Origin of the sequence: Shewanella sp. ANA-3 (assembly GCF_000203935.1) — a bacterium.
Classification (GTDB): Bacteria; Pseudomonadota; Gammaproteobacteria; order Enterobacterales; family Shewanellaceae; genus Shewanella.
This window is the reverse complement of record NC_008577.1, coordinates 805,083-1,035,768: the sequence shown is the minus strand read 5'-3', so window position 1 is coordinate 1,035,768 and position 230,686 is coordinate 805,083. Positions and strand designations below refer to the sequence as shown.

Genomic DNA, 230,686 nt, shown 5'->3' with positions numbered 1-230,686 from the left:
TCAGTGGTGCAACGCCTAAACGTTCGATGGCCTTACGCGGGTAAATCGCCGCATCGACCTTCATTTTTAAACGCTCACCCGGTTCGATATCAAAACGGTAAGCCCCTGTTACACTTGGTGAATCTAACAGAGCGTACACAGTCGCAATATTAGAACCCGGTTGTGGTTTCTCTAACCAGAAACGGGTAAACATAGGGAATTCTTCAGGCTTAGGCAGCGCAGTGTCGACCGCTAAACCACGGGCAGATAGACCATATTGCATTTCTTGACCTACGGCGCGGAAATAGCTGGCCCCTAAGAAGGCGACCACGTCACGCTGCCAGTCGGTATTAAACTGCATTCTAAACCCAGCAAAGCCTAGGTCTTTCGGTAATTGGCTACCCTTTACCTTGGATTTACCGTAATCGAACATGGAAGACGAATATTCGATCAGCTTTGCCTTGCCATTTTCCAATTGGTAAATATGCACAGGCGTATCGAAGTACAGACCTAAGTGGAATAACTCGGCGCGAAACTCCGAATCATCCTCACGCCACAGGGCGGCTTTTTTCTTGAAATGAAACTGCTGGTAATCATCCCAGCTCATGCCCTGTAAGCTTTTTGGCAACTCGCCCTTATGGCTCACATAGGACTCAGCCGCCAACGTATGGGCATAGCCTTTCAACCAGGCGTAGCTAAACTCTTCTTCCTGCGGCGCACTCGCCTTACCCGCTGCACAAGCAGATAAGCTTAACAACACGCTGCAAGTGAGTAGCACACTGCCCACCATGCGTTGTAAACGGCTACGGGTAGACTGAGCTTCCACCGACGGCATCACCATCGGCTCACGATTTAAATGTCTTTGTTCGGGAAATAAATTGGGTTGCATAAGCAGACTCTGATTTGGTGTAACTTCCTGACACTTCTCTGCAAAAGTAAGCAATATTGCAGTGACTGCCCTGTGGAGAACTGTTGATGACAGTGATAACCATACCTCTATCTCCATCAGTTCGCCAGAATCTAACATAATTTCGACGCAATGGAATATGTCACAGTGACAATATTCAATACTGACGCCAGTTTATGAAAATAGTATTAAAAAGGGCTGCAAAATGCAGCCCTTAGCAGTCATAAAACCAATGAGGTTAAGAGTTTGTATCCAGCACGGTTTTACGTTTGTTATGGGCAATAATCAAGGCCACTAAACACACCACGCCGACCGCAATCCCCACGGGTTGGCTCAGAGATTGAGGCAAACCTAAACCAATGCCCGCCGTCATGATGTAAGAGATGGTCACACAAGTTCCGGCAATCGCAGGCAAACTCACAATCCAATGGAAGCTGCCTCTATCGAACAGGTACTTAGTCGCCAACCACAGCACGCTTGTCGATAACAGCATGTTTGAGAAGGCGAAATAACGCCAGATCAAGGAGAAGTCGATCTTAGTCATAAAGTAAGCGATAGTCAGGATAGGCGCAGCCACCAGCAAACGGTTACGCATACTCTGTGGGATGTTAAAGGCGTCGATAATGGTGAGGCGCAGCGATCTAAATGCAGTATCACCCGAGGTAATAGGGAATACAGCCACCGCAATAATCGCCATTACACCGCCTAATACACCAAGATAGCTAGTGGCCACTTGGTTAACGACCAGGCCTGGACCACCTTGGTCGAGTAAGCTCTTAAGCTCAACATAACCACCTGGGAAGGCTGCAATACCCGCAGTCGCCCACACACAAGCCACAACACCTTCAGCCACCATAGCGCCATAGTAAACGGGGCGAACGTATTTCTCGTTGGTCAGGCAGCGCGCCATAATAGGTGCTTGAGTCGAGTGGAAACCACTGATTGCACCACAGGTAATAGTCACAAACAGCAATGGCCAAATCGGCAAACCGTCAGGGTTTGGCTCGAGTAACTCATTGTTGTAATGGCTGTGATTGAAGTAAGCAAACACATCGCCCATTTCGGGTAACTGTGGCGCGCTGATCAGCAGAGCAACCGCAATCGAAGTGGTCATAACGATCATCAACAGACCAAAAGCAGGGTAAAGCTTAGTGATGATCTTATCGATTGGCAGCATAGTGGCTAAGAAGTAATAAGCCAAAATCACTAACACCCAGAAGGTGTTATTGCCAAAAATGGTGTCTTTAAAATAGTCTAGGTTACTTAACAGGCCCGCAGGGCTCATGATGAACACCACGCCCACGAAGAACAGTAACATCGCAGTAAACAGCAGCATCACGCCTTTAAAGTAGACATTAAAGTAGTGACCAGCGATTTCTGGCAGGCTCTTACCGTCTTCTTTAATGCTTAACACACCCGAGAAATAGTCGTGTACCGCGCCGCCAATAATGTTACCTAACACAATCCAGAGTAACGCCACTGGACCATATAAAGCACCTAGGATCGGACCAAAAATCGGGCCTACACCGGCAACGTTTAAGAATTGGATCAAAAACGCTTTGGCGGGGTGAACGGGCACATAGTCCACACCGTCTTCGAATCTTGCTTGGGGTGTTTGCGCTTTAGGATCAATCCCTGCTTGGCGCTCAACAAATGGGCTATAAAACTTGTATGCCAGCACTAAGAGCGCAAGGCATAAGAAGAAAATAAACATTATTTAATTATCCATACTTTAGTAGGAGGTGATTAAATGGAGAGTTTCATTGAGTTAGCCAATGAGGTCAAGCCATCAGGTACTAGACTAAAGTCGGGTTGATAAATCTAAATTTACGATAAAACACGTATATCTAAATAGATTTATTAAATAATGTATCGGCTCTCAATATGCCAAAATCTCAGGTTAAGGGCTTTAAGCCTTTGGTTAGTGTGATGGTTTAAGCATCAGCGCAGCACAAACTCCAACAAAGGCGCCACATCGTCCGCCTCTTGAATGAGTCTGTCCATCTTTACAAACCCATGGCGCAGCAACACCCGCTGGGACGCAAGATTATGCTGTGCTACATGGGCAAAAAGCGGCCTTGAGGTCACTAAAGGTAAAAACGCGCTTAAGGTTAAGGTTGCTACCCCACGCCCCCAAAATGCGCGGTCAATCCAGTAACCAATCATCGCCTGACCGTCCATATGCCAATGGCCAATATTGCCAACCAGCAAGCCATCGACTTCTATCCCCCGTGCCAGTACCGACGCCTGTCCGAGAATATTTTGCTGCCAATGAAGGTAAAATGCCTCACGATCCCGCGAGGGAAATTGCGCCAATTGGGACGCAATCGGATCCTGTTGATGGGTGAAGATCAACTCCAGATCGTCTTGTCCTATGGGTCTCAATGTCACATTCGATACCCGTGTTTGCTTGTCCATCCTATGTCCCTATTCGATTTAATTTAGTGTAATTCTATTTCGACATTCGCCGCCAGTTAAAAAAATGGGCGCATAACCCAAGCAGAGGTTAGCGCCCTAAGAGGCAAAACAACATCATTTAAACTAACAAAATCACATTAAGGTGGAGAGGGTTAACGCAAATTCAGCACATCACTCTCGAACACTAACTGAAGATCACAGCAAATACGGGCGCGCCCAGCACCATAGCAATCCCGATAAAAATCATGGTCAAACTGGCAATAACGCCCTCTTGCTGGCCTAACTCACTGGCTTTTGCGGCGCCCGCACCGTGGGCCGAAGCGCCCAATGCCACGCCCTTACCTAAAGACGTACGAATGTGCATCAGCTTGAACAGCGGCTCACATACCAACATGCCGATAATGCCGGTGATGAGCACCATCATGGCGGTCAGTTCTGGCACTCCGCCAAAGGCGCTTGTCGCTTCCATCGCAAAGGGCGTAGATACCGAACGCACCAACAAGCTCTTAGACAGCTCGACCGGCAGTGGCACAAATTTCACTAACAGCCAGCTAGAAATCATGCCCAGCAACAATCCCGCTATCACCCCAAGGGCAATGGTCAGCGGATATTGGCGAATGAGTTTACGCTCCCGATAAATCGGCAAGGCAAATGCAATCGTCGCTGGTGCTAACATCGCCATTAACCAATGGGTGTATTCAAAATAAGTCGGCAGTGGAATATCGAGATTAAACACCAAGAGCGTAATCACCACGGGCGCAAGTACAATCGGCGCCAACCACCACACACGGTGGAGCCTATATAAACGCTTGGCCGCAAAGTAACAGAATAGCGTTAATAACAAGCTGATAAGTGCCAATCCCGTCTGCGAAAACAGTAATTCAGAAATCGCTGCAGGGCTTAAGTTAAGGCTCGACATTAGGCGGCCTTAGCATGGCGACGCGCATGCTTTTTGATATTGAGTTGACGCTCGAATCGAAATACTCGGTCAACCACAAATCCCGTGCCCACCATCACGCACACACTGCCCATGACTAAGGTGAAGAGAATATTCACCCCATATTGCTCAAACAGGCCTTCGTACTTGATAACTGAGATCACTGGCGGAATAAAAAACAGCAGTAACTCACCAATCAACCAAGCGGCACCAAGCTGCACCGCATTTTCAGGGATTAGCTTAGTCGCCAGTAAAATCAGTAAGATACCTAAACCTAAAACACTACCTGGCACAGGTAAATGCGCCCAAGTGGCTAACCAATGGCAGGCGAAAGACAATAAACAAAAGAGGCCAATTTGAGTTAACAATAAAGCCCCATGACGGCATCGACGTATTGCGGCTTGTAGGAAAGACATGCGGTTTCTCGATTTACACTAAAGTTGCTATGGGAATATTTTAGGCTTGCCTATTCAATAAAAAAAATGAATATTAAGCATGTAATCCATGAATTTTAAGAATGTATTATCGAGGCGAGAATGGATCTTAAAGTGCTGCGTTATTTTATCGAGATCATCGATGCTGGCGGTTTCGGTAAGGCCAGCGAAAAGGTTCACCTCACCCAACCCGCCCTCTCCAAGGCGCTGCGCCAATTAGAGGAAGAACTCGATCTGGTACTACTCGAGCGCGGCAAACGTGGCACTCAGGTTAAGCTCACCCAAGCGGGAGAAGTGGTCTATCGCCATGGTAAGGAGTTACTCGCAGGGCGACAACGCATGCTGGCCGAACTCAGCGCCCAGCGCAGTTTAACCGCAGGCGAATTAAAACTCGGTCTCGCGCCACTCGGCAGTGCTGAAATTTTTGCCCCTATCATTGCCAAATATCGCCAGCAATATCCGCAAATTGATATGCACCTGCTGGTGCGCGGCGGCGTGGAGCAAACCTTAGCGATTCAAAAGGGGGAAATTGAACTGGCCACCGGGATTATCAACTTCGACGATGGTTACCACGGCATTCGGGTGTTTAACGATCCCATGGTGGTGGTGCTGCCCAAGGAGAATCCCCTCACCTCACAAGCTATGCTGTCGATCCACGACTTAGTCGACGAGCCGCAAGTGATGTTTGAAACCGAATACACCTTGTATCAACTGGTGTTAACCGCTTGCCAACACGCCGGATTTACTCCTAAAAACATCACTCGAGTCAGCCAAGCCGACTTCGGGATCGCCCTTGTGGCGGCGGGCACGGGCGTGATGATACTGCCGCGCTCTATCGCGCGGCGTTACAGCGTATCTGGGGTGGTGAATATTCCATTGGCGAGCGATGAACTGCGCTGGGAGTTATCACTGTTTTGGCGCAAAGAACAGGTATTGTCCTTTGCGGCACAGGCGATGATTGCGTTAGTGGAGAAACACTTAACGCAAAAGTAGCTCACTACCAAGGCACGACTAAGCTAAAGCGCACTAAGGTATCGTTATCCCAAGGCAGAATGGGCAAGTAGTCGGGTGAGTGCACACTCTCCTTGGCATAGTGGTCCAGATTGTATTCGGTATGCTCCACATACAGTAACCACTGGCTACCCTTCTCCCAATAATCCGTGTCGTAACTCATGCTGAAGCGATATTGATTTTCAAGCCATTTATCACCGTCGTTCCAGTTTTGCGCGGCAAAACTCATGTTTAATTTAGGCGTGATATCAAAACCAAAACTGCCCATTAAGGTGTAAGCGAACTCGCCATTACCAAAATCGCCCCGATCGTAACCACGGGTACGGGGCACGTCGTCATCGATTTCTAAATAGTAATAACCCGCGCCCGCCTTTAACTGGGCCTGCGATTCCTGCCCCTTATAATTGGCGGTTAATTCAGGGAATAGCTTGGCTTGCTTTTCGATAGAACTCACAGTGTTACGTTTACCCTGTAGGTCCACTTGCCATCCGAAGAAGAAGCGAGGATCGATATGGTAGAACTCACCCGAGGCCACATAGTCCGATTTAAACCACACGGGAATATGGTCGGGGTCGAGATCGTCGGTATCAATGTCGATAAACATATCCAGCATGGCAGACAGGTAAATATCCGATGCCGTGGTATGTTCAATCATAATGTTGCCGTTAAATCCAAAGGTATGTGAACTCTCCTGTTCCACAATAAAATCGTGTATCCCCATGGTGTAATGCCACTGGGTCGATTCTTCTGCACTGACCGAAGTTGCTAGACCCAAAAGGAGTGCCGCTGGTGCCAGAGTTAGGTATCTCACATTTCGCTCCATAAATTGCTATTTGATCCTGCATTAAGATTAGATTAACTGGGCATAATTTAATGAAGTTTTTACAATTTTTGTTAGAAATCGTTCATCACCAACTATTTTAGCCGTAAAAATGAATAAAAAATGATATATCCCGCACAAGTGAAAGCCGAAAATTGCTATTCACGGTCATCCTAAACAATTCACTAACGCTTTAAAAACGTATCTATATCAAACACAGCCAGCGTTGTAATCACAAGTGTTTAGGCATACAACAACTGCGACCTGATATGCATTTTTAATCATTTTTAAAGCATAATTATTGAAATAAGAGCGTCGCATCCCTATAGTCGCCACATTGCGAGTCATTCAAAAGAGAGTCTTAAATGAAAAAATCCATGTTATTAGGCGGCCTAGCCCTCACTGCCACCTTGTTGTTAGCTGGATGTGGGAAAAGCAACGATATTTTAGTGGTTGGCACCAATGCGGCCTTCCCGCCCTTTGAATACGTTGGCGGACAAAGTGGCGACGAGATCAAAGGCTTCGACATTGAGCTTGCCAAACGAATCGCTAAAGATGCCGGCAAGACGCTCAAAGTCGAGAATATGAAATTCGATTCACTGATCGTGGCGCTAAACTCAGGCAAGATTGATTTTATCGCCTCGGGCATGACCATCACCCCGGAGCGTCAGGCCAGCGTTAACTTTTCGGAGCCCTACTATGAGGCGACTCAAGTGCTGCTCGTGAATAAAGATAACGACACCATTCATACCCTTGATGACATTAAAGACAAACACTTTGCAGTGCAGCTCGGCTCAACCGCCGATATGATGTCTAAAAAATACACCCAAAATGTCACCGCCTTTAACACCGGCTTCGAAGCCATCATGGAACTGAAGAATGGCAAAGTCGACTTAGTGCTATTCGATAGCGAGCCTGCGGCGAACTATCTGGCGAAAAACCCCGATCTCAAACTGATCAAGCTGGACTTCCCCCCAGAGTTTTATGGCTTTGCAGTGTCAAAGCAGCAGCCTGAACTTCTCAATAGCATTAATAACACGCTGAAAAACTTGAAAGAAAGCGGCCAATATCAGACGCTCGTTTCAGCCCATATCAAGTGATCCCTATGTTAGAAGCAATCAATACTTCGCTGTTTAGCCCGATTGGCGACGACGGCATGATAGGCATACTGCTGATCCTAAACGGCTTAAAAGTCACCTTGATTGTGACCTTCTTCGCCATGTTATTAGGCGCAGTATTAGGCGTGGGTACCACACTGATGAAGATGTCATCAAAGTGGTATATCCGCTTCCCCGCCGAGCTTTATGTTGGCGTGATCCGCGGTACGCCAGTGGTGGTGCAGTTAGTGATCCTTTACTTCATCGTGCTGGCCGCATTCGATGTCGATAAGGTCACCGCTGCCATCATCGCCTTTGGTTTAAACAGCGGCGCTTATATCTCTGAGATTATTCGCGCAGGAATTCAAGCCGTTGATAAAGGTCAAACCGAAGCGGCACGCTCACTCGGCCTGTCGCAGGCGATGACCATGAAGCTAATTATTCTGCCGCAGGCGATTAAGAATATTCTGCCCGCGTTAGGTAATGAGTTTATCGTGCTACTCAAAGAAACCGCCGTAATTGGCTTTATTGGCGGCGTGGATTTAATGCGGGCGGGTGAGATTATTCGCAGCCGTACTTTTGAAGACAGTATCCCACTCTTTACCTGTGCACTGATTTACCTGTTCCTGACCTACAGCTTCACATTTATGCTGTCGAAATTCGAAAAGAGGTTGAAGCAAAGTGATTAACATAACCAACCTACACAAAAGTTACGGCGATAATGCTGTTCTTAAGGGCATCAACGAACATATTCGCCAAGGCGAAGTGGTGAGTGTTATCGGCCCTAGCGGCAGCGGTAAAAGCACCTTTTTACGTTGCATCAACCTGTTAGAAAAACCCACCCAAGGGGATATTGAAATCGAAGGGCAATCCATTACCGCCAAGGATGCCTGTGTCGACAAATTACGGCAAAAAGTGGGCATGGTGTTCCAAAACTTCAACCTGTTCCCCCATAAAACCGTATTGCAAAACATTACCTTAGCGCCAGTGAGCCTAAAGTTAATGACCCAAGCCGAAGCCGATAACAAGGCGTTGGCGCTGCTTACTCAAGTGGGGTTGCAGGATAAAGCCAATGCCTATCCTTCGAGTCTCTCGGGTGGACAAAAACAAAGGGTTGCCATTGCCCGCGCGCTGGCGATGGAGCCGGATCTGATGCTATTCGATGAGCCCACCTCGGCACTCGACCCCGAAATGGTCGGCGATGTACTGGATGTGATGAAGGACTTAGCGCAAAAAGGCATGACCATGGTGATTGTCACTCATGAAATGGGCTTTGCACGCGATGTTTCCGACAGAGTCATCTTTATGGATGGCGGCTATGTGGTGGAGTCCAATATCCCCGAGGAATTATTCACCCGCCCCAAAGAAGCCAGAACCCAAAGCTTTTTAAGTAAGGTGCTGAGGTAATAAAGACTTATACAACATTGAAAGTTGAACAATGGTATTTGCTCGATGACACGCCGAAAGCTTTGAGACACTTAAAAGCTGGCTCTGATTGATGGATGAGTCATGGCATTCACTCGACGACTCGCAGCAAGTCCATCCGTGGATGCTCGACCGCCCCGTCCATGGGGCGGACGGTCGTCTCGCAAATCACCATGACTCTCCTGTTTAACATCGGTGTAGTCTGGTTGTTTTAAAGAAGATATTGACTCGTTTTGGGACAAAAGCGCGTTACATATTTTGCTAATTTAGCTTGTAGAGAATTATCAGAAGTATGGCAAAACCTCCAGTCCAGTGACCATTGTTTGTTAACCACTACACCTCCTTACATTAACGCTCCATACTTGCATACGAACGGAAAGCTCCAGCTCTTGCGTTAGAACCCGCGTTATGTAGACCTAAAGCTTGGCAAACCTGCTTGTAGTACTGAGGGTCAATAGCTGCCCCAAAGTTCCATGACATCTCGCCATCGTGCATAGTCAAGTCGCCTGTTAGTGTCGGATATTTAGTCCACAGCTTATTAGCCCGAATCCATGCTGACAATTGTCCACTAGTTGAGAACCCTTGGCTACGTGCAGCTACAATCAGGGCATTGAGTTCAGAATCACGAACTTCACGTGCTTTACGAAGAGCCTCTTGCTGAATGCGCTCCTCAGCTTCACGAGCACGTTTCTCTGCTTTAGCTGCTTCATAGATCTTAATATTCTCCGCTACTTGTTTAATGAACTCGGCGTTACCTTCACGAATATCTTGAGGGATGTCGGATAGCTTGATCCACATCTGCTTAACGGCCTCGCCTTTACGAGTAGTTTCTGTAGTGAGCCAGAAGCATAGGTCTTCTTGAGGTGTAGCTGATTTCAGTGTGGATTCAAACTTCTTAGCCTGTTTGATGTGAAAGAACACTTCTTTAGAACCTATGATTGCATGGTGAATGAATTTACATTCCGAGAAGATGAAACCGAAGCCACGATCGTCTTTGTAATTTTTGATCTTACCGAATTTAAGTTGTTGCATAATAACTACCCTTTCAATTCACAGGCCCCGCGAGTAAGGTTCGGGACAGAACCTTGCCCGTGAATTTGCTAAATTAGAAGCCAATACATAACTTTTTGTAACGCAAAGTCTGCTCGATTTGTTTGTAACCACTAATTTGATAAAGTTACGAGTTGAGCTTTTTATACTTTCGTACTTGCATATACATAAAGAACTGTGTGCAAGCATGAAATCAAAACGGTTCTGCTTTGACTGCTACTTTGGTCATTCATATCACCATCTTTATAGGAATGATGTGCGAAGTAGTTTCTAGATGCGATGAACTTTAGTGTTTGAGTGAGAAAGTAACGTTGTTCCTTAGACCATCTTTGGCCTACTGAGACTGAATCTATTTTATGGAAAATATCTTCAGGTGTATGTCTCAAGCTAGTAAGATCCCAACAATCTTTCCCTGTAATAGCTTCATATACTACCTTCGATTTTGTATCTGCTACATGCGCGGCTAGTAACTTAATGGCTTTCTTTAAATCATCTTCAGATTCTGCGTACTTGTTGAGCAATATGCTTTTTATTAAGATCTCTGTTCTTATTGTCAAGACTAGCAAGTTGTCTAGAATTCGTGGCTGAACGAGGTGTACATTGCTTTTCGAGTTAAGTGTGTAATGCAGATCATGAAAACTTCGAATCCACGGATAGAAACTAGGGAGTAACTCTAATTCGTTATACCAAGAGCCTAAATCTTGCTTATCCAGCAATTTATCTATTGATGATAAGTAAACTGGGGTATATCGAGAAAAAGTCTCTTTAAACTTCAACTCTTCAAAATCTAAAACATCTGCTAATTGAGAATGGCGTTCTCTCATACGACTACGATATGACCATTTTTCTATAAGCTCACGTTCGTTTTCACCCAAATAAGTTAGCCACTCAAATAAGAAATATATGTCTTTTCGCAGTAATTCTAATGCTAACTCATAGCAATTTATTCCTTGAACTTTACTTTTATCTTCCCATAAAGAAAAAAGCTCTAGCAATAAAGTCATGTCAGATATAAGTTGATCTTTAGATGAATGTGTTAGATCCAAGACAAACAGGGACATTTCAGAGAATGTATTTCCAATTTTACCATCATCAAAAACAAACCTTGTATTAATAGTTCTATAGTTAGCAATACGCTTGAACGTTTGAGCGTATTTGGAAACCCAATGAGCGTTGACTTTATTATATTCTTTTTTAAAGTATTCAGTACCTGAGCGCTTATCGAGGTATTTCTCTATAAACATACAGTTAGCAATAGTTTCAAATATGATGTAAGAGCGCCAATACGCAAGGTAGTATTCGCATGAACGATAAGAGCGACCGTTAGGATGGTCTTTTAAATTAGGCTTTAAAGTGGTATCAGTTTTAAACACATTCACGAATATCTCTTTCAAAGAAGTATCGTAAGGGTGTATAAAATCAGTTAGTGATTCGTCTTGAAAATTTCTTATCAATACATCGTAATATGCAGCATTCTTTACTTGAGGATCTACACATTGTTTCCCTCCTATCCTTGGATAGTTCTCCCAGTCTAAAAAATACTTATCAGGCAAATTGACACAAAGTTCATAAGCACTAACATCGTTCGAAATTAAGTCTATCAACTTCAAGTTATAGGGAAGTTGCTTGATACCAAAATTATTGTTGATGTACGAGAAAAACTTGCTACCGCTACATAGTTGACGATTGTCATTGGTGTTATGGGCAGAAATGTTAAGGTAGTTTAAATAATAGTCACTATCACTATGCCTAATGCTTCGATGCATTTCCCTCTCCTTCATACGCCCGTTCACTACAAAATAGTAGCTTAAAATCAGATGGATAGCATTTCATCTTTACACTAATTGATATACAGGGCTAGAGTTGTACGCGCACTAGTCAACTTGGTCAACTCTACCTCGTGATACAGGCTAGATAACAAACAAAAGCTAGGGATAACTTTTCGTAGGGCAAACTCGCATTAACAAGACTAGGCAAGTTTGATCCACTTTCACGTTTGAATATTGATAGGGTAATTCCAAATTAATACAGCAACTGATTACCAATGATCTTTTATCACCAACTTATGGATATAAAAGACTGTGCAAACATCTGTTTGTGACTTTTTGGCGTCAGCACTCTCCAAAACGGTCTCTAGAACATAACCTCTATGACATTACATTCCCGTAGGTTTCTCGCAGGTCTCATAGTTCTGCTGAGTACAAAAGGTCACAGGTGTGTAGATAATTTCATCGTATTTTTGTTTCGTGACAATTTTATATAAGGTCAAAATGGCCTGCCTGCCCATTTCATAGGGACTTTGACCAATGTTGATATGGGCAAGGCGGTCTTTTAACATAGTTAATTGCTCTGGAGAGGTGTCGGTAATAATAATGACGATGTCCTTGTTATCGATTTTATCTTGATAGGGAGCCATCATTTCACGGTAGAGAGCTACATCATTTTGCGCCCAACCGCCTACGGCAACGAAGGAGTCGGCTTTAACAGGCTTACCTTTCATCACGGACTCCATTTGCTTAACCGCTTGACTAAGTTGGTCAAAATTAAACAAAGGCTCCCGCACTTCAGTCCAGCCCAAATCGTTATTGAGCAATTCACCAGGAGGGGTATTGTAAGTTTTGCCTGATAACGCAGTGCGAACGCCCATTAGTCTTAGATTCAGATTCGGAGAATCGGGTCGCCCCGATTGCATGATGAGGGTTCCGCCATTGGGTCGTAACTTTTTAAGCTCCTCCCCTAACGACTGACCTAGTGCAAAATTGTCGGTGCCGATATAAGCCAAACGTAAACTCTTAGGGTCTTCATCGATAGAAGCATCAAAGTCTGAGTCATAGGTAACAACAGGAATACCGACTTCCTTTGCTCTCTTTAGGCTATTTTCGGCAAGATATTTAGATTGCGTAACCGCGACGGCAATTCCATCCACACCTTCATCAATCAGCTGATTTATCACTTGATCTTGCAATCTCACACTACTTAATTCGGGTCCTCGATAGATGCATTCAACCCCTTTAATTTGTGCGGCGGCGTCAACACAACCCGTTTTGCTTTGATCAAAAAAAACACTATAGAATTTAGGCACGACTGCAAACTTAAGCTCCTTTCCGTAGCCACATGACAGCGGTAATAGGCTAAAAGCAATCAGCAGCATCAATAATCTCGCCATACATTCCCCTAAACAGTAAGCTCGACTTAATAAAATGTAGTAAAGGAATAGATTAAACCACACAAGTGTCAACTGTATTATGGAAGACTTTTGATCTCACTAAGTATTTTTAAGTTAGCTCATCTCTCTACCCACATCAAAACCGCACTCAGCAATTTGTTTAACCAGCCATAACGCCATGAGATGACTCTGGTTATTCACTGCTATTCACAAAGGCCCCTAAGGCTTCGTTGCGCAAAACGACTATTAATTTCAAAAATATTTTGAAACTGATAGCTGTTTTGATCACATTGTTTTTTACCCAAACCTGCTTAAAATGCTGAGGTTGAATTTGTATTCCTAGATGATTTGGAGCCGTTACATGAGTGATTTAAGTTTTCTCGCTAAAAAGCGTTACACCACTAAGGCCTTTGATCCAACCAAGACGATTCCTGCCGACAAGATTGCCGAAATCAAGACCTTACTGCAATTCAGCCCATCATCGACCAACTCGCAGCCTTGGCACTTTGTTTTAGCTGGCACGGCGGAAGGCAAAGCCTTGATCGCACAAGCGACCGAAAACTACGCCTTCAATACTCAAAAAATTCTCAACGCTTCCCATGTAGTCGTGCTGTGTACACGCACACAACTCGATGAAGCCCATTTGCTGCAAGTGCTAGAGCAAGAAGCCAAAGATGGCCGCTTTGCCAGTGAAGAAGCCAAGCAAGGTCAACATAATGGCCGCTCTTTCTTCGCCAATATGCACAAATATGAGCTAAAAGACGCCCAGCACTGGATGGAGAAGCAAGTGTATTTAGCACTGGGTACCATGATGTTGGGCGCAAGTGTGCTCGATATCGATGCCTGTCCTATCGAAGGTTTCGATGCGGCTAAACTCAATCAAGTCTTAGGCTTACGCGAAAAAGGCCTGTGCGCCTCTGTAGTGGTCGCTCTAGGTTATCGCTCCGAAGAAGATTTTAACGCTAAGTTACCTAAGTCACGTTTAGCGCAAGAGGTTATCTTTACCGAGATCTAAACCTCGCCCCTTCAGCGAATTTGTATATGCCCTTGTTTGTATTGCAAACAAGGGCATTTTTATCGCATGCACTCCAGCATCAGCCAACTCCCATTGCCGCAGTAAAAATCAACCAAAGTCGGAGTGACCTTGGGGTAAATTGCTCTAGAATCCTTCTTTGCCTACACTTTTCCTCTATGGCATAGTGTATTCCAAGCTCAGTAACGACTCGCATCACAATAAGATAAAAGCATTTAAAATCTTATAGATAGTGAATTTTACTTTTAATCACACTCGCTTGATAACAACTTAGGATGGGACAGTCAGTATGCTACTCGCTAAACCTTCACTCAGTGCAGAAGCTCAATCGGCAACGCTCTCGACCACTAAGGGCGATAACCCGTTAATCTGGCCCGTGTTATCCGTGTTACAAGCCTCTAATCAAAGCTGGAAAATCCATCATCTCGCCACCGAACTGCAAAATCGCGGGCTAATCCATCCGTTAGATGAAAACCCAGGTAATGATTTGTTTAAACGCAATTTTTTACTGATGAATGCCCTGTTCGAACTGCAAGAGATCCTGATGCCAAAGCAATGGCTGCAAGTCAAAGCCATGGAGATCCAGATTTTCCGCCTCGTGCCTTCCAACGTTAACCTATTGATAATGGAAGATACTTCCCTGCGGGAATACTATCTTGACTGGAATAACTACGACACCAGTGAAAACGTAGTGCGTGAATTATTAGAAGCCTTCTGGAGCAGTTATAAGAGCTATATTGGCCTGAACGTGAATTTGATGCACAAGGGCCATGCGTTGAGGGTATTCGAGTTAGATGAGAGCGCAACCCCAAGGGATATTCGCAAACAGTGGCGCCGTTTAGCGCTAAAATGGCATCCCGATAGACCCGAAGGCGACGCCGCGCGTTTTCGCGAAGTCTGTGAGGCTTGGCAATCTCTGCGGGATATTGCTTAAGTTTTCCCTTTTATAACTGTGATCCCCTTTGCAGTCCTGCAATTCTCACGGTGAAACTCCCGCGGGATCACAGATTTAGTCCGATATCCGCCGCCTAATTCAGCGATAATTAAGCCTTGCCATCTAACCTAAAACCATATTCACGCGGGTATAATTCCAGCGTATTTTTCAGTTTGAAGTCATCTCGCGAATTGAGTTAATTGCGCATCTCAAGCGATACGATGAATTCACGCTAACCGACTTTGAGGGAACTATGATCAAACCATTAGCCTTGGCTGTCGCCTTAATCATTGCACCATTTAGCGCCTTTGCCGCGAATTATGTTGAAGGTACTCATTACACTCAAATCTCTGACAAAGCGCCGAGCAGCGAACCCAAACTGACTGAGTTTTTCTCCTTCTATTGCCATAACTGCTTCAATATGGAAACCAACTATCTGCCCGATATCAAAGCGAACCTAAACAAAGGCATTGCATTTGATACTAAGCATGTCGACTTTATGAATAGCGACATTGGCACCGAAGTGATGCGCTCGCTGGCAGTGATCCAAGAGTTAGACAATAAAGATGCATTAACCCATGCGATGTTCGCCGCCATCCAAGGCGAAGCAGGCGCAAATGGCCACGACCACAGTGCGCCAGGCCATAAACACGAACCACAAATTAATAGCCGTGACGACATTAAACAAGTCTTCGCTAAGTTTGGTATCGATGCGGCCAAGTACGACAAACTGGCTGACAGCAAGAGTACAGATGAGAAGCTCGCCCTATGGCGTGCCCAGCAGAACCAATTCCGCGTTGAAAGCGTACCTGCTTTTATCGTGAATGATAAATATGCCGTTAACTTAAGCAGTATCAGAACCTTAGATGAATTAATTGGCCTGATTAACTACCTAGCTGTCGAGAAAGATGCTCAGGCACCTAAGAGTTCTGGTGGTAGCCTAAACTGGTTATTCTTAGCCTTTGCCGCGGCGATTGCTCTCGGCCGTCAAAAGCGTTTGAGCTAACACTCGACTGGCGAATTACCAATAAAAAACCAGCATTTCTGCTGGTTTTTTTATTGTGTTTTATTCGCGAACTAACTCTACGGGACGTGACTCCTACGGGAAGTTACGTATGGGACATTAGGCCTACGGAAAGTTACGCTCAGCAACGCCATTAGCGGTAACTGTCACCCCAGTTTCTGCGGCATGGATAAAGAAAGGCGCTTCCACATCATCGGGATTGTTACTCACATCCGGATCATCATTTTGCGCTAAGCAGGTATAGCCTAAGCTGTAATCACCCGCGACCACAAAACCAAATTCATAATCGTGGCCGACGACTTGGCCGTTTGTGTCTGTGACATCATTCACCCGAGCGGCGGCGATAGGTGCGATTTCAGTCGCCGTGTCAGCTTCGGTTCTGAAATCTTTCATCTGCTCAAGCGTGGTATTGGCGGGATACAAATAAACCGCTGGCGAGAACTCAGAGCCACCTGCGGCGACTTCACAGCCTTCCATCACTGTCGCGCCCACTGTGCCTTTAATCGCACCCACTTCGGACTGATTAAATAATTGCACTGAAGTCGGTTTCAGCGTCCAGTAGTCCTTGTTGCCATGGGGATCTTGCAGACCTTTGCTTAAATCAAACTCGGCGACAAAGCTGTTTACACCCGCCGCAATGGTGAATTTTTTATTAAAAAACAATCGGCCAGTGTCACTTTCATCGGCGCCCATACCACCGCATGAGCCATTGCTGTTGGTCGTTAGCCCATAAAGAGTGTCATCGAAGGTTTGTACGTGTGAGCTTTCGCTATTGGCTACTGTGCTGTTTTTCATATACAGGCACATTTGGTATTCACCGACAGGAATGGATTGACCACTCACCAGCGTTTCTACCGCGCTGCCTTGAAACTCTAATAGATCGACAAATTTGAGCTCGCCATTTGGAGTGACATTAAATGAGTAGCTACCCGTGTCGTTCTTCAGCACGACCTGCCTAAATGCGATAGTGACCGATTTTGCATCGGCGGGGTTATCTGAAACCCCTAGGCTAAAGGTCGCCATTTGAGTGGCGGGCTCGCCCGAATCAGAGCCGCCGCAACCAAACAGTAAACCCGTCAACGCTATCGCTAGAGCACTTTTTTGAATATTCATAGGATACCTTCATTTGTTCCAAAAAATTCTCAGCATCGCCTACCTCAATCTTTGAGCACAATTCAGTAAAGCCAAAGCATGAAAACATCGGCTCAAACGGCTGGGTAGGCATGTAGAAATAAGTCTAGGGCTGAGTGTGCAGCTTGTCGATGAACGTACGCTGAACGGTGAAAACCCGCTCAACCGAGAAAGAGGTGAACCCTATAGTGGGAGGAGGCGCACAAATAGGCCAAATCCTTGAACGAACCTGACCGAGATAAAATGTTATTGGCGAATAAATTCAATAATATGTGTTGCTGCAAGCACCAAGTGAACGACTAAAAAACCAATAAAAAAATCGGCACAGATTTGATGATAACCACGCCAAGTCATCGCGAACGGAGTGCCTTGATAAATAAACCATATCGCGCCCGTCACGCCAGTGGCCACCAGCAGCAACATGCCTATGCCTTCCACAGTACTGAACAAGCCCTTACCACCCGCGACTGGCAGTTTGCCCTTAAACAGCCCTTTAATGTCCTGCGCTAATTGCCCCCAATCTCCCACTAACCAGGCAAAATACTGATGCCATTTCCCTTGGAGGGTATTGCGCAGTAAAAATAAGATCCCGAGTACGGCACAGATTAATCCAAGATAAACATGCAGATAATCCCAAACGCTAGCATTAGCGCGCAGGCTTCTACCGATAAAGATCCACGGGCTAGTACAGACGAGTAAAGTAGAAGACAGCACAATCCAAACGTGCAAACGTGCCAACAAAAAACCGAGTGCCTGTGTTAATTTTTCTGACATAGTTGGGTTACCTTTGCGGCAGACTTATCCCATTCGCCCATTTAGGCTTGATGGATCTGTTGGCCAAAATCATTCACTTTTTGCCAGTCAGTGTATTCCACATTAGTGACAGGATCCGTAGGCCCCTTAGTTAACCACATGATAAAGCGGATGATATTTCTATCTAACGCGTTATAGCCTTGGTAATTTAAGTTACCGCCAAATACCTGTAACAGCTTAGGGCGCCACGTCGTTTTACTTAAAAACGCCTGCATATAGGGATTGGTTTCAGGGGTATTTTTCTCTGGCTTACGGGCGACTAAACTGACGGAGAAAAAGCCACTCACCTTTTGTGTGAGGATCTGTTGATGCTTCTGAATAAACTCGTACAGCGCGGGGTTATGTTTCCCATGGCGAATGCTGGCGCCAATAATGATCTTATCGAAGGATTCCATCGCAGGGACGGCCTTAATATCCGCAATCACCACTGAGTTGCCTAACTCTTTGAGTTGCTGCGCCAATTGATTGGTGATTTTACGAGTTTGACCATGAACACTAGAGAAGATGATCAGAATTTTTTTCACTTAAGCCTCGATTATCTCAACAAAAATAAGAAAAAGCGGCCAGAAAAAGACAAAGACGGCGGCTTTATGTTGACCTAAACAAACGAATAGATTCAGCCTCGATGACCCAATCAACCACTGCGCTTATTAAGCACCAGAGGGGTGCTTTATGGCTCACCAGTCAAATAAGAAGCCGTTTAGGTTTATCACGCAAAAAGCAAACTGCCTATTACGATATTGCATACTAGGTGATTTAGTCATCAATTTACATGAAATAGATCACGGGCTTAGCGCCAAATGTGCCCTAGATATACGGTAATTCTAGCTTGCTCACAAAAACAAATATCCACTACCTTGGGATCAAAATGTTACAAAATCAGGAATGAGTACTATAGCTCTCGGGTGGCTAATAACAGGTAAAAGCATTAGCATTTGTTCACTTATCGCCTGAGTACCCCATCCATGAACGCAACTCAAACCCAAAATCCAAAGGCATTACTGCTGTGGATGACCTTTGTTATGTCGCTGGTCTTCGCCGTCTGGCAAGCCCTGCTGAATAACTTTGTGATTGAAAAAGCGCAATTTACCGGCGCCGAAATCGGTATGCTGCAAAGCCTAAGGGAAATCCCCGGCTTCTTAGCCTTTACCGCTATTTTTGTATTGCTGTTAGTGCGCGAACAAGCCTTTGCTCTGCTCTCATTAGCCCTGCTCTGTATTGGTGTGGCGATTACTGGCTTTTTTTCGCAGGTGTTGGGGTTATATCTGACCACAATTCTGATGTCAGTTGGGTTTCATTATTTTGAAACTATTAACCAATCCCTCACTCTGCAATGGGTCGATAAACAAGACACTGCGGCGTTTATGGGTAAAGCCCTCGCATGGCGCTCGGCGGCGGCCTTAGTCGGTTATGGCAGTATTTGGCTAGTCATGACCTGGCTGAAGCTAGATTACTGGCATATGTATTTGATTATTGGTGTATTAGGTTTACTGATGGTGATCAGCATGAGCCTGTATTACCCCCAGTTCGATACCCATGAAGTACAACATAAAAAAGTCATCCTACGTAAACGCTACTGGCTGTATTACTTACTGACCTTCTTCTCCGGCGCCCGTCGGCAGATTTTTATGGTGTTTGCAGGCTTTATGATGGTCGAGAAATTCGGCTACAGCGTTAGTGAAATCACCGCCCTGTTCCTTATCAATTATGTGGTTAACCTGCTTTTCGCCCCAGCAATTGGCCGCTTTATCGGCCGTATTGGTGAACGTAATGCCCTCACAGTGGAATACATTGGGCTGTTTTTTGTGTTTGTCAGCTATGCCCTTGTCGAACAACCCCATATGGCCGCCGCGCTCTATGTGATTGACCATTTACTGTTTGCGATGGCGATAGCCATGAAAACCTATTTCCAAAAGATTGCCGACAGCAAAGATATTGCCGCCACTATGTCAGTCAGCTTTACCATTAACCATATCGCCGCGGTCGTTATCCCCGTACTCTTAGGTCTGTTGTGGCTAAGCGATCCGGCCCTCGTCTTCTATATAGGTGCAGGCTTTGCGGTGTGCTCACTCGTGTTAGCTCTCAATGTGCCGCGCCATCCATCCCCAGGTAATGAAACCTACTGGGCATGGCCAGCTAAAAGCATTGATAAACCGAGTCTCGACAGTTAAAACGGTAGGCTGCGCAATAAAAGCAATCCAGCGCAGAGACTTAAGGATTGCAATCGACTAAGCTGGTCACGCGGGATAAGCTAGTACTCCGCGTATCAACAGCGATTAAGCCACAGGATAAAGGCATGAAGGATTCAGACATTTTAATGCTTGCGGATGAAGCGGCTCCCGCAGCCGAGGTCTCGGCCCGTAAAAAAGCCCTGCTCCTTGGGCGCCAACTCGGGCTCGCCAGTGAGCAGGAATATCGCCCCGCCAATGCCTCTGTTGCCGAACGTGCACAGCATAGGGAGCGCAAACTCGCCAGCCAATATCAGGCCAATGTCGAAACCATTTTCGCCCTCGCCTTGAGCTACACGCCATCGGATGTTACGGGTGTCGATCTCGACCCCGACTGGAGTCATCAATTTTTCCTGATGGCGGAGCAAATCCACAACCGCAAAATGCAGGATTTGTGGGCCCGTATTCTCTCGAGTGAAATCGTCAACCCGGGTAACTTTAGCCTGCGCACCTTAGCGCTACTCAAACAACTTACCCACAGAGAAGCGCAAATCCTCGAAAAGGCCCTCGGTATGGCGGCCAAGGTCAATAATGAGCAGCGCTTAAAACTGATCAGCGGCTATCGACTCACCGGCGGACTCGGGCAGTATTTTCGCAAAAATAGCACTGTGACTCTTGGCTTATCCCAATTCGGTCTACCCTACTCCAGCATTCTCACCTTAGTCGATGCAGGGATCCTCCACAGCAGTGAGTTTGAAACCGGGTTACTCAACAGTAAAACCCCCATCCAACTGAGCATGCCCGGCATCCAAATGAAGCTCACCCCCAAGAGCGGAAACTTGCTGTTTAGCTACTATCGATTGACGCCGATTGGCGATGAACTGGCGCAGCTCGTGTTGCCCAAACAGGATCAAGAATACCTTAAGGCGTTACAGGCGCTGTTTTCTAAGGATTTCAAAATCGAGTAATTGCTTAAAAAGACTTATATATCTGACCACAAAATATTTTCTTGAATAAAGCCTAGCTGTCGCAAATACTTTGAGTATAAAAATTGCTCACTTCTAGGCTGAGTTAATAAGGATGCTTAGGCATCTCAAGGAAAGAGAATATGGTTAGTCAATCGCAAGAAATTGTTTTTTTAGATGAGCCCATAGCAAGCACAGCGGTAAAGGCTGCTAAAGCAGTCAAAATACTCACAGTTGATGATGATATTAACTTCCAACGCTCTACCGCATTTGCACTGTCTACCCTGACCATTCTTGGCTCAAAAATAGAATTAACCCAAGCATTTAGCTACGCAGAAGCCTGCCAAATCGTCGCCAATGAAGACGATTTTGCCATTGCCTTAGTCGATGTGGTGATGGAGACCGAAGACGCAGGGCTGAGATTAGTTCGCGGCATTCGAGAAGTCCTCGGCAACGAGAAAATTCGCATTATTCTGCTCACCGGACAACCCGGCATGGCACCAGTTTTTAACGTGATGCGCGACTATGATATCAACGATTATTGGACTAAGTCGGAACTCTCCGCCGACCGCCTACAAACCATACTGACCACCAACCTGCGCTCATATCAACAGATCAGCAATATCGCCAACGCAAAACGCGGGCTGCAATTAATCGCCGAGTCCAGCGGCGCCCTCTATACCTCGCGCAATATCAAAGAACTCTCGAGCAAGATGCTACAGCAACTGGCCATACTGCTGAATTTGCCTTCAGGCGGGATTGTCTGTGTCAAAGCCATTAATGATCTCAGCGAGTTTGGTCATATACATCAGATCATTGGTGCCTCAGGGGAATTTGAGTCTTACTATGGCAAAGCCTTGCAAGAGCTCGAGCAGCAACATATTCGCATCCAGCTCGAATTATCGCTCAGCAGTAAACAATCACGCATCGAGCCACAATACACTTGTCTGTTTTTCCCCGGCGAGCTGGCTGGCAATGACTATGCGGTTTACCTCGCCACGGGGCGACTCTTAGATGCGACCGAAACCGAGCTAATTCGCGTCTTTAGCATGAATATTTGCGGCGGCTTACACAGTGTCTCCTTGATGAGTCAATTGGATAAGATCGCCTTCGAAGATCCTTTACTTAAGATCCCGAATCGCAATGTACTCATTCGCACACTCGATGGCATTTTAAAGGAAGATGTTCGCGATAAATTTAATCTATTACTCATTGATATTGATAAGTTTTCAGACTTTAACCATGTGTTTGGCTCTGAGCATGGCAACGATATGCTCAAGCATGTGGCCAATAGTCTGAGGGAGCAGTTCGATGCGAGCGTGCTCGTCAGCCGCTTAAAGGATGATAAGTTCGCCATTTTAGGCCCGAAGCACTTAGTCACCGCCGCACTGATTGAGCAGCTGTTTGTCGCCCCCTATCAACAGGGTACCTCCTGCATTACCGTCAATATCAGCACTGTGACTCTCCCCCTTGAGCTCGCCGAAGGGGATGCGGTCGCCGCCATCACTCAGCTGAATATGGCGCTCAAAAAGGCCAAGAGTCTGGGCATTCGTCAGCATGTGACCTATCAGCCCAACAACGATGATGTGACGTCACATTTTGAATTACTACAGGCACTGCAGTTAGGCATTACCCAAGGGGATATTCATATTGCTCTGCAGCCACAGGTGTCGTTACAAACGGGAGAAGTCGTTGGGGTCGAAGCGCTGGCGCGCTGGACTTTACCCAATGGTGATAAGGTGCCGCCCCTACGTTTTATCCCCATCGCCGAAGCGACGGGGCTGATCACTCAGTTGGGGGAACAACTGTTTGTGCAATCATGCCAAGCCATGCATGCTCTCGCCGAGGCGGGTTATCAAAACTTACGTATTGGCGTTAACCTCTCCGCAATGCAATTTGAGCAGGAAAAAATCGTTAATCAACTGCATAGCCATATTGAGGCCGCGCAGATTGCCAGCAAACATATCGAAATCGAAGTCACAGAATCCATTGCCATGCAGAATTTTGAGGTGATCAACAAACAGCTTAAGGCACTGCGCAATATGAATATCAAGGTCGCGATCGATGACTTTGGTACTGGGTTTTCTTCCCTTGCCTACCTTAGCAAGCTGACCTTTGACAGGATTAAGATTGATAAATCCTTTATCGATAATATCACCACCGACGATGGCGCCGCGGCGATTGTCGACAGCATTATTCTCCTCGGTGAACGCTTCAAGATGAATGTGATTGCCGAAGGCGTTGAAACCCGCGAGCAAGCCCGCTGGCTTAAAGACCGCGGCTGCCATGATGCCCAAGGCTATTTTTACGCTAAACCAATGCCGCTCCAAGAGTTATTAGTGTGGCTCGCCAATTATCAAAAAAGCATTCTGTGATGATATTGAAACGCGCGATAACCTCCCAGCAGTTATTTTGGCGATATTGGCTTAAGCTGATGTTACCTTGGCTGTTATTGGTGCCGCTGCTCAGCTTGGTGCTCTACCAAAAGCGCCACGAAGATGCGATGACTCCCTTATATCGACAGGCCGATGCCGTGCTTGCCGATGCCAATCAAACCATAGCTTACTATCTCGGTAGTCTGAAACGAGACGCGCTGTTTCTCGCTAAATATCAACTTCTTCTCGATACCGCGTCGGGCAAAAATGCCGATCTGACAGCTGTTGAGAACTTCTTTAAAGCCTTTAGCGACGCCTCGTTACAGTACGATCAAGTGCGCTGGCTCGATAACGACGCCATGGAAAAGGTGCGCATTAATCTTATCAACCATGAAGCACAAATTGTCCCGCAAGCAGAGTTGCAATCTAAACAAGGACGCTACTACATAGCGCCGAGTTTAGCGCTCGAACCCGATACGTTTTACTTTTCCCCCTTAGATTTAAATGTTGAAAATAAAGTCATTGAGACCCCTATCAAACCTATGCTGCGCATTACCACACCTGTGTTTTTAGCCTCTGGGGAGAGAAAAGGGTTTATTGCGCTGAATTTTCTCGCACAAACCATGCTGGATGCCATCGCCAATACGGCTAAAGAGGGCGTCGAGCTGTCGATGTTAAACTCAGACGGCTACTGGCTTTTAGCCCCACAGCCACAAATGGCATGGGGATTTATGTATGGGCGGGAAGAGGTAAACTTTAGCAAATTCAATCCCTCCGCTTGGCAAGAAATCCGCAAAAATACCGAGGTAGCCTTTACCACCCCAGATGGACTCTGGGACTACGAAAATGTGCATGACATAGGTAATGCGGCCCTTCCTGAATGGCGGCTCGTGACTCATATTTCCCACAGCGTATTGGCAAGCATCACCAAACAATGCATTGTCGAAGCATTGAGTATTGGTCTGTTGCTGTTGTTATTGGGCAGCGCCGTTTGCTGGCGTACGGCAAAATCAATGTTCGAGCGGGATAAGCTCCATGATGACTTAACCGAGCAGCAGCGACGGCTAGCAAATAGTAATAAAGCGCTGGCGCAGTCACTGCAACACCTGCACGATACTCAGCAGCAACTGATTGAAACCGGTAAATTATCTTCTCTTGGGATGATGGTGGCGGGTGTCGCCCATGAGCTCAATACTCCTGTGGGGGCCTCTTTAATGACCCTATCGAGCATGAAGAATGAGTGCAGCAAATTGCAATCTGCCTTCGAAACGGGCCTTAAACGCTCCGATGTCGATACGTATTTTGAGCACTTTTATGAAGGCGCCGAGATAGTCCAAGCAAACCTAGAACGCGCAGCCGCCTTAGTGAAAAGCTTCAAACGGTTAGCGGTCGACCGCACAGGTGAAGAACGTCGTGTCTTTAAACTCACTAGTTTAGTGCAAGATATGCTTCACACCTCATGGCTAAGAATGAAGAAGCAATTTCATGAACTGAACATCGACATATCACCTGAGATAGAGCTCAATAGTTACCCCGGCGCCCTTGGGCAAGTACTCGAGAATTTAGTCTCAAATGCGCTCACCCATGCGTTCGAAGATGTCGGTAATGGGCAAATCAATATTACGGCCTACAGCCTCGAAGATGCCTTTGTCGCCATTACCGTCACAGACAATGGCGGCGGCATGGACGATGCTACCTTAAAGCAGATCTTCGATCCCTTCTTTACCACTCGAAGAGGCAAAGGCGGCACAGGTTTAGGATTACATTTAGCACATCAACTGGTGACCCAGTTATTAGGCGGGTATATCAAAGTGACGAGTGAACTGGGCAAAGGCACTTGTTTTACATTAACCATTCCAACAAATGCCCCTGAGTCCCATAAAATCAACTTAGGCTAATGCTTTAGCCTTATCGGGATTGATGACCCCAATCGCGGTTAAATAATCGATTAAAGCACGCACTTGCGAGGCTAAATCCCCTTTACTGGTATCAATCGTTAACTCCGCCGAGAGCGGCGCCTCGTAGGGTGATGAAATACCGGTAAAGTTGCTGATCTCACCGCGGCGAGCCTTAACATACAAGCCCTTAGGATCGCGCTGCTCACATATGCTAAGCGGCGTCGACACATGCACTTCGATAAATTGACCTTCTGGAAAACGTGCCCGTATGCTATCGCGCTCCTCGCGGGTCGGCGAGATAAAGGCCGATAATACGACTAAGCCCGCATCCACCATGAGTTTTGCCACTTCGCCAACGCGGCGTAAGTTTTCATCCCTATCGGCGACGCTAAAACCCAGATCCTTACATAAACCATGGCGAACATTGTCACCATCGAGCAAATAAGTGTGAAAGCCCGCCTCAAACAGTGCGCGCTCAAGCGCCCCTGCTAAAGTCGACTTACCCGCACCAGACAGCCCAGTAAACCAGAGTAACACTGGATTTTGGCCCTTCAGTTTCGCTCTGGCCGCTTGGTCGACACTATGTTGGTGCCACACAATATTGCTCATAAACACTCCTCAAACCTTAGACCGCAAAAGCCCAAAGCAAAAAATCATTAAAACGGAAAGATGACTGGCACCATAAAAATCACTATCAGGGAATAAAGCACAGATAGCGGTAGCCCTAAGCGCAAAAAGTCACTGAAACGATAGTTGCCCGCGTTAAACACCATCAAGTTGGTTTGATAACCGTAGGGCGAAATAAAACTGGCACTGGCCCCAAACACTACCGCCATAATAAATGGCCTAGGATCGACGCCATAATTCAGCGCCACCGCATAGGCAATAGGAAAGGCCAAGGCCGCCGCGGCATTATTGGTAACGAGTTCAGTCAACAATAAGGTGACTAAATAGACACCCACAAAGGCGCCAAACACTCCATAACCATTGATGGTACCGAGCAAGCCTTGCGCTAACCCATCGGCAAGGCCAGTGCTCATCATCAGATTCGCCAGCCCTAAGGCACTGCCAACTATCACCACTAATTCCAGTGGGAAGCGACGCTTAAGCTCCGACAAGGTCACGGCGCCAATGGCAAAGTAGCTCAGCAGCAATAGCACCAAGCCCTTGGCCAGCGGTAATACGCCGGTCAGACTAAGCACAATGGTGATCACAAAACTGCTTAATACAAAACGGCTGCGGCGGCTGTCTAAGCGCACATTTAAATCGAGTCCGCTGACGGCGGCAAATTCAGTACTCAGCTTAGCATTGGTGCTAAAACCATCCCCCGGCGTCAGCAGTAACACATCGCCCGGTTGTAATACGATATCGCCCAAACCACCTTTTAGCGGATGATGACCACGACGAATCGCCATTACAGCCGCATCAAACTGTTCGCGAAAGCGAGACTCCTTTAAGGTACTACCCACTAGGCTCGATGAAGGGGCCAACACGGCTTCGACTAGGTTTTGCCCTTTTGCTTGATGTTTGCCAAACCAATCTAGGCCATCGAATTGATGCAACAGCTCCACCGACTCCACCGCGCCACTGAAACGCAGCACATCGTCCGCCTGTAACACTAACTGTGGTGGAACCGGACAAATACAAATACCGCTGCGCTCAAGCTCAACTAAATAGAGCTTTTTCAGGGCTCTTAATTTGTTATCCACCACGCTACGCCCAACTAAAGACGAGCCTTTGGCCACGTGGGCTTCCAGCAGATAGGGCAGTGTCTCTTCGGTCGAATCCTCTCGCCTGTCGGGTAAGGTATTAGCCAGCACAATCAGCAGCACTATGCCTAACAGCACAATCAGCATGGCCACTGGGGTGAACTCAAAGAACCCCAGCGCAGGCAAGCCCGCATTCTCGACAAACGAGTTGACGATAAGGTTAGTGGAAGTACCAATTAAGGTCAGCGTACCGCCCAGAATCGCCGCATAGTTAAGTGGCAACAACAACTTAGCTGGAGCATGGGCCTGATTGCGGCGCACCACCCCAATCAAAGATGCGACGACGGCGGTGTTATTGGTAAAAGAGGACAGCAGCGCCGTCGAAAATCCCAATTTTGCCATAGTCACCGCAAGCGAATTATTGCCAATCACTTGGCTTAACTTGCCCAGCAGTGAGGTTTTTTCCAGCGCCGTCGCCGCCAGTACCAATAACACCAGAGTGACTAAACCTGTGTTGGTAAAGCTAGTGAGCGCCGTGTCGAGTGATACCATTCCTAGGAGGTAACAGAGTAAAAAAGCAAATAAAAACAACACAGCGGGATTAATGCGGCCGGCGATTAAGCCAGCCACTAATCCAAACAGCACTATAGCTAATAGCCACAAGTCACTCACGTATTAGGCTCCAAGCTTTGAAATATCAATCGCTTGCCAATGCGGGAAGTGCTTACGCACCAGCGCATTAAACTCGATTTCAAAGGCGCTAAATTGTGAGGACGCTTGCTTGTTCACATGCTGTCCCGATACCACCATCACAGCCGCAACAGTAGCATTGGATAAACGGTCAATCAGGATCATGCCGCCAGTATCACGCACCAGAGAATAGGCATCGAAGACGATATCTTCGGTCAGCTCTAAGGTCACGCGGGCGATGGCATTGAGCCCTAAAGTGTCGGCGCTGCTGCGCGCAAGTGTGTTCACATCAACCACATACTCGATGGCCGTAACAGAGGCTTGGGTCTTCTTACCCGCGACTTTAATGTCGTATAACTGGCCGAGTTGTAATGGTTTTTCATCCATCCACACTAGGTCAGCCACGATTTGATTGGCAACCTGTGGCGCACTCTCTGGCAGTGCAAGTAAGTCACCGCGGGAAATATCGATTTCATCTTCTAAGGTGATAGTGACGGCTTGCCCAGCCGTTGCTTCGGCGAGATCGCCATCGAAGGTCACAATGCGTTCAACCTTGCTACGCTTACCCGAAGGCAGCGCAACCACCTCGTCACCCACCTTGATGACGCCAGAGGCTAAAGTACCGGCAAAACCACGAAAATCGAGATTGGGACGCGACACATATTGCACCGGGAAGCGTACAGGCAAGGCGCTGAGTTCACGTTGGGTATCAATGGTTTCGAGTAACTCCAGCAGTGTGCCGCCCTGATACCAAGGCGTATGCAGACTCGGCTCAACCACGTTATCGCCATTGAGGGCTGATAAAGGCACAAAGTGGATATCTAAGTCGCCAAAATCTTTTACGAACTCACTGAAATCATTACGGATACGATTGAAGACTTGCTCATCGAACCCGAGTAAATCCATCTTATTAACCGCAACCACAAAGTGGCGAATACCCAGCAAAGAGGCAATAAAGGCATGACGCTTGGTTTGAGTCTGCACGCCGTAACGCGCATCCACTAAGATCACTGCTAAATCACAGGTTGAGGCGCCAGTCGCCATATTACGGGTGTACTGCTCATGGCCTGGGGTGTCGGCGATAATAAACTTACGCTTGTCGCTTGAAAAATAACGATAAGCCACATCGATAGTAATGCCCTGCTCACGCTCGGCTTGCAGACCATCGACCAACAAAGCCAAGTCGATGGCTTCGCCCGTTGTGCCCATCTTAGCGCTATCATTTTTTAAGCTAGCGAGTTGGTCTTCATAAATCTGCGCGCTGTCATGCAGTAAACGGCCAATCAGGGTGCTCTTGCCATCGTCTACGCTGCCGCAGGTTAAAAAGCGCAACAAACCTTTATGTTGTTGCTGGGCTAGATATTCTTTTACCCCGTGCTGGCTAATTTCTGCCGCCATACGATTGGTTTTATTGACCGCTTTATCCATCTTTATCTCACTCTTATCTTGCTCAACTGTTCGTGAAGTCACTGGTACTCGATTGCTCTAAGAGCCTTCATCGGGACATTCACGAAATCGGTTTAATCTGTCTCTAACCTGCGCTCGAAATGCCTTGGTTTAGAAATAACCTTGGCGTTTCTTCTGCTCCATCGATGCACTCTGATCCGAGTCAATCAATCGCCCTTGGCGTTCGCTCGAGCGAGTTAGCAGCATTTCTTCGATGATTTTTTCGAGATTATCCGCCTGCGAATGCATCGCCGCCGTCAATGGATAACAACCTAAGGTTCTAAAACGTACCACCTCATGCTTGATGGTTTCGCCTTCCTCGAGCTTCATACGCTCATCGTCGGCCATAATTAACTGACCGCCACGCTCAACCACAGGGCGCTCGGCGGCAAAATACAGTGGTACTAACTCAATGTTTTCTTGATAGATATATTGCCAAATATCGAGTTCGGTCCAGTTAGATAACGGGAAGACACGAATACTTTCGCCCTTATTTACCGCACCGTTATAGGTGCGCCACAGTTCGGGACGCTGATTCTTGGGATCCCATCTATGGTGACGATCGCGGAACGAATACACCCGCTCCTTCGCGCGGGACTTTTCCTCATCGCGGCGCGCACCACCGAATGCGGCATCGAAACCATATTGGTTTAAGGCTTGTTTTAAACCTTGAGTTTTCATGATGTCAGTGTGCTTGGCACTGCCATGATCGAAGGGGTTAATCCCTTGGGCAACGCCTTCGGGGTTGGTGTGGGTTAATAATTCAAAGCCAAACTTTTTCGCCTGCGCATCACGAAAAGCGATCATCTCTTTGAATTTCCAGCCCGTATCCACGTGCAGCAAGGGGAATGGGATCTTGCCGGGATAAAAAGCTTTACGCGCAAGGTGTAACATCACCGAAGAATCTTTTCCGATGGAATACAACATTACTGGATTGTCGAATTCGGCAGCGACTTCACGAATGATCTGAATGCTTTCGGCTTCCAGTTGTTGTAAGTGGCTTAATTCACGCCCGGCCATACTCTTCTCCGTTTACCTAAAATGGGCTGCGACAGGCAGCTGGATTTAACTTAACTATTTCTAAAAAATCTGATTTAACTAAATTTTTGCCACAATCTTGGCGGCATCAGTGGTATCGAGTGATGACTCGCCTTCACCTTTAGGTTGGAACCAATTTAAGCTGTCAGCTAACGCAACCACTTCGCCAATAATCATCAGGGCGGGCATTTGCAATTGCGGATCGGCCGCGAGCTGCTCGAGTGAATCTAATTGACCAATAAAACGTTGCTGCGACTGAGTGGTCGCCTTAGAGACAATCGCCACAGGTGTGTTTGGGCTACGGCCAGCATCGATTAGTCCTTGACGAATAATGCCCGCATTTAAAATCCCCATATACACAACTAAGGTATTGTTTGAATTAGCATACCCCTGCCAGTCCATCGGACGGCTTTCAAGCTGACAATGGCCAGTAATAAAAGTCACCCCTTGGGCATAATCCCTGTGGGTTAAGGGAATGCCCGCATAGGCCGAAGTGCCACTGGCGGCGGTAATGCCAGGAACCACTTCAAATTCGACGCCTGCTTCAACTAAGGTTTGTAACTCTTCACCACCGCGGCCAAAAATAAAGGGATCGCCGCCCTTGAGGCGTACCACGTTTTTACGGGTATAGGCTTTAGTCACCAGTAACTGATTAATTTCATCTTGCGCAGCACTATGCTTACCGGCACGTTTGCCGACGGCAATCTTCTCTGCATCCTTAGGGATTAAATCGAGGATATCTTGGCTGACGAGCGCATCGTATAGCACAGCGTCGGCTGACTTAAGAATGCGCCAAGCCTTGAGGGTTAAGAGTTCAACGTCTCCGGGGCCTGCGCCAACCAGCCAGACTTTGCCCTTCGCCCTTTGGCCCGGTAAAGATAAAATTTCCATCACATTCCCCGATATGAGATCAATGTGTAGCAATATAGCCCTAGTTATATTCCTTAATAAATATAAAATCATTAATTGTTATATCAAAAAGAAATAACAACAGGACTTCGAATCCAGCCAATTAACTATAAGTGAGGGCGGCAAAAGTGCCATAGGCAGGAAAATCATTTAAATAAATGAAATGATTAGATAAAGTATGCTTTCAAGGCGAATATATCGGCAATCAAAACTTGCATCAGCTCACATAACCGCACTATGTTATTGCAAAAAATTCTACTTAGTTGCTTCTTTAGACCACGAAAATAGGCTCCATCTCGCCAGAACGGAATAAGACACATGGCAGGATTTCTCATAATAAATCCACAAACTAATGTTAAGCTGGGTAAACAACGAGAAAGCGTAAGGCAAACAGACACATCAAGGAGGGCCGATGTCCCTATTTTATAAAGGTATCGCATTAATTGGACTGTTAACTTGTACAGGACTTCAAGCGGAAGAATCCCTCGTTAAAGGACGGGTACAGGACGAGCTAGCCACCTCAGAACGTCCATTCGTGATCACGCCGCATAAAGTGAATTACATTTTACCCGCCACTTACAACCCCGATCCCAATATGGCGCCCTTCGCCCAAGATGCGGCCGAAAACGACTATACCCTGGATGAAATGGAAGCTAAGTTCCAGATAAGTTTTAAATTTCCTCTTTGGTATAATGTCTTTGGCGATAATGGCCACCTGTTTTTTGCCTACACCAACCAGTCCTATTGGCAGCTTTACAACAAGGATATTTCTTCCCCCTTCCGTGAGACTAACCACGAACCCGAAATCTTTATGCTGTTCAACAACGATTGGAAAATCGGCAGCGTGACTAACTCCTTCTGGGGCTTTGGCGCCGTGCATCAATCTAATGGTAAGTCAGGGTTATTATCCCGTAGCTGGAACCGTATCTATGGCACCATGATCTTCGATGCCGGCCCGCTGGCCTTTGCCACTAAGGTGTGGTGGCGTATTCCAGAGGACGAAAAAACCGATATCCATCAACCCCGCGGTGACGATAACCCCGATATTGATGAATACATAGGTAAAGCCGAGTTTGTAGGGGTTTATGGCATTGATGACCATAGATTCACCCTCACCCTAAAAACTAACTTTAAAGATATTGATCGAGGATCGGCAGAATTTACATGGAGCTATCCGATAATCGGTAATTTACGCCTTTATACTCAATACTTTAACGGCTATGGCGAGAGTCTTATCGACTACAACTACCATAACCAACGCATAGGTATCGGCCTATCACTCAACGATATTCTCTAACGCTACAACCGTGACAGAGCACAAAAAACAGCCATAATTCTATGCTGACTTGCAAAAACTGCTGCTAAATTGCTCAAATGGATACGAGCAAAAGGTGAGCAAAGACGATTTTTATTGCCAAAATAGGCATTTACATCGATAGTCGCACACCTTTTTAGCCGTAAAAGTAAGTGGTCATGGAGGAATATGAATTTTAGCTATCGCACTGTCGTGACGTTACTGGGCGTGATCATTTGCGCGAGCCTTATCAGGCTCGCGCTTTTCGCTATTCCTGAAAAAGCGCAGCCCACACTAACGACCAAAGATATTCGCCAAGATCTCTATATTCTGTTCGACCAAATTGAGCAACACTCGGCATTTTACGCACTGGATCCACAAGCTAATGAGCAGCGGCTCAAACGACTGGCGGGATTAATCACAGAACAATATCAAGATGTTGTGCCAAAAGAGCGCTTCGCCGCCGAGCTCACTAAGCTACTTAATACTTTAAAAGACCCAGGGACACAGGTTGCGAAAGTCGAAAATAGCAGCGGTGAACTGCCCTTAACGCTCAGGCCTGTCAACGAGCAATGGCTCGCCTTGGACAGCAAAAATAACCCCATCAGCGCCGATTTTCCCTTTATCACTCATATAGATGGCATCCCATTAAGCAAATGGATTTCGGCCAGCCAAGCCTACTTATCAGAGCCAGCGAAAAACAGCCAAGAGATGCAGCTGATTTGGCTCAAGCGACTCAATTTATTGCGGGAGGACTTAGGCTTAAGTATCAAACCCCATGTGCTTATCAGCTTGATTAATGACGATTTGCAGACCACGCAAGTGACTATCGCCCTGCCGCAACCATCGAAAACTATAGTTAAACCGATTGAGGATGAGACTGAACTGAGTTTTGAAAGCCTGATCACCCAACTCGATAATTTGGCCCCGACGGCGCCAATCAGGCCTGATTATTCATTGGAGCAGATTAATCAGGCGACTGCACGACTCAAGATTGATGATCTCTATGGCTTTGAACTCGATAAGAGACAACAGGACGCCCTACGCCAAGGCATGGAGCAACCATTATTGATAGTCGATTTAAGGCAAGCGAGGGGCTTTAGCCCTAAATTACTGACCATGTTGTCGCGTTATCAAGATGTCCCTCAAAATGCGACGCCCTATACCTCAGCCATGACACAAATTATGGGTTTTGCCCATTATCGCCGCTCGCCAGAACTGAGGAATGATTATTTAAGGCCCCTAAATTTTAGGCCGCTCGAGGCACTTGAACTCAGCTCGCCTCGGCTTAAGGTGCTAACGAGGCGTCTGCCAAGCATAGATGAAAGCCGATTCAGCCCTTGGTTTGTCCGCACAAAACCCGAAGTTTTAGCCGAAGGCAATAATCGCCTTGCGCTACTTGTCAGCCCTTTGTGTAAACAGGAATGCGAGTGGATAGCTTACCGCACTAAAGCTTGGTCGAGAGTGAATCTGATTGGGGAGAAAACCTCAGGAGATTTTGCCAGACAATATCAACTCACCTTACCTAACAGTGATTTAGATGTTCGTTTTAGCAGCTCACTCACCTATGACGCCTCGGGCGAGCTGCTTTCAGGAAAAGGCACTGAGCCGGATATTTGGCTGCCACAGAACAACGATATTGAATGGCAGGGACTGGTCAGTTTAGTGCGCGCTGCGAAACCGAAATCCATAGACACGCCCCTCGGTTCTCAACCTAAGTTAGCGCAAGCCAATTAACAAAAAAGCCAGCAATCAGCTGGCTTTTCGATTAACACTCTAAGGTATCAAGCTTACTTCTTCTCGCTCGCTTTTGAGTTCATCACAGAACCAAACACTATGCCTTGTTTGTTCACATCGAAGCTCATTTGCACGCGCATATTGTAATCTTTCAGCATTTGCAGCTCTTCAGGAATCGGCTCGCCAGTCAGTTCTAACAGGGTCAGCACCGGGGTAAACATCTTACCGTAATCAGCCGACATGCTGTAAAGCCCATTGGCCAATGGCTTCTCGCCAGCCAGTTTGTTGGCTAATGCTAAGCCTTTATCGCCAGAGTAAACCACTAAGTGTTGTCCCTTAATTGCCAGCATCGGCTTGATGTTCATCTCAGGTGGCAACATTAACAGTGGTGATAAGTCGGTAGGCTCGCCATTATCCGCAACTTGCAGTTCAGCTAACATTGGAGCAAAAGGTTTCACCATATTGAACAGCATTGAAGGATTATCAGCCGTTAAGCTCACTAAGGCATCTAAGCTTTCAAGCTTTGGCTCTTGGTCTTGTGTGCTCATCTTATAATCGAGCAATGACAGGCTCACACCTTTAACCCCATTAGCCATGCCAGTAAACATACCTAACATCGCAGGGCTCTGTTGGCTTAACTCTGCTTGCAACTCGGCAAGCGGCGCGCAGGTTAACTGCGGCTTTTGCAGGTCATCCCAGATCGCCGTCAGTGAAGGCGCAACTTCGTTAACGTCAATCCCCAGCCCCATAGAGAAGATAGTGCTGTTAATATCGGCTAAGTGGGTTGGAATGTAGCCGCGCATTTTTTGCAATGCGGTTAAGATTGCCTGGTTTTTGCTTTCAACCACAAAAGAGGCAGCCATATGGCTTTCTTTTTCGGTCGAGCTAAATGCGGTTAACCCAGCCACAGTACGAGGCCAGTTAGCGGCAATGGCGGTTAGCTCAGTTTTACATTCAGGAGTGCGAATCTCAGCAAAAGGATCTTCACCTTGGCTTTCTTCTGCCATGAACTGAGTGAGCTGTTTGCCTAGCATATTGCCATCGGGAGAGGTAATCGCTTTAACAATCTCAACGTGGTTGATAAAGCTGATGCTATCTTCCATAAAACCATGGGTTTTGATGATGTCTTTCAGCATGCCTGAAGCGGCTAAGGATTGAGTCGGTTTCTTTAATCCAAAGGCCATTTCTAAGATTTCTGGCTCAATCGTTGTGCCAGACAAGGTCACAGTTAAGATGCCATCTTTATGGGCAAATAACAGGTCAACCTTCTCAGTAGAACCTTCTTCGGCGAGTGAATAAGCGCGATAATCAACGCCCGCTAAGGTGCGCTTTTCATGGGTGAAGCCGCTGTCTTTCTCGGCTTTATCCAAGACGGCCCAAAATGCATCGATTTGATCCACATTGGTTTTAAGAACAGGGATCACGCCTAAGGTGTAGAAAAAAGGCTCGACTTCATTTGGTAAACCAAAGGTCTTAAGCAATTGGGTTGGATTTTTTATCCCATCCATATACTGCGTATAGATGCTGACAAAAAACTTGGCCATAGGGCTATCTAATTCGCCTAATTCGGCCAACGAATCTGTTGAATATTGCTGGTAATTGCCAGAAATAGATTGCAGGTAGTTTTTCAGTGGGAAAGGTTTTAACTGACCTGAAAATACTGGGGTGTCGGCAGGGATATAATCAAGCAAAGGATTGGCCGAAGCACTCGAGCTAGTTCCATGCTGAGTGTACCAATAAGCACCTGCTCCCGCTGCAATAATTGCCGCAGCAATAACAATCTTCTTCATCTAAAACTCCATTTAATAACCGTCAAAGTGACAAAAATAATACCGAAAGCACTCACCTTCGGTATTTAAATACTGACCTGTTGTCATTCCTTTTTACACGCATCATGGCAAACCAACATCCGACACAAGCTAAAAATTAGCGAGGGGAATAGCCAAAGGACTGAGTGTATTTGAAGGGGAAATTCGTGCGTTAATTTACCATTAATTAACCTAGGATGCGAATCAAGCTGCGCAATTAAGGCAAATTCGCTTGGCAAACTAAATGAAATTTACATTCAGAGCCTAATTCATCTTGAGGATAAAGTTCATATTAACGATAAAGCGCATGGCATATTAATAAGACGAAAGTTATCGCCTTATTTATCCGTTAATCGGCCTGATGAACACGGTTAAGAGTCACTTCCCCTAACTGGCGCATTTGCTTACGGATCCAAGCGGAGCGCTGCTCAACATAGGGTGAAGGCGGCGAGACTTTATAACGCCAAGGATTAGGCAATACCGCCGCTAATAATGACGCCTCATAACGGGTTAATTTGGCGGCACTCTTACCAAAATAATGTTTCGATGCGGCTTCGGCGCCATATATTCCGGGGCCGAATTCGACGATATTCAGATACACTTCGAGTATGCGCGACTTATCCCAAATCAATTCCATTAATAGGGTAAACCAGGCCTCAATTCCCTTGCGGATAAAACTGCGGCTCGACCACATAAACAGGTTTTTCGCCGCTTGCTGACTTAAGGTACTCGCACCACGAACCTTGTTGCCCTTTTGATTGTATTCAATGGCCGAACTTATCGCGGCTAAATCAAACCCCGTGTGGCTGGCAAACTTTTGATCCTCTGCGGCAATCACGGCTAATTGTAATTCAGGGGAGATTTGCTCGAGTGAGCGCCATTGATGTCGCACTTCTGTCACTGGTGCGGGCGGGAATAATGCCCGTTCAATCCGCCAAGTCCACATCGGCGGGTCAATAAAACGCAGTAGCACCACGCTTAAAATGGAGGCGAGTAATAAGCCTAAGATGAGTTTAACGAGCCAAGCGACTATTCGCTTAAGGCCACGCGCTTTGGGCTTTTGTGCTGGACGATTAGATTTATTCCCTTGAGGACGATTGACATGATCGCGCATGGCATACATAGGGGCGGTCATCCAGTAATCCTCATCAATAATTCCATCAAAGGGGCCATATGCGGCGGCATTAGCCACTCAGCATAAAATAGCACAGTGTAAGTTGATGATAATATTGTCATAAACAGCGCCAAAAACCGAGCTGAATTGATGAATTAACGAAATAAACGATGTTAACTATGTTGACTCAACCTCGGCAGCTTTGACCACAGCTGACCGAGGTGAAATGGGCAGATTAACGAGGGCTAGCAAGTCAATCAAACTGCTTGATACTCGCGGCGGCGAGCAAGGTCTTTTGGAAGTGCGACTGTTTTCCGTCTCGTTATATCGTTACACAGCAAACTAAGCCCATAAATAACGATATTCAACAACTTAACTTGGCAAAATACCGACTAGGGCATATCTGCGCAGTAAACTCCCTCAAAACCATCTACGGGAACTTTGTAATATAGCTCAGAACATTTTAATGTGCATAACTCTGTGAGTAAAAATGTACAAAAATTTTGTCGTTGGTGAAAAAGACTTAACTAACTCTATGAAAATAAACTTTATCTGACTTTAATGACGCCAGAATGACACTCAAAATACTTTAACGGCCAAACCGCTGCAAAATTAAGCAAAGTATTCTTTTGGCGGCATAAAATAAAAAATGCCACAGGGAATACTGTGGCATTTATCTATTAAATCAGATAGATGGTTATATTTCGTAATGCAAACCGCATTCGCGTTTTAAGCCATTAAAGCGGGTTTCTTCTTCAGTCATCCCTAATTCTAAGGGTTTACTCGAGTGGGTATCCCCAACAGAAACATAACCTTGATCCCATAGAGGATGGTAAGGCAAGTCAAATTGCGTCAGATACAGATGCACATCTTTGTTCGACCACTCGATAATCGGCAACAACTTAAAGCGAGTGCCATGGATAGCCAATATCGGTAACTCTTCGCGTGTGCTCGACTGGCTGCGGCGTAGTCCCGCGAACCAAGTACCTACTTCAAGTTCCGCCAAAGCACGTTGCATCGGCTCCACTTTATTCAGTCGATTGTAACGCTCGAGCCCATCTAAGCCCTGCTCCCACAACTTGCCAAAACGCGCCTCCTGCCATGCCGAGGTCATTGGCGCTTGGTAAACCTTGAGGTTTAAGGATAAACGCTCGGTAAGCTGGTCAATAAACTGATATGTCTCAGGAAAGAGATAGCCAGTATCCGTTAAGATAACCGGAATATCCGATTGCACCTGACTCACCATATGCAGCATCACCGCCGCCTGGATCCCAAAACTGGATGACAGCGCGTGATTACCCGGCAGATAGGCTAAGCCCCAGAGCACTCGCTCTTGAGCCGTCAATCCGGCCAAGAAGCGATTAATGCGCTCCAGTTCCGCTTGCTGCACATCCTTAGGCGCCGTCAGCAGCGCTTTAAGTTCGCTGTGACTTACCACGCTCTGCAACGCGTTCGGCAAGCCAGAACCCGTTACCCCAGAATCAAGATCAGCCATGGAAATCCTTAGCGGCATCGATAACCGCCTTCACCACGCCCGTGCGGACGGTGAAGTTACCAAAGGTTTCGCCTGCATTACGCTCAACCGCGTAGCGGGCAAATAATGCATCCAATTCAGCAAGGATCTCAGCCTCTTGGATATTCTCTCTGTACATCTTATTCAGACGAGTACCTTCGAAGTTCGCCCCGAGATACAGGTTATAGCGACCCGGCGCCTTACCCACTAAGCCGATTTCGGCGGCAAATGGACGGGCGCAACCATTTGGACAGCCGGTCATACGCACCACAATGGCTTGATCGCTAATGCCATTTTTAGCCTGCAGCGCATCGATATGGTCAATAAACTCAGGGAAATAACGCTCAGCTTCCGCCATCGCCAATGGACAGGTTGGCAAGGCCACACAGGCAATCGAATGACCGCGGGTTTGGGTCAGCACTTGGCCGAGTAAACCGTGTTTACGGGCAAGGCCTTCGATGGTCGCTTTATCTTCAGGCGCCACACCAGCAATAATCATATTCTGGTTTGAGGTCATGCGGAAATCGCCCTTGTGGATCTTCGCGATTTCACGCATACCTGTTTGCAAACTCTTACCGGGCACATCTTTAATGCGGCCGCTTTCGATAAACAGGGTTAAATGCCACTTACCATCGACACCTTCGACCCAGCCGTAACGATCGCCGCGATCGCCAATCACCACATCACGCTTAGGCTCAAATTTGACGCCAGCACGGGCTTCCACTTCGGCCTTAAACTTCTCATAACCATGGTCAACGATAGTGTATTTAAGGCGTGAACGTTTACGGTTGGTACGATTACCCCAGTCACGCTGCACTGTCATCACGGCTTCGGCAAACTTCATCACATCTTCAGTTTTGATAAAACCAAAGTCATCGGCCAAGCGCGGGAAGGTTTCGACTTCACCGTGGGTCGAGCCCATGCCGCCGCCAGCGGTCAGGTTAAAACCGACTAATTCGCCATTTTCGGCCACCGCAATAAAGCCTAAGTCGTTGGTGTAGACATCAACATCGTTATCCGGCGGTACGGCAACGGCCATCTTAAACTTACGTGGCAAGTAGGTTTTGCCGTATACAGGTTCAACGGTTTCGTCTTCTGTGGTCAGTAACTTCTCTTCATCTAACCAAATCTCGGCGTAGGCACGAGTGTGGGGCAGCAGGTGATCAGACAGCTTTTTCGCGACTTCATAGGCCTGCGCATGCAGCTTAGATTCGACCGGATTCGGGTTACACATCACGTTACGGTTAACGTCACCACAGGCGGCGATAGAATCGAGTGCCTCACGGTCCAAGCCTTGAATAATGGTCTTGAGGTTACGCTTTGGAATGCCGTGGTATTGGAACGTCTGACGCGTCGTTAAACGAATGCTGTTAGAGCTGGTGAGCGTCGAGGCAATTTCATCCACGCCTAACCATTGCTTAGGCGTACACACACCGCCAGGCACGCGGGCACGTAACATAAAGCTATATAAGGGTTCGAGTTTTTGCTCTTTACGCTCGTTACGTAAATCACGGTCATCCTGCTGATAGAAGCCGTGGAATTTGATCAATTGCTGATCGCCATCGCTAAAACTGCCCGTCACCGAGGAATCTAATCCCTCTTTAATGGTGCCACGCAGATAATCACTGTCGGTCTTTAGGTATTCGTTTAATGCTAACTTTTGCTCACTCATGGCAACTGCCTCTTAAAATTCGTTCGGCGGCAGTATCTCAGTGGATACTACTCTCTATCTTTGGGATCGATTAATTAGTACACGTCTTTTTGGTAACGTTTATGACTGCGCAGAGTCTCGAAATATTCTTCCGCCGCCTCGCTCGACAGTCCGCCAAACTCCACCGCAACCGCTAATAGGGCTTGATGTACGTCTTTAGCCATACGCTCGGCATCACCACAAATATAAAGATGCGCGCCATTTTGCAGCCATTGCCACAGGGTTTGTCCCTGCTCTTTAATGCGGTGCTGCACGTAAATCTTATGAGCCTGATCGCGCGAAAATGCCACATCGATACGGGTTAAATCGCCGTTTTTCAGATACTGTTGCCACTCGGTTTGATACAGGAAGTCCTGCTCAAAGTGAGGATTACCGAAGAATAACCAGCTATCGCCCTCAGCGCCTTGCGCCACGCGTTCCTGCATAAAGGCGCGAAACGGCGCAACACCAGTGCCTGGGCCAATCATGATGACAGGCGTTTGTGGATCTTCAGGTAAACGGAAATGCTTGTTCGGTTCAACATACACTTTTACTTCGGCGCCTTCCTCTGCCGAGGCTAAGAAATGCGATGCGCCGCCAAAACGGGCTTGCCCTTGGTGCTCATCCTCCACCAAGGCCACTGTCAGATGCACTTCGGTATCGACTTCACTCTGGCTCGAAGCGATGGAGTAGAGTCTTGGCGTTAATGGGCGTAATAGCTCCACTAACTTGTTTGCATCCAGATTAGCATCGGCCTTGAGCTGATAGTTCGCCACTAAGTCTGCAAATTGATGATGTAAGATAAACTGGCGAACCTGTTCTTTATCTTCGCTAATAGCAAGCAGCTCAGGGCTTGCGGACAACTCGGCCCAGGCTTTGACTAAACCAGGATATAACTGTGTCAGCTCTTTCTTCTCGATTAAGGCTTGTTTGAGGTTGATTGACTCATTACCGACGGTCACAGTGGCATCGGCCGCTAACCCTAAGCCCGCTAAAATCTCATCGACCAAAGTTTCATTGTTGCTAAACCACACCCCAAGGGCATCACCCACTTCGTAGCGTAAGCCTGACTCGCCTAAATCGATTTCAACGTGGCGTACGTCTCGGTCTGAACCGCGTCCAGTGATCTTCTGGCTCACCAACACCTCAGCACTGTAAGGGTTTTGCTTAGTAAATTCGCTTTCGCTGGCAACTTGTGCCGAGCCGGTATCATTGAGCGCCACCACGTTAGCCGTGGTTTGAATCAGTGGCTTCACGGCGGTGAGTACATCGGCGTGCCACTGTCCGGCCGCAGCCTCATAGTCCACATCACACTCAACCAGAGGCAGCAGCGCTTTGGCGCCTAATGCCGACAGACGAGCATCGAAGTCTTTACCTGTCTGGCAGAAAAACTCATAGCTTGAATCGCCCAGCGCCAACACAGAGTAATGTAAGTTGTTTAATTGAGGTGCGCGTTTCGATGCTAAAAACTTATGTAATTCAATCGCATCATCCGGCGCTTCCCCCTCACCATGGGTACTGACCACCAGCAATAACAAGGTTTCTTGTTTAAGCTGGCGCACATTGTATTCACCCATAGAGGCTAGATTCACGCTATAGCCCTGCGCTTTTGCCTTCTCGGCCAAGGCTTTGGCAATACCACGACCATTGCCGGTTTGGCTGCCATAGAGAATGGTCACTGTCTGCGCCGCCGGTGCATCGGACACGGGCGCGAGCTGGGCTAGATTACCCGACGCATTGGCCGTTGCGGCTAAATAACCGCTCACCCAAGCAAGTTGCACCGCGTTTAATTCAGCGGTGAGTTGTTTCAGCTTTTCGACCTGCGGTTGCGACAGGGGTGAAGCCAGTGATGAAAGTTCTTTTAACAACATGAGACGGCCCTATGACAGTGTAATGTCCAGCAGATTAGCGTGGTTTTAGAAAAGCAAAAAAGAATAATATTTGATTTTTAATTCCATTTTGGAATATACAAAGTGCAAAATTTAAGCTACAAAAGTGTGCACTGGTTAAAAGTTTTTGATACGACCAGTTCAGAAACGACCAGCTTGAGCAATATGCGCTTGTGTCAAACCAAAGTATTGCCACAATGGTGACGAGCCTGCTGTACAGTACCTTCTGTTGCTCGCAAAGAAGTTTGTTTTCAAGCACAAATTTCATACCAAGATTGAATGCGCTAACTGCCACAACTGAATAAACGAGTTCATTCTTATCGCGGCCTAGCCCTACCTAGGTTTAGCTCAGGGGAAGCACTCAGGCGGAACGATTATATAAACCACCAGGGAGTAATCATGCAGATTGGAATACCGAGAGAGAGTCTCGCCGGTGAGACTCGGGTCGCCGCGACCCCTGCCACCGTCGAACAACTTAAAAAGCTCGGCTTTGAAGTTGTTGTTGAGGCCAATGCTGGCTTACTGTCTAGCTTTGACGATGCCGCTTTTGAAGCCGCTGGGGCGAAGATCACGGCAGAGGTTTGGCAAGCGGATCTGATTTTTAAGGTCAATGCACCGACCGATGCTGAAATTGCGCAAATTAAAGAAGGCGCGACCTTAATCAGCTTTATCTGGCCGGCTCAAAATGCTGAGTTGGTCGAGAAACTGTCTAAACGCAACATCAATGTGATGGCGATGGACATGGTGCCACGTATTTCCCGCGCCCAATCCCTCGATGCTCTCTCTTCTATGGCCAATATCGGCGGTTATCGCGCCGTTGTTGAAGCCGCGCACCACTTTGGCCGTTTCTTTACCGGACAAATTACTGCCGCGGGTAAGGTTCCGCCAGCCAAAGTGCTGGTGATTGGTGCCGGTGTAGCGGGTCTTGCCGCCATTGGTACCGCAGGTTCGCTAGGGGCTATCGTTCGTGCCTTCGACACACGCTTAGAAGTGGCCGAACAAATCGAATCTATGGGTGGCCAGTTCCTCAAACTGGACTTTACCAATGAAGATGGCAGCTCATCGGACGGTTACGCTAAAACCATGTCGGACGAGTTTATCGCCGCCGAAATGGCACTGTTTGCCGAGCAAGCCAAAGAAGTCGATATCATCATTACCACAGCGCTGATCCCTGGCCGCCCTGCACCTAAGCTCATTACTAAGGCGATGGTCGACAGCATGAAACCCGGCTCTGTGATTGTCGATATGGCCGCGCAAGCGGGCGGTAACTGTGAATACACTCAGCCTAGCGAGCTATTCGTGACCGAGAATGGCGTTAAAGTCATCGGCTTTACCGATCTTCCCGGCCGCCTGCCCGCGCAGTCTTCACAGCTTTACGGCACTAACTTAGTCAACCTGATGAAGTTAATGTGTAAAGAGAAAAACGGCGTCGCCAGCATCAACTTCGATGATGTGGTGATGCGCAATATGACAGTGGTCAAAGCAGGCGAAGTGACCTTCCCGCCACCGGCGATTTCGGTGTCGGCAGCGCCCGCCAAACCTGCGGCTAAGGTTGAAGCCAAAGCGGCTGAAGCCAAAAAGCCATCCAAACTTAAGTATATTCTCGCTGCCCTTGGTGCTGCGGGTTTTGCCGCGGTTGCCTCAGTTGCGCCAGCCGAGTTCTTATCCCACTTTACGGTTTTTGTCCTGTCCTGCGTGGTGGGCTATTACGTGGTGTGGAACGTATCCCACTCACTACATACGCCTTTAATGTCAGTGACTAACGCGATTTCGGGCATTATCGTGGTCGGCGCCTTGCTGCAAATTGGTCAAGGTTCAACCTTGGTCACTGTGCTGGCGTTTATTGCCGTGCTGATCGCCAGTATTAACATCTTCGGCGGTTTCACCGTCACTCAGCGCATGCTGAAGATGTTCCGTAAAGATTAAGGGGGTATAACGTGTCTCAAGGACTGGTAACTGCAGCTTACATTATTGCCGCCGTGCTCTTTATCTTCAGTCTCGCAGGATTGTCGAAGCAAGAAACGGCCAAACACGGCAATTTATTTGGTATCACAGGTATGGCCATTGCCCTACTGGCGACCATTTTTAATCCTGACACCAGCGGTGTCGCTTGGATTATTGTCGCCATGGTGATTGGTGGTGCCATCGGCGTGCGTTTAGCACTTAAAGTCGAAATGACGGAAATGCCCGAACTGGTCGCAGTACTCCACAGCTTTGTGGGTATGGCGGCGGTATTAGTGGGCTTTAACAGCTTTATCGACCTACACCCAGAGCAAGTATCGCAAGTGGTAGTGGCCGTTGGCGGAGATATCAACTCCACCTTAGCCGCAGTGCAGGATGCGCTAAGCGAAGCGGCCAAAGCCGCCGAGAAAGCCCATTTAACTGGCGCTATGCTCAACATTCACTTAGTGGAAGTGTTCCTCGGGATCTTTATCGGTGCGGTGACCTTCACGGGTTCTATCGTGGCCTTCGGTAAGTTACGCGGATTAATTTCCTCAAAACCTTTGATGTTGCCACATCGCCATAAACTGAACCTCGCAGCGGTATTGGTATCATTGGCGCTATTGGTTTACTTCGTACAAACGGGTGGCACTATGCCCGCCCTACTGTTGATGACACTTATCGCCTTCGCCTTTGGCTGGCATTTAGTGGCCTCAATCGGCGGTGCGGACATGCCAGTTGTGGTCTCTATGCTGAACTCCTACTCAGGTTGGGCGGCAGCGGCGGCGGGCTTTATGCTGTCAAACGATCTGCTGATCGTAACAGGTGCGCTCGTGGGTTCATCGGGTGCAATTCTGTCTTACATCATGTGTAAGGCGATGAACCGCTCGTTTATCTCGGTTATCGCAGGTGGATTTGGCACCGATGGTGTGGCCTCATCTGGCGATGAAGAAATGGGCGAATACCGCGAAACCAACGCCGAAGATGTGGCTGACATGCTGAAAAACGCAACTTCTGTCATCATCACCCCAGGCTATGGTATGGCAGTGGCGCAGGCGCAATATCCTGTGGCTGAAATCACTCAAAAACTGCGTGATCGCGGCGTGAAGGTACGCTTTGGTATTCACCCAGTGGCGGGTCGCTTACCAGGCCATATGAACGTACTCTTGGCTGAAGCCAAAGTGCCCTACGATATCGTGCTCGAAATGGACGAAATCAACGAGGACTTTAGCGATACCGACGTAGTACTCGTCATTGGTGCCAACGATACGGTGAACCCTGCGGCGATGGAAGATCCGGGCAGCCCAATTGCGGGCATGCCTGTGCTCGAAGTGTGGAAAGCGCAAAACGTGATTGGCTTTAAACGCTCAATGAATACAGGTTATGCGGGTGTACAAAACCCACTGTTCTTTAAAGACAATACTCAAATGCTGTTCGGCGATGCTAAGGCCAGCGTTGAGGCGATTTTAAAAGCGCTGTAATGCTTAAGTTTGCGTATTAACCATAAAGGGAGCCACTTGGCTCCCTTTATCTTTTCCCCTGCTTAGGGATGTGTTTTCACACGTTTTTAAGCCAGCTCAGCTAGTCTCTGCGCAACTTGTTTATGGTCGCCCCATTCATTGAAAGGATAGCTTGATGCTGCTTGGATTATTTATGCTGTCGGCAATTTTGATTAAAACCTCATTGCTGGGGCTCGGCTGGATATCGATTGGCATTGGCACCGGCGGTTATCTGTTTTGCCGCTATTACCGCTTTAATCTCGCCGCTTGTTTGATGCAAAAGTTTAAGCGCCTCTTTATCACAGGAGCGATATTGCACTTACTCTTGTACCTTGGGCTTATCGTTAAACTCTTCCTTATCGATAGTATTGAGGATATTCCAGCCTTCTTTATCAGCCATTTGGTGTTCCATCATGCGCTTTGTGCCCTGATCGCCGCGGCGCTGACCTTTATGGCTGTCGGCGTTTATCTTACCCAACAAAAGTTAAAACAAGCGCAGCTGTCTCCCCCATTGCAGCTTAACTAACTTAACAGTGCGAAAACGTAATCGGCGCGCCAAACCATAGAAACAAAAAAGGAGCCTGAGGCTCCTTTTTGTGGTGATGCTTATGATTATGCCGCTTTGGCAACATCAAAATTAGACAGCAGCATAACCGCAGTACGGCCTAATAGATGATTGATGGTGCGATCACCGACCAATCCTAATTCAGCAATGGCTTGCTGACGTGCTGTGCTGACCGCTCTGAAGAGGGTGATTTCATTATTCGCGCCACCACAGAGGCTGAAGAATAATCTTAACACTGCGCGGTAATGCTCTTCTTGCATCGCTTTCATCCAAGAGGCTTCTAAGGCTTCTTGGCTAGAAAAGTCGAGCGCGGCAACAAATAAATTGCCAATACGACTATCTAAACGGATTAAGAAGTCGTTTTTACGCGGAAAGTGATGACTAATACCGGTGCGGCTAATCCCCGTTGCTTCAGATAACGTGGTATAAGACATAGTCTCAAAGCCAATAGTCAAAATTTGTCTTAACGCTTCATCCATAATCTGATTTATGGTCTGCTCAGTCTGTACTCGCGAGCGCTTAGCCATAGTAAAGTCTCCCGTTGTTCTTTTTCTGGGGTAGAGCTTACCAAAGCCTTTCAGGGATTACTGCTGTTTGGAAACGCCAAACAAGTGTATTTCGCTTTTGTTCAGCTAGGGTTCAGTTTGAAACAGGGAGATTTATCGATTCTGTTTACATATTCACAACATTGAATTTTGTACTAACCAGTCGTGGGCTTTTGCCTCCCCCATCAGCAATGTCAGTGTCGGGTTAAGGTAACGTCCAAGATCTGGCTTACGCCAAGATAGGTATGCTGGCAGGGGTTGCAGCACAGTCTCACCAAAAGTACGCTGCATTAAACTCGAATATTCGCGAAATACCTCTGGTTCTATTTGTACTATTTTAGGATAAAAATCGGCGACAAAATCACGATATTGGCTGTAGTGGGTAATCTGGCTCACATGATACTTTTTTAACACTTGTATCATCATCGGGCTGCTCCAGTGAGACATATACTGCGAACTTGTTAACGCCGCAAGGTTGCGTCTGTGGTATTGCTGCCAGGCTAAATCCAGATTGCCTTTGGCCTTAGCAACACGCCAAACCAGATAGAGATCCGCTAACCACTCATGCTGGTAAGCTGTTAATTCTTTTGGCAATAAACTGCCCTGCAAGGCCAGATTCTCAAGGTGCCCTAGCTCATGCCACAGGGTTAATAATGCCTGTTCTTTGAGGTCATATTGATAGGTTGTGCCATCGATATTAAGCAGTTGAAACTCTGGTGTTTCTCGCTCATTTACCAGGATTAAACCGGAGAAATGACTATTTTCGACGGGTAACACCATGGCACTGCGAAGCCCAAGCTCTGTTTGAAATTGGGCTTCGCTGCGGGGGAGTTGTTCACGGACCTGAGTTGGAAAGCTTGCCAGACACTGACTCAATTGCGCTAACGGGCAAATTAACGCCTGCTTGTCGCCAATAGGCACCCAAGTCAGGCTAGAGATCAGTGTCAGGGCAATGAGACTCACTGTTTTGCCATGATATTTTGGATAATGGCTGTGGTTGATATCCCGTCTTCAAACCCTAACACTTGGACTTGGCCACCCGCGGCGATCACCTCGGCACCACCCGCGATATCTTCAACTTTATAATCACCGCCTTTGACGAGGAGATCGGGGAGTAATCTGGCGATTATCCGCTGTGGCGTGTCTTCACTAAAAGGCACAACCCAATCGACGGCGGCTAATCCCGCTAACACCGCCATACGTCTATCCACTTGATTGACAGGGCGGCCTTCGCCTTTTAAGCGTTTGACCGAGGCATCATCATTCACGGCCACTATCAATCTATCGCCTAAGGCTTTGGCTTGCTTGAGGTAACTGACGTGCCCCGCGTGCAGAATATCGAAGCAACCGTTGGTCATCACCACTCGCTCGCCGCGCAATTTGGCTTGCTCTAGGGCATAGGCAAGTTGATCTTCACTCACCACCCCAAAACCCGACTCACCGTGGTGCAGTGCTAAGGCTTCAATCAGCTCGATACGAGACACGGTTGAAGTGCCTAATTTACCCACCACAACCCCTGCGGCGGTATTGGCAATGGCGCACGCCTGCGGCAGTTCTGCGCCCGCGGCGAGTGAGGTCGCGAGAGCTGAAATCACTGTATCACCGGCGCCTGTCACGTCATACACCTCACGGGCCACCGTGGGAATGTGTAACTCTGGGGCATTGGCCGTCACTAAGGTCATGCCCTTTTCGGAGCGAGTGACTAAGATAGCGTCGAACTGATGCTTATTGAGTAAGCCACGGGCCTTTTCGAGCAGATCCGCCTCAGAGGTTACCGCGCCAACCACGGCTTCAAATTCACTCATATTGGGTGTGATCAGTGAAGCGCCATGGTAACGGCTAAAATCGGAACCCTTTGGATCGACAAGCACTTTCACGCCTTTAGCGCGAGCCAGCGCAATAAAATCCTGCGGCTTATCGATAGCGCCCTTCGCATAATCCGACAGCACCACTACATCGACCGAATCGAGTAAGGCTTCAGACTGTTTAAGCAAACGCGCACTATCCTGCTTATCGAAGGATTCTTCAAAATCGAGGCGAATGAGCTGCTGGTTACGCGACAGGACGCGCAGTTTAGTAATGGTCGGTTTGTCGGCAATATTCAACCACTGTGGCTCAACGCCCAGCGCTTGCACGCCAAGGGTTAACGCCTTAGCGGTATCATCTTCGCCCACTAACCCCGCCAATTGCACTTGGCCGCCTAGGGTCGCGATATTTAACGCCACGTTGGCCGCACCGCCCGGTCTGTCTTCGACTTGGTTAATCTTCACCACGGGCACAGGCGCTTCGGGCGAGATACGACCCGTTGGCCCAACCCAGTAGCGATCTAACATCACATCGCCGACAACTAACACTTTGGCTTTTTCAAATGCTGGCAGAGAAACCTTCATAGCGCTCTTATCTATTGCAGAAATTAAACCGTGATTGTACCTAATTTTCGGCAAAATATGAGTTAGAATAAGCAGTAATTTTCAAAAGTAGTGAGTATTTTTGTGGTCGAGAAAGCTGAGTTTTCATCATCCTTATATCATCCGAAGCACTGGCCCATGTGGTTTGGGGTGTTAGTGATGCGGATTACCCAAGTGTTACCTCTTTCGTGGCAGATGAAGTTAGGTAAAGGATTAGGCCGATTAGTTAAGACTATTGCAGGCAGCCGTACCCATACCGCGCGCCGCAATTTAACTCTCTGCTTCCCCGACATGCCCGAGTCAGAGCGCGAAGCCCTGCTGACACGTAACTTTGAAGAAACGGGTAAAGCGATTTTTGATACCATCAATGCCTGGTGGTGGACCGATGAAAAAATCCAACAGCATATGCAGATCACCGGCAAAGAATACGTGCAAGACACCTTGAATGCCGGCCATGGGGTGATTCTGTTTGCCGTGCACTGCTTACCACTGGAAATGGGCGCGCGTATTTTTGGTCAATTCCAACCCGGTGTTGGGGTGTATCGTCCACACAACAATCCGGTGATGGAATATCTACAGGTAAAAGGCCGCTTACGCTCAAACAAAGCCTTAGTGCCGAAACGCGATCTACGCCAGATGGTGCGTTGTTTACGCAATCCCGATGTGATTTGGTATACCGCCGATCAAGATTTTGGGCGTTCGAGTGCGGTGTTTATTCCCTTCTATGCCGTGCCCGATGCCGCGACCATTACCGGTGCCACCACACTGGCTAAACTCGGTAAGGCCAAAGTGCTGCCCTTCTTTGTGGAGCGCACCGAAGGCGATAAGGGTTACCATATTGAGATTATGCCGCCGCTGGATAACTTCCCCGGTGAAGATGAGCTAGCCGATGCCATTCGTGGTAACAAAATTATCGAAGGGATTATCGATAGAAATCGCGCCCAATATATGTGGCTTCACCGCCGCTTTAAGACTCGCCCAGATCCCACGGACAAGTCCTTATATAAATAAGCTTTCGTTCTATCTGTTCAAGATAAGTGCTTAAAAGCGGATAAAAAAATGCCAAGCAATTGCTTGGCATTTTTTGTTGGATGTTTTGTTTAAGGCATTTTGAAGGTTTGAAATACCAAGAACCATATCCAGTGAAGCCCTGCATTGCAGGCACTTCAATACAGCTTCACTTAAGCCTCCGCCGGTAAGCGAATACCCACATTGGTGACTTTGCCTTCATTGAGCCCTGCAACCACCCAATGCAGCGACTGCCATAGGAACTGATCCCCAAGTACCGGATGCGAGCCTAATTCAGCCGCTACTAAATCTGCGACCGTCATGTCGCCGGTTGCTTCGTCTAACTCCAGCCCATAAATCGGCGCCAGATCCAGCAGCTTAACCTCGGTATCGATAAAGAAGTCACCGAAGAAACGTGGCACTTCCTTGGTTTCGGGCGCCTGACTAAACAGGTTACTTAAGGCTTCTAGGCTCTTCTCTTGCCCAAGCACACACAAAATATCCCCCGCTTCGAGGCAGGTACTGCCCGATGGGTGCAACAGCGTATTATGGCGAAATACCGCCGCAATCCTTGTTCCATCTGGCATTGAGAGGCGTTTAAGCGGTTCGCCGATGCACCATTTGTTTTCACTCAGATGGTACACAAACACTTCCCATTCACTGCTCGGGTATATTTCAACCCCAGAACGTGAAATCGGCAACGGCTTAGGCGGTAACTCCACCTTAGCTAAACGCGCCGCCGTGGTGAGTGACGCCCCCTGCACAAGCAGTGACACTAACACCACGAAGAATGCCAAGTTAAAGTACAACTGAGCGCCTGGTAATCCCGCCATCATAGGGAATACCGCTAAAATAATCGGCACGGCGCCACGAAGCCCGACCCAAGAGATAAACCAGCGGTCACGACTGCTAAAGCTCTTAAAGGGCAGCAAGCTGAGCCATACAGCTAACGGTCTGGCAAACAGGATCATCCCAAAGGCTAACGCTAAGCCCGGTAGCCAAATATCCAACAAATCAGATGGTGTGAGCAGCAGCCCTAATACGAGGAACATACCGATTTGGCTGACCCAAGTCATGCCATCCAATACGTTTAGGATGGAATGGCGACCGCGGGTAGGCTTGTTGCCGAGGAAGAGACCGACGAGATAAATCGACAGGATGCCGCTACCGCCGAGTTTGTTCGAGGCGGCATAAATCATCAGACCGCCACTGAGCACTAAAATCGAATACAAGCCTTCGGCAAGCTTGCTTAAATTCACCAACTTCCACAGCAGCCAACCGCCGCCAAGACCAAGGAAAATCCCCAAACCAAACTGCTTGATAAAGCTTATCAGCATAAAGCTTACGGATAACTCGGCGTCCACATTAGCGAGGATGGCAATCAGGGTTACGGTTAAAAACACCGCCATTGGGTCGTTACTGCCCGATTCGATTTCCAGCGTCGCGCCAACACGCTCGTTAAGACTACGTCCCTTTAATAGCGAGAATACCGCCGCCGCATCGGTGGAGCCGACAATTGCCCCCACCAGCAAGCCTTGCAACCAGTGTAAGTCAAATAACCATGCGGCCATTACGCCCGTGATACTGGTGGTGATAGCGACCCCAAAGGTCGCCAGCGACAATGCTGGCCACAGTGCCACCCTAAAGCTTGCGACACGCGTGCGCATACCGCCATCGAGCAAGATAATGGCTAAGGCTAAGTTACTGACAAGATAAGCGGTTGAGTAGTCGTCAAACAGAATACCGCCGGGACCATCCTCCCCAGCTAAAATCCCTACAGCGAGGAAAATTAATAAGATAGGGATACCCAAGCGCGAAGACACGGGACTTAACAAAACACTCACAGCGGCAAGCAAGGCACCGATCAGAAAAAAACTATTGATGGAATCTGCATCCACACATGCCTCCTTAAATACAAGAGTGTTTAGTTAAACGATAAAGAAATCACCTAGATTAAAAATGACTCAATTGAAAATTTTTGTGTTTCTATACTAGCATAAAAAATGCAAATTAATGGAGTTTTAAATATTAAATTTCAAACATCTACATCCAAATCCTCAGTAAAAGGCCATTTTGACTAACTTTTACATAAAAACCAGTACAACCACAAACGCCTACCGAACATGAACCCAAGCTCATAAACAAGATAAAATCTTTATTTATCAATATATTTAAAAATAGCATTCCATATAAACTCACGTTATACCGCCAAAATCGCGAGGATAACCATATAAAAATATGCTGTATTCGACAAAAGCCGGCTTAAGTCCAGTTAAACTCTGCAATAACTTGAAAGCATAGATAAAATCACCTTTCCATTGTGTTATCGACATACAAGCCTCTAAAGCTGTCATAAAGACAATCACTGTCATATCAACAATCAATATTCAGTATCAAAAAGACAATCAAGCATAGAGTAAAATTTATATTCTTCTTTATTTTCAACAACAAAAATGTTTGGCACGTATTACGCAATAGCAGGTGAAACGTATCAAAATGACGTTGCATCAAGGAGACTTATGAGCAAACAAAAACTCACCGCTTTCGCACTGTTAATAGTGCTGATTGCTTCATTCACTGTGCTGCTGAGCATAGGCAGTGAAATTTATAGGGAAAAACCGCCGATCCCCACTGCATTTACCGATGTAAATGGTCAGCTTGTGTTTAACGAAAATGATATCGAACAAGGTCAATTGGTCTGGCGCTCCATGGGCGGCCATCAACTGGGGTCGGTTTGGGGACATGGCTCTTATGTTGCCCCGGATTGGACTGCCGACTGGTTACACAGAGAAGCCGAAGCTTGGCTCGATATTCGCGCCGAGCAGCAATATCAAACGCCGTTCGCCCAATTAAACTCCCAACAAAAAGCTGGGCTTGAGCAAGCCTTAAGGGAAGATTTACGCCATAACAGCGTCGAGCCACAGGCCGATGGCACTGTGCTTATTCGCTTGTCTAACACTCGTATCGAAGCGATAAATAAGGTCGAGCAGCATTATTTATCCCTGTTTGGGAGCGATCCAGAACTCAGCAGCCTTCGTGAACAATACGCCATGAAAGAAGGCACTGTGCCCGATCTAGCGCGCCGCGAACAACTCAATGCGTTCCTCTTTTGGGGAGCTTGGGCGGCAATCACCGAGCGCCCCGATGCCCCCTATACCTACACTAATAACTGGCCCTTCGATCCCCAACTAGGCAACACACCGACCTCAGATAATATCGTCTGGTCAATACTCAGTATTGTGACCTTAATTGCGGGGATTGGCGGATTAATCTGGCACCATGCGAGTGGCAAGCATGAGAGTCTACCCAAGCCTTCGGAGCAAGATCCGCTGTTTGTCACTAAACCCACCGCCTCACAAAAAGCCGTCGGTAAATACTTCATTACGGCAATTGGTTTGTTTTTACTGCAAATTTTACTCGGCGGGATCACGGCCCACTATGCGGTTGAAGGTCAAGAGTTTTACGGTTTACCGATTTCAGAAATACTGCCCTACTCAGTCACTCGTACCTGGCACACTCAATTAGCGGTATTTTGGATTGCCACGGCCTGGTTAGGCACTGGGCTCTATATTGCTCCCGCCTTATCGGGTTATGAGCCTAAATATCAACGTCTTGGCGTTAACGTACTCTGGGTAGCCTTGGTCGTCGTAGTGCTTGGATCCATGGCGGGCGAATGGATTGGGGTACAGCAGTATTTTGACCTCGACATGAACTTCCTCTTTGGTCATCAAGGATATGAGTACATAGATCTTGGCCGAGTATGGCAAATCTTACTCCTCGTTGGATTATTGATTTGGCTGGCCCTAGTCACCGCCGCCATCAAACCCGCCCTTAAAGTGCAAGGCGAGATGCGCCCTGTGATTTGGGTACTCTATGCCTCCTGCGTGGCAATTGGTTTGTTCTATGGCGCTGGCCTCTTTATGGGCAAACACGCCAACTTAGCGATTGCAGAATATTGGCGTTGGTGGGTCGTGCACCTGTGGGTTGAGGGCTTCTTCGAAACCTTTGCCACCGCCGTTATCGCCTTGATGTTGGTACGTTTAGGCTTAATCCGCGGTCGCAGTGCCAACGGTGCGGTGTTATTCACGACAGTGATCTTCCTAACCGGTGGTTTGATTGGCACCCTACACCACCTATACTTTACTGGCACACCCACCTCAGTGATCGCTTGGGGCGCCATCTTCTCCGCCTTAGAAGTCGTTCCCCTCGCCATTATTGGTTTTGAAGCGATGGAAACCTACCGTCTGCGCAAAGCCAGTGGCTGGATGCAACGTTATCATTGGGCGATTATGTTCTTTGTGGCGACCGCGTTTTGGAACTTAGTCGGTGCAGGTATGCTGGGCTTCTTAATCAATCCACCTATCTCGCTCTACTATATTCAAGGACTCAACACCACGGCCACCCACGGTCACGCCGCCTTTATGGGCGTGTACGGTATGCTGGGCATGGGCTTGATGCTCTTCTGTCTGCGGGGCCTCACCGGCAATATGCAGTGGAATGACAAAATGCTTAAGGGCGCCTTCTGGAGCCTCAACATTGGCCTAGCGGCTATGGTGTTTATGTCGTTATTGCCCGTGGGGATTACGCAGTTTTTTGCCGTCATCGACCATGGATATTGGTTCGCCCGCTCGCCAGAAGTGATCCATAGTCCACTGGTTGAAAAGCTGGTTTGGATGCGTATGTTTGGGGATGTCATCTTCAGCATCGGCGGTCTCTTAATGGGCGCCTTCTTGCTCGATTTGATCAGAAAAACCCTGAATAAACCTGCCAAAGTGCAACAGGAAGTCTTACAAACAAATCACTAATCACAACGATTAATCCGGTCTGACCAAGGTGTCGTTTAGGCACCTTGGTTGCTTAGTTTGATGGCCTGCGCCGTTTATCGTTTACCACGCTTTTATAGCCTTACCGCAATAACGGTTAGCAGTGTCTAAATAACCTGTGTCAATATAACAATCAATGCTATAAATCAGGGGAACCTCGCTGCAGGAGTTTTTATGGCCCTTAGTCAAACCGACCTTACCCGCATCGCACTGGACATCACCTCTGGTTTAGCCCACAGGGACCGCTTCTCACGCTTGCTCGACACGGTAAGAGCTAACCTGCACTGTGATGCGGCGGCGTTACTCACCTTCCATGGACACTATTTTACCCCACTGGCCATCGACGGTTTGAACGAGGATGTGCTCGGCAGACGCTTTATCCTGAATGAGCATCCAAGGCTTGAAGCCATTGCCCGTGCGGGGGATATAGTGCGCTTTCCCGCCGACAGTGAACTTGCCGATCCCTACGATGGCTTGATCCCCAATCAAACCGGGGCATTGAAGGTTCATGCCTGTATCGGACTCCCCTTATTTGCCGACGAACAGCTTATCGGTGCCGTGACCATCGATGCCTTTAATTCCCTGCAGTTCGATCAATTCAGTAATACCGAACTTCGCAGCTTAAGTGCGATTGCCGCCGCATCCTTAAGCAACGCCCTGCTGGTTGAAAAACTGGAGCGCATGGCACTCAATAGCCACTCAAGCCATGTGCAGGAAAAGAGCCCGAACCTTAACCACGATGCCGAAATCATCGGTAACTCGTCCCAGATGCAAAGCTTGAATCGGGAGATTGAAGTCGTTGCCCATAGCGACCTTAACGTACTGATTTTAGGCGAGACAGGAACGGGCAAAGAATTAGTCGCCCAGTCAATCCATCAAAAATCCGCGAGATCTCACAAACCCTTGGTCTATCTCAATTGCGCGGCGCTTCCTGAATCGGTTGCCGAAAGCGAACTCTTTGGCCATATCAAAGGCGCGTTCACCGGCGCCATCAGCCATCGCAGTGGCAAGTTTGAAATGGCCGATAAGGGCACACTCTTTCTCGATGAGATTGGCGAGCTTCCGCTCACGCTTCAGGCCAAGTTGCTGCGGGTCTTACAATATGGCGACATTCAGAAAGTGGGGGATGATCGCAGCCTTAAAGTCGATGTGCGTATCATTGCTGCCACCAATAAGGATCTGAAAACGGAAGTGCTGGCTGGCCGTTTTAGGGCCGATCTTTACCATAGGTTGAGCGTGTTTCCCCTGCTGGTGCCTCCACTGCGCGAGCGCGAGCAGGACATCACCTTGTTGAGCGGATTCTTTGCCGAGCGATATCGGCAAAAGCTTGGGATGAAACAGCTTAATTTCAGTCCCAGTAGCTTAATCTTGCTCAATCAATATACCTGGCCGGGCAATGTGCGCGAGCTCGAGCACGCCATTCACAGGGCGACCGTACTGGCGCGAGTCTCGGCACAGGATGGCTGCTGCACCATAGCGCCACAACATTTTGATTTACCGTTTAAACAAAGTCCTTTAGAAACAAACGCATCGACAAGTTTAAGCGTAAACGATATGCAGCTTCGCCCGTTGGAAGGAGCCAGTTTAGCCCAAGCGACCGACGCCTTTCAGCGTGACTTCATTAAACAAGTGCTCACGGCACAAAACGGCAATTGGGCCGCCTCGGCCAGAGTCTTAGGACTCGACCCGGGCAATCTGCATCGCCTCGCAAAACGCTTAAGGCTAAAATAAGTGATAAATACGCCGTACGGATCATATTTCAGTTGAAATAATGGCCAAAATAAGGAAGGATGCGAGCTTCGCGCGCCAGTGCACTTTGCCCAACAATTTGCCGCCCTGTTTTGGGGAGAAAAAGCCGCGTAAAACAGGTTATTTTATTAACAGGAATCGTAGTATCCGCTTATGAGTATGCTTCGCACCACAGCTTTATTATTGACTCTGGTTTTTCCGAGTCTTTCCGCTTTAGCAACGGAATACCCTTTACCGTCTTCGAAGAGTCGGTTAGTTGGCGAGAACCTGTATTACACAGTGCCAGAGGGTAAACACACCCTCGAAGATATTGCCGCTAAATTCCAACTCGGTCTAAGCAACTTGCTGGAAGCAAACCCTGGCGTGGATCCTTTCCTACCAACACCAGGCAGCAAGCTATTAATTCCTCAACAGCTCATTCTGCCAAATGCGCCGCGTGAAGGCATTGTCATCAACGTCGCCGAAATGCGCCTGTATTACTATCCAAAAGGTAAGAACACAGTTGAAGTACTGCCAATCGGTATTGGTCAGATTGGTAAAGATACCCCTGAAAACTGGGTCACCAGTGTTCAACGTAAACGCGCTAACCCAACTTGGACACCGACACCACGTATTCGTAAAGAATATGCGGCAAGGGGTGAAATTCTGCCTGCGGTATGGCCAGCGGGTCCCGATAACCCAATGGGACTCTACGCGCTCTACATTGGTAACTTGTATGCCATCCATGGTACCAACGCCAGCTTCGGTATTGGTTTACGTGTCAGCCAAGGCTGCGTGCGTTTACGCCACGATGACATTGAACACTTATTCAAAACGGTTCCAGTGGGTACCCGAGTACAATTTGTGAACCAACCGATTAAAGCGACCGAAGAGCCAGATGGTAAGCGCTACTTAGCCGTGCACCAGCCACTGTCACGCACTATTGCCGAGTTTGAATCAGCAGAGCCAGTATCTCTGACCTTACCGAAAGAAATCGCCAAGTTTATTGCTAAGGCCGATACCGATTCAGCAGTGATTAAAAAGCTGCTCGATGAGCGTACAGGCGTGCCAACGATTATTAATCAGTAATAAGCGAATCAATAGAGCAGCGGTTGATACCGCTGCGCCCATAAAAATACCCGCCTAGGCGGGTATTTTTGTTTCAATCGAAATAAGACTTATCAATCAATCGCATAATGGTGCGCAAAGGGCCAAGAAATGAGTCATTGCCGCGCTATTTGCCAAGACGCGTTGGTCAAAGTTTTGCAGTGCTGGCGTTTCGGTACAGGCACCAACACGCGCGCCGCTACGCACTAAACACGCCTCAAATGAGGTATCGAAGTGGTTGAAAATGAGGCCATCTTTAACCGGGCAACCATCAATTTCACCATCTTCTGCGATAGGGAAATAGCCGCCTAGGGTATCGCGTAAATCGATACTAAAACGTCCCGGTACTTGGCTTGGCTCGAAGGAATACACATAAGCATCACGGCTCAGCACGTCCTCATGGCAGGTTAAAATACCGTCACGGCTCGCCGCGATGAGTAACTGCGCATGGTCTAACAGCAGTTTACCTTCGACCGAGGTGCTTTCATTGGCCTTAGGTTTACCATTTTCAAACACGAAACCACGGTTAGGGTTTTCACCAAACTTGTTAAATCGATGGCCACGCTTAAAGCCTGTTGGATTCACCAGAGGCAAAATGCTCAAATTCACCCGTTCAAACAAATCGGCCGATGCCTCACTTAAAAAGTGCAGTAAGCCCCAAGGGCCTGCCGATTCTTCACCGTGAAAACCTGCGCTGATCAATAACGAAGGTAAGCCAGATTTGGCGGCGGGAGATTGATACAGACTAACGCTGTACTTGCCGACTTCACCGAGTTTTTTCTCAACCATCCCCAAACGGGACATTTCCTGCTCAAGCTGTAGATAAAAATTATCGATATCAGTGCTTTCACAGTTAAAAATATCGCTTTTCCACTGAAAGGATTCGAACGGAGATCTGCTTACCATATCTTGTACTTATGCCAGAAAAAGAACTGTGCCATCATAGCAGTTCTTTTAAAAAACTGAATGCTATTCAACTGATTTAGATGAAATCAGACGAGTGGGTTAGCCTGCTTACCAACCACACGGATGAAAGCCTTCAGCGGGTAATTTAGATAGGATGCTAAATGAGACCATACCTTAGCGGTTATTTTGGCCTAGTTCTCGCGTTGCTTAGCCCTTCACTTAAGGCGCAGTGCCAGATAACGGGCGCCGAGCGACTGTATCAACTCGAATCGCAAATTGAGACTTACACTTTGGCCAATGGCCTCACGGTACACCTCTTGCCGCAAGCGGATATGCATACCTTGAGCATTGCCAGCCAGTTTAATGTCGGCGCGCGCAATGAGGCCAAGGGCCAAACGGGCTATGCGCACTTATTCGAGCACATGCTCTTCAAGGGCAGCGAGCAGGCTCCCGGCGACAGCTATGCCCAGCAGTTAAGTGCTCTTGGGGCGCGTTTTAACGCCAGTACCCACTTCGATTACACCAATTATTACGTCACTCTTCCCAGCCAAGCCCTTAACTTAGGGCTGTTCCTCGAGGGCGATCGTTTTATTCGCCCCGATTTGAACCAGACTACGGTGAAAAATCAGCAGGAAACCGTGCTCCAAGAAATGGCGCAAACCATAGATAACCAGCCCTATGTGCGCAGTGCGATGGAGTTTCTGCTAGAGCAGGTTAAGGATACGCCCTATGGCCACGGCATTATTGGCAGCCGCGAGGATATTACCGAGGCGAGTCCCGAGCGTTTAACCGCCTTTCACCGCGACCATTATCGCCCCGATGCGATGCAGTTATCTCTGGTCGGCAAACTACCCTCCGACATCAAGTCGCTTATAGCACAACACTTTAATGCTTGGCCCACGCCTAATCAGCCCATAACCGAATTTGATGAACTAAAAATCACGCCTAAGCCCATACATGCAGAGCTTATTGATGAGCGTGGTCCTTGGCCTGGCTTACTGCTCGCCTGGCATACTGTGGGTAAAAATCATCCCGACGCCGCCGCTATGCGCCTGCTCGAGGGCTATTTATTCCAAAATACCCGCAGCGCCATAGCGCAAATCAGCCAGCACGACCCGGCGCAAATGTTGAGTTATTCACTGCCCTTTGAACTGGAAAATCATGGCATAACCAATCTGGTCTTAGTGCCTAGGGCCAAAACCTCCCTCGATGACTTAACGGAAAAGGTTTTAGGCGTGGTTGCCAAAGTGCAGCAGACGTCATTGAGTGACGCTGAACTGTGCCAACTCAAACAAACTTGGCTGAACAATCAGTTAGCGCAGCTCGATAACACTCAATCGCTCGCCACTCTGCTATCCGCCACGGCGAAACAAGACCAAATGCATCCTTTAACGGCCCAGTGGCAACGGATTAACTCCGTTAGTGCAGAGGATATTCAACGGGTTGCCACGCGATACTTTACCACCGATATGGTCAGGGTTGACCTGTTACCGCCTTGGTATATCCGCGTAGGAAAGACATTGCTGGAGTGGCTGCCATCGGGTGTGAGCGATAGCCTTGAGGACGCGGTACTATGATAAAAACGATTCCATTCACTAGATTGGCAATAGTGCAAAATATCCTTAAAGGCCTAAAAGCCATGAGTCTTGGTCTTATCGGTATCACGCTAATGGCCTGCCAACAGACCCAGCTGAACTTTACCGCCACCCAAGCGCCCAGTTTGGCAAGCTTCGATACCCCAACTCAGCTACCAGAGGTGGGGCTGATCCGCCTGCCCACGGAACCGGCGTTTATCGATGTTGTTCCCGATGGCCTAACACTCCCCTACCAGCTCCACAGAGTACAAAGCAGTCAAGGGCTGAGTAACAGGGTGAGCCTTGTCGCCATCAGCCCCAGCAAACCCTTCGAAAATCCGGATATTTTACAGTTCGCCCTGCAGGAGAAAGCCCTTAGTCTGGCGCTAAACCAACCCGATGCCTGCCTTGAAACCTTCGAGACTCGCGTGACCCTGCACAGTATCAATTTGAGCCTAGCCTGCCCCATGCCAGTTAATCATCTCTACCGCCTATTGATACAGTTTTGGCAAGCCGATGCGTTTAGCGAACATGCCGTGGCAGCGGTCGATATCGACAATATCCGCCGCCAATTGAAACTCAATAAGCACTTGAATGCCTTTAGTGGTGCCGAAATTGATAAAGTCTGGCGCGATAAACTCCTCGGGGCGGCGCATCCCTATAATCAGAGCATCAATAATCAGGCACTGTACGACTCACTCACCTTAAGTGAACTGTCGCAATTGCAGCAGCGCACGTTTGCCCAAGCACAGTGGCACCTGTTTTTAGAAGGAACTGAGGCCGCAGAAGCCGAATTTGATTTAAAGCAAAGCCTCGCCCTGTGGCCGAGTGGCACAAACTTAAGCTTGCCCACTGCATCAACTAAAGCAAAACCCCTTAATCGAGCGACTTCGTCGATAAAGCAGTCCCACACTATCTATCTGATTGATGCGCCGGGCAGCGTACAAACTCAGGTACGAATTGGTTATGCCCTCGACGATAAACACTTGTCTGTCCAAGATATACCGCTCGCTTGCCGCAGTTTAGCCGCCATCTTGGGACGCAGCTTTTCGGGCCGACTCTATTACGACTTGCGTGAACAGCGCGGCTTAACCTATGGCATTTACGGTCAATGCGCTAATGCGCCGCTCACCACCAGCATCAAGTTTTATGGCAGTACGGCGATAGAGCACACGGGCGCCTTTGTGGTGGGGATCTTAGATCATCTCAACCTGCTGGCCTCAGCGCCCGCGAGCGAGGGGGAAATTGCAGCCCTCAAAACCTATCTGATTGGTGAAGCGCTGTTAACGCAAGACAATCCCAGCCAGCGCGAAACCCAGTTTATTCATCAACTCGTGTTGGGATTAGATCCCCAGTCAAACCAAGCGATGAACGCTAAGCTGCAGGACCTCACGCCCGCTCAGTTACAGCAATTAACCCAGCAAGCCTTTAGCGGCGAACCTCTGGTGATTTTACGGGGGGATGTCGATAGGATAACGGCCGACCTCACCCATAAGCTGCCGGGCTGGCAGCTAGAGGTGGTCAAAGTAAACGATTAATTTTTAGAGTTTACCGCTAGGTACATCGCTCGCCGTGCCCTGTTGTAACATCTGGGCATGGCCTTGCTCCATTTGCGCTAAGTCTTCCATTGCGGCGCCAGACTCCATATTAGGATGCCCTTCGCTTGGGTGTTCTGGATTGCTGCCATCGTGGCTATCCAATGCCATGGCTGAAGCCGTTTGCGTGTCGTTATCGCTTGCTACAGCGCCATCCTTGGCGAGCGAGTCATCTTTCACGGGGGATTGCAGCAGAGTTTCACTATTCAGGGCATCGCCCTGCGCAGTATTTGCTGTAATGGCCGCTGGTTGACCAAGGGTGCTTAGCCAAGTAGTTAACTTTGCTGGTGTTATGACACTGACCAGCACAATAACGGCGGCGGCGCCATAGGGCAACCATTTGCGCGCACCCGGCTGATTATCCCGAGCATACAAGGCGTTAGTCTGAGCGGTGTTGGTATTTTTAGCTGCGCCCTCTGGCGCTAAGGTTTGTAATAGCTCGGGTAAATGTTCCAACTCTTGGCCGATAATGCGCTGACCGATAAATTGCCCGCCCTCATAAATTTCTAATTGGTGGCTAAGCACTTCGCCCTCGACCGTGCCAGAGCTGACAATCACTAATTTATTACAACGCACCTTGCCGCGAAAAACTCCGCAGACTTTCAGTTCATCACAGCTGAGCTCACCCGAGACTTCACCACCAAGCTCGATTTTAATCTGTCCGGCGCAGCGGATATTCCCCGCTAATTTCCCCGCAACTAATGCCGTGCCCACCAGTTGCATCTCGCCCTCAATGGAGGTGGAGGCACTGATAAAAGTGACACCATTACCTTTGCTACCCATAGGTTTAATTCCATATCATTATTTTTGTGAAAAAGATGTTAAGTGAAAATGCCTGAAGAATAAAGCATTGGATTCCTTTGATATTTAACTTGAGTCGGTTTTAGGTAAGATTTTAGTCCGCTAATTAACTGTGTTAGGCTGGCAAGGTTTTTCAGCAGACTTAGGCTTAGCACCTCACACGAAATAAGCCCAAGCTTGCTGCCGCAAAGGGATAACACTGACTCAATTGATGACAAATTCCATGGTCTTAAACCCACTCACAACTGCAACTATTCCCCAATCACCTCAGGCCATTTATCAAGCCAAGATCGGCGCCGAGCTGATTGAAGATCCCGCGCAAGCACAGGCGGTACTCGCCTTAGATGAGCTGTATCAGCAGATTATTGGCCAAACAGATGCTCAGCCACCCAAGGGCTTGTATCTGTGGGGCGATGTCGGCCGGGGTAAGACCTTTCTTATGGATTTGTTCTTCGATGCCCTGCCACAACAGGGAAAGCTCAGGCTGCACTTTCATCGCTTTATGGCGCGGGTACACCAAGCCTTAAAAGAACATGCAGGGCAGCGCGATCCTCTTAAGTTGATCGCAAAAAATTTAGCGCAGGAGTGCAAGGTACTCTGTTTCGATGAGTTTTTTGTATCAGACATAGGGGATGCCATGATCCTCGCCGGTTTGTTTGAAACCTTGTTTGCCCAAGGGGTGGTGCTAGTCGCCACATCCAACATTCCCATCGAACGCTTATATGAGAATGGTCTTGCCAGACACAGATTTTTACCCTGCATTGCCCTGCTCCAAGCCCATACCCAAATGCTGCATTTGAATGGCGAGCAAGACCACAGGTTGCACGCCTTGAATCACGAACCGTCGGCAGAGTCCATTGCCGCCACCTCAAAGAATATTGGCCTGACTGCCACAGTGGATTTCGAGGCCATTTTTAAGGCGCTGACGCATGGCGCGCCCGTGCTTGAAGCGAGCACGCTGCGCATCTGTCAGCGGGATATTCCCGTCGTGCGCGCCACTGCTGAAGGCCAGTTGCCATCGGTCGCTTGGTTTGATTTTCATGCCCTGTGCGATGGCCCGCGCTCGCAACTCGACTATATTGAAATTGCGAGCCGATTTAAGGTGTTAATGCTAAGCAATGTGCCCAGACTTGGGGGCGAAGTAAAAGGCTGGATCCGCGCCCGCGGCACTGAAGATGGCACAGGCGACAACCAAGCGGCCACTACGGGAGAGCGGCAACTGTCCTACGCCGCTAACGACGACCCCGCACGGCGTTTTATCAGCCTTATCGATGAGTTATATGATCAAGGGGTGAGCTTATATTTAAGTTGCGACGTGCCACTGAGCGAACTCTACCAAGGCGGCGCCCTCAGTTTTGAGTTTCGCCGTACCTATAGTCGGCTCATTGAAATGAGCCAGCAAAGAGTAGAATGAGGCGTCCCGCAATGGGCACGATTAACATCAGCAAGAAAGTGATATCAAGATGAATATTGGTGAATTATCCCAAAAGACCGGACTTGCGGCGTCGCGGATCCGATTCTACGAACGCATTGGTTTACTCAAAGCGGTGAAACGTAAAGCGAATGGTTATCGCAGTTATCCGCCTGAGGCAGTGATGGCGCTGGAGATGATCACTACGGGGCAACAGGCGGGATTTAGCCTCGATGAACTGCGGTTATTACTGCCAGCCGATCTGGCCAACTGGGATCATCAGCATTTACTCAATACGCTGCGGCAAAAGGTCAACGATCTCGAAGAAATCGAGCGAAAAATCGCACTCAACAAAGCCAAGTTATTGGAGGTCTTAACCGAAATTGAAGCTAAACCCCAAGATATGGACTGCCAAACCAATGCGCAGCGGGTGATGTCTCAATTCGGTTGGGATATTTTACCCGCCCAATCGCAGCCAAAGTCCAAATAACCCCATCATCGAAGGGCCTCATTTCGAAGACAATAACGGCCCCCTCTTTTTGCCACCACTTTGCTGGCAGTGGATTTAGCCTAAATGAGTCACCATATTCCAACTAGCTTCTTTATTCTTATGGCATCACTAGGTGCGGTTAAGCTCAAGCGAATAAACTCAAAGATTGGCTATTGACCTTAAACTTAGCTTTAACCTTAGGATAGTGGCAAACGAGTCATCCCTTTGGAGAAAACATGAGACAAACCATACTCGGAGCCAATGGCCAAATCGGCAGAGAACTAGCCCTTAGCCTTAACCGCGAGTTTGACTGTGACATTCGCCTTGTTAGCCGTAAACCGCAAAAAGTGAATGCCACGGACGAGTTAAAGAGCGCCAACCTGCTCGACTTAGCACAAACCTTAGCCGCGGTGGAAGGCTCTGACATCGTTTATCTCACGGCGGGACTGCCAATGGATACTCAGCTTTGGGTCGAGCAATGGCCTGTTATCATGGGTAATGTTATCCAGGCCTGTAAGACTCACGGCGCCAAGCTGGTGTATTTCGATAATACCTATATGTATCCGCAAACGGCGCAGCCGCAGCACGAGGATGCAGCCTTTGTGCCCAATGGTGCCAAAGGCCGCGTGAGGGGCGACATTACCCAAATATTACTCGATGAGATGAAGGCCGGGCGACTCGAGGCGATGATCTGCCGCGCGCCAGAATTTTACGGCCCTGGCCAAACCCAAAGTATTACCAACACCACGGCTATCGACAATCTCGCCCAAGGGAAAAAGGCCAAAGTGTTTTTACGTGACGATACGAAACGCAGTTTGATTTACACCCCAGATGCCAGCCGCGCCATGGCCTTACTCGGGAATACGCCTGATGCCTATGGACAAACATGGCACTTACCTTGTGATGACAATAGATTGACCTATAAGGAATTTATTACTCTTGCCGCCGACATTTTTAAAGTATCGGCGCGATATACTGTGGTCAAAGAATGGCAACTGTGGCTCGCGGGTAAATTCAACCCCACCATACGTGATGCGGGAGAATTGCTGCCCCGTTATCGCTGCGACAATCTGTTTATTTCCGATAAATTTAAAGCTCGCTTCCCTGATTTTAAGGTCACTCGCTTTGAACAAGGGCTGGCTGAAATCGCCAAGGAACGCAAGTTAATCTAAGCGTATGCTCGATGGCATCGTGGATAAGTGTGACGCCATCTCATGCATTCACTAACTGGCAGTGAGTAAGAGTCAGACGCTTAGGTTATCAGTCGCTAATAGCGACTTTTCCGGCAAGCCCGACCAGTAACACGCCGGAAACGCCCTCAAGTCCGCGAGCGTAACGCTGTGAATCGGGTCGATTAAATAGCCAACTGCCACAGGCGGCATATAGCAGGTTGACCAAGGTTGCTAGGCCACTGAAGAGTAAACCTAAGATTAACAGTTGCGTGGCAACCTCGCCCGAGGTCGGGTCGATAAATTGCGGTAAAAATGATAGGAAAAACAGCGCTACCTTAGGATTTAACACACTCACCACCATGCCCTGTAAAAACACATTGGTGTTTGACGTGGCGTTGTCGCCAATCACGATTCTGCTCTGGCCCTGCCAGCAGGATATCAGGGCTTTTACACCTAAATACAATAAGTAAGCCGCACCGAGCCATTTCACTATATTAAAGGCCAAGGCCGAACTTAAGATAATGGCGGAGAGCCCTAAGCAAGCGGCCAAGGTATGCACAAAATAACCTGCGCCTAATCCTAACGCCGCTTTAAGACCGCTGGCCATCTTACCCTTCATAGTGTTCGAAACGATGTAGACCACATCGGGCCCAGGGATCAGATTGATTGAAAGGCACGCAATCACAAACATCAGCAACGAATCTAGCTCCATTTATATTCCCCTGATTATCGGCACCGACATATTTTCTTAAACTACCCTATCCTCACTGCCGCGCCAAGACGAGTATCATCCACTAAATCGCTGGCTTAACTGCTGAATATCCGCAGCAACCCATTCAGGTTCAATACAGTCTGCAAGTTGGCTCGCCATAAACGACACCAACTGCATAGCGGCATAGGGTAAGCGCCTGTCCCTGCGCCCCACCAGATACCAGTTACTCTCCAGTGGAAATCCTTTCACCGACAATATTGCGGGTTTTTCACGCCCTTCCTGCAACGTGTGGGCCGAGATCACCGATAAGCCTAAGCCCGACGCCACGCTTAAACGAATCGCCTCGTTGCTCTCAATTTGCATAGTGTCGCTCAAGGCAATCCCTTGGGCACTACACCAAGATTCAAACATCAGCCGTGTGGCAGAGCCCGGCTCGCGCATGATAAAGCGCTCTTGTTTCAACTCATTAAAGTTGAGGTGTTGGCGCTCAACCGCCCAATGATCCTTAGGGGCTATTAGTTGCAGCGGATTTTTAATGATCCGCGCCGATAACACATGCTCACCACTGGGTGGATGACTAAAGAGATATAAATCATCTTCTTGGCGCTCGAATCGCCCCAAAATATGTGCACGGTTGCCAATATTTAAGGTGACTTTAACCTGCGGAAATTGGCGATAGAAGGCCCCTAGAATCCGAGGCATCACGTATTTTGCCGTGGTCACTAGACCAATATTGATATGCCCCACACTGCCGCCCCTTGCCTGTTGGATAAAGGCATCGAAGTCTTCGAAACGACTCAAGGTATCGCAGGCAACCCGATAGAGCTCTTGCCCGACTAAGGTTGGCTGCATTCGCCCCTCTGCGCTTATCAATAGAGGCTCGCCCAAAATATCGGCCAATTTCTTCAGTTGTAGCGAAACTGTCGGCTGGGTGAGATGCAAGGCGCGCGCAGCGGCCGAGATATTGCCAAGCCTGACAACCTGTACATACACCTCGAGCAAACGAAAGCTTAAGTGCCGAAGTTTAAGTTGGCCTTGGGAAGACTTACCCATAGACATTTATCTATACCTAATCAGCAAACAATTTATTTTTCAATATAACGAATTGGGTTCAGAATCTCCAGCCATCGATGCCCGCAGAACTTTCTCGGCGCATTATTCTGTTGATGTCGTTATTAATGAGATACTTATGCCAGATATTGTCATTGCGTTTTTCGCCTTAGGTTTACTCGCCGGTTTAGTTAAATCCGATCTTAAGGTTCCCCCCGCCATCTACGAAACCCTCTCGATTTTGTTAATGCTGACCTTAGGGCTTAAGGGCGGCATGGCGCTGCACGGTCATACCCAAAACCTAGTGATCACCGAATTGGTTGCTGTGGTCGCCTTAGGTTTACTCATCCCCTTAGTGCTTTACCCTGTGCTGACGCGCTTAGTGCAACTCGGTCGAACCGATGCCATCAGTATCGCCGCCCATTATGGGTCGGTGAGCGCGGGCACCTTTGCCGTGGTGCTCGCCATGGTGGAAAAATCAGGGATGACATTAAGACCCGAAACCACCCTATACCTAGTGCTACTCGAACTGCCCGCGATTGTAGTTATGCTCTGGCTGCACAGATACTTAAGCTCAAAACAGGCGGGGCAAGATGCCGCGCCAACGGCCCATAAATCCAGTGTGTTACACGAGGCGCTAACCAGCCGTGGCGTCGTGCTACTGGTAGGTGGTGTCGTGATAGGTTGGCTCTATGGCCCGACGGGACTAGCTCCTCTCACACCTGTGCTGCTCGGCGGCTTTAAAACCCTACTGGCTCTGTTTTTACTGGAGATGGGCTTAGTCACGGCGAAAGTCTGTTTACCGCTACCGCTGCAACAATGGCGCCTGTTAGTGTTTGCCGCCGTAACGCCATTTATCTTGGCATGGTGTGGTATCGGTGTCGGTTTATGGTTGGAATTGCCCGAAGGCAGCATCTTAGTGCTTGCGGCGTTAAGTGCTAGCGCCTCCTATATTGCAGCGCCTGCCGCTATCCGCGCCGCCATTCCCGAGGCCAATATCGGTTTGGCTATGCTGGCATCGCTTGGGATTACCTTCCCGGTAAATGTGTTAATCGGTTTGCCCTTGTATCAACACTGGGTGTTACAAATTACCGTTTAATTTTCACCCATGAAAAGGGAGACTACAGTCTCCCTTTTTACCTTATAAACCTGTTTATCTTATAAATCTGATTAACACAGAGTCTACGACCCGATTAACTAAGGCTTATCCAAGTGATGCACCGCTTTATCTCGATACATGGCTCGATCGGCCGCGTCGAGTAGATCATCCAGATTCATATCCGATGCTGGCGACCAATGGGCTATGCCTATGCTGGTTTCGAGGGGATGCTCTGAATGTTGTTGATTATACTCGCCAAGTAACAGCTTAAAGCGCTCAATCGCAAAGTTCACTGTATCGCGCTCGATAAAACTTAATAGCACCACAAACTCATCGCCGCCTAGCCGTGCAATCACATCGGACTCCCTAAAGGCCGCCATCAAAATATGGGCAAAATCATAGAGCAATTGGTCGCCCTTACGGTGACCAAAGCTATCGTTTACCTCCTTAAAAAAGTCGAGGTCGAAAAAGACTAAGGCAGCCTCAGCATCGGTACGACGACAACTCGCCAGCGATTGATAGGCGAGCAACTCAAACCCTCGGCGATTGGAGATCATGGTCAGTGGGTCTAAGGTATTTTGCGCGATGGACAAGAGCTCAGCCTCCACCATTTGCCCGAGATCCGTTAAGGTTTCGGCATCTTCTTCGGTAAAATCGCGCGGTTCATTACCGATTAAGCACAGAGTACCGACCCGATATTCCCCTTGGATGGTAAGAGGGTAACCCACATAAAAACGAATATGGGGCGGCTCAGTGACTAAAGGATTATCACAAAAGCGTGGATCCTTTAGCGCATCATGCACAACGAAAATCCCATCATGATTAATCGCATGGGCGCAGAGGGAAATATCCCTAGGGGTTTGCTCCACTTCTATCCCTTGGCGAGATTTAAACCACTGGCGATTCGCATCGACTAGGGTCACTAAACAAATGGGCAGTGAAAAGATCCGCCGAGTCAATCGAGTGATCCTATCGAATCTTTCTTCGGCATCGGTATCGAGTACATTCAGCGCTCTTAGAGTAGCTAAACGCTGCAACTCGTTTTCAGGAACTGGAGGTAATTGCATAGTACGCTCCGCTAACGGCTCTTAATCAAGCTTAGTCTAAGCCCAAGGAGTGGAACAGCAAGGAATGGCGTTAACCGCCCTGCTATTCCTCCGTAGCTTTAGCTATTCGAGTATATTTCGATAAATATTCATCACCCTTTCAGCATGTTCTTCCACATCGGCATAGGCTAACTTACCGGCTTTTTGTTGCAGGGTGAGACGATGATTTTCATCCCTTAGCCAGCAATAACTCTGAGTTAAGTGCTGCGCACTCATCAGCGGCAAAAGCTCAAGCTCGGCCAGCACACCAAAAATACGCACGTTATCAGACCAAATCGACAGTTCAGGATACTCATGTGCATGAGCAAGCACTAAATATTGGGCGATAAACTCAATATCCGTGATCCCGCCGGGGCTCTGTTTCAAGTCGAATTCACCTTCACTGACCTTGAGTAAATGATCGCGCATCTTTTGGCGCATCTCACGCACGGCCTTTTTCAGCTCGTCTTTGTCCCTTGCCTGCTCGAGCACCGATGCGCGGATCTGGCTAAATTTAGCGGCTAAACTATTATCGCCAAACACAAAACGTGAACGTACTAAGGCTTGATGCTCCCAAGTCCAAGCCTCCTGCGTTTGATACTCGCCAAAGCGCGCAATCTCACTCACCATTAACCCCGATGAGCCAGACGGACGCAGGCGCATATCCACTTCATACAATTCACCCGAGGTGGTTCGAGTCGAGAATAAGTGCAGAATACGTTGAGCCAGTTTCAAATAAAAATGGCCCACTTCTATCGGTCTATCGCCATTGGTGAGGCTATTGGCCATGTTTTCGGGCGCTTCGTAGAGGAAGACTAAATCCAGATCCGAACCGTAACCCAGTTCGATACCGCCTAACTTGCCATAGCCTATGACCGCAAAGCCGGTGTCGTTACCTTCCTCAAGATAACTGGGCACACCATGGCGAACCGCTACTTGCTGCCATGCCTGTATCACCACTTGCTCAATAATGGCTTCGGCCAAAAAGGTTAAGTGGTCGCTCACCTGCATCACGGGCAAAACACCAGTGACATCGGCGGCGGCAATTTTCAGCTGTTGTGACAACTTAAACTGGCGCAGCGCCTCCATTTGCTGCTCCATATCCTCCTCAGGTACTCGCAGAAGATACTGGCGCAATTCACTGGGATAATCATCGAGTGATGTAGTGTCATATAGATGCGCAGGGTCGATAAGCTCATCGAGCAACATCGGGAATTTAGCAAGCTGTGCCGCAATCCAAGGGCTGGCGCAGCACAGACTCACGAGCTGCTGACGGGCGCCAGGATTTTCGCATAGCAATTCGAGATAGGTCGTGCGCGTCAGAATTTGCTCCAGTACCTTTGAGACAGGCTCGAAGGCCGCTGAAGGACTCGGCTGATTGAGTAACTCGTCGAGCAACCTTGGCATTAATTTATCCAAGGTCTCACGGCCACGAGGACCAATCGATCGTTTCGTCACTGTGTCGCGCCAACTGCTAAGCAGCGGCCAGAGTTTATCGTCGTCAATCTGCTGCTCGGCGAGGAGATTAACTGCGTGGTCGTCCTGCTGCACATTCCACAGCTGCGCAGTCCAATGCTCGGCTTTTTCCTCACCTTCTTCACCGCCAACTGTGGCTTTAAAATGACGATGAATTTTCGCCATCGCCGCCTCAATATGGGTGCGAAGATCGGTTTCGTTGGTCATATTCAGCACTGCGCACAGTCTTGCCCAATCGAGGGGATTATTTGGCAGAGTCTGGGTTTGCTTATCATCAATTGCCTGTAACAGGTTCTCGACTCGGCGCAGTAATAAGTAACTGTGTTTTAACTCATCGACCGCTAAGTATTCGAATTGCCCTAGACTGTAAAGGGTATCCATGGCCCCAAATAGGCTCTGCTGGCGCAGGGCGGGTTCACGACCGCCGCGGATCAGCTGGAAGCTTTGCACCACGAACTCCACTTCACGTATCCCGCCGGCACCGAGTTTAATATTGTCGGTTAACTGACGGCGACGCACCTCTTGGGCAATGAGTTGTTTCATTTTGCGCAGGGATTCAATCGCCGAGAAGTCGATATAGCGGCGATAAACAAAGGGGCGCAGCAAGCTGTGTAATTCGTCGGAAAAATGGTTCCAAGGCCCAAGCGAACGAGCTTTGACCATGGCATAGCGTTCCCAATCGCGCCCTTGCTCTTGGTAATAATCCTCAAGACCACTGAAGCTCACCACCAATGGGCCGCTCTCGCCGTAGGGACGTAGGCGCATGTCGACGCGGAACACAAACCCATCGACGGTAATTTGGTCGAGTAAATTAACTAGCCGCTGCCCCATACGGATGAAAAACTGTTGGTTATCTAGGCTTCGGCGCCCACCCACGGTTTCGCCATGTTCGGGGAAGGTAAAAATCAGGTCGATATCGGAGGAGAAGTTAAGCTCACGCCCACCGAGCTTGCCCATGCCCAAAATAAGCAATGGCTGCGGATTGCCCGCCTTATCCATTGGCGTGCCATATTGGGTACACATTTCCTTATAGAGCCAATCCCTTGCCCCGATCACTAACGCTTCGGCGAGTGCCGAGAGGTCTAACAGTGACTCCTCTAAGCTGGCGTAATCTAAAAAATCTCGCCAGGCTAAACGCACCATTTGATAGTTACGGAATCGGCGTAATTGACGTTTTGCGAGATCTTCAGTCGTCGAACTACTTAACTGATCGTGTAACTGGGCATCAAAGGTCTGCCGCTCCACTTGCTGCAAATCGCCCGCGAATAAAGTGTTAATCCACTCGGGTGACCGAGTTAACTGCGCTGCGATATAATCGCTTAATCCTAAAACGTTTTTCAGTTCCTGCTGCTGCGCAGGCGTTAAATTTGCCAGTCCTTCTGACCATACTTCGGCGAGGCGTGCCCAATGCCGCTCTGCGGCTTGAGTAACAAGGGGAGACAATGACTTATTACTGTCTTTTTGTACGGCCATAATAATCCCTAACAAATTTAAACGTCGACATATTATGTCATAAGTGATATAGAATGAAGCCACATCAGGTTTGATGCCATTGCCATGCCTCAAGGCAAATTTCCCTCCATGGCAAATGCAAGCTCAGCCCAACAGAAAGTGGCCCCCTCTTTCTTGGCTGTTTAGGGTACTATAACCTGTGAGGCAAACATATTGGGCAAGTCGATTATTATTGTCCGCCCATATTTGAGTTTTATTTCAGCACTTTTGGAGAAAACATGGCAGGAATGCTAATGCGGGTTCTCACGTCGATACTCATTTTGGCTGCGACCTTATCGCTTACGGGTTGTGGCGATGACAGGCCAGAGAAAATTGAGAAGTATCAACAACTCACTCAGCAGCGCCTCTCGACACTCAATACTATGCTCGAGGACGGCCAAGTACGTAACGCCAATCTGCTCAAGCAATACAGCAGTTTGCTCAAACAGCAAAAGCCCGATTTCGCGCCACTCTTGGATGAATTAGCCAAGGATTCGACCGCCGAAGGGCCAATGTATACCTCGCTGAAGCGCCGCTTAGACGATGCCAAAAACTCGGCTAACTTTACCGATCTCGACCAGCAACTCGCCGAGGTTGAGAACCTTTATCAAGCGGCCGATCCCAGCCTGTATAACGACATGCTTTCCGATCCAGTGAACGTGATTGCCGATATGTCGGAGGGCAAGCTTGCCCGTGTTAATGCCATCAGCCGTGAAGCGGCGGCCCTTGCCAATAATGCCGAAGATTTTGGCCCTGGTAGCCAATTGGTGGGTAACCCGGCTTACGGTAGCTGGCAGACAGACTCGAGCGGCATGTCCTTCTGGGCTTGGTACGGCATGTATTCGATGTTTTCGAATATTTTCCACCGCCCCATTTATTACGACCGTTGGTCGGGTAACCGTGGCTACAGCTATTACAACGACGTAGGTCGCTATCGCTACACCTCGCCAAAACAAGCACAGGCGCAGGAAAAAACCTTCGAGCAGACCAAAAAACGTTTCGATTCTCAAGGGAAACGCTTCGACAGCCCCTATTCAAAATCGCGTACAGGTGCCACGGCTCTCTCCCGTGAGAGCAGCAGCGCACCTAAAACCAATACCACAGCGAATAAGTCGAGCGCGCAGTCGGGCAGTAAATTCCGCTCAAATTATTCTAAAGACAGCAGTTTCCGTAATTCCAGCAACCGCACGACCCGCAGTGTGCGCCGAGGCAAGTAAACTAAAGGATCTCCCATGACATTATTTCAGGATTTCGGTATCACACCAGAGCTAGTCACCATACTGGCAATTGACCTCACTATTGCGGTTATCTTATTGACATTAATGCGTTATTTGCAGGGCTGGAGCGTCAGAGTCAACAGCAGTAAAGAACTGGCTGAACGCGATAACTTTGCCTTTGGGATCAGTACCGCTGGCGCCGTTGCCGCGCTCGGCATAGTGCTAACGGGTGCAATCACTGGCGCCGCTGCGCCCTCGTATTTAACCGAAGCTATTGGCATGAGCGCCTACGGGTTATTTGGTTTAGTGCTGATTAAACTCGGGCGCTTTTTACACGACAAAATCGCGCTAAACGAGTTAGATAAGAACCAGCAAATCCTTAAAGGCAACGTGTCTGTCGCCATTGTGGATGCGAGCGCGGCCATCGCTACCGCGATCATTATTCGCGCCGTACTGCTATGGGCCGAGGATTTAACACTCGATACCTTTATCGCCATCTTCAGCGCCTTTGCGATTTCGCAGTTGATGCTAGTGCTACTCACCCGCCTACGCGAAAAACGCTTCGCGAGTCGTAATCAAGACTCTTCTATGCAACAGGCGCTCGCCCAAGGCCACACTGCGTTAGCCATTCGCCACGCAGGCTTTATGATCGCCATGGCACTAAGCTTTAATGCCGCGAGTCATTTTATCCTGTTCAACCCAACCGCCTATGTGACTAACATCATCGGCTGGTTAGTGTTCTCCATCATCATGTTGGTGGTACTGACACTGCTGCTATTTGTGATCAAAAAGCTGGTGCTGGCACGAATCGATTTAGCGGATGAAGTCGAAAGACAGCACAACATTGGTATCGCTGCCGTAGAAATGGCCATCAGTATTGCTATCGCACTTATTCTCACGGCCCTAATGGCGTAATCCAATGCACGAATCCCAAACAACCAGCTCGGCGACTCAAGCGGTACAAACGAGTCGCCTAAGCTGGTTCGATGATGTCCTACTATTGGGCATTATGGCCGTGCTCGCTGGGTGCGGCCTGATCTACGAATACCTGTTGTCCCACTACGCAGGCCGGATCTTAGGCGCGTTAGAAGCCGCCATTTACACTATGATCGGCCTGATGATCGTCTCCATGGGTCTTGGCGCCTTTGCCGCACGCAAAATTAAAGATGCCTTTACTGGCTTTGTGGTGCTGGAACTCACGGTCGCGCTCTGTGGCTCGCTGGCGATTTTAATTACCGCTGCCGTGATAGGTTTTGGTCAGCAGCTGCCGATGCTTATCGCCTCCACCTTAGGTTTACCACCGGATCAACTGCCCGAAGGTGGCATGATTGGCTCGCTGCAAAAGCTGAGCGAACATCTGCCCTATGTCTGGGGCGTGCTGCTCGGCTTGATGATCGGGATGGAAATTCCGCTGATCGCGAGGGTGAGACAATCCCTATCAGATGAACACTTACTGCATAATGCCGGTACCATTTATGGCGCCGACTATATTGGTGCAGGCATTGGCGCGGCCATTTGGGTCGGCTTTATGCTGGCCATCGATATTCAACTCGCCGCAGCTCTGACCGCCAGCTTTAACTTGCTCGCCGGCTTTGTGTTTATCTGGCGTTTTTGGCCCAAAATCCAAAGAGCAAAATTATTGCTCGCGGGGCATTTTGTGGTCACGGGCGTATTATTATTGCTCGCCATTCAAGGGCCGAGTTGGGAGCAACAGTTCAACAATCTACTTTATAAAGACAAAGTGGTTTACGCTAAGGCCACGCGTTTTCAACAACTTACCTTTACCGAGCGCTTACGCGGCAATGGCCTCTCCCCCATATACTCTTTGTATATCAATGGCCGATTACAGTTTTCGAGTATCGATGAGCATATCTACCATGCGTTTTTAGTTCACCCAACGCTTGCGGCCAGCGCTCGCCACAACAAGGTATTAATCATTGGTGGTGGTGATGGACTGGGCCTAAAGCAAGTGCTGCGTTGGGAACCTGAGCAAGTGACCTTGCTCGATCTTGATGCCGCATTGGTGCAACTCTTTAAAACGCCCGATACGGATATGCCTAAACGCCTAAGCCAAGCCCTGTTAGCCCTTAATGGCAATGCCTTTAACGATCCTCGCGTTAAGGTGATTAACGACGATGCCTTTAATGGAGTCGATAAATTGATTGCCGCAGGAGATAAATACGACGCCATTATTGTGGACTTGCCCGATCCTAGCCATCCCGATTTAAATAAGCTCTATTCGGATTATTTCTATCGCAAGCTCAAGGAACTAATGAGCAATGATGGCGCTCTGACTGTACAGTCAACCTCACCCTATCACGCGCAAAAGGCCTTTATCTCGGTAGCCAAAACCTTGGCCTTAGCGGGGTTTGACGTAAAACAGTATCACCATAACGTCCCAAGCTTTGGAGAATGGGGCTGGAGTATTGCCACCCTATCTGGAAAGGATGCCCAGCATCGCCTTGGCGAGCTGACCACACTACCGATAGCGGATGACTGGTTAACCTTAGGTTTAGTCAAAGGTGCCTTTGAATTTCCTGCCAATTTTTATCAGGACGCCGCCAGTATTAAGCCTAACGAACTCGGTTCGTTACAGTTGTACCATTATCATCAACAGGCATGGTCCGAAACCCAAGGACTGGATCTTTTTTAACGGATAAAGATAGTGCTTGACATATTATGTCTCGGTGCTATCTTTGAATACAGACATAATATGTCAATAAGGACAAATATGAATATCCATACTCTTGCTAATCACCTCAACAGCCTTGGCAATAACAGCCAGACCGGCTTCCAATTCGATTGCTATCCAATTGATGGTGAAGTCGAAGTGTTGCAAGTGAATGTGGTCGGCCGTGAAGAAATCCCGGTATTCGTATCGGTGACGGACAACCAAATTCTCTGCATCAGCTACCTGTGGGGCGAGAACGAAGTAAACCAAGAACGTCGCAGCGAAATGTTTGAAACCATGCTCGAATTAAACATTCCAATGCCATTGTCAGCCTTTGCCAAAATTGATGACAAATACGTGGTTTACGGCGCGCTGTCTCTGCAATCTAGCATGCTCGAAATCGAGCAAGAGTTAGCAGTCTTATCCGATAACTGCTTAGAAGTTATCGATGAAATGGTCGACTATCTGAAATAAGGAGCCACAATTATGGGCATTCTGAACAAAATTTTAACAGCGTTTCGCGGTGGTGCCACCGAAGTTGGCCAAAGCATCGTAGACGCAAACTCGACTCGAATTTTCGAACAGGAAATCCGTGATGCCGAGAAACACTTAACCAACGCCAAGCGCGAACTGACCGATGTGATGGCGAAAGAAATGCAAGCCAGCCGTGAAGTTGACCGCTTAAAGCGCTCAATTGCCGAACACGAAGGCTATGCAACGCAAGCTTTAGATAAAGGCAACGAAGCCTTAGCCATTGAAGTAGCTGAAAAAATTGCTCAATTAGAGCAAGAGCTGGCTGAGCAGCAAACTGCTAATGATAGCTTCAGCGCCCATGCAGTACGTCTGAAAGATTTAGTGAAGAAAACCGAGCGTCAACTGTCTGATTATCAACGTCAGTTAAGCATGGTTAAAACCACTGAAAGCGTACAAAAGGCGACGGCGACCATTACCGACTCTTTTGCCTCAAGCAACTCTAAGCTGCTGAATGCCAAAGATTCATTAGAGCGTATCAAGGCGCGTCAACAACAGTTTGACGACAGATTGAAAGCCGCTGAAACCTTAGCCGAAGAAGGCAGCGATAAATCATTGCAGGCCAAATTAGCGGAAGCTGGCATTGGTGAGCAAAAATCGAATGCCAACGCCGTGCTCGAACGTATCAAGGCACGTAAAAGCTAATTCATGATTGACCAAACGCCGAGCACCGATGGGACCATCACCCCCTATTGTGCTCGGCTTTTTTGTTTTTTGTTTTAGACACGCGAATATGTCCAATCACCCACTCATAGCGTGAGCTTTGGCATTGTGCGCACTGTTTAGGAGCGAATATGGGATTTTTTAACAGTATTTTTGGTAAAAAGGCGCCGCCAGCGCGTGAACTCAATCATCCCTCTGCGCTCAAGATCGGCGATATGATCTCCATCGACAATAGTTTTGCTCTGCCGCCACAATTGCGCGGTCAACAACTGAAAGTCGAAGCGGTGAATACCTATGAGTTTGAACGCAATCAGCAAACCGAGTGGGTACTTAAGGGTCATGGTAGCGAGACGCTATTTTTGAGTATTGAAGAAGACGATGAAACTTACCTCGCCTTCTCTATGAAAATTACCCGCGCGCAGGTGGAACAGTTATTCGATTTAGAGCAATTCAGTACCCTGTTCGATGAACCAGGTCATGCCGAACTCACCACTCAGGAGTTGTCGCCACAGTTAGCCGAGCAGCTCGAACAATGGCTGGGTAAGCAATACCATCAAGTGACCTTTGCGCTGTTTGGCTATTTTCACCGCGAAGACTACCGCGGCCTAAAACCACCGCAGGATGCCAATGGTGCAACCGGCGAGCCCTTCGAATATTATTTACTGCTCGATGATGACGAAAGCCGCGCGGTAGAAGTCGAAGTGTACGAGGGAGGCGATACCGATGTGGTACTGACCTTATACCGCCCCCTGTCGGACATTCGTGACTACTGGCCCGGTCAATAAAGTTTGGCATACGATAAAGTGCGCGACTCGCACTTTATTGCTTAAGCCATTACAATCCCAATTAAATTCGCTCGAATTGTACGGTTGATAGCAACAGGTAACGCCTAATGAGTAAAACGAAACACCCTCTCCCAGAGCAATGGCAAAAGAACCAGCAAGCCGCAAAAGCGACGCAAGTGGCCTTCGATCTCGATGAAAAGTTTCAATATTCAATTCGTAAAGCCGCACTCGATGCGGGTGTCAGCCCTTCCGATCAGATCCGTACCATTTTGGGCTTAAGTGTTTCAAAACGTCCGACTCGTCCCCGCTTAACCGTCTCTCTAAACGCCGAAGATTATGTACAACTCGCTGAAAAATACGGCCTTAGCGCCGATTCTCAGCTTGAGATTAAACGCCGCGTGCTCGAAGACTTAGTACGCTTTGTCGCCGAAGATTAATTGCTGTTACGCCTCTCAGCATTTAAGCGCCCGATAAACCTAAGTCGGGCGATTTATCACAAAGTTAATTTACTCATAGCGTAAACTCTTTTACCTTAGACATTCGCCTTAAAACACAGGGATCATGTTAGGCATGACAGATAAAACCCCTTGGTCGCTCCGCTCTTTGGGTAATCCATCTCCCTTCGAATTCGCCATGATGCTGTTATCGCTGCTCTCGGTCATCATAGTGTTAGTGATGACCTTTGGCCGACTCGACAAAGAAACCTACCGATTACTGTTTTTTATCGATACCACGATTTGCATGATTTTTATGGTCAACTTTTTCGTTGGCCTGTTTCGCGCACGCGATAAAGTTTTTTATCTGCGCCATCATTGGATCGATTTTATCGCCAGTATTCCCGCCATCGAGGCACTACGCATCGCGAGGGTGTTCCAAATTTTGCGGGTAATTCGTTTAATCCGCATGAGTCGCTCCTACCTTATTCCCTTGATAAAGCAGCGTAAACAAGCCACCCTCGCCAGTTTACTGGTCGCTATGGTGACCATTTTAACCTTCGCATCTATCATCATTCTGATTGTCGAAAGTGGTACCGAAGGCGCCAATATCCAAACCGCCGAGCAAGCCATATGGTGGGCCTTAGTGACGATTTCGACCGTGGGTTATGGCGATTTTTATCCCGTCAGCACCGCAGGGCATATTGTGGGCGGTATAGTGATAGTCAGTGGCGTAAGCTTTTTCGGGGTGATTTCGGGTTATATGGCCTCGGTATTTGTCGCCCCCGATGAAAGTGAGCGCCAAGAACGTCAGGACGCGCATAAGGCAGAGATTAAAAGCGAACTCGAAATGGCTCTTGCCAGAATGGAAGAAAACCAGCGGCAGATGGAGCAGAATCAGGCGCAGATGTTGGCCAAAATTGCCGAGTTAAAACAGGCATTGGAAGCCCAAAAGAATTAGGAAGGCATGGCCTTCCTAAACTTTATTCAAAGTGGTGACGACCAATCGGCCGTTTACCAATAGGTCGTTTGCGTCATCGCGTTTTGTCTCGATGCCTCCATCGCAAAAAGTAAGCTTTGCTGCTTAGCCTCAAGCCAGTCGCTTAAATCGATGCCAAGGGCTTGCGCCGCCAGCGTTAATTGCTGATAACAAGCTAAGGTTCTAATCCCTAACACTAAATCCTGCCAAGGTGCCCTGAAAGCATCGCGGGATTTTGCTTCATACAAAAGCCCATAGGCTTGCCCGACTTGAATACTCTCATCGAGTAACGCCGCGCACTGTAAATAATCCTCGGCTGTCATGGTCTTATCGCTAGGCATGGCAGCCAAAACCGCCTGCCATGAGGCTTCCTGTGCATTATCAGCATGCTGGGATAATCCAAGTTCTGCGGGCAGCTCGAGCTTACCCGCGCTGAGCGCCAATAGGATCTCGACAATCGCTAACTGCAATTGACCGTATTCAACACTTTGCCAGAGTGAGTCTAACCGCCCAGAGATATCCATGGCCTCAAATTGCAGCTGTAGTTGTTGCATCAAGGCTTGACGGGCATCGTGCCGAGTGAATAAGCCTTTTTGACTACCGAGCAAAGCTGCTAGGGCCTGTGCCTCCTCAATGAACACCTGCTGGGATTCAATCAGAGTAAAGTGCTGCATCAAAGTAGCGTTAGCGAGGCCAAACTGGCTCAGCGTTATCCGTAATAAACGGATACAGGCGCGCATCCGCCACCACAGGGCAATGACGGCTTCGTTATCGTGTTCTTCGGCAATCATGGCTTCGAGCAACTGCCAACGTTCGAGCGCAGTTTCCAGTAAGACTTGGCAAGTGGCAATTAAATCCTGTTGGTGGGGCTGATGAAGGTTGAGATCTTCAGGCACGGGCAGTGGTAAATACTCGAGTGCACTTAAGGTTAGCGGCTTAGATTGCCCCGCGAGTCGATAGCCGCGCTGCGCCTTACTGGCTTTACCTAAACGAACAGGGACGCTGTCGGCCACTTGCGTCGCCAAGGTTAATAAGGCACTGGCATCCCCCGACAATAGCTCAAATTCGAGTTCGCAGAGGGCTTCATGCTGACCATTAGCGGTAATGTCCCCCGTGTCCAAGGCAACCTCTATAAGGCTCTCTTGGAGAGTCACATGCCAAGCTCGGCGATAAAAATCGGTGTGAAATACGCAGCCAAGTGCCGCTTGCACTGAGGCTAAATCGGCATTGGCGGGCCAGATATTGGCGGGAAAGAGGCTTAAATTTGGGCTGTCGGCTTCAATGGTGACGTTATATTCGGGACGAGAATGGATCCCGCCAACCACTTGCCCCGCCGTCTTAATGGTTTGCTCTTTGTGACCATCGAACCCGCGCACCCTTAACCCCATGTCCCATTGGCGTAATTGTAATCCGGGTGTATCAAAGTAACCGTTGCTTAAGCGGCGCTTTCCCTGCGGAGTGGCGTTTGGCAGGCTATCTAACTTATTTATCAAGGATTCTTGAAACTTAGGGAGGAAAAACAGTTTTAATTCTATCTCTGCATTCATTGCGGCACCGCTCATTTTGTCATCAAAGATTCATTGATGCGTCACTTTTAGTTCATAATGTCACAAATGTGTCATAAAAATCCCGTAGGATTTGGTTTTGAAGTTGGTATATAACCCGTTAGAATAAAGCTGTGATTTTTTCTCAAAAAACACAGTTTCAATACGCGGACGCATAGGGTAACATGCGCCCGCTTTTTCCAATCATGGAACAATCTAAATAGGTAAACGGCAATGCCAGTAAACTCTATTTTGGGCGTGTTTGCAAAATCGCCAATCAAGCCTCTTCAAGAGCACATGGACAAAGTCTACGATTGCGCATCGTTACTGGTCCCCTTTTTCGAAGCCACCATCACAGGTAACTGGGATGGCGCAGTTCAACTACGCAAGCAAATCAGTTTAGCGGAAAAGCAAGGTGACTCACTCAAGCGTGAAATTCGCCTCACTCTGCCAAGCGGTTTGTTTATGCCAGTTGAGCGTACAGATCTATTGGAACTACTGACTCAACAAGACAAAATCGCTAACAAAGCAAAAGATATCTCTGGTCGTGTTATCGGCCGTCAATTATTAATCCCTCAGGTCATGCAAGTGCCCTTTATTGCGTATCTACAACGTTGTATCGACGCAGTAGGTCTTGCAAAACAAGTCATTAACGAACTCGAAGATTTGCTTGAAGCAGGTTTCCGCGGTCGTGAAGTCGACTTAGTGGCTAAAATGATCAACGAACTCGATATCATCGAAGAAGATACTGACGATCTACAAATTCAATTACGTCGTCAACTATTTGCATTGGAATCAGAATTGAATCCTGTCGATGTGATGTTCCTCTATAAAACGATTGAATGGGTCGGCGGTCTTGCAGATCTTGCCGAACGAGTCGGTTCGCGTCTTGAGCTTATGCTGGCTCGCGTTTAATAAATAAGGTTATCAAGGTATCAATATGGTTGATGCAGGTATGGAGGTGGCTAACGTCTTAGCCACTAATGGGCCGTGGCTTATTGCCATTGCGGCCGCGTTTGGTTTTCTAATGGCGTGGGGTATTGGTGCGAACGACGTGGCCAATGCAATGGGAACCTCTGTGGGTTCCAACGCTATTACTATTAAACAAGCGATTATTATCGCAATGATCTTCGAATTTGCTGGTGCTTACTTAGCCGGCGGCGAAGTAACCAGTACGATCCGTAACGGTATTATTGATTCAAGTTACTTTACCCAAACCCCTGAATTGCTGGTATACGGCATGATTGGCTCGCTGTTAGCCGCAGGGATTTGGTTAGTTGTCGCATCAGCCTTAGGCTGGCCAGTATCGACCACTCACTCAATCGTGGGTGCGATTATCGGCTTCGCGGCTGTGGGTGTTGGCACTGATTCAGTCGCTTGGGAAAAAGTAGGTGGTATCGTTGGCTCTTGGGTCATCACCCCTGCAATCTCTGGCTTTATGGCTTTCATTCTGTTCCAAAGCACGCAAAAACTGATTTTCAACACAGATAACCCACTCGCTAACGCGAAACGCTATGTGCCTTTCTACATGGCATTTGCGGGCTTTATCATGTCGTTAGTCACCATCCTTAAGGGTCTATCACACGTTGGTATTCACTTAAAAGGTGCCGAAGCGTACTTGTTAGCCGGTGTGATTGCGCTGATCGTGGGTATCGTGGGTAAAGTGGTAATTTCTCGTTTAAAAATGGATGAGAAAGCCACCCACAAAACCATGTACGCTAACGTTGAAAAAGTGTTTGCTATCCTGATGGTACTCACCGCCTGTTGTATGGCGTTCGCCCACGGTTCAAACGACGTAGCTAACGCGATTGGCCCATTAGCGGCGGTTGTGTCTGTGGTAAACAGTGGCGGTCAAATTGCGTCTAAGTCTGCGTTAGTTTGGTGGATCCTGCCTTTAGGTGCCGTTGGTATCGTGATGGGTCTGGCAATCTTCGGTAAGCGCGTGATGCAAACCATTGGTAAAAACATCACTCACTTAACCCCAAGCCGTGGTTTTGCTGCCGAATTAGCTGCAGCATCAACCGTAGTTATTGCCTCTGGTACTGGTTTACCTATCTCAACTACACAAACCTTAGTGGGTGCGGTATTAGGTGTGGGTATGGCCCGTGGTATTGCTGCAATCAATATCGGTGTAGTACGTAATATTGTTGTGTCTTGGGTGGTAACCTTACCTGCGGGTGCGGGTCTGTCGATCATCTTCTTCTTTATGATTAAAGGTATCTTTAACTAAGAAGCCCAAGGTGACTATGGCAAGCCTGCCGTAGAAACGCACAAAACACACAGGAATCGCTAGCATGGATGCGGCAAAGTTGAGGGAAGTCTATGACTTCCCTCTTGCATTGCAGGCCTCAAATCCCTAGCATGTGGTCACTATTTCGTTGATGAGAATACAAAAGTGTTAAGAATGCTGACTCTGGTGGGAATGATGTTACTCTCCCCCAACCTGCTGGCCGAAGGCCAACCCCGTTATATCTCGGACAACGTGTTTCTTTATATTCTCAATGGTCCGAGTACAGACTACCGTATCTTAGGCTCGATTGAAGCGGGACAACCTATTACCTTATTGGGCGAAACCCAAGGCGATTACTCCAAAATTGTCGACCACAAGGGTCGCGAAGGTTGGGTACCAACTAACATGATTAGTTCTACCACCAGTTTTCGCGAGCAAGTATCGTCACTCACCAGTGAACTGGCTGAAGCCAAGGCAAAACTGGACGAAGTGATGAGCTCAACCGATAACCACGCCGATGAAGTGGCCGAACTTAAAGCCAAGCTGACCGAAGCCGAAGCTATGCTTAACAAAACCACTCAAGAGCGTGACAGTTTGAAAGTGGCCGTGGATCGCAGCGCTCAGGAAGCACAATTTGCCCTATGGCGTGAAGGTGGTTTGATAGCAGCGGCCGGTTTAGTGGTGGGGGTGATTTTGGTGTATCTGCCGAGACCACAGCGCCGCAATAAAAAGCGTTGGATGTAAATTTTTACGCGAATCACCTGAAAGTAAAATCAAAAGCCAGTGTTTTCAAACACTGGCTTTTTTGTCAATTGAGCGTTACATCTGGCGCGTAACAAGCTAATCAAACAATCTTCACATTCTTTCACGCTATAGTGTTGTCCGTCACATTTTGGTTGTATAATCTGCGCGCGCAAAGCTTCATATTGTATACAAAATATCAAATGCGTTTCGCGCCCCCCATTTTTGTTTCAACAATAGAGCCGAAAACAACTGGCCAAGATGGAAGCGATTACTATGTTCAAAGCGAGTGAAGTGCTGGCAGGCCGCTACGATTCTGCCAATCTCGACGAACTGTTCAAAGCCGTCACCGACAACTACATTGTCGATGAAGAACAATACTTGTCAGAGCTAATCAAACTAGTGCCCTCCAGTGATGAAGCCATCGAGCGCGTCACTCGTCGTGCCCACGAACTGGTCAACAAAGTTCGTCAATTCGATAAGAAAGGTTTAATGGTTGGCATCGACGCCTTCCTGCAGCAATACAGCTTAGAAACACAGGAAGGGATTATCCTGATGTGTTTAGCCGAAGCCCTGCTGCGTATTCCCGATGCGGCCACCGCCGACGCCTTGATTGAAGATAAACTCTCAGGCGCAAAATGGGATGAACACTTAAGCAAGAGCGATTCGGTACTGGTTAACGCCTCCACTTGGGGCTTAATGCTCACTGGCAAAATCGTCAAACTCGATAAAAAAATCGATGGTACGCCAAGCAACCTGTTAAGCCGTTTAGTAAACCGTTTAGGTGAGCCTGTGATCCGCCAAGCCATGATGGCGGCGATGAAGATCATGGGTAAGCAGTTCGTTCTCGGTCGCACCATGAAAGAAGCGCTCAAGAACAGTGAAGACAAGCGTAAATTAGGTTATACCCACTCCTACGATATGCTGGGTGAAGCCGCGCTGACGCGTAAGGATGCCGAAAAATACTTTAACGATTATGCCAATGCGATTACCGAGTTAGGCGCGCAAAGCTATAACGAAAACGAATCTCCACGCCCAACCATTTCGATCAAGCTGTCGGCACTGCACCCACGTTACGAAGTCGCTAACGAAGACCGTGTACTGACCGAGCTGTATGACACAGTTATTCGCCTGATTAAGTTAGCCCGTGGCTTAAATATCGGTATTTCTATCGACGCCGAAGAAGTTGACCGCCTCGAACTGTCATTAAAACTGTTCCAAAAGCTGTTTAACGCTGACGCCACTAAGGGTTGGGGCTTACTCGGTATCGTAGTGCAAGCTTACTCTAAGCGCGCCCTGCCTGTACTGGTATGGTTAACCCGTCTAGCGAAAGAGCAAGGCGACGAAATTCCGGTTCGCTTAGTGAAAGGCGCTTACTGGGATAGTGAGCTGAAATGGGCACAACAAGCTGGCGAAGCCGCATACCCACTCTACACCCGCAAAGCAGGTACCGACGTATCTTACTTAGCCTGTGCGCGTTACCTGTTATCTGACGCCACCCGCGGCGCGATTTACCCCCAATTTGCCAGCCACAACGCGCAAACCGTTGCCGCGATTTCAGATATGGCGGGCGATCGTAACCACGAGTTCCAACGCCTACACGGCATGGGACAAGAGCTGTACGACACTATTCTGTCGGAAGCTGGCGCGAAAGCGGTACGTATCTACGCCCCAATCGGTGCCCATAAAGATCTACTGCCCTACTTAGTGCGTCGCCTACTGGAAAACGGTGCGAACACCTCGTTCGTACACAAGCTGGTCGATCCTAAAACCCCTATCGAGTCTTTAGTGGTTCACCCACTGAAAACCCTGACAGGCTACAAAACCCTGGCTAACAACAAAATCGTTTTACCTACCGACATCTTCGGTAGCGATCGCAAAAATTCCAAGGGACTCAATATGAACATCATTTCAGAAGCAGAGCCATTCTTCGCGGCCTTAGACAAATTCAAATCGACGCAGTGGCAAGCGGGCCCTCTGGTTAATGGCCAAACCTTAACTGGCGAGCACAAAACCGTGGTGAGCCCATTCGATACCACCCAAACTGTGGGTCAAGTGGCCTTTGCTGACAAAGCGGCTATCGAACAAGCTGTGGCCTCTGCCGATGCGGCGTTTGCAACTTGGACTCGTACTCCGGTTGAAGTACGCGCCTCAGCCCTGCAAAAGCTTGCGGACCTGTTAGAAGAAAACCGCGAAGAACTGATTGCTCTGTGTACCCGTGAAGCGGGCAAGAGCATTCAAGACGGTATCGATGAAGTGCGTGAAGCCGTAGACTTCTGCCGCTACTACGCGGTGCAAGCTAAGAAGCTGATGTCAAAACCTGAACTGCTCCCTGGCCCAACGGGTGAATTAAACGAACTCTTCCTCCAAGGTCGCGGTGTGTTCGTCTGTATCAGCCCATGGAACTTCCCATTGGCTATCTTCCTAGGCCAAGTATCAGCAGCCCTCGCTGCGGGTAACACTGTAGTAGCTAAACCTGCAGAGCAAACCTCTATCATTGGTTACCGTGCAGTGCAGCTCGCACACCAAGCGGGTATTCCAACGGACGTGCTGCAATATCTACCAGGCACAGGCGCTACCGTAGGTAACGCACTGACGGCAGATGAGCGCATCGGCGGCGTATGTTTTACCGGTTCAACGGGCACAGCCAAACTCATCAACCGCACACTGGCCAACCGTGAAGGCGCAATTATTCCATTAATCGCCGAAACTGGTGGTCAAAACGCTATGGTGGTTGACTCTACTTCTCAGCCAGAACAAGTGGTTAACGATGTAGTATCTTCATCCTTCACCAGCGCGGGTCAACGCTGCTCGGCGCTGCGTGTACTCTTCCTACAGGAAGATATTGCTGACCGCGTTATCGACGTACTCCAAGGTGCGATGGATGAGTTAGTGATTGGCAACCCAAGTTCAGTGAAAACCGACGTAGGCCCAGTTATCGATGCGACCGCGAAGGCGAACCTTGACGCCCATATCGACCACATCAAGCAAGTGGGCAAGCTTATCAAGCAAATGTCCCTGCCAGCGGGCACTGAAAACGGTCACTTTGTGTCGCCAACTGCCGTTGAAATCGACTCAATCAAAGTGCTTGAAAAAGAACACTTTGGTCCAATCCTGCACGTAATCCGTTACAAGGCATCTGAACTTGCCCATGTGATCGATGAAATCAACAGCACAGGCTTTGGCTTAACCTTAGGTATCCACAGCCGTAACGAAGGCCATGCCCTCGAAGTAGCTGACAAGGTTAACGTAGGTAACGTGTACATCAACCGTAACCAAATCGGCGCAGTCGTTGGCGTACAGCCTTTCGGCGGCCAAGGTCTGTCAGGCACAGGTCCAAAAGCCGGTGGTCCACACTACTTAACTCGCTTCGTGACTGAAAAGACACGCACTAACAACATCACCGCTATCGGTGGTAATGCGACCCTGTTGTCACTGGGTGATAGCGACGCCTAAGTCCTAACGACTTATTGATAAACGAAAGCCAGACTCAGTCTGGCTTTTTTATGGGCTAATGAATGTGTATACCTATATTCAATGAGAGAAATGATCATAGGAATCAGTGGCTCGACCATAAACTTCCGTTGTCTTGGTGTCGGTAGCTAATCCTAAAAGAGTTACACCCCGTTTTTGCTTACATACATGCATCGATAAACTTATCTAATCAATGATTAAGCACCGTCATTTCAGTGACACGCAGCAAGTACATCCTTGTATGCTCGACCGTGACATCCATGTCACGGACGGTCACTTCCATGTCGGCGCTTAATCCTGCTAACCATTGAGTATCCTGTTAGCTTGAACATGCCTCAATTTTGTCTTTTCGTTGCAAAATTAAAAAATGGATGTGTCAATCAATCAGCTTTTCGATAAATTCTCGATAACTCTCACTAACTGAAGAACCAAGCCTTTATAGAAGGCCAGGCATCCATTTTTTCTAATTTATCGTCACCGCAATTGTGAACTTTGACTAATTCGTTATGGCATAAATCAATTACTGAATTCATAATCGGTGGTTCTTCCATTTCAATACTGATTCTACGTTGTTGAAAGGTTGTTAATTCATCTTCACTGTGTTCTTCCTTAGCAATTATGTCTGACTCTAAGTACAGATATTTCTGTCTAAGTGAGGCGTGAAATAATGACCTCCCTTTAGTATCAACAACTAAATCTAGGATCTGAGCTAAAGTAACAAGACATGCCAAAACTTTTGCACATGTAGTATTGTTCTGATAAATCGTTACAAAAGCTGCAGAGCTTGTTACAAGGGAAAACACAGTTATAAATTTTCCAGCCTTTGAGTAAAAGTTCTGTAAGTGCATGTGGTAACGAACACCAAGTCTAGTATTCCACAGTATGTCCCATCTTTTACTTACCATAAATTCACCTTTTTATTACTTTCCGGTGTTTTTTCCCGCTCCGGGTTCAGGTGGCGTCGTAGTTCGTTGAGTAATATCTACCCCGCCTCTTTGTCCTGATGGTTCTCTTTGCAATACGCTATCATTTGTATAAATCAGCCTACCATATGAACTATCAGACTTAGCTTTATTATCGTTGTCATCTTTTGAGCTTTTATTGCTATGTTTTACCATTTTTAACTCCATTGTAGGTCATTAATTCAGAGTTTAAACTTATACTGACTGCTATAAAAAGCTTAAAAATTAATTATTTTCTAAATTGATTGTGCCACCCATTTTAAATGTCCAGTTATTGATAACTCACTTTCGGGTTTATGAATGGTTAGGGTAATTGAGCATTGCCATAAATTGACCATTCACGGCATGGTAAAGCTCGTCTTTTGGATCAGCAGATTACGCTGATTTCAAAAGGCAAACCATGGTAATGTGCGAGACGACCGTCCGCCCCATGGACGGGGCGGTCGAGCATCCACGGATGGACTCGCTGCGTGTCGGTGAGTCATTACCATGATTGGCCTCACTCCTAATTTTGGCCAGATGCCAATCATAACTTCCTCTTAGGGAGATAAAATTTAACAAACCGCCATTCACTCTATAGTTACGTTTTAAGTTATTGTGTGAACAACACCTTTAGCATGAACTTTTAAGCCTATTCCTCCCAAATGAACCAGCTCTAAAACAGGACTTCAAAACTACCAATGTGAGCGGCTTCAAATTGTGAATAGGCGAGATTTGAAAGCGATATGAGGGGATTGCGCCTAAGAGATAAAAACCTTCATAATCGCCATTCAATCAACCGATTTTTTACTTTCTCAAAGTCACTTTCTCAAGGCAACTATGACATTCTCGCTATTAGATATTTCTGCATTAACGTGGTTTATCGTTTCTTGGGCTGGCTATACCGCTTTTGCCCGACGTAAGGCGAAGGATACCGACTGTATTGCCCGTGGCCTGCATAAGCACAGGATCTACTGGATGCTCGAGCTGATGACTCGAGGCGTGCGGGTAGGCGATGCGGCGTTATTAGCTAACCTTGAGCGTAATATTGCCTTTTTTGCTTCGACCACACTGTTCGTACTGGCGGGGGTATTAACCTTATTTGCACAGGTTGAACGCCTCGAAGCCGTGATCGCCACTATTCCCTATGCTACGCCGCCGAACCACTCTTTAGTTCAAGTTAAGCTGGCGCTATTAGTAGTAATCTTCGTGATGGCGTTTTTCCAATTTACCTGGTCGATGCGCCAATACGGCTTTGTAAACGTGATGATTGGCGCAGGCCCCATGGATAGCGAAGGCGCCAACGACAACCTCAAAGCCTACGCTCGGCAAATGGCGACAGTGCAAGATCAAGCCGCCCATTCCTATAACTATGGCCTGCGGGCTTACTACTTTTCGATGGCCGTGCTCTGCTGGTTTGTGCACCCGATACTGTTTATTTTGGCCAGCCTATTTGTGGTGGTCACCCTATATCGCCGCGAATTTAAATCCCGCGCCGTGATGGCTATTACCGCCGCCAAGGCACATTTGGGCAGCGAATATCAAGCGCGAGAAGCCCAGCGCCAAGCCAAGTAGTCGCCAGCCAACCCCAGACTGCGCCCGCCAAAGCGCAGTCTGATTCTTGTTCTATACTCATTGGGTTAATCACCAATCAATAAGTGGGAGTGAGCCATGAGTGATAATCTGTTAACTGTGGATGAAGTATGCAAGTTGCTGGATAAGAGCCCGGCAACGATTAAACGCTATGCACGGGAAAACCTGCTCAGCAGCGTGAAAGACGGTGAAGAATTGCGATTCCCCGAAGAAGAGGTCAAACGTTACTTAGCCTTTTCGCAGCGCTTAGGAAGATAAGCCGCTGCGCCTTGTATCGATCCATCCCCAAATGGACTTGGGATGCCTCGCTTATCCTTGTATAGCCATCTGTCCGACTTTCCGCACCTGATTTAGGAATAAATTTGCCGATACCGTTCGCCTAACACGTCGAGAATGATCTGCTGGTCCACTGTGAGTCCTGTGACTTGAGGTGGCGCCTCTCCCAACTGGTACTCGTGCACCCCGCCAAAGCGTAAAAAAATCCACCGCGCAGTCGGTTTTTGCGTGGGTTTCTTTTTCATGTCCGCCACACTCCGGTTCTGCTCTACTAAGCCCTGCCGGATCCGGTGCTCCAGCGCCGCATAAATCATCAGGCTACAGGTCATCACCATCAGCAACGCTTCGATACGTTCCGGTTTTTTAAGATATAACGAGGAGGTTAAAAATTCGGGACTTTTCAGAAACCTAAAACCACGCTCGACATTCTGCTGGGCTTTATAGGTAGCCAACAGCTCAGCCATGGTGAGCGTTTCACTGTGATCATTGGTCGCGAGGATGAACACCCCTGTCTGGTTGCGCGCCTCAGCCACCCGCGCCAAGCTACTTGCGGCTAACCCCTTGATGTGAAATTGGTAGTTCACCGGCATTTCACCCTTTTGGGGCCTTCCGCGCCCTGCATAGATAGGTTCACTCACGACTTCTGCTTCTAGTTGCAGCAGATTTAAGCTGACAGCAAAACGGGCTAATTCAGCCTGCGCATCGGTCTCGCAGGCAAAACGCTGGGCACATAATTTGTTGAAGGCTTTCAGTTCACGCGTGCTGTCTTTCAGTAGGTTTTTGGCTAATGTTTGCTGCTCACGGTGGCTGGCCTGTTCGCTGCGCACCAGCAACCAACGCTGCGCGACGTCGGCATAATTGGCGCTTTGCCAACAGCCATGATAGCCATTGCCCAGCGCAACCAGCGACTGGGTGCCAATGGTTGCCACGGCTCGCTTGGCTTCATTGAGGGTGACAGGCACACGAGTCACGAACAACTGTTGCTGTTGTGCCAGTAGTTGCAAGGTGTCGGCGCAATACAGCGCCGCATCGCCGACCAGATAACGACTCTCCTGCGCGGCCTTGAGACTGCTCAAGTGGCGCCGTACCGTCTGGGCAAAGGCCTTGGTATCATTAATATTACCACTCAAGGCTTGCATGTAGATGGGCAGGCCGGCCTGATTTTCACAGATAAGCTCCAGGATAACCTGGTTTAGCTCTGGCCGATGGTCGCGGCTATAGCCCCGTACCAATTGCAACTTACCGAGCTGCTCGCCATCGGCTTGGTCATAGGCGCCATCGACGTGGAAGCTGGTGATATCGAGGTGTACTGCAGTACTTTTGAGCCCCAATCGTTCAACGACCTGCTCCGCCATCACCTGATAAAGCGTGCTGACATCGGCCTCAAAGAGGGCATCAAGGCAGCGGCCGAGCACATCATCATTGAGGTCATCGGCACAGATCCCCGGGCCAATCAGGCGTTCTACAGGCTTGTTGGCAAAGAATTGCGGGAACATGTGCAAGGTCGAACTATGAAAGCCAAGACCGTTCAGTATCATCGCCACCAACGCTTCACCATGTGAGACTTTGTAGGGCGGCGTTTTGGGTAGCACCGCATCAATCATGCGAGCAATGCCGAGTTCTTGGCAAAGTGCAGCGACCAAACCAAGGTGGTCGAGGTTACGGATAGAGATAGCGGGAGCGGCCATGATGAATTACCTGCAAAAGAGAGTAATAGATCAGAATGACCGATCGCCGTCAAGTTTTTTAAATCGAAAATTAGGTGCGGAATGACGGATCTGTAACTGCCTGTAAGATAAGAATTCCCGTTGTGATTCCTCCAGCCCAAGTTCTGCTGCTAAGGCGAGGAGCTGTGCTTCATAGATTGGCAGCTTAGCTTCATCATTAGTCATGATTGCAAGCTCGGCAAAGTCACCTAAGCCTTCGAGCCAATCAAGCGTTAAATGAAATTCCCCAAGAAAATACACGCTGCGGCGTTTTTTAATCTCAAGCACACATTGATACCCTAAAGTCCGTAGCATACTTTTGGCTTTGTTGGCATCCGTAATATTGACCGCCTCACAGCGGTCTTTCTCGGGCCCTTTCACAATCCACAGCATGATGCCGGAGGGCTGCATCTCGCGAATACACAGGCTTTTATGCTCAGCCGCTAAGGAGGCTATAGGTGAATCAAAATAGCAGTCATGCTCAAGATTATCCTCGAGCATCACCTCGGGTGATTTAGCGCTTAAGCGCGCCCAAAAAGCCTCGCGGTCTGTGAGTCGATACTTAAGCTCTACCTCAAACTTGCCGTTAAAATGGGCGTTAATTTGCGGGGCTAATTCTTTTGGTGCTGGATCTGCTTGCATAGGGTTATTCATCTAACGGCTTTACTCCTGCTGCACATATTTCTCACCCAATCGACATCCTGACTCAAGCTAAGCGACGATAGAGCGCCTGATAGGCGGGACAAGTTTGCAGTAACTGCTGATGATCGCCCGATGCCACAATTTGCCCCTCGGCGAGGAGGTGAATTTGGTCCATCTTGGCCATCGCCGTTAATCTGTGGCTGATCATTAGCAAGGTTTTATCCTTTGCAAATTCAAATAGTAAACTTAAGATTTCCCGCTCGGTGCGCTTATCTAAGCCCTCGGTTGGCTCATCTAACAATAACAAAGGCGCATCACGTAGCAGTGCCCTCGCCACGCCGATACGGCGCTGCTCGCCGCCCGATAACTGCCGGCCACCCTCGCCAATCCACATATCTAGTGGCTTATCGCCTTTGAGCAACTCGCCTAGACCTACCTGCTGTAAGACTTGGATAAAACGCTCATCATTGGCGGTGCGTTTTTGCCCTTCTGGCACAGGCAAAGCGATAGCAAGGTTCTCCCGCAGCGTGCCCGCGTACAGGTAAATCCGCTGGCTTACCACAGTCATCGCCGATCTTAAGGCGGCCTCGCTATAGTCCGTCAGCGGCTGACCATCGAGGCAAATTTGGCCACGCTGCGCCTGCCATTCCCGGGTGATTAAGGACAATAAACTGGATTTGCCGCAGCCCGTGGCGCCCAATAACGCCACCTTTTGCCCAGGCTGTACCGTTAAGGATAAGCCCTGCAGTACGCTCTGATTGCCGTGATAGCCAAAGTGGATATCCGTCATCTGCAGCCCGCCCGATGTCGCGCTAAGCGTTGAATCTTCGTTAAAACGAATATCGCTTTCTTGCTCGGTGATTTCGTGGATTCGGGTCGCCGCCAGCACACAGCCCGACAAATGTTGGAAAGCGCCCGCGATTGGCATCATCATTTCGACGCAGGCCATGGTGGCAAACACCATCAAGGCGAACATGGGGCCGGGAGGCACGGCATCACCCACGCCATTGGCGGCTAAAAATAGCATCATGATGAGCGCCGAGCCCGTCGCGAGGATCAGCATGGCTTGGCTCAAGGCGGTGATATTTGCCATCGCCCCTTGGCTGGTAAATAACGCCTGCTCGGCCTCGTCAAGCTTGTGCCTGTATCTGGCGTTTGCACCAAATAAACTCAGTTCTGCTTGGCCCTGCAGCATCTCAAGCAACTGCACCCGATATTGGCGTTTGGTCTCCAGCATATTGCGACTTGGCTCGTGCCCAAGCCGATAAAACAGCAGTGGTAGCAGCAGCCAAACCACCACTAAAAACAGGCATAAACTTAGGGCCAGCTTGGCATCAAACCATGCGAGGAACAGATATAACAACGCCGTCATCAGTAAGGAAGCCGCCATCGGCGTCAACAATCGTAAATACAGATGGTCGAGCGTGTCTATATCCGCCACGAGGCGGTTGAGCATATCCGCACGGCGCAACCCCTGCAGATTTTTAGCGCTGAGTGGGAAGAGTTTTCGCCACGCCCAAACTCTGAGTTCCGTCAGTAATTTAAAGGTCGCCTCATGGGTCGCGAGGCGCTCACCGTAACGGCTGGCCGTTCGCGCGATAGAAAGAAAACGCACGCCACCTGCGGGAGTAAAAAAGTTAAAGGATTGGGAGCCGATAACCGTTAATCCCGCCACCGCTGTCGCCGATAAAAACCAGCCCGACAGCGACAATAAACCAATCCCCGCCATAAGTGTGGTCAGAGTGAGCACTAGCCCAACGACCATCATTAGCCATTGGTGGGAGAACAACCGAATAAAGGGAAGGAGTATTTTCATTGTGCGGCTCCTTCGATTGTCCCTAACGCGATATCGCTGTGGGTATCAGGCATTGACGGTTCAAGCCCAATATCGGCTACTGATTCAGTATTTTCATGCAACATGGTTTGGAATAACCCCACCTCAGTAGACAGCGTCGCAAAATCCCCCCGCTGGACTATCTTGCCCTTATCGAGCACCAGGATGGACGACATATGATCCAGCTGATCGACCCTGTGGGTCACCATAATGCCCATCTTGCCCGCCATCGCCGCTTTTAAGGTGCGGCTAACGAGTTGTTCGCTGACACTGTCTAAACTCGCCGTCGGTTCATCGAGAATAAAGACCTGCGCCGCCTGCCCCAATGCCCGCGCGAGCGCAATACGTTGCGCCTGCCCAACCGATAAGGTCGATGACTGCTCGCCTATCGGCGTGGCTAACCCAAGGGGTTGCGCGCGGACAAACTCATGGATATTGGCCTGCTCCAGCAATTGCCAAACCTGCTCATCCGTCATTTCGGGATTGGCTAAGGCGACGTTTTCCCGCACTGTGCCATGGAATAACTGCGGCTCCTGCCCAAGCCATGCTAACTGCTGTCGCCAATGGGCAAGGTCGAGGCTTGCGAGCTCAACCCCATCGATTAGCAGCTTGCCTTTATAGGGTAAAAATCCTAATAAGGCATTGAGTAAACTTGTTTTACCGGCACCGCTTGGGCCAACCAGAGCCAAGTGTTCGCCCTGCTTCAACTCAAAACTGATGGGGCCGAGTAAACGGCTGCCATCGGTACTATAGACTTCTAGATCTTTTACGCTAAGGTGAGTCAGCTTATCGAGTCGCGTTTGCAGCCCTAGCTTGTCCTGCGCAGAACCCGACTTTGGCTCAGAACTCGACTCGGGCTCAGGATGCTCCAGCAGTGTCATCAATGCTTGGGCTGCGCCAATCGCCTGCGCTTTAGCATGGTAGTGAGTGCCCATATCCCTTAGGGGCTGATAAAACTCAGGCGCCAAGATTAAGATAAATAAGCCGACAAACAGGCTAAAAGGTAAGCCTTCATTCGCATTAGGCCCAAGTTGAGCGTGCGCGCCATAGTAGCCAAAATCGAGGTGACCTAAATAACTGAAACCAAAGTAAACCGCTAATACGGCAATCGATACCGCGGCAAAAAACTCCAGTACCGCCGAACTTAAAAAGGCCATGCGCAGCACTGACATAGTACGGCTACGGAACTCCTCCGAGGCTTTTTCGATAACCTTAAGTTCAGCATCCCCCCTATGGAACAGTTTTAAGGTCGCCAGCCCTTTTAATCTATCCATAAAGTGGCCACTTAATCTGGCTAAGGCATTGAAGTTTTTACGGTTGGCATCGGCCGCGCCCATACCGACAAGGATCATAAACAGCGGGATAAGTGGCGCGGTTAACAGCAAAATCAGCCCCGCCGCCCAGTTGATGGGAAACACGGCGATGAGGATCAATAAAGGGATCACGCCAGCAAGGGTCATTTGCGGTAGATAACGGGCATAAAAATCTTGTAAATCTTCCACTTGCTCCAAGACTATGCTCGCCCAACTGCCTGCGGGTTTACCTTTAATAAACGCAGGCCCTAGCCGAGTTAACTTATCCATTACCGCACCGCGGATCTGTTGGCGTAAGCGCTTACCCGCTTCAAAACTGGCGCGCTCGCGGCCATAGGCGAGTAAGGCTCGCAGCAACATTAAGCCAATCAGGGCCATAAAATGTGGCAGATAATCGCTCGCACCTACAGCAGGCTGGATTGGCGTGCTATTCCCTCCCTCAGTAAAAGCCTGCAAGGCATTGTCAACAATGACGCCATCGAGGAGTGTGGCTATCAGATAAGCCTGTGCTATCAATGCAATAGCACTTAACATTCCACACCATACGGAGAGCTTAACAAACCAGCCACAGGCTTTTTTTTGCGACTTGAGCCAAACGAGAAGGGACTTTTCTAACGACTTATCCATGGTGCTCCAACAGAAACTAGCAAAGCAGTAGGTTGTAGAAATAGGCTAAACACTGAATCCCCCCGAGGGGCTTGCAAGTGTTGAAAAGTTTCGATAGGGACGCAGTATCGCAGGCATCCAAGGTAGATGAAACCTTAGCGAAAGCTTTTGTTAGCCTATTCACAAAAATGAGATAAAGATCAATAAATTCCCAAAGTACGGGAACCCAGAGCTGATTCTCGCCGCCAGCTTAATCAATCGGCCTTAATTATTGCTGAGCGCCGTATTTGACTAACACATGCCAGAGCAGCTTGAGTTCGTGTGCCACCTGAGCGCGATTCCCCCGATGGCGCCAATGTTGGGGCGAATGGTACAAATCCCGCGCCGCCACGCCAATGGCATAGGCATCGACACGCTCATCGATAGCGATGCGACTCGCCAAAGATGGCATAGTCGGGCCACGGAAATCACTGGGGATCTGCGCCGTGTGCAGGCTAAAGCCATTATGGTATTGCAGCTCGATATCATAGCGATCGCAGAGCTTGCTTAAGGTGGCACCGATTTCAGTCCCTTTAAAACTCGGATCTGCCACCAACATGGCAATATCTTCATCGAGGGACACATCACCGTGGATCTGCGCCTCAATATAATGGTCGAGATTCGTCGACATCGGCCGTTCAAAGCGCGACAGCAGGGAGGAGTTCAGTTGATGCGCCAAATATTGGATCACGTTTAGCGGCTTAAAATCCACTTTACCCAAGGCATAGTGGCGCTCAAAACTCTCGGTGAGCAGCGCCGCCAATACATCATCAAAACAGGATAAGGTGCCCTTTTCCTTAGGGTTACGGTAGGAATCTAAATAAGTGAAGGTCGAGCGCGTGAGCAACTGCGAGTGGGTTAGCAAATAACAGCTGCCAAAACGTGGGGCTGGACCATCCTGCCACATGCCTAAATCCAAGGCACCATACTTAGGCCGAGACTTAGTCCCCTTGTAAGCATCGCCAAAGAGTTGATTTTCCCAATGATCCCTTGGCCCACCTAACTCGGGGGATAACTGCCCGTTGGAGATATGGGTTTCGAATTGGCTGCGGTATTGACCATCACGCAATAATCCTTCGGCCACTGTGATACCGCGGCTATCGATTCTGTCGGGATGAAAATGCAGTGCGACTCGGCCACAGTGTAACAATTGCTTCAGCGCCGCTTGCATCTCCTGCATGGGAATGTTGGACATCTGCTGCACGTTTCGAATAACCGCCACGGCCTGTTCACTTCGGCTACGAGCGAGGCGTTCAATATGCTGTATTGCTGTCATAATCCACCTGCCATGGAGCGTCAATATGCCTAAGAGGACACATCCTAAGAATTCAATGGTGCAGAGTTCAAGCTGCAAGGGGAAATATCCCCGGTTATCTTTACTAATCTGATTTACGACAACGTCACGCTAATGTCTTTGCAACCTATTGAGGATGTTTGTTAATTTTACCCCAAGTTGAATTACTTAGAAGCAATGAAATTAACACAAGCGTGATCTTTCCCTAAATACTGAACAAGATACTGATAGGTCGATAAATTAGCCACTCCTGAATCGGCTTTTGCGGCAGATAAACAACAAACCACTTTCAAACATGGCGATCTAGCGCCTCTTCATGTAAGCTGCACGCCCGCCAATTCGGCCATACTACTGCTGCGACCCTTTGCTGCCACAAGAGACCCATTAATGAGTTTTTCCTCCCTAGGTTTATCTGCTCCAATCCAAAAAGCCGTGACTGAACAAGGTTATGACACACCCTCGCCCATTCAAGCACAGGCGATTCCCGCCGTACTGACGGGTAAAGACGTGATGGCTGCGGCCCAAACGGGGACAGGAAAAACCGCAGGCTTTACCCTGCCGTTGCTCGAATTACTCTCTAAAGGCAATAAAGCGAAGGCAGGACAAATCCGCGCCCTAGTGCTCACCCCCACGCGTGAGTTAGCGGCTCAAGTAAGCGAAAGTGTTGAAACCTATGGTAAATATCTGCCATTACGCTCAGCGGTTGTCTTTGGTGGCGTGCCGATTAATCCCCAAATTCAAAAGCTACGCCATGGGGTAGATGTACTGGTCGCAACGCCAGGCCGATTATTAGATCTAGAGCAGCAAAAGGCGGTGAAGTTTAATCAACTCGAAGTTTTAGTGCTGGATGAAGCGGATCGCATGCTCGACATGGGTTTTATTCGCGATATCAAAAAGATCCTCGCCATGTTGCCCGCTAAACGACAAAACCTGATGTTTTCGGCGACCTTCTCCGATGAAATCCGCGAGCTCGCCAAAGGCCTAGTGAATCAACCAGTAGAAATTTCAGTTACGCCACGCAACGCCGCGGCAAACACGGTCAAGCAATGGATTTGCCCCGTCGATAAGAATCAAAAATCGGCGCTGCTTATTCAGCTCATCAAGCAGGAAGACTGGCAGCAGGTACTAGTGTTTTCACGCACTAAGCACGGTGCCAACAGACTGGCTAAGAGTCTTATTCAAGCCGAGATCAGCGCCGCCGCTATCCACGGCAACAAGAGCCAAGGCGCACGCACCAAAGCCTTAGCCGACTTTAAGAGTGGCGAAGTACGAGTACTCGTGGCGACCGACATTGCGGCGCGCGGGCTCGATATCGACCAATTACCACAAGTGGTGAACTTCGATCTGCCCAATGTGCCCGAAGATTACGTGCACCGCATTGGCCGCACCGGCCGTGCTGGCGCCTTAGGCCAAGCCGTATCCTTAGTCAGTAGCGAAGAAACTAAGCTGCTCAGGGATATTGAGCGTTTGATCAATCGCGTGCTCGAAAGGCAGGAAGTTGAAGGCTTCAGCCCTGTCCATACGCTTCCCGAATCGACCCTAAATGCCCATGGTAAAGAGAACAAAATCAAAGCCGTGGCGAGTCAACGTAAGCACCGCAGCGCAGGTAAACCCGCGCCAAGAGCCGGTTCGGGCCGCGATGGTCGTAAAACACCGGCACCTAAAACAGCTGACAATGGCGACTTAGCACAGCAAAAGGGCCAAAACGCGCAGCCAAACTCAAGTCAGCGTAACAATCAAGGCCAGCGCAGTCATCAAGGTCAACGCAACCAGCACCAAGAGCAACGCAATCACCAAGGCGAGTCTAAGCGTCCGCAAGCGGCAAAAAACGCTGAGCACAAGAATGCACCTGCGACAGCCGAACAGGCCCGCTCGCCAAAACCGCAGGATAAATATCCGCAACGTAGTAAAGGCCCTGCTAACTCAAGTAATAGCGAACATAAGGCCAATCGTGAGCATAAAGCCAAAGGCCAGTCTCATTCAGGCTCGCAGCAACGCAGTCAAGAGGCTCGCCATCACGAAGGGTCTAGCGAAAAGACAAACCAAGGGCTGCGTCGCCAAGGCAAGCCACAGGGACGAGTTCAACAGAGTACAAACTCCGCAGCTAATGCCCCGAAAAAGTAATCCTATCGCCCAGATAATCGCGGTAATGGTGTGAAGTAAGCAAGTTGCCACACTTATCACCACATTAAATATGATGGCAAAACCGTGGTTTTAAGCAATGTGATACCTTGAGTTAAGCTCCATAAAAATGCCCAACTTTATAAGCTGGGCATTTTTTATGGATGTCACACACGCTTAAATCTAGACGATTCGAACCTTAAACTGCTGCATCCCCTCCCGCAACGAATTTGCCTGTTGCGATAATGACTCACTGGCTTTAGCCGTTTCGAAAGCACTATTTAAAACGAGCTCCCCCGAATCACGTATCGCATTAATGCGCTCGCTAATATCTTCCGCCGTGACCGCCTGCTCCTCACTCGCGGTCGCTACCTGCGAGTTCGCCTGCGAAAGTTGCGTCAATGCATCTAATATCTCAAATAAGTTCTGTTTAATTTGATTAACCAGTACGGATGACTCACTGATTTGACGTTCATTTTCCTCAAAGGAACTCACAGCCGATTTAGCATCGACCACTAAGGTTTGGATAAGCTCACTGATTTCCTGTGTTGCCGTTTGGCTACGAGTCGCTAATGCTCGCACCTCATCGGCCACCACGGCAAATCCTCGGCCTTGATCGCCCGCCCGCGCCGCCTCAATCGAGGCATTTAACGCCAACAGATTCGTTTGCCCGGCAATCGCATCCACTACCGACACAAAGTTTAAGATCTTGCCCGTACTGGCCTGTAATTGCTGAATAAGTTGACTCGAATGTTGAGCGCTAACGACCAATTGTTGAGTGATTTTCTCGCTAGCCTCAACAACGCCACAGCTCTCCTTCGCTCTGTTTTCCGCCTGTCCCGCCGAAAAGGATGCCGTCTCGGCGCTGCAGGCCACCTCGGTAATCGTCGCGGCCATTTGTGTCATAGAGGCGGCGACCTGATCCGTATTGTCCTGCTGTTTCAGTATCGCCTCGCGATTGTTTTCGGCCACCGCATTAAGCTCTGTGACCATCGAAGCGATTTCTTCGCTACGATCAACCACTTGCCCCACGGTTTTGCTTAAGGTTAATGCCATTTGATTCATGCTTATGGTCAACTCACCTAATTCGTCCTTTGAGGTGACGGCAAGTTCGTGGCTAAAATTTCCCGATTGCATTAAGGAGGCCGCATTACGCAGCTGGGTGATGGATTGCACTATGTAACGACTAGAAAGCAGTCCGACAAATAAACCGATAACGACCGCAATTGAGGAGATAATCATCATACCGTAGGCGGCCTTAATCTCTTCCTCTTCGGTCACAGATACCGCTGTCTTCGTCATTTGCTCCAATTGCAGCGCAAATTGGCTTAACTCGGTATTGAACTCTTTTTGCGTTTTCTCTAGCGCATCAACTCGCTGCGCTAACAGGGCAGACTCCTGTTTTTGCTCAATTCCCGCTATCACAGCCACTAATTGGGCGTCGTAGTGACGAAAGCCTTGGATGATGTTGGCAATCTCTTGACTCAATTGTAGGGTTTTGTCGCGCAGCTCAGCGGGTTGAGATAATTTCAGCGCATCATTGAGCATGGTTTGAGTCGATTGTAATTCATGATTTATCAACTCTTTATGCTTTATCACGTCGGCAATAAAACCATCTATCAACCTTTGTTCGGGAGAGACTTTAATGTCCGAGGCACGAAAAGCCTTTTCGAGGATAATCGAGCTTTCAAGCTGTTGAATCGTCACATCGGTAGACAGCCTAACGAGTGGAATATTCTCGGTCGCAATACCATGGACTTCGTCCGACACTCGCTTCATTTTCAGCAAACTAAAGCCTGATAACAGCAACATCAACACTAGCATCATCCCAACGAGGGCAAACATCTTATGCTTGATGCTGAGATCTTTTAAAAAACGGCCCATAAAACCTCTCTCCATGAATAGCGCTGCTCATCCTTTATTTAGGATAGTCGCAGTTTTCAACAAGAGCGGAAGAATTGAAGCTAAACTCAAGAAAAAACTAACTTATATAGAAACACTTGAGCATAAAACCTCCCATTTTCTTTGGTGTTTGACCACAAAGGAGAGAGCTTAAATCGCTTCATCTTTGGCGTATTTCAACCTCAGTAACCACAGCAACAATAACGGGAAATTAGCCCGCGAAAACTTGCATTCGGCAGGGAGATAACCGAAGATCCCAAAGCCTTTTTTATTGCGTAAAGCCCTAGATGACACACTCAGCCTCGACCGACACAGCATTGCCCGATAGCCATAACCAAATCCGCGCGCAATTTCCTACCCTCTCGCAAATGTTGGGCGATTATCCCCTGTGTTATCTCGATACTGCGGCCACCAGCCAAAAGCCGCAATCCGTGTTAGATGCCATGGCGCAGTATTACCTGAACGACAATGCCAATGTGCACCGCGCGGCGCACCAATTGTCGGCGCGCGCGACTTCTAGCTACGAGAAGGTTCGCGATGACTTACAAGGGTTTATTAATGCTAAACGCCGCGAAGAAATCATCTTCACCCATGGCACCACTGAGTCGATCAATCTAGTTGCCTATGGCTTAACGCCACAGATAGCAGCGGGCGATCTGATTTTGATCGATACCGCCGCCCACCACGCCAACATAGTGCCGTGGCAAGAATTGGCAAAACGCACGGGTGCCATCATTAAACCTATTCCTCTCGATCAGGATGGCAGGCTCGATCGCCATGCCTATCAAGCACTGCTCACCCTCAAGCCAAAGGTAGTTGCCCTTTGCCATGTGTCGAACGCCTTAGGCACAGTGAATCCTGTTGTCGAGTTAGTACAGCAAGCCAAGGCGCAGGGGGCGCTCACCTTAGTCGATGGAGCACAGGCGGTTGCACACTTAAACTTAGATATGGCCGCCATCGATTGTGATTTTTATGTGTTTTCAGGCCATAAGATGTATGGTCCAACTGGCATTGGTGTGCTTTATGGCCGCTTCGATAAGTTAGATACGCTCACCCCGCTGTTAACGGGCGGCGAGATGATTAAACGAGTGAGTTTCGATGGCACAGAATTTGGCAGTTTACCTAATCGCTTAGAGGCAGGCACCCCGCCCATCAGTGAAGTCATCGGCCTAGGCGCCGCTATCCGCTTTTTGCAACAACACTTAACGCCAGCGGTTCAGGCCCATGAGGCAGAACTACTGCAGTATTTACAGCAGCAGCTGCGCGCCCTCGGAGATGTGCATCTCTATGCTGCCCATAGTGATAATCTCGGTGCTGTCGCCTTTAATCTGGGTGATGAACATCATCAAGATGTGGGGATTTTATTAGACCAACAAGGCGTTGCCGTGCGCTGCGGCCATCACTGCGCCATGCCCTTGATGCAAAGCCTTAACCTGAAGGGCTGCTGCCGCGCATCGATTGGGATCTACACCAATAAAGCCGATATCGACCGCTTTATTGCCGCCTTAGCCTCAGTCAAAGAGTTGCTGCTCTAATCCGCTCGCTAAGGGTTAATATCATTGCGCCATCAGGCAACATGCTTAAGAAGAGGACATTTTCCCCATGACATTGCCAATCATGCCCGCTGCCACCGAGTTTGATTACTCCGTTGAGGATTCATCAAGCCTGTTAGCCCGTTTTGAGCAAGCGCCAAACTGGCAGGAAAGATATCGCCAAATCATGTTATTAGGTAAAACCTTACCGAGTTTAGCGGATGAATTTCGCCTTGAGGCCGCCCAAGTCAAAGGCTGCGAGAGCGATGCCTGGCTGTACCATATTGAGCGAGACGCTAAGCATTATTTTCTAGCCGATAGCGATGCACGCATAGTGAAGGGGTTAATCGGTTTACTGCTGAGCGCCTGTCACGGCAAACAGAGCGACGAGATACTCGCCTTCGACCCTTCCACCTATTTCAAACAATTAGGGCTTGAGGGCCAATTAAGTCCCTCGCGCACCAATGGCTTACATGCCTTAGCCAAGGCAATGATTGATGCGGTAAAACCCTAAATCAATCTGCGGGTTAAATCGGTAAAAGAGGGATTTAATCAAAGACTTCTACGCCTTAACAGGGTATAAAGAAGTAAAAATTAGCTTCATCTGAAGGAGAGCGCACGCCCATGAAGGCTGTTAATCAAGATCGTCGAACGCTGTTAAAAGGGATTGGCGCCGCCACGCTACTTTGTCCCTTTGCCAGTTTCTCCAGCCTTGCTGCGCCGCGCTCTCGGCGCTTATATATCGATGGTTTATCCTTTTTGCCCGATGATTTAGCCGATGTCCCCGCATCTGGGCTCGATGCCTTTCTATGTGATATCTCTGCCATCGAAACCATTGAACAAGCCGACGGCACCTTAAACTACAAACGCACTTACAAAGCCTGTATGGAAAGCATCCAGCAAGCCGCGAAACGTGTCAGCGAACATCCTGATATTCTCCTGCAAGGCTTAACCGGACGCGATATCCAATTGGCGAGGGAGAGCAATCGCACTGCGGTTTTCTTCCAAATCCAAGGTGCGGATTGCGTTGAAGAAGACAGCGAGGCCAATCAATGGGCCCGCGTCGATGAGTTTCACCGCCAAGGTCTGCGAGCACTGCAGCTCACCCACCATTACGGCAATACCTTTGCGGGCGGCGCCCTCGATAACGATGCCAATGGCGGGCTCAATAAACCTCTTACCGCCCATGGCCGTGCTCTGATTGAAAAACTCAATCATGCCAATATCTTAGTCGATGTCAGCCACTCAAGTGCCCAAACCGCATTAGATGTTGCCAAACTCAGCCGCGCGCCCATAGTCCAAAGCCATGGCGCGGCGCGTGGTATTGTCAAACATGCCCGTTGTAGCCCCGATGAGGTGATCCGCGCCATTGCCAACTCAGGCGGCGTATTCGGGGTCTTTATGATGAGCTTTTGGCTCACCAATAATGCCGTCCCGACCGTTGATGACTATATCCGCCAGTTAGAATATGTAGCCCGTATCGGCGGGGTCGGTTGTGTCGCCATCGCCAATGATTATCCACTCAGAGGCCAAGAAAATCTGTTAGCCCTGAATAACGACAATGCCCAGGGCGTGAAGGAATATCAGGAATGGTGGTACAGCCTAAGGGCTAAAAAAGTGTTAGGTTTTGATGCGGAGCCAAGACATGTGGTCATTCCCGAGCTAAACCATATCGAGCGTATGAGCCGTATCGACGATGCGTTAGCTAAGGCCCGCTTTAAGTCGACCGATCGCGACCGCTTTATGGGCGGAAACTGGCAAAGAGTGCTCAATCAGGTACTCATCTAAGCGCACTAACAACGTCATGGTTGAATTGCGAATAATCACTCGAGTAAATGGACCGTCATGCTGACCACCCTAGCCATCTCTAACTATCGTACCTTGAGGGAGATAGTCTTACCCCTTGGACGCCTAAACCTAGTGACTGGCGCTAACGGCAGTGGCAAATCCAATTTATACAAAGCCTTACGGCTATTAGCTCAAACGGCGCAGGGTGGCGTTGTTAATGCGTTAGCGCAGGAAGGCGGCTTAGACTCCTGTTTTTGGGCGGGACCAGAGAATCTCACCAAGGGCATGTTAGCAGGAGATACGCCAATTGAAGCGACGGTCAGGCAAACGCCCAAACGTCTAAAACTTGGGTTCGCTGGCGAAGATTTTAGTTATCTGATTGAACTTGGTCTCCCCAAACCGGACTCCACCACCCTATTTGGCTTAGATCCGCAAATCAAACGCGAGGCGATTTGGAATGGCCCCAAATATCGCTCCGCCAGCGTGTTAGTGGAGCGCCGCGGTCCTATGGTGAAGAGTCGCAGCCCCGAGGGACAAGGTTGGCTCACCTTGAGCGCTCATCTGCAAAGTGGTGACAGTATTTTTACCGAACTTGCCGATCCGGAGCGTAGCCCTGAAGTGTTAACGCTAAGGGACAGCATTCGCGCCTGGCGCTTTTACGATCATTTTCGAACCGATGCAGAGGCCGCTGCGCGTCGTCCGCAGCTCGGGACAGCCACTCCCGTATTGCACCATGACGGTCGAGATCTCCCCTCTGCCATACAAACTATTTTTGAGATTGGCGATAAAGCGGCATTCGATCATGCGGTAACCGATGCTTTTCCGGGGGCCAAGGTGCGTATCACGCCCCAAGCGGGCGGGATACTCCAACTCGAATTCCACCAGCAGGGCTTGTTAAGGCCACTACATGCCAGTGAACTCTCAGACGGTACCCTGAGGTATTTACTGCTTATCGCCGCATTACTTACCCCAAGACCACCCGAGCTAATGGTATTAAACGAACCCGAAACCAGCCTGCACCCCGATCTATTGCCCGCTTTGGCTCGGCTTATCGCCAAGGCTTCCGAGGGGTGTCAGCTTTGGGTCGTGTCCCACGCTAACCGCTTGATTAATGCCTTGAGTCAGTTTGAGCATTGCAATACCTTGGCACTCGATAAAAATCTAGGGCAAACCCAAATTGTGGGGCAGGATTTACTCAATACGCCGAGCTGGCAATGGCAACTCAAATAGCCGCTAAGATATAACGTCTCTGCATCATTCGGCATCGTAAAACACGGCCAGCCATAGGGTTTCATCCTCTGAACTGGTCGACGCAACTCTGTGCTTTTGATGCGGCGCTAGGGTGAGGTAATCCCCTGGTTTTAGGGTAACTAACTGAGCATCTTCGAATTCGAGCTGCGCCTCTCCTTTGAGCAACATGACCCACTCATATTGAGATTGATCGTACCACTCCCCCGACGGCGTCGAATGACCTTGCGAGATAATGCGTTCAATCTTCACCTTGCCATTGCAAGCAAGGGTTTCGAACACTTCTAGTGATAAATCATCGGGGAGTGACTGATAAAAATTTTGTAGCATCTTGAATCCTTATCATGGCTCGAGAGCAAGATAATCTATTGAGAAACCAAAGTATAAACCGTTATCATAGGCGCTCTTAGGGCTAAGAGCCTTATGAGATGACAAAAAAGATCGTTGTATCATATGGATATGGAGAAGTTGACCTATGTCGTTGTTTCGCGCATTTAAAGCTAAGTTATTTAATGCAAAAAAGAATAGCTGCGCCCACCAAGACATACCTCTTCAAACCTCTCCCAATCCCGCTCCACTCCCATCCAGTACGTTCAAACCTTATTTTAGTCTTGCCATTCAAGCGACTCCGGCGCAAGCCACTCATTCAGACACCCACGAAGAGTTTACCCGCCACTACTTCGACAGCCCGCAAACGATCGAGCTGCTCGGTTGGGAACGAGAGCATGAATCCTGCACCTTCCACGAGAACCAATTTGACCGCATAGAGATACACGGCCCAGTGCAAGATTTTTATCTCGGTCAGGATAAGACCTGTAGCCTAGAGCAAGATGCTGATGCTGATGCTGATGCGAACCAAGCCCGTTGGCAAGTGGCACTGGTAAACCCGCAGGAATTAGTGATCTGCCGTTTTTATATCGATGCAGGGTACAGAGTACAAGGCGATATGCAGGACTTCGGCAGTCTCACTGGCAAACTGCAACGGACATTCCACCAGATTGAGACCGAGCAAGGTCAGAATCTACTCAGAATTGTCACCCAATCCCCCAACCTCACTCAGGCAGTCGATTGTAATTACTTTGGTGAGCGCAACGGCATCACTCGCCAATTCAATGCCTTAGGTGTATTGCAGTTCGAAGGACATTTTATTGAGGAACAGCAGCTCGGGCGCCAGACTTGGTATGACAATGAGGGCAAAATCAATCAAGTCGAGGAGCGCCACGCCGAAGGAATGTTACTAACCCGCTACTATAGCAATGGTCAGATAAAAGAAACCGCCGAAAAGGATAGTGAAGATAATTATATCAATCAGTTAACTCGCTATTATGAATCAGGCGCCCTGTGGCTGATACGCCCCATGCAGGCGGGAAAAATCCATGGAACCGAGCATATCTACTATGAAGATGGCACGCTGCAGGCCAAATTAAGCTATGACATGGGGGAATTGGTTAAAGAGCTTTGGTACCATACCAACGGCAATCTTAAACAAGAAGTCCATCTCGATGCAGCGGGCAAAAGCCTCGAAACCTATTACGAAGATGGCCAACTCGCCTGGCGAGAACGCCTCAATCCACAGGGGTTAAATTGCGGTTTACGTCAGGAATGGCACCCCAATGGCTTGCTGGCAAATCAACTCAATTTTGTTGATGGCGTTGCCCATGGTAACAGCGAGAAATGGTATTCGAACGGACAGCTTGAACAATGCATCCCCTTTGAAAATGGCCATGAGCAGGGTCTTGCTACTTGGTACCATGAAAATGGTCAACTCTCCCTTGAGATCTACCTTGAAAAGGGCTTAAGAGAAGGCCTTTTCCGCAGTTATTACGAAAGCGGCGTATTGTCAGCCGAGGGCCAATATCAGCGTAACCTCTCCATCGCGCCCTTTATCGAATACTATGAAAACCAGCAAATTCAAATGTATTTGCCCCACACTCAAGGCAATCGCGATGGCACGGCCCGCTGGTTTTATGAAGACGGTACCATCAAGACGATTGCTGAATATGTTGTCCGCGATGGCCAAGGTTACCTTAAGGAACGCTCCTCCTATAACAAACAAGGTGTTCTCGAATCCTTTGAGAGCCACTCCAACACCCGTTGCGGCTACCATCTTGAGGATAATCAACGGGAATATTATCAAACGGGTCACCCTGACACTCGCATCGAATACTATGAGGATGGGGCTATCCGTTGGCTGCTCACTCGCCTAGACGAGAACCTATTCAGCTCAAAAGCCTTTTCAAAACAAGGCGAATTGCTCGAGTCAGGCTTTGTAAAAGTGATAGAAAACGATTATCAGGATGTCGGCCACTGGCAACTTTTTACAGCTCAAGGCCAGTTACAACGCGAAGCCTGGCTCAGCGACGATGGCAAGCTCAATGAAACCCGCCACTATTTTGATGCTACCGAGCAGGAACAGACGGTAGCAACGGAAACCTGCGGCGATGACAGCAACATTGTCGAAGCAATGGCTCGGGCCAATGATGCGAAGGAGCCTCAAACCTCGGCGCCTATCCTCAGCTACCATTTAAAATTTGACCCAGATAGCCAACTCTATGCCATGAAACGCTATCATCCGAATCGTCAAATCGCCGAAGAAGGCAACTTACTTTTTCAGGGGCAAGAACACTTTTGGGTGGGGATCCACAATCAGTACGATAAACAAGGCCAGCTCGAATTATCCGAAACCTATACTATGAGTGGTGAACCGATAGAACAGACAACAAGGTCAAATACCATTCGTTTAAATTAACTAGTTTTACAGAAAACTAAGGATGACTAGATGTGCAATCATATGGGCACCAATTGCGCACTCTAAACCTCGCTTCCAATACAAGTAGCCAGCGATCAAGCCAAAGCCAGCATTACCAAAAATAATATACACAACTAAGGCTAAATTAACCTCAGAACTAAGCGCAAAGGCAACAGGTAAGTGACCAACTCCGAACAGAAAAGCAGATAACACTATCGCGAATAGATAATTATGAGATTGAATCACAGAGTTTTTTGCTTGGGTTAATCGATAGCAACACCAAGTGAGGAACGACATTAATCCCCATCGAATTAATATCTCTTCAGTTATCCCGCCATAGATAACTTTCGAATACCAAGGAGGGGTGAACTTCTCTCCTGCACGAATAAAATCTTCAGGTAGATAGCCAACCAAAACAACCATAAACCCCAAAACAAACAGTCCCCCTAATACTCCGCCTATCACGGCTGGAATCACCTGCGACTTCAGAATACTGTAGGGCTTCTGTCCCTCTGCATAAGCAGCAATAACGGGGGCATGCAAGCCAACTTTGGATGAGAATATAGAACCGATAAACATCATCAGTACTAACATCAACGATGACTGTATAACCGTTAGTAAAACCAATAGAAAAACGGGAATTGCTAACTGAATAGAATGTGTTTCGAGTAGTTTCGAAATAAAAGGGATAATTGATATTATCCCTAAAAAACCAAAGCTAAATAATAGCTTATTAAAACGCCATGTTTTTACATCCATGTATCTTCTCCAAACCCCTTAGTTGTTAAAGCGCGAACGTCGCTATGGTCTTTTGGATCCCAACGACATCGGTACCGCGTTTGAGTTCTTTAACCAGAGGATCACTTTGGCCAGAGATCCAGATCCTAAGCTCGGCATCCATATCGAAATGACCAGTGGTTTCCACTTCAAAATGAGTAATGGATTTATAGGGCACGGAGTGATAGCTGGTTTTTTGGCCCGTGAGCCCTTGCTTATCAATTAAGATCAAGCGCTTATTGGTAAATACAAACAGATCACGGACCACTTTATAGGCCAGCTTTAATTCTTCCTGAATCCCCATGATTGGGCGCAGCTCTTCGGCCAGCTCCTGTAAATTCACCTCAGAAGCATTTCCGAGCAACCCATCTAATAGTCCCATGCTGACATCCTTTATTATTAAAATTTTTCAATAAAGTATCCTTTCAGTAACCCATAGGCAACAATGAGAAAGCTGAGCAGCTGAAAAACAATAAAAAAGGGAGCATTTAATGCTCAATGCTCCCTTACTATGAAGGCGTTAATTAAAGCGCTTTTTGGCCGCGAACCTGACGGTTTTCACCGACAACCAGCATCTCGCACTTAGGACAATCAAATACTAACTTAAGTACATCGTTACCGATTTCGAGCACCATAGGATCGGCCTTTATTCCCGGCACTTCCTTAGGACAAAGATTAAAGTTAAATCTCAGGCAGTGCTTAGTCACCATCAAAGGCACGTCTTCAGTCACGCCGTTTTTCTCGTAGGTATCTTGAATTTCAATCACGCCATGGCGTTGATAAAAATCCTTCGCCTTTTCGTTTGCCACGTTACCTAAGTAACTTAAGTGTTTGAATGGATACACAGCATCTTGGTTATATTTCCAAGGTTTTGGGCGCTGGTAACCTTCAACACGGGCAAGTTCTAATGCCGCTACCGCATCACGGCGCAGGCCGTTAAGGGTTGAAGCAGGCAGGAACCAAGGCTGAGCGGTTTCGATACTGATCTGGCGCGCCGTAAAATCGGTACTGCCAAGCTTCGATAATTGTGTACGAATCGTCTGCAAGGTTTTTTCAGCGTCGGTGGCGGGTGTCTTTTCGACTTCCAACTCAACCGTAGCACTGAGGCCGTAGATATCGGTTAAAGTCAGCGCTACGCCCATAGCGGTATCGGTTAAACGCATATCTACACCGATAATTCGCTTGGCCGACTCTTTCGCTAACAAGGCTTCAAATGCCTGATTATGGTTACGGTATAAAGTCATACCAACACGTAAATCCCGTGGAACTTGTAACACATGCAGCTTATGGCCTTCGGCGCGGTTTACCCGTAAACCTTGCAACTTGTCGTCGGACTGCTTTGCCATCGCATAATTGGGTGGAAAGTAAGCCAACCCATCACCGTTATTAAATTCGTGGGTTGAACTGACTTGAATAAAATCCTTACCAAGAGCGACCACTTTACCCACATCTTGGCCAATATATTTGGGCGAGCGAAAATCTTTAATCCCTTGGCTACGCTCATGGACAAAATAGTCGGTGCTGCCACGATTAAAGGTTTTTTCGGGATCTGGGGTAAAAGTATGCTCAGTACGGCCATGGGATGAAGCCACAAACTCAGGGCGACGCGCCATAATGGCATCGAGTTTTTGGCGATAATGAGCAGTCACGTTTTTTACATAACTTAAATCTTTTAAACGCCCCTCGATTTTGAACGAACGCACGCCAGCATCTATCAGGGCTTCGAGGTTATCGGTTTGATTATTATCTTTTAATGAGAGTAAGTGTTCGTTTTGTGCTAACACATCCCCTTGGCGAGTCTTTAGATTGCCCGGCAAACGACACATTTGCGAACATTCACCGCGGTTAGCACTGCGATTACTAAAGGCATGGCTTAAGTTACATAATCCACTGTAGGCCACACACAGGGCGCCGTGGATAAAGAACTCAATCTGCATATTGGTATGAGCCGCAACCTCACGGATTTGGCTTAAGCCCAGCTCGCGCGCCAATACCACCTGCGAGAATCCCACTTGCTCTAAGAAGGCAACTTTTTCGGGATTACGGTTGTCCATTTGCGTACTAGCATGCAGCGCAATCGGCGGCAGATTAAGTTGCAATACGCCCATGTCCTGCACAATCAGTGCATCGGCGCCCGCGTTATACACATCCCAAATCAGTTTTTCAGCCGTCTCGAGCTCATCGTCCATCAGAATCGTATTGAGGGCGACAAACACTTGAGCATGATACTTATGTGCAAAAGCACATAGGCGAGCGATATCTTCCACACTGTTACCCGCCGTTGCACGCGCCCCAAATGCTGGACCACCGATATAAACCGCATCGGCACCATGGCGAATGGCTTCAATACCATAATCGGCATTTTTTGCTGGCGCCAATAACTCTAGACGGTTATTAACGTGAGAAAGTGTCTCAGGGGTGTAAATCTCTGGCTGGCTCATACTTCACAGGCTCAAAATGAACAATAACGAAAAAGGTGACGAGTATAACAAAAACTCAAATCCAGCTCTATCTGCAAATCATTTTTCGCTGGATTAAAGCGAGGCGAGCTCAGGAGGAGAGACAACAAACTTGCACCCCAGAGCCTAGCGGAGTATCTTTGCCGCGCATTATTGAATAGGCGCGATTATGACTGATTTTATTTACCAACCACCAACAACTCCCTGGCTCGATGTGCTTTACCAAGATAAAGACATTATCGTCGTCAACAAGCCTTCGGGGTTGTTATCAGTGCCTGGTCGCGATCCCGCCCATTACGACAGTGTGTACGCCCGAGTAAAAGCTGAGCATCCGCATTGCCAAATCGTCCATCGCCTTGATATGGCGACCTCAGGTGTAATAGTGGTTGCGCTCATTCGTAGCGCCGAACGCGAATTAAAACGCCAGTTTCATGATAGAGAAACCAGCAAAACCTATCTCGCCAGAGTTGCTGGACACGTTAAAAATACAACGGGTAGCGTGGATTATCCGCTGATCTGCGACTGGCCCAATCGCCCAAAACAGAAGGTTGACCACGAAATAGGTAAACCCTCATTAACCCACTTTGAAGTGCTAAGCCGTGCCAAACGCTCGACGCTGGTAAAGCTTAAGCCTATTACAGGGCGCTCACACCAACTCAGGGTACATATGATGGCGCTGGGGCATCCGATCCTCGGCGACGGCTTTTATGCCGATCCTTTAGCAAAATCCTTAGCACCGCGATTATTACTCCACGCCGCAGAGCTCACCATCAAACACCCGTACACGGGTGAGAGCATGACGTTCAGTGCCAATGCTTCCTTTTGTGAGCCAGAAGGTGAGCAATGATCACTAAAAACAATAAAAACACCTAAAAGCAGTAGCCATTCACCATAAAAGAACGTAACTTTATGACAATTCATTATGTTATAGAGAGTTTATTTATGGAAACCGCATTTCAGCGCGATCAGCTTGATAACCATATCCTCGAAGCCTTAATGCAAGACGCGCGCACACCTTTTGCCGAACTTGCCAAACGTTTCGGCGTGAGTGCGGGTACCATTCATGTGCGTGTCGAGAAAATGAAACAAGCGGGGATTATCACGGGTGCCCAGATCACCATCAATCCCAAGGCACTGGGTTACGATGTCTGCTGTTTTATTGGAATTAATCTCAAAAGTGCTGGCGACTACCCCGCCGCCATCGCCAAGCTAAACGCCCTAGAAGAAGTGGTTGAAGCCTACTATACCACTGGCAACTACAGCATTTTTGTCAAAGTCATGTGCCAATCCATCGATGGCCTGCAACATGTGCTGATTAACCGCATCCAATCAATCGACGAAATTCAATCGACTGAAACCCTGATCAGCCTGCAAAACCCGATTACACGGGCAGTAAAGCCTTAATCAACCCACGAATATAAAGCCCAACAAACAGAACGATATATTGCAAAAGTATGACTTAAGTCTTTTTTACTTCAAAAGTGTTAACCGTACGATATTTTTGTGTTACAACTCCATTGCTAGCCACAAAATGCGCAGCATAATTATAACAATTTAGCTACAAGTGCGATTGATTTTGCACTACAAGCATTAATTGACAAGGAATGAAGTTGTGAAGACAAAACTATCTATCGCTATCTCCGCGGCACTACTATCAAGTGCTGCTGTTGCAGACAATAATACTCTGCGTATACATCAAATCAGTAATAACTTAGCCAAAAATCAGCATAGCCAGAGCGTAACTTCAGTCAGTGGTATGAAAGATCAATATGATCAAGAAACTGGAGAAGCCACTTTTCAATGGGCAAAATCAGATCAAAGAACTCCCGATATGGGGGCCCTTGATTCACAATATAAACTTGCCTTTGCAGCCGATTACTATCTGAACCAAGTAACGGGTCTATCAACTAGCAAAAATGCTAGTTTGAAACCAGTGCTAACCAACTTGCACGATACAGGCCGTGGGGCAAAAATTGCTAAATACCAGCAAGAATATCAAGGCGTTGAGGTTTTCAACCGTAATTTCAATGTGTTGATGAATAGTAATTTTGAACTCGTGGCAACTTCTGGAAGCTTATTACCCTCAAGTACAGCTAACACAACTGAGCTCAAAGGGATTAAAACGACTTTTAATGATCCTTTAAATGCGGTGAAAGCGGCTTCAAAGGCAATGGGTGTTTCCGATGCCAATATCAGCGCATCGACAACGTCAGGTAAATTTCAATCTTTTAACGTAACAGCTTCTGGTAATTCGAAAATACTTAAAGGTGAACCACGTTCTAAACCCGTATTTTTTGAATTGAAAGGTTCGCTCGTACCTGCTCATTACGTGGAGATTGAGGTCGCAGATAACGACAGTGTTGACTCTGAATTTTATTCATTTGTTATTAGCGACTTAGATAATAAAGTCCTTTTTAAACATAACCTGACAGCACAAGAAGCCGCGTTTAATTATCGTATATATGCTGATGAGCAAGGTGTGCCTTGGGATGGTCCACATGGCAATGTTATTCCAGCTATGAGTGAAGACCAAGTCGACGCAACTGAGTATTTAGATGCTCCAATGGTTACTATCACCACTGGCCCCATCAGTACAATGGATCCATGGTTAGCGGAAGATGCCACCACAACATCGGGTAATAACGTCTTTGCCTATGTAGACGCTCTAGCCCCAGATGGCTTTACCAATGGTGACTTCACAGCAGAAATCACTAGCGATAAAACTTTTGACTATCAATATAATACAAATCAAGTCGAAAGCTCTGTTAACAACCGCAAAGCATCTATTGTTAACCTGTTCTATATGAACAACTATTTACATGATTTATTTTATGATCATGGCTTTGATGAAGCCTCTGGTAATGCTCAAGCTCAAAACTACGGGCGTGGCGGTGAAGAGGGAGATGCAATTAGAGCTGAAGTTCAAGATAACTCAGGCTTTAACAATGCAAACATGAGCACTCCAGCTGATGGCCGCTCACCGAGAATGCAAATGTATCTTTGGGATAGTAAAGATGCAGTCAATGGTGAAGACTATGGTGTAACCGTAACCTCTGATGCTGCGATTGGTCTACTCCCGTCGACACAACGCGCAAGCTTTGGTCAAGGTCAATTTGAAATCAGTGGTGAAGTGGTTCGTCTTGTTGATGGTGTAGCCCCTGTGAATGATGGATGTACGACACCAACAAATGCAGCAGATTTAGCAGGCAAAATAGCCATTATTGACCGTGGTGTTTGCGGCTTTACCGTGAAAGCTAAATTCGCCCAAACTGCAGGAGCAATTGGCGTACTCATAGCTAACAACTCGGGTACCACAGAGCCAGCGCCAATGGGCGGCAGCGACGATACGGTAAAAATTCCAAGCATCGGCTTATCAAAAAATGACGGTGCGTTGATTTATGCCCAGCTCGATGCAGCCAAACCTGTCAGTGTCACCATGTTCAACAAAAAGCCGTTTAAAGACAGCTCTTGGGATAATGCTATTGTTGCCCATGAATGGGGACATTACATCAGTAACCGTTTAGTGGGTAACTCTTCGGGTTTAATCAACCAACAAGGCCGTTCTATGGGCGAAGGTTGGGGGGACTTCCATGCATTGCTCGTGATATCAGAAGCAGACGATGCATTAATCCCAGGTAACGAGCTATTCCAAAAGCCTTATGCTGCAATTACTTATGTAGCCTCTTTCTATTCTGGCATCCGCAATTACCCTTACAGCACAAATATGGACGTGAATCCTCTCACTTTCGGTAATGTCGAGTTAAATAAAGGAACTAGTGCTGACCAGTATGGCAATGCGGAAGTCCATGATGCAGGTGAACCATGGGCCGCTATGCTATGGGATTGTTATGTCTCTTTAATCAATGATGAACGCTATACCTTTGCAGAAGCGCGCAGCATGATGATGAGTTATCTCGTTGCAGCCTATAAAATGACACCTATTGCACCAACTTATACCGAAGCCCGTGATGCCTTGTTAGCCGCAGCGTATGCAAATGAGCCTAAGGACTATGAACTATTCCTAAAAGCCTTTGCTCGTAGAGGTATGGGCCTTGGAGCCGTTTCACCTGAACGGTATGACACCAAACACCGTGGTGTGGTCGAATCTTATAAAACTGAATTATCCACCTTTAATGTGACTAACCATGAAATCAATGCAGACTATGAAGGATTAACTGTCGGTTATTGCAGTAAAGACGGCATTTTAGATAAAGGCGAAACGGGGACTGTCAGCTTCACGATAACTAACCGAGGAAGTAAAACTTTTGAAAGGCTAGAAGGAAAAGTTGAAGTTGTCAGCGGCCAAGATATTACGCTGGCAAACGACGGTAAAGTCACCTTTGGAGCTCTAGACTTATTTGCAGAAGTTACTAGTACTCCGATAGAGATGACTCTTAACGAAGCTACAACAGCCGATACTGTAGAGTTAAAACTGACGTTCCCAACTTTAGAGGGAACCGATGTAAACGAATATAGCTTTACAACTGTCGTTAACATGGACTTTAAAGACAAAGCGCCTGAAGGCAATAAGTCTACGAGTAATATGGAAAGCCAAGCTGGGCGAGTTGACTTTAAGGAACATGTGCTTGGAGGCGGTGACATGGCCAAGGGCACTGCGAAACTTGAAAGCCAATATGCCGATTACTTCCCTGTTGACACTCAATATCTACGTATTGCCAATAATGGCTTTGCATCAGATGTCGCTTATGAAACTAAACCTGTAACTGTTGGTTACGGTGGTGATTTCAAAATCAGCTGGTTCCAATATTTTGAAATTGAAGAAAACTACGACGGTGGTGTAGTTGAAATTAGCGTCAACGGAGGGGATTGGGCAGATGTAACTCAAATGGGCGGTGTCTTTGAAGGTGCTGGCTATACTGGTGAGTTAGCGGATCTGCTACCTGGTCGCCAAGCATTTACTGGCTTTATGGATTTCCCTGGTGATATTGAAACAGTAAACTTTGGAACTAAGTTAAATGGTAACGAAGTTCGTTTCCGTTTCCGTATTGTCTCAGATACCAATTCGAATGAGTTTGGTTGGATTATTGATAACGTCACCTTTACAAATATTGTGACTAGTGTCTTCCATGAGCAAACGGCAGGTGATGTAAATCCATGCGTTAACCGTTTACCCAATGTTAGCTTAGTCACCAGCGCAACAGAGGTAAAAGAAGGCGAAGCTGTGAGCATCACTGCTGCTGCTATTGATGCGAATGCAGGTGATACTCTCACTTATACTTGGGTTCAAACGTCAGGCACTGCAGCGACACTTACAGGCAAAGATACTGCTTCGTTAAGTTTTACAGCTCCAAATGTTGATGCTGATGAAGTTTTAGAATTCGCGTTAACTGTAAATGATGGAACAGATGATGTTGTAAGCACTGTGTTGATAACAGTAAAAAATAATAACATTCCTGTTGTCAGTTTGACTCCAAGTGCAACTGAAGTAAAAGAGGGTGAAGATGTTAGCATAACGGCTGTTGCGATTGATGCAGATTCTGATGATATACTCACCTATTCTTGGGCACAAACTTCAGGTACTGCAGTCACCCTGACTGGGGCAGATACGGCATCATTAAGCTTCACAGCCCCGCAAGTTAGTGCAAATGAGACTCTTGAATTTACGTTAACCGTGAATGATGGAACTGATGATGCTGTAAGCACTATATCAGTGAAGGTAAATGATGTACCTGCTCCTACACCAACTCCTACGCCTACTAAATCTTCTGGGGGTAGTTTAGGTTGGTTAACGTTTATCTTATTGCCTTTAGCTGCATTACGTCGCCGTAAATAACGCTAACTCAGATAAAAAAAGCCGCAATTTGCGGCTTTTTTATTTCAAATAATTCATTACTGCTACATTTCAAAATTTTTATCTCGTGGAGTGTAATCCACCTCTAATTCGACTTGGCCTAATTTCTGTAGCTTTTCGAGGATATCTAATAATAAAAAAGAGCTATCGATTGGCGTTAATCGATAAGTATTTTCTGCAATGCGCTCAATCCTAAAACCAGAGGATAATGTTGCTAAATCGGATTTAGAAACCAGCACGAAAGAACCTCTTAGTTTTCCAAACATCGATATTTGCGTATCGTAAACCACGGTTCCTTTAACTAATCTAGCAGTATCAGCAGTAAACTGACGCTCATTAAATTGATAACTGTATAATTTACTTTTCTGGGCCAAGCCCTTTGACGCTGTAGAAGATAGGTTGCTTTGCGGATTGCGTTCTCCTTCGGCAAATAAAGCTGTTACTTGAGCATTGCTAGTCGAAAGAGCGTCACTAGCAATAACTTCATTTTTTGCATTCGAACAACCAAACAAGCAACTCGCAATCAGTATATATAAAGTCCTGTCCATACCAATCCTTCACTACAAATCAACTTATAGTTTTACCTTAGCAAGTTATCACCAAAAATGAAGCTAAATAATCCTCCAAACAGAAACCCACAAATGAAAAGGCATAAAATTTATGCCTTCCAAAATGCAACCTTGAGCGTTATTTACGAACGCAGCCCTATTCCCCGCGAGATTAGGTAATAAGCAACACCCCAGAGTACGGCGCAAAAGCCCACCATAATGCCAATAGAAAGCGGAATGCTGATATCGGCAAAACCTAAGAAACCGTAACGAAAGACGTTGATCATATAGACCACAGGGTTCAGTGCAGAAACGCCTTGCCAGAAGGATGGCAGCAACGACAGTGAATAGAATACCCCTCCGAGGTAGGTTAAGGGCGTGAGCACAAACGTCGGGATGATGCTGATATCATCGAAACTCTTGGCAAATACCGCGTTAATTAATCCCCCTAAGGAGAACAGCACTGAGGTTAAAAATACCGTCATGACCACAAGGCCTGCATGGTGCAAGCTGATATCGACAAAGAACATGGCGACTAGCGTGACGATTAAACCAACGCATAAGCCCCGTGCGACACCGCCACCCACATAGCCTGCGATCATCACATAGTGAGGTACAGGCGCGACCATTAACTCCTCGAGATTGCGTTGAAATTTCGCGCTATAGAAAGAGCTCGCCACATTCGAATAGGAGTTAGTAATCACCGACATCATGATTAGACCAGGCGCAATAAACTCCATATAAGATACGCCCCCCATATCGCCAATGCGGCTACCGACCAAGTTACCAAAAATCAAAAAATACAAGGTCATAGTGATTGCTGGCGGGACTAAGGTCTGGATCCAGATCCGGGTAAAACGATTGATTTCCTTAGTTAATATGCTTTTAAAGGCGATAAAATACAGCTGTTTCATGCCTTAGCTCCTTGGGTTTTCTTTACTAACTCGACGAAGAGTTCTTCTAAACGATTGGATTTGTTACGCATCGACAAAACCTCTACCTTAGCGGCGGTTAGTTGCGTAAACACATCATTGAGGTTGTGGTCCTTCGCCACATCCACCTCTAAGGTATGCGGATCGGTTAAACGGCACACCATACCATTCAATGTAGGGGCGACATCGATGTCGCGGCGCAGGTCGAGGATAAAGGTTTCGAGATTCAGTTTACTCAGCAAGGCCTTCATGCTCGTACACTCCACCAGCACGCCCTTATCGATAATGCCGATATTGCGACACAGCATTTCAGCTTCTTCAAGGTAGTGGGTAGTCAGAATAATAGTCACGCCCTGTTGGTTGATTTGCTTGAGGAATTCCCACATTGAGCGGCGTAGCTCAATATCGACCCCCGCCGTTGGTTCATCTAAGATCAGTAACTTAGGTTCGTGCATCAGGGCGCGGGCAATCATTAATCGCCGCTTCATCCCGCCCGACAAGGTGCGAGATTGGCTGTTGCGCTTATCCCACAAATCCAGCTGGCTTAAGTATTTTTCAGCACGCTCAAGGGCAATATGCTTTGGCACGCCGTAGTAACCGGCTTGGTTCACTACAATTTGCAGTACGGTTTCAAATTGGTTGAAGTTAAATTCCTGTGGCACTAAACCTATGCACAGCTTGGCTTCCTCGAGCTGCTTATCGATATCAAAATCAAACACCTGCACAGAGCCAGCGGTTTTCTGCACTAAGGAGCTGATAATCCCAATGGTGGTCGACTTACCCGCGCCATTCGGGCCGAGCAATGCAAAAAAGTCTCCCTGTTCAACGGTAAGGCTAATCCCCTTTACCGCCTCAACGCCGCCTTTGTAGGTTTTTTTTAGCCCCTCGAGTACGAGAGCATGGGCATGATTGGCCATAGTGCTACCTGATCCTGAAAGAATGAACAAAACAATAAGATGGTGTCGAAAACAGCAAATGCAATACGCCAAGCTGTATAAAAACGAAGTATGACTCTAGTTGATTGAATCAATACAGATTAATTTATTAAAAATAACTAATGGATCACCAAACGCGGATACGTGACCCCAAACAACATTTGCGTAGCCAACTTTCGGCACAAAACAAAACTCCCGCCTAGGCGGGAGTTTGAGTCATAACGCATCGGGCTTATTCGAGCGGCACCACTTTGGCGATATAAGGCAAGTTGCGGTATTGCTCCGCATAATCGATGCCGTAACCCACAATAAACTCGTCTGGGATCGTAAAACCGATAAAGTCGACTTTAACATCCACTTCACGGCGTTCGGGTTTATCCAACAGAGTGCACAGGGCTAAGCTCTTTGGCTCACGCAATAACAGCATTTCGCGCACTTTGTTTAAAGTGTTGCCCGAGTCAATTAAGTCTTCGACAATCAGCACGTCGCGGCCCGCGATATCCGATTGCACATCCTTCAGCACTTTCACATCCCGTGAGCTGGTCATGGCATTGCCATAACTCGAAACCGACATAAAATCGATTTCAACGTGGCCTTTAATACGGCGGCACAGATCAGCCATAAATACGACTGAACCTTTTAACAATCCCACCATCAGCAAACGCTCGCTGTTGGCATAGTGGGCATTGATTTGCTCGGCCATTTGATCCAATTTTTGGCTGATCTCTTCGGCGGAGATCATCACTTCGGTGGTGTGTTTCATATCAGTCTCAATTGTCGATGTCATTGGGGGAGTGTTTGTCATAGCCCCAGCGACTCGTTAATGCATGGTCAACGCCCAAATGATCGAGGATTCGAGCGACCATGAAGTCTACCAGATCTTCTACGGATTTGGGATTATGATAAAAGCCCGGCGCCGCAGGCATAATAGTGGCACCTAAGCGCGACAGAGTTAACATATGCTCTAAGTGTATGGCATTAAATGGAGTTTCACGCGGAACTAGGATCAGCTGACCGCGCTCTTTTAATACCACGTCCGCCGCCCGTTCGAGCAAATTATTGCTCATGCCAGTGGCAACAGCTGCCAGTGTCCCCGTCGAACAAGGGCAAATCACCATTTGTTTGGGTGCAGCACTGCCGGATGCTGGCGGCGAAAACCACTCATCTTTGCCTAATACCACTAACTCGCCAGATAAGGTTATCTGTTTCTGTGCCAGCACCTCGAGCAGTTGTGCCTTGGCTTTATCGCTGTTCGCACTGAGCTGCAAGCCATGCTCAGTGGCCAGCACCACACGGGCGGCGCTCGAGATCATTAAAAATACTTGATAGCCCGAGGCTAATAAACATTCTAATAATTTCAAGCCATAGGGCGCGCCCGAGGCCCCCGTCCAGGCTAAGCTAATGGCTTTCTCAGATTTGGCGTAGGCCATATTTAGTCCGCCTGCTGAACAAACTGTGGGCTGACTTCGAGCGCCGCCAACAGTTTCTTATGTAAGCCACCAAAGCCGCCGTTACTCATCACCACGATAGTGTCACCCACTTTTGCCGAAGCAGAGACTTTAGCCACAACATCATCAATTTGATGCAGAACAGTCACAGGGATCACCGCCGCTTCCATCGCCTCTTTCATATTCCAATCGATAGTATCGGCTTGATATAAAAAGGCTTCGTCCGCTTGCAGCATGGAATGAGCCAGCGTGTCTTTGTGCACCCCACTCTTCATGGTGTTTGAGCGTGGCTCTAATACGATAGTGATTTTGCTTTGACCGACCTTGGCACGCATGCCCTTAATGGTGGTCGCAATCGCCGTTGGATGGTGAGCAAAATCATCGTATACGCTCACACCGTGAACAGTACCCAACAGCTCTAGACGACGTTTCGGCGGTACAAAGCGGGTTAATGCCGCGATAGCAGCACTCGGTTTAACCCCAACATGGCGCGCGGCCGCGATGGCCATTAGCGCGTTTTCAATATTGTGCTGACCAATCAGCGCCCATTCGAGCACACCTTGGGATTCGCCGTCGAAGAACACTTCAAACTCATGGCAATCATCACTTAAAGCCTTAGCATGCCAGCCCTTAGTCACCTCAGCGGTGTGGAACGTCTCTTGCTCGCTCCAGCAGCCCATATCAATGGTTTGCTTAACCGCGTGGGAATCGGCAGGCCAAATCACTTTGCCTTGCCCTGGCACGGTTCGGATCAGATGATGGAACTGTTTTTGGATCGCCGCTAAATCGGCAAAAATATCGGCATGGTCAAACTCGAGGTTATTGATCACCAGCGTACGGGGATGATAATGCACAAATTTAGAACGCTTATCGAAGAAGGCGCTGTCGTACTCATCGGCTTCGACCACAAAAAACGCCGACTCCCCTAAACGGGCCGACACGCCAAAGTTTTGCGGCACGCCGCCAATCAAGAAACCGGGTTGATAACCACAATCCTCTAAGATCCACGCCAGCATGCTTGAGGTGGAGGTCTTTCCATGGGTACCAGACACGGCTAACACCCAACGCTCAGGCAGAATATGATCGGCTAAAAACTGTGGTCCAGAAGTGTAAGGGATCCCAAGGTTTAATACCGCTTCGACGCAAGGATTACCTCGGCTCATGGCATTACCAATCACCACAAGATCGGGATAACTGCCCGCTTCACCTAACTGGCTTTGGTCAAAACCTTGAATGAGTTCAATACCTTGCTCTTCAAGCTGCGTACTCATCGGTGGATAGACGTTGGCATCCGAGCCTGTCACTCTGTGCCCTTTTGCCCTAGCCAAGAGTGCTAGACCACCCATGAAGGTTCCACAAATTCCTAAAATATGTACGTGCATACCGCTCGCTCTGATGTTTTTGAATTCAAGGCTATTCTAATCCATAGCACCGCAGATTGGCAGGTTAGGATCTCGGAAAAGCCACTTGTTTGGCAAAGATACTGATAGAGAAAGGGATTTTTACAATTGAGTGAAGTTTAGCTAACAGAATTGTGCCACTCAGCTCACTTATCCGCGCAAGCTGGCATAGAGCTTTGGATATTGACTGCGGTGACGATTAAAGAGGAACTGACGCAGGGCTTCTCGCTCTTCGGCTTCGGCCTGAAACCTGACAATCGCCAGTCCCTCTTCATGGCGAATAGGCTCGATTTTAACCCGCATGGTTTCACCATCGGGCAACTGTAATTGCAGTTCTTGACTATCGACTAAGCGCTCAAACTGTTGTGGTGATTTAGCACGGATCGCCATACCAGAACTCGACAAAGACACCACAGACCACTGTTCACCCCGATCTTGGTCGAAGATCCACACATCTTCTGGCTGAGTCAAACGCCAACTTCGCTCCGCGCCAGTCGCGTCAAACACTTCAGGCACCCCAAGAGTAGGCTGCAATTGACCAAAATCATCGAGGCGCATCTCTAAGGGAAACCAGAGTTTATAGGGGCCGACCTCGGCCAGCAGGGTTAACTTGGCCTTACCCAATAGCAAAGCCAGCGCCTGCGGCACATCGGTTTTGACCGTTAATACATGGTTAACCAAGGGCTCAGGATAAGCATCCTCGGCGTTATGGGTTATGCGATTAGGAGAAAATAGCTCTCTAAAACAAGCCAATTCCTCTAAGGTTAAATGCGGCTCATCGACCATACTGCAACCTACTCAGATGAATCCCTTGTACAAAAAATTACCACCAAAGCATGGTGCTGTACATTTTTTCATCTGTAAATTTGCAAAAAAAGAAAAGTAGGCTAGCAAGGCTAAGCTCTGACTCCTATTAGCCATTTGCACTATTTAATGAAGAGCGAACCACTCGTTGAGTGGCTACTGCTCGCGTATTGAGCTAAATCATTCATCCTTTTGCTGGCTTGCAGGAGGGGCGAAGAGGATTTTACATCGCTCCGAGAATGTCAGCCCCCGCGTCGTCACCTCGCTGAACATATCGCGCCATTCGCTAAAGGTCACTTTAAGTGGATTAAAACTGTTGACGGGTTTAGTGATCCCGTAAATCACTGTTTCCTCTTCGGGTACAAAGGTACCAAATAGTTTGTCCCAGATGATTAAAATACCAGCATAATTTTTATCAATATATTGTGGATTACGCCCATGGTGCACTCTGTGATGTGATGGCGTATTAAACAGCCATTCTAATGGGCCTAGTTTTTTCACCGCTTGGGTATGCACAAAAAACTGCAATCCTAAGTTCAGCAGTACCACAAAAACCACCCAATTAGGGTCGAAGCCTAAGATCACCAGCGGCAACCAAAACACCCACATACCAGCAAAGGGATACATCAAACTCTGGCGAAACGCAGTGCTAAAATTCATATTCTCCGAGCTATGGTGTACCACATGGGCCGCCCACATCCAACGCACTCTATGGCTCGCACGATGGAACCAGTAATAGCAAAAATCTTGGGCAATCATCAGCAGCACAAAGCTGAGTGGCCCCATTTGAATATCGAATAATTTCCAACCAAATACCGCTAGATACAACTTAGCAATCAGCAAACCCGCGAGGATATCCACCCCTTGATGCATGGCGGCAAGACTAAAATTACACAGCACTTCCTTGGTGTGATAACGGGCACTCACTGGTAGTTTTTGTCTTCTGTCGCCGAAATACCATTCCAGCAAAATGCAGACAAAAAATAGCGGAGCCAATACCAGCAGCAACACCTCGGGGTGATTGATTAACGCGGCGATATCCATATACCTTTATCCTATTGTTATTATTGTATTAAAGCGTAAATCAGCCCATAGTCTACCAACGAGCGTAATGGTCCTCGGTCAATCCCAACACATTGTTGAGCTGGAATTTACGTCCCTGATTGTCGATGATAAAACCGCTAAAAAGCCCCAGATATTGACGGAAATTACTCTTCAGCAAGATAAAATTGCGTTTCTCACTGCGGCAATTTCGCGCCGTAAACTCTAAATCGACGCGGCCATCGTGACTATGAATACGCCAGAGATCTGTGCCCTGCTGACCATGACGGTCAAACTCAAATTGCACAGGTCCGAGTAAATGGCGCTCGCCATTGATCCAAAACACGTTTTCATTGGCACCGGTTTCATTAACGCCCGCAGCAAGATTTAATCCAATCACCCCTTCATCAATTTGGGTATTGATGGATGCCCAGCGCCAGCTGGTATCTCGGCGCATAAAGCCCGCGGAAAAATCATAACCTGCGAGGGCAAAATTCAATGGTTGCGGTTCATGGTCTATGGTGAGTTGTCCTTTGACCGATAAGCCATTGTGTTTTTGGGTATAGGTCCAGCCGTTGTATCCCGTGGGACTACACATGGCCATAGGTAAACTTAAGGGTAAGGCATGCAGGGTTAAATCGGCTTGAATGCTTTTAGTATCAATGACTAAATGCCAATTACCCTCTTGGATCTTAAAGGTCACGCTAGCGCCTTTACCGCCGATTACGGCAACCCCGTTGGCGGGTGAAGGCGTCATCCGGTAGCCAATCCCAAAGGGTTTTAGCCAGTCCTGTTGAGTTAACCTGTTATTTTTAATGTCATATAAATAACAGAAACCACTCCCCAGATAGGCAATATCCGCCAGTGCGATGCCAATGATGTAGCGCGGCGTGATAATCGAAATAAACTGGAACTGCTTAAAATCGAACCGTTTTGCCCAGGCCGATGCGGGCTTGTCCATGGTATCGAAATAGGCAAAATCCGCTAAACCTAAGCTACCGACTATGCCATCGAAATGGCCGAAATGTGGCTGACCTTTGGCATTGATTAAACTGTCGGGGGCGATTTGGGTAATAATCCTAGACATAAACTCGCCTTTACTTGTGCAGTCGAAGGAGCATTTATGCTCTCTTATTTAATGTTGAATTTTTACTCTAACCTGTCGCCCATTGCATTAAAAGAGTGCAAGCTCAAATTGTTGTGATTTTGTTGCCGACAGGAATTCGGTTTAATCCCACCTGCGGATCATAAAAAAGCGCACGAAGGCGCTTAATCGACACAGACTGCTCCACTAAATGATAGTGAATGACTAAGTAAACCTGATTCCGCAAACCTAATTCCGCAAACCTAAGTCGTTAGAAACGATAACTCATGCCAAAGTTTACCCCTTGTAGCTCGAGCTCTTTCATTGGCACATATTGGTATTCAAGGTTTAGCCCAAAGCCCGAGCGAAAACGATATTGCCAACCGACCGCGCCGTAAAAGCCCACATCGTCCGAATCCATCTCTTGCTTATCCATCTCATAACTCACTTGGGTGTAAGCCGCGCCGAGTTTGGCGTACAGACTATTACCGCGGGAGAGCGCATATTCGCCGTAGGCGGTAGCTCTAACACCTTGGAAGCGTAAATCTTTTATCTCGCTGAATGTACTAACGAGCGCACTTGCCACACCACCAGAACCCGTTAAATACCCTGCTTCAACGCCAAAGTTGTCGTTAAGCATATAGCGATAATACAAGTCGCTGGTGAAGGTATCGCCCGCATCATATTTGCCGCTCTTCGTTTCAAATTCTTGAGTGCCATAGCCTAAGCTGCCCCCCAACACATGGGGAGAATCGCCAGCATTCGCCTTGCCCACGACAGCCCCAGCCAACAGTGCGAACGACAACAGCCAAGTATTAATTGTTAAGTATTTCATATTGTTTAAATTCAGTATCCAGATGTAGGCACATCATAACCTTTGCACCTGTATCGGTACTGAACCCGAGTGCATTGTGGTAACGGGGGGGATTTCTGGTATGCTGTAGCCACTTTTTACTTGCATGAGATCCCCCATGAAAAAGTTATTATTGACGCTGACTTTCCCCCTGCTCTTCGTGGGCTGCGCGAGCCAAAATCCAACTCATATGGCATTTAGCCCACAGGTTCCCGATATTAGCCAACAGACCACCAGACCCGTACAGATCTCATTGGATACCATTGATACCCGTAACGTTGAGTACGTGGCGCGTTTTATCGAAGAAGGCACTAAGACTCGCCTCGTCGGCCCGAGTGAGCCACCTAAATTATTGCTCGATGAAGTTTTCCGTAACGGTTTTACCCAAGCGGGCTACCAGATTGACCCAAGCGCGACCAACTCAGTGCAAGTTCAGTTAGAAGAGCTGCAAATGGATGTCACCAAAAAGACCTTCGGTTATGAGGCCAAACACAGCGTGCTGATTGCCGTGCAAGCCCGTAATTCCAGTCAAGAATTGGTCAAACGCTATAAAGCCAAGGGCACTTTAAAAGGCCCATTAACGCCAGACTTTGCCACTCTAGAGCTGGATATGAACAAGTTACTCGGCCAACTCACAGGGGAAATTTTGAATGACCCTGAGTTAAACCAGTTCCTGCAACAATAATAGTGCTAATCGATAATTAATAAGGAAATCATAATGTTTCGTTGGATATCTGCACTCTTAGTTCTGTGTGCCAGCTATAGCAGCTGGGCGGCAATCGACATTCAACCCGATACCTTGTATCCCCAAGTCGAGTTTGATACCAGCCTAGGTAAGATTGTGGTCGAACTCGATAGAACCCGCGCACCGATTACCGTCGATAACTTCCTGACCTATGTGGTCAAAGGCGAGTACAACAACACGATTTTCCATCGTATTATCAGTGACTTTGTCGTTCAAGGTGGCGGACTAAACCCACAGTTAGAAGAGTTACCCGCGGGTAAGCCTATCGTTAACGAGTCTGGCAACGGCTTATCCAACAGCATGGGCACTATTGCGATGGCGCGCGACAATGATCCTCATTCGGCTACCCGCCAGTTTTACTTCAACGTGGCGGATAACACTAAGCTGGATCCATCCAAACGTCGTTGGGGTTATGCGGTATTTGGTGAAGTGATTGAGGGCAAACAAGTGCTGGAAGCCATGGCCGTGGTCGAGACCACGACCAATGCAAAACTCAATTGGCCCGATGTGCCAGTGACACCTATCATATTGAAAACAGCTAAATTACTGCCGAAAAAATAATCGAAAAAAATTTGAGCAAAAGCCCTAATCCTCTGTCTATACTCAAAAGGCAACAGAAAGGAGGCAAGGGTGACGATTGAAGAATTTATCGATAATAAAGCGCCCCAGCTTGCTATGTATGGCAAAGCATTTTTGAGTGACGAGCTCGATTTCCATGAAGTCCAGCTCTATCTTTGGGACACACTCGAGGAATGGCAATTACTCATTCCAAGTAGTGAAGCGCAAACAGAAACAGAAACCGTGTTTTGGCATTTGCTCCATAGCTTTAACAAGTGGCCAGACTGGATGATCCGTGGCAATCAGTACCTGTGTCAGCAGTTGCATGCGTGCTGTGACTTCCTTAGTTTGGGAGGCCAAATGCCCTCGGGGTGCATTGGTGTTCGACCTTGAGCAATACACTCGCTAAAGACTCAGCTTGCTGGGTCTTTTTTATTTTCAGCCCTTTCGGACAGAAACCCAGCGAGCATCAAAAGGATGCGCATTAATCCTTGAATCCCACCGCATCTTCCCCGTAAGCTAGGCGGATTCGACTCCTCGGCCCATGCTTATGTTCGTAATCGGTTTAAATCGACGCATCTTAGAATTCTTCAGCGTTTACTACCATAAGCGCGTGTTGATTCTGCTGTTACTCGGCTTTTCTGCCGGCCTGCCATTAATGCTGGTCTTTTCAACTTTGTCTTTTTGGCTACGGGAAGCGGGAGTCGACCGCACTTCTATCGGGTATTTCAGTTGGATAGCGCTGGCTTATGCCTTCAAATGGGCTTGGTCACCCTTAGTGGACAGATTATCACTGCCCATACTGACGCGCTTTTTAGGCCGTCGGCGCAGTTGGATGCTGTTCGCCCAGCTGTTGTTAGTTGGCGCCATTTTGGGCATGTCCTTTAGCGACCCACTCCAAGATCTCGAACGTTTGGCCGTATTTGCCCTCATGGTCGCCTTTGCATCCGCCACCCAAGATATTGTGATTGACGCCTTTCGTATCGAATCAGCCCCCGAAAAAATGCAGGCCGCACTTGCCGCCGCCTATCAGGTGGGTTATCGCAGCGCCATGATTGTGGCGACGGCTGGAGCCTTGAGCATCGCCGCTTGGGTTGAGCCAGGCAATACCGAATATAATCTGCTCGCTTGGCAAACTTCCTATTTGGTGATGGCAGGACTGATGTTTGTCGGGGTGTTAACAACGCTTTTTAGCCGCGAGCCACAGGTCGATACCCGCGCCGCCGATGAGACCGAATTAGCGGTAAAACAACGCTTGAGCGAGCGTTACCCCAAGCTGCTTGCGGCGAGCCTCTCATGGATTTATACCGCCAGCATACTGCCCTTTATCGACTTTTTTAAACGCTATGGTCGCAGCGCCATTTTGATTTTATTGCTGATTTCCTGCTATCGCATTTCGGATATTGTGATGGGGATTATGGCCAACGTGTTCTACGTGGACATGGGATTTAGCAAAGAAGAAATTGCTTATCTGAGTAAGATCTACGGTCTTATCATGACCTTAGTTGGCGCCGCCTTCGGCGGTATCCTTTTAGCCCGCTTCGGCACCATGAAGATTTTATTCCTTGGCGCCCTCTTGGTCGCCGTAACCAATCTACTGTTTGCCTGGCAGGCGATGATTGGTTACAACGTCCAATTTTTAACCTTTGCGATCTCGGTCGATAACTTTAGTGCCGGTATTGCCACCGCAGCCTTTATCGCTTATCTCTCGAGCCTCACCAGCAGCGGCTATAGCGCGACCCAATATGCACTGCTCTCCTCAATTATGTTGCTCTTCCCAAAATTTATTGCTGGCTTCTCGGGCGCCTATGTTGATGCCTATGGCTATGTGAACTTCTTTGTCGCCGCCAGTGTAATTGGTTTTCCCGTGTTGCTGCTTATTCATTTAGTGAATAAATACGTACCCCATAACAGCAAGGGCGACGCCGAATCCTAAGTAATAAAAAAGCCCCTCGCCTTTGATAGCAAGGGGCTTTTAAGTGTCTATCAGCAAACTGACTCGAGGTGAATCAAATGCTGGCTAGGCCTTGCGATTAATCGCGGAAGTTATTGAACTGGAAAGGCTGACCCAGATCCGCTTGACGCACTAACGCCATAACAGCTTGTAAATCATCGCGGGCTTTACCCGTCACACGCACTGTGTCGCCTTGGATCTGAGATTGCACTTTAATCTTGCTATCTTTGACCATCTTAACGATTTTCTTGGCAATATCCGTCTCGATCCCCTGCTTAAAGCGCACTTTCAGGGAGAAGGTCTTGCCGCTGTGAACCGACTTTTCGTCGACATCCATAGTCGAAGGCTCAACATTACGTTTGCTCAATTGGGTACGCAGAATATCGACCAACTGTTTGCATTGGAAATCATCTTCCGCGGTGAGAGTCACCACATGATCTTTATATTCGATGCTGGCCTCTTTACCACGAAAATCGAATCGGCTGCTGAGTTCACGGCGGGAGTTTTCGACCGCGTTACGTAATTCAACCTCATCCACTTCAGACACAATATCAAATGAAGGCATAGTTGCCGCCCCTTAGGTGATTGTAAATGCCCATAGTTTACCGACTCCCTCCCCCAAGTTGAAGGTTAACTTTACCCAAGCAAGATAAAACTCGGGTTATGGATGACTTTGGCGGCACATTTTCCTATTATGGCGTCACACTAAGATAATCAAATTGTATTTGTGATAACTAAAAACACCCTATTCAAATTGGCTTTAGCCGTAGCCTTTGTCGTGATCAGTTATCTGGTGTTTTCCAGACCAACCTATTCGCAAAGTATCCCCAATATCGATAAGGTAGGACATCTTGGGAGCTTCTTCTGCCTCTCTTATCTGACCTTTCTCGCCTTTCGCCCCAAGTGGTATTGGCTCTCGCTGGTGCTTGCCGCATACGCGATTTTGATTGAGCTAGTGCAATCGCGTTTACCCTACCGCAGCGCCTCTGTGGGCGACGTGTTAGCGGACTTTGCGGGTATCGCTTTGTTTTACTTCTGTCTTTGGGCCTATCGAAAATACTTTAGCGCCGCCCAACTCAAGGAAGAATAATGTTCGGCCAAGGTGCGTCATCGACTGTAGAGTCTCAAGTCACCGATATCGCGATTTTAGGTGCTGGCGCCGTGGGACAATTGATTTGTCATCAACTGCATTCGACGGGGTTAGCCGTAGGCTTGATAGCGCGTGAGACCTCTGCATCCACCTCTGAGGCGACGGATTGGCAAGACCTCGTGTTTTGCCCTCTGCCATCAACGGATGCTGATACCGACTCAGTGTCATACCGAGTGCCAACATTTAGTCTAGACGGCACAAGCTTACTGCAGATCAGGCTGCTAATTGTGTGCGTTAAGGCTTATCAAGTCATTGATGCCATTAGCCCTTTACTCGACAAACTCTCGCCCCAGTGTCATATCCTGTTACTGCATAATGGCATGGGTCCACACTTGGCACTGGCGCCCAAATTACAGGGTCGTGGCTTAAGCCTTGGTACTACCTCCCAAGGCGTGATGCGCCAGTCCCGCTGGCAAATCAAACAAACTGGCCAAGGCTTAACCCAGTTTGGCCACTTTATCGGCCCCGCATTACCGCAAGCACTGCGTGACGGGCTGCTCAACGCTATCCCCAACAGTGAATGGGTTGAGGCAATAATCCCTAGTCTTTGGCAAAAGCTCGCGGTAAACGCTGCAATTAATCCCCTGACTGCCCTGCATCAATGTCCCAATGGCACATTGGCTCAGGCGCAATTTACCCAGACCATAACCAGTATCTTAGATGAGCTGGTCGAGGTGGCCGCCCACGATGGCATAGCACTGGATAGACAAATGCTTGAAGAGCGCGCGTACCGGGTGATTGAACTCACGGCCGCGAATTTCTCGTCGATGCACCAAGATGTAGCACACCATAGGCCAACCGAGATTGAACAAATTAATGGTTATATTTGCGACCGCGCCAGCGCGCACGGTTTAAGTGCAGCAACCAATGCCCAAATGTGCCAAGCCATTAAACAGTTGTCGGCAATAACACCACAAGCTTAATCAATATACTCAATTGATTTTAAATGGATTTACCCATATCCAACCGAGCCAAATAAAACTCGGCGATATTCCAGCATTTTTAAATGCACTCGAATTGGCATTTTGATACTAAATGCACCATCACAGCGCACCAAATCGGGGCGTAATCACCTGTTTTTGCACTGTTTTGCGGCAAAAACGCTGTCTATTTGAGTGCGCCACATTGTTAACATAATGATAATAAAAACATTATTGTTATGGCCTGATTCCTGCTTTGTTCACCTAACTTACGTCTGAAGTTCGTTGGAGAATAAAGTTGAAACTCATCACCGCTATTATTAAACCCTTTAAAATTGATGATGTACGTGAAGCGCTGACGCAACTTGGTATCCAAGGTATGACAGTGACCGAAGTACGCGGCTTTGGTCGCCAGAAGGGACATACAGAGCTGTATCGCGGCGCCGAATATGCGGTCGACTTTCTCCCCAAAATGAAGCTTGAAATCGCCATCCATTCCGAGCAAGAAGATGCGGTCATCGAAGCGATTGTTGCCGCCGCTCACACGGGTAAAGTCGGTGACGGAAAGATATTCGTCACCCCACTCGAACAAGTGATCCGCGTGCGCACCTCGGAAGAAGGGAGTGATGCGATATGAGCCAACAGACAGCCGCACTTAACGCTAAGCTAGAGCGCAGCACGAATATTCCAAACGGCCAGCACGCTAAGTTCGCTCAGCCAAACGCCCGTTATTCAAAATTGGGTTATCAGGCATTATTGGCTCTGCTCACCAGCGGCTTTGCGGGCTCGGTTTTGGCCGATGAGGCGCAGCTCAGCGGCGCCAACACCGCATGGATTTTAAGCTCATCCGCCCTCGTCTTATTGATGACACTCCCTGGACTGGCGCTGTTTTACGGCGGTCTGGTGCGCAGTAAAAACGTACTCTCGATTTTAATGCAGTGTTTTTCTATCGCTGCTATCGCCTCTGTACTGTGGTTTGTGGTGGGTTACTCCATCGCCTTCGATACCGGCAACGGTTTTATCGGCGGGCTTGGCAAAGCTTTTCTAGCCAGCATTGGTCGCGATAGTGTCAGTGGGGATATTCCTGAACCTCTGTTTATGCTTTTCCAGATGACCTTCGCGATTATCACGCCAGCGCTGATCATCGGTGGCTTTGCCGAGCGGATGAGGTTCTCCGCCGTACTGATGTTTTCAAGCGCTTGGTTGCTGTTAGTCTATGCACCTATCACGCACTGGGTGTGGGGCGGTGGCTGGTTGGCCGAGCTTGGATTGTATGACTTTGCTGGCGGTACAGTCGTACACATTACCGCTGGGGTGGCGGCACTGGTGGCGGCAAAAGTATTAGGGCCGCGTAAGGGATTTTTAAACTCGGCCATTATGCCCCATAACTTGACCATGACAGTGACAGGCGCGGGCATGCTGTGGGTAGGCTGGTTTGGCTTTAATGGCGGCAGCGCTTTAGGCGCCAATGGCACTGCGGCCATGGCGATTCTCGCGACCCATTTAGCCGCGTCGATGGGCGCCATTACTTGGGCGGGTATCGAGTGGTATAAATTCGGTAAGGCCAGTGCACTCGGTATCGTCACTGGCATGGTGGCAGGCCTTGGCACTATCACGCCCGCATCGGGTTATGTCGGCCCAGCTGGCGCATTAGTGATAGGTTTTCTTGGCGGCGTGGTTTGCTTTTTTTCAACTGTTTATATTAAACAAAAGCTTAAGATTGACGACTCACTCGATGTGTTCCCAGTGCATGGTGTCGGCGGTATTCTCGGCACTTTACTGGCGGGGGTATTTAGTTCGACTCAGCTTGGGATCTTCAGCGGTTATGGCTTTGCCAGTGTTAACCCCACTATGCTCGACCAACTCGGAGCGCAGGCCATTGGGGTTATTGCCACCTTGAGTTACACCGCCCTGGTGTCTTGGTTGTTGTTTGTGGTCATTGGCAAAATCCTCGGCGGACTTCGTGTCAGTACCGAACAGGAAGTGAATGGCCTCGATCTTTCCGAACATGAAGAAACAGGCTACAGCCTCTAATACTCGCCTCGCAAAACTGACCGTCAGGGGCATATCTGCCCTGACGGTTATTAACTAGTTATGCTCCTTAAGCCACAGTTCCAGTTCATTTAATTTCATCGGCTTAGCGTATAAATAGCCCTGCAAAAAATGCACATCACGACTGATTAAATAGTCCGCCTGCTCTTGGGTCTCCACGCCTTCGGCCACGGCCACATAATTCATCTTATGACAGAGTTCGATGATGGTATCGAGCACATGGGAGGTCACCGAATCTTGGCCTATGGTATCGATAAAGCATTTATCGATTTTAAGGTAATCCAGCGTAAAGGTTTGCAGCAGCGACAAGGTTGTTTGCCCTGTGCCGAAATCATCAATCGCCACGAGAATGCCCAGCTCACGCAGCGCTGCAATTCGCTCACACATATCCACCGTTAATAGTTGCCGCTCGGTGATTTCGATTAGCGGCTGCACGCCGATTTCGGCAAACGCATCCCTAAGGTAACGAAACTTAGCCTCGATATCGCTTTGGATAAAATGCTCGGGCGCCACGTTAAAGCCAATCCTGAAATCCGAGGTTAACTGCAATTGCCTAAAATCCGCCAAGGCGCGTTCAAAAATATAATTGGTCAACGGCACGATTAATTGGCTTTCTTCGGCGATGGGAATAAACAAATCGGGACGAACTAAGCCCATTTGCGGATGCTGCCAACGCACTAACGCCTCGACACCTTTGGCCTTACCGTCTTCACTACTTACAACAGGTTGGTAGACCAAGAAAAACTCTTGGTTCTCGATACCACTTTTTATGTCATCGGCTAGCGAATGACGCCCATTACGCTTCCAGAACAGTAGGCTAGATAAAACGAACAAGGTGAAAATCAACGGTAATAACAGGCCAAAGGCAATCCAATAAAAGTGCCAAAACAGCGCCTTAGAGATCTCCAGCAGGATAACGAAATCTTGGTGGACCTCAAATTTATCCCCAGCAAACACAGTAATCACTTCATTACCGCTAAACTGTGGCGCCGCTGGCAAGGTCGCACCATGCAAACCTAAGACAACGGTTTTTACCGCGCGGGGAAATACATCGGGTTGAATAAAGCTATCAATCAGGTATTGGCCTTCGAATACCACAACCGCGCCGTATTGCGTTTGTTCATTCTTAAAAGTGGTGATAATGGCTGGCACGCCTGGCCGCGCTGGCGTTTCCGGCACTATATGTTGCGAACCATCTTTGAGTCTATCAACTGGCAGCAGAGTATTTAGGGGTAAATTGAGGTCCCCGGTTGTCGAGGAGCAGTAAAATGACTTGTCATTGAAAAGTAACACGCCCCGAAAATAAGGCCGAAAACGCATGTATTCAGTTAACTTGCCACAATCCTCTTCGGTTAGGTTCATGGCATATTCACCTATCTGATCGGACAGTTTTAAGATGGCCTCTAAACGCTCTAGGTTGAACTCGCCAATCTCAGTCGCCTTGTTATGTGCCAGATAAACTGCGATAAAATAGCTAAAAACAAAAGCTAATACGACGGGTAACAGCAGTAAGAACAACCACTTTTTTAGGAGTAATTCGAAGAGAGAGGCAAAGTTACGCATCGACGTTTGGATAAGATTTGAACGGTTTGGCATAGTAACAAATCCCTTTCGAGTAAATTGTTAATTTTTGCATCAAGGATATTTAGCATAGATAAAGAGAGTGAGGCATAAACTATAGGACATTTCTGTGAGCTATGTTTTTGATAATTAAAAATATAAGCCTTTATGACTAATCTCATTGATAGCAAACACGGTCAATAATGAGCCTTATTCCCACATCACGAGTATTGCCGCGAGCGCGATCAAGACGAGGCCAAGCAGCTCTTTTATTTTCACTTTTTCCTTAAGCCAGAATGCGGAAATCAACATCATAAAGAAGATTTCCACTTGGCCTAGGGTTTTAACATAGGGCACGGCCTGCAAAGACATAGCACTAAACCAACCAATGGAGCCAAAGCAACTGGCGCTGCTCGTCAGCAAGGTTAACTTAGGACGTTGAATTAAAGCGCTGAGAGTGGCTTTATCCTTCAAGACTAAATAACCGACTAACACTAAGGTTTGTAGACATATCACCAAAAGCAATACCCAAGCGGCGCTATGGGGAAAGCCGACATTTAGCCTTAGGCTTGCTTCCCTCACCCATAAAGAGGTCAGTGCAAAGGCACTGCCGCTAGCAATACCGAGGAGCACAGTGCTTAAGGACAGCTGCCTAAGCCCTTGCTTGGCGCTCAGTAAAAACACGGCAAAGCCACCTAAAATCACCCCAATCCAACCGAGTAACGATAAATGGGTGCCAAAAAAGAAGGTGCCTAATATCGCGGCGACGATGGCCTCACTCTTGGCAAGCCCGGCACCGATGGCAAAATTTTGTTGTTGAAACAACTTAACCATCAAGCCAGTCGCGAGGATCTGCATCATGGAGGCGCCGACAATAAAGCCGATAAACTCCGCCGTAAAATGCGGTAATTCCACATTGTCCCAAAGATATAACAGCCCAAGATACAAGGCCGCAATCGGGCCTGCCCAAATAAACCGCGCTAAGGTGACACCCGCCACCTTAACCTCTTTACTCAGTTGGCTTTGAAAGGCATTGCGCCACGCCTGCATAAATGCGGCTAATAAGGTAAAGAAAATCCACATCCGAGCCATCCTGTAACTGCCAGACTGCACTCTGACATGGGTTATGCGCTAATTAGAGCCAACATCATAAACACAAGGTTTTGATATCGCTATGGAGAAAATTTCACCCAATAAAAAGCCCCGAACGATTCGGGGCTTTTTAGTTGATAAGGTTAAACCAAGCTTACTTGCTGGTATCTATCGGGTCGAAGGATTTCACTAAATCATCAATCGCCTTCATCTGTTTCAGATAGTTTTCTAACTGATGCAGTGGCAGCGCACATGGGCCATCACATTTAGCGTTATCTGGATCTGGGTGAGCCTCAATAAACAGACCCGCTAAGCCTAACGCCATGCCACTACGGGCTAATTCAGTCGCTTGAGCACGACGGCCGCCCGCCGAATCGGCACGACCACCAGGACGTTGTAATGCGTGGGTGGCGTCGAAAATCACCGGATAACCGGATTGCTTCATCTCATCCATACCCAGCATATCAACCACTAGGTTGTTGTAACCGAAGCATGAACCACGTTCACACAGGATAATCTCATCGTTACCCGCTTCGTTAAACTTAGTGATGATATGGCGCATTTCGTGTGGCGCTAAAAACTGCGGCTTTTTCACGTTGATGATAGCGCCCGTTTTCGCCATGGCGACAACGAGGTCTGTTTGGCGCGCTAAGAAAGCAGGCAGCTGAATAATATCAACCACTTCAGCGACAGGCGCACATTGGTAAGTCTCATGCACATCGGTGATCAATGGCAGATTGAAGGTCTTTTTGATTTCTTCAAAAATCTTTAAGCCTTCTTCCATGCCAGGACCACGGTAAGAGTTAACAGAAGAGCGGTTAGCCTTGTCGAACGACGCCTTGAAAACATAGGGAATACCCAGTTTTTGCGTCACTTCGGCATAGGTTTCAGCAATCGACATAGCGAGATCGCGAGACTCAAGCACGTTCATGCCACCAAACAACACGAAAGGTTTATCGTTAGCGATCTCGATTGAACCTAGGTTTATGATTTTATTACTCATCGCAACTTCTCTCTAAAATGCTGGAACCTTACCAGCGCTGAACAGGAGCTAAGGCAACTATACCGCGACGGCTTGCAGTAACTGACCGCAGAGCCACGCCATATAAGTGCCTAGCGCATAACCAAATACGGCTAACAATACCCCTACAGGGGCTAAAGCTGGGTGGAACGCCGCTGCCACAACGGGCGCCGATGCAGCTCCCCCCACGTTTGCCTGACTGCCCACGGCCATATAAAACAATGGAGCCTTAATTAACTTAGCAATCAATAACATAAAGCCAGCGTGCACTATCATCCAAATAATGCCCACTAAAAAATATAGCGGTGTATCAAGCACCTTGCTTACATCCATATGTAAACCAATGGTCGCCACCAAAATATACAAGAACGCCGACGCCACCTTAGAAGCCCCCGCCGCCTCTAAATGGCGCATAGGGCTAAAGGACATAGCTAAACCTATGGTGGTCACAATCACCACTAACCAGAAGAACTTAGAGGTTAAACTGTAATCCTCAGTCCAAGGATAGTTGGCCTCAAAATAAGGACCGAGGAAATCGGCGGCAATATGGGCCACGCCCGTGATGCCAAATCCGACAGCCACAATCAGCATTAGATCACGCAGGCTTGGAATACGCGCATTTTCAGCGTGATACTGTTCAACCTTGTTCTTTAAAGTCTCAATTGCTGAGGTATCCGCACCTGTTTTGGCATCGATTTCCTTGGCTTTTGACGCCATAAACAACAATACCGCCATCCAAATATTGGCCACAATCACATCGACTGTCACCATCACGGAGAAGATATTGCCGCCCACTTCATAAATTTCTTTCATCGCGGCTTGGTTCGCACCGCCGCCAATCCAACTGCCCGCAAGGGTCGTCATGCCACGCCACACCGCATCAGGACTATCGACACCAATCAACGATGGCTCGATAAAGGACACCACGAGCAGTGCAATCGGCCCGCCAATCACAATGCCGACTGTCCCAGTTAAAAACATGATCACTGCCTTAGGCCCAAGTCCTAAGATGGCTTTTAAATCCACACTTAAAATCAATAACACCAAACAGGCGGGCAATAGGTAGCGCGAGGCAACATAGTAAAGCTGTGATGTCCCACCATCGATCACACCAAAGGTATTCAACAACGATGGCAAGAAATAGCAGAGTAATAACGCTGGGATAAAACGGTAAAACTTTTGCCAAAATGGATGACTACTACTGCTGGTATAAAACACAAATCCCAGAATCGTTGCCAATATTCCCAGCGCCACCGCGTCATTGGTGACTAATGCCGTGCTTGCCATGTGTATTCTCCCTGTTTGGTACAGTTGTTATTGTATTTATGCTAAAAACTGCCGTTTGCAGTTAGTGGGCAAACTTCCCATTCGCCCCATTTATTGTTGTTTTTTTGAAAAACAAGGAGAGCCTGTTAGGCTCTCCTTTAAGATTTAGTGATAGATTTCAGCGTGTTCGCTAAGCTCTTTGAGCTGCATTTTGACGATTTCGATGACAGGATCATGCGGGCTGTTATCGACAAAGTGTTGCAGATCGGCCGCCGCGACATTGATACACCCCAGTTGCTGGGCGATAAAGGCGCGCTCCCGATTTAAGTGCACATCATCAGGGTGCCACTGTAGCAGCAAGTTGCAACATTCCATCGCCGCCTCAAATTGATGCGACACGATACACCCCGCCTTAAGCTCATGCAGCATGCGCGAAATCAGCTTCTTCACCGACGCCGCCTTTAAGTAGCTTGGCTTAAGCTCAGCCGCGTTACCCAGCTCACCACGCACTAACACATGGAGCTGATGTTTCGTCAACTCTTTGCCCGTCAGCGGATCGTGATAACGCACAACACCAGCAACGTTACTGCGAAGCACGGTATTACCCGGTAAGAGTAAGGCTTCGAGCTCTAAATCGAGCTGCTTGGCCAGTAGCATCAATACCGTCGCCAGTGCGGTGCTATTGCCCTGTTTAGTGATAAGACAAGTGCCTAAATCCGCCGCTTCGGTACTGAAGTAATTGTCGCGGACACTAAAACCCAAGTCCTGATAAAACCAATGCAGCAACGCATTTAAGCGTTGCTGTTGATCCACCAGGTAATGACTTAATACGGCTCCCGCCAATTCAAACCAAGCCCATTTCGCCGCTTCGAGGTTTGAAAATCCAAGGTGAGCACCTACATCCAATGCCGACTCGGGCAAAGAAATGCCATCTTGCAGATTGTATTTACCCATTAACCCAATAATACCGCTTGTTTAAAATGCGCCAATTTGGCCGCGTAAACTAACCAACCTAATGCACCTAAAAAGGCAAAAACTTTGAACAATTTGTTTCTGTTCGCTTTTATCGCAATTACGCCCAAGGCAATATACGCGAGCACTGCGCCAATTTTTTCGGTCAACCAAGGGTCCACAAAGGGATATTGCTTGATCATAAAGCACAGGGTTAAGCCCGACAGCAGTAAAAAAGTGTCGATAACATGGGGCGCGATTTTGAATACTTTCTTGCCCATCAGTGCTGACTGACGTAAGTGCAACACAAAACGAACGACAAAAAACAGCACACTCACGGCAATTAAGGTTAAATGCAGGTGCTTAACAGCAGGATAAAGACTGTAAAAAGTTTCCATTGTGATACTTATGGCCAGTGACAAAGGCGCTAGTTTACCCTAATCATAACGCCAGACCAATGCCTAACGCGCGAGATTCGCAGACGAAAATCCGTCCCTCAGTTTGTAGGAAACCACAATGAATTTAATGATAATTGACGATGAATCCGCCGAATTTGCCGATGCGGTAAAGCAAAAAATCGTCGAATTTAATCAGCTGCACTGGCAAACGCTAAAGCGTCAAAACCTAGGATTAAAATTACAGGATGAGGACGGTAACTTGCTCGCGGGCTTAAGCGGTAAAACCTTTGGTAATTGGCTATTAATTGATTACCTTTGGGTCGATGCCGCATTGCGCCAGCAAAACATCGGCTCACGCTTATTACTCGAGGCCGAAAGCAAGGCCAAACAACGTGGCTGCCAATTTGTCCTGCTCGATACCTTAGATTTTCAAGCCAAACCTTTCTATGAGCGCCACGGATATCGCGTGCAATGGGTACAACAAGCCTATCCCGAAACCGGCAGTAAATTCTTTATGGTCAAAGTGCTATAGCTTGAACCTAAGCTTAGAGCTGATTTTGAAGATGTTGAGTCGGGTGTTTGTCAAAAGCTAACCATTTCAACCAATACACAAACAAAAACGCCATTGATAAATAACCAATGGCGTTGTTTTGTGCTTTGCGGGATTGGATTAAATATTAAATTCCAATCAATCCCATCCACTTACCCATAGTGCATCTGTCGTTGCTGCCAAAATCCCGCACGGTCGCGACATTTTGATAACCCAGCTCGGTCAGTTTTTCTCTGAGCTTTACCGCCTGCTCAAATCCGTGTTCGAGCAGAATATAGCCGTTGGGCTTCAGATAATCCCGAGCAGTTTTTGCGATGTAGTAGAGATCGGCAAAACCCTCATCGGCGGCGGTGAGCGCACTTTGCGGCTCGAAGCGCACATCCCCTTGATGTAAATGCTCATCGGCCTCATCGATGTAAGGCGGATTTGAGACAATTAAATCAAAGTCGTGGGCCTTGATAGCGCTAAACCAGTCACTTTGGAGGATCTCCACCTGCTCGAGCTTAAGGTTAGTCCGGTTCGCTTTGGCCAATGCCACTGCATCTTCCACCTTATCGACGGCGGTGATTTGCCAAGTCGCTCGCTCAGAAGCCAACGCCAGCGCAATAGCACCGGTTCCAGTTCCTAAATCCAGCACCTTAGCATTGCTCTCAAGCGGCAAGTTTAAGGCGGTTTCAACCAGGATTTCGGTATCTGGGCGAGGGATTAACGTGGTGTCATTCACGATAAAGGGCAGCGACCAAAACTCACGCTCGCCCACAATATGTGCCACGGGTACGCCCTGCTGGCGACGTTGCACCATTTGCTGGAAACGTTTCCACTGCTCCACCGTCAAGGCTTTTTCGGGCCAAGTGTAGAGAAATGCACGGTTTTTATTGAGGCAATACAGCAGGAAAACCTCTGCATCCAGATGGGCGGATTCAGAGGTAGGCGCTAGCTGAACATAGGCCCATTGCAGGGCCTCGGCGATACTCGATTGATCAGCCAAAATTACCCCTGCTCATCAGCCAGAGCGGCTAATAGGTCGGCCTGATGCTCTTGCATCAGCGGTCCTAAAATCGCATCTAAGTCACCTTCCATCACTTCGTTTAAGCGATACAAGGTTAAGTTGATACGGTGTTCACTCACGCGGCCCTGTGGGAAGTTATAGGTACGCACACGCTCGGAGCGGTCGCCACTGGCTACCAGACTACGGCGAGTCGACTCTTCGGCGCTGCGGCGCTTTTCGTCTTCAACGGCTTGGATACGCGCCGCTAACACGCTCATCGCTTGGGCACGGTTTTTATGCTGTGAACGTTGATCCTGACATTCCACCACAATCCCGGTTGGAATGTGGGTAATACGAATGGCAGAATCGGTTTTGTTAACGTGCTGACCACCCGCGCCCGATGAACGGAAGGTATCGACCTTCAGATCGGCTGGGTTGATTGAAATCGCTTCCGCCTCAGGCACTTCGTGCATGACTACCACAGTCACGGCAGAGGTGTGTACACGGCCTTGAGATTCAGTTTCAGGCACACGTTGAACACGGTGACCGCCGGATTCAAACTTGAGTTTACCGTAGGCACCTTCACCACTGACTTTAACGATGATTTCTTTAAAGCCACCGTGTTCGCCTTCGTTCGAGCTCATGATTTCGAGCTGCCAACGGTTGGCTTCGGCATAACGGCTATACATACGGAACAGATCACCCGCGAAGATTGCGGCTTCGTCGCCACCCGCACCGGCACGAATTTCGATAAAGGCGTTGGTGTCGTCGTTAGGATCTTTTGGTAATAACAGAATTTGCAGCTCGGCTTCGAGACGTTCAAGTTCAGCTTTAGCTGCCTTGATTTCTTCCTGCGCCATTTCGCGCATTTCAGCGTCATCTTCTTCCAGCATTTCCTTTGCAGACTCAAGATCCGCCTGTGCTTGCTGGTAGGCTTTAAAGCCTGCAACCACTTCTTCTAACTGAGAATATTCTTTGGATAACGCGCGAAAACGCTCCTGATCGGCGATAACGGACGCATCACCAAGCAAGGCTAAGACTTCTTCATTGCGCTCGAGCAAGCCTTCCAGCTTGCGGATAACGGATTCCTTCATTTAACTCGCTAACCTTAGTTTTTATCTAATCCGAGCGCTGTTCTTAACTGACCTAAGGTATTCAAATCACCCTGACGACTCGCCACTGTGAGGGCTTGGGTTGGTGCGTGAATAAGTCTATTTGTCAGGCGATTGGCTAGTTCAATCAATACCTGCTCAGTGTCGCCCCCCTGCGCTAATTTATTCAGGGCGCGTTCCACTAACTCATCCTTTATCGCCATGCTTTGGCTGCGATACTCGCGAATACTGTCGACCGACTCTAAAGAACGTACCCAATCCATAAAGAGGTAGGATTGTTCTTCAGTAATTAATTCAGCTTGCTCGGCGGCCTCCTTACGGGAAGCCTTATTCTGTTCAATAATGCTATGCAGGTCGTCCACTGTATACAGAAACGCATCGTCCAAATCGGCGACTTCCGGCTCAATATCCCGGGGAACTGCTATATCAACCAATAACATAGGTTGATGGCGACGCTGCTTTAGCGCTTTTTCTACCATGCCTTTACCAAGGATTGGTAGCGGGCTGGCGGTAGAGGATATCACGATATCGGCTTTAGGGAGAAAATCTGGTATCTGTGCCAGCGTAATTGCCGTGGCATTAAACTCTTCACACATGCTTTGAGCACGTTCCAGAGTACGGTTTGCCACGACCATAGAAGCAACACCGTTATCCTTAAGATGTTTAGCCACCAGCTCAATGGTTTCACCGGCACCAATTAACAGCACCTTAGTGGTCGACAGCGAAGAGAAGATATGTTTTGCCATGCTCACGGCGGCAAAGGCCACCGAGACAGCTGCGGCACCGATTTCGGTTTCGGTACGCACTTTTTTCGCCACGGAGAAGGTATTTTGGAATAAGCGATCGATGGTTAGCGCAACGGTACCCGCTTCTTTGGCTTTGACAAAAGCCTGCTTAACCTGCCCCAGAATTTGCGGCTCACCCAAAATCAGCGAGTCAAGACCCGAGGCCACGCGCATTAAATGCCTTACCGCCGCTTGACCGTGGTAATTGTAGAGGCACGGCGCTACATCTTGATGATCTAGGCCATGATATTCTTCAAGCCACTCAATGATGTCGGCCTCATCGCCATTGTTACAATACAATTCAGTGCGATTACAGGTCGAGACGATAACGGCTTCACCCGAGCGTGTACGACTGGCCAGACTCTTCATGGCATCATGAATTTTGTCCGGAGAGAAGGCAACTTTCTCACGCAGGTCTACCGTGGCTGTTTTATGGTTAATACCGATTGCTACAAGGCTCATCTGACTCTTTTCTAGATTCTTGGCGTCTCTCTTAATAAGGGCATTCTACTGAATTGGCCCAACTAAAAACAGAATACGCTTAACAAAACCGAATAAAGGTCTAACTTCTTACCTAAATTTTCTATCAATGATAGACAAATGCAGATTATCGCGACCGAAGTTATCCCAAGTGACCGCCAATGGAAATTTTACGATTGGCATTGGTATTCTTTACAAGCCCTCGTATCATAAGGACTTTGGTATATCAGTTATAGATGAATAATTTGAAGCGCTTCACAAAATCCATTTTCTCTTGTATCGCCTTGAGCGGCCTATTGTTTTTAGGCGGCTGTGAAACCCTGCCGCCAACGACAGATCTCAGCCCTATGACGGTCGACAATGCCGCCCAAGCCAAGGCATGGGAATTACAGGGGAAACTCGCTATCCGCACGCCACAGGATAAGCTCAGCGCCAATCTCTATTGGCGCCACAGTGAGGAGCGAGACGAACTCACCCTCACCACTATGCTCGGCACCACAGTGTTGACCTTGGATGCTACGCCTAACTCGGCTCACCTGCATGTCGATGGCAAAGATTTTCGTGATAGCAACGCCCAAGCATTACTCGAGCGAGTCAGCGGCTGGTCCATCCCGATTAACGACTTACCCCTTTGGATAACAGGCCAAGTCGGCGCTTTAGACCGTGTGCTTGCCGTCGATAGCAATGGCAAAACCAAACAAATTCAAAACTCGCAAACCTTGCCGCCTTGGGTCGTCACATTTTTGAGTTGGCAGCCCCAAAGCGGTGCCGAGGTGCCCTATCAGTTAAAGCTTGAACGTGGTGATTTACAGCTCAAGCTGCAACTCAATCAATGGCAAGCCTTAGGTAAACCCTCAATACTGCTCGGAGAAAAACCTTAGCATGTCGAATGAGATTTCACGCAACTGGCCCGCGCCCGCCAAATTAAATCTGTTTTTGCATATCAACGGGCGCCGCGCCGACGGTTACCATGAGTTGCAAACCCTGTTTCAATTTATCGATTGTTGCGATCAACTCGATTTTAGGGTGACGCAGACGCCTGAGCTGATATTGCACTCGAACATGTCGGCCGTTGTCGCCGATAGCGATAACTTAATTCTGCGAGCCGCAAAATCATTACAGCAAGCGACAAGTTATCCTGGCGGCGCCGAAATCTGGCTCGAAAAACGTTTACCCATGGGCGGTGGTTTAGGTGGCGGCTCCTCCGATGCGGCCACCACACTCGTGGCCTTAAATCAGTTGTGGAACACCCAATTATCTAACGATGAATTAGCGGCGATTGGTTTAAAACTCGGTGCCGATATCCCTGTTTTTATTCGCGGTTTCGCGGCATTTGCCGAAGGCGTTGGCGAACGTTTACAGGCGGTGACGCCCACTGAATTTTGGTATTTAGTGATAGCGCCCGATGCCCATGTCTCCACCGCTGCGGTGTTCCAAGATCCTTTGCTACCCCGCAATACACCTAAGCTTGGCATCGACACCTTAATGAGCCAACCTTGGGCAAATGATTGCCAAGATCTGGTCGTTTCCAAATACCCTCAAGTTGCCAAGGCCTTAGGCTGGCTGCTAGAATATGCGCCGTCGAGAATGACCGGAACGGGCGCATGCGTGTTTGGGGAGTTTTCTTCGCAGCAGCAAGCTCTCGCAGCCTTGGCGAAATTACCGTCTGATATGCAAGGATTTGTTGCAAAAGGGATGAATATTTCGCCGCTCATAGTGCGACTCACTCATCCATAAACTACTTTCTTCTAGAGCAACTTTTTACGATAGCCCACGGGTTCCGCTCCCGTCCCCGCATCGTCGTTGCTCTAGCCACTAAAATATAAAGCAAACGCCTGAGGTTCATACAGTGCCCGACATCAAGCTCTTTGCTGGGAACGCCACCCCCAGTCTCGCTAAGAAGATAGCCGATCGTCTATTTTGTAAACTCGGAGACGCAGTGGTTGGTCGTTTCAGCGATGGTGAAATCAGTGTCCAAATTAACGAAAATGTACGTGGTGCCGATGTGTTTATCATCCAATCCACCTGCGCCCCAACTAACGATAACCTAATGGAACTTATCGTTATGGTTGACGCGCTACGCCGTGCATCTGCCGGTCGTATCACTGCCGTTATTCCTTACTTTGGTTATGCTCGTCAAGACCGTCGCGTACGTAGCGCACGTGTACCTATTACTGCGAAAGTCGTTGCTGACTTCCTGTCAAGCGTCGGTGTTGACCGCGTTCTGACCTGTGATTTACACGCAGAGCAAATTCAAGGCTTCTTCGACGTACCAGTAGACAACGTGTTCGGTAGCCCAGTGCTGCTCGAAGATATGCTGGCGAAGAAATTAGATAACCCTGTGGTTGTTTCTCCAGATATCGGTGGTGTTGTCCGCGCTCGAGCAGTGGCAAAACTATTAGATGATTCTGATCTGGCCATTATCGACAAGCGTCGTCCACAGGCAAACGTAGCACAAGTGATGCACATCATTGGTGACGTTCAAGGCCGAGACTGCATTATCGTTGACGATATGATCGACACAGGCGGCACTCTGTGTAAAGCGGCTGAAGCCTTAAAAGAACACGGTGCAAACCGCGTATTTGCTTACGCGACTCACCCAGTATTCTCTGGCAAAGCGGCTGAAAATATCGAAAACTCAGTGATCGATGAAGTTATCGTGACTGATACTGTACCTTTAAGCCCTGAAATGCTTAAAGTGGCTAAAGTGACTCAACTGACTATGTCGGCCGTATTGGCAGAAGCCATTCGCCGCGTCAGCAACGAAGAGTCTATCTCTGCAATGTTCAGCCACTAATCGCGGCGCTTTGCATAAAAAACGCACCTTAGGGTGCGTTTTTTGTTGGTGGATTTTATTGCGTTACTACTTTCGAGCTTTTCGTATTAATAGCTCGTGCGCCATCATATTCAAATAAACCTCAACAGCGCTTCGCCATAAAAAAACGCCCCCTAAGGTGCGTTTCTGACAGACAAAAGTGCGACTAGATCTTAAAGTGGCTCACGGCACTGACTAGATACTCGGCGCGGGATTTAAGTTCATCCGAAGCCGATGCATTGGCATCGGCAGCCCGAGAAGAATCCTCAGCAATATCACGGATAACGACCACGTTCTTATTCACTTCGGCGGCAACCATGCTCTGCTCTTCAATCGCTGCAGCAATCTGAGTGCTCATATCCATAATATTATGCACATCGGTATTGATAAGCTTCAGCAATTCTCCCGCCGCCGCAGCCTGCTCGGCACTCTCGGCGCCTTGCTTTTGGCTCGCATCCATTAATTGCACTATTGCGCGGGTTCGACTTTGCAGGGTTTGAATAATATTGGCAATCTCCTGAGTTGATGTCTGAGTTCGCATCGCCAGACTACGTACTTCGTCGGCAACCACGGCAAAACCACGGCCTTGTTCACCCGCGCGGGCCGCTTCAATCGCCGCATTGAGTGCCAGTAAATTGGTTTGTTCCGCAATGCCACGGATCACATCGAGCACGCTACCAATGGTTTCACTATCACGCTCGAGCTCATCCACCACTGAGGCGCTGCTGTTAATTTGTTCAGACAATTGTCTGATCTTGAGGATGGTTTGCTCCACCTCAGTTTGCCCTAATTGAGCGTTATCATGGGTTTTACCCGCTTTGAGGGCCGCAAGCTCGGTCGTTTTAGCAATTTCATCAATGGTCGCGCCCATTTCGGTAATCGCCGTCGCCACCATATCGGTTTCATTAAGCTGCTGAGCAACGCCTTCGGAGGCGAGCATTGCATTCTCTGACACACTCTTACAGGACGTGTTAATCGTGGCGACTGAGTCAATAACCTGCTCGATAAGCTGCTGAAAGCTCCCCACCATGCTATTGAAATGCTGCGCAATTTCACCCAGCTCATCCTGAGTCGAGGCATCGCATCTGAGGGTTAAGTCTTTGCTGACTTCGATACGTGAAATCACCTGCGTTATACGTTCCACCGGGGTGATAATGCTGCGGATAATAAGGTAAGTAATCACTGCAAGGATCAGGGCGATAATCACGAAGACCAAAATCCCGATATTCACACTGCTGCTTTCGGTATCATCAATCGCCTTTAACGCAAGATTATGCAGCTCGTCGGCACTGGCCTCGGTTAACTTGTTTGCGGCGATCAATTTCGCCATAGTGCCATCTTTTTCACTGAGCCCCAGTTGCTGCTCTTTATTGACTAAGCTCTTAAAATCCTTTTGATATTGCTCAATTAGGGCCGCAATTTTATTTTGTGTATCAAAATCTAAGCTGGATGCACGCAGACTTGTGTTGAACTGAGCAATATTCGAGTCGAAGGTCTCGACATAGCTCATCTCGCGGCGCAGCATAAAGTCTTTCTCATTGCGTCTTAGCTGCAACATGGCAACTTCGAGGGATAACTGGTCGTATTCCTTCAGCATGGACTCAACATTGTGCACTGCCGTTCTTAAGGTGCCGTAGAGACCCGTTTTAGGCGTTAAACCAATTTCTTGCTGCAGTTGTACGACTTCATTGAAGGCGACTTGGTACTGATTAAGGTTACGGTCAAAACTTTCGAGTGGCGCAGTGGAAACCTTGTATTTTTTAAAAATACTCTCAAGATTCGGGACTAACTCATCAATCTTGGCATGTACCTCACCATGCAGTTGAACATACTGCATATCTTTACGACCAAAAAAATCCTTTTCATTTTTACGCAGTAGCAATACATCTCGCTCCAATTCGAGAACGCTTTGTGCTGCGTGGGAGAGTTCCGACTCAACCGAATTTGAATGAAGCTGCAATCCAAACATGGCAATCAAGGCCGTAACGGATACAGCGGCACTGAGTAACAACTTTGAGCGGATTAACATAAAAAGCCCCTAATAAATAACTTCTCTTAAAAAGATAGCTGGGAGTTAGGCCTTTAACAGCAAAATATCCCTGATATACAAAGTTTATCTTCTATTTATTTTGCATCGGTCGTTCAATGCTCCTGTTTTGATACTCACCTCTGACAGTCGCCCCACGGTCATGCTTAATGTCAGTGATAATCCATAATATGATTTTAGCTTTCTACTCAGCATACCATTTGGTATAAAATTAATAACTTCATAAACTTAGCGCTAAAAGTTTTTGCAAATGTTACTACAACAAGGATGTGAGTTACGCAATATCTAACAATAAACCGAATATTTTTTATAGGATACAAACCTTTTGCGCTTTTCAAAGCGTCCAATCAGTAACCATTCACCTTGATGACAGGAAAATACAGTGACGGCAGGGAGACTCCCACTCAACAATGCGATGTCAGAACTTGACCTCATCACCTTGGCTAGCCAAGGGAATAGAGCCGCATTCAAGCAGCTGTATTTACACCATCATCCAAGGGTTTATGCCCTGTCACTGCGATTATCAGGCCAAGCCTCGCAGGCGGAAGAGATCACTCAGGAGTGCTTTATTCTGGTCTGGCAGAAATTGCCGCAGTTTAGGGGAGAGAGCCAGTTTTCTACTTGGTTACACAGTATTTGTGTGAATCAAGCACTGAGCTTTATCCGTAAGCAAAAGTCGTTTTGGGCGCGTTTTATCCCGATGGAGAGCGACGATGAACATTCAAGCGCAGATGAGCATTATCAAGGGTTAGACAAATTGATCCTCAGACTGCCAGAGCGGGCGCGTATCGTGTTTGTGCTCTGCGCCATTGAAGGCTACCAACATGAAGAAATTGCACAATTACTTGGTATTGCCGTGGGAACCAGTAAGACCCAGTACCACAGAGCCAAGCAATTACTACAGGAGATGCTGTAATGTCCTTATCTAACGATCCCCGCGAGGCCAAACTCCAGCAATTGATTGATAATGCCCCCAAAGCATTAACCCCCGAACGGGATCTTTGGCAAGGCATCGAAAAACGTATGGATAAGCCATTGGCGTCGCAAACGGCGAGTCGCCAAGCGCCGCGACCGCAAGGTGCGCAATGGGCGATTGCCGCAGCTGTGGTGATGGCGGTGTTCTTCGGGTTCTACACTCAAGCGCCGATAAAAACGTCGCTCCCTGAACAAATCGCTAGCCAATCGGCGGATGATGAGCAAGCGCTGCACACTCTGCTTAACCAAATTGCCCAGACACATCAAGCCCAAGTCACGAGCCTCGAACAAACCCCAACGGTTGTCGCGTGGCAAACCAGTCGCTTTAGCGCGCCGCTAGAGCAAGGCTTAGCAGAATTACGACGCGCAGGCGAACAGATTTATCAAGCGTTACAAGCTAATCCAACCGACAAACAACTTTGGCAACTCTGGCTTTGGGTGCAACAACGTGAACTCGATTTGCTACAGCAAGGCCAAAAACTTCCGATTCAAAACTCAACACAAGGAAATAGCATATGAGCCATTTTACCCTCACGAAAACCAGTCTCTTAGTGTCAACGCTTTATCTTGGCCTCATGGGCAGTGTATTTGCCGCTGAAAGTGTGGATAAACAGTTACCGATAAGTAGCGATACCCTGCTGCAAATCAAAGTCCAACGGGGCGAAGTTCAAATTCAAAGCTGGGATAAAAATGAAGTCAGCGTGACGGGCACTCTCGATGAGCTGAGCGAAGGCTTTGTTTTCGAGCAGAAAGGTAACAACCTAAATATCGAAGATAAAATGCCACGCCACTATAATGGCAGTGACAACAACGGCTCAAAACTCATCATTAAAGTACCTAAATCCGTCAAGCTGAACGCCGATACGATTTCAGCCAATCTGCAAATCAGCCAGACTCAAGGCGAGCTCGAGCTGAATACCGTTAGCGGTAATATCACCGCCGAAGCACTGGATGGCACACCGACATTGCACACTGTGTCTGGCGATATCACCACTAAGGAATTAGCGGGTAAAGTGATGTTAGATACCGTCTCAGGTGAGATTAAAGACACCCAGAGCAAAGGCGAAATCAAATACCGTTTAGTAAGCGGCGATCTCAACAGCCAAACCTTAGCCGATAAAGTGAAAGTCGAGCAGGTCTCAGGGGAAATCAAAGCCGACTTTAACAGCGCCAAAGAGGTTAATGTCCGCACCGTGAGCGGCGACACTCAAGTATCACTGGCGAAAAGTTTCGATAAAGCCAATCTTGAGAGCGTCAGCGGCGATATTATTGTGACATTTTCGGATACACCCGATGCTAATTTCGAGCTCAATGGCGGCCCAGGTGGCAAAATCAAAAATGGCTTGAGCCAAGATGTGCCACAAAGACAAAAATACGTGCCGAATGAATCCTTAAACTTCCAAACAGGTGCTGGTAGCGCCACTGTGAAGATGGATACCATTAGCGGTAATCTGATCCTGAAAAAACAATAGCCTTATCAGAAAACACGAATCAGCGATAAAAAGGCAATAAAAATGCCGCTCATCAGGAGCGGCATTTTTTTAGCCAAACGGTGTTAAATCGAGGCGATTTCTTCGCTCGTCAGATAACGCCATTCACCTAGGGCAAGTTCTGCGTCTAATTCAATTTTGCCAATGCTTTCACGGTGTAAGCCAACCACATGATTACCTACGGCGGCAAACATCCGCTTCACTTGGTGATACTTACCTTCGGTAATGGTTAAACGCACCAGCTGCGGCTCGATGATTTCAAGCAAGGCGGGTTTTGTCAGGCAGTCTTCGTTTCTCAGCTCCACTCCAGCAGCAAAGACACCAATCAGACTCTCATCCACAGGCTCGGCTAAGGTCACTAAGTAACGCTTGCCACAGTCTTTTTTAGGCGAGGTGATCCGATGCGACCATTGACCATCGCTCGTGATCAGCACAAGGCCAGTAGTATCGGCATCTAAACGGCCGGCAATGTGTAAGGTTTCGGGCTTTTCAATATCCAGCAAGCTCAATACCGAAGGGTAGACTTCATCTATGGTCGAGCAAATCGTATCCACAGGCTTATTTAGCATCAGGTAGCGCTCACCAACGAGGGAGATAAACTCACCTTCGAGACATACTTGCATCCCCTCGAGCACTTTAAAACCAGCATCTTTAATCACAGCCCCATCACAGGTGATGTCACCACGGTGCAGGGCTTTTTTCGCTAAAGAACGGGTAAGCGAGGTACTTTCACAGATAAATTTGTCTAAACGCACGGGACGACTCAACTTCAATAAATGAAAACCGCCGTATTATGAGGCCCAACGAACGAAAGGGCAAAGCCTAGCCAATCAAATTGCCCAAATGCCCCCTTAGTTACGCCAGACAAACCTAAGTGCTTACTAACTTGTCAGAGCTTGCGTACGGTATGTTTGGTGGTTTTTAGGCCAATTTCAACCATGGTAATTTTTAGTTACAACTGACGGATAAGAAATCTGACTGAAAAAGTGTGATCACCTTGTTTAGATTCCCACTAAAGCATTAACATACGTTGCGTTGCGCCTGAAGCAATCCCATTTTGCACCAAACAGCCCCAGAGATGGGCACAATAACAAACTCGAAGGAAACGACATGAGAAAAGTACTCATTGGGGGACTGTGTGCCTCACTCATCGCGGGCCTCACTGCCTGTAATGACAAGCCCGCTGAAGTTAAAGCGCCTGAAACGGCTAAAACCGCCACTGCTGCCGCAGTCACTAAAGCATTGGGCTCAGGTATCGAATTTGAAAACTTCGATAAATCAGTGCGTCCACAGGACGACTTCTATGAATATGTTAACGGCGCTTGGCTGAAGAAAGCCGAGATCCCAGCCGATCGCACTAGCATTGGTGCCTTCTACGATCTGCGTGAAAAATCCCGTGATGACGTTAAAGCCATTATCGAAGAAGTGGCCGCCACGCCAAATCTGGCCGTAGGCACTGACGAGCAAAAAGTGGCTGACCTTTACCGTTCATTTATGGACACAGCAACGCTAAACAAGCTGGGCGTGACGCCACTGAAAGGCGAGTTTGATGCCATTAACGCTCTAAAAGATAAAAATGAGCTGGTGAAATACTTCGCCCACAGCCAAATCATGGGCGCCGGTACACCTATCGCCTTCTACATCGATATCGATGCGAAAAACTCGAGCCGTTACGCCACTCACCTATGGCAATACGGTTTAAGCCTGCCGGAAAAAGATTACTACTTCAACGAAGCAGAGCGTTTCGTCAATATCCGTAAAGCTTACCTTGCCCATATTGAAAAAATGTTCACGCTGGCTGGTCTTGCAGATCCAAAAGCTAGCGCTGAGTCAATCCTCGCACTCGAAACTGCGATTGCCTCTAAACATTGGGATGTAGTTGAAACACGCGACAGCACTAAGACCTACAACCTGTACCAAGTCAAAGATCTGCCAAGCTTAGCGCCAGATATCGACTGGACTGGCTACTTAACGACATTAGGTGCTGACAAGCAAACCGACATTATCGTTAACCAACCAAGCTATATCCAAGGCCTGAACGAAGTCCTCAAAACGACCGATCTAGCGACTTGGAAAACCTACATGCAATGGCAAGTGCTGACCCACGCGGCGAGCAACTTGAGCGAAGAGTTAGACAACGAGAACTTTGCTTTCTTCTCTAAAACCCTAAACGGGCAAGAAGAACAAGAGCCACGTTGGAAGCGCGGTGTTGCGGCAGTCAACGGCGTATTAGGTGAAGTGGTGGGTAAAGTGTACGTGAAGCGTCACTTCGCTCCAGAAGCTAAAGAGCGTATGCAAGCATTGGTTGAAAACCTGCGCGGCGCCTACGGCGACAGCATCAAAGATCTGACTTGGATGAGCGATACCACTAAGCAAGCTGCTGCCGAAAAATTAGCGAAATTCAACCCGAAAATTGGTTATCCAAACAAATGGGAAGATTACAGCAAGCTGACCATCAAAGCCGATGATTTGATTGGTAACGCGGTTCGCGCAAGCGAAGTTGAGCACGCTAAGTCGCTGGCTAAGTTAGGCGCGCCAATCGATAAAGACGAGTGGCACATGACCCCACAAACGGTTAACGCCTACTACAACCCAACCATGAACGAAATCGTGTTCCCTGCAGCAATTCTGCAACCACCTTTCTTCAACATGGAAGCGGATGATGCCGTTAACTACGGTGGTATCGGTGCGGTTATCGGCCACGAAATGGGCCATGGCTTCGACGACCAAGGCGCTAAGTTCGACGGCGAAGGCAATATGCGCGACTGGTGGACAGAGAAAGACTTAGAAGAATTCTCTGCCCGTGGTAAGGCGCTGATCGCACAATACGATGGCTACTATGTGTTTGACGATCTGCACGTGAACGGCAGCCTGACCTTAGGCGAAAACATCGGTGACTTATCGGGCGTGACTATCGCTTACCGTGCGTACAAAAAGTCACTCAATGGCAAAGAAGCACCGGTTATCGACGGTCTGACTGGCGACCAACGTTTCTTCATCGGCTTCACGCAAATTTGGCGTGCAAAAGCCAAAGAAGAAGCCCTGCGTAACCGTGTAGCGACAGATCCACACTCACCTGCGGAATTCCGTGCATTAGGTGCGCTGTCTAACATGCCAGAGTTCTACACTACCTATGATGTGAAACCTGGTGATGCTATGTATATCGCGCCAGAGAAACGCGTGAAAATTTGGTAATTCCAAATTAATTCAAGATAGTAATCAACAAACCCAATGGCGCCGCTCACTATAGCGGCGCCATTTTTTTAGGCAGGAAAAATGTGAACCTAAGCCAAACATGAACAAGTCTTCATCATTGATTCAGCTTTAATTAAGCCACTCCAGCCTATGGTATTCCCGTGATGTGTATCACTCCCATAAGGAAGTAGGCCGTTATGAATAAGTTATTTCGTACCTTTTTTATCTTTCTACTCTTATTATCGACCCGCACAGGCGTAGCCAATCCTTTAGATATCAATGACAGCAGAGCCGAACGCGGTAATTACAGTGCAAGACAGGCTCAAAGCCATGATCTGCATGGTCTTTATGCGCTCAACACTCAAACTTTCGACACTCCGCGTCAAGCGTCAACCTGTTTAGACAACTTATATTCCAACGCCCACGCGGCCCAGAATGAACTCGCAAGCCTGTTGCAGACAGTGACGGCCAGTTCACAGGCGCAGGTGATTTTACCTGACGTGAAAAGCTATCAACGCGCCGCCGAGAAGGTCGCCACCAAATTTAATGGGGATGCTAGCCAGATCACCGATCTTGCCCGCGCCAGCATCGTCAGTAACAGCATCTCCGAGCTGATGCAAAGCTACTACGCCTTAAGCGAGCAAGCTCAGGTCGTGAAACAGAAAAACCGTTTCGCCGAGCCTAAAGCCTCAGGTTATCGCGACCTTAACTTACTGGTACGTTTGCCCGAAAGCGGCATGATTGCCGAGGTCCAATTACACCTTAAGGATATTGCCGACATCAAAAGTGGCCCAGAGCACAAGGTTTACGAACAGGTTCAACAGATTGAGGCAAATGCAATAAAACAACAACGTGCATTAAGTGAGTTTGAAACCGCACAGATCGCTAAGCTGTGCCAAGAGTCCCATAAGCTGTATCACAAAGCTTGGCTTAACTATAAACGCGTCGATGAAGGACTGTTGCTGACTAACTCAGTTGCTTAATCACCCGTTTGTTTAATCGCTTAACCGTTTAACGCTGTACCACTTCCACTGTTGCGCTGGCTATTTGTGAAAACAGATACCAGCGCTTTTTTATGGCGTAACACCAGACTTAGCCTAAAGCGTCATCTCACTAACAATCGATCTATGCCCACTATCGCTCACAGCCCTTCCCTCGCATCCAACCTTGTTTCCCTATATAATCCCGCGCCATAAGGCGACCCTTAAGGAAATTCCATGCACGACATTATTGAGCAACTCCAAGAACGCAGCGAAACCGTGCCTGTGCCACTCGAGTTACCCACATTCGAGCAGTTAGTGGAGGTTGAGGAACAGATTTTGATCCCGCTGCCACGGGAATTAAAGGAATACCTACTCCATGCCAGTGATGTGATTTATGGCGCGATTGAGCCTGTGACTGCAGCCGATCCCTATTCACACACCTATTTACCCGAAGTCACCTGCTATGCTTGGTCAATCGGCTTGCCAAGGGACTTAATCGCCATCTGCCAATTGGGCGATGACTTTTACTGTATCGATCAGGATGGCCAAGTTCACTTCTGGCAAAACGGTGACTTTACCGATACTTATTGGGAATCCTTCTGGGAATGGGTCGAAGATATTTGGCTTAAAAACAAATACTGATTTTACCGAGATTTTATTTTTATCAACTTGAGAACCGCATTATGTCGAAAAATATTGGCTTGAACGCCATCGAAATGAGCTACTTACGCCAATCACTCAGCCTCAGTGCGGCTCAAGTAGGACAACTGACCAACCATAGCGAAGCCGAAGTATTAGCGTGGGAAAATGCTGAAACACAGGCCCCTGAACTGGCACAGAAAAAGCTGCTAGATCTCGATGATATTATCGAGATGCAAGTACTGAATACCACTGACGGCATCGAAGCCTTATTCAAGAAAGAGCCTAAGCGTCACCTAGCCTTCGTGGTGTATCCAACTCAAGCCGTTTACACCCAATATAATCCTGAATTTTTAAGCTCGCTGCCGTTGACTGAGCTATACAATACGGCGGCATGGCGCATTAAGAAAGAATGTAAACTGGTGCTCGAAGTAGATGTTAGCTTAGTCAATCTCGATGTCGAAGCCTACAAGGCATTCCGTGAGCAAAATGGGTTAAGCGAAAGCCGTGAAAGCCGCTCCAAATGGGCGGCGACTCAGCTATAAACGCCTAAGGATTTAAGCAAAAAGGGCAGAAGTAAATCTTCTGCCCTTTTGTTTTTTATCGCTTTGTGCCAATTAAGCCTGCGCTGCGTTGGCCACGGCTTCCATTTTTGCGAGTGCCGATTTACGCGAAGGACGCGCCGCAATTCTATCGCGATATGCCGCCAATTTAGGCGGGATCTGCTGCTCAAATAAGGTGCCCCACATCAGTGTATGCGCCAGCAGAATATCGGCTACCGATAAGGTGTCACCGAGTAAAAAGTCACTATCGGGCAGCATAGCTTCAGCCAAGGCCGCCGCCTTATCAAACTCCCACACAGCACAAGGCATGATAGAAGGATGACGCTGCGCTTCCGGCAGCGCAAATTTATGCTTGCCTAGGGTCCATAGAGGCTGCTCGAGTTCGGTAATAATAAAGCTCACCCATTGATGATGCAGACCCGATGCCGCAGTGCCCGCTTCAGGTAACAAATTACCAAACTTCTCCGCCAGATACAGGCAAATGGCCGCAGACTCAGACAATACAAGATTATCGTCGGTTAACACTGGCACTTTGCCGCAGGGATTAAGCGCTAAGAACGCTGCGCTACGGTGCTCGCCCTTATTCATATCCACAAACGAAAAGGCCCATTCGGCGCCTAACTCTTCTAACACCCAAGCGACTCGTAATGCACGGCTGCGGGGCATGCCATATAAGGTGATCATATTAACGTCCTTTTAGTGATGACTGATTAACGAGAACGAAGATACACTGTGTCGCGGCAGAGTAAAATACAAAAACGGCGCCGAAGCGCCGTTTCCTATGACTCAATCAATGACTCGTTAGAAGTTCATTGTCAGTTTGGTGTAGATATAACGTCCCATTGGGTTGTGTACAGAAATCACATAACCATAGAGGTCGGTATCGCCGTCACCAATCGCAAACGGTGGCTCTTCATCGAACAGGTTGTTCACGCCTAATGTCAGCTTAAACATCTCGTTGAAACGGTAACTACCTGACATATCAACTAATAACTGTGCATCAACCATACGAGACTTGTTCGTTTCGAAGTCTAACACGCCGTCAAAGTCGATATCTGGAGTATCTTCGAACTCACCGATGTAGCTCAGGTTTACGTTGGCGGCGAAGTTATCCATGGTCCAATTCGTGGTGAGTAACCAGCGATGTTGTGGGAACTTGTACTCGCCAGTGTAATCGAGACCGTCTTTTTCGAAGTTATGTAGGTAGCTGTACTCTAGGCCAAACTTCAAATCACCAAAGCTATCTAGCTCAAGACCATAGTGAGTTGACAGGTCAACACCCTGCACATCCTGCGAGCTTAAGTTGATAAAGCTTGAGTGAATAATGCTGATAGGACCTAAGGTTTGACCCGCTTGCGGTGCTAAACGCTCACACACTGTGCTGTTTTGATCGTTACAGTTTGCGGTGTAGATATCACCCAATGGCTGCTTATCGATCTTGTTATCTTGAGTGATGCTGTAAACATCGAAACCGATATCAAACTTCTGGCTTGGCGCCCAGATAAGTCCAAGGTTCCATGTTTCTGACTCTTCGGCATCCAACTCAGAGTTACCTTGGAATTCAGTGTTATAGTCGAGCGCTTCACAATCCACACCATCGGCGGCGCAGCGATAAGTATCGATAAAGAAGCTACTTTCGCGTGATGGGCCTAAACCGATTTGTGCTAATGAAGGCGCGCGGAAACCCGTTGACCAAGAACCACGGCTCGTCAGCTCATCGGTGATGCCCCATTGGAACGCCACTTTAGGGTTAGTGGTTGAACCAAAATCGCTGTAATGATCGTAGCGACCCGCGAGTTGCAGCTCAAAGTTATCCGTGACAGGAATAGAGAACTCCACATAACCTGCGTATTGGTCACGGGAGGCCGCAGCTGAAACCGCTTCGGTACCGAAAATCAGCCCACGTTGGAACTGTTCATCTGGTACGTCGCTGACACTTTCTTCACGGTATTCCACACCTGCCGCCATCATAATATCGCGGTCTGCCAGCGTGAACGCTTGGCCCGAAATGTTCGCCGCGTATGACGTCATGCTCGATAAACCTTGGCGAACTAGGCTAGTGGTAATCGCATCGATCACATCCTGCGAGTTCATGGTACCGCCAAAGGGATTGTAGCGACCCGCATCAATTTCGGCTTGCAGGTAATCGGTTCTGACCCAACCTTGAGTACGATCGCCCGTTTGAGTCGATTCACTGCGGCCGCGTTGTACCGAGGCTTCCCAATCCCACTCTTTAATCGTGCCACGTAAACCCGCCACTAAACGCAGGGTGTCGGACTCGATATCCCAACGACGTGCGCCCGCATCCACTGTACGGAAACGACCGATTTCAATATCTTTGCCCCAAGGATTATTTGGGTGAGTGCCTGGCACAGTTAAGGCCGCATCTTCATCCAAAGGTGTTGGTGCACCACCCGCAATTGAAGAGTTATGTTGCGCGGCTAACTCGAGGAACGCGGTTAAATCGTCATTGAAATGGTAATCGAATTGACCAATAGCCCCGATACGCTCAGCCTCAGGGATCACTAAGTTGTATGGACCATAGTCAAATAAACAGCTGCCGCTGGCCGTTGCACGATCGGGCGGACAGGATGGGTCGATAGTCTTCACACCATCGACATAAAAATAACCGGGGAAACCGCGTGAGGAACGGAAATCTTCACCACCGTAAGGGCTTTGATCGGCTGTGCCAAAACGGCCCAAATCGGTTGCCGATAAGGTATCGTTTTTAAAATAATCGAGAATAACCGACGCACTACCCTTTTCGGACTTGACGCCCCAAACGACGCTTGCCGTGGTTTCATCGTAACCCGTACCTGGGGTGTCGCCGTAACCTAAGTTAACCTCAATCCCTTCGATGTCTTTTTTCAAGACGATGTTAACTACGCCTGCAATCGCATCGGAACCGTAAATCGCCGATGCACCATCTTTCAGAATATCAATGCGTTCAATCGCCGAAACCGGAATGTTGTTAATGTCGACGAAGGAGTTAGTGATACCTTCAGCAAAGGCACTTGCCGCAACACGGCGACCGTTAATCAATACCAGAGTGGCGTCAGGGCCTAAGCCACGTAAACTAATTGAAGCACCACCGTTTGCGGTCGAGTCTTGGCTGTTGCCACGGGTAGAGAAAGCGCCAGCACCGTTGGCAGGCATACGTTCGAGTAACTGCTGCAGGTTGTCAAAACCCATGTTGGCAATATCTTCTTTGCCAATGGATTGAATGGGTGACGGTCCCTCGATATCAGTGCGCTTAATACGAGAGCCCGTTACTTCAATGCGTTCAACTTTGTCAGCGCCGTTATCGGCTGCATAGCTAATACTCGGGGCAAATGCCATTGCGATCGCAATAGCACAAGCACTGGGTAGAATCTGAGGTCTTTTCATTTACATCCCCTAATCTTGATTTGTTAAATTTATTTTACTTTTATTAAACTAATTTTTAACACAACCAAGGTAATCGGTTGTAAAACAAAGTCAATGGGGGACTGTAAAAAGTTAAACTTTTGTTACTAATAAAAACCATGTATTTTCCTGCTGAGATCTCTCAAGATAGCGAAATGGAACATTGGCATTGAGGAAGAACATGCAAGAACAAACAATTCATGAAGCCCAATTTGAAGATAATTTAGGTTTGTACTGGTTACTCTCAGGGGCCGCTTACTTCACCTTAAGTATTGTTGGTATTCCCTTGTTATTACTTTGGTTTCCTATTGGGTTATGGGGGACTCGCCGCTACATCAGCAATATGAGCGCACGCTTAACCAGCAAAAAGCTGATCGTGCGCAGAGGCATGTTAACTCGCACAGAAAATACGGTTCCCTTAGATAAAATTACCGATATCGCCCTCATTCAGGGGCCGATTATGCGCATGATGGGATTACATAAACTCACAGTAGAAACTGCGGGACAATCGGGCGCTGGCGCCTTAATTAGTCTGGTTGGCATAGTCAACGCCCCTGATTTTAGGGCGCAGATTTTGGAGCAAAAAGAACGCTTAAGTGAGGCACATACCACCAGCGAGACGAGCGCTCCCACAGAGGATAACGCCCTGTTGACCCAACTAATAGAAATGACGGCAAGCTTAAAGCGCATCGAAGCCCTACTCGCCTCAAAATACAATTCTTAACAGTTAACATCGCGACTTAACGACTTAGATAGCTCAGTATCGAGCAAACCATTTCCAACGGATAAGGAAACACCCAGCGTATTATGGCGACTTCTCAAGTAAAACCTCTCCCCATGAATTGGACAGCCCAACTGGCCCTCAGCATAAAAGCCATGGGACCCGGTGTATTAATGGCCGCCGCCGCGATTGGGGCTTCACATTTAGTGTCATCCACTCGCGCTGGCGCAGAATTTGGCTGGCAACTCGCCTGGGTGATTTTGGGAGTAAACTTGCTGAAATACCCCTTCTTTGCCGCAGGGGCACGTTACACCGCTGCAACGGGCGAAAGTTTACTGCATGGATATCTTAAGCAGGGCCGAGGTTATCTGTGGTTATTCACGGGCCTCAATGTAATAGCCTCTATTGCAAGCACCGCTGGGGTTTGCATGTTAACCGCCGCAATGCTCACGCAGTTTATTCCATTACCCATAGATATTTTGGCGTTACTGGTGCTGATAAGTTCGTTGTTGTTATTGATTTTAGGGCACTATTCATTGTTGGATAGGCTGACGAAAATCATCATGTTCGCCCTGACACTCACGACCTTAACCGCCGTCGCCTTGGCATTGGATCATGTAAAACCGCTAGAAAGCCAGTTTGTCTCCCCCTCACCTTGGCAGTGGGCCCATGTGGGATTCTTGGTCGCCATGATGGGCTGGATGCCTGCACCTATTGAAGTCAGCGCATGGAATTCGTTGTGGTTATTGGAAAAACAAAAGACATCACCCGTTACTCCCGCCCAAGCTATCTTAGACTTCAACTTAGGCTATCTAGTCACTGCTCTGTTAGCCGTGGTCTTTTTGGCCTTAGGTGCGCTGGTGATGCATGGCAGTGGTGAGCACTTTTCCGACTCTGGTGCCAAATTTGCGAACCAATTAATCAACTTATATAGCCAAGTCATGGGGGGTGAAAGCCGCTATTTGATAGGCATAGTGGCGTTTTTATGTATTTTCAGCACCACTGTGACTGTCATCGATGGCTATAGCCGAACCTTGAACATGGGCTGGCAACTGCTCTCACGCGCAGCAGTCAGCGAAACCCAATCGGACAAACGCCTAACGGGCATCATGCTCAGCGTAAGCGCATTAGGATTATTGCTCATCCTGTTTTTCAAGGGCGCCCTGCTGCCACTGCTGGAGTTTGTGATGATTTTAGCTTTTATGACTACAGTAGTTTTTGCATGGCTCAACTATCGCTTAATGACTAGCACCCAACTGCCAGAGGCTCATCGTTATGGCATAAAAATGAAAGGCCTCTCTTGGATAGGATTAAGCTATTTGCTTATTTTTGCAGTGCTTTTTATTTACTGGTATCTAGCCGTTAACGTGTAGTTTTACTCATTTAAGCATGAGCCCTCAGCGAGGGCTCATGCTCTACTGTGCCACTTGCTCATCCATACTAGACTTTCCTGCTTTTCTGTTACTTTGAGTATATAATGTCTGCTCTTAAACCAGACAGCGCAGCCGCGCCTAGAGATGACCATGATTAACAATGATATTTTGCGCCGTTTGCGCTTCGTGTTTGATTTCAACAATGCCAAAATGATTAAGATCTTTGCCAAAGTTGGAAGAGAAGTGCCAACCGAAGAGATGATTAGTCTGCTGCGCAAAGAAGAGGAAGAAGGCTATAAGGCCTGTAACGACACGACCCTATGTCAGTTTTTAGATGGTCTTATCATCGAAAAACGCGGTCTACGTGAAGGGGCTGAAATCCCAAAGCCAGTATCAAAATTAAACAATAACCTAATCTTCAAAAAGTTACGTGTTGCCCTCGAAATGCGTGAAGAAGATATTATGGCCACCTTAGCGCTCGCCGAAGTGCAAATGTCTAAGTCTGAGTTAAGCGCACTGTTTCGCAACCCAGATCATAAAAACTTCAAAGCCTGTGGCGACCAGATCCTGCGTAACTTTATCCGTGGCTTATCACTAAAATATCGCGGTGTTTAATCCCTAAACAGCTTTATTCCAGAAACGCAGCCTAGGCTGCGTTTTTTGTTTTAATAGCACCTTAAACAGCCATTTACTCGGCAAAAGCATTTACAACCAATTAACAGAAGCATGTTTTAAACGGCCAGATTGTCGCCTGCTGCAAAAAAAGCCACAAATAGCGCACGACACAGGCAACAAAGATCACATTTCATGATAACCTTACGTGACTTACAGCACGTCTCAAGCACGTACCGAACCATTAAACAATAACTCAAAGGTTACCCATGGACGATAATAAACGCCCCCTCTATCTTCCGTTTGCAGGACCTGCCATTCTTGAAGCTCCCTTAATTAACAAGGGCAGTGCATTTTCGGAAGAAGAGCGTATTTTCTTTAACCTCGAAGGCTTAGTACCCTACGCCATTGAAACTATTGAAGAACAGGCTTCACGCGCCTACGATCAGTTCAGAAGTTTCAATAACGATCTCGATAAGCACATCTATCTGCGCAACATTCAAGACACCAACGAAACCCTGTTTTATCGTTTAGTGCAAAACCACATCAGCGAAATGATGCCAATTATCTACACCCCGACGGTAGGTTTGGCCTGTGAGCGCTTCTCGAAAAACTATCGCCGTAACCGTGGTCTGTTCATCTCTTACCCGAATAAGGACAGAATCGACGACATCCTCAATAACTCGACTCGCCAAAAAGTAAAAATCATCGTTGTGACCGACGGTGAGCGCATCTTAGGCTTAGGCGACCAAGGTATTGGCGGCATGGGGATCCCGATTGGTAAATTGTCACTCTACACCAGCTGTGGTGGGATCAGCCCCGCATACACACTGCCAATTACCTTAGACGTAGGTACCGATAATCCACAGTTGCTGGAAGATCCTATGTACATGGGTTGGCGCCATCCGCGTATTGGCGGCGAGGAGTATGCCGAGTTTATCGAAGCCTTTATGCAAGCCGTGCATGTACGTTGGCCAGATACACTGATCCAATTCGAAGACTTTGCCCAAAAGAATGCGATGCCAATCCTTGAGCGTTATAAGGATCGCTACTGCTGCTTTAACGATGACATTCAAGGTACCGCCGCCGTGACTGTGGGCTCGTTACTCGCCGCCTGTAAAGCCGCGGGCACTGAGCTCAACAAACAACGTATCGCCTTCTTAGGTGCCGGTAGCGCAGGCTGCGGTATTGCCGAAGCCATCGTTGCGCAAATGGTGTCTGAAGGGATCAGCGATGAGCAAGCCCGCAGCCAAGTCTGCATGGTTGACCGTTGGGGCCTGCTGCTTGACAACATGCCTAACCTGTTGCCATTCCAACAAAAATTGGCTCAAAAATGTGCCGATATCTGCAACTGGAATAACTTCAGCGACAATATTTCACTGCTCGATGTGGTCAATAACGCTAAACCAACGGTACTGATTGGCGTATCGGGCGCACCAGGTCTGTTTACCGAAGAAATTGTTCGTGCAATGCATAGCCACTGCGAACGCCCAATTATCTTCCCACTGTCAAACCCCACCAGCCGTGTTGAAGCGACGCCAAAAGACATTCTGCACTGGACGTCTGGCCAAGCCTTAGTGGCAACGGGTAGCCCGTTTGAACCTGTTGTTGTCGATGGCGAAACCTATGAAATCGCGCAATGTAACAACAGCTTTATCTTCCCTGGTATTGGTTTAGGGGTACTCGCCTCGGGTGCTCGCCATGTCTCCGATGCGATGTTAATGGCATCGAGCCGCGCGCTCGCCGAATGCTCACCGTTAGCCATTAATGGCTCAGGACCACTCCTGCCAAAACTGGAAGATATTCACTCAGTAAGTAAGCATATTGCGTTTGCCGTCGGTAAAGTGGCGATTGAACAAGGCCTATCCTTACCTGCAAGTGATGAGCTGCTGATGCAATCTATCGAAGATAATTTCTGGAAGCCAGAGTATCGCCGTTATAAGCGTACGTCTTTCTAATATCAGACATTATTCCAATAAAAAGCCCGTCAATCGACGGGCTTTTTATTGGGTCAAACTCACAGCTTAAGGCGCCATCACCTGTTTAAAGCTGTTGAGCATAGAACGGTCAGTACGCGCTTTCTTTAATTTCCGCACGCACTCTTTCAGTGACTCATCGGCTAAGCGACCGAAAATACCGTTGTACTCATTCTCATTGATGGCCTCATCGGTATCGGCCTGCTCAGAAATCTCCTGGGCGACACGGCTAAGTTGCAACCACGCATTGGCAATATAAAAACCATGGAACTCAGCCTGCGGCATTAAATTGCGCGCACTGGCGGGTAATGCTTCCCAAGCCGTGGCAAATTTGTCTTCGCGATCGAGTAACAACTCGGCACATAAACCTTGGTAAGCCGCTAACAGACTCTCTGGCATTTTTGCCATAGGTAGCACTTTATTGGCAACATTGTGGGAAATCCGCTCGGCGGTTTCACGATACTCAACTGATACTTCAGCCATAATAACTCTCTTATCCTAAGCGGCTCAAAATTGGCCACTAATATATAAACCATAGACCCCATTATGGGCCAAAGGTGTCACTGTGATCCCTTTATAGGGCTCAGTAAAATACCAACCCGCCAGTGCGCCAATGGCTGCGCCTGCGAGCACATCTTCTAAATAGTGCTTATCACTCTCGACTCGGGTGTAGCCCACATAAGTTGCGGCAAGATAGGCAGGCAGACCATATTGCCAGCCATAACGCTGCTGAATAAACGTGGCCGCCATAAAGCTGTCCGAGGTGTGCCCTGACGGAAAAGAATCATCACCACTGCCATCGGGTCTATCCTTACTGACACCCAGTTTGAGCCCTTCGACTATGACCCTGCTCGAGACTGCTGCTTTAAGTAATTGCCACGAGCCTTCATTCCCCTCTTCATAGAATAGGGTCGCGCCCAAAGCCGTCGCTGGCAGGAGTAGATGAACCACATCGCCCGAGGTTTCGATATCATCCGAGTTTGCCCAACTCGCTCCCGTAAACAGCAACAGGACGGCACAGAGTAATTTTTTCAAAGGGTTTCCTTATTGGGTGAGATCCAAGGCGACGTTTATACCTTGATAGTGGAATGAATGCAAAAATTGCAAACTTTACATGTAAACAAGACGTAAAAAGTTTATGCTAAGATAATGATTAGCTATCTGTTTCAGTGCGAACAGGAAACCTTTCCCTTGCCACACACTCAGCGTAATTTATCTCTGTTTCTGATGCTGCTGTTAGTGCCGCTAAGCCTTGCCGTTGCAGAAGAAAAGCCACAGATCGATCAAATATTCAAATTATTTGAAAGTGGTGAGGTTATGGCTCGCGAGTCGGTAGAGCAAAATATCGCGCTACTGGATAAACTGATTGCCAGTGATGATGTAGAACACATCGAAAAGTTAAAAATGCTCAAATGCTGGAATCAACCAGCCGAGACAGAAGCTGAAATCCTTCTCGCCCGAGACAAAGCACAAGAAGCGCTGAATAGCATTCCCACCACAGCCTCAGTCCATTTTGCCACCGATCTAACCCTATGCCACTCCTGGTTTCTACAATTAAGTGGAGATATTAATGGCGCTATGGAAGGGTATTCTCGCAGCATTAAAACTGCATACGAACATGAAGATATCAAGCTTATCGCCGATGCCCGCAGCTTACGTGGCGCACTCTACTCCTATATTGGTGACTTTTCCGCCGCCTTAGACGATTTAGTCACCGCACAAGGGCTGTACGAATCCTTAAATTTAACTGGCTGGGCAAACATCAATCTAACCGACATTGCCACCAGCTTTAGGCGCTATGGTGATCCCGAGAGTGCAATCAAGTATTACAACAAACTCAAAGAGTTATATCTAAAGAAAGGGAACGAGGAGCAAGTCGCTAATGTCACCTCCGATATAGGGATTGCCTTAGATGAAATGGGCGAGCACGAACAGGCCATTGAAAACTTTCGTTTTAGCTATCAGTACTTTAAAAAGCATCGACTCAACAATGCCGCCGCGGTCAACGCCACTAACATCGCCTACAGCTTGATCCAACTAAATCGTTTAGATGAGGCCGAAAAATATCTAAAAGAAGCCGAGTTAGAGATCACGGCGAACGAACCCGCAGCCTACAGCTTTATGAAGTTGTTTATGGGCAAAATTCGTTATCAACAAGGTCGCTATCAAGAGGCGTTAAGCGAACTCGCCGACGCTGAAAATGCGTTTCGCGCCATGCAGAATGATCGCGGCTTAGTTCAGCTGTTGCAACTCAAGAGCGAAGTCTATGCGGCGATGAATGATTTGCCGTCGGCCTATCAAACTTTACAGCAGTTTGTCGCCTTGACTCGAAAGGTGGAAGACAATTCGTTTGCGCACCAAACCACTGAGTTAAAAGTAAAATTTGATACCAGTTGGATTGAGTCAGAAAACAAACGCTTACTCGATAACCAAAAATTAAAGGAACAAGAGTTAGCACTGCTCGAGAAAAATAAGTCGCTGCAACTTATCATCCTACTACTCACGGGCTGCATTTTGGCCATAGTGTCACTCTTTGCCTACAAACAAGTGCACCGCAATCGTCACCTACAGACCATAGCCCTAACCGACTATCTGACCCAATTGCCCAATCGTCGATACATCTATGCCAAGGCGGAACAATATTTTCAACAGGCGTTAAAGCAACAAACCCCGTTATCGGTAATCATCTTCGATGCGGATCATTTTAAAAAGATTAACGATAATTTCGGCCATGAAATTGGCGACCAAGCACTATTAACCATAGCCCAAGCCAGCCAGGCATTAACTGCTGACCGCAACTTGATTGGCCGTATCGGTGGCGAAGAGTTTTTAATTTTATTACCCAATACCAACGCCGAACGCGTGTGGGAACTCGCCCATGAGCTGCAAACCTTAATCACCCGTTATGGCGCCATTAATTTACCCGTAGAGTTAAAGCTAACTGTAAGTGCAGGGGTGGCAACTTTAAATACCGAATTAGGCAAACAAGATGACAGCTTTGCGCGTTTGCTTAAGCGTGCGGACAACGCCCTTTACGACGCTAAAAATGCTGGTAAAAACTGCGTCAAAGTCGCAAAAGCCACGAGCTAACTTTTAGGTATTGCGATGCCAAAAGATTTGATGTTGAAGAGGTGGCGGTAAGGCGCCAAACCATTTTTGATAGAGCCGTGCAAAATCTCCTGATTCTTTAAGCTTTTCTAACTCAGCTTGCCATCGTTGTACCGTGTCGGAAGACGTTCCTTTTGAGAATGCCAAATAAAGATGGATTTCGGAGAGCACATAAACGGGTTTGATATCCGGCTCCTTCGCGCCAATATCTTGCAATATATGCTTGACCGCCAAATCGGCCTGGCACCAAAACCGCACCCGAGAAAACAACAACTGTTTAGCCGATTGTTGCGGAAAACTCGCCACTAAGAGGCCATCGATACCTTGCTGTTGCAGTAATTGCGCGCCAACCGACTCACGATACACGCCTACGATCCCAGCGTTATTAACTTCGGATAACTGATTGATGCTAATGGGATCATCAGCTCTGGCATAAAGAGTAATTTTACTGGTGGCAATGGGGCCGATAAAATCGAAATGGCTTTCCCGTTCATCGCTGATAGAAGTGGCAAACAACAACACGTTCGGCGACGAATGAGCAATAGAGTAAGCCCGCGCCCAAGGTAAAACTTCAATTTTTTCCTGCTGCCCAACACGCGTCTGCAATTGATTAACAAGTTCAACACCAAAGCCGGTTGGCACGCCATCTTGCTCAAAGCTCATCGGTGGCCAAGCCTCTGTCACTAACCGCACCGTCTTGGTTGCAGCTTCTGTTGCCACATCTGTTGCAGCTAAGCTAATGCCTGCATAGCCTAAGCTTACGCACAATAATAGGCGATAACCGTGTTTGCAAAGGGTCAGCAACATAGACAAGACCGAAGGGGAAAGTTACTACTCATCATAGATCTAATTTACACACCGAAGAAAGTAACAATTGCTGTTTGGCTAAAATCCCCCAAACACTAAACTCGTCCGCTGCGGCTTAAAACTGCTATCATAGCGCCATCCTATTAAGCCCAATGCCGTTTCCATGTCGACCACAGTGACCTCTCCCGCCAATATTCCCGACGCAGCCACCCTTGGCCGCCTTGCTCTGCAAATCAAGACTTGGGGAAAGGCGCTCGGTTTTGCCCAAATAGGGGTCTGCGACACCGACTTAACTGCGGAAGAGCTCAAATTACAGGCTTGGCTGGATAAAGGATATCACGGGGAAATGGGCTACATGGCGACCCATGGCATGATGCGCGCTCGCCCCCACGAATTGCACCCAGGCACAGTTCGAGTGATTTCAGCACGGATGGATTATCTACCGCCAGAGGCAGGTTTTGCCACTAACTTAGCCTCGCCGAATATGGGCTATATCTCGCGTTATGCGGGCGGTAGGGATTACCACAAACTCATCCGTGCTCGCTTAAAAAAACTGGGGGATCAAATTAGTAGCGAGCTTGTCTCTCTCGGGTTCGATGCTGCCGACTTTAGACCCTTTGTCGATTCTGCCCCTGTGCTCGAACGTCCACTCGCCGAAAAAGCTGGCATAGGCTGGACAGGTAAGCACTCACTTATCCTTAATCACGATGCGGGCAGTTGGTTCTTCCTCGGGGAATTACTGATCAACCTGCCTTTACCCGTAGACATTCCTATCCAGGAAGACTGCAACACCTGCGTGGCCTGCATCACCTCCTGCCCAACAGGCGCTATCGTCGAGCCTTATACCGTGGATGCTCGGCGCTGTATTTCTTATCTGACAATCGAGTTACAGGGCGCTATTCCAGAGGAGTTTCGCCCTTTGATGGGCAATCGCATTTACGGTTGTGATGATTGTCAGTTGGTGTGCCCGGTCAATCGCGAGGCACCGCTGACTAAGGAGACTGATTTCCACATTCGGCCTAAGCTCAAGCAGCCAGAACTGCTTACCTTGTTTGCCTGGAGCGAAGCCGAGTTTCTCAAACAGACCGAAGGCAGCGCCATTCGCCGTATTGGTCATCAGCGCTGGCTACGCAATATTGCCGTAGCCCTAGGCAATGCGCCGAGTTCGCCGCAAATCATCGCCTCCCTCGAGCAACGTAAAGCCCTAGTGGATGTCGATGATATGGTGAAAGAACATATCGATTGGGCCCTAGCACAGCAACACTCAGGAAGCTCACCAGCCAATAACCGTAAAACGGAGCGACTGGTTCGGGTGATTCAAAAAGGCCTACCACGGGATGCCTAGCATCTTAGCTTAAGCTTTAATTCATACTGGCAACAATCACTTGTGTGGCATCAAAACAGGCAAAACAAGGCTCGCCTACTTTGAGCGTTTGAATATCGGCCAATGGCATCACCGAATAGATAATATCTTTACCGCCAATTTCTATGGCTAATTCAGCCTTATCGGCCAGTTCTGTCACACTCAGTAAGTGCCCACTGACGCAATTTTGCCCCACGCTCAGGCAGGCATCACGACTGGCCGTCACGGCTGGCGCCTTAAACAACAATAGAATCGATTGATTAAGCGCTAACTGCAGACGCTGGTAACTCGCATGGGTCACTGAGATTTGGATCTGCTGCCCCCCCGCCAACGTCACCTTCAGGCTGTCATTCAAGCCGAGCGGTTCAATGCTATGGATACGTCCCGTTAACTGGTTGCGGGCGCTGGTTTTAAGGGAGAAATGCGCCATCACATCTAACAAACTGTGCATATCGACCGAATCATCCAGCAACGCTGACAGCGCCATTTCCTGCACCTGCGAGGTGATGGAATACACCTTAAGCAAGCGCTCACCAAACTCGGTGAGTTTAGCGCCACCACCGCCCTTACCGCCCTTTTCGCTGCTGACGACAGGCTCGGGCATAGTGGTATTCATCTCGTTTATCGCATCCCACGCGGCCTTATAGCTAATCCCCGCCAACTTCGCGCCTTGGCTGATAGAGCCAGTATTGGCCACTTGGCGAAGTAAAGCTATCCGCCGAGGATTGGCAAAGGGTTTGTCCCCCAATGACAGTGTCAGTAGTGCGTGTAAGTCCATGTTCCTGCGCGCCTAAACTTAAGTGAATGTTATTGTCCCCGATCAATCTTGAGATACCAATACGCACAGTCGGAAATATCCACCAAGGCATTGCTGTTTTGGCAGATAAATCGAGCAGAGATCACTAATTTACACATCGGGGCTTGAACGACCGATATATAGATTGGTATATAACGATTACTTTTTATCACGGAGGAACACCATGAGCTCGCTCAAACACTTTTTACGCTTTACCACAGCCTCAGTCGTTGGCTTAACCCTCAGTTGCAGCGTCACCTTTGCAGCAGACAAAGAGCAAGTGACTGTTTTTGCTGCCGCATCCCTCACGAACGCGCTGAATGAGATTGGCCAGCAATATGAGAAAGAACATCAAACGAAAGTGATTTTCTCCTATGCCTCCTCCTCAACACTCGCAAAACAAATTGCCAATGGTGCGCCTGCCGATCTGTTTATCTCCGCCAACCAAAAATGGATGGATTACCTCGTCGATGCCAAGGCGGTGAATGCCGATAGCCGTATCACCCTGTTAAAAAATACCTTAGTGCTGATTGCCGAAAAGAATAGCCCAGTAGACCAAGTCACCCTAAACAGCGATTGGGATATTAAGGCCGCGGTCAATGGCAGCCGTTTAGCGGTGGGCGATCCTGACCATGTCCCAGCTGGACAATACGCCAAGCAAGCGCTTGAAAACCTGAATCTTTGGAAAACCGCCGAGCCACTGCTGGCGAGAGCAAATAATGTCCGCGCTGCTCTAGCATTAGTGGAACAGGGCGAAGCCCCGCTCGGTATCGTTTACTCGACCGATGCCAAAGTAGCGCAAAAGATTAAAATTGTGGCAACCTTCCCCGCCACTAGCTATAGCCCGATTGAATATCCCAGCGCCTTAACGAAGCTGGAATCCACCGCCAGCGCTAAAGACTTTAATCAATACCTTCAAGGCCCAAGTGCCACAGCAGTATTTGAAAAATATGGCTTTGGAGTGAACTAGTGCTGAGTGATGTTTTAGTAAGTGGCTCGCTGTTTGACGGGCCACTACTCAGCGAGTACGAAACCGCCGCGCTGCTGCTGAGTCTCAAAGTCTCAGCGGTTGCCGTGCTGGCCAGTTTACCCTTAGGCATTTTATGCGCTTGGTTGTTGGCACGCGTTGAGTTTCCCGGTAAGGCTATCTTCGACAGTCTGCTGCATCTCCCATTGGTGTTACCGCCCGTTGTGGTGGGTTACCTACTGCTCATCAGCATGGGGCGCCAGGGCGTAATCGGGCAGTGGCTCTATAACTGGTTTGGCGTTAGTTTTAGCTTTAGCTGGCGCGGCGCGGCACTCGCCGCAGCAGTGGTCTCCTTTCCTTTGATGGTCAGAGCCATACGCCAATCCTTCGAAACCGTCGATATTCGCCTCGAACAGGCGGCGCGCACCTTGGGAAGCAGTCGCTGGCGGGTATTCCTAACCATCACCCTGCCGCTCACCTCGCCCGGCATAGTCTCGGGAATGATCATCGCCTTTGCCCGCAGCCTTGGGGAATTTGGCTCAACCATCACCTTCGTCTCTAATATTCCCGGCGAAACTCGAACCATTCCGCTAGCCATGTATTCCTTTATCGAAACACCGGGGGCGGAATATCAGGCGATGCGCCTGTGTATCATCTCGATAGTGATAGCACTGGCTTCTTTGCTCGCCTCCCAATGGCTCACAAAAAAGGCCCTCAAAAGAACGGCAAGTGTATGTTAAACATCAATATTGAAAAACAACTCGGCCAACTGCAACTCAAGGTGAACACCCAGTTACCGTTACAGGGCGTCACCGCCGTATTTGGCCGCTCGGGAGCGGGCAAAACCTCTTTAGTGAATTTACTCGGCGGATTAACCACGCCAGACAAAGGCGAAATTAGCCTTGGCGATACGCTGTTGTTTAAACATAAAACCGTTAATCTGCCCCCTGAAAAACGTCGGATTGGCTATGTCTTTCAAGAAGCGAGGTTATTTCCCCACTACAGTGTGAAAGGCAATCTCACCTATGGGATGCGCCATAAAGCACCTGAATTATTCGACAAAGTAGTCTCACTACTGGGCATAGAAAAACTCTTAAGCCGCTATCCCAGCACACTCTCTGGCGGTGAAAAACAACGGGTCGCCATTGGCCGCGCCCTGCTCACCTCGCCGCAAATGTTGTTAATGGATGAGCCCTTAGCCTCCCTCGATTTACCCCGAAAACGCGAATTACTGCCTTACCTACAAACCCTAGCGCAGGAATTGAAGCTACCGATCGTCTATGTCAGCCACAGCTTGGACGAAATCCTGCAACTCGCCGACCATATGCTGGTGTTGCATCAAGGAAAAATGATCGCCCAAGGACCGCTAACACAGGTATGGAATAGCGAACAAATGCGCCCCTGGGTGCCATTGCAGGAATTAAGTTCACTGCTGAGCGCCAGAATCGCCGACAGACATCCCGATTATCCAATGACAAGACTGTTGATGGATGATGGCAATCAGCTCTGGGTCAGCGGCCAACTGCCACCCACCCATAAACAGTTAAAGGTGCGCATTCAAGCGAACCATGTTTCGGTTTGCACTGAGGAACCTAAAGGCTCGAGTATTCGTAACTTACTCAAAGGAAAAATAAAAGAGCTCTACCCCAGCGATAATGGCGAGCAAATTCAGCTTAAAATTGCCCTAGGTAAAGACGAACTGTGGGCCAACATCACCCCATGGGCTTGTGACGAGTTACAACTGACACCCGGCAAAAATATTTATGCCCAAATCAAAGGCGTGACTATGACGCAGATGGATATTGCCGAATCCCACTGACGCAAATAATCAAAACTATAGGCTTGTTGAATATCGGTCAATGAACAAACCACTCTATTTGAAAAACAGAGAGATAAGGTAAATCTTCATATACCAGCTTAAATAAATGAGCATTTTCCATGCATTTGAAGTATGAAAGCTGTCATATCAAATCTGTGAATATCGACTACACTGGGGCTCGAGCAGGAAATGGTTTCCTCGCTTGCGCTATGCAATGCCTTAAAGAAGAAGGAGCAATTCCATGTCAGGATGGTATGAATTAAGCAAAAGTAGTAACGATCAATTTAAGTTTGTGCTTAAGGCTGGTAACGGAGAAGTCATCCTCACCAGCGAACTCTACACGGGTAAGAGTGGTGCCATGAATGGTATCGAATCCGTTCAAACCAACTCCCCTATCGAAGCCCGATATGCCAAAGAAGTGGCAAAAAACGATAAGCCGTACTTCAACCTAAAAGCCGCGAACCATCAGATCATTGGCACCAGCCAAATGTATTCGAGTACCGCAGCGAGAGACAACGGGATCAAGTCGGTGATGGAGAATGGGAAAACCACGACGATTAAAGATCTAACCTAGATCGGTATGTGCAGAGTGGTGATATTTAAGGAAATAAACGTACCAATAAAAAGCGGGGTTTAAAGCGGTAAGTATCTAACAATGCTGGATTTTAGATACAAAAAAACCGACTCTAGGTCGGTTTAGTCCCTTTGTAAGGGATGGTACCAGAGGACGGACTCGAACCGTCACGCTTTTAAGGGCGGTGGATTTTGAATCCACTGTGTCTACCGATTTCACCACTCTGGCATTATCAAAATTAGAGCTAACAAAAACAACTAGCTGGCTCTAAGTGCTGGGAATTATACCTTTGCCTTTGACAATGGCAAGCCCTTTTCAAAGGCTGGGTGGCAAATTAGTTTTAACCGCTCAAAAATCCAACTCTGATAAACCAAGGCCAGTTATTCGGCCCCATGGGCGAGTAAAAATTGGGTATATTCCTTATCACTCTTTTGAATATGATTGACGAGCCAGGCTTTTAAAAATGCCATAAGTTCATCGGCCACATCTTCACCTCTCGCTACCCGCTTTTGAAAATCAAGCACTTGACCAACCAACTGGGCATGCTTTTCCTTATGGGCCACGGTTTGAGGATAGCCAAAACGGGCAAACAATTCTTCTTCATAGGAGAAATGGTTCGCGGTGTAATCCACCAGCCCTTGGACGATGCGCTTAATCGCTTCGAGTCCGTATGCCTCACTTAACGTCCGGTGTAATTCATTGATTAATGAAACTAAGCGTTGGTGCTGACGGTTAATCTCTGGCATGCCGATATCAAGCTCAGGCCCCCATTTCACAAACTGTTTGCTTTGTGCTTGGCTTGAATTAAACAACTTGGCATCCACATGGAATCGATGCAGCAGGGAGCCAATTTCCTGCGACATGTTATACACCTTAAGGCTGGATAAGTTGGTGTGGTTGGTATGGCGCGCATTTTTTAATGCAAGATCAGCCATCACACTGATATTTTTGTTAATTTCTTCGGCAACCGCATGTTGCTCTTCGGATGCCGTAGCGATTTGGTGGGACATATCGGTAATGCTTTCAACCTGAGTCACTATATCCCCGAGGGCTTGATGAGCTTGTTCCACCATCAGGGCAGTTTCGTCGGCGATGGTGACATTCTTAAGCATCACTTCCACGCTCTGCTGCGCGCCCTTTTGCAAGGTTGTAATCTGCAGTTGAATTTCCGCGGTAGCCTCTGAGGTGCGTTTAGCTAAGTTACGCACTTCATCGGCAACCACCGCAAAACCGCGACCATGCTCACCGGCACGCGCACTCTCAATCGCCGCATTGAGCGCCAATAGATTTGTTTGCTCCGCCACTTGGGAGATGGTTTCAATAATACTGCTGATGCTATTAGTATCGTCGGCAAGATGCTCAATAACGCCTTTAGTTTGGTGAATTTGCGATTTCATATCGTTGATTTTATTTACGATAGTGCCAATTAGCTCATCACCATGTTTCGCCGAACCTTGGGCAATATCGGCCGCTCGCGCCGTACTGGCGGCATTTTGTGACACTTCTTGTACGGTGGAGACCATCTGTGTCATGGCCGTTGCTGCCAGTTCGGTTTGACGCTCCTGCTCGAGCACGCCCTGTTTTGCCTGCTCGCTGATCGCTTTGATATCGGTCGCGACTTTCTTCATCCACTCGCTGGTATCGACGAGGGAGAGAATCGTGCGACTAACATCCTCGCCCATGCGGTTGATACTGTGGACGACCGTGATAAACACACCCGCATCTTTCTCATCGAGCTGATAACTTAAATCCCCATCGCCTAAGTGATGGGCTGCGCGTTCTAAGTGCCTTAAGTTACGGCTCAATTTGTTAATGTTTAAAAAAAGAATCACGGCAAGAGCAATTAAACAGAGCGTCGCCACCCAATGCGCACTAGTGACTAAACAATAGAGGGGATATAAGAGTAAGACCATAGGCGCAAAGATAATACCGTAGCCCATGGTGCCATTCTTAGCTGTAACATTGGCCATTTTTGGCTCCTTCCAAAATGCAGTCGACTCAATCAACAACTCGTTAGGTAAAGTTCAGATCTCAATATCATTTCGTGACTGATACTCTTAAGACTAGTTCTTAACGAGACAAGAAACAAAGCCAAGACAATAGAGATAAGTGCTATTTCATTCAAGCCTAAATTTGAACCACATCACACAGTTAACTTGTAGTTACAACTTTGTTTTAAGATGTCGGATTTTTATTGATCAGGATCAGTATTTAGAAACATTAAGGACGCTAGTGTAGAGGGGACTTCACAGGAAAGAGGATTTCAATCATGGCATTTTGGTTAGATTTAATGTTCGGTAACCCAATTGGTTTACTCTCAATGATCGTTATCTTTAGCACTATAGGGATAATTTCTTATATCACTTGGATGTTCATTGTGAAGTCCGCGCAACAATCGTAGTTTTTGCTTCCAAATTGTTATTCTGTTCATTGTAAAAATTGCACGTTGTTATGGGGGTTAATCTAACCCCCATTTTTTGTGCCTGTGATTTCTGCTTTAGCACACAACCTGCATCCTGCATTAAGCGGCGTGTTTACGGCTTTGCACTACCCCATTTAAAAACTGCGGGCGCGCTTTAATCAAATGCTGCATTTCTTCCTGGCTCGGCTCTCCTGCGGGTAAACGCAGCACGCCACGATTCAGATACATGCGTGCCTTCATCGAAATTTTATAATCCGCCGTAGGACCTTGGATTGCATAATGGCGCTCATTACCTAAACATTCGAGGATGCAGGCATTGAGTAAGCTTTTTACTGCGGGTTCATTTTGCGGCAATGTCAAAATGGTGGCGCCCTGTAAAAAGAACTCCCGTAATAAAGCGCGCTCGGCACGATCCATCAGATTGACCTTAGCCTCAATAGTTTCGATCATTCGTTTATCACTCAAGTGACGAATCGACTCATCTAAGCCAAGGTTCAATAGCTGCGTTAAAAAATAAGCAATGGAGACTATCAGCCCTAGGCCAACAAAATGGGCATGCTCAGGGACAAACTTATCCAACGCCAACATGGCAAGCACATTGGATGGGATCGCCAATAACACAGCGCAGCTTACCATTAGCCACAGCATGACTCGAAACATCATCTTTTTAGGGCTAAACAATTTCACTGAATCCAGTTTGAATTTAATCATAGTCTTATCCCAGCGACAAAAAATTGAACTTAGACGGCATCAAGCAAGTTTGATGCCAGTGTATCTGTCAAAATTGCGGGATATTTCATGGGGATAAAATGCACAATCTGGATGCTTGAGTCTATGCTTATAAGCATCCAACTCGCTATTAGCTATAGATAATTTAAGATGCCGACTTTCTTTAGCCAATTTATTAAAAGCCCGATAGGCAGGCATCTCACCTTGTCTATTATCCTCTTTAGCTCCCTCATCACCTTAGTGACAACGGCCTATCAGTTGATTAACGACTATCGCGGCGATGTGACTCGTATTGATCGCGTATTCTCCAATATTGAAAAAGCCAACCTCGATGTACTCGCCGCCAGCATTTGGGTTATCGATGAAAGACTGATTAATACCCAGTTGAATGGTTTAATCCAACTACCTGATATTAATTATATTTCGATAAAAGATGATAGCGGCCAATCGTGGAACGCCGGCAATGAGAAGCCAACCCATACTCTCAATAAAGTATTTCCTTTGGTGTATAAGTCGCCAACTGACAGCATTAATGTCGGCACTTTAGAGGTTCAAGTGGATATGGATGCCATTTACCAACGCCTCTACGATAAAGCCATTCTGATCTTGCTCTCTAATGCGATAAAAACCTTCTTAGTTGCTGGATTTATTCTGTTTTTAGTCTGGTACAACATCACTAAACACTTAGACAAACTCAGTAATTACTGCAAACGCATCGATCTCGATACCGATGTCGAGCCATTAGCCTTCGATCGCAAGCAAAAAGTCGATGAATTTACCCAAGTTGCCGATGCCATCAACAATATGCAATCGCAACTGCGCGGCTCATTTGAAGCCTTAAAACGCTCTAAAACCGAATTGCAAACCGCCTTAGAGGATAGAGAACGCTTACTGACGCTCGAGCGCAGTTATAAGGAAGAACTCGCAAGGCAAGTCAAAGAAAGAACACAGGAATTAGAGCAATCATTAACTGCGCTGAAACGGGCGCAGCAAGTATTGGTCGAGCAGGAAAAAATGGCGGCATTGGGTGGTTTAGTCTCGGGAGTGGCCCATGAGATCAATACACCGATCGGCATTTGTTTGACGGCGGCCAGTACCCAACTGAGCCATATCGAAGAGCTTATCGAGCTTATACATAGCGAGCATGCCACCCTAGATGAAATCAACGCCATTTTAGATGAGTACCAAGAAAGCTGTGAGTTGATAGTTCGTAATATCAGTAAGGCCAGTAGCCTGATCCAAAAATTTAAAACGATCGCCATCGACCGTAGCCACGAAGAACATCAATGCATCAATCTGCAACGTCAGCTTAAGGAGATTTTAGAATCGACCTTAATTATGTATCCCAAGGTGAAAGCCCAAACTCAGCTACAGGTTAATTCTGCGCTCAACATTCAGACCAATGTCAGCCTGCTCAATCAAATCGTCAGTAATATTCTCTCTAATGCCTTCACCCATGCCTTTCAGGATAGAGAAGATAATCTGATCCAAATTACGGCCAAGCTAGAGCAAGACTACGTGAATATCAGCATTGAAAACAATGGGATTGCCATTCCACCCGAGGTGGCAGAGCATATGTTTGAGCCCTTCTTTACCACCAGCAGGAGTAAAGGAGGCACAGGCTTAGGCTTATCCGCCGCCTTCAATGCCGCCACGCTGCTAAAGGGCACCATGAACTATCAAGCAGACTCACAACTGGGCGGCGCACAATTTAATATCCGCATTCCCCTCACCCAATGCGATTCGCCCAAACTCACCACACACCATGACTTTACGATTTGATGGAGTGTTTAATACGAGTTTGATGGCAAGTGGAGCCTGTGGAAGGCGAATAAAGCAAACTCTGGTGCCACTAAACAAAAATCCACAGCATTGGCTGTGGATTTAGTTTTTAACCTTGAGACTTTATCTTATCGATTACCGCTTATTCACTCGCAGCTGGTTCATTTGCAACGGGTTCATTTGCAATTTGGGCGAGCCTAGCAAGTACCCGGCTAGCCGCCACAAAACCAAAAGTCCCAGTCACCATAGTGACGGCGCCAAAGCCAGAAGCACAATCCATGCGCATAGAACCATCGGCCGTCGCTTTGCTACTACACACAGAACCATCGGCTTGGGGATAAACTAATTGCTCACTGGAAAACACTGCATCGACGGCAAAACGGCGCTGCACATTTTTGGAAAAGTTATATTCGCGGCGCAAAATATTACGCACTTTGGCCAATAAAGGATCTTGGTAGGTTTTAGCCAGATCGGTAAGCTGGATCTGTGTTGGATCGGTTTGGCCGCCCGCGCCGCCAACGGTCACTATCTTAATTTTTTGACGTTTACACCAAGCAATCAGCGCCGCCTTTTGCTTAACCGCATCAATACAATCCACTACATAATCAATATTGCCACCCGCCTTGGCCCCAAGCAAATACTCACCAAGGTTATCGACTGTAATAAAGTCTTCCACTTCATTGACTTGACAATCGGGGTTGATCGAACGGATCCGCTGCGCCATCACAGCCACTTTAGACTCACCAATTGTCGATGACAGAGCATGAATTTGACGGTTGGTGTTCGTTACACAGATATCATCCAAATCAATCAAGGTGATTTGGCCAATACCACTGCGCGCCAACGCCTCAGCCGCCCATGTGCCAACGCCGCCAATGCCAATCACCACCACATGGGAGGCGGCAAATTTAGCGAGCGCCTTTTGCCCGTACAAGCGGCCAATGCCACTAAAGCGATTCTGATAGGCTTCAGTCATCAATACTTACCTTATATCTAACTAACAATGGCCACCTTAGAGGATGTAAAAGACAATCTACAGCAGCGTAACGCAATAAAAATGCGCCGTGGATTTTATACGATTTGGGCCAAAAACCGAAATCTATCTCGACCTAGGTGTGCCAAGTTGCACTCAGATACAAAAGTGCGGCAAATGTAGTGATTGGCACTTTCCTGAATCATAGGCTCATATATTAGGTAAACTCGGATTAAAATTTCGTTTTAACCTTGTAAAACATAGTGTTAAAAACAGAGCCATTTCAACATCAAGTGATCAAGATCACATTTTTAATTCGTTTGCCTGTCACACTGCGCAGCACCAAAGCTCCACACTCCGCAGTAAAAAGAGATAACTCTTGCTGCATAAAATAATGATATAAGTACAGGAAAATGAAGATGAAAAAGAATCTGCTCACTACAGCGATTGCCGCTAGTCTCGCATTTTGCTCATTTAACTCACTGGCCGATGGCCCTGAATTTTACGGCCATGTCGACCTGAGTATCACCGACTCAGAAAAAGGTTACGCCACTCAAAATCAGAAAGATGGCACAGTACTCGAAAACAACTTTTCTTGGGTGGGTGTCAAAGGCTCTGAAAGCGTAAGCCCTTACTTTGATATCATCTATCAAATGGAATTTGGCGTAGAAAATTTTGATAACTCGAATAAAACCTTCAATGCACGTAATACCTTCCTTGGGGTGAGAAGCGTTGCGGGTACCGTTTTAGCGGGCCGTAACGATACGGTATTTAAAGCGTCCGAAGGCGGTTTTGATTTGTTTGGCAACACCAACGCCGACATCGACCTGTTATTGGCAGGCCAAACGCGCTCAGCCGATGGCATTTCCTATTATTCGCCTAAGATCGCCGATCTTATCACCCTCAACGCCACCTATCTGATGAGTGACAACTACGATCAACGCGATAGCCAAGGCAACGAAGTTTATAACCAAGATCAAATGTATGCCTTAAGCGCCACTTTAGGCGACAAGACCTTTAAAACCCATAATTACTATGTTGCGGCGGCCTATAACGATGGCATCGAAAATATCGAAGCCTACCGTGGTGTTGCCCAAGCAAAATTTGGCGATTTCCTCTTTGGTGCCATTTATCAGCACAGCGAGCATATTGACGACAGATTCTCAAATCTCTCGGGTGAGACCTATTTTGTAAATGCTGCTTATCTGATGGATAATTTGAAACTCAAGCTGGTTTACGGCAAAGATGACTCTGGTTTAGGCAAATATGTCAGCCGTTTTGTCGGCAGCCAAGACAGCGGTAACCTCGAACAAGTGAGTGATGTCGACCTTCAACAGCTCACAGTAGGCGCAGATTACCGACTTAGCACTAAGACTATGGTCTATGGTCACTACACTCGCTTCGACGGCGACCTTATGCTAGCAGGTACAAAACAAGACCTAGACGACAACGTGTTTACTGTAGGTTTACGTATTGATTTTTAATAGTATTATTCTAATTCGAAACAGATAATATTTGATAAAAAAGCGGCTTTGGCCGCTTTTTTATTGTATCTCATACTAAATAGCATTCTCCCACCCCATTTATGACAAACTTGCGACAACATTAGTATATGCTACAGTTAGCCTCGCCGACTCACTTAAGCCACAGCGCTTTACCTACCTCTTTAGTAGTAAGTGAAAAATACTGTTTTACCACTTTCACTCCAATTTGCGGTTGAGATATAAGGAAATATCCTAAAAAACCCCGAATATGGACAAGGAGAGCCAAAAACATGATCTGCAACACAGCCTGCAAGTCGTAAAACTGTAAAAATCGGCGGCAACTTTGTTACCGATTCCAGTAACAAATGTGTTAAACCACACAAAAACCATGAAAAATGGAAAAGAACTTAGGTTCGAGGGAGCACAAAACATGAAAAAGACATTCATCTCTGCATCAGTTGCATCAGTATTAGCGCTGGCTTCATTCGGTGCGCTAGCCGAAGGCCCAAGCTTCTACGGTCGTTTAGAGCTTGCTGTAACTAATACTGAAACAGGTGCAACTCTACAATCTGGCACAAACGGCTTAAACTCAAACTATGCCGATGAGAATAACGCTGGTACCTATTTAGAAAACAACTTCTCTTTATTAGGTGTTAAAGGTACTGAGAAGATTGCTGATGGCTATGACGTTGTTTATCAAATGGAATTCCAAGTTGAAAGCACTTCTGGCTCAGGTGACGTGTTCAAAGCTCGTAACACTTACTTAGGTTTAAAAACCAATGCAGGTACTGTATTAGTCGGTCGTAATGACACAGTATTCAAGCAAGCTGAAGGCGGCGTAGATATTTTCGGTAACACCAACGCGGATATCGACCGTTTAGTTAGCGCTCAAACTCGTAGTGCCGATGGTGTATGGTACTTCTCACCTAAACTCGGTGGTTTAGTGACATTAAATGCTAACTACCTGTTCGATGATAACAACGATGAAAAAATAGACGGAAAACCTGCTCCAGATACCAATGAAAGCTTATACGCTCTGAGTGCAACTCTAGGTGATAGTAAGTTCAAAGAGCAAAACTACTATGTAGCTGTTGCTTACAACAAAGGTATCGCTGGTGTTGATGCATACCGTGGTGTAGCCCAGGCTAAATTAGGTCAGTTCAAACTCGGTGGTTTATTCCAAAACTCTGAAAGCGTAACTGATAGCGCTATCGACGGTAACACTTACTTCGTGAACGTATCTTACGATCTGAACGGTGTGAACCTGAAAGCTGAATACGGCTACGATGAAGCTGGTTTCGGTAAATATTACAGCACGTTAGGCAAAGCAGGTGCTGACGATATTAGCGTAAACAATATCAACGTTGGCGCTGACTACCGTTTATCCAAATCAACTATGGTGTATGGCCAGTACTCAATGTACAAAGGCGACTATAAAGACACTACTGGCGCTAAAATCGACTTACAAGACGACAACGTATTCTCTGTAGGTGTACGTTACGACTTCTAATATCCTTCTTAAAAGATATTAGCGAAAAAACCTACCGCTTGCGGTAGGTTTTTTTATACCTCAAATTTAGTACAAAGTACTGAGTGATTGTCATAAAAAAGCCACTCAAGTGACACTTGAGTGGCTTTTATTAACTTGTTGCGACTAACTTTACGCAAGCTCAAATGAGCGTTAAATGCTAGGTAAAACCTCTGCACCTTCGCCTAATTCAACACTATCAACACGTTGTAACCCGCGTGGTAACTTGGCGCCGCGGCGGCCACGTTCACCCCGATAATGCTCTAAATCGCTCGGTTTTAAGGTGAGTTTACGCTTACCTGCCCATAGGGTGACCGAAGTGTCTGCTGGCACAAGTTGTAAGTGGGTCATCAACTCTTCACGATTCTTAGCGCGCTCACTCGGAATACCGATAATCTTGTTACCCTTACCCTTAGACAACTGTGGCAATGCTTCCAATGAAAACAGTAACATACGCCCTTCATTGGTGATGGCTAGAATCGACATCTCGCGATTGCGGTCAATAGGTCTCGGCGGCAAAGACTTGGCATTCGTCGGTAAGCTTAACAGGGCTTTACCCGCCTTGTTACGTGACACCATATCGTTATAAGTACAGATAAAACCGTAACCTGCATCGGTGGCGAGTAGGAAACATTGCTCGTCTTCACCCAAAATCACATGCTGCATGGTTTCACCCGGCGCCATATTAAAGCGCGTGGTGATGGGCTCGCCTTGGCTCCTCGCCGATGGCAGGCTGTGACTGTCGGTCGCAAAGGCGCGTCCCGATGAATCAATAAATACCGCCGCCTGATTACTGCGTCCCATCGCACTGCATAGATATTGATCCCCCGCCTTATAGGACAAAGACTCGGCATCGATATCATGGCCCTTAGCGCAACGCACCCAGCCTTTTTCAGATAACACTACAGTCACTGGCTCGCTCGGCGTCAGCTCCTGCTCGGTTAAGGCACGGGATTCATGGCGCTCAACAATCGGTGAGCGGCGATCGTCGCCATAGGTTTCGCCATCTTGAATTAATTCTTTCTTGATCAAGGTTTTTAAGCGGCGATCTGAGCTTAATAACTGTTCTAATTTCTCACGCTCGGCCTCAAGCTCATCCTGCTCGGCCTTGATTTTAAACTCTTCTAACTTGGCTAAATGACGTAACTTTAACTCGAGGATGGCTTCGGCTTGCCTATCCGTCAGGTTAAAGCGCGCCATTAACTCGGCCTTTGGCTCATCGTGGAAACGAATGATTTCAATCACTTCATCGATATTGAGGAAGGCTATCATCAAGGCTTCGAGGATATGTAACCGTGCTAAGACTTTATCGAGGCGATACTCGAGACGACGCCTTACGGTATCGACACGGAACTCTAACCATTCGGTTAATAGCTCTTTTAATCCTTTGACGCGTGGACGACCATCTAGGCCCAAGACGTTCAGGTTTACCCTAAAGCTTTTCTCAAGATCTGTGGTCGCAAACAAGTGCGCCATCAGTTGATCGCAATCGACGCGATTTGAACGCGGCACCACCACTAGTCGCACAGGGTTTTCGTGGTCAGACTCATCACGTAAGTCAGCCACCATAGGCAACTTTTTCGCCTGCATCTGGGCGGCGATTTGCTCTAAAATTTTGCCGCTACTGGCTTGGTGCGGCAGCGCGGTGATCACTATCTCACCAGCATCGACGCTATACACGGCGCGGGCTTTTATGGAGCCACGGCCCGTCTCATAGACTTTGGCAATGTCAGCCGCTGGCGTGATGATCTCGGCCTCGGTCGGATAATCAGGCCCAGGCACATAGCCCATCAATTGCTCAAGTTCGAGTTTAGGATCGTCAAGCAGTGCCACACAGGCATTGACTAACTCTCTAGCGTTATGGGGCGGAATATCCGTCGCCATACCGACAGCGATACCCGTGATGCCATTGAGTAAAATATGCGGCAAACGTGCGGGCAGCACTTTAGGTTCTTTCAAGGTGCCATCGAAGTTAGCGCCCCATTCGACCGTACCTTGTCCCAGCTCAGACAATAATACTTCGGAGAACTTAGACAGGCGCGCCTCGGTATAACGCATCGCGGCGAAGGACTTAGGATCGTCTGGCGCACCCCAGTTACCTTGACCATCGACTAGCGGATAACGGTAAGAAAATGGCTGCGCCATCAGTACCATAGCCTCATAACACGCGCTGTCGCCATGGGGATGGTACTTACCTAATACGTCACCGACGGTACGGGCTGATTTTTTATGTTTTGACTGAGCTGATAACCCGAGCTCACTCATGGCATAAATAATCCGCCGCTGCACCGGCTTAAGCCCGTCACCGATATGGGGCAAGGCTCGGTCCATGATGACGTACATGGAATAGTTCAGATAAGCTTCTTCGGTAAAGCGCCGCAGGGGCATCTGCTCTACGCCATCTAAGCTTAACTTGATCGCGTCACTCATTTTCTTCTAGTTCCTGTGGTTCTTCAGTATTATCGCCATCCTTATAGAACAGCCGATACAGGTTACCTTTCAAATCATCCGAGATGTACATTGCGCCATCTTCCCCCGATAACAGGGCATAGGGACGGGCAACGGGAAACTCGCCATCAAGAAAACTCACTACGGTTTCACGGCTGACAACTTGCTCATTCTCGAGTTTCAACATGACGATCTGATAACCCACTTTGCTTGAACGGTTCCAAGAACCATTTTCAGCAACAAACAATTGATTATGGTAGATCTCAGGGAATTGCTTACCGCGGTAAAACGCGAGGCCAGTCGGTGCAACATGGGCTGGCAGTTCATAAACCGGGACGGTAATTTTTAAATTCTTAGGTTTTTCGTAGGCAGGCTCGACCACGGACGAAGCGTGCAAATACGGGAAACCATAATGGCTGCCAATCACATCGACGCGGTTGATTTCATCGGGCGGTAAATTATCCCCCATCCAATCACGACCTTGGTCGGCAAACCATAACTTGCCATCTTGGGGAGACCAGTCAAATCCAGTCGCATCACGTACGCCTAGGGCAATCTGCTCACTTGCTCCAGTATCGACATTAATCGCAATTATGCTGCTGTAGGGCGCACTCGCCTCACACACGTTGCACGGTGCACCGATGGAGACATACAAGCGGCCATCGGGGCCAAAATTCATCGCTCGGGCACTTTTTTTATCAGATTCTGGCAGATCGCTGTAGATCTCTTTCGGGCGAGTCGGACGGCGTAGGCGCTGCTCAATATCAATAAAACGTACGATACGGTTTTCAGTCGCGACAAAAAGATCGCCATTATGGAAGGCTATCGCATCGGGGGATTCCAGCCCTTTGGCAATCACATAACGTTTATCGACGCGGCCATCTTGATTGCTGTCAACGAGCGCATGCACAATACCACTCTTATTGGAACCCACAAAGAGTGTGCCGTTTGAGCCCATGGCTATCTGCTTTGCATCCCCGAGATCGGAGGCATAAAGGGATAAACCAAATCCCTTCGACACGGTAATCATGATCGACTGAGACCCCGCTATCGCCGCCTGGCTCGTTAATAACGCCAGACTCGCCAGTAGGGCCCCGAAGGCAGAGAACACCCTTAAATATTTATAATTATTAGTTTTTATATACAACATGGTAATTTTCTTTATGCCTAAGTTTTATTGTTATCGGCAATAGTGCACAACATTAAAGTACCGCCATGTCACCCTTATCCTCGAGCCAGTTTTTACGATCGGGCGAGCGTTTCTTAGCCAGCAACATATCCATCAGTGAGTCAGTTTCTTCTACATCATCAATGGTTAACTGAACTAAACGGCGAGTGTTTGGATCCATAGTCGTTTCACGCAATTGCAGCGGGTTCATCTCACCCAGACCTTTAAAGCGCGTAACTTGGACCTTACCCTTTTTATTCTCGGCAGTAATACGGTCGAGAATACCTTCTTTTTCAGCCTCATCTAAGGCGTAATAAACATCTTTACCTATATCGATACGGAACAGCGGTGGCATAGCGATATAGACATGGCCCTGTTCGACCAGCACACGGTAATGTTTCAGAAACAGGGCGCAGAGTAAAGTTGCAATATGTAGCCCGTCGGAGTCGGCGTCGGCGAGAATACAAATCTTGCCATATCTTAGCTCGGAGATATCGTTGCTATCGGGATCGCAACCAATCGCCACCGAGATGTCATGCACTTCCTGCGAGGCCAACACCTGTGAAGCATCCACCTCCCACGTGTTTAGGATTTTACCCCGCAGCGGCATAATGGCCTGAAACTCACGGTCGCGCGCCTGCTTCGCACTGCCGCCCGCAGAGTCCCCTTCCACTAAGAAGAGTTCGCCGCGCATCGGATCTTGGCCGCTACAGTCGGTCAATTTACCCGGTAATGCCGGGCCTGAGGTGACTTTTTTACGGGCCACTTTTTTCGAGGCTTTTAAGCGGCGCTGGGCGTTGTTAATACACATGTCCGCCAGCGACTCGGCCAATTCTGTATTCGAGTTGAGCCACAGTGAAAACGCGTCACGCACAATACCAGAGACGAAGGCAGAGCTTTGACGGCTCGAGAGTTTCTCTTTGGTTTGACCGGCAAACTGCGGATCTTGCATCTTCACCGAGAGAATGAAGGCGGCGCGATCCCAAATATCCTCAGGCGACAGCTTGATGCCGCGGGGGATCAGATTGCGAAACTCACAGAACTCGCGCATCGACTCCAGCAAACCTTGGCGGAAACCGTTCACATGGGTTCCACCCAATGGCGTTGGGATCAAGTTAACATAGCTTTCATTGATCGCATCGCCACCTTCAGGCAGCCAAGTAATGGCCCAATCAGCGGCTTCGATTTGACCTTTAAAGCTGCCGATAAAGGGCTCTTCTGGCAGCATTAAATTATCGCCAACCGCCGCCTTAAGATAATCGGTTAAACCACTCTCGTAGTACCACTCATGGACTTCGTTGGTGTGTTTATTAGTAAATTTGATCCTAAGACCCGGACACAACACGGCCTTGGCGCGCAGCAAATAGATGAGTTTGGAGTTGGAGAAATTCGCCGAATCGAAATAGCTGGCGTCGGGCCAGAAATGTACTCGGGTACCAGTATTGCGACGACCGCAAGTACCTGTAACTTTTAATTCTTCAACTTTAAAGCCATTTTCAAAAGCAATATCATACACTTGGCCGTCACGGCGTACCGTCACTTCAACGCGACGAGACAGAGCGTTAACCACCGAAATCCCCACACCGTGCAAACCACCGGAGAATTGGTAATTTTTATTCGAAAATTTACCGCCGGCATGCAGTTTAGTAAGGATGAGTTCGACCCCGGGAATGCCTTCTTCAGGGTGAATATCTACCGGCATCCCCCGACCATCGTCGGTGACTTCAAGGGAATTATCGGTATGGAGCACAACTTCGATTTTAGTGGCGTGGCCCGCTAAGGCCTCGTCCACACTGTTATCTATGACCTCTTGGCCTAAGTGGTTAGGTCGGGTGGTATCGGTATACATACCTGGACGGCGTTTAACTGGGTCGAGTCCGTTAAGAACTTCAATGGCGTCAGAGGTGTATTGATTCGTCATAGTGTACGCTATAAGTTGTTATATCCGGCCATGTTGCGGCTCTGGACGACTATTTGTCAAGGTAAGTGTAAAAATTGGCTTACAGTTTGCAGATATCGCTCATAACCCACAAAACTGTGATCGCCACCGGATTCAATCCGTAATTGGCAATGGTGATACTTATGCAGTGCTTCTCGATAATCCAGCACTTCATCGCCCGTTTGCAATAGTACCAAAAAACGATCGGGATTGCGGATAACAGCCGTATTAAATTCAGCCACTTCCAGCTTATGCTCCGGCAATACCTGATAATGCTCTTCGGTATAAGGGTTAAATTGCGGCCCCATAAACTCATCAAACAGCTCAAAGGGCTTGACGGCCGGATTCACCAACACAGCACGGCCACCGTATTGTTCTGCCAAGTAACTCGCAAAATAGCCCCCCAAGGATGAGCCGATATAATTGAGTGGCTCGCCCGCTTGCTTAGCCGCCGCAACATAGCCCTGCAGCAAGGCCATGGCGGCCTTAGGTGTGTTGGGTAATTGCGGTTGATGGAAGGCTAAGGAAGGGTGATGCTCGGCCATATATTGCGCCGTCATCACCGCTTTATCGGAGAAAGGTGAACTGTTGAATCCGTGAATATAGAGCAGCATAGTTCCTCAAGCTGCGGTCACTCGCGTTAATAACCGCTGGAATCTTTATCGGGGGAAAACAGATTTCCCGGCACGCGATACACATTAGTGCAGATGCTACCATCGGCCTTCAGCTCCAGCAAACGATAACCGGGTTGCAGTCCATCGAGGGCAAAATAAGGCGATTGCGGTTTAAACTGAATACAAGTAGAAGGCGTCGCCATTAATTGTAGCGGGCCATGGGGACCGTCATAGTCGGTATCCAACTGTTGATGCACATGGCCCCAGAGTAACCCCTTAACCTGTGGGTATTGGGCGACACGTCTGAGAAACTCAGTGCCGTTATCCATGCAATGTTGGTCTAACCAAGCGCAATTCACCAAGATAGGGTTGTGGTGCATCACCAGTAAGGTGTGGCGGTCTGGATGCGCGGCTATGGCCTGTTCAATGAGTTCGAATTGACTCTCGGCCATATTGCCGCCGGGCTTTCCCCGCACGGTGGAGTCCAGCATCAAGATTTGCCATTTACCCGCAAGGATACGCTGCTGACCAAAAATCCGCTCGCCCTGCATATGCAGATACATGATCCGCGGATCGTCATGATTACCTGGAAGATAATGGCAAGGTAAGTTAAGTGGCGCCACTGCGGCCACAAATTGACGATAGGATTCGGGGGAATAATCTTGGCTTAGATCGCCCGTGGCTAACATCAGATGCGCTGGATAGTCGACAGCGCGGATCGTATTAAGTACAGCAGCAAAACTTTTACTGGTGTTGACCCCTAATAACTGCGCCTCAGGATCGGCAAAAAGGTGCGGATCAGTGACTTGCACTATGCGCACACTTTCTTCTTCAGCTATTGAGTAAGAGACAGCCTCTTTCAGCACATTGAATACCCAATTCTAAGATTGACACACCAAACGTTGTTGGCAGCCAATCTTCAATAACTCCCCCAGGAATGCATTAACCTGGTACTTTTCATCGCTATGATACATGCGTAAATTGGGATAATCATACACTGGGCGCAATTGGTAAATCTGTTGACCAGTTAACACTTCTGCTAATTTAGCATCATGATAAATTCTCACTAACACCTTGGGAGTATTAATAAACTCCATGATTTTAACCGGGCGTAAGATCTCAACTAATTGAGTGTATTTGGTATTTTCTAAAATACGGATTACTAATACACCCGCTTCACCTTCGAGTTGCCAAGACTGGCCCACTTCAATATCGAGCGGTAACCACTTCTGCATATAGCCGTAGTTACGCCCGCATAGCGCTAAAAAGTCGCTCACGTTAGGTTGGTAGCGCGGTTTTCGGTGCGATGTTGAAGTAGCCAAACCTTTATCCAACTTTAACCAGTTGCTGATAGTTTAATTGCAACCACTGCAATCCAATTACGGTCGACGCATTGTCTATTGCCCCGTTGACGACCTGATTATAGGCATCCTCACGGTCTAACACATGCAATCGAATATCTTCGTGTTCGTCAGCTAATCCGTGCAGACCTTGTGCCAGGGATGAATCCACCTCGGCCCAATAGAAATAGAAACGCTCCGTACTGCCACCAGGACTTGCCAGATAACTATTCACATAATGCATATTGCGGGCGGTTAAGCCGGTTTCTTCCAGCAGTTCGCGATGCGCAACATCCTGCGGCGTTTCGTCGGGCGCAATCATACCCGCGACCAACTCCATTAGCCAAGGAGATTTAGTGGTCGCTAATGCAGGAAAACGAATTTGTTCAATTAAAACAATCTTGTCACGCGCAGCATCATAGGGCAGAACCACCACGGCATGGCCACGCTCGAACACTTCACGGGTCACGGGTTGGCTCCAACCACCAGCAAATAATTTGTGTTTAAAAGTGAACTGTTCGAGGGCGAAAAAACCTTGATACAGCGACTTTTTCTCGAGAATTTCCACATCTGTTTGCGAAAAACCAGCAGGCTTCATATTTCAATCCTTAAGCGTTAAATTTTCGCCTATTATCAAGGCAATTTGGCTCATTTTTAAAATAAAATCTGTTACACTTCGCAGTTGACTTGAACGTGTGGGAGTTTTTAGACTCTACGACATTAAGTTTTAGCTGTATCGGGAAGCGTCGGGAAGCGCAAACCGCCTTGGTAAAGGCATTACTTAGTCTAAACGAAGTTACATATTTCTCCTTTGGGAGAATTTGTCTAATAAGGACAGCAAATGAAATTTAAGATCCGTTCTCTATGCGCAGCATTAACTCTCGCGGCTTCCGCTCAAGCGGTTCAAGCAGATGATTTACTGCAAATATATCAACAAGCACTGACGAGCGACCCGCTAGTATTACAAGCACAAGCTCAGCGTAATGCCTTGTTTGAAAAGATCGAACAAAACCGTGCACCACTGTTACCGACCATCAGCGCTAACGTGGGTTATGACAAAGCATGGAATGATCCTAAGAGCGATACCAGTGGATTGACCGGTAGCCTAAAACTGAACCAAGTGATCTATGATCACAGCGCTTGGGTTGGTTTAAGCCTTGCCGAAAAAGCCGCTTCTCAAGCCGATTCGACCTATGCATCAGCACTGCAAAATTTGATCACTCGTGTGACTAAAGCCTACTTCGATGTATTAACGGCAAAAGATAACTACGAGTTCCAAGGCGCAGAAAAACGTGCGATTGAGCGTCAACTCGAGCAGACAAAACAACGTTTTGCCGTAGGTTTAACTGCGATTACCGACGTACATGAAGCGCAAGCTCAGTATGACTTAGCCTCGGCGACTGAAATTTTGGCTGAAAACACACTAGCCAACAGCTACGAAGCCCTGCGTGAAATCACAGGTATCGATCACAAGACCATTAATGTGCTCGACACCAACCGTTTCTCTGCGGTAACGCCAGCACCTACCTCATCGAGTGAGTGGCTAAAGATTGCTGAAACCAATAGCGTCGATCTGATGACTCAACGCATCGGTAAAGATATCGCTCAAGAGACCATTAGCCTCTACAAAGCGGGCCATATGCCATCTCTTAGCCTAAACGCTGGCTATAACAAAGGGTTAGAGCAAAAAACGGGCGACGTAAATGAGCCAGATTTTGACAATGTGAACGTTGGTGTGAACTTAAGCATTCCTATTTTCGAAGGCTTTAAAGTCACGTCACAGGTCAAAGAAGCACAATTCCAATATGTGGAAGCGAGCGAGAAGTTAGAGCAAACCTACCGTAGTGTGGTGAAAAACGTTCGTAACAACTACAACAACGTAGGCGCTTCAATCAGCTCTATCCGTGCCTATGAGCAGTCAGTGATTTCATCTGAAAGTGCGTTAAAGGCAACACAAGCGGGTTTTGAAGTCGGTACTCGTACTATTGTTGACGTACTGAACCGTACCCGTGACCTGTACGACTCAAAACGTAAATTGTCGGATGCTCGTTACAGCTACATCAACTCAATTATTGCGTTGAAACAAGCTGCAGGCACCTTAAATGAAGACGATGTTATCTCTATCAACAACGGTCTAAAAGCCGAATAAGATAGCAATACCTCCCATAAAAAAACCGCCTTAATGGCGGTTTTTTTATGGCTGATTCATTAGCGCTAGCGCTTAGAAATCAATTTCTACACCGGCGAAATAACCGTCAAACTTAGTATCAGCACTGATACCTGAGAAGTTGTTCACATCGAAGGCAAACTCACGGTAGCCAACGCGTACACGGGTATCCACCGCCACGCCGTCAAACTCCCAACCTAAGCCGATAGCATAGTCGTGTACGTTAGACTCGTTTACCCCAAGCATTAAATCCGCAAAGCCGAATAACCCAAGGCCTGGCATGCTCACGTGTGTGCTGGCATAACCCATCACAATGCCGCTATCAACGTCTTTCTCTTCAGGGTGACCCGCATCTTGAACGCGCAGAGAACCATTCATCAGCTTGTAGGCAGCACCGAGATCCAAAGACAGAATATCGTTATCCAGCAACTCGTAATACAGCACAAAATCGGTGTTGCTCAGATCGGTATAGCTGGTCACATTACCAGTAAAATCATGGCCATTGAAGCTGAAGTCAGCATTGGCCAGACTGCCCTTCTGATCTAAGCTATTTTCACGAATTTTAAGATTTGGGATAAATGGCAGCGGATGCTCAACCGCAACCCAATAGCTGCCTTGTGCCGATGAGCTGTAGTCAAAACCTTGTTGTGGTTGACCTTTGTCGGCAAAAGTACCGCTGGTATCGGCGCGCCAGTAATCACCACCAATTTTGAATCCAACCACAGTAGCCGCTTGGGCAGACGTGGCCATTAAGCATCCTAATACCGCACTGGCGAGGAGTGTTTTTTTCATAATTAACCTTGAGATAGCAAGTTCGTTAAATCAATCACCGCGGCATTCGCACGGGACACATAGTTAGCCATAACCAATGAATGATTAGCGACTAGACCGAAACCACTGCCATTAAGTACCACAGGGCTCCAAACCGTTTGTTGAGTTGCCTCCAGCTCACGAATGATCTGTTTCAGGCTGACCTCAGCATTTTTCTTTTTCAATACGTCAGCAAAGTCGACTTCGACTGCACGCATAAAATTCAGCAGTGCCCACGAGGCACCACGGCTCTCATAGAACACATCATCAATTTTCCACCAGCTGGTTTTCACCTGATGGCTGGCTAAATTCGGGGTCGATTGACGCGCAGCATTGTCGCCGGCTAAATCGGTATTTAATCGCTCCTGCCCGACACTCGCCGATAAACGTTGAGACATGCTACCTAAACGTTTTTGGACTTCTTTGAGCCACTCGTTGAGGTTGTCGGCACGGGCGTAAAACTGAGCATCCTGATTGTTTGGATCCATCATACGCGCGCGATATAGCTTGAGCAGCTTAACGCCATCGCGGTATTCGCTCTCGGCGCTAGGCACTAACCAACTGGTATGGTCGATATTTAGCTTAGCCTGCGCTTCACTTAGATCCTTATCCGCAGCGGATTGGGACTGGGAGCGGCTAAATTCTTTACGCATAATCAGTGCTAAATCACGAACTTGCTCTAAAGCGCCGTACTCAAACGCGGGCATGTTATCCATAAAAATTGAAGGGGGCATCACATCGTTTGATAACCAACCACCCTGCTTATCCAGCAATGTTTCAACGGTCAGGATCAACGACGTGGTGGTGGCATAACCCACGACATTCTTCTCTGTGGCCGTCAGCTGTTGTGGAGTCAGGGTATCGGGTTCGATACTCCACCACACACTCACTAGATAACCAATTAAAACAACAAATAAACCAACTCCGGTGACCTTCTTCCATGTTATTTGCATCAAGTGACTCCTTAATGATGGTGATGATGCTCATGTTCAGCAGCATTCTCGGCCTGCTTAGCAACAGGTAATGTAATCGTTAGATTCTCGCCATCGTCAAACGCTAACTGCAGTTTAACTTGTTGATCTAGGGCTAATGGGGCTTTGAGTCCGATGAGCATCACATGCTCTCCAGACGGCGAGAGGGTTAATTTTCCGTGGGAGGGAATATCGAAACCTTCAACATGGCGCATCTTTACCATGCCTTGTTCTTCGATGATGGTATGTAATTGTGCTTCCTTCGCGACCTCAGTCGTCACTCTGGTGAGGCGAACCGTTTTATCGCTATGGTTCTCCAGCGTAAAGTAAGCGGCGGTATTTGGTACTGTATCAGGCATTGCACGGACATGACCTTCGGTCATCACTACGTTCGCGAAAACAGAAAATGAAGCACAGGATAATGCGACAAAATTAAACATCTGTTTGAATATCGGTTTCAATGTCTTAAACTCCATGTCTACCCAATGTCGTCGTAAAGGAAAACAACCCATGAGTCATATACAGGTTCGGGATGATCAGGGCGTTCGTATTATCAGCTTTAATCGCCCAGATAAACGCAATGCACTTGATCTTAATATGTATAAACAACTGACAGAATACCTGATCGAAGGTGAAGCAGACAACGACATTCGTGCCTTTATGCTCCATGGCGAAGATAATTGTTTCACCTCGGGCAATGATGTTGCTGACTTTTTGAAAAATAGTGACTTAGGTCCAAATCATCCTGCGGTGCGCTTCCTATTTTGCCTATTGGAACTCAAAAAACCACTGGTCGCCGCCGTCTCTGGTGCCGCCGTTGGCATAGGCACAACGGTACTGCTTCACTGTGATTTGGTCTATGCCGACAACACGGCTAAATTCCAACTGCCCTTCGTGAATTTGGCCCTAGTGCCCGAGGCTGGCGCAAGCTTACTCTTACCCGAATTGGTGGGTTATCAAAAGGCGGCGGAGCTCTTGCTGCTCGGCGAAAGTTTTGATGCAAATACAGCACACAGGCTGAATATCATTAACGATGTAATAGCCCAAGAAGAGTTACTCGGTTACGCCCTGAGTCAGGCCAAGAAACTGGCGAATCAGCCACCGCAAGCACTGCAAATCACCCGTCAGTTGATGCGACCACATAAAAACCGCGTGCAACACCAGATGCATCAAGAATTAGAACAATTTAGTGCAAGACTTAAAAGCGATGAAGCAAAAGCCAGATTTCAGGCTTTTCTTAAAAAGTGATGCTCACTTAAACAGTGTTCACTATTGGCATGAGGGTCGATGCGCCCTCTTGTTGATAGCATCCCGCTAAAGGCTGTGTCCATAAACTTGGATCGGCAATTCCATTCACGTCCCCAAATTGAGGGAGTAAAACGTGGGTTAAATCGGTCTTTTCCATTGGTCCACAAGTAAGGCCAACACAAAGTAAACCAGCAGACTCACCCCCGGCATAAACAGAATCGCGCCAGCCCACACTACACGAGTCCAAAAACAGGACCAACCAAACTGCCACGCCATACCGGAGGCAACACCACAAACTAAACGTTCTGAATTGTCCATTCGCATTTGCGCTCGTTTCATTTTGAACTCCAATCGATGAATAACTTATTTATCGCTGACACTGTGCCACTGAAACCAGCAGATAATTCCTGAAAACAACGCGAGGCTAATCACTGGTAGCAGTAGCAGAGTCATAAGAGGTGCTACAAACCACATAGGCAGCTCCTTACTTGTTTGCGCTGTATTCGCCTGAGGTGACAGACTCACCTTGGTTATCGGCGCTCAGTGTTAGCTGGCTATTGAAGTCATAGATACTTTCAGCTAATTGTGTTTGCAGTGATAACACCAGTTCACGCTTAGTGTTAACCAACAACTCCTGCGCTTGGGTGCTCAGCGTTTGCTCGATAGCGCCCACTACATCAGATACAGGTGCTGCTTCGGCGTGTACAGAAACACTCGCCATTAATGCACCAAATAACACACTCGCTTGAACTGATTTTTTAACGTTTGAAGTAAACATGATGTCGTCCCTTTCCGATTGATTAACTTGACATAGGGACTATTACAAAGGGCGTGCCAACTTATTAAATTATACTTAACACACTAATTTAATTAGATTTAAAAATTTATTTTAAACTATAACGAGATAAGCGGGATATTTAGGAAAGGTAAAGTGGTGAAAAATACTACAAGCATTAGTCAATCTCACCACTTTTTAAATTGAATAATTATTAAGCAGTTATTTCACTCTGAATACTTTGGTAAGCCTGCTTGACCACCTCAATACCTGCACCATTTTTATGGGCGTTTTCGCTCAAATAACGACGCCACGCACGGGCACCCGGTAAGCCTTGGAATAAGCCAATCATATGACGAGTGATATGATTTAAGCGCCCGCCCGCCTGCAAGTGAGCCTCGATATAGGGCAACATGGTCTCAATCACAGCTTCACGGCTCATCACCGCCTTCTGACTGCCACAGAGCAGTTGGTCAACCTGCGCCAGAATATAGGGATTTTGGTAAGCCTCACGTCCCACCATCACACCATCTAAGTGTTGCAAGTGAGTTTTAGCCTGTTCAAGGCTAGTGATACCACCGTTAATGCTGATATTGAGCGTCGGATAATCACGCTTAAGCTGATACACCCTGTCGTAGTCTAAGGGCGGGATCTCGCGATTTTCCTTCGGACTTAAGCCCTGTAACCACGCCTTACGCGCATGGATAATAAATTCACCACAGCCTTTAGCCATAACAGTATCAATAAAGTGAGTCAAAAACTCATAGCTATCCTGCTCGTCAATGCCGATACGTGTTTTTACCGTCACTGGTATATCAACCGCTTGCTTCATGGCATCGACACATTCAGCCACCAGCTCAGGTTCCGCCATCAAACAGGCACCAAAGCGACCGTTTTGCACCCGATCGGAAGGACAGCCCACATTGAGGTTCACTTCATCATAACCGCGCTCGGCGGCAAGTTTGGCGCAGCGAGCAAGCTCAGCAGGATTCGAGCCCCCCAATTGCAATGCAAGGGGATGTTCTTCTTGGTTATAGGCAAGATAATCACCACGGCCATGCAAAATCGCCCCCGTCGTCACCATCTCGGTATACAGCAAGGCATTGGCCGACATTAAGCGAGCAAAATAACGGTAATGACGATCCGTCCAGTCGAGCATGGGCGCAATGGAAAAGGTGCGGTCGAGCTGTAGACCATCATTAAGATTATTTTTCAACACGTGACTATCGACTCAAGTAATTAAAATTTGCCAGTAAGTTAAAGCTTAGAGGGATAAAGCGCCTTAATTTAAGCCGCTGATGAGCAATGCAGCGCCAGCGTAAAAATACAAAAACAGTAAACGAGTTAACGTTTACTGTTTTGTTGCCCCTCAGAGCTGGCGGGATTATACCCTAAACCGCCCGCTTTGGGGAGATGAAGCGAGGAGAGAAGCCTAGCTTAGAATCACTACAACTCGCTCCAACGTCTGAGCAAGTTATGGTAAACCCCCGTCAGATTAAACAACTCTTGTTCTGGCGCGGCCTGCGCCGTCAACGATTGAATCGATTGATCGAGTTGAAATAGCAAACGACGCTGCCCCTCATCGCGCACCATACTCTGCAGCCACATAAAAGCAGCGGTACGTTCACCCGAGGTAACAGGAGTAACCTGATGCAGACTCGTCGAGGGATACAACACCAATGAGCCCGCCGCGAGCTTAATGCTTTGCTGACCATAGGTATCTTGGATCACCAGCTCACCACCTTGATAAGTGTCTGGCTCACTTAAAAATAAAGTGGCTGACAGATCGGTACGCACCATGCCTTCGCTGGTCGAGCGGATCGCATTATCGATATGATAGCCAAAGGTTTCGCCGCCTTGATAACGATTGAACAAGGGAGGATAAAACTGTAGCGGCAGCGCCGCCGAGACAAATAAAGGGTGGGCCAATAAGCGCGCCATGATCAGCTCACCGATTTGCAGTGCGACAGGGTCATCTTTGTCTAACTGCTGATTACGCTTGCGGGTACTCGCCATTACGCCCGAAGTCTGGTTGCCATCAATCCAAGTGCGGGCATCGAGCTGTTCCCTTAGCTGATTGACTTCTTCTTTAGAAAAAACATTCGGAATTTCAATAAGCATTTCAAAATCCTATTGGAATAGCATAAACATCAAAGGCAGCCCTAGGGCTGCCATTCAGATCTCGATTAATACGGCTTAGAAGTGCATATCCGCACTTAACATCACTAAGCGACCAGGGGCCATATTAGCAAAGTGCGCGGTGTACGCTTTATCGTAATAACGTTCATCCGTTAGATTCTGCACGTTCAGGCGTAAGGTCAAGAATTCACTCATTTTATAGGATGAGGTCAAATCAAAACGCCAGTAGGATGGAATCGATAACGTGTTAGCCGTATTACCATAAACTTTACCCATGTAGTACGCGCCCGTACCAACAGTAAAATCCTCAGTCACATCGTAAGTCGTGAATAAACTTAAGCTATTTTTAGCGGTATTGGGGAAGCGGTTACCATTTTGCGCTTGGTTATAGCCATTGCTTTCCAACGTTGCATCCAAGTAAGTGTAACCACCAAAACCGTGCCAATGCTCAGTAAAGTCACCGGAGAAGCCGAGTTCGAAACCTTTCACCTTTTGCTCGCCAACGTTTTCCTGCGGCGAGTTACGATCGCCAGAGGTCGCAACCCGAGCGTTGTTTTTCTCGATTTGGAATACCGAACCATTCAAAGATAAACGTCCAGCAAAGAAGTCCCACTTAGTGCCTAACTCATAGCTTTCCGTATCTTCCGGCTCTAAATCGGCGTTGGTACTGCCGAGGCGATCCGCGCCATCACCATTTGAGGTTCCCGGAGGGTTAGAAGAAGTGCCCCACGCGGCATAAATACTGCCGTTTTCGGCAGGCTTATAAAGTACTGATAATTGATAGTTAAAGAAGTCGGTATCGTTACTGAATTCAGAAGTCGAATTCTCAGCACTGGTGCTGTAATCATCCCAACGGATCCCGGCGTTCACCATCCACGCTTCGGTTAACTCAATGGTGTTAAAGGCATAAAGCGAGCGAGTATCGGTTTCTGTAACAGTCGCATCGGTGCCGAGGGTAATAGTGCCAACCCAAGGATCGTGCGGATTTGGATTATCCAGCAGCGTACAGTTGTAGTTGTCCAGCATCGCCTGATTACAACCCGCGTTGCGGCCATTACCCGTATCGACGGTGTAACTCAAGTTGCTGGTACGTTCGTTACTGAGTTCAGTACCGACGGCAAAACGGTTAGTCATTCCCGCGAGTTTTGCTTCACCCGAGAGTTGCAATTGAGTCGCTAAGGTCTTTGTGACCGAATGGCGCGACTTAGTGTTTCGCCAAACATAACCATTAGCCACGTTGCCCGTGGTATCGTCCGGGTTGGTCACAATATAGTAATTGCTGTTACGGCTATAGATGGAGGTCGAAGTGAACTGCATGTCGTTGTTAAAATCATGGCTGATCAACACTGACGCCGTATCATCCATAGTGTCGCGAAAATCCCGCGACAACAAACCGTAGAAGTTATCAGGGTCGACATCTGCGGGTTGACCCGTTGCCTGATCGTAGGGAATACCATAATCAGGAATATCATGATTTTCAAAGTGATAATATTCGAGTGTGACTTTGGTTGGCGTGGTTAAACCAAAGGTCACCGAAGGCGCAACACCCCAACGATTACCCGTAACTTCATCCCGCCCCGGGGTATCGGCATCGTGGGCCATCATGTTGATACGAACTGCAGCCTCATCGGCAATCACATGGTTGACATCGACACTGGCGCGTTTTAGCGAATCCGTTCCGACGGCAACATCGGCATTAATAAAGTCTTCGGATTGGGCTTTTTTGGTCACAATATTGATGCTACCGCCAACGGCACCGCGACCGTTATACACAGAGCTTGGGCCTTTCAGGACTTCGATTTGTTCAATGTTAAAGGTTTCGCGACTTTGTGAGCCCACATTACGCATACCATTGATAAAGGTTGAAGATTGAGCGTCGTAACCACGGATAAAGGGTCTATCACCGTAGGGGTTGCCGCCCTCACCTGTCCCTAGTGTGATACCGGGGGTTGCACGCAGTGCATCGGTAAAACTCTGGGCGCCCATATCCTTGATGAGATCTTGATTGATAACGGTAACGGTTTTAGCGGTATTGAGCAGATCTTCGGTAAATTTACCCGATTGCACTTTACGGGTGTTGTAACCTAAGTACTCACCGTTCACTTCAATATGTTCAACTTTCTTATCAACGACTTGTGACTGTGGCTCCGTCGCCATAGCCGGAGCGGCTGAAACCGCCATACCAATCGTTAACGAACCTAAAACATGGGCACCGAGCGTAACTCGGCCATTGCGGCGTTTTGCAAATTTCATCAAAAGCATTCCTGTTGCGGAGTAAACTCTGTAACAGATGTCCCCCATCTGTTAATCGCCGCTAATATATGCAAAACATAAATTGCAATCAATAATTATTATCATTTACATTACAATTTAATCTTAGTCACAATTTGAGACCGAAATGCGCGCTAGGTCTTACTGACGGTTGAACAAGTAAGGTTTTCATACCGAATTAAAACTAACACTATGAAAATTAATGCAATTAAACTTATATAACGGTGACAATCGAGAATATTCTCAGGAACGACCTATGTTTATTTAGGTGAAATTGGCTGATCTACAGGGAGTAAGCAAACTTAGGCTGACAAAATCGCGTATCGATAATCGGAGCTAAAAATGTCGAAAATGCGGCTCTTGAGTAATGTGGTTTTAAGCTGTTTCGAGGATAAATAACAATAAAATCGTGAAATTAACCTCACATTTCCATTTGTGTCATCTAAGCTGATAGAGTGTGATTAAGATTGCTGTGGTTCAGCGACTTTTCGTCTAACCTTAATGACATGGTGACCATAAGGCTTAAGTTCATAAGAGGAAACACTGAAGCATGAACGTCAATTTTATTAACCCTTTTCTGCAATCCCTGCTCAATGTCATTTCGACGATGGCAAGCATGGATCTCACTCCGGGCAAGCCCCAAATTAAAACCGACAACTTAGCCAAGGGTGATGTGTCCGGGTTAATTGGTATGGTTGGGCCGCAGACTAAGGGGTCGTTATCTATTACCTTTGAACAAAAACTGGTACTGCAGATCATGCAAAATATGCTTGGGGAAAACCCAGGTAAGATAAATGAAGAAGTCACCGATCTCGTGGGTGAAATCACCAACATGGTCACAGGTGGAGCAAAAAATCTTTTAGGACAAAAGGGTTACGAGTTCGAAATGGCAACCCCTATGGTGGTTTCGGGTAAAGGACATACCATTTCCCACAAAGCGAATGGCACCAAAATTATCATGCCCTTCAGCAGCCCATACGGCACTGCCTTTATTGAAATCTGCTTTGAAAATTAATCCGTTACCAACTCCCCTTTAGCCTTCCTTTCACGTCGCTCTGCAAGCTTGATTATTGCCTCCAAGGTGCAATAACCAAGTGCAGAACGGCTGACAGTTCTCTCAATCATCCGCTTTCAGGGCAAAAAAAACGGCGCAAATGCGCCGTTTTGGTATTCACTCCAATGGCTTATGCAAGACACACCGCAACCCTTGGAGTGAGTTTAGTCACTAACTCATAGGCGATGGTGCCAATATGTTCAGCCACTTCCTCAACGGGTAAAGCGGCGCCCCAGAGCAATGCTTCATCGCCCACAAGGTCTGTCGCATCAGCACCTAAATCAACAGTTAACATATCCATAGATACACGACCAACGATCGGTACTCGGCGACCATTAACCCACACGGGCGTGCCTTCTGGCGCATTACGCGGATAACCGTCGCCATAACCAATCGCGACAACGCCAAGGCGAGTATCTTGTTTCGCCGTCCAATAACAACCATAGCCAACGGGTTGTCCTGCCTTGTGGTCACGCACCGCAATTAAACGCGAGACTAAATTCATCGCCGGGATCAGACCATGGTTGGCGCCGCAATCCCCTGTCACCGGCGACACGCCATAGAGCGCGATCCCAGGGCGGATCCAGTCCCCTTGGCTCTTGGGCCAATAGAGGGCGCCCGCAGAATTGGCTAAGGTTCTAAACCCAGGTAAATCCGCGGTTAACTGATTAAAGGTTTGCATTTGCACTTGGGTGTAATGATTTTCAGGCTCATCGGCACAGGCAAAGTGAGTCATCAAATGGATGGGCTTGGCGACATTGTCACAGGCCATCAAGCGCGCATACACCTGCGTAAATTGCTCAGGGGTTACGCCTAAACGATGCATGCCGGAATCCACTTTCAACCATACAGTGACAGGTTTTGATAGCGTCGCCTGCTCTAACATTTCGATTTGCGACTCGTGGTGCACCACAGTATCGATATCGTGGGCCACCAACAAAGGTAAATCAGTGCTGCGAAAGAAGCCTTCAAGCAATAACAAGCGCGCCTTCACGCCACCAGCGCGCAGCTCTAAGGCCTCTTCTAAACGGGCTAAACCAAAGCCATCAGCCGTATGTAAACAATTGGCGACATTTAATAATCCATGACCATAACCATTGGCTTTCACCACCGCCATTACTTGGCTGCGACTCGCCTGTTGACGCAAGACGGCGAGATTGTTCTGCAGTGCACTACTGCTAATTTCTGCTCGGGGAAAAGGTTTCAAAATTTGCCTTGTCTATTTGAAAAGTCAGGAAATAAAAAGAATACGTAAACAGTGCTTAGCTTCTAACACCAGAAATTAATCTTCTTCAAACTGCGGGCCAGCGTAATTATCAAAACGGGAAAACTGGCCTTGGAAGGTCAAGCGCACACGTCCAATGGGGCCGTTACGCTGCTTACCGATAATGATTTCTGCGGTGCCCTTATCGGGAGAGTCGTTGTTATACACCTCATCACGGTAAATAAACATGATGAGGTCCGCATCCTGCTCAATAGAACCCGATTCACGTAAGTCCGAGTTTACTGGGCGCTTATCGGCACGTTGTTCGAGCGAGCGGTTAAGCTGAGAAAGTGCAATCACGGGGATCTCTAACTCTTTAGCCAATGCTTTGAGAGATCGAGAAATTTCGGCGATTTCTAGGGTACGGTTGTCCGATAACGCAGGTACTTGCATCAGCTGCAAGTAGTCGACCATGATCATCGATAAGCCGCCATGTTCACGGGCGATACGGCGAGCACGGCTGCGCACTTCGGTCGGGGTTAAGCCAGAACCGTCGTCGATATACATCTTGCCCTGCTCGAGCATAATCCCCATGGTCGAGGATACCCGCGCCCAATCCTCATCATCCAGTTGTCCGGTACGGATTTTAGTTTGGTCGACGCGGCCCAAGGAGGCCAACATACGCATCATGATCTGTTCCGAGGGCATCTCGAGACTGAAAATCAGCACAGGTTTGTCTTCATTCATCGCCGCCTGCTCGCAGAGGTTCATCGCGAAGGTGGTTTTACCCATAGAAGGACGCGCCGCGACGATAATCAAGTCGCCGGATTGGAAGCCCGCAGTCATACGGTCGAGATCGCTAAAACCACTCGACACCCCTGTCACACCGTTGTGTGGGTTGTTGTAGAGCTGCTCAATCTTATCGACGGTTTTTTCGAGAATGGTTTTAATGCCTTCGGGACCTTCGTTGGCATTGGTGCGCTGCTCGGCAATCTTAAAGACTTTACTCTCGGCCAAGTCGAGCAAGGCGCTGGAGTCACGCCCCTCGGGATTGTAACCCGCATCGGCAATCTCATGGGCGACGCGGATCATCTCCCGCACCACGGCGCGCTCGCGCACAATCTCGGCGTAGGAAACAATGTTACCCGCGCTCGGAGTGTTTTTGGCGATCTCACCTAAATAGGCAAAGCCGCCCGCTTCTTCGAGTTGATTTTCAACTTCAAGTTGTTCAGAAACCGTAATTAAGTCAATGGGTTGACCACTTTCGACCAAACGGTGCATGGCCGCAAAAATCATTCGGTGGGAGCGGGAATAAAAATCCTCTTTCACCACAGTCTCGGCCACTTTATCCCAAGCGTCGGCGTCTAACATCAGGCCACCTAAGACCGATTGTTCAGCCTCAATCGAATGCGGCGGCAGCTTTAAGCTATCGACCTGCACATCTGTCGGCTTATTCTTAGGTTTAAACGCACCTTGTTGTGACATTAACACTCCCGATTTCCAACAACTTAACAAAATATGATATAAAACCCGCGTCAAGCAAACAGGCCGTTTACATTCGCCTGTTACTTCATTCCAACGGACACTCTAACTAAAAATAAGGAAAGAACATGCGTATTGCATTGGTTGCAGCCTTAGTACTGACCTCTGGCGTAGCAACAGCCGATGAAGGACAATGGCAACCTTATCAAATGCCTTCAATTGCAGACAAACTCAGCGCGCGTGGAATCAATATTCCCGCTGACAAATTAGCCGATCTCACCAGTTATCCCATGAATGCCGTTGTTGGGCTGGGCTATTGTACCGCCAGTTTTGTCTCGCCCCAAGGGCTAGTTGTGACAAACCATCATTGTGCCTACAAGGCGATACAATATAACACTAAGAAAGAACATAACTATCTCGAACAGGGCTTTTTAGCCACCTCGATGGATAAAGAACCGTCGGCAGGTCCTAACGAGCGTTTATACATCACCGAAGCCGTGACCAATGTCACCAGCGATGTCACCAAAGACTTAAGTCAAGATCCGCTAAAACGCTACGAAGACATTGAAAACCACAGTAAAGCCTTGATCAAAAGCTGTGAGGCCGATGATAACTACCGCTGTAACGTGCGCAGCTTCCACAATGGCTTGGAATATTACCTTATCAAGCAATTGATGATCCGCGATGTGCGCTTGGTGTATGCGCCACCAGAAAGCGTTGGCGCTTACGGCGGTGATATTGATAACTACGAGTATCCACGCCACTCGGGCGATTTTGCCTTCCTGCGCGCCTATGTGGGTAAAGATGGCAAGCCTTCGGCCTACAGTGAAGATAACATTCCTTACACGCCAAAGAGTTACCTGAAAGTGAACGCCGATGGTGTGAAAGCAGGCGACGGCGTGTTTGTAGCGGGTTACCCTGGCGCCACCAGCCGTTATAACCTCACCAGCGAGCTTAAATTTGCCAGCGACTGGTTATACCCAACTCAGGCAAAACGCTATCAATTACAGATTGATACTATCGAAGCCATGGGTCAGGAAGATGCCGATATCGCTATTAAATATGCAGGCAATATGGCGTCGATGGCGAACCGGATGAAAAAACTCAACGGTCTGCTGGCTGGCTTTAAAGCCACGGATATCGTTGGTATTAAACAGCAACGCGAAGATGATTTTCTGGCTTGGTTAAAGAAAAACCCTAGCCTTAATCAAAACCTTATCAGCGAGCTAGAAGTTTTATTGGCCGAGCAGCAACTGCAAACCCAAACCAATTATTACTTCACCAATGCCCAATCAAGCACACTGCTCACTGCGGCCAATAGCCTCTATCGCTTAGCCAAGGAAAAGCAAAAGAGCGACGCCGAGCGTGAAATCGGTTACCAAGAGCGTGACCTTGCCATGTTCAGCTCGCGCCTGAAGCGTATCGACTCCAGCTTTGATGTTAAAGTCGATAAAACCCTGTGGTTACAAGATTTAAATGCCTACTTGTCGCAGCCTAATCGCGTTGCTGCTTTAGACAATATGCTGAATCTGGACGATAAAAACGTCAGCCTAGAAGCAAAACTCAATGGCCTGTATTCACTCACGACGCTAACCGACCAAGCGCAACGTCTGGCGTGGATGGACGCCGATGCCAAAACCTTTGAAACCAGCAGTGATCCTTTTATCCGCCTCGCTGTCGCGTTATACGACACTAATATGGCACAGGAAAAGGCAGAAAAAATCCTGGCGGGTAAACTGTCTACCGCGCGCCCTGCCTACATGGCCGCCGTTATCGACTACTACAAAGCCAACAACTGGCCTGTGTATCCCGATGCAAACGGTACCCTACGTATCAGCTACGGTATGGTCGATGGTTATCAATCCCGCGACGCCCTGTACAAACAGCCATTTACACGCCTCGATGGCATAGTCGCTAAGCACACCGGCGTTGAGCCTTATAACGCTCCGAAAAAACTGCTCGATGCGATTCATGAGCAGCGTTTTGGCGATCACTTAGTGAAATCTGTCTACCAAGATCCACGCGGCTGGATTTGCCGTCTGTTCTCTTGCTTAGACAAGCCAGAAGAGTTTAACTCTGTGCCAGTTAACTTCCTGTCGAGCGTGGATACCACAGGCGGCAACTCGGGCTCGCCCGTCTTTAACGGTAAAGGCGAACTCGTCGGTCTTAACTTCGATTCCACCTATGAAGCCATTACCAAGGACTGGTTCTTCAACCCTACCATCACCCGTGCCGTGCACGTGGATATTCGATATATCCTGTGGATGATGGATGAAGTCGACCATGCCGATAATTTAATTAAAGAACTCGAGTTAGTGAGAAATTAATATTTAATTAATATTCAGCATTAATGGATAATAAAATTCGCCAATATTAACTCAATTAATTTAACCGATATAAATTAAGCATATTTAAAAACCGTTCAAAGAATAATCTTTGGACGGTTTTTTATTTTAAGCAATTTACTAATTTGTGATCTATTACATTTTCCATTCGCCATAATAGTTCATCAACCATCTTAATTAGCATTATTTAAATCAAGAGAGATCATGGACAATTTGTCCAAGCACAAAATCAAAACAAGTGATAACACCCTCATAATGCAATAAATCACACCGTAAGCCTTTAAAATACAACAAACAGTGTTAGGCAACTAAGATCAATGCTACAACACACTGTATATAAAGAATAAACTTAAAAATACCAGATAAAGCACAAACGGAAAATCCTATTTTTATTTCTAAAAAATTATCAAAAACGACTAATAAAACCATTAAAAACGTCTATTTTATCAAAAAGAATAAAACTTGATCGCTCTCAATTTTTTTACAGAATCAATTTCCTATTATCCAGCCGTCTAAAACTTACCAATACGCTTTTGCCCGAGGCATAAGCTGCTAAATAAATACATTAAATAACACTGAAAATATAATTCAGGTTGAAAATGAGGAACGCGAAATCCTATGACAGCGACAACTTATCAACCGGGAGAAATCCAAGGGCTGATCAAGATAAATGCATCTAAATGTAAAGGATGTGATGCTTGTAAACAGTTCTGCCCAACCCATGCCATTCATGGCGCCTCGGGTGCAGTGCACTCTATTGATGAAGATAAATGCTTAAGCTGCGGCCAATGTTTAATTAACTGCCCCTTTAGCGCCATTGAAGAAACCCACAGCGCCCTTGAAACCGTCATTAAAAAGCTCGCCGATAAAAATACTACCGTCGTCGGCATTATCGCCCCTGCCGTGCGGGTAGCAATTGGTGAAGAATTCGGGTTAGGCACGGGCGAACTCGTGACGGGTAAGCTCTATGGCGCGATGAATCAGGCAGGCTTTAAGATTTTCGACTGTAACTTTGCCGCCGATCTCACCATCATGGAAGAAGGCAGTGAGTTTATTCATCGCCTCCATGCCAATGTCAAAGGTGAAGAAAATGCGGGTGCGCTACCGCAGTTCACCTCCTGCTGCCCTGGTTGGGTGCGCTACCTCGAAACCCGCTATCCAGCGCTACTGCCTAACCTATCCACCGCTAAATCCCCTCAGCAAATGGCAGGAACGGTCGCCAAAACCTATGGCGCTAAGGTGTATCAAATGCAGCCAGAGAATATTTTCACTGTCTCTGTGATGCCTTGTACCTCGAAAAAACTCGAAGCCTCACGCCCCGAATTTAACTCGGCTTGGCAATACCATCAGGAACAAGGTGCTAACACGCCCTCGTACCAAGATATTGATGCCGTGCTGACCACCCGAGAAATGGCTCAATTGCTCAAAATGCTCGATATCGACCTCGCTAATACCCCCGAATATCAAGGCGATAGCATGTTCTCTGAATACACAGGCGCGGGCACTATCTTTGGTACCACAGGGGGTGTGATGGAAGCGGCATTACGTACCGCCCATAAAGTGCTCACAGGCACTGAAATGGCCAAGTTGGAATTTGAACCCGTACGCGGGCTAAAAGGCGTCAAATCGGCTTCCGTCAGCCTGTTTGATACTCAGCTCAACCAGAATGTAACGGTCAATGTCGCAGTGGTACACGACATGGGCAACAACATCGAACCCGTGCTGCGCGACGTAATGGCTGGCACCTCGCCTTATCACTTTATCGAAGTGATGAACTGCGCTGGCGGTTGCGTCAACGGTGGAGGCCAACCTATTGAAGGTAAAGGCTCTTCTTGGCTAGGTAACATTTAACGGGAAACAGATATGAACAAGAAAAAACACCTATTTGCTGAGGACAGTTTCTTTCTGTCACGCCGTAAGTTTATGGCCGTAGGCGCTGCCTTTGTCGCCGCCTTAGCCATTCCTATTGGTTGGTTTAGCAGCAAGCTTGAGCGCCGCAATGAGTACATAAAGGCCAGAAGCCAAGGGTTATATAAGGACGACAGCCTAGCGAAAAAACGTGTTAGCCACGCCAACCCCGCGGTAGAGAAATACTACAAAGAATTCGGTGGCGAGCCTTTAGGACATATGTCCCATGAGCTACTGCACACCCACTTTGTCGACCGCACCAAATTAAGCTCTTGATTGGAGATGAAAAATGCATCAAGAACATGATATGAGACCCATTTTAAAACATCCGTTAAACGTCAGGATCTTCCACTACATTCTGCTACTGAGCTTTTTGCCGTTAGCCGCTACAGGTTTGTTATTGTTTTTTAAACCGCTTTCCCAGGAAGGCATGCAGCTAACCTATGATGTGCACATCATTGCGGGGATTATTATGGCCCTTGATGCCGTGGCATTTACCATCATGGCATTCGACCGAGTGGTGTTATTTATCGCCCGCGTGTTCAGCTTCTCCGAGCGCGACGTGAAATGGTTTATGGTGTTAGGCGGTTACCCACAGAAATTCTTACTGGGTAAAAAAGTGCCTATCCCTCCGATGAACAAGTACAACTCGGGCCAAAAGCTGTTTGGTGCCTGCGTACTGATTGGCGGCACAGTGCTTATCCTCTCAGGTTTAGTGCTGTGGCTTATCCCCCACGCCGCACCACGGGATATAGTGTGGTTTTTAGGTCAAGCCCATTTAGTCTCTGGCCTAGTGTTAACCGCCTTCTTACCAGTGCATTTATTCCTCGCGGTGTACCGCTTCGATGACTTCAAAGCCATGATGATCCACGGCAATGTGCCCTACCATGATGCCGCCGAGTACACCCCGCTATGGGTAAAAAATGAAATAGCCCCCGTCGCCACGAACGGCGAACAACTGACCAGCAAATAGCTAAGTCATCTGCGGCAGTTGCTCAACAACTGCCGCATTTCTGCATTCATATTCAAGGGCATAGATAACCATGAGCACACACGAGCATCATTCCATTACCGTCTCTGACTATAATCCCAACGTCAGCTTTATTGACGATCTGGCGATTTGGCAGGCCATTGAAGAGGCCAGCAATCCGAGTCGTGAACAAATCCAAGCCATTCTCGAAAAGGCGCGCCAATGCGAAGGCTTAAGCATTCGCGAAACCGCTCTCCTGCTACAAAATCAAGATAAAGCGCTGGATGAAGCACTCTTTGCCGTCGCCCGTGAGATTAAAAACACCATCTACGGCAATCGTATAGTGATGTTTGCGCCACTCTATGTCTCCAACCATTGTGCCAACAGTTGTAGTTACTGCGGCTTTAATGCCGATAACCATGAGCTGAAACGCAAGACCTTAAAACAGGATGAGATCCGCCAAGAGGTCACCATCCTCGAAGAAATGGGCCACAAACGGATCTTGGCCGTTTATGGCGAGCATCCACGCAACAATGTGCAAGCCATTATTGAAAGTATTCAAACCATGTACAGCGTGAAGCAGGGCAAGGGCGGCGAAATTCGCCGTATCAACGTCAACTGTGCGCCAATGAGTGTGGAGGACTTTAAACAGCTCAAAACGGCGGCGATAGGCACTTACCAATGCTTCCAAGAAACCTATCATCAAGACACTTACAGTGAAGTGCACCTAAAAGGTAAAAAAACTGACTTTTTATACCGCCTCTACGCCATGCACAGAGCCATGGAAGCGGGAATCGACGATGTCGGTATCGGCGCCCTCTTTGGCCTGTATGACCATAGATTTGAGCTGCTCGCTATGCTCACTCATGTTCAACAACTCGAAAAAGACTGTGGCGTTGGCCCGCATACTATCTCCTTTCCGCGGATAGAACCCGCCCATGGCTCTGCCCTTAGTGAAAAGCCGCCCTATGAGGTTGATGATGAGTGCTTTAAGCGTATCGTTGCCATCACTCGCCTCGCCGTACCTTATACAGGCTTGATTATGAGCACGCGGGAGAGCGCCGCAATGCGCAAAGAATTGTTAGAGCTTGGCGTTTCACAGATCAGTGCAGGCTCACGCACTGCACCCGGTGGTTATCAAGACAGCAAACAAAATCAACACGATGCCGAACAATTTAGCCTTGGCGATCATCGCGCCATGGATGAAATCATCTATGAATTAGTCACAGATTCGGATGCCATCCCCTCCTTCTGTACGGGCTGTTACCGTAAAGGGCGCACAGGCGACCACTTTATGGGATTAGCCAAGCAGCAGTTTATTGGCAAGTTCTGCCAGCCCAATGCCTTAATCACCTTTAGGGAATATCTGAACGACTACGCCAGCGATAAAACCCGTGAAGCAGGTAACGCCCTGATAGAGCGAGAACTCGCCAAAATGAGTCCATCACGGGAACGTAATGTGCGCGTTTGCCTGAAAAAAACCGATGCGGGTGAACGGGATATCTATTTGTAAATGGCATCTTATTTATTTTCTGAGCCCGGCGTGAAGTTGCATTTTGGCCTTAACACTAGCGCCTTACTGAATGCGATAGAGCACGCTAATGTAATCGTGTTACACGCGGCGATTTACAACAACTTTGTTAATAATGCTGTGGGGCAATTACTCTTACAGCGCTTACAAAGCGAAAGCTTCAAACAACTCACCCTGATAAAGCTTGAACCCACTGGTCCTTGGCGGGATGAATTCGCGACTATCCTAAGGCCCAAGATGCCGCGGCAGGAAATTGAGCAGCTGTATGAAATTTCCCGCCACTGGTGCGCCGAGCTTAAAACGCAGTTTCCTGAGGTCGTCAATTTAGTGTCGACCCAAGCGCTGCCACTGCAACCTATATTGCTAATTGGCGATAAACTCTTTGTCGGTCACTACGCCCACAGCCATACCACTTCGGCTCAGGGGCTTTGGATAGAGTTTGATGCTATTGCTTTAGGCCTTGCGCCAAACAGCTTAATCGATTGGTTTTATTCCGGCGTTAACACGACAGAAGACTCGCCGGTAGCAATAACCCTTGGCCGTTACGTAGAAGAATGTCGCCGCGCCGTGGGCGATCTCTGGTATCAAAGTGTGATAGCACTGGATAAGGAGCGTCACTGATGCATACCAGCCATATCCCAATCATTCAGCAAGCATCGTTCAATCTACAACCGAGTTTGCTCAAACCTATGGCGCTCAGCTATGCGCAAATCCTTGAGCTGCTTCAAGGGCAGGACGATGAATGGCTGTTTAGCCGCGCTCAGCTCGCCACTGAGCTCGAATTTAAGCAACAGGTCTATTTACGGGGCATTGTTGAATTCTCGAATCATTGCCGTAACCACTGCCATTACTGCGGACTGCGTAGCAAGAATCGGCAGGTAAAGCGTTATCGGCTATCAAACGAAGAAATCCTCAGCGCGGTGAATAACATAGCTGCACTCGGCCTCGGCACTGTGGTGCTGCAATCGGGGGATGATTTTAGCTACAGTTGTAAGCGCATCAGCGCCCTTATTAGTGAAATTAAGCAGCGCCATAACCTAGCAATCACTCTCTCCCTCGGTGATCGCAAACATCATGAGTTGGAAAACTGGCGTGAGGCGGGTGCCGATCGTTATTTACTCAAGATGGAAACCTTCGACCGCGCACTCTTTGCTCGCTGTCGCCCTAAAGCCCATTTCGATGAGCGCATCGCAAGACTTGCTCACCTTAAGTCACTCGGCTTTCAGACAGGTTCCGGCATTATCATCGATTTACCTGGGATGACAGATGCGATCTTAGCCCGCGATATTCAATGCTTAACTGAGCTGCAGCTCGATATGCTGGCCTGCGGCCCTTTTATCGCCCATGCGCAAACTCCATTTGCCACATCGCTCAATGGCAGCGCCCTTAAGAGCCATAGGGTGAGTGCGATTTTGCGACTGATGAATCCTGGGGCAAATATCCCCGCGACCAGCTCCCTCGATGCACTCGAAAAAGGCACTCGGGAACTGGCACTCAAGCGAGGCTGCAATGTGATTATGCCTTCCTTTACACCAACACAGGTGAGTGGTGACTACAGCATCTATCCAGGAAAAAACCAGCAACAACATCCGGCTGCGGAGCGACTTAATCATATCTGCCAGCAAATACAAAGCCATGGGCTAACCCCCTCCTTTAGCCGTGGTGATTCGAAAAGGACTCAATATGTGTCAAGGCATTAATCCACAAGAGCATTCCCAAAACCAATCGGCACCACGGGGCATGCGTTACCATATCGCCTTAGTCGGTCGACGCAATGCGGGTAAGTCATCCCTGCTCAATATGATCGCAGGGCAACAAATCTCCATAGTGTCCGATATTAAGGGCACCACGACAGATGCCGTAGCAAAGGCCTATGAGTTGCAGCCCCTAGGGCCTGTGACCTTTTACGACACGGCTGGGATCGATGATGACGGAGAATTAGGTGCTATGCGGGTGAAGGCGACTCGCAAAGTATTGTTCCGCTCCGATATGGCACTCTTAGTGGTGGACGAACAAGGGCTTTATCCATCGGATATTGCCTTAGTGAACGAAATACAGCAGATGCGAATGCCGATATTGGTGGTATTCAACAAGGCCGATATCTGTACACCTAAAGCTGAAAATATCGCCTTCTGCCAACAGCAATCCTTGCCCTTTATTGTGGTCTCGGCCACCACAGGTCTTGCGACCAAAATGCTTAAGCAGCAGATTATCGATTTAGCCCCCGCGGAATATAAGCAAGAACCCCTGCTAGCGGGCGACCTCTATCAATCGGGGGACGTTATTCTCTGCGTCGTACCAATCGATATGGCTGCACCTAAAGGACGCTTGATCCTGCCGCAGGTACAAATTCTTAGGGAAGCATTGGATCGCAGCGCGATCGCTATGGTGGTGAAAGAAACTGAACTAGAAAAGGCATTATCCGTCGTCACCCCCAAACTAGTTGTCTCCGATGCACAGGTGATTAAGCAAGTCGCCGCCCTAGTACCAGCATCTATTCCACTCACGACTTTCTCAACTCTGTTTGCACGTTTTAAAGGGGATTTGGCCACCCTTGCCGCAGGCGCGGAGGCGTTAGATAAATTGCAAGATGGCGATAAAGTGCTCATCGCCGAAGCCTGCAGCCACAATGTACAGGAAGATGATATCGGCAGAGTCAAACTCCCCCGCTGGATACATAGCTATACGGGTAAACAACTCGAATTTATCGTGACGTCCGGCCACGACTTTCCCGATGATTTAGAGCAATATGCCCTCGTCATCCACTGCGGTGCCTGTATGTTTAACCGCAATGAAATGCTCCGTCGCATCCACGAATGCCAGCGTCGCAATGTGCCTATCACTAACTATGGGGTCGCGATTTCAAAGCTACAGGGCGTGCTGCCACGGGTGCTCGCGCCTTTTAACAGCAGTCCTCAGTAATATTTGAGCCTTAGCTTCAGGCTTAGTTGTGATGAACTAGCTAAGCCTATTTATCCTTGATATGAAACAGATAGCCACTTACACAGCAATACGAGCTAAATCGCGCCCATAAAAAAACACCGCCGAAGCGGTGTTTTTCATTTAAAGCAGTTGGTAATTAAGCTTCTGCAACAACAGATACTTTAACAACAGCTTTAACTTCAGTGTGTAACTGAACTTCAACTTCGAAGTCGCCAGTAGTACGCAGAGCGCCTAATGGTAAACGAACTTCAGCTTTAGCCAGTTCAACGCCAGCAGCAGTTACTGCATCAGCGATGTCACGAGTGCCAACTGAACCAAACAGTTTGCCTTCATCACCAGCTTTAGAAGCGATAACAACAGCTTCCAGAGCAGCGATTTTTTCAGCGCGTTGGTTAGCAGCAGCCAGATCAGCAGCTAATTTAGCTTCTAATTCAGCGCGACGAGCTTCAAATACTTTAACGTTGCTTTCGTTAGCAACAACAGCTTTACCTTGTGGCAGCAGGTAGTTACGAGCGTAACCAGCTTTAACTGCAACTTGGTCACCCAGGTTACCCAGGTTAGCGATTTTATCAAGCAGAATAACGTTCATTATCAAATCCTCTATATTCGATTAGGAATACTGCAATTACTGATGTAAATCAGTGTATGGCAGTAGAGAAAGATAACGAGCACGCTTGATTGCGCGAGCTAGTTGACGCTGATATTTAGCACTAGTACCAGTGATACGGCTTGGAACGATCTTGCCGCTTTCAGTGATGTAGTTCTTTAAAGTAACGATATCTTTGTAATCAATTTCTGCAACACCTTCAGCGGTGAAACGGCAGAACTTGCGACGACGGAAATAACGTGCCATTTGACAGTCTCCTAAGTTTTCAATTCGACATTTTCGGCATGGATGACTAAGCGATTTTGGCCATTTCGCCCCTGTTGAAGCGTCATAAAACCTTGAACTTGTACTTCCACACCTGCTTTCAGATTGTCTGCCACGCTCTCAAAGCGTGGGCCACTCAATATCACTTGTATTTGTACGTAGACGTTGCGGAGCATATCTGCTTCATAACGCTGCGATTTGTGTTCTAGCATTATCACACTGTGTGCGATGCCTGCCGGGCTTTTAAAGCGTCTGGAACGGGTTATGGTTCCTGACAACACCAAGTTATTGGTGGTCACAGATAAACTTACTCAGCGATTTCTTCAGCGTTAGCTTCATCATATGAGCGGTCGCCAGCTGGGCCACGACGTGAATCGCGCTCATCTTTAGCTTTCGCCATTGGAGATGCTTCAGTAACGGCAACTTTAGTACGCATTACCATGTTACGCAGAACTGCGTCGTTGAAACGGAAAGCAGTTTCTAGCTCTTCAATCGTCTCTGCTGGTGCTTCAACGTTCATCAGAACGTAGTGAGCTTTGTGCAGGTCTTGGATTGGGTAAGCCAGTTGACGACGGCCCCAATCTTCTAAACGGTGGATTTTGCCGTTAGCTTCGGTGATTGCACCGGTGTAACGCTCAATCATACCTGGTACTTGTTCACTTTGATCTGGGTGAACCATAAATACGATTTCGTAATGACGCATTTATTGCTCCTTACGGTTATGTAGCCTCGTTATTGGCTCAGTCAGACCAAGTGGAGGCAAGGAACGAAAATAGTGACTGATTCGAGCGCGAGATAGTACAGAAAGCAGACGCGAAACTCAAGCAATAACTTTGCCTCAACCCTCAATACGGGTATGATGACGCCTCACCCCTATTCGGATATCAAACATCAGCCACTCAAGAACCCAGACTAATGTTACGAGCAATGCTAAAAGTTATCGCCCCTTTGAGTTTGTTTTGCCTATCTTTTCCGGCACTTGCGCTTGTACCTCCCGATTATCAGGAACCGCCAAGCGATTTTACTGCAGAAGTCGAAGCCGGCTTACAATTGAACACGGGCAATACCGAGTCGAGCAGTTTTAATGGTCGCACCCAGCTGATTTACGATGCCAAGCAAACGAAACAAGAAGCCACGCTAAAAGCGTATTTTGCTTCAGAGAAAAACCAAACCACCTCAGAGAAGTACGAACTCCAGCTGCAGAGCAACTATAAACTCACTAAGGGTTATATCTTTGGCCGTGGTGACTTTACTTGGGATCAGTTCGGTAGTTATACCCAAATCTCAACCCTTTCTTCGGGTTATGGTTTTAATGCCATCAGTACCTATAAGACCAAACTCAGCCTCGAAGTCGGTCCGGGTTATCGATACAACCTGCCTGCAGAATCGGTAGCTGAGCCCGATCCCGCCGCCGAAAAGGATGTGATTTTACGTACTGCGGCAAAGTTTTCGCAAAAATTGCAGGAATACACCAGCATCAATGCCGATCTCACCGCCGAGGTGGGCGAGAATAACAACACTCTCACCCTCGACATGAACTACAAGAACTTAGTGTTTCAAGATTGGGCATTTAAAATCGGCATGAACGTCAAGTACACCGAAGTGGTTCCCGAAGGCAGTAAGCAGACTGACACAGTCACCACCTTTAACCTGCTCTACACCTTTAGATAATCGAGGTACTCAGTGGTTTGGCTGAAACCAGGTTCACCCTCTCAGCCAAATCCCATTTCAGTCGAATTGAGTGACCCACACACAAAAATGATAACTCAGTCATTAAATCCCAACATATTGCAACACGGAATAAACACCAACTCCTGATATACTCTCCCTGCAACCATACAAGGAGTAGTTAATGGCAAATCCGCTACGCACTTTCGCCTCTTTATATAGCACGACTCTATTAACTGTGTTGGCAGGCGGTTTACTCACCACCTATTTAGGCCTGCGCCTGTCGGTGATGCACGTTCCACAGTTATGGATAGGCGGCATGATGTCGGCCTATTACGTCGGTCTGGTGGCAGGCTCTAAGATAGGTCACCGTTTGATTGCCCAAGTCGGGCATATTCGCGCCTTTGTCGCCAGCGCAGGAATAGTGGCCGCCTCCGCACTCGGCCACGCCTTAGTGGATGAGTTAGCGGTTTGGATCCTTTTAAGGCTTATCGTCGGTATGGGCATGATGTGCCAATACATGGTGCTTGAAAGCTGGCTCAATGAGCAGGCCGAAAGCAGCCAACGCGGCATTGTGTTCGCCAGCTACATGATAGTCTCGTATTTCGGTTTGATATTGGGCCAAGGTGCCATCAGCCTCTATCCTGAACTCGGCCTAGAGCCGCTGTTACTGATCGCCATCTGTTTTGCCCTGTGTATTGTCCCCATTTCCTTGACCCGCCGTATTCACCCTGCGCCACTGGTACCCGCGCCCTTAAAAATCGCCCATTATTGGCGCAAAGCCCCGCAAGCACTGACGACTATTGCGATAGGTAGCATGATTGTCGGCTCCTTTTACGGCTTGGCGCCCGCCTATGCGAGTAACTTAGGTTTACCACCCGAGAAAGTCGCCACCTATATGACGGCCACCATTCTTGCGGGTCTGCTGGCGCAATGGCCGATGGGGAAATTATCCGACATTATGTCCCGCAGCCGGCTTATCCGCATTAACTGCGTATTGCTTGGGATCTTAGCGTTAGCTATCGCCCTCACGCCTTACCACCCCACACTCTCACTGGTGATGACGTTTCTGTTCGGTATTCTTGGTTTTACCTTCTACCCTTTGGCGACGGCACTGGCCAACTCCCGTGTCGAGCAGAGCGAAAGGGTCGGTCTGTCGGCCACCATATTACTGACCTTCGGTCTTGGCGCCAGTATAGGTCCGCTTATCGCCTCAACCCTAATGCAATGGCTCGGCAATAGCATGCTCTATGGCTTTATGTCGGCCTGTACCTTAATTCTGTTTTTACGCCTGCGTTATGTTCACTCACAACAAAAGGCCGAAACCAATGTGACTCAAGACTACATCATGGCAACCGGTGACTTAGTCTCATCCCCCTTGGCGGCCGCGCTCGACCCAAGGGTTGATGTCGAATCGGTGCAGGAGCAAATGACCCCCACGCCCAGCGACGATGAAGAAGATTTAGGTGCCGATGCCCTCGAGGATAATGACACTGACAGCGAACAACAGCTGACATTCGAGTTTGACGTTAATCCAGAGCCGACTTTTATTGAGGCAGAAACGAACGTTCTCGAAGAGTCAGATCTCGATACGGTGAAAACCGCTTAAGGGGAATTTCAGTTATTCGAGACAATAAAAAAGACGGGCTAGCCCGTCTTTTTTATTGAAAGCTATCAATTAGCTACGGCGTTGACGCACGGCTTCGAATAGGCAGATACCCGTTGCGACCGACACGTTTAAGCTAGAAACGCTACCCGCCATCGGAATCGAAACCAAGGTATCACAACATTCACGACTTAAGCGGCGTAAGCCTTTGCCTTCGGCGCCCATCGCAATCGCCAGCGGCCCTTTAAGATCGGCTTGATATAACTCACAATCCGCTTCGCCTGCCGTGCCAACAATCCACACGCCCTTTTCCTGCAGATGACGCATGGTACGCGCAAGGTTAGTCACTTGGAATAAGGGCACAGTTTCGGCGGCGCCGCAGGCCACTTTACTCACCACAGCCGTTAAGCCTACTGAGTTGTCCTTAGGCACAATAATGCCCTGCACACCCGCAGCATCGGCGTTACGTAAGCAAGCACCTAGGTTATGCGGATCGGTAACACCATCTAAAATCAATAAAAATGGTAAATCGGTCTTACCTAACAACTCATCTAAGTCATGCTCACCAAGGATTTTAGCCGCCTTAACACGGGCAACAATGCCTTGGTGCTGAGCACTTTCGGCTTTATCGTCCAATACTTTGCGTGAGGTCACTTGGATGCTAGTGCCAAAGGCTTTAGCCTGGCGGATCAGCGGCGTTAAACGCTCATCTTCACGGCCCTGCAGCAGCCAAAGTTCAATAATGCGCTCAGGGCTGTGTTTTAACAGCGCTTCAACCGCGTGGATCCCAAAAATAATATCTTGTTTTTTCATTTACTTCTTTCTCGTGCTCCGCTTCGCGGCCTTTGGCTTTTTCGCCGAATTTTTTACGCTTTTCTTAGGTTTAGCGCCTGCTTTAGACTTGGACTTACTCGCCCCAGCTTTATCTGAACCGGCTTTCGATTTCGCACCTGTCGATTTAGCTGCCTTAGCCATTTTTGCGCCTTCACGGTTTACCCGCTCACGCGCTGTCATCGGTTTTTCTCGACTCGGCGCAGACTTACGGCGACCGCCTTTTCCGCTATCGCCAAGCATGACTAAGTCAATCTGTCTATCATCCAAGTTTACCGCAGCCACTTTTACCGTGACGGGGTCACCCACTTGATAGATTTGACCTGTATGCTCGCCAATCAAACGCTGACGCATAGGGTCGAACTGATAATAATCGCTGCCCAAACTAGAAATATGTACTAAGCCATCGATAAATAAGTCATTTAAGCGAACGAATAAACCAAAGTTAGTGACAGAGGCAATAACCGCCTCGAAGGTGTCACCTACATGGTCCTGCATAAATTCACATTTCAACCAGTCGCTTACATCACGGGTCGCTTCATCGGCACGGCGCTCGGTGTTCGAACATTCTTCGCCTAAAAGGTCTAACTCATCGAGTTGATAATGGTAGCCACCATCGGATGTCCACTTCTCATTGGCTTCACCTTTTTCCTTCGCCAATAAATAGCGGATCACGCGGTGAAGCACTAAGTCAGGATAACGACGAATTGGCGAAGTGAAGTGCGCATATTCTTCGAGTGCTAAACCAAAGTGGCCTTCGTTATCAGGTGTGTAGATAGCTTGGCGCATTGAGCGCAGTAACATCACTTGGATAAGCTCGGCATCGGGCCTATCGGCGATTTGCAGCATCACATTCTGGTAATCCGCAGGTGTTGGCTCGAGTCCGCCGCCCATGCTTAAACCTCGTTCGGCCAGAAACTCTTTAAAGTTTGCGAGCTTCTGCTCAGAGGGCGATTCATGCACGCGATAGAGGATTTCACCCTTGTGCTTTTTCACAAACTTAGCGGCCGATACGTTGGCCAAAATCATACATTCTTCAATGATTTTATGAGCTTGATTACGCGCTCTTGGCACAATCTTATCGATCTTGCGCTGGTCGTTAAAAATAAACTGCGTTTCTAGGGTCTCAAAGGCAATCGCCCCACGCTCGGCGCGCTGTTCATCGAGCGCCAAATAAAGCGACTGCAAACATTGCAGATGCGGGAATAGCGCTTCATGCTCAGGCGCAATCGGTCCGCCTTCGAGCATGGCAGCTACTTGGGTGTAAGTGAAACGCGCATGTGAATGCATCACTGCGGGATAAAACTTATAACCCGACAGCTTACCGCGTGCCGAAATCGTCATCTCAGCGACCATACACAGGCGGTCGACATGGGGATTGAGCGAGCACAGGCCGTTAGAGATTTTCTCCGGCAGCATAGGGATCACTTGCGATGGGAAGTATACCGAGTTACCACGGGCACGGGCTTCGGTATCTAAGGCCGAATCGGTACGCACGTAGTAGCTCACATCCGCAATCGCCACCCATAGACGCCATCCACCACTGGGTTTGACTTCGGCGTATACTGCATCGTCAAAGTCGCGGGCATCTTCGCCATCGATAGTCACTAAGGGCAGGTCTCGCAGATCGACGCGGCCAACCTTATCGGCTTCAGTCACTTCATCAGGGATCCGGCGCAGTTTTTTCTCAATCACAGCCGACCAAGTGTGGGGTAAATCGTAATTACGCAGGGCAATTTCGATTTCCATTCCTGGCGCCATTTGTTTGCCGAGCACCTCAGTGACTTTACCAGCCGCTTTAACGAATCGACCCGGACGACGGGTCAGTTCAACCACGACCACATCGCCTTGACGGGCGCCATTGCGATCTTCGGTAGCGATTAAGATTTCTTGGGTAATGCGCTTATCATCGGCAATCACAAATGCCATGCCGCTATCGACATGGAATCGCCCCACAATGGCGGCACTGCGCGGTTGGATCAGACGGACGATACGGGCCTCGCGGCGGCCTTTACGGTCCATACCAGCTTTTTGTGCCAGTACTTTATCGCCATGGAAATACATCAGCATGTCGCGATTTGAGATAAATAAATCGTCGCCACCTTCGTCAGGTTTAAAGAAGCCGTAGCCTTCTCTGTGCCCAAGGACAGTGCCGGAAATCAGATCCATTTTTTCAGGTAAGCCGTAGCTTTGACCGCGGGTAAATACCAGTTCACCATCGCGCTCCATCGCCCGTAAACGGCGACGCAGGGCTTCTAACTGTTCTTCATCATGGATCTGCAGTGCAACAGCGATGCTGTCACGGGTAATAGGTGATTTTTGAGAACGTAAGTACTCGATAATATACTCACGACTTGGGATAGGGTTTTCGTACTTATCCTGTTCACGCTCGAAATGAGGGTCTTTGATCATTCAATATCCAATATTTCTGTCTCAATCTGTAGAGACAACTCAACGGGTTCGCAAGTGCTCTTGCTGGGCCCGCGCCACTGCACTGGCGGGCATTTTAGCGGCTAACACCTGCAGTAATGACAAGGCTTTTTTCTTGGTCGCCTCATCGGTAAATACATTGTTGTATAACCAGTTATAGGCCATTTCATAGTCCCTTGGACTACCATAACCTTCACCGTATAAACGAACCAGCATCATCCGCGCGGCTAAACTGCCGCTCGCCGCCGCTGGCAATAAATAATTGACCGCACGGTCTTTATTACGAATAACAAACTTACCATTTTGATAATATTCGGCAAGTTTCACCATGGCCTCGGGGCTACCCTGCTCGGCCGCCTCTTGCAATAATCCCATCCCTTTGACTGCATTGGCTTTTACGCAGGTGCCATGGTTGAGCATTTCCCCCCACAAAAACTGATACAGGGGCTGCTTTAAGACTTCTGCACGCGCTTCGATGTCTTGCACTAACTGACAGTCATCTTGCTTAACTCTTGCCAGATATTTTTCGCCGCGGATCATTTCAAGTAATTGATCTTGAGAATAAATATCCACCGCCTGTGTTTCAGCAAAGCACATTGAAGATACTAAGGGCAGCAGCGCAACTAATGCAGTACGTAGCATAACGACTCTCAATGACAATAGGGTGAATACTTGCATCGGCAGTATAACCTATTTCTTGAGCTCAAGCCGAATTTCTAACCACAGAAAACAAACAGGAAGGCACAACAAAGGAAGAAAAGGCCGTGGAACACGGCCTCTACGATTTTAGTTAAATGGGCTAACTAAAATCATCGTTTCATTACGGTCTGGACCGGTAGAAATGATGTCGATCGGCGTTTCTAACAACTCTTCAATACGCTTGATGTAGTTGATAGCTGCTTGCGGTAACTGCTCTAAAGAGGTCGCACCGAAAGTTGACTCGCTCCAGCCTGGCATAGTTTCATAAACAGGCGTGACCTGCTCATAACCTTCAGCCGCTAATGGCGTAACCTTAGAGATAGTGCCATCTGGATGTTGGTAACCCACACAGATCTTCACCTCTTTCAGGCCATCGAGTACGTCTAACTTAGTTAAGCAGAAGCCGCTTACACTGTTGATTTGTACTGCGCGGCGCATTGCCACTGCATCTAACCAACCGGGACGACGCTTACGACCAGTAGTCGCACCAAATTCATGACCTTTAGTTCCTAAATGATCACCCACTTCACATAAGAGTTCAGTTGGGAAAGGACCAGCACCCACGCGAGTGGTGTATGCCTTGATGATACCTAAGACATAGTCTAAATGACGTGGACCAAAGCCGCTGCCTGTCGCCACACCACCTGCGGTAGTGTTTGACGAAGTCACAAACGGATAAGTACCGTGGTCGATGTCTAACAGCGTACCTTGTGCACCTTCGAACAGAATTGGCTCACCCGCTTTACGCGCGTTATCCAACAGTTCAGTTACGTCAACACACATGCTCTTCAGGTAGTCAGCTAAGGCTAACGCGTCGCTCAGTGTTTGCTCGTAATCTACGGCGTCAACTTTGTAGTACTCTGTCAGCATAAAGTTATGATATGCCATAACTTCTTTCAGCTTTTCAGCAAATAGTTCAGCATTGAACAGATCGCCAACACGCAGACCGCGACGGGAAATCTTGTCTTCATACGCAGGACCAATACCACGACCCGTAGTACCAATAGCTTTGTTACCGCGCGCTTTTTCGCGAGCGATGTCTAATGCACAGTGGAATGGTAGGATCAGCGGACATGCTTCAGAGATCAGCAGACGTTCCTCAACAGGAATGCCGCGCTCTTTGAGCATTTTGATCTCTTTCATCAGGGCGTCAGGTGCAAGCACCACACCGTTACCGATAATGCATTTCACATTGTCGCGTAGGATGCCTGATGGGATCAGATGAAGTACGGTTTTATCGCCATTGATCACTAGAGTGTGACCCGCGTTGTGACCGCCTTGGTAGCGAACTACATATTTTGCCTGTTCTGTTAGAAGGTCGACAATCTTACCTTTTCCTTCGTCACCCCATTGAGTGCCGAGAACAACTACGTTTTTGCCCATTGTTTGCTGCAAGGTTGTGGTTAAAAAAGAATTCTAACAGATTTTAAACCGCAAGTGGTAAGGCATTTATGAAAAAATAATCAAAATGACCAGCCCTGCGGTGACTAAAGAACCGCCTATTCGGCGTAAAACTTGCTGATTTTGATGGGAAAGCTCGTTTAAATATCGGCGCCATTTATTGGGGAATAACAAAGGCCCCACACCCTCTAAAATCAACACCAATGCCACGGCCAGCATAAATAACTGTAAGCTCATCTTCCCCTCTCTTCGAACTGTCAGCAAAAAACACTTTCATTAACGCGAGCATAGCCAATTTTAGGCAATAAAAAACCCAGCATAAGCTGGGTTTTTTGAGATTCCAAAACGTATTAACGCTTAGAGAATTGTGGCTTACGACGTGCTTTACGTAGACCCACTTTCTTACGCTCAACTTTACGAGCGTCACGGGTTACGAAACCAGCAGAACGTAATGATGGACGCAGAGCTTCATCTAATTGCATCAGAGCACGAGTGATACCGTGACGGATTGCACCTGCTTGGCCAGTGATACCACCGCCCTTAACAGTTACATAGATGTCCAGCTTGTCAGTCATTTCAACTAGTTCTAATGGTTGACGAACAACCATACGAGCAGTTTCACGACCAAAGTATTGGTCCAAAGGACGTTGATTTACAACGATGTTGCCACTACCAGCTTTAGCGAATACGCGTGCTGTAGAGGTTTTGCGACGGCCAGTGCCGTAGTACTGAGTTGCAGCCATTTGCTTAATCCCGTTTAGATATCAAGAACTTGAGGTTGTTGTGCAGCGTGGTTATGTTCTGCGCCAGCGTAAACTTTCAGTTTACGGAACATGGCACGGCCCAGAGGACCTTTTGGTAACATACCCTTAACTGCTTTCTCGATGATCATTTCTGGCTTGTGAGCTTGCAGCTTTTCAAAGCTGATTTGCTTGATGCCACCAGGGAAGCCTGAGTGCGAGTAGTACGTCTTGCCTTGCGCTTTGTTACCAGTAACAGTAACTTTCTCAGCGTTGATAACGATGATGTAATCACCAGTGTCAACGTGAGGAGTGTATTCTGGCTTGTGCTTACCGCGTAAACGCAGAGCGATTTCGGTAGCGATACGACCTAAAGTTTTGCCGTCAGCATCAACGACGAACCAGTCACGAGTTACAGTTTCTGGTGTAGCAGTAAAAGTCTTCATTATTACAAAAACCCAAAGTTAATTTCTGTCTCACATGTTGCCTACAATGGTAAACAACACAAAATTGCCTTTCAGTACCCCTTCGAGTACTTAACTCGGCGTACAACTTCCACCTAATTTGGTGGAGTAACGTGGGCAGGTGGCGGATTATAGACAAACGTGAGCTAAAAATCACCTGATATTTTGACAAAAATCATAAAAAATCGATCTGTGAGGCTGATTTTCACTGGGATGGATGAGCCATAGGAGGTTTGCCTAAAAAACGCGCTAACCTCCAATGATTGGCACTCGCTAACCTAAGGTAAATGCTCTGATTTTAAGTAATCGTGGGATTGCATTTCGATTAAGCGAGAGCGACAGCGTCTAAATTCAAAACTCAATAAACCATCGGCGTAAATCTCTTCCAGCGGCACCTGCGCGGAAACAATCAACTTAACGTTGCGCTCGTAAAACTCATCCACCATGGCTAAAAAACGTCTGGCGATATCATCCCCCGTTAAAAATGCGCCCATTTGTTCGATACCACTCACCAACACGGTATGATAAATCCGCGCCAACTCCATATAATCGCGCTGACTTCGTGGCCCATCGCATAAGGCCCTGAAATCCGCGAGTAACACGCCTTGCGCCTGTTGACGAATGCTGATTGCGCGCCCTTCGATTTCAATCGCATCGGTTGAAATTTCAGCCTCGGGGGCTAACTGCCGGAAATAACGCAGCAGATTAGTATCGGCCTCTTCATCGAGTGGATGGTGATAAATCTCTGCCTGTTCGAGAGTACGCAGACGATAGTCGATGCCCGAATCTACATTGAGTACTTCACAATGCTGATTGATCAAGGCGATCGCGGGGAGGAATCGTGCCCGTTGCAATCCGTTTTTATACAAATCATCGGGAATAATGTTTGAAGTAGCGACTAAGACCACGCCTTCTTTAAAGAGGGCTTGGAATAAGGTGCCAAGTAGCATGGCATCTGTGATATCAGAGACAAAAAACTCATCAAAACAAATGACTCGGTATTTAGCCGCCATTTGTTTGGCAATCACTAACAAAGGATCGCGAGTGCCTTTGAGCGCATCCAGATCCAAATGCAGTTGATGCATAAAACGGTGAAAGTGCGCCCTTAGTTTTTGATTACCTGGCAGCGCATCAAAAAAAGTGTCCATCAGGTAGGTTTTGCCGCGACCGACACCGCCCCACAGATACAACCCCTTAGGCGCGACAGGCGCAGACTTAAGGCCAAAGGAGGTCAATAACTTGCCTAATAGTGAGCTTGGCGCTTCGGCAGCGGTTAAATCTTCGTAGACGCGTTGCAGTGCCTTTACGGCCATTTCCTGCGCGGGATCATGGGAAAAACCATCACGAGTAAGATCTTTTTGGTAATGCTGCCAAGGGCTTAACTGGGGCACGTTATAATTCTCTTTTATCCTTTGGAAAAACTGCGTCGATATTACCACGGCCACTCTGATGCGGCATATATTTATCCCCTAACAAGCAAAAGGACGCTGAATTCCATATTTCGGCACTCGGCGACAACAAAGCAAGATTAAGCGTGAAAGGATAAAAACTTATTTATAAAGCACTATGCTGTTAACTTATTTCATTCGATGATTGAAACATTTTAAGACTTGAAAAAGGCCTTAAAAGCCCACAGGTTTCACTTAAGTTACAGCCCATAAAATGCTGATAAAATAACCGTTAAGATATTAACCTTTGTTAATATTGATGAACTTTTTCAATGAGGTGCGTGTCCGAATGGTTACCTAGGCAAATAGCCGGTACCGATACAGATTCGATCTGGTGCGGACACAACTCACGACGCATTACATCCAGATCCTTGATCCCTTATTTGGAGTTATGAATAGATGAAAACGAAACTATCTGTACTTTCAGCCGCAATGTTAGCCGCAACTCTGACAATGATGCCCGCTGTCTCACAGGCCGCTATTCCGCAATCTGTTGAGGGTCAATCCATTCCAAGTCTTGCGCCTATGTTAGAGCGCACGACGCCCGCCGTGGTTTCCGTGGCGGTATCTGGCACGCACGTCTCCAAACAACGTGTACCCGATGTGTTCCGTTATTTCTTCGGCCCCAATGCACCGCAGGAACAAGTGCAAGAACGTCCTTTTAGAGGCTTAGGCTCAGGTGTGATTATCGACGCAGATAAAGGTTATATCGTCACCAACAACCATGTGATCGACGGTGCCGATGATATCCAGGTCGGTCTGCACGATGGCCGCGAAGTCAAAGCCAAGCTGATTGGTACCGACTCAGAGTCCGACATTGCCTTGCTGCAAATTGAAGCGAAAAATCTAGTCGCGATCAAGACCTCTGATTCTGATGAACTACGTGTGGGTGACTTTGCAGTAGCCATCGGTAACCCCTTTGGTTTGGGTCAAACCGTCACCTCAGGGATCGTCAGCGCCCTAGGCCGTAGCGGTTTAGGCATTGAAATGCTTGAAAACTTTATCCAAACCGACGCAGCGATTAACAGCGGCAACTCGGGTGGTGCGCTGGTTAACCTGAAAGGTGAACTGATCGGTATTAACACCGCCATCGTAGCCCCAGGCGGTGGTAACGTAGGTATCGGTTTTGCGATCCCTGCCAATATGGTGAAAAACCTCGTGGCACAAATTGCCGAGCACGGTGAAGTTCGCCGTGGCGTGCTGGGGATTTCGGGACGCGACTTGGATAGCCAACTCGCCCAAGGTTTTGGTTTAGATACCCAGCACGGTGGTTTTGTGAATGAAGTCACCGCGGGCAGCGCCGCTGAAAAAGCCGGCATCAAGGCGGGTGATATTATCGTCAGCGTCGATGGCCGTGCGATTAAATCCTTCCAAGAGCTACGTGCGAAAGTCGCGACTATGGGCGCGGGTGCCAAGGTTGAACTAGGACTTATCCGCGATGGCGATAAGAAAACCGTGAATGTCACCTTAGGTGAAGCAAGCCAAACCACTGAAAAAGCAGCAGGTGCTGTGCACCCAATGCTACAAGGTGCCTCGCTAGAAAACGCTTCGAAAGGGGTGGAAATTACTGAGGTGGCACAAGGCTCACCTGCGGCAATGAGTGGCTTACAAAAAGGCGATGTGATTGTCGGCATTAACCGTTCGGCGGTGAAAGATCTGAAATCACTCAAGGAGCAGCTCAAAGATCAAGAAGGCGCTGTCGCCCTGAAGATCCTCCGTGGTAAGAGCTTGTTGTACTTAGTGCTGCGTTAATCGGTACGCCGCTCTGATCTTTATCCAATTATCAGATGCGGATCAGCATAGGGAACGCGGGTTCCCTATGCTTTAACTTGTTAAACATGTTAATCTAACTCACCTTTTTCAATACTTAGCCTGCCATGACAATAAAAGAAACCCTGTTATATCTCGGTAAAGCCGTGCTCTTCGGCCTTATCATGGCGGCCATGTTTTTGTTAGTTACACACTACTTCGACAATAAGAATCTCGGCAGCTCGTTACTGCAAAACCGGGGTAATAACACGGTCGAACTCTCCTTTGCTAAGGCCGTACGCCGCGCCGCTCCTGCCGTAGTCAATATTTATAGCTTAAGTATTGATCAGAACCGTCCGCTAAACTCTGGCTCCCTCCAAGGCCTAGGCTCAGGGGTGATCATGAGCAAAGAAGGCTATATTCTCACGAATTATCATGTGATTAAAAAAGCTGATGAAATTGTGGTCGCCCTGCAGGATGGCCGCAAATTCACCTCGGAAGTCGTCGGTTTTGATCCAGAAACCGATCTTTCAGTGCTTAAGATCGAAGGCGATAATCTTCCTACGGTGCCAGTCAATCTCGACAGCCCACCGCAGGTTGGGGATGTGGTATTAGCGATTGGTAACCCTTATAACCTCGGCCAAACCATTACCCAAGGCATTATCAGCGCCACGGGTCGTAACGGCTTAAGTTCTGGTTATTTAGACTTCTTACAGACAGATGCTGCAATTAACGCCGGTAACTCAGGCGGCGCCTTAATCGACACTAACGGTAGCCTGATTGGTATCAACACCGCCGCCTTCCAAGTGGGCGGTGAAGGTGGCGGCCACGGGATTAACTTCGCGATCCCGATTAAACTGGCCCACAGCA

202 protein-coding genes and 1 tRNA gene (2 of these 203 only partly in view) are annotated in these 230,686 nt (G+C 47.9%); 97 read left to right on the top strand and 106 right to left on the bottom strand.

Translation table 11 applies throughout. The features are described from left to right. The 5 genes from SHEWANA3_RS04645 to SHEWANA3_RS04625 all read right to left on the bottom strand — a co-directional run. A protein-coding gene (locus SHEWANA3_RS04645; RefSeq protein ID WP_011716024.1) for a glucan biosynthesis protein D crosses the window boundary here: on the bottom strand, nt 1-868 show its 5' portion. Its footprint begins 809 nt before the window's first position; 868 of the gene's 1,677 nt are visible here — the first part of the coding sequence; the start codon lies at nt 866-868; its stop codon lies beyond the left edge, outside the window. 256 nt (nt 869-1,124) lie between these two features. Next, on the bottom strand, nt 1,125-2,600 hold the full coding sequence (locus SHEWANA3_RS04640; protein WP_011716023.1) for a carbon starvation CstA family protein: 1,476 nt from the start codon (nt 2,598-2,600) through the stop codon (nt 1,125-1,127). 227 nt (nt 2,601-2,827) lie between these two features. Next, nucleotides 2,828-3,304 carry a GNAT family N-acetyltransferase gene (locus SHEWANA3_RS04635; protein ID WP_011716022.1) on the bottom strand — a complete coding sequence of 159 codons (477 nt, stop codon included), beginning with the start codon at nt 3,302-3,304 and terminating at the stop codon, nt 2,828-2,830. A 184-nt stretch (nt 3,305-3,488) separates the two neighbouring features. Beyond that, on the bottom strand, nt 3,489-4,223 hold the full coding sequence (locus tag SHEWANA3_RS04630; protein ID WP_011716021.1) for an LrgB family protein: 735 nt from the start codon (nt 4,221-4,223) through the stop codon (nt 3,489-3,491). Next, on the bottom strand, nt 4,223-4,657 hold the full coding sequence (locus SHEWANA3_RS04625) for a CidA/LrgA family protein (RefSeq protein WP_011716020.1): 435 nt from the start codon (nt 4,655-4,657) through the stop codon (nt 4,223-4,225). Before SHEWANA3_RS04625 ends, SHEWANA3_RS04630 begins: the two co-directional genes overlap by 1 nt. A 120-nt stretch (nt 4,658-4,777) precedes the next feature. On the opposite strand from SHEWANA3_RS04625, the gene SHEWANA3_RS04620 reads away from it, so the two are divergent. After that, nucleotides 4,778-5,668 carry a LysR family transcriptional regulator gene (locus tag SHEWANA3_RS04620; protein WP_011716019.1) on the top strand — a complete coding sequence of 297 codons (891 nt, stop codon included), beginning with the start codon at nt 4,778-4,780 and terminating at the stop codon, nt 5,666-5,668. Nucleotides 5,669-5,672: 4 nt separating this feature from the next. Here the strand turns inward: SHEWANA3_RS04620 and SHEWANA3_RS04615 are convergent, their stop codons facing one another. Continuing rightward, nucleotides 5,673-6,497 carry a hypothetical protein gene (locus SHEWANA3_RS04615; protein WP_011623796.1) on the bottom strand — a complete coding sequence of 275 codons (825 nt, stop codon included), beginning with the start codon at nt 6,495-6,497 and terminating at the stop codon, nt 5,673-5,675. Between the two features lie 374 nt (nt 6,498-6,871). Here SHEWANA3_RS04615 and SHEWANA3_RS04610 point away from each other — a divergent pair, with 374 nt between their 5' ends. Genes SHEWANA3_RS04610 through SHEWANA3_RS04600 form a run of 3 tightly spaced genes read left to right on the top strand, consistent with a single transcriptional unit; the run spans nt 6,872 to nt 9,010 of the window. Beyond that, nucleotides 6,872-7,606, top strand: a complete 735-nt coding sequence (locus SHEWANA3_RS04610; protein WP_011716018.1) for a basic amino acid ABC transporter substrate-binding protein — start codon at nt 6,872-6,874, stop codon at nt 7,604-7,606. A gap of 5 nt (nt 7,607-7,611) precedes the next feature. Then, complete coding sequence (locus SHEWANA3_RS04605) at nt 7,612-8,292, top strand: amino acid ABC transporter permease (RefSeq protein WP_011623798.1); 681 nt, start codon at nt 7,612-7,614, stop codon at nt 8,290-8,292. Next, nucleotides 8,285-9,010, top strand: a complete 726-nt coding sequence (locus SHEWANA3_RS04600; protein ID WP_011625361.1) for an amino acid ABC transporter ATP-binding protein — start codon at nt 8,285-8,287, stop codon at nt 9,008-9,010. The genes SHEWANA3_RS04605 and SHEWANA3_RS04600 overlap by 8 nt, the downstream gene beginning before the upstream one ends. A gap of 366 nt (nt 9,011-9,376) precedes the next feature. Here the strand turns inward: SHEWANA3_RS04600 and SHEWANA3_RS04595 are convergent, their stop codons facing one another. The 3 genes from SHEWANA3_RS04595 to SHEWANA3_RS04585 all read right to left on the bottom strand — a co-directional run bounded on the left by SHEWANA3_RS04595 (nt 9,377) and on the right by SHEWANA3_RS04585 (nt 13,244). Then, the gene (locus tag SHEWANA3_RS04595) at nt 9,377-10,060 is read right to left on the bottom strand and encodes a hypothetical protein (protein ID WP_011716017.1); all 684 of its coding nucleotides are present in this window, start codon (nt 10,058-10,060) and stop codon (nt 9,377-9,379) included. Between the two features lie 161 nt (nt 10,061-10,221). After that, complete coding sequence (locus SHEWANA3_RS04590; protein ID WP_011716016.1) at nt 10,222-11,844, bottom strand: hypothetical protein; 1,623 nt, start codon at nt 11,842-11,844, stop codon at nt 10,222-10,224. A gap of 389 nt (nt 11,845-12,233) precedes the next feature. Beyond that, nucleotides 12,234-13,244 carry a sugar-binding protein gene (locus SHEWANA3_RS04585; RefSeq protein ID WP_011716015.1) on the bottom strand — a complete coding sequence of 337 codons (1,011 nt, stop codon included), beginning with the start codon at nt 13,242-13,244 and terminating at the stop codon, nt 12,234-12,236. A gap of 361 nt (nt 13,245-13,605) precedes the next feature. Between SHEWANA3_RS04585 and SHEWANA3_RS04580 the strand changes: the two genes are divergently transcribed. From SHEWANA3_RS04580 to SHEWANA3_RS04570, 3 genes are all read left to right on the top strand, one after another. Next, a complete protein-coding gene (locus tag SHEWANA3_RS04580; protein ID WP_011716014.1) occupies nt 13,606-14,259 on the top strand; it encodes an oxygen-insensitive NAD(P)H-dependent nitroreductase NfsB in 654 nt (217 codons plus the stop codon). 307 nt (nt 14,260-14,566) lie between these two features. Beyond that, a complete protein-coding gene (locus tag SHEWANA3_RS04575; RefSeq protein WP_011623806.1) occupies nt 14,567-15,211 on the top strand; it encodes a DNA-J related domain-containing protein in 645 nt (214 codons plus the stop codon). Nucleotides 15,212-15,464: 253 nt separating this feature from the next. Next, nucleotides 15,465-16,217: a thiol:disulfide interchange protein DsbA/DsbL gene (locus SHEWANA3_RS04570; protein ID WP_011716013.1), complete on the top strand. Its 753-nt coding sequence runs from the start codon at nt 15,465-15,467 to the stop codon at nt 16,215-16,217. A gap of 123 nt (nt 16,218-16,340) precedes the next feature. Here SHEWANA3_RS04570 and SHEWANA3_RS04565 read toward each other — a convergent pair whose 3' ends face one another. The 3 genes from SHEWANA3_RS04565 to hemG all read right to left on the bottom strand — a co-directional run bounded on the left by SHEWANA3_RS04565 (nt 16,341) and on the right by hemG (nt 18,703). Further along, complete coding sequence (locus SHEWANA3_RS04565) at nt 16,341-17,348, bottom strand: DUF4382 domain-containing protein (RefSeq protein WP_011716012.1); 1,008 nt, start codon at nt 17,346-17,348, stop codon at nt 16,341-16,343. A 264-nt stretch (nt 17,349-17,612) separates the two neighbouring features. Beyond that, the gene (locus tag SHEWANA3_RS04560; protein ID WP_011716011.1) at nt 17,613-18,140 is read right to left on the bottom strand and encodes a cytochrome b/b6 domain-containing protein; all 528 of its coding nucleotides are present in this window, start codon (nt 18,138-18,140) and stop codon (nt 17,613-17,615) included. 41 nt (nt 18,141-18,181) lie between these two features. Then, nucleotides 18,182-18,703 (bottom strand): menaquinone-dependent protoporphyrinogen IX dehydrogenase, encoded by a 522-nt coding sequence (gene hemG / locus SHEWANA3_RS04555; protein ID WP_011716010.1) that lies wholly within the window; start codon nt 18,701-18,703, stop codon nt 18,182-18,184. A 441-nt stretch (nt 18,704-19,144) separates the two neighbouring features. On the opposite strand from hemG, the gene SHEWANA3_RS04550 reads away from it, so the two are divergent. The 4 genes from SHEWANA3_RS04550 to SHEWANA3_RS04535 all read left to right on the top strand — a co-directional run bounded on the left by SHEWANA3_RS04550 (nt 19,145) and on the right by SHEWANA3_RS04535 (nt 25,585). Beyond that, nucleotides 19,145-20,350 carry an MFS transporter gene (locus SHEWANA3_RS04550; protein ID WP_011716009.1) on the top strand — a complete coding sequence of 402 codons (1,206 nt, stop codon included), beginning with the start codon at nt 19,145-19,147 and terminating at the stop codon, nt 20,348-20,350. Between the two features lie 125 nt (nt 20,351-20,475). Next, a complete protein-coding gene (locus SHEWANA3_RS04545) occupies nt 20,476-21,315 on the top strand; it encodes a TIGR03899 family protein (protein WP_011716008.1) in 840 nt (279 codons plus the stop codon). A gap of 140 nt (nt 21,316-21,455) precedes the next feature. Beyond that, complete coding sequence (locus SHEWANA3_RS04540) at nt 21,456-23,687, top strand: EAL domain-containing protein (RefSeq protein WP_011716007.1); 2,232 nt, start codon at nt 21,456-21,458, stop codon at nt 23,685-23,687. Further along, nucleotides 23,687-25,585: an ATP-binding protein gene (locus SHEWANA3_RS04535; protein ID WP_011716006.1), complete on the top strand. Its 1,899-nt coding sequence runs from the start codon at nt 23,687-23,689 to the stop codon at nt 25,583-25,585. The genes SHEWANA3_RS04540 and SHEWANA3_RS04535 overlap by 1 nt, the downstream gene beginning before the upstream one ends. Here SHEWANA3_RS04535 and cysC read toward each other — a convergent pair. The 5 genes from cysC to cobA all read right to left on the bottom strand — a co-directional run bounded on the left by cysC (nt 25,577) and on the right by cobA (nt 31,359). Then, the gene (gene cysC / locus SHEWANA3_RS04530; RefSeq protein WP_011716005.1) at nt 25,577-26,194 is read right to left on the bottom strand and encodes an adenylyl-sulfate kinase; all 618 of its coding nucleotides are present in this window, start codon (nt 26,192-26,194) and stop codon (nt 25,577-25,579) included. The genes SHEWANA3_RS04535 and cysC overlap by 9 nt on opposite strands. Before the next feature lie 47 nt (nt 26,195-26,241). After that, entirely contained in the window at nt 26,242-27,966 is a 1,725-nt protein-coding gene (locus SHEWANA3_RS04525) for an SLC13 family permease (protein WP_011716004.1), read from the bottom strand. Nucleotides 27,967-27,969: 3 nt separating this feature from the next. Then, on the bottom strand, nt 27,970-29,412 hold the full coding sequence (gene cysN, locus SHEWANA3_RS04520; RefSeq protein ID WP_011716003.1) for a sulfate adenylyltransferase subunit CysN: 1,443 nt from the start codon (nt 29,410-29,412) through the stop codon (nt 27,970-27,972). 129 nt (nt 29,413-29,541) lie between these two features. Beyond that, on the bottom strand, nt 29,542-30,450 hold the full coding sequence (gene cysD / locus SHEWANA3_RS04515; RefSeq protein ID WP_011623816.1) for a sulfate adenylyltransferase subunit CysD: 909 nt from the start codon (nt 30,448-30,450) through the stop codon (nt 29,542-29,544). Between the two features lie 78 nt (nt 30,451-30,528). Then, a complete protein-coding gene (cobA, locus tag SHEWANA3_RS04510) occupies nt 30,529-31,359 on the bottom strand; it encodes a uroporphyrinogen-III C-methyltransferase (protein WP_011716002.1) in 831 nt (276 codons plus the stop codon). Between the two features lie 430 nt (nt 31,360-31,789). Between cobA and SHEWANA3_RS04505 the strand changes: the two genes are divergently transcribed. After that, nucleotides 31,790-32,674, top strand: coding sequence for a phospholipase A (locus SHEWANA3_RS04505; RefSeq protein ID WP_011716001.1), 885 nt, complete (start codon nt 31,790-31,792; stop codon nt 32,672-32,674). A gap of 186 nt (nt 32,675-32,860) precedes the next feature. Further along, nucleotides 32,861-34,408: a S41 family peptidase gene (locus SHEWANA3_RS04500; protein ID WP_011716000.1), complete on the top strand. Its 1,548-nt coding sequence runs from the start codon at nt 32,861-32,863 to the stop codon at nt 34,406-34,408. Between the two features lie 53 nt (nt 34,409-34,461). On the opposite strand, the gene SHEWANA3_RS04495 is transcribed toward SHEWANA3_RS04500, so the two are convergent. The 5 genes from SHEWANA3_RS04495 to SHEWANA3_RS04475 all read right to left on the bottom strand — a co-directional run bounded on the left by SHEWANA3_RS04495 (nt 34,462) and on the right by SHEWANA3_RS04475 (nt 42,404). Next, a complete protein-coding gene (locus SHEWANA3_RS04495) occupies nt 34,462-36,198 on the bottom strand; it encodes a hypothetical protein (protein WP_011715999.1) in 1,737 nt (578 codons plus the stop codon). Between the two features lie 367 nt (nt 36,199-36,565). Continuing rightward, nucleotides 36,566-37,351, bottom strand: coding sequence for a monofunctional biosynthetic peptidoglycan transglycosylase (mtgA, locus tag SHEWANA3_RS04490; RefSeq protein ID WP_011715998.1), 786 nt, complete (start codon nt 37,349-37,351; stop codon nt 36,566-36,568). Between the two features lie 676 nt (nt 37,352-38,027). Next, nucleotides 38,028-38,825 carry a phosphoadenylyl-sulfate reductase gene (locus SHEWANA3_RS04485; protein WP_011715997.1) on the bottom strand — a complete coding sequence of 266 codons (798 nt, stop codon included), beginning with the start codon at nt 38,823-38,825 and terminating at the stop codon, nt 38,028-38,030. Continuing rightward, the gene (cysI, locus tag SHEWANA3_RS04480) at nt 38,818-40,515 is read right to left on the bottom strand and encodes an assimilatory sulfite reductase (NADPH) hemoprotein subunit (RefSeq protein ID WP_011625339.1); all 1,698 of its coding nucleotides are present in this window, start codon (nt 40,513-40,515) and stop codon (nt 38,818-38,820) included. Before cysI ends, SHEWANA3_RS04485 begins: the two co-directional genes overlap by 8 nt. Nucleotides 40,516-40,589: 74 nt before the next feature. Continuing rightward, on the bottom strand, nt 40,590-42,404 hold the full coding sequence (locus SHEWANA3_RS04475) for an assimilatory sulfite reductase (NADPH) flavoprotein subunit (protein WP_011715996.1): 1,815 nt from the start codon (nt 42,402-42,404) through the stop codon (nt 40,590-40,592). A gap of 417 nt (nt 42,405-42,821) precedes the next feature. Here SHEWANA3_RS04475 and SHEWANA3_RS04470 point away from each other — a divergent pair, with 417 nt between their 5' ends. From SHEWANA3_RS04470 to SHEWANA3_RS04460, 3 genes are all read left to right on the top strand, one after another. After that, on the top strand, nt 42,822-44,348 hold the full coding sequence (locus tag SHEWANA3_RS04470; protein WP_011715995.1) for a Re/Si-specific NAD(P)(+) transhydrogenase subunit alpha: 1,527 nt from the start codon (nt 42,822-42,824) through the stop codon (nt 44,346-44,348). Nucleotides 44,349-44,359: 11 nt separating this feature from the next. After that, a complete protein-coding gene (pntB, locus tag SHEWANA3_RS04465) occupies nt 44,360-45,844 on the top strand; it encodes a Re/Si-specific NAD(P)(+) transhydrogenase subunit beta (protein ID WP_011623826.1) in 1,485 nt (494 codons plus the stop codon). 154 nt (nt 45,845-45,998) lie between these two features. After that, a complete protein-coding gene (locus SHEWANA3_RS04460) occupies nt 45,999-46,388 on the top strand; it encodes a hypothetical protein (protein WP_011715994.1) in 390 nt (129 codons plus the stop codon). A gap of 86 nt (nt 46,389-46,474) precedes the next feature. Here SHEWANA3_RS04460 and SHEWANA3_RS04455 read toward each other — a convergent pair whose 3' ends face one another. From SHEWANA3_RS04455 to hldE, 3 genes are all read right to left on the bottom strand, one after another. Further along, nucleotides 46,475-46,954 carry a TetR family transcriptional regulator gene (locus SHEWANA3_RS04455; RefSeq protein ID WP_011623828.1) on the bottom strand — a complete coding sequence of 160 codons (480 nt, stop codon included), beginning with the start codon at nt 46,952-46,954 and terminating at the stop codon, nt 46,475-46,477. 153 nt (nt 46,955-47,107) lie between these two features. Continuing rightward, nucleotides 47,108-47,935 carry a hypothetical protein gene (locus tag SHEWANA3_RS04450; protein WP_011715993.1) on the bottom strand — a complete coding sequence of 276 codons (828 nt, stop codon included), beginning with the start codon at nt 47,933-47,935 and terminating at the stop codon, nt 47,108-47,110. Next, complete coding sequence (gene hldE / locus SHEWANA3_RS04445; RefSeq protein WP_011715992.1) at nt 47,932-49,362, bottom strand: bifunctional D-glycero-beta-D-manno-heptose-7-phosphate kinase/D-glycero-beta-D-manno-heptose 1-phosphate adenylyltransferase HldE; 1,431 nt, start codon at nt 49,360-49,362, stop codon at nt 47,932-47,934. The genes SHEWANA3_RS04450 and hldE overlap by 4 nt, the downstream gene beginning before the upstream one ends. 102 nt (nt 49,363-49,464) lie before the next feature. On the opposite strand from hldE, the gene SHEWANA3_RS04440 reads away from it, so the two are divergent. Then, a complete protein-coding gene (locus SHEWANA3_RS04440) occupies nt 49,465-50,391 on the top strand; it encodes an LpxL/LpxP family Kdo(2)-lipid IV(A) lauroyl/palmitoleoyl acyltransferase (protein WP_084796736.1) in 927 nt (308 codons plus the stop codon). A 170-nt stretch (nt 50,392-50,561) separates the two neighbouring features. Here SHEWANA3_RS04440 and SHEWANA3_RS04435 read toward each other — a convergent pair whose 3' ends face one another. Then, nucleotides 50,562-52,286: a potassium/proton antiporter gene (locus SHEWANA3_RS04435; protein WP_011715990.1), complete on the bottom strand. Its 1,725-nt coding sequence runs from the start codon at nt 52,284-52,286 to the stop codon at nt 50,562-50,564. Nucleotides 52,287-52,907: 621 nt separating this feature from the next. Here SHEWANA3_RS04435 and SHEWANA3_RS04430 point away from each other — a divergent pair. From SHEWANA3_RS04430 to SHEWANA3_RS04420, 3 genes are all read left to right on the top strand, one after another. Further along, nucleotides 52,908-55,193 carry a nitric-oxide reductase large subunit gene (locus SHEWANA3_RS04430; RefSeq protein WP_011715989.1) on the top strand — a complete coding sequence of 762 codons (2,286 nt, stop codon included), beginning with the start codon at nt 52,908-52,910 and terminating at the stop codon, nt 55,191-55,193. A gap of 192 nt (nt 55,194-55,385) precedes the next feature. Continuing rightward, a complete protein-coding gene (gene norR / locus SHEWANA3_RS04425) occupies nt 55,386-56,942 on the top strand; it encodes a nitric oxide reductase transcriptional regulator NorR (RefSeq protein WP_011715988.1) in 1,557 nt (518 codons plus the stop codon). 171 nt (nt 56,943-57,113) lie between these two features. Next, on the top strand, nt 57,114-58,028 hold the full coding sequence (locus SHEWANA3_RS04420) for a L,D-transpeptidase family protein (protein ID WP_011715987.1): 915 nt from the start codon (nt 57,114-57,116) through the stop codon (nt 58,026-58,028). Between the two features lie 96 nt (nt 58,029-58,124). Here SHEWANA3_RS04420 and SHEWANA3_RS04415 read toward each other — a convergent pair whose 3' ends face one another. Next, a complete protein-coding gene (locus SHEWANA3_RS04415) occupies nt 58,125-58,952 on the bottom strand; it encodes a M14 family metallocarboxypeptidase (RefSeq protein WP_011625330.1) in 828 nt (275 codons plus the stop codon). A 161-nt stretch (nt 58,953-59,113) separates the two neighbouring features. Here SHEWANA3_RS04415 and SHEWANA3_RS04410 point away from each other — a divergent pair, with 161 nt between their 5' ends. Together SHEWANA3_RS04410 and SHEWANA3_RS04405 are read left to right on the top strand one after the other, a co-directional pair. Beyond that, a complete protein-coding gene (locus tag SHEWANA3_RS04410; protein ID WP_011715986.1) occupies nt 59,114-60,529 on the top strand; it encodes a pitrilysin family protein in 1,416 nt (471 codons plus the stop codon). Then, the gene (locus SHEWANA3_RS04405) at nt 60,526-62,064 is read left to right on the top strand and encodes an insulinase family protein (RefSeq protein ID WP_011715985.1); all 1,539 of its coding nucleotides are present in this window, start codon (nt 60,526-60,528) and stop codon (nt 62,062-62,064) included. The genes SHEWANA3_RS04410 and SHEWANA3_RS04405 overlap by 4 nt, the downstream gene beginning before the upstream one ends. 3 nt (nt 62,065-62,067) lie before the next feature. Here SHEWANA3_RS04405 and SHEWANA3_RS04400 read toward each other — a convergent pair whose 3' ends face one another. Continuing rightward, entirely contained in the window at nt 62,068-62,904 is an 837-nt protein-coding gene (locus SHEWANA3_RS04400) for a polymer-forming cytoskeletal protein (protein WP_011715984.1), read from the bottom strand. Between the two features lie 229 nt (nt 62,905-63,133). Between SHEWANA3_RS04400 and zapE (SHEWANA3_RS04395) the strand changes: the two genes are divergently transcribed. The 3 genes from zapE (SHEWANA3_RS04395) to SHEWANA3_RS04385 all read left to right on the top strand — a co-directional run bounded on the left by zapE (SHEWANA3_RS04395) (nt 63,134) and on the right by SHEWANA3_RS04385 (nt 65,995). Further along, nucleotides 63,134-64,336, top strand: a complete 1,203-nt coding sequence (gene zapE / locus SHEWANA3_RS04395) for a cell division protein ZapE (RefSeq protein WP_011715983.1) — start codon at nt 63,134-63,136, stop codon at nt 64,334-64,336. Between the two features lie 49 nt (nt 64,337-64,385). Continuing rightward, nucleotides 64,386-64,823: a MerR family transcriptional regulator gene (locus tag SHEWANA3_RS04390; protein WP_011715982.1), complete on the top strand. Its 438-nt coding sequence runs from the start codon at nt 64,386-64,388 to the stop codon at nt 64,821-64,823. 236 nt (nt 64,824-65,059) lie between these two features. Further along, on the top strand, nt 65,060-65,995 hold the full coding sequence (locus SHEWANA3_RS04385) for an NAD-dependent epimerase/dehydratase family protein (RefSeq protein WP_011715981.1): 936 nt from the start codon (nt 65,060-65,062) through the stop codon (nt 65,993-65,995). Between the two features lie 88 nt (nt 65,996-66,083). On the opposite strand, the gene SHEWANA3_RS04380 is transcribed toward SHEWANA3_RS04385, so the two are convergent. Next, entirely contained in the window at nt 66,084-66,707 is a 624-nt protein-coding gene (locus tag SHEWANA3_RS04380; protein ID WP_011715980.1) for a LysE family translocator, read from the bottom strand. Between the two features lie 75 nt (nt 66,708-66,782). Further along, entirely contained in the window at nt 66,783-67,760 is a 978-nt protein-coding gene (locus SHEWANA3_RS04375) for a LysR family transcriptional regulator (protein ID WP_041412939.1), read from the bottom strand. A gap of 136 nt (nt 67,761-67,896) precedes the next feature. Here SHEWANA3_RS04375 and SHEWANA3_RS04370 point away from each other — a divergent pair, with 136 nt between their 5' ends. Continuing rightward, a complete protein-coding gene (locus SHEWANA3_RS04370; RefSeq protein WP_011715978.1) occupies nt 67,897-68,856 on the top strand; it encodes a sodium-dependent bicarbonate transport family permease in 960 nt (319 codons plus the stop codon). Between the two features lie 98 nt (nt 68,857-68,954). Here the strand turns inward: SHEWANA3_RS04370 and SHEWANA3_RS04365 are convergent, their stop codons facing one another. Both SHEWANA3_RS04365 and glnE read right to left on the bottom strand, forming a co-directional pair. Next, entirely contained in the window at nt 68,955-69,923 is a 969-nt protein-coding gene (locus tag SHEWANA3_RS04365; protein ID WP_011715977.1) for a sensor domain-containing diguanylate cyclase, read from the bottom strand. Between the two features lie 102 nt (nt 69,924-70,025). Then, the gene (glnE, locus tag SHEWANA3_RS04360; protein ID WP_011715976.1) at nt 70,026-72,890 is read right to left on the bottom strand and encodes a bifunctional [glutamate--ammonia ligase]-adenylyl-L-tyrosine phosphorylase/[glutamate--ammonia-ligase] adenylyltransferase; all 2,865 of its coding nucleotides are present in this window, start codon (nt 72,888-72,890) and stop codon (nt 70,026-70,028) included. Nucleotides 72,891-73,147: 257 nt separating this feature from the next. On the opposite strand from glnE, the gene SHEWANA3_RS04355 reads away from it, so the two are divergent. From SHEWANA3_RS04355 to SHEWANA3_RS04320, 8 genes are all read left to right on the top strand, one after another. Next, nucleotides 73,148-74,125, top strand: coding sequence for a hypothetical protein (locus SHEWANA3_RS04355; protein WP_011715975.1), 978 nt, complete (start codon nt 73,148-73,150; stop codon nt 74,123-74,125). A gap of 15 nt (nt 74,126-74,140) precedes the next feature. Beyond that, complete coding sequence (locus tag SHEWANA3_RS04350; protein ID WP_011623854.1) at nt 74,141-75,040, top strand: DUF350 domain-containing protein; 900 nt, start codon at nt 74,141-74,143, stop codon at nt 75,038-75,040. Between the two features lie 4 nt (nt 75,041-75,044). Further along, nucleotides 75,045-76,778, top strand: a complete 1,734-nt coding sequence (locus tag SHEWANA3_RS04345; RefSeq protein WP_011715974.1) for a polyamine aminopropyltransferase — start codon at nt 75,045-75,047, stop codon at nt 76,776-76,778. A gap of 78 nt (nt 76,779-76,856) precedes the next feature. After that, nucleotides 76,857-77,270, top strand: a complete 414-nt coding sequence (locus tag SHEWANA3_RS04340) for a DUF2170 family protein (RefSeq protein WP_007645549.1) — start codon at nt 76,857-76,859, stop codon at nt 77,268-77,270. Between the two features lie 12 nt (nt 77,271-77,282). Then, nucleotides 77,283-77,972 carry a PspA/IM30 family protein gene (locus SHEWANA3_RS04335; protein ID WP_011715973.1) on the top strand — a complete coding sequence of 230 codons (690 nt, stop codon included), beginning with the start codon at nt 77,283-77,285 and terminating at the stop codon, nt 77,970-77,972. Nucleotides 77,973-78,121: 149 nt separating this feature from the next. Beyond that, nucleotides 78,122-78,775: a hypothetical protein gene (locus SHEWANA3_RS04330; protein ID WP_011715972.1), complete on the top strand. Its 654-nt coding sequence runs from the start codon at nt 78,122-78,124 to the stop codon at nt 78,773-78,775. A 107-nt stretch (nt 78,776-78,882) separates the two neighbouring features. Beyond that, on the top strand, nt 78,883-79,212 hold the full coding sequence (locus SHEWANA3_RS04325) for a hypothetical protein (protein ID WP_011715971.1): 330 nt from the start codon (nt 78,883-78,885) through the stop codon (nt 79,210-79,212). Between the two features lie 133 nt (nt 79,213-79,345). Next, entirely contained in the window at nt 79,346-80,170 is an 825-nt protein-coding gene (locus SHEWANA3_RS04320; RefSeq protein ID WP_011715970.1) for an ion transporter, read from the top strand. Between the two features lie 53 nt (nt 80,171-80,223). On the opposite strand, the gene SHEWANA3_RS04315 is transcribed toward SHEWANA3_RS04320, so the two are convergent. Then, nucleotides 80,224-81,735 carry a CYTH and CHAD domain-containing protein gene (locus tag SHEWANA3_RS04315; protein WP_011715969.1) on the bottom strand — a complete coding sequence of 504 codons (1,512 nt, stop codon included), beginning with the start codon at nt 81,733-81,735 and terminating at the stop codon, nt 80,224-80,226. A gap of 231 nt (nt 81,736-81,966) precedes the next feature. Here SHEWANA3_RS04315 and SHEWANA3_RS04310 point away from each other — a divergent pair, with 231 nt between their 5' ends. The 4 genes from SHEWANA3_RS04310 to putA all read left to right on the top strand — a co-directional run bounded on the left by SHEWANA3_RS04310 (nt 81,967) and on the right by putA (nt 88,159). Next, nucleotides 81,967-82,647 carry a TIGR00153 family protein gene (locus SHEWANA3_RS04310; RefSeq protein ID WP_011623862.1) on the top strand — a complete coding sequence of 227 codons (681 nt, stop codon included), beginning with the start codon at nt 81,967-81,969 and terminating at the stop codon, nt 82,645-82,647. A gap of 25 nt (nt 82,648-82,672) precedes the next feature. Next, a complete protein-coding gene (locus SHEWANA3_RS04305; protein ID WP_011715968.1) occupies nt 82,673-83,962 on the top strand; it encodes an inorganic phosphate transporter in 1,290 nt (429 codons plus the stop codon). 195 nt (nt 83,963-84,157) lie between these two features. Then, complete coding sequence (locus tag SHEWANA3_RS04300) at nt 84,158-84,706, top strand: TIGR04211 family SH3 domain-containing protein (protein WP_011715967.1); 549 nt, start codon at nt 84,158-84,160, stop codon at nt 84,704-84,706. A gap of 258 nt (nt 84,707-84,964) precedes the next feature. Beyond that, nucleotides 84,965-88,159, top strand: coding sequence for a bifunctional proline dehydrogenase/L-glutamate gamma-semialdehyde dehydrogenase PutA (gene putA, locus SHEWANA3_RS04295; protein WP_011715966.1), 3,195 nt, complete (start codon nt 84,965-84,967; stop codon nt 88,157-88,159). Between the two features lie 434 nt (nt 88,160-88,593). Here putA and SHEWANA3_RS04290 read toward each other — a convergent pair whose 3' ends face one another. Together SHEWANA3_RS04290 and SHEWANA3_RS04285 are read right to left on the bottom strand one after the other, a co-directional pair. After that, nucleotides 88,594-89,082: a hypothetical protein gene (locus SHEWANA3_RS04290; protein WP_011715965.1), complete on the bottom strand. Its 489-nt coding sequence runs from the start codon at nt 89,080-89,082 to the stop codon at nt 88,594-88,596. A gap of 15 nt (nt 89,083-89,097) precedes the next feature. Beyond that, nucleotides 89,098-89,295, bottom strand: a complete 198-nt coding sequence (locus tag SHEWANA3_RS04285; RefSeq protein ID WP_041412554.1) for a hypothetical protein — start codon at nt 89,293-89,295, stop codon at nt 89,098-89,100. A 663-nt stretch (nt 89,296-89,958) separates the two neighbouring features. Here SHEWANA3_RS04285 and SHEWANA3_RS04280 point away from each other — a divergent pair. Both SHEWANA3_RS04280 and SHEWANA3_RS04275 read left to right on the top strand, forming a co-directional pair. Beyond that, the gene (locus SHEWANA3_RS04280; RefSeq protein ID WP_011715964.1) at nt 89,959-90,693 is read left to right on the top strand and encodes a DUF599 domain-containing protein; all 735 of its coding nucleotides are present in this window, start codon (nt 89,959-89,961) and stop codon (nt 90,691-90,693) included. A gap of 96 nt (nt 90,694-90,789) precedes the next feature. Further along, entirely contained in the window at nt 90,790-90,969 is a 180-nt protein-coding gene (locus tag SHEWANA3_RS04275) for a helix-turn-helix domain-containing protein (RefSeq protein ID WP_011623867.1), read from the top strand. Nucleotides 90,970-91,061: 92 nt separating this feature from the next. Here SHEWANA3_RS04275 and SHEWANA3_RS04270 read toward each other — a convergent pair whose 3' ends face one another. From SHEWANA3_RS04270 to SHEWANA3_RS04250, 5 genes are all read right to left on the bottom strand, one after another. Further along, nucleotides 91,062-92,675, bottom strand: coding sequence for an IS1634-like element ISShes12 family transposase (locus tag SHEWANA3_RS04270; RefSeq protein ID WP_011715680.1), 1,614 nt, complete (start codon nt 92,673-92,675; stop codon nt 91,062-91,064). Between the two features lie 30 nt (nt 92,676-92,705). Then, nucleotides 92,706-93,347, bottom strand: coding sequence for a class IV adenylate cyclase (cyaB, locus tag SHEWANA3_RS04265; RefSeq protein ID WP_011715963.1), 642 nt, complete (start codon nt 93,345-93,347; stop codon nt 92,706-92,708). A 52-nt stretch (nt 93,348-93,399) separates the two neighbouring features. Then, nucleotides 93,400-95,151 carry a cysteine/glutathione ABC transporter ATP-binding protein/permease CydC gene (gene cydC / locus SHEWANA3_RS04260; RefSeq protein WP_011715962.1) on the bottom strand — a complete coding sequence of 584 codons (1,752 nt, stop codon included), beginning with the start codon at nt 95,149-95,151 and terminating at the stop codon, nt 93,400-93,402. Beyond that, entirely contained in the window at nt 95,148-97,109 is a 1,962-nt protein-coding gene (gene cydD, locus SHEWANA3_RS04255) for a cysteine/glutathione ABC transporter permease/ATP-binding protein CydD (RefSeq protein ID WP_011715961.1), read from the bottom strand. The genes cydC and cydD overlap by 4 nt, the downstream gene beginning before the upstream one ends. 247 nt (nt 97,110-97,356) lie before the next feature. Then, the gene (locus tag SHEWANA3_RS04250) at nt 97,357-98,403 is read right to left on the bottom strand and encodes a DUF3626 domain-containing protein (RefSeq protein WP_011715960.1); all 1,047 of its coding nucleotides are present in this window, start codon (nt 98,401-98,403) and stop codon (nt 97,357-97,359) included. A 405-nt stretch (nt 98,404-98,808) separates the two neighbouring features. On the opposite strand from SHEWANA3_RS04250, the gene SHEWANA3_RS04245 reads away from it, so the two are divergent. Next, a complete protein-coding gene (locus SHEWANA3_RS04245; protein ID WP_011715959.1) occupies nt 98,809-100,545 on the top strand; it encodes a DEAD/DEAH box helicase in 1,737 nt (578 codons plus the stop codon). Between the two features lie 180 nt (nt 100,546-100,725). Here SHEWANA3_RS04245 and SHEWANA3_RS04240 read toward each other — a convergent pair whose 3' ends face one another. Then, nucleotides 100,726-102,426 (bottom strand): methyl-accepting chemotaxis protein, encoded by a 1,701-nt coding sequence (locus SHEWANA3_RS04240; RefSeq protein ID WP_011715958.1) that lies wholly within the window; start codon nt 102,424-102,426, stop codon nt 100,726-100,728. A gap of 305 nt (nt 102,427-102,731) precedes the next feature. Between SHEWANA3_RS04240 and SHEWANA3_RS04235 the strand changes: the two genes are divergently transcribed. The 4 genes from SHEWANA3_RS04235 (at nt 102,732) to SHEWANA3_RS04220 (ending at nt 106,994) form a co-directional block, all read left to right on the top strand. Beyond that, the gene (locus SHEWANA3_RS04235; RefSeq protein WP_011715957.1) at nt 102,732-103,979 is read left to right on the top strand and encodes a cysteine desulfurase; all 1,248 of its coding nucleotides are present in this window, start codon (nt 102,732-102,734) and stop codon (nt 103,977-103,979) included. Between the two features lie 67 nt (nt 103,980-104,046). Next, nucleotides 104,047-104,490, top strand: a complete 444-nt coding sequence (locus SHEWANA3_RS04230) for a SufE family protein (RefSeq protein WP_011715956.1) — start codon at nt 104,047-104,049, stop codon at nt 104,488-104,490. A gap of 110 nt (nt 104,491-104,600) precedes the next feature. Beyond that, nucleotides 104,601-105,764 (top strand): membrane dipeptidase, encoded by a 1,164-nt coding sequence (locus tag SHEWANA3_RS04225; RefSeq protein WP_011715955.1) that lies wholly within the window; start codon nt 104,601-104,603, stop codon nt 105,762-105,764. 57 nt (nt 105,765-105,821) lie between these two features. Continuing rightward, complete coding sequence (locus SHEWANA3_RS04220; RefSeq protein ID WP_011715954.1) at nt 105,822-106,994, top strand: AAA family ATPase; 1,173 nt, start codon at nt 105,822-105,824, stop codon at nt 106,992-106,994. A 24-nt stretch (nt 106,995-107,018) separates the two neighbouring features. On the opposite strand, the gene SHEWANA3_RS04215 is transcribed toward SHEWANA3_RS04220, so the two are convergent. Continuing rightward, nucleotides 107,019-107,342, bottom strand: a complete 324-nt coding sequence (locus SHEWANA3_RS04215; protein ID WP_011715953.1) for a cupin domain-containing protein — start codon at nt 107,340-107,342, stop codon at nt 107,019-107,021. Nucleotides 107,343-107,487: 145 nt separating this feature from the next. On the opposite strand from SHEWANA3_RS04215, the gene SHEWANA3_RS04210 reads away from it, so the two are divergent. After that, nucleotides 107,488-109,761: a toxin-antitoxin system YwqK family antitoxin gene (locus SHEWANA3_RS04210; protein ID WP_011715952.1), complete on the top strand. Its 2,274-nt coding sequence runs from the start codon at nt 107,488-107,490 to the stop codon at nt 109,759-109,761. A 6-nt stretch (nt 109,762-109,767) separates the two neighbouring features. Here the strand turns inward: SHEWANA3_RS04210 and SHEWANA3_RS04205 are convergent, their stop codons facing one another. The 3 genes from SHEWANA3_RS04205 to SHEWANA3_RS04195 form a co-directional block, all read right to left on the bottom strand. Beyond that, a complete protein-coding gene (locus tag SHEWANA3_RS04205) occupies nt 109,768-110,520 on the bottom strand; it encodes a CPBP family intramembrane glutamic endopeptidase (RefSeq protein ID WP_011715951.1) in 753 nt (250 codons plus the stop codon). 25 nt (nt 110,521-110,545) lie between these two features. Then, complete coding sequence (locus SHEWANA3_RS04200; protein ID WP_011715950.1) at nt 110,546-110,920, bottom strand: PH domain-containing protein; 375 nt, start codon at nt 110,918-110,920, stop codon at nt 110,546-110,548. A gap of 142 nt (nt 110,921-111,062) precedes the next feature. Beyond that, the gene (locus tag SHEWANA3_RS04195; RefSeq protein ID WP_011715949.1) at nt 111,063-112,979 is read right to left on the bottom strand and encodes a U32 family peptidase; all 1,917 of its coding nucleotides are present in this window, start codon (nt 112,977-112,979) and stop codon (nt 111,063-111,065) included. A 187-nt stretch (nt 112,980-113,166) separates the two neighbouring features. Between SHEWANA3_RS04195 and rluA the strand changes: the two genes are divergently transcribed. The 3 genes from rluA to SHEWANA3_RS04180 all read left to right on the top strand — a co-directional run bounded on the left by rluA (nt 113,167) and on the right by SHEWANA3_RS04180 (nt 118,791). Further along, entirely contained in the window at nt 113,167-113,844 is a 678-nt protein-coding gene (gene rluA, locus SHEWANA3_RS04190; RefSeq protein ID WP_011715948.1) for a bifunctional tRNA pseudouridine(32) synthase/23S rRNA pseudouridine(746) synthase RluA, read from the top strand. Nucleotides 113,845-113,939: 95 nt separating this feature from the next. Continuing rightward, a complete protein-coding gene (gene asnC, locus SHEWANA3_RS04185; protein ID WP_011073571.1) occupies nt 113,940-114,401 on the top strand; it encodes a transcriptional regulator AsnC in 462 nt (153 codons plus the stop codon). A 208-nt stretch (nt 114,402-114,609) separates the two neighbouring features. After that, nucleotides 114,610-118,791 carry a rhombosortase-dependent M36 family metallopeptidase gene (locus SHEWANA3_RS04180; protein WP_011715947.1) on the top strand — a complete coding sequence of 1,394 codons (4,182 nt, stop codon included), beginning with the start codon at nt 114,610-114,612 and terminating at the stop codon, nt 118,789-118,791. A gap of 62 nt (nt 118,792-118,853) precedes the next feature. On the opposite strand, the gene SHEWANA3_RS04175 is transcribed toward SHEWANA3_RS04180, so the two are convergent. The 10 genes from SHEWANA3_RS04175 to SHEWANA3_RS04130 form a co-directional block, all read right to left on the bottom strand. Further along, the gene (locus tag SHEWANA3_RS04175) at nt 118,854-119,357 is read right to left on the bottom strand and encodes a hypothetical protein (RefSeq protein ID WP_011715946.1); all 504 of its coding nucleotides are present in this window, start codon (nt 119,355-119,357) and stop codon (nt 118,854-118,856) included. A 143-nt stretch (nt 119,358-119,500) separates the two neighbouring features. Next, the gene (locus SHEWANA3_RS04170; RefSeq protein ID WP_011715945.1) at nt 119,501-120,271 is read right to left on the bottom strand and encodes an ABC transporter permease; all 771 of its coding nucleotides are present in this window, start codon (nt 120,269-120,271) and stop codon (nt 119,501-119,503) included. After that, nucleotides 120,268-121,206 carry an ABC transporter ATP-binding protein gene (locus SHEWANA3_RS04165; RefSeq protein ID WP_011715944.1) on the bottom strand — a complete coding sequence of 313 codons (939 nt, stop codon included), beginning with the start codon at nt 121,204-121,206 and terminating at the stop codon, nt 120,268-120,270. The genes SHEWANA3_RS04170 and SHEWANA3_RS04165 overlap by 4 nt, the downstream gene beginning before the upstream one ends. Nucleotides 121,207-121,456: 250 nt before the next feature. Beyond that, nucleotides 121,457-121,987, bottom strand: a complete 531-nt coding sequence (gene hpt / locus SHEWANA3_RS04160; RefSeq protein WP_011623888.1) for a hypoxanthine phosphoribosyltransferase — start codon at nt 121,985-121,987, stop codon at nt 121,457-121,459. 7 nt (nt 121,988-121,994) lie between these two features. Next, on the bottom strand, nt 121,995-122,654 hold the full coding sequence (locus SHEWANA3_RS04155; protein WP_011715943.1) for a flavin prenyltransferase UbiX: 660 nt from the start codon (nt 122,652-122,654) through the stop codon (nt 121,995-121,997). Between the two features lie 2 nt (nt 122,655-122,656). After that, entirely contained in the window at nt 122,657-124,054 is a 1,398-nt protein-coding gene (mpl, locus tag SHEWANA3_RS04150; protein WP_011715942.1) for a UDP-N-acetylmuramate:L-alanyl-gamma-D-glutamyl-meso-diaminopimelate ligase, read from the bottom strand. A 168-nt stretch (nt 124,055-124,222) separates the two neighbouring features. Then, nucleotides 124,223-124,858 carry a hypothetical protein gene (locus SHEWANA3_RS04145; protein WP_011715941.1) on the bottom strand — a complete coding sequence of 212 codons (636 nt, stop codon included), beginning with the start codon at nt 124,856-124,858 and terminating at the stop codon, nt 124,223-124,225. A gap of 198 nt (nt 124,859-125,056) precedes the next feature. Beyond that, on the bottom strand, nt 125,057-125,920 hold the full coding sequence (locus SHEWANA3_RS04140) for a sterol desaturase family protein (protein ID WP_011715940.1): 864 nt from the start codon (nt 125,918-125,920) through the stop codon (nt 125,057-125,059). 52 nt (nt 125,921-125,972) lie between these two features. Continuing rightward, entirely contained in the window at nt 125,973-127,004 is a 1,032-nt protein-coding gene (locus SHEWANA3_RS04135; protein WP_011715939.1) for a DUF2804 domain-containing protein, read from the bottom strand. A 268-nt stretch (nt 127,005-127,272) separates the two neighbouring features. Then, entirely contained in the window at nt 127,273-127,836 is a 564-nt protein-coding gene (locus SHEWANA3_RS04130) for a porin family protein (RefSeq protein WP_041412553.1), read from the bottom strand. 136 nt (nt 127,837-127,972) lie between these two features. Between SHEWANA3_RS04130 and SHEWANA3_RS04125 the strand changes: the two genes are divergently transcribed. From SHEWANA3_RS04125 to SHEWANA3_RS04110, 4 genes are all read left to right on the top strand, one after another. Then, the gene (locus SHEWANA3_RS04125; protein WP_041412552.1) at nt 127,973-128,539 is read left to right on the top strand and encodes a YajG family lipoprotein; all 567 of its coding nucleotides are present in this window, start codon (nt 127,973-127,975) and stop codon (nt 128,537-128,539) included. Nucleotides 128,540-128,572: 33 nt separating this feature from the next. Beyond that, entirely contained in the window at nt 128,573-129,160 is a 588-nt protein-coding gene (locus SHEWANA3_RS04120; protein ID WP_011625277.1) for a peptidylprolyl isomerase, read from the top strand. A 69-nt stretch (nt 129,161-129,229) separates the two neighbouring features. Then, the gene (locus SHEWANA3_RS04115) at nt 129,230-129,550 is read left to right on the top strand and encodes a hypothetical protein (RefSeq protein WP_011715936.1); all 321 of its coding nucleotides are present in this window, start codon (nt 129,230-129,232) and stop codon (nt 129,548-129,550) included. A 151-nt stretch (nt 129,551-129,701) separates the two neighbouring features. Beyond that, a complete protein-coding gene (locus SHEWANA3_RS04110; RefSeq protein ID WP_011715935.1) occupies nt 129,702-131,093 on the top strand; it encodes an MFS transporter in 1,392 nt (463 codons plus the stop codon). A 97-nt stretch (nt 131,094-131,190) separates the two neighbouring features. Here the strand turns inward: SHEWANA3_RS04110 and SHEWANA3_RS04105 are convergent, their stop codons facing one another. Then, nucleotides 131,191-131,676, bottom strand: a complete 486-nt coding sequence (locus SHEWANA3_RS04105) for a YajQ family cyclic di-GMP-binding protein (protein ID WP_011715934.1) — start codon at nt 131,674-131,676, stop codon at nt 131,191-131,193. 162 nt (nt 131,677-131,838) lie between these two features. On the opposite strand from SHEWANA3_RS04105, the gene SHEWANA3_RS04100 reads away from it, so the two are divergent. The 4 genes from SHEWANA3_RS04100 to SHEWANA3_RS04085 all read left to right on the top strand — a co-directional run bounded on the left by SHEWANA3_RS04100 (nt 131,839) and on the right by SHEWANA3_RS04085 (nt 135,215). Then, nucleotides 131,839-132,201, top strand: coding sequence for a VanZ family protein (locus SHEWANA3_RS04100; RefSeq protein WP_011623900.1), 363 nt, complete (start codon nt 131,839-131,841; stop codon nt 132,199-132,201). Then, entirely contained in the window at nt 132,201-133,184 is a 984-nt protein-coding gene (locus SHEWANA3_RS04095; RefSeq protein WP_011715933.1) for a 2-dehydropantoate 2-reductase, read from the top strand. Before SHEWANA3_RS04100 ends, SHEWANA3_RS04095 begins: the two co-directional genes overlap by 1 nt. Before the next feature lie 295 nt (nt 133,185-133,479). Then, the gene (locus SHEWANA3_RS04090) at nt 133,480-133,818 is read left to right on the top strand and encodes a P-II family nitrogen regulator (RefSeq protein WP_011625272.1); all 339 of its coding nucleotides are present in this window, start codon (nt 133,480-133,482) and stop codon (nt 133,816-133,818) included. Continuing rightward, nucleotides 133,815-135,215, top strand: coding sequence for an ammonium transporter (locus SHEWANA3_RS04085; protein ID WP_011715932.1), 1,401 nt, complete (start codon nt 133,815-133,817; stop codon nt 135,213-135,215). The genes SHEWANA3_RS04090 and SHEWANA3_RS04085 overlap by 4 nt, the downstream gene beginning before the upstream one ends. Before the next feature lie 54 nt (nt 135,216-135,269). Here the strand turns inward: SHEWANA3_RS04085 and SHEWANA3_RS04080 are convergent, their stop codons facing one another. From SHEWANA3_RS04080 to SHEWANA3_RS04055, 6 genes are all read right to left on the bottom strand, one after another. Further along, nucleotides 135,270-136,829 (bottom strand): EAL domain-containing protein, encoded by a 1,560-nt coding sequence (locus tag SHEWANA3_RS04080; protein ID WP_011715931.1) that lies wholly within the window; start codon nt 136,827-136,829, stop codon nt 135,270-135,272. 174 nt (nt 136,830-137,003) lie between these two features. Then, a complete protein-coding gene (locus SHEWANA3_RS04075) occupies nt 137,004-137,876 on the bottom strand; it encodes a DMT family transporter (protein ID WP_011715930.1) in 873 nt (290 codons plus the stop codon). A 163-nt stretch (nt 137,877-138,039) separates the two neighbouring features. Beyond that, nucleotides 138,040-138,888 (bottom strand): 3-deoxy-8-phosphooctulonate synthase, encoded by an 849-nt coding sequence (gene kdsA, locus SHEWANA3_RS04070; RefSeq protein ID WP_011625269.1) that lies wholly within the window; start codon nt 138,886-138,888, stop codon nt 138,040-138,042. A 57-nt stretch (nt 138,889-138,945) separates the two neighbouring features. Continuing rightward, the gene (locus SHEWANA3_RS04065; RefSeq protein WP_011715929.1) at nt 138,946-140,193 is read right to left on the bottom strand and encodes a DUF819 family protein; all 1,248 of its coding nucleotides are present in this window, start codon (nt 140,191-140,193) and stop codon (nt 138,946-138,948) included. Nucleotides 140,194-140,337: 144 nt separating this feature from the next. Further along, the gene (locus tag SHEWANA3_RS04060) at nt 140,338-141,126 is read right to left on the bottom strand and encodes a tetratricopeptide repeat protein (RefSeq protein WP_011715928.1); all 789 of its coding nucleotides are present in this window, start codon (nt 141,124-141,126) and stop codon (nt 140,338-140,340) included. Continuing rightward, on the bottom strand, nt 141,126-141,521 hold the full coding sequence (locus tag SHEWANA3_RS04055) for a SirB2 family protein (protein ID WP_011623908.1): 396 nt from the start codon (nt 141,519-141,521) through the stop codon (nt 141,126-141,128). Before SHEWANA3_RS04055 ends, SHEWANA3_RS04060 begins: the two co-directional genes overlap by 1 nt. Nucleotides 141,522-141,639: 118 nt before the next feature. Here SHEWANA3_RS04055 and SHEWANA3_RS04050 point away from each other — a divergent pair, with 118 nt between their 5' ends. Then, a complete protein-coding gene (locus tag SHEWANA3_RS04050; RefSeq protein ID WP_011715927.1) occupies nt 141,640-142,053 on the top strand; it encodes a GNAT family N-acetyltransferase in 414 nt (137 codons plus the stop codon). Nucleotides 142,054-142,198: 145 nt separating this feature from the next. Here SHEWANA3_RS04050 and prmC read toward each other — a convergent pair whose 3' ends face one another. Genes prmC through hemA form a run of 3 tightly spaced genes read right to left on the bottom strand, consistent with a single transcriptional unit; the run spans nt 142,199 to nt 145,418 of the window. Then, nucleotides 142,199-143,059, bottom strand: coding sequence for a peptide chain release factor N(5)-glutamine methyltransferase (gene prmC / locus SHEWANA3_RS04045; RefSeq protein WP_011715926.1), 861 nt, complete (start codon nt 143,057-143,059; stop codon nt 142,199-142,201). 2 nt (nt 143,060-143,061) lie between these two features. After that, nucleotides 143,062-144,153 (bottom strand): peptide chain release factor 1, encoded by a 1,092-nt coding sequence (prfA, locus tag SHEWANA3_RS04040; RefSeq protein ID WP_011715925.1) that lies wholly within the window; start codon nt 144,151-144,153, stop codon nt 143,062-143,064. Nucleotides 144,154-144,167: 14 nt separating this feature from the next. Then, nucleotides 144,168-145,418 (bottom strand): glutamyl-tRNA reductase, encoded by a 1,251-nt coding sequence (gene hemA / locus SHEWANA3_RS04035; protein ID WP_011715924.1) that lies wholly within the window; start codon nt 145,416-145,418, stop codon nt 144,168-144,170. A 254-nt stretch (nt 145,419-145,672) separates the two neighbouring features. On the opposite strand from hemA, the gene lolB reads away from it, so the two are divergent. From lolB to SHEWANA3_RS04020, 3 genes are all read left to right on the top strand, one after another. Continuing rightward, on the top strand, nt 145,673-146,317 hold the full coding sequence (lolB, locus tag SHEWANA3_RS04030; RefSeq protein WP_011715923.1) for a lipoprotein insertase outer membrane protein LolB: 645 nt from the start codon (nt 145,673-145,675) through the stop codon (nt 146,315-146,317). 1 nt (nt 146,318) lies between these two features. Further along, nucleotides 146,319-147,173 carry a 4-(cytidine 5'-diphospho)-2-C-methyl-D-erythritol kinase gene (gene ispE, locus SHEWANA3_RS04025; RefSeq protein WP_011715922.1) on the top strand — a complete coding sequence of 285 codons (855 nt, stop codon included), beginning with the start codon at nt 146,319-146,321 and terminating at the stop codon, nt 147,171-147,173. A 112-nt stretch (nt 147,174-147,285) separates the two neighbouring features. Continuing rightward, entirely contained in the window at nt 147,286-148,233 is a 948-nt protein-coding gene (locus SHEWANA3_RS04020; protein WP_011623915.1) for a ribose-phosphate pyrophosphokinase, read from the top strand. 184 nt (nt 148,234-148,417) lie between these two features. Here SHEWANA3_RS04020 and SHEWANA3_RS04015 read toward each other — a convergent pair whose 3' ends face one another. Further along, a complete protein-coding gene (locus SHEWANA3_RS04015) occupies nt 148,418-150,280 on the bottom strand; it encodes a methyl-accepting chemotaxis protein (RefSeq protein ID WP_011715921.1) in 1,863 nt (620 codons plus the stop codon). Between the two features lie 400 nt (nt 150,281-150,680). Here SHEWANA3_RS04015 and SHEWANA3_RS04010 point away from each other — a divergent pair, with 400 nt between their 5' ends. The 3 genes from SHEWANA3_RS04010 to SHEWANA3_RS04000 are packed head-to-tail and all read left to right on the top strand — an operon-like array spanning nt 150,681 to nt 152,745. Continuing rightward, nucleotides 150,681-151,214 (top strand): RNA polymerase sigma factor, encoded by a 534-nt coding sequence (locus SHEWANA3_RS04010; RefSeq protein ID WP_011715920.1) that lies wholly within the window; start codon nt 150,681-150,683, stop codon nt 151,212-151,214. Then, nucleotides 151,214-151,792, top strand: a complete 579-nt coding sequence (locus tag SHEWANA3_RS04005; protein WP_011715919.1) for a hypothetical protein — start codon at nt 151,214-151,216, stop codon at nt 151,790-151,792. The genes SHEWANA3_RS04010 and SHEWANA3_RS04005 overlap by 1 nt, the downstream gene beginning before the upstream one ends. Next, nucleotides 151,789-152,745 carry a DUF4097 family beta strand repeat-containing protein gene (locus tag SHEWANA3_RS04000; protein ID WP_011715918.1) on the top strand — a complete coding sequence of 319 codons (957 nt, stop codon included), beginning with the start codon at nt 151,789-151,791 and terminating at the stop codon, nt 152,743-152,745. The genes SHEWANA3_RS04005 and SHEWANA3_RS04000 overlap by 4 nt, the downstream gene beginning before the upstream one ends. Nucleotides 152,746-152,828: 83 nt before the next feature. On the opposite strand, the gene rsuA is transcribed toward SHEWANA3_RS04000, so the two are convergent. Then, entirely contained in the window at nt 152,829-153,536 is a 708-nt protein-coding gene (gene rsuA / locus SHEWANA3_RS03995; RefSeq protein ID WP_011715917.1) for a 16S rRNA pseudouridine(516) synthase RsuA, read from the bottom strand. 337 nt (nt 153,537-153,873) lie between these two features. On the opposite strand from rsuA, the gene SHEWANA3_RS03990 reads away from it, so the two are divergent. The 4 genes from SHEWANA3_RS03990 (at nt 153,874) to SHEWANA3_RS03975 (ending at nt 158,125) form a co-directional block, all read left to right on the top strand. Further along, nucleotides 153,874-155,958 carry a M13-type metalloendopeptidase gene (locus SHEWANA3_RS03990; protein ID WP_011715916.1) on the top strand — a complete coding sequence of 695 codons (2,085 nt, stop codon included), beginning with the start codon at nt 153,874-153,876 and terminating at the stop codon, nt 155,956-155,958. Nucleotides 155,959-156,155: 197 nt separating this feature from the next. Beyond that, nucleotides 156,156-156,941, top strand: coding sequence for a RelA/SpoT domain-containing protein (locus tag SHEWANA3_RS03985; protein ID WP_011715915.1), 786 nt, complete (start codon nt 156,156-156,158; stop codon nt 156,939-156,941). A gap of 234 nt (nt 156,942-157,175) precedes the next feature. After that, nucleotides 157,176-157,583, top strand: a complete 408-nt coding sequence (locus SHEWANA3_RS03980; protein WP_011623923.1) for an SMI1/KNR4 family protein — start codon at nt 157,176-157,178, stop codon at nt 157,581-157,583. 41 nt (nt 157,584-157,624) lie between these two features. Next, nucleotides 157,625-158,125 (top strand): DUF4447 family protein, encoded by a 501-nt coding sequence (locus SHEWANA3_RS03975; protein ID WP_011715914.1) that lies wholly within the window; start codon nt 157,625-157,627, stop codon nt 158,123-158,125. A 72-nt stretch (nt 158,126-158,197) separates the two neighbouring features. On the opposite strand, the gene SHEWANA3_RS03970 is transcribed toward SHEWANA3_RS03975, so the two are convergent. Both SHEWANA3_RS03970 and SHEWANA3_RS03965 read right to left on the bottom strand, forming a co-directional pair. Then, nucleotides 158,198-158,827, bottom strand: a complete 630-nt coding sequence (locus tag SHEWANA3_RS03970; RefSeq protein ID WP_011715913.1) for a glutathione S-transferase family protein — start codon at nt 158,825-158,827, stop codon at nt 158,198-158,200. A 117-nt stretch (nt 158,828-158,944) separates the two neighbouring features. Beyond that, a complete protein-coding gene (locus SHEWANA3_RS03965) occupies nt 158,945-161,530 on the bottom strand; it encodes a TonB-dependent receptor (protein ID WP_011715912.1) in 2,586 nt (861 codons plus the stop codon). Nucleotides 161,531-161,729: 199 nt separating this feature from the next. Here SHEWANA3_RS03965 and SHEWANA3_RS03960 point away from each other — a divergent pair, with 199 nt between their 5' ends. From SHEWANA3_RS03960 to SHEWANA3_RS03945, 4 genes are all read left to right on the top strand, one after another. Further along, nucleotides 161,730-162,272, top strand: a complete 543-nt coding sequence (locus SHEWANA3_RS03960) for a PH domain-containing protein (RefSeq protein ID WP_011715911.1) — start codon at nt 161,730-161,732, stop codon at nt 162,270-162,272. 113 nt (nt 162,273-162,385) lie between these two features. Next, nucleotides 162,386-163,642: an Nramp family divalent metal transporter gene (locus tag SHEWANA3_RS03955; RefSeq protein ID WP_244096597.1), complete on the top strand. Its 1,257-nt coding sequence runs from the start codon at nt 162,386-162,388 to the stop codon at nt 163,640-163,642. 150 nt (nt 163,643-163,792) lie between these two features. Continuing rightward, nucleotides 163,793-164,257: a DUF1456 family protein gene (locus tag SHEWANA3_RS03950; protein WP_041412549.1), complete on the top strand. Its 465-nt coding sequence runs from the start codon at nt 163,793-163,795 to the stop codon at nt 164,255-164,257. Between the two features lie 266 nt (nt 164,258-164,523). Further along, nucleotides 164,524-166,212 (top strand): NAD-dependent malic enzyme, encoded by a 1,689-nt coding sequence (locus SHEWANA3_RS03945; RefSeq protein WP_011715908.1) that lies wholly within the window; start codon nt 164,524-164,526, stop codon nt 166,210-166,212. A 66-nt stretch (nt 166,213-166,278) separates the two neighbouring features. Here the strand turns inward: SHEWANA3_RS03945 and SHEWANA3_RS03940 are convergent, their stop codons facing one another. Next, a complete protein-coding gene (locus tag SHEWANA3_RS03940) occupies nt 166,279-166,713 on the bottom strand; it encodes a DUF3069 domain-containing protein (RefSeq protein ID WP_011625248.1) in 435 nt (144 codons plus the stop codon). Between the two features lie 24 nt (nt 166,714-166,737). After that, nucleotides 166,738-167,265 (bottom strand): phosphatase PAP2 family protein, encoded by a 528-nt coding sequence (locus tag SHEWANA3_RS03935; protein WP_011715907.1) that lies wholly within the window; start codon nt 167,263-167,265, stop codon nt 166,738-166,740. A 114-nt stretch (nt 167,266-167,379) separates the two neighbouring features. On the opposite strand from SHEWANA3_RS03935, the gene SHEWANA3_RS03930 reads away from it, so the two are divergent. Continuing rightward, a complete protein-coding gene (locus SHEWANA3_RS03930; protein ID WP_011715906.1) occupies nt 167,380-169,320 on the top strand; it encodes a tetratricopeptide repeat-containing diguanylate cyclase in 1,941 nt (646 codons plus the stop codon). A gap of 3 nt (nt 169,321-169,323) precedes the next feature. On the opposite strand, the gene SHEWANA3_RS03925 is transcribed toward SHEWANA3_RS03930, so the two are convergent. Next, complete coding sequence (locus SHEWANA3_RS03925) at nt 169,324-170,145, bottom strand: ABC transporter substrate-binding protein (RefSeq protein ID WP_041412548.1); 822 nt, start codon at nt 170,143-170,145, stop codon at nt 169,324-169,326. A gap of 163 nt (nt 170,146-170,308) precedes the next feature. Here SHEWANA3_RS03925 and queG point away from each other — a divergent pair, with 163 nt between their 5' ends. Then, entirely contained in the window at nt 170,309-171,490 is a 1,182-nt protein-coding gene (queG, locus tag SHEWANA3_RS03920; protein WP_011715904.1) for a tRNA epoxyqueuosine(34) reductase QueG, read from the top strand. Between the two features lie 16 nt (nt 171,491-171,506). Here the strand turns inward: queG and SHEWANA3_RS03915 are convergent, their stop codons facing one another. Beyond that, nucleotides 171,507-172,286, bottom strand: coding sequence for a TOBE domain-containing protein (locus SHEWANA3_RS03915; RefSeq protein ID WP_011715903.1), 780 nt, complete (start codon nt 172,284-172,286; stop codon nt 171,507-171,509). A gap of 202 nt (nt 172,287-172,488) precedes the next feature. On the opposite strand from SHEWANA3_RS03915, the gene modA reads away from it, so the two are divergent. The 4 genes from modA to SHEWANA3_RS03895 all read left to right on the top strand — a co-directional run bounded on the left by modA (nt 172,489) and on the right by SHEWANA3_RS03895 (nt 175,664). Then, nucleotides 172,489-173,274, top strand: a complete 786-nt coding sequence (modA, locus tag SHEWANA3_RS03910; protein WP_011715902.1) for a molybdate ABC transporter substrate-binding protein — start codon at nt 172,489-172,491, stop codon at nt 173,272-173,274. Further along, a complete protein-coding gene (gene modB / locus SHEWANA3_RS03905; RefSeq protein ID WP_011715901.1) occupies nt 173,274-174,011 on the top strand; it encodes a molybdate ABC transporter permease subunit in 738 nt (245 codons plus the stop codon). Before modA ends, modB begins: the two co-directional genes overlap by 1 nt. After that, a complete protein-coding gene (modC, locus tag SHEWANA3_RS03900; RefSeq protein WP_011715900.1) occupies nt 174,005-175,090 on the top strand; it encodes a molybdenum ABC transporter ATP-binding protein ModC in 1,086 nt (361 codons plus the stop codon). Before modB ends, modC begins: the two co-directional genes overlap by 7 nt. Nucleotides 175,091-175,331: 241 nt before the next feature. Continuing rightward, nucleotides 175,332-175,664: a YegP family protein gene (locus SHEWANA3_RS03895; protein WP_011073636.1), complete on the top strand. Its 333-nt coding sequence runs from the start codon at nt 175,332-175,334 to the stop codon at nt 175,662-175,664. Nucleotides 175,665-175,805: 141 nt separating this feature from the next. Here SHEWANA3_RS03895 and SHEWANA3_RS03890 read toward each other — a convergent pair. Together SHEWANA3_RS03890 and SHEWANA3_RS03885 are read right to left on the bottom strand one after the other, a co-directional pair. Further along, nucleotides 175,806-175,892 (bottom strand) — tRNA-Leu (locus SHEWANA3_RS03890). 152 nt (nt 175,893-176,044) lie between these two features. Further along, nucleotides 176,045-177,634: a bacteriohemerythrin gene (locus SHEWANA3_RS03885; RefSeq protein ID WP_011715899.1), complete on the bottom strand. Its 1,590-nt coding sequence runs from the start codon at nt 177,632-177,634 to the stop codon at nt 176,045-176,047. 299 nt (nt 177,635-177,933) lie between these two features. Here SHEWANA3_RS03885 and SHEWANA3_RS03880 point away from each other — a divergent pair, with 299 nt between their 5' ends. Continuing rightward, complete coding sequence (locus SHEWANA3_RS03880) at nt 177,934-178,065, top strand: DUF3149 domain-containing protein (RefSeq protein WP_011715898.1); 132 nt, start codon at nt 177,934-177,936, stop codon at nt 178,063-178,065. 120 nt (nt 178,066-178,185) lie between these two features. Here the strand turns inward: SHEWANA3_RS03880 and SHEWANA3_RS03875 are convergent, their stop codons facing one another. Continuing rightward, a complete protein-coding gene (locus tag SHEWANA3_RS03875; RefSeq protein WP_011715897.1) occupies nt 178,186-178,797 on the bottom strand; it encodes a superinfection exclusion B family protein in 612 nt (203 codons plus the stop codon). Between the two features lie 168 nt (nt 178,798-178,965). Here SHEWANA3_RS03875 and SHEWANA3_RS03870 point away from each other — a divergent pair, with 168 nt between their 5' ends. Then, nucleotides 178,966-180,597, top strand: a complete 1,632-nt coding sequence (locus SHEWANA3_RS03870) for an ATP-binding protein (protein ID WP_011715896.1) — start codon at nt 178,966-178,968, stop codon at nt 180,595-180,597. Between the two features lie 142 nt (nt 180,598-180,739). Here the strand turns inward: SHEWANA3_RS03870 and tcdA are convergent, their stop codons facing one another. Beyond that, a complete protein-coding gene (gene tcdA / locus SHEWANA3_RS03865) occupies nt 180,740-181,573 on the bottom strand; it encodes a tRNA cyclic N6-threonylcarbamoyladenosine(37) synthase TcdA (protein WP_011715895.1) in 834 nt (277 codons plus the stop codon). Nucleotides 181,574-181,989: 416 nt separating this feature from the next. On the opposite strand from tcdA, the gene SHEWANA3_RS03860 reads away from it, so the two are divergent. Together SHEWANA3_RS03860 and SHEWANA3_RS03855 are read left to right on the top strand one after the other, a co-directional pair. Then, complete coding sequence (locus SHEWANA3_RS03860) at nt 181,990-183,054, top strand: porin (RefSeq protein WP_011715894.1); 1,065 nt, start codon at nt 181,990-181,992, stop codon at nt 183,052-183,054. A gap of 430 nt (nt 183,055-183,484) precedes the next feature. After that, on the top strand, nt 183,485-184,564 hold the full coding sequence (locus tag SHEWANA3_RS03855) for a porin (RefSeq protein WP_011715893.1): 1,080 nt from the start codon (nt 183,485-183,487) through the stop codon (nt 184,562-184,564). 171 nt (nt 184,565-184,735) lie between these two features. On the opposite strand, the gene parC is transcribed toward SHEWANA3_RS03855, so the two are convergent. Genes parC through nudF form a run of 7 tightly spaced genes read right to left on the bottom strand, consistent with a single transcriptional unit; the run spans nt 184,736 to nt 192,689 of the window. Then, complete coding sequence (parC, locus tag SHEWANA3_RS03850; protein WP_011715892.1) at nt 184,736-187,012, bottom strand: DNA topoisomerase IV subunit A; 2,277 nt, start codon at nt 187,010-187,012, stop codon at nt 184,736-184,738. Next, on the bottom strand, nt 187,005-188,180 hold the full coding sequence (locus SHEWANA3_RS03845; RefSeq protein ID WP_011715891.1) for a PQQ-dependent sugar dehydrogenase: 1,176 nt from the start codon (nt 188,178-188,180) through the stop codon (nt 187,005-187,007). The genes parC and SHEWANA3_RS03845 overlap by 8 nt, the downstream gene beginning before the upstream one ends. A 52-nt stretch (nt 188,181-188,232) precedes the next feature. Continuing rightward, the gene (gene parE / locus SHEWANA3_RS03840) at nt 188,233-190,119 is read right to left on the bottom strand and encodes a DNA topoisomerase IV subunit B (protein WP_011715890.1); all 1,887 of its coding nucleotides are present in this window, start codon (nt 190,117-190,119) and stop codon (nt 188,233-188,235) included. Nucleotides 190,120-190,175: 56 nt separating this feature from the next. Continuing rightward, nucleotides 190,176-190,751 (bottom strand): YqiA/YcfP family alpha/beta fold hydrolase, encoded by a 576-nt coding sequence (locus SHEWANA3_RS03835; protein WP_011715889.1) that lies wholly within the window; start codon nt 190,749-190,751, stop codon nt 190,176-190,178. 26 nt (nt 190,752-190,777) lie between these two features. Then, on the bottom strand, nt 190,778-191,617 hold the full coding sequence (cpdA, locus tag SHEWANA3_RS03830; RefSeq protein ID WP_011715888.1) for a 3',5'-cyclic-AMP phosphodiesterase: 840 nt from the start codon (nt 191,615-191,617) through the stop codon (nt 190,778-190,780). Nucleotides 191,618-191,632: 15 nt separating this feature from the next. Beyond that, nucleotides 191,633-192,073: a DUF1249 domain-containing protein gene (locus tag SHEWANA3_RS03825; protein ID WP_041412547.1), complete on the bottom strand. Its 441-nt coding sequence runs from the start codon at nt 192,071-192,073 to the stop codon at nt 191,633-191,635. Between the two features lie 4 nt (nt 192,074-192,077). Further along, complete coding sequence (gene nudF / locus SHEWANA3_RS03820; protein ID WP_011715886.1) at nt 192,078-192,689, bottom strand: ADP-ribose diphosphatase; 612 nt, start codon at nt 192,687-192,689, stop codon at nt 192,078-192,080. 243 nt (nt 192,690-192,932) lie between these two features. On the opposite strand from nudF, the gene tolC reads away from it, so the two are divergent. Beyond that, nucleotides 192,933-194,240, top strand: a complete 1,308-nt coding sequence (gene tolC / locus SHEWANA3_RS03815) for an outer membrane channel protein TolC (protein WP_011715885.1) — start codon at nt 192,933-192,935, stop codon at nt 194,238-194,240. A gap of 72 nt (nt 194,241-194,312) precedes the next feature. On the opposite strand, the gene SHEWANA3_RS03810 is transcribed toward tolC, so the two are convergent. From SHEWANA3_RS03810 to SHEWANA3_RS03800, 3 genes are read right to left on the bottom strand one after another with little or no spacing between them, the layout of a single operon-like run. Next, nucleotides 194,313-195,050, bottom strand: coding sequence for a TIGR04219 family outer membrane beta-barrel protein (locus SHEWANA3_RS03810; RefSeq protein ID WP_041412546.1), 738 nt, complete (start codon nt 195,048-195,050; stop codon nt 194,313-194,315). Between the two features lie 2 nt (nt 195,051-195,052). Then, nucleotides 195,053-196,021 carry a DUF2333 family protein gene (locus tag SHEWANA3_RS03805; RefSeq protein ID WP_011623977.1) on the bottom strand — a complete coding sequence of 323 codons (969 nt, stop codon included), beginning with the start codon at nt 196,019-196,021 and terminating at the stop codon, nt 195,053-195,055. Between the two features lie 11 nt (nt 196,022-196,032). After that, nucleotides 196,033-196,515 carry a copper chaperone PCu(A)C gene (locus tag SHEWANA3_RS03800; RefSeq protein WP_011715883.1) on the bottom strand — a complete coding sequence of 161 codons (483 nt, stop codon included), beginning with the start codon at nt 196,513-196,515 and terminating at the stop codon, nt 196,033-196,035. 34 nt (nt 196,516-196,549) lie between these two features. On the opposite strand from SHEWANA3_RS03800, the gene SHEWANA3_RS03795 reads away from it, so the two are divergent. Continuing rightward, entirely contained in the window at nt 196,550-197,287 is a 738-nt protein-coding gene (locus SHEWANA3_RS03795) for an enoyl-CoA hydratase-related protein (protein WP_011625227.1), read from the top strand. A gap of 138 nt (nt 197,288-197,425) precedes the next feature. Here the strand turns inward: SHEWANA3_RS03795 and SHEWANA3_RS03790 are convergent, their stop codons facing one another. The 5 genes from SHEWANA3_RS03790 to SHEWANA3_RS03765 all read right to left on the bottom strand — a co-directional run bounded on the left by SHEWANA3_RS03790 (nt 197,426) and on the right by SHEWANA3_RS03765 (nt 202,454). Then, nucleotides 197,426-197,626, bottom strand: a complete 201-nt coding sequence (locus tag SHEWANA3_RS03790) for a PspC domain-containing protein (RefSeq protein ID WP_011623980.1) — start codon at nt 197,624-197,626, stop codon at nt 197,426-197,428. Between the two features lie 145 nt (nt 197,627-197,771). Continuing rightward, nucleotides 197,772-198,065 carry a hypothetical protein gene (locus SHEWANA3_RS03780; RefSeq protein WP_011623981.1) on the bottom strand — a complete coding sequence of 98 codons (294 nt, stop codon included), beginning with the start codon at nt 198,063-198,065 and terminating at the stop codon, nt 197,772-197,774. A gap of 211 nt (nt 198,066-198,276) precedes the next feature. Further along, on the bottom strand, nt 198,277-199,281 hold the full coding sequence (gene dusA, locus SHEWANA3_RS03775; protein ID WP_011715882.1) for a tRNA dihydrouridine(20/20a) synthase DusA: 1,005 nt from the start codon (nt 199,279-199,281) through the stop codon (nt 198,277-198,279). A 227-nt stretch (nt 199,282-199,508) separates the two neighbouring features. Continuing rightward, complete coding sequence (locus SHEWANA3_RS03770) at nt 199,509-200,183, bottom strand: Fe2+-dependent dioxygenase (protein WP_011715881.1); 675 nt, start codon at nt 200,181-200,183, stop codon at nt 199,509-199,511. Nucleotides 200,184-200,258: 75 nt separating this feature from the next. Continuing rightward, nucleotides 200,259-202,454, bottom strand: a complete 2,196-nt coding sequence (locus SHEWANA3_RS03765; RefSeq protein ID WP_011715880.1) for a TonB-dependent siderophore receptor — start codon at nt 202,452-202,454, stop codon at nt 200,259-200,261. A gap of 568 nt (nt 202,455-203,022) precedes the next feature. On the opposite strand from SHEWANA3_RS03765, the gene SHEWANA3_RS03760 reads away from it, so the two are divergent. Continuing rightward, on the top strand, nt 203,023-203,487 hold the full coding sequence (locus tag SHEWANA3_RS03760; protein ID WP_011715879.1) for a chemotaxis protein CheX: 465 nt from the start codon (nt 203,023-203,025) through the stop codon (nt 203,485-203,487). A 169-nt stretch (nt 203,488-203,656) separates the two neighbouring features. Here SHEWANA3_RS03760 and alr read toward each other — a convergent pair whose 3' ends face one another. Together alr and dnaB are read right to left on the bottom strand one after the other, a co-directional pair. Beyond that, nucleotides 203,657-204,733 carry an alanine racemase gene (gene alr, locus SHEWANA3_RS03755; protein WP_011715878.1) on the bottom strand — a complete coding sequence of 359 codons (1,077 nt, stop codon included), beginning with the start codon at nt 204,731-204,733 and terminating at the stop codon, nt 203,657-203,659. A gap of 75 nt (nt 204,734-204,808) precedes the next feature. Then, nucleotides 204,809-206,215 (bottom strand): replicative DNA helicase, encoded by a 1,407-nt coding sequence (gene dnaB, locus SHEWANA3_RS03750; RefSeq protein WP_011715877.1) that lies wholly within the window; start codon nt 206,213-206,215, stop codon nt 204,809-204,811. Nucleotides 206,216-206,340: 125 nt separating this feature from the next. On the opposite strand from dnaB, the gene SHEWANA3_RS03745 reads away from it, so the two are divergent. The 8 genes from SHEWANA3_RS03745 to hydF all read left to right on the top strand — a co-directional run bounded on the left by SHEWANA3_RS03745 (nt 206,341) and on the right by hydF (nt 215,888). Further along, on the top strand, nt 206,341-208,539 hold the full coding sequence (locus SHEWANA3_RS03745) for a S46 family peptidase (protein WP_011715876.1): 2,199 nt from the start codon (nt 206,341-206,343) through the stop codon (nt 208,537-208,539). Nucleotides 208,540-209,175: 636 nt separating this feature from the next. Then, on the top strand, nt 209,176-210,408 hold the full coding sequence (gene hydA / locus SHEWANA3_RS03740) for an iron hydrogenase large subunit HydA (protein WP_011715875.1): 1,233 nt from the start codon (nt 209,176-209,178) through the stop codon (nt 210,406-210,408). A gap of 12 nt (nt 210,409-210,420) precedes the next feature. Continuing rightward, the gene (hydB, locus tag SHEWANA3_RS03735) at nt 210,421-210,741 is read left to right on the top strand and encodes an iron hydrogenase small subunit HydB (protein ID WP_011715874.1); all 321 of its coding nucleotides are present in this window, start codon (nt 210,421-210,423) and stop codon (nt 210,739-210,741) included. Between the two features lie 13 nt (nt 210,742-210,754). After that, the gene (locus tag SHEWANA3_RS03730) at nt 210,755-211,438 is read left to right on the top strand and encodes a cytochrome b/b6 domain-containing protein (protein ID WP_011715873.1); all 684 of its coding nucleotides are present in this window, start codon (nt 210,755-210,757) and stop codon (nt 211,436-211,438) included. A 70-nt stretch (nt 211,439-211,508) separates the two neighbouring features. Next, on the top strand, nt 211,509-212,948 hold the full coding sequence (hydG, locus tag SHEWANA3_RS03725) for a [FeFe] hydrogenase H-cluster radical SAM maturase HydG (protein ID WP_011715872.1): 1,440 nt from the start codon (nt 211,509-211,511) through the stop codon (nt 212,946-212,948). Continuing rightward, a complete protein-coding gene (locus tag SHEWANA3_RS03720; RefSeq protein WP_011715871.1) occupies nt 212,949-213,587 on the top strand; it encodes a hypothetical protein in 639 nt (212 codons plus the stop codon). Beyond that, on the top strand, nt 213,587-214,666 hold the full coding sequence (hydE, locus tag SHEWANA3_RS03715) for a [FeFe] hydrogenase H-cluster radical SAM maturase HydE (RefSeq protein WP_011715870.1): 1,080 nt from the start codon (nt 213,587-213,589) through the stop codon (nt 214,664-214,666). The genes SHEWANA3_RS03720 and hydE overlap by 1 nt, the downstream gene beginning before the upstream one ends. Then, a complete protein-coding gene (hydF, locus tag SHEWANA3_RS03710; RefSeq protein ID WP_011715869.1) occupies nt 214,650-215,888 on the top strand; it encodes a [FeFe] hydrogenase H-cluster maturation GTPase HydF in 1,239 nt (412 codons plus the stop codon). The genes hydE and hydF overlap by 17 nt, the downstream gene beginning before the upstream one ends. Before the next feature lie 157 nt (nt 215,889-216,045). Here hydF and rplI read toward each other — a convergent pair whose 3' ends face one another. Genes rplI through rpsF form a run of 4 tightly spaced genes read right to left on the bottom strand, consistent with a single transcriptional unit; the run spans nt 216,046 to nt 217,483 of the window. Further along, nucleotides 216,046-216,498 (bottom strand): 50S ribosomal protein L9, encoded by a 453-nt coding sequence (gene rplI / locus SHEWANA3_RS03705; protein ID WP_011623996.1) that lies wholly within the window; start codon nt 216,496-216,498, stop codon nt 216,046-216,048. Between the two features lie 36 nt (nt 216,499-216,534). After that, complete coding sequence (rpsR, locus tag SHEWANA3_RS03700) at nt 216,535-216,762, bottom strand: 30S ribosomal protein S18 (protein ID WP_006083042.1); 228 nt, start codon at nt 216,760-216,762, stop codon at nt 216,535-216,537. A gap of 11 nt (nt 216,763-216,773) precedes the next feature. Further along, nucleotides 216,774-217,079: a primosomal replication protein N gene (gene priB, locus SHEWANA3_RS03695; RefSeq protein ID WP_011073673.1), complete on the bottom strand. Its 306-nt coding sequence runs from the start codon at nt 217,077-217,079 to the stop codon at nt 216,774-216,776. An 8-nt stretch (nt 217,080-217,087) separates the two neighbouring features. After that, nucleotides 217,088-217,483, bottom strand: coding sequence for a 30S ribosomal protein S6 (gene rpsF, locus SHEWANA3_RS03690; protein ID WP_011715868.1), 396 nt, complete (start codon nt 217,481-217,483; stop codon nt 217,088-217,090). Between the two features lie 224 nt (nt 217,484-217,707). Here rpsF and SHEWANA3_RS03685 point away from each other — a divergent pair, with 224 nt between their 5' ends. Together SHEWANA3_RS03685 and SHEWANA3_RS03680 are read left to right on the top strand one after the other, a co-directional pair. Further along, nucleotides 217,708-218,451, top strand: a complete 744-nt coding sequence (locus tag SHEWANA3_RS03685; protein ID WP_041412545.1) for a DUF481 domain-containing protein — start codon at nt 217,708-217,710, stop codon at nt 218,449-218,451. Between the two features lie 181 nt (nt 218,452-218,632). Continuing rightward, nucleotides 218,633-220,057 (top strand): MFS transporter, encoded by a 1,425-nt coding sequence (locus SHEWANA3_RS03680; RefSeq protein ID WP_011715866.1) that lies wholly within the window; start codon nt 218,633-218,635, stop codon nt 220,055-220,057. A gap of 69 nt (nt 220,058-220,126) precedes the next feature. On the opposite strand, the gene rlmB is transcribed toward SHEWANA3_RS03680, so the two are convergent. The 8 genes from rlmB to zapE (SHEWANA3_RS03640) form a co-directional block, all read right to left on the bottom strand. After that, the gene (rlmB, locus tag SHEWANA3_RS03675; protein ID WP_011715865.1) at nt 220,127-220,867 is read right to left on the bottom strand and encodes a 23S rRNA (guanosine(2251)-2'-O)-methyltransferase RlmB; all 741 of its coding nucleotides are present in this window, start codon (nt 220,865-220,867) and stop codon (nt 220,127-220,129) included. Further along, nucleotides 220,868-223,297: a ribonuclease R gene (rnr, locus tag SHEWANA3_RS03670; protein WP_011715864.1), complete on the bottom strand. Its 2,430-nt coding sequence runs from the start codon at nt 223,295-223,297 to the stop codon at nt 220,868-220,870. Between the two features lie 39 nt (nt 223,298-223,336). Beyond that, entirely contained in the window at nt 223,337-223,993 is a 657-nt protein-coding gene (gene motX, locus SHEWANA3_RS03665; protein WP_011715863.1) for a flagellar protein MotX, read from the bottom strand. 108 nt (nt 223,994-224,101) lie between these two features. Continuing rightward, complete coding sequence (locus SHEWANA3_RS03660) at nt 224,102-225,397, bottom strand: adenylosuccinate synthase (RefSeq protein WP_011715862.1); 1,296 nt, start codon at nt 225,395-225,397, stop codon at nt 224,102-224,104. A 66-nt stretch (nt 225,398-225,463) separates the two neighbouring features. Beyond that, a complete protein-coding gene (locus SHEWANA3_RS03655) occupies nt 225,464-225,652 on the bottom strand; it encodes a DUF2065 domain-containing protein (protein WP_011715861.1) in 189 nt (62 codons plus the stop codon). Nucleotides 225,653-225,765: 113 nt separating this feature from the next. Then, the gene (rpsI, locus tag SHEWANA3_RS03650; protein ID WP_006083052.1) at nt 225,766-226,158 is read right to left on the bottom strand and encodes a 30S ribosomal protein S9; all 393 of its coding nucleotides are present in this window, start codon (nt 226,156-226,158) and stop codon (nt 225,766-225,768) included. A 14-nt stretch (nt 226,159-226,172) separates the two neighbouring features. Continuing rightward, nucleotides 226,173-226,601, bottom strand: coding sequence for a 50S ribosomal protein L13 (gene rplM / locus SHEWANA3_RS03645; protein WP_011073682.1), 429 nt, complete (start codon nt 226,599-226,601; stop codon nt 226,173-226,175). A gap of 296 nt (nt 226,602-226,897) precedes the next feature. Further along, complete coding sequence (gene zapE, locus SHEWANA3_RS03640) at nt 226,898-228,010, bottom strand: cell division protein ZapE (RefSeq protein ID WP_041412544.1); 1,113 nt, start codon at nt 228,008-228,010, stop codon at nt 226,898-226,900. 456 nt (nt 228,011-228,466) lie between these two features. Here zapE (SHEWANA3_RS03640) and degQ point away from each other — a divergent pair, with 456 nt between their 5' ends. Then, nucleotides 228,467-229,819: a Do family serine endopeptidase DegQ gene (degQ, locus tag SHEWANA3_RS03635; protein WP_011624007.1), complete on the top strand. Its 1,353-nt coding sequence runs from the start codon at nt 228,467-228,469 to the stop codon at nt 229,817-229,819. A gap of 125 nt (nt 229,820-229,944) precedes the next feature. Continuing rightward, nucleotides 229,945-230,686: the 5' portion of an outer membrane-stress sensor serine endopeptidase DegS gene (gene degS, locus SHEWANA3_RS03630; protein WP_011715859.1), read on the top strand. It continues 341 nt past the right edge of the window; only the first 742 of its 1,083 coding nucleotides appear in the window; its start codon is at nt 229,945-229,947; the stop codon falls past the right edge of the window.

Excerpts from the sequence above, each read along its gene's own strand:
- hemA (WP_011715924.1), bottom strand. The coding sequence starts at position 145,418 with ATGAGCCTTGTAGCAATCGGTATTAACCATAAAACAGCCACGGTAGAC.
- SHEWANA3_RS04410 (WP_011715986.1), top strand. The coding sequence starts at position 59,114 with ATGAGACCATACCTTAGCGGTTATTTTGGCCTAGTTCTCGCGTTGCTT.
- degQ (WP_011624007.1), top strand. The coding sequence starts at position 228,467 with ATGAAAACGAAACTATCTGTACTTTCAGCCGCAATGTTAGCCGCAACT.
- SHEWANA3_RS04540 (WP_011716007.1), top strand. The coding sequence starts at position 21,456 with ATGGTTAGTCAATCGCAAGAAATTGTTTTTTTAGATGAGCCCATAGCA.
- SHEWANA3_RS04120 (WP_011625277.1), top strand. The coding sequence starts at position 128,573 with ATGTTTCGTTGGATATCTGCACTCTTAGTTCTGTGTGCCAGCTATAGC.
- SHEWANA3_RS04145 (WP_011715941.1), bottom strand. The coding sequence starts at position 124,858 with ATGGTCGATGAGCCGCATTTAACCTTAGAGGAATTGGCTTGTTTTAGA.
- SHEWANA3_RS04005 (WP_011715919.1), top strand. The coding sequence starts at position 151,214 with ATGTCCTTATCTAACGATCCCCGCGAGGCCAAACTCCAGCAATTGATT.
- SHEWANA3_RS04500 (WP_011716000.1), top strand. The coding sequence starts at position 32,861 with ATGAATTTTAGCTATCGCACTGTCGTGACGTTACTGGGCGTGATCATT.
- parE (WP_011715890.1), bottom strand. The coding sequence starts at position 190,119 with ATGACGAATCAATACACCTCTGACGCCATTGAAGTTCTTAACGGACTC.
- SHEWANA3_RS04170 (WP_011715945.1), bottom strand. The coding sequence starts at position 120,271 with ATGAAACAGCTGTATTTTATCGCCTTTAAAAGCATATTAACTAAGGAA.
- SHEWANA3_RS04470 (WP_011715995.1), top strand. The coding sequence starts at position 42,822 with ATGCAGATTGGAATACCGAGAGAGAGTCTCGCCGGTGAGACTCGGGTC.
- SHEWANA3_RS03760 (WP_011715879.1), top strand. The coding sequence starts at position 203,023 with ATGAACGTCAATTTTATTAACCCTTTTCTGCAATCCCTGCTCAATGTC.
- parC (WP_011715892.1), bottom strand. The coding sequence starts at position 187,012 with ATGAGTGACGCGATCAAGTTAAGCTTAGATGGCGTAGAGCAGATGCCC.
- SHEWANA3_RS04640 (WP_011716023.1), bottom strand. The coding sequence starts at position 2,600 with ATGTTTATTTTCTTCTTATGCCTTGCGCTCTTAGTGCTGGCATACAAG.
- SHEWANA3_RS03835 (WP_011715889.1), bottom strand. The coding sequence starts at position 190,751 with ATGCTGCTCTATATTCACGGATTCAACAGTTCACCTTTCTCCGATAAA.
- SHEWANA3_RS03870 (WP_011715896.1), top strand. The coding sequence starts at position 178,966 with ATGCCGACTTTCTTTAGCCAATTTATTAAAAGCCCGATAGGCAGGCAT.
- SHEWANA3_RS04225 (WP_011715955.1), top strand. The coding sequence starts at position 104,601 with ATGAAGGCTGTTAATCAAGATCGTCGAACGCTGTTAAAAGGGATTGGC.
- SHEWANA3_RS03805 (WP_011623977.1), bottom strand. The coding sequence starts at position 196,021 with ATGCAAATAACATGGAAGAAGGTCACCGGAGTTGGTTTATTTGTTGTT.
- SHEWANA3_RS03660 (WP_011715862.1), bottom strand. The coding sequence starts at position 225,397 with ATGGGCAAAAACGTAGTTGTTCTCGGCACTCAATGGGGTGACGAAGGA.
- SHEWANA3_RS04375 (WP_041412939.1), bottom strand. The coding sequence starts at position 67,760 with ATGGGTAAGTCTTCCCAAGGCCAACTTAAACTTCGGCACTTAAGCTTT.
- cysD (WP_011623816.1), bottom strand. The coding sequence starts at position 30,450 with ATGGCCGGGCGTGAATTAAGCCACTTACAACAACTGGAAGCCGAAAGC.
- SHEWANA3_RS03855 (WP_011715893.1), top strand. The coding sequence starts at position 183,485 with ATGAAAAAGACATTCATCTCTGCATCAGTTGCATCAGTATTAGCGCTG.
- SHEWANA3_RS03970 (WP_011715913.1), bottom strand. The coding sequence starts at position 158,827 with ATGATCACCTTATATGGCATGCCCCGCAGCCGTGCATTACGAGTCGCT.
- mpl (WP_011715942.1), bottom strand. The coding sequence starts at position 124,054 with ATGCACGTACATATTTTAGGAATTTGTGGAACCTTCATGGGTGGTCTA.
- tolC (WP_011715885.1), top strand. The coding sequence starts at position 192,933 with ATGAAATTTAAGATCCGTTCTCTATGCGCAGCATTAACTCTCGCGGCT.
- SHEWANA3_RS04560 (WP_011716011.1), bottom strand. The coding sequence starts at position 18,140 with ATGTCAGAAAAATTAACACAGGCACTCGGTTTTTTGTTGGCACGTTTG.
- SHEWANA3_RS04290 (WP_011715965.1), bottom strand. The coding sequence starts at position 89,082 with ATGGTAAGTAAAAGATGGGACATACTGTGGAATACTAGACTTGGTGTT.
- SHEWANA3_RS03930 (WP_011715906.1), top strand. The coding sequence starts at position 167,380 with ATGATTAGCTATCTGTTTCAGTGCGAACAGGAAACCTTTCCCTTGCCA.
- SHEWANA3_RS04195 (WP_011715949.1), bottom strand. The coding sequence starts at position 112,979 with ATGAGCCAGCCAGAGATTTACACCCCTGAGACACTTTCTCACGTTAAT.
- SHEWANA3_RS04350 (WP_011623854.1), top strand. The coding sequence starts at position 74,141 with ATGACATTATTTCAGGATTTCGGTATCACACCAGAGCTAGTCACCATA.
- SHEWANA3_RS04335 (WP_011715973.1), top strand. The coding sequence starts at position 77,283 with ATGGGCATTCTGAACAAAATTTTAACAGCGTTTCGCGGTGGTGCCACC.
- ispE (WP_011715922.1), top strand. The coding sequence starts at position 146,319 with ATGTCGAATGAGATTTCACGCAACTGGCCCGCGCCCGCCAAATTAAAT.
- SHEWANA3_RS04000 (WP_011715918.1), top strand. The coding sequence starts at position 151,789 with ATGAGCCATTTTACCCTCACGAAAACCAGTCTCTTAGTGTCAACGCTT.
- SHEWANA3_RS04130 (WP_041412553.1), bottom strand. The coding sequence starts at position 127,836 with ATGAAATACTTAACAATTAATACTTGGCTGTTGTCGTTCGCACTGTTG.
- SHEWANA3_RS04210 (WP_011715952.1), top strand. The coding sequence starts at position 107,488 with ATGTCGTTGTTTCGCGCATTTAAAGCTAAGTTATTTAATGCAAAAAAG.
- cydC (WP_011715962.1), bottom strand. The coding sequence starts at position 95,151 with ATGAAAATACTCCTTCCCTTTATTCGGTTGTTCTCCCACCAATGGCTA.
- SHEWANA3_RS04630 (WP_011716021.1), bottom strand. The coding sequence starts at position 4,223 with ATGTCGAGCCTTAACTTAAGCCCTGCAGCGATTTCTGAATTACTGTTT.
- modA (WP_011715902.1), top strand. The coding sequence starts at position 172,489 with ATGAGCTCGCTCAAACACTTTTTACGCTTTACCACAGCCTCAGTCGTT.
- SHEWANA3_RS04365 (WP_011715977.1), bottom strand. The coding sequence starts at position 69,923 with ATGCAATTACCTCCAGTTCCTGAAAACGAGTTGCAGCGTTTAGCTACT.
- hydF (WP_011715869.1), top strand. The coding sequence starts at position 214,650 with ATGTGTCAAGGCATTAATCCACAAGAGCATTCCCAAAACCAATCGGCA.
- SHEWANA3_RS04095 (WP_011715933.1), top strand. The coding sequence starts at position 132,201 with ATGTTCGGCCAAGGTGCGTCATCGACTGTAGAGTCTCAAGTCACCGAT.
- SHEWANA3_RS04135 (WP_011715939.1), bottom strand. The coding sequence starts at position 127,004 with ATGTCTAGGATTATTACCCAAATCGCCCCCGACAGTTTAATCAATGCC.
- SHEWANA3_RS04430 (WP_011715989.1), top strand. The coding sequence starts at position 52,908 with ATGAGCAAACAAAAACTCACCGCTTTCGCACTGTTAATAGTGCTGATT.
- rplM (WP_011073682.1), bottom strand. The coding sequence starts at position 226,601 with ATGAAGACTTTTACTGCTACACCAGAAACTGTAACTCGTGACTGGTTC.
- SHEWANA3_RS04155 (WP_011715943.1), bottom strand. The coding sequence starts at position 122,654 with ATGGCCTACGCCAAATCTGAGAAAGCCATTAGCTTAGCCTGGACGGGG.
- SHEWANA3_RS04175 (WP_011715946.1), bottom strand. The coding sequence starts at position 119,357 with ATGGACAGGACTTTATATATACTGATTGCGAGTTGCTTGTTTGGTTGT.
- SHEWANA3_RS04205 (WP_011715951.1), bottom strand. The coding sequence starts at position 110,520 with ATGGATGTAAAAACATGGCGTTTTAATAAGCTATTATTTAGCTTTGGT.
- SHEWANA3_RS04140 (WP_011715940.1), bottom strand. The coding sequence starts at position 125,920 with ATGGATATCGCCGCGTTAATCAATCACCCCGAGGTGTTGCTGCTGGTA.
- tcdA (WP_011715895.1), bottom strand. The coding sequence starts at position 181,573 with ATGACTGAAGCCTATCAGAATCGCTTTAGTGGCATTGGCCGCTTGTAC.
- rluA (WP_011715948.1), top strand. The coding sequence starts at position 113,167 with ATGACTGATTTTATTTACCAACCACCAACAACTCCCTGGCTCGATGTG.
- SHEWANA3_RS03985 (WP_011715915.1), top strand. The coding sequence starts at position 156,156 with ATGAATAAGTTATTTCGTACCTTTTTTATCTTTCTACTCTTATTATCG.
- SHEWANA3_RS04050 (WP_011715927.1), top strand. The coding sequence starts at position 141,640 with ATGAATTTAATGATAATTGACGATGAATCCGCCGAATTTGCCGATGCG.
- SHEWANA3_RS04215 (WP_011715953.1), bottom strand. The coding sequence starts at position 107,342 with ATGCTACAAAATTTTTATCAGTCACTCCCCGATGATTTATCACTAGAA.
- SHEWANA3_RS04610 (WP_011716018.1), top strand. The coding sequence starts at position 6,872 with ATGAAAAAATCCATGTTATTAGGCGGCCTAGCCCTCACTGCCACCTTG.
- SHEWANA3_RS03895 (WP_011073636.1), top strand. The coding sequence starts at position 175,332 with ATGTCAGGATGGTATGAATTAAGCAAAAGTAGTAACGATCAATTTAAG.
- SHEWANA3_RS04455 (WP_011623828.1), bottom strand. The coding sequence starts at position 46,954 with ATGGCTAAGCGCTCGCGAGTACAGACTGAGCAGACCATAAATCAGATT.
- SHEWANA3_RS03680 (WP_011715866.1), top strand. The coding sequence starts at position 218,633 with ATGGCAAATCCGCTACGCACTTTCGCCTCTTTATATAGCACGACTCTA.
- modC (WP_011715900.1), top strand. The coding sequence starts at position 174,005 with ATGTTAAACATCAATATTGAAAAACAACTCGGCCAACTGCAACTCAAG.
- SHEWANA3_RS03800 (WP_011715883.1), bottom strand. The coding sequence starts at position 196,515 with ATGGAGTTTAAGACATTGAAACCGATATTCAAACAGATGTTTAATTTT.
- SHEWANA3_RS04200 (WP_011715950.1), bottom strand. The coding sequence starts at position 110,920 with ATGGGACTATTAGATGGGTTGCTCGGAAATGCTTCTGAGGTGAATTTA.
- lolB (WP_011715923.1), top strand. The coding sequence starts at position 145,673 with ATGAATAATTTGAAGCGCTTCACAAAATCCATTTTCTCTTGTATCGCC.
- SHEWANA3_RS04270 (WP_011715680.1), bottom strand. The coding sequence starts at position 92,675 with ATGGCCGCTCCCGCTATCTCTATCCGTAACCTCGACCACCTTGGTTTG.
- SHEWANA3_RS03940 (WP_011625248.1), bottom strand. The coding sequence starts at position 166,713 with ATGGCTGAAGTATCAGTTGAGTATCGTGAAACCGCCGAGCGGATTTCC.
- SHEWANA3_RS04330 (WP_011715972.1), top strand. The coding sequence starts at position 78,122 with ATGGGATTTTTTAACAGTATTTTTGGTAAAAAGGCGCCGCCAGCGCGT.
- SHEWANA3_RS04595 (WP_011716017.1), bottom strand. The coding sequence starts at position 10,060 with ATGCAACAACTTAAATTCGGTAAGATCAAAAATTACAAAGACGATCGT.
- rplI (WP_011623996.1), bottom strand. The coding sequence starts at position 216,498 with ATGAACGTTATTCTGCTTGATAAAATCGCTAACCTGGGTAACCTGGGT.
- SHEWANA3_RS03960 (WP_011715911.1), top strand. The coding sequence starts at position 161,730 with ATGCAAGAACAAACAATTCATGAAGCCCAATTTGAAGATAATTTAGGT.
- SHEWANA3_RS04055 (WP_011623908.1), bottom strand. The coding sequence starts at position 141,521 with ATGGAAACTTTTTACAGTCTTTATCCTGCTGTTAAGCACCTGCATTTA.
- SHEWANA3_RS04085 (WP_011715932.1), top strand. The coding sequence starts at position 133,815 with ATGAGCCAACAGACAGCCGCACTTAACGCTAAGCTAGAGCGCAGCACG.
- SHEWANA3_RS04585 (WP_011716015.1), bottom strand. The coding sequence starts at position 13,244 with ATGGCGAGATTATTGATGCTGCTGATTGCTTTTAGCCTATTACCGCTG.
- SHEWANA3_RS04065 (WP_011715929.1), bottom strand. The coding sequence starts at position 140,193 with ATGGCAAGCACGGCATTAGTCACCAATGACGCGGTGGCGCTGGGAATA.
- putA (WP_011715966.1), top strand. The coding sequence starts at position 84,965 with ATGGAAGCGATTACTATGTTCAAAGCGAGTGAAGTGCTGGCAGGCCGC.
- SHEWANA3_RS04590 (WP_011716016.1), bottom strand. The coding sequence starts at position 11,844 with ATGCATCGAAGCATTAGGCATAGTGATAGTGACTATTATTTAAACTAC.
- kdsA (WP_011625269.1), bottom strand. The coding sequence starts at position 138,888 with ATGAGTAATAAAATCATAAACCTAGGTTCAATCGAGATCGCTAACGAT.
- SHEWANA3_RS03795 (WP_011625227.1), top strand. The coding sequence starts at position 196,550 with ATGAGTCATATACAGGTTCGGGATGATCAGGGCGTTCGTATTATCAGC.
- SHEWANA3_RS04495 (WP_011715999.1), bottom strand. The coding sequence starts at position 36,198 with ATGAAGAAGATTGTTATTGCTGCGGCAATTATTGCAGCGGGAGCAGGT.
- SHEWANA3_RS03945 (WP_011715908.1), top strand. The coding sequence starts at position 164,524 with ATGGACGATAATAAACGCCCCCTCTATCTTCCGTTTGCAGGACCTGCC.
- SHEWANA3_RS03875 (WP_011715897.1), bottom strand. The coding sequence starts at position 178,797 with ATGATTAAATTCAAACTGGATTCAGTGAAATTGTTTAGCCCTAAAAAG.
- SHEWANA3_RS03790 (WP_011623980.1), bottom strand. The coding sequence starts at position 197,626 with ATGAAACGAGCGCAAATGCGAATGGACAATTCAGAACGTTTAGTTTGT.
- SHEWANA3_RS03950 (WP_041412549.1), top strand. The coding sequence starts at position 163,793 with ATGATTAACAATGATATTTTGCGCCGTTTGCGCTTCGTGTTTGATTTC.
- hydA (WP_011715875.1), top strand. The coding sequence starts at position 209,176 with ATGACAGCGACAACTTATCAACCGGGAGAAATCCAAGGGCTGATCAAG.
- SHEWANA3_RS04620 (WP_011716019.1), top strand. The coding sequence starts at position 4,778 with ATGGATCTTAAAGTGCTGCGTTATTTTATCGAGATCATCGATGCTGGC.
- norR (WP_011715988.1), top strand. The coding sequence starts at position 55,386 with ATGGCCCTTAGTCAAACCGACCTTACCCGCATCGCACTGGACATCACC.
- SHEWANA3_RS04240 (WP_011715958.1), bottom strand. The coding sequence starts at position 102,426 with ATGGGCCGTTTTTTAAAAGATCTCAGCATCAAGCATAAGATGTTTGCC.
- SHEWANA3_RS04485 (WP_011715997.1), bottom strand. The coding sequence starts at position 38,825 with ATGGCTGATCTTGATTCTGGGGTAACGGGTTCTGGCTTGCCGAACGCG.
- SHEWANA3_RS04535 (WP_011716006.1), top strand. The coding sequence starts at position 23,687 with ATGATATTGAAACGCGCGATAACCTCCCAGCAGTTATTTTGGCGATAT.
- SHEWANA3_RS03925 (WP_041412548.1), bottom strand. The coding sequence starts at position 170,145 with ATGTTGCTGACCCTTTGCAAACACGGTTATCGCCTATTATTGTGCGTA.
- queG (WP_011715904.1), top strand. The coding sequence starts at position 170,309 with ATGTCGACCACAGTGACCTCTCCCGCCAATATTCCCGACGCAGCCACC.
- SHEWANA3_RS04625 (WP_011716020.1), bottom strand. The coding sequence starts at position 4,657 with ATGTCTTTCCTACAAGCCGCAATACGTCGATGCCGTCATGGGGCTTTA.
- SHEWANA3_RS04415 (WP_011625330.1), bottom strand. The coding sequence starts at position 58,952 with ATGGTAAGCAGATCTCCGTTCGAATCCTTTCAGTGGAAAAGCGATATT.
- SHEWANA3_RS04390 (WP_011715982.1), top strand. The coding sequence starts at position 64,386 with ATGAATATTGGTGAATTATCCCAAAAGACCGGACTTGCGGCGTCGCGG.
- zapE (WP_011715983.1), top strand. The coding sequence starts at position 63,134 with ATGACAAATTCCATGGTCTTAAACCCACTCACAACTGCAACTATTCCC.
- motX (WP_011715863.1), bottom strand. The coding sequence starts at position 223,993 with ATGCAAGTATTCACCCTATTGTCATTGAGAGTCGTTATGCTACGTACT.
- SHEWANA3_RS03780 (WP_011623981.1), bottom strand. The coding sequence starts at position 198,065 with ATGTTTACTTCAAACGTTAAAAAATCAGTTCAAGCGAGTGTGTTATTT.
- rlmB (WP_011715865.1), bottom strand. The coding sequence starts at position 220,867 with ATGAAAAAACAAGATATTATTTTTGGGATCCACGCGGTTGAAGCGCTG.
- SHEWANA3_RS04075 (WP_011715930.1), bottom strand. The coding sequence starts at position 137,876 with ATGTGGATTTTCTTTACCTTATTAGCCGCATTTATGCAGGCGTGGCGC.
- SHEWANA3_RS04405 (WP_011715985.1), top strand. The coding sequence starts at position 60,526 with ATGATAAAAACGATTCCATTCACTAGATTGGCAATAGTGCAAAATATC.
- cysI (WP_011625339.1), bottom strand. The coding sequence starts at position 40,515 with ATGAGTGAGCAAAAGTTAGCATTAAACGAATACCTAAAGACCGACAGT.
- SHEWANA3_RS04420 (WP_011715987.1), top strand. The coding sequence starts at position 57,114 with ATGAGTATGCTTCGCACCACAGCTTTATTATTGACTCTGGTTTTTCCG.
- SHEWANA3_RS04315 (WP_011715969.1), bottom strand. The coding sequence starts at position 81,735 with ATGAATGCAGAGATAGAATTAAAACTGTTTTTCCTCCCTAAGTTTCAA.
- SHEWANA3_RS03685 (WP_041412545.1), top strand. The coding sequence starts at position 217,708 with ATGCTAAAAGTTATCGCCCCTTTGAGTTTGTTTTGCCTATCTTTTCCG.
- SHEWANA3_RS04340 (WP_007645549.1), top strand. The coding sequence starts at position 76,857 with ATGAATATCCATACTCTTGCTAATCACCTCAACAGCCTTGGCAATAAC.
- SHEWANA3_RS04310 (WP_011623862.1), top strand. The coding sequence starts at position 81,967 with ATGCCAGTAAACTCTATTTTGGGCGTGTTTGCAAAATCGCCAATCAAG.
- SHEWANA3_RS04250 (WP_011715960.1), bottom strand. The coding sequence starts at position 98,403 with ATGACAGCAATACAGCATATTGAACGCCTCGCTCGTAGCCGAAGTGAA.
- SHEWANA3_RS04380 (WP_011715980.1), bottom strand. The coding sequence starts at position 66,707 with ATGGAGCTAGATTCGTTGCTGATGTTTGTGATTGCGTGCCTTTCAATC.
- SHEWANA3_RS03845 (WP_011715891.1), bottom strand. The coding sequence starts at position 188,180 with ATGTTGTATATAAAAACTAATAATTATAAATATTTAAGGGTGTTCTCT.
- prfA (WP_011715925.1), bottom strand. The coding sequence starts at position 144,153 with ATGAAGGAATCCGTTATCCGCAAGCTGGAAGGCTTGCTCGAGCGCAAT.
- SHEWANA3_RS04300 (WP_011715967.1), top strand. The coding sequence starts at position 84,158 with ATGTTACTCTCCCCCAACCTGCTGGCCGAAGGCCAACCCCGTTATATC.
- SHEWANA3_RS03745 (WP_011715876.1), top strand. The coding sequence starts at position 206,341 with ATGCGTATTGCATTGGTTGCAGCCTTAGTACTGACCTCTGGCGTAGCA.
- rpsF (WP_011715868.1), bottom strand. The coding sequence starts at position 217,483 with ATGCGTCATTACGAAATCGTATTTATGGTTCACCCAGATCAAAGTGAA.
- SHEWANA3_RS03765 (WP_011715880.1), bottom strand. The coding sequence starts at position 202,454 with ATGAAATTTGCAAAACGCCGCAATGGCCGAGTTACGCTCGGTGCCCAT.
- SHEWANA3_RS03655 (WP_011715861.1), bottom strand. The coding sequence starts at position 225,652 with ATGAGCTTACAGTTATTTATGCTGGCCGTGGCATTGGTGTTGATTTTA.
- SHEWANA3_RS04605 (WP_011623798.1), top strand. The coding sequence starts at position 7,612 with ATGTTAGAAGCAATCAATACTTCGCTGTTTAGCCCGATTGGCGACGAC.
- SHEWANA3_RS04125 (WP_041412552.1), top strand. The coding sequence starts at position 127,973 with ATGAAAAAGTTATTATTGACGCTGACTTTCCCCCTGCTCTTCGTGGGC.
- SHEWANA3_RS04165 (WP_011715944.1), bottom strand. The coding sequence starts at position 121,206 with ATGGCCAATCATGCCCATGCTCTCGTACTCGAGGGGCTAAAAAAAACC.
- SHEWANA3_RS03720 (WP_011715871.1), top strand. The coding sequence starts at position 212,949 with ATGGCATCTTATTTATTTTCTGAGCCCGGCGTGAAGTTGCATTTTGGC.
- SHEWANA3_RS03955 (WP_244096597.1), top strand. The coding sequence starts at position 162,386 with ATGAATTGGACAGCCCAACTGGCCCTCAGCATAAAAGCCATGGGACCC.
- rnr (WP_011715864.1), bottom strand. The coding sequence starts at position 223,297 with ATGATCAAAGACCCTCATTTCGAGCGTGAACAGGATAAGTACGAAAAC.
- hpt (WP_011623888.1), bottom strand. The coding sequence starts at position 121,987 with ATGAAACACACCACCGAAGTGATGATCTCCGCCGAAGAGATCAGCCAA.
- SHEWANA3_RS03880 (WP_011715898.1), top strand. The coding sequence starts at position 177,934 with ATGGCATTTTGGTTAGATTTAATGTTCGGTAACCCAATTGGTTTACTC.
- SHEWANA3_RS04285 (WP_041412554.1), bottom strand. The coding sequence starts at position 89,295 with ATGGTAAAACATAGCAATAAAAGCTCAAAAGATGACAACGATAATAAA.
- SHEWANA3_RS03810 (WP_041412546.1), bottom strand. The coding sequence starts at position 195,050 with ATGAAAAAAACACTCCTCGCCAGTGCGGTATTAGGATGCTTAATGGCC.
- SHEWANA3_RS03885 (WP_011715899.1), bottom strand. The coding sequence starts at position 177,634 with ATGGCCAATGTTACAGCTAAGAATGGCACCATGGGCTACGGTATTATC.
- SHEWANA3_RS04635 (WP_011716022.1), bottom strand. The coding sequence starts at position 3,304 with ATGGACAAGCAAACACGGGTATCGAATGTGACATTGAGACCCATAGGA.
- SHEWANA3_RS04580 (WP_011716014.1), top strand. The coding sequence starts at position 13,606 with ATGAGTGATTTAAGTTTTCTCGCTAAAAAGCGTTACACCACTAAGGCC.
- SHEWANA3_RS04245 (WP_011715959.1), top strand. The coding sequence starts at position 98,809 with ATGAGTTTTTCCTCCCTAGGTTTATCTGCTCCAATCCAAAAAGCCGTG.
- SHEWANA3_RS04575 (WP_011623806.1), top strand. The coding sequence starts at position 14,567 with ATGCTACTCGCTAAACCTTCACTCAGTGCAGAAGCTCAATCGGCAACG.
- cobA (WP_011716002.1), bottom strand. The coding sequence starts at position 31,359 with ATGGAAATTTTATCTTTACCGGGCCAAAGGGCGAAGGGCAAAGTCTGG.
- cydD (WP_011715961.1), bottom strand. The coding sequence starts at position 97,109 with ATGGATAAGTCGTTAGAAAAGTCCCTTCTCGTTTGGCTCAAGTCGCAA.
- SHEWANA3_RS04370 (WP_011715978.1), top strand. The coding sequence starts at position 67,897 with ATGCCAGATATTGTCATTGCGTTTTTCGCCTTAGGTTTACTCGCCGGT.
- SHEWANA3_RS04565 (WP_011716012.1), bottom strand. The coding sequence starts at position 17,348 with ATGAATATTCAAAAAAGTGCTCTAGCGATAGCGTTGACGGGTTTACTG.
- SHEWANA3_RS04280 (WP_011715964.1), top strand. The coding sequence starts at position 89,959 with ATGACATTCTCGCTATTAGATATTTCTGCATTAACGTGGTTTATCGTT.
- SHEWANA3_RS04460 (WP_011715994.1), top strand. The coding sequence starts at position 45,999 with ATGCTGCTTGGATTATTTATGCTGTCGGCAATTTTGATTAAAACCTCA.
- SHEWANA3_RS04110 (WP_011715935.1), top strand. The coding sequence starts at position 129,702 with ATGCTTATGTTCGTAATCGGTTTAAATCGACGCATCTTAGAATTCTTC.
- SHEWANA3_RS04320 (WP_011715970.1), top strand. The coding sequence starts at position 79,346 with ATGACAGATAAAACCCCTTGGTCGCTCCGCTCTTTGGGTAATCCATCT.
- SHEWANA3_RS04060 (WP_011715928.1), bottom strand. The coding sequence starts at position 141,126 with ATGGGTAAATACAATCTGCAAGATGGCATTTCTTTGCCCGAGTCGGCA.
- SHEWANA3_RS04355 (WP_011715975.1), top strand. The coding sequence starts at position 73,148 with ATGGCAGGAATGCTAATGCGGGTTCTCACGTCGATACTCATTTTGGCT.
- hldE (WP_011715992.1), bottom strand. The coding sequence starts at position 49,362 with ATGAAGGTTTCTCTGCCAGCATTTGAAAAAGCCAAAGTGTTAGTTGTC.
- SHEWANA3_RS04325 (WP_011715971.1), top strand. The coding sequence starts at position 78,883 with ATGAGTAAAACGAAACACCCTCTCCCAGAGCAATGGCAAAAGAACCAG.
- SHEWANA3_RS04015 (WP_011715921.1), bottom strand. The coding sequence starts at position 150,280 with ATGTTAATCCGCTCAAAGTTGTTACTCAGTGCCGCTGTATCCGTTACG.
- SHEWANA3_RS03990 (WP_011715916.1), top strand. The coding sequence starts at position 153,874 with ATGAGAAAAGTACTCATTGGGGGACTGTGTGCCTCACTCATCGCGGGC.
- asnC (WP_011073571.1), top strand. The coding sequence starts at position 113,940 with ATGGAAACCGCATTTCAGCGCGATCAGCTTGATAACCATATCCTCGAA.
- SHEWANA3_RS04570 (WP_011716013.1), top strand. The coding sequence starts at position 15,465 with ATGATCAAACCATTAGCCTTGGCTGTCGCCTTAATCATTGCACCATTT.
- SHEWANA3_RS03965 (WP_011715912.1), bottom strand. The coding sequence starts at position 161,530 with ATGAAAAGACCTCAGATTCTACCCAGTGCTTGTGCTATTGCGATCGCA.
- SHEWANA3_RS04105 (WP_011715934.1), bottom strand. The coding sequence starts at position 131,676 with ATGCCTTCATTTGATATTGTGTCTGAAGTGGATGAGGTTGAATTACGT.
- SHEWANA3_RS04385 (WP_011715981.1), top strand. The coding sequence starts at position 65,060 with ATGAGACAAACCATACTCGGAGCCAATGGCCAAATCGGCAGAGAACTA.
- hydE (WP_011715870.1), top strand. The coding sequence starts at position 213,587 with ATGCATACCAGCCATATCCCAATCATTCAGCAAGCATCGTTCAATCTA.
- SHEWANA3_RS03860 (WP_011715894.1), top strand. The coding sequence starts at position 181,990 with ATGAAAAAGAATCTGCTCACTACAGCGATTGCCGCTAGTCTCGCATTT.
- hydG (WP_011715872.1), top strand. The coding sequence starts at position 211,509 with ATGAGCACACACGAGCATCATTCCATTACCGTCTCTGACTATAATCCC.
- SHEWANA3_RS04220 (WP_011715954.1), top strand. The coding sequence starts at position 105,822 with ATGCTGACCACCCTAGCCATCTCTAACTATCGTACCTTGAGGGAGATA.
- SHEWANA3_RS03980 (WP_011623923.1), top strand. The coding sequence starts at position 157,176 with ATGCACGACATTATTGAGCAACTCCAAGAACGCAGCGAAACCGTGCCT.
- mtgA (WP_011715998.1), bottom strand. The coding sequence starts at position 37,351 with ATGACCGCCCCTATGTATGCCATGCGCGATCATGTCAATCGTCCTCAA.
- hydB (WP_011715874.1), top strand. The coding sequence starts at position 210,421 with ATGAACAAGAAAAAACACCTATTTGCTGAGGACAGTTTCTTTCTGTCA.
- SHEWANA3_RS04080 (WP_011715931.1), bottom strand. The coding sequence starts at position 136,829 with ATGCCAAACCGTTCAAATCTTATCCAAACGTCGATGCGTAACTTTGCC.
- SHEWANA3_RS03770 (WP_011715881.1), bottom strand. The coding sequence starts at position 200,183 with ATGCTTATTGAAATTCCGAATGTTTTTTCTAAAGAAGAAGTCAATCAG.
- nudF (WP_011715886.1), bottom strand. The coding sequence starts at position 192,689 with ATGAAGCCTGCTGGTTTTTCGCAAACAGATGTGGAAATTCTCGAGAAA.
- cysC (WP_011716005.1), bottom strand. The coding sequence starts at position 26,194 with ATGAGCAATATTGTGTGGCACCAACATAGTGTCGACCAAGCGGCCAGA.
- SHEWANA3_RS04475 (WP_011715996.1), bottom strand. The coding sequence starts at position 42,404 with ATGTTGTTAAAAGAACTTTCATCACTGGCTTCACCCCTGTCGCAACCG.
- dnaB (WP_011715877.1), bottom strand. The coding sequence starts at position 206,215 with ATGTCACAACAAGGTGCGTTTAAACCTAAGAATAAGCCGACAGATGTG.
- cyaB (WP_011715963.1), bottom strand. The coding sequence starts at position 93,347 with ATGAATAACCCTATGCAAGCAGATCCAGCACCAAAAGAATTAGCCCCG.
- SHEWANA3_RS03730 (WP_011715873.1), top strand. The coding sequence starts at position 210,755 with ATGCATCAAGAACATGATATGAGACCCATTTTAAAACATCCGTTAAAC.
- SHEWANA3_RS04305 (WP_011715968.1), top strand. The coding sequence starts at position 82,673 with ATGGTTGATGCAGGTATGGAGGTGGCTAACGTCTTAGCCACTAATGGG.
- SHEWANA3_RS04275 (WP_011623867.1), top strand. The coding sequence starts at position 90,790 with ATGAGTGATAATCTGTTAACTGTGGATGAAGTATGCAAGTTGCTGGAT.
- rpsR (WP_006083042.1), bottom strand. The coding sequence starts at position 216,762 with ATGGCACGTTATTTCCGTCGTCGCAAGTTCTGCCGTTTCACCGCTGAA.
- SHEWANA3_RS04235 (WP_011715957.1), top strand. The coding sequence starts at position 102,732 with ATGACACACTCAGCCTCGACCGACACAGCATTGCCCGATAGCCATAAC.
- SHEWANA3_RS04550 (WP_011716009.1), top strand. The coding sequence starts at position 19,145 with ATGAACGCAACTCAAACCCAAAATCCAAAGGCATTACTGCTGTGGATG.
- SHEWANA3_RS03915 (WP_011715903.1), bottom strand. The coding sequence starts at position 172,286 with ATGGACTTACACGCACTACTGACACTGTCATTGGGGGACAAACCCTTT.
- SHEWANA3_RS04400 (WP_011715984.1), bottom strand. The coding sequence starts at position 62,904 with ATGGGTAGCAAAGGTAATGGTGTCACTTTTATCAGTGCCTCCACCTCC.
- glnE (WP_011715976.1), bottom strand. The coding sequence starts at position 72,890 with ATGGCCGTACAAAAAGACAGTAATAAGTCATTGTCTCCCCTTGTTACT.
- SHEWANA3_RS04230 (WP_011715956.1), top strand. The coding sequence starts at position 104,047 with ATGACATTGCCAATCATGCCCGCTGCCACCGAGTTTGATTACTCCGTT.
- SHEWANA3_RS04505 (WP_011716001.1), top strand. The coding sequence starts at position 31,790 with ATGTCCCTATTTTATAAAGGTATCGCATTAATTGGACTGTTAACTTGT.
- SHEWANA3_RS04545 (WP_011716008.1), top strand. The coding sequence starts at position 20,476 with ATGAAGGATTCAGACATTTTAATGCTTGCGGATGAAGCGGCTCCCGCA.
- rpsI (WP_006083052.1), bottom strand. The coding sequence starts at position 226,158 with ATGGCTGCAACTCAGTACTACGGCACTGGCCGTCGCAAAACCTCTACA.
- SHEWANA3_RS04345 (WP_011715974.1), top strand. The coding sequence starts at position 75,045 with ATGCACGAATCCCAAACAACCAGCTCGGCGACTCAAGCGGTACAAACG.
- cysN (WP_011716003.1), bottom strand. The coding sequence starts at position 29,412 with ATGGATAAAGCGGTCAATAAAACCAATCGTATGGCGGCAGAAATTAGC.
- SHEWANA3_RS03975 (WP_011715914.1), top strand. The coding sequence starts at position 157,625 with ATGTCGAAAAATATTGGCTTGAACGCCATCGAAATGAGCTACTTACGC.